Here is a 228,428-nt window from a genome sequence, read left to right on the forward strand (position 1 = left end):
TCCGGTCGGCACCATCATGAACTGCGTCGAAATGCTGCCAGGTAAGGGTGCCCAGATGGCCCGTACCGCCGGCGCCGGCGTCGTGCTGATGGCTCGCGAAGGCACCTACGCCCAGGTTCGCCTGCGCTCGGGTGAAGTTCGCCGCGTGCACATCGAGTGCCGCGCTACCGTTGGCGAAGTCGGCAATGCCGAACACAGCCTGCGCAAGATCGGTAAGGCTGGCGCGATGCGCTGGCGCGGTGTTCGTCCTACCGTTCGCGGTGTGGTCATGAACCCGGTCGATCACCCGCACGGTGGTGGTGAAGGTAAAACCGCAGCTGGTCGTCATCCAGTGTCGCCTTGGGGCCAACAGACGAAGGGCAAGAAGACGCGTTCGAACAAGCGTACTTCGTCGATGATCGTTTCGCGCCGCGGCAAGAAATAAGGGATAACACATGACTCGTTCATTGAAAAAAGGGCCGTTCGTTGACGCCCACCTGGTGAAAAAAGTCGAAGCCGCGCAAGCGAACAAAGACAAAAAGCCGGTAAAAACCTGGTCGCGCCGCTCGACGATCACGCCTGACTTCATCGGTCTGACGATCGCTGTGCACAACGGCAAGCTGCACGTGCCTGTGTACGTGTCGGAGAACATGGTCGGCCACAAGCTCGGCGAATTCGCGCTGACCCGTACGTTCAAGGGCCACGCCGCTGACAAGAAGGCGAAAAAATAATGGAAACTAAAGCAATCCTCAAAGGCGTGCGCCTGTCGGAACAAAAGGGCCGCCTCGTTGCGGACCTGATCCGCGGCAAGAAAGTTGACGCAGCACTCAACATTCTGCAGTTCAGCCCGAAGAAGGGCGCGACCATCATCAAGAAGGTTCTCGAGTCGGCAATCGCCAACGCGGAACACAACGATGGCGCCGACATCGACGAGCTCAAAGTCGTGCAGATCTATGTTGAAAAGGGCCCGATCCTCAAGCGCTTTACGGCTCGCGCCAAAGGCCGCGGTGATCGCATTTCGAAACAATCCTGTCACATTTACGTGACTGTCGGTAACTAAGGGGTCATACGATGGGTCAGAAAATCCACCCAACCGGCTTCCGCCTGGCGGTCACCCGTAATTGGGCATCGCGTTGGTACGCTGGCAACGGCAACTTCGCCGACATGCTGCAGGAAGACTTGGCTGCACGCGCCTTCCTGAAAAAGAAGCTGAAAAACGCTTCGGTCGGCCGCATCGTCATCGAGCGTCCTGCCAAGAATGCACGCTTCACCATTTACTCGTCGCGCCCAGGTGTCGTGATCGGTAAAAAAGGCGAAGACATCGAAGTGCTCAAGACTTCGCTGGCAAAGATCATGGGCGTGCCTGTGCACGTCAATATCGAAGAGATCCGCAAGCCTGAGATCGACGCGCAACTGATCGCCGATTCGATTTCGCAGCAGCTCGAAAAGCGCATCATGTTCCGCCGCGCGATGAAGCGTGCCATGCAAAACGCCATGCGTCTGGGTGCCGTCGGCATCAAGATCATGTCGTCGGGCCGCCTCAACGGCATCGAAATCGCACGTACCGAATGGTACCGCGAAGGCCGTGTGCCTCTGCACACCCTGCGCGCCGATATCGACTACGGCACCAGCGAAGCATCGACCACCTACGGCATCATTGGCGTCAAGGTCTGGGTCTACAAGGGCGACCGTTCGGTCACCGGCGAAGCCCCAGTCATCGACACCCCGCCGGACGAGAAGAAGCCACGCGGTCCACGTCGTGACGATGGCAAGCCATCGCGCGGCCCACGTCCGGCCGGTGGTGCCCGTCCAGCAACTGCAGCGCCAGTCGTGCGCGCTCGTCCAGCCGTCAAGCTGCCGACGCCAGCCGCCGCTGAGCCAGCTGAGAAAGCAGGAGAATAAGCATGCTGCAACCATCGCGCAGGAAGTATCGTAAAGAGCAGAAAGGCCGTAACACCGGCATTTCGCACACCCGCGGCACCGCGGTCTCGTTCGGTGAATTCGGTCTGAAGGCAGTTGCCCGCGGCCGTATCACTGCACGTCAGATCGAAGCGGCACGTCGTGCCATGACCCGTCACATCAAGCGTGGCGGTCGTATCTGGATCCGTATCTTCCCGGACAAGCCGATTTCGAACAAGCCGGCCGAAGTCCGTATGGGTAACGGTAAGGGTAATCCAGAATACTACGTCGCTGAAATCCAGCCAGGCAAAGTCCTGTACGAGATGGATGGCGTCGCTGAAGAACTGGCACGCGAAGCGTTCCGCCTGGCCGCTGCCAAACTGCCACTGGCTACCACCTTCGTGGTGCGCCAGGTCGGCCAATAAAAGGAGTTGAATATGAAAGCATCGGAACTCCTCGGCAAGGACCAGGAAGCCCTGCAAAAGGAGCTGAATGAGCTGCTCAAGGCCCAGTTCGGCCTGCGCATGCAAATCGCTACCCAACAGCTGGGTAACACTTCGCAGCTCAAGAAAGTACGTCGCGACATCGCACGTGTGAAGACCGTGATGAACCAGAAGGAAGCCAAATGAACGACACCACTAAAACGGCGCTGAAGCGTACGCTGGTCGGCAAAGTCGTGTCCGACAAAATGGACAAGACGGTGACCGTACTGATCGAGCGTCACGTGAAGCACCCGCTGTACGGCAAGATCATCGTGCGCTCGAACAAGTATCACGCGCACGACGAGACTAACGAGGTCAAAGCCGGTGACACGGTCGAGATCACGGAAGGTCGTCCGATCTCGAAGACGAAAGCGTGGACGGTGACTCGCGTTGTGCAACAAGCACAAGTCATCTAAGCCTTAAAATTTGTCTTGCGTGGCCCGCTGGTATCTGGGATACTAGCGGGCTTCGTTCATGTGTTGCCGCAGTTTGTCCCCCTCGGTAAAGCGGCCTGTGTAGCGAAAGTTATTTGGAAAGTCCATCACCCAAACATAGTGCTCCAGCAGGGGCGGTATGGCGGGACCAAGACTGACCGCAGGCCTACGGTTCGCCGTGGGGTTTCTTCGGCTTAAGTTGGGAAAGAAAATACTATGATTCAAACCGAAAGCCGGCTCGAAGTGGCCGACAACACCGGTGCCAAGGAAGTTCTGTGCATCAAGGTGTTGGGCGGTTCCAAGCGCCGTTATGCGAGCATTGGCGACGTGATCAAAGTAACCGTCAAGGTTGCTGCGCCACGTGGTCGTGTCAAAAAAGGTGAAATTTACAACGCCGTGGTTGTGCGTACCGCCAAAGGTGTGCGCCGCCAGGATGGTTCCCTGGTCAAGTTCGATGGCAACGCCGCCGTCCTGCTGAACGCCAAGCTGGAGCCGATCGGTACCCGTATCTTCGGACCAGTGACCCGCGAACTGCGCACTGAAAAGTTCATGAAGATCGTGTCCCTGGCACCTGAAGTTCTGTAAGGATACGACATGGATAAGATTCGTAAAAACGACGAAGTCATCGTTCTGGCCGGTAAAGACAAGGGCAAGCGCGGTGTCGTTCAGAAGCGTGTAGACGCTGAACACGTCATCGTCGAAGGCGTCAACGTCGCTAAAAAAGCGACCAAGCCTAACCCGATGACCGGTGTTACTGGTGGTATCGTCGACAAGACTATGCCGATTCACGTGTCGAACGTCGCGCTGTTCAATGCGGCGACCGGCAAGGCAGATCGCGTTGGCTTCAAAGACCAGGACGGCAAAAAAGTCCGCGTCTTCAAGTCGAGCGGTGAAGTAGTGAAGGGGTAAGAATAAATGGCCCGTCTCCAAGATATTTACAAAGAAAAAGTCGTCGCTGACCTGACCGAGAAATTCGGCTACAAGTCGGTGATGGAAGTGCCGCGCCTGACCAAGATCACCCTGAACATGGGTGTCGGTGAAGCGATCGCTGACAAGAAAGTGCTCGAGCACGCAACTGGCGACCTGACCAAGATCGCCGGCCAGAAGCCAGTGACCACCAAGTCGCGTAAGGCAATCGCAGGTTTCAAGATCCGCGAAGGCTACCCGATCGGTACCATGGTGACCCTGCGCGGCGCACGCATGTACGAATTCCTGGATCGCTTCATCACCGTGGCCCTGCCGCGCGTGCGTGACTTCCGTGGTGTGAACGGCAAGTCGTTTGACGGCCGTGGCAATTACAACATCGGCGTCAAAGAGCAGATCATCTTCCCGGAAATCGATTACGACAAGATCGACGCTCTGCGTGGCATGAACATCTCGATCACGACCACCGCTAAGACCGACGAAGAAGCCAAAGCGCTGCTCGCCGCCTTCAAATTCCCGTTCAGGAACTAAGAGCATGGCAAAACTTGCACTGATTAACCGCGAACAGAAGCGTGCAGACCTGGTGGAGAAATTCGCCGCAAAGCGTGCAGCACTGAAAGCGATCATCAACGACCAGTCGAAGTCGGAAGAAGAGCAATACGAAGCACGCCTGAAACTGCAGGCACTGCCACGTAACTCGGCACCGACCCGCCAGCGTAACCGCTGCGCGATCACCGGTCGTCCACGCGGCACTTTCCGTAAATTCGGTCTTGCCCGCACCAAAGTCCGTGAGTTCGCCATGAAAGGCGAAATCCCGGGTATGACCAAAGCCAGCTGGTAATAGGAGAATATGCAATGAGTATGAGCGATCCTATCGCCGATATGCTGACCCGCATTCGCAACGCACAAGTTGTCCAGAAAACCACGGTCGCAATGCCGTCGTCCAAAGTCAAGGTTGCCATTGCCAACGTCCTGAAGGACGAGGGTTACATTGAAGATTTCGCCGTGTCCACCGAAGGTGGCAAGACGGAACTGAAAATCGGTTTGAAGTATTACACCGGCCGTCCGGTCATCGAGCGCATCGAGCGCGTCTCGCGTCCTGGCCTGCGCGTCTACAAGGGCAAGAACGAGATCCCAACCGTCATGAACGGCCTGGGCGTCGCTATCGTTTCGACCCCGCAAGGCGTCATGACCGACCGCAAAGCACGTGCTACCGGTGTCGGTGGTGAAGTGCTGTGCTACGTGGCTTAAGGAGTAGACATGTCTCGAGTAGCTAAGATGCCAATCGCCGTCCCTGCCGGTACCGATATCGCGATCAACGCGTCGTCGATCACCGTCAAGGGCCCGCTGGGCACCCTGACCCAGGCCCTCACCGGCCAGGTCAATATTGAAAACAACGATGGCACGCTGACGTTCGCCGTGGCTGACGATTCCCGTGAATCGAAAGCCATGTCCGGTACCCTGCGCGCCCTGGTCAACAACATGGTGACCGGCGTGACCAAGGGCTTCGAGAAGAAGCTCAACCTGGTCGGCGTGGGCTACAAGGCAGCAGTGCAGGGCAACGCCCTGAACCTGTCCCTGGGCTTCTCGCACCCGGTGCTGCACGCGATGCCGGAAGGCGTCACTGCTACCACCCCGACCCCGACCGAGATCCTGATCAAGGGTATCGATCGTCAAAAGGTCGGCCAGGTTGCCGCTGAAGTGCGCGCTTACCGCTCGCCTGAGCCTTACAAGGGCAAGGGTGTCCGTTATTCGGACGAAGTGGTGAAGCTTAAAGAAACCAAGAAGAAATAATCGGAGCTGACATGGACAAAAAAGAATCACGTCTGCGTCGCGGACGTCAAACTCGCATCAAGATTGCACAGCTGGGCGTGAACCGTTTGTCGGTTCACCGCACTAACCTGCATATCTATGCAAACCTGATCAGCCCGGACGCAAAGGTGCTGGTGTCGGCTTCGACGCTGGAAGCTGAAGTACGCGCTGAACTGGCTGGCAAGACTGGCGTCGGCGGCAACGCTGCCGCTGCTGCCATCGTCGGCAAGCGCGTCGCTGAAAAAGCACTGAAAGCTGGAATCACCGAAGTAGCGTTCGACCGCTCGGGTTTCCGTTACCACGGCCGTGTGAAGGCGCTGGCGGAAGCCGCGCGTGAAGCCGGTCTGAAGTTCTAAGGAAGAATCGTCATGGCAAAAATGCAAGCGAAAATGCAAAGCGACAAGCCGGATGATGGCATGCGCGAAAAAATGATCGCGATCAACCGCGTGACCAAAGTGGTCAAGGGTGGTCGTATCATGGGTTTTGCAGCGCTGACCGTGGTTGGTGACGGCGATGGCCGCATCGGCATGGGTAAAGGCAAGTCGAAAGAAGTTCCAGTCGGCGTGCAAAAAGCGATGGAAGAAGCCCGCCGCAACCTGATCAAGGTGCCCCTCAAGAACGGTACGCTGCACCACACCGTTACCGGCCGCCACGGCGCCTCGAAAGTGATGATGTCGCCGGCCAAGCCGGGTACCGGCGTCATCGCAGGTGGCGCAATGCGCGCTATCTTCGAAGTGATGGGCGTGACCGACGTGGTCGCCAAGTCGACTGGTTCGTCGAACCCGTACAACCTGGTTCGCGCCACGCTCGACGGCCTGTCGAAAATGAGCACTGCTTCCGACATCGCCGCCAAGCGCGGCAAGTCGGTTGAAGACATCCTGGGTTAAGGGGAACAAACATGGCAAACACTGTCAAAGTTCAGCTCGTCAAGGGCTTGATCGGTACCCGTCAGGATCACCGTGCCACCGTGCGCGGCCTGGGTCTGCGTCGTGTCAACTCGGTCTCCGAGCTGCAGGACACCCCATCCGTGCGTGGCATGATCAACAAAGTCGCGTACCTCGTTAAAGTAGTCTCGTAAGCCTTCGGGCTTACGTACGGAGAAATCAATGGAACTCAATACCATTCAACCAGCTGACGGCGCCAAGCACTACAAGCGCCGCGTCGGTCGCGGTATCGGATCCGGCCTGGGCAAGACTGCCGGCCGTGGTCACAAGGGTCAGAAATCGCGTTCGGGCGGCTTCCACAAAGTCGGCTTCGAAGGCGGTCAGATGCCTCTGCAGCGTCGTCTGCCGAAGCGTGGCTTCAAGTCGCTCAACGCTACCTTCAAGGCGGAAGTTCGACTGTCGGACCTGAACAACCTGGCGGTCGGCGATGTCGACATCATGGTGCTCAAGCAAGCAGGCATCCTGCCAGTGCTGGCGCGCGACGTGCGTGTCATCCTGTCGGGTGAGGTCACCAAGGCGGTGAACCTCAAGGGCCTGAAGGTCTCGGCCGGCGCGAAAGCGGCGATCGAAGCAGCTGGCGGTTCGGTCGCTTAATTGCGACCCAGGCTGATCGGAGCAAAAATTGGCGACTAATTCACAACTTGGTAAAAGCGCTGCGTCCGGATTCCCTTGGGGCCGGCTGTGGTTTTTGCTTGGCGCGTTGGTCGTGTACCGCATCGGTGCTCACATTCCGGTCCCCGGAATTGACCCGGTGCAGTTGGCGGCACTGTTCAAGCAGAACGAAGGCGGCATCCTGGGCATGTTCAACATGTTCTCGGGCGGCGCCTTGTCCCGCTTTACCGTGTTCGCCCTCGGCATCATGCCTTACATTTCGGCTTCGATCATCATGCAGCTCGCATCGATCGTCTCGCCGCAACTTGAGGCGCTGAAGAAAGAGGGCGAGTCCGGCCGTCGCAAGATCACCCAGTACACCCGTTACTTCACGGTGGCACTGGCCTTGTTCCAGGCGTTCGGTATCTCGGTTGCGCTCGAGTCGCAGCCTGGCCTCGTGCTCGATCCTGGCATGGCCTTCCGCTTCGTCACGGTGACGACTCTGCTGACCGGCACCATGTTCCTCATGTGGCTTGGCGAGCAGATCACCGAGCGTGGTCTTGGTAACGGTATTTCGATCATCATTTTTGCCGGTATTGCAGCAGGTCTGCCGTCGGCCCTGGGTGGCTTGTTCACCTTGGTTTCGAACGGTTCGATCGGTAGCTTCTCCGCGATCATCATCGTGGTGCTGGTGGCAGCGGTAACGTATGCCGTCGTGTTCGTGGAACGCGGGCAGCGCAAGATTTTGGTGAATTACGCAAAACGTCAGGTCGGCAACAAGATCTACGGTGGCCAAACCAGCCACCTGCCCTTGAAGCTGAACATGGCCGGCGTGATCCCACCGATCTTCGCTTCCTCGATCATCCTGTTCCCGGCGACGATCGTCGACTGGTTCACGCGTGGCAAGGACTCCACGAACCCGTTCATCGGGTTCCTGAAGGATCTGGCTGCGTCGATGGGTCCAGGCGAGCCGATCCACGCGTTGCTGTATGCGGTGGCGATTGTGTTTTTCTGCTTCTTCTATACGGCGCTGGTATTTAACAGCAAGGAAACGGCGGATAACTTGAAGAAGAGCGGCGCGTTTGTCCCGGGCATTCGTCCTGGTGAGCAGACCGCACGCTATATCGACAAGATTTTGATGCGCCTGACCCTGGCCGGTGCGGTGTATATCACTCTGGTGTGTTTGGTGCCGGAATTCATGACCTCGCAGTGGAAAGTTCCTTTCTACTTCGGTGGTACGTCCCTCCTCATTGTCGTGGTGGTGACGATGGACTTCATGGCACAAGTACAGAATTACGTCATGTCGCAACAGTACGATTCACTGTTGCGCAAGGCGAACTTCAAGGGTGGTATTCCGACACGTTAAGCGGGAAGGCATAGAGCGTATGGCAAAAGACGACGTCATCCAAATGCAGGGGGAGGTTCTCGAGAACCTCCCGAACGCAACATTTCGCGTGAAGCTGGAAAATGGGCACGTGGTCTTGGGGCATATCTCGGGTAAAATGCGGATGAATTACATCCGTATTCTCCCGGGAGACAAGGTGACGGTGGAATTAACCCCGTACGACCTGTCCCGGGCCCGCATTGTGTTCCGCACCAAGTAAAAATCATTAAGTAAACGAACCGAAGAGAGTGCAAAATGAAAGTTAACGCTTCAGTCAAGCGGATCTGCCGCAACTGCAAGATCATCAAGCGCAAGGGCGTGGTCCGTGTGATCTGCGTCGAGCCGCGTCACAAGCAGCGTCAAGGTTAAGAGGAATAACGAATGGCACGTATTGCAGGGGTTAACATCCCAAATCATCAGCACACTGTTATCGGCCTGACGGCGATCTACGGTGTTGGCCGCCCACGCTCGCAGAAGATCTGCGACGCGACTGGTATCGCGACCAACAAGAAGGTCAAGGACCTCGACGATAACGAACTCGAGAAGCTGCGTGACGAAGTCGCGAAGTTTGTCGTGGAAGGCGATCTGCGCCGCGAACTGTCCATGAACATCAAGCGTCTGATGGATCTGGGCTGCTACCGCGGCATGCGTCACCGTAAGGGTCTGCCAGTGCGCGGTCAGCGTACCCGCACCAATGCTCGCACCCGCAAGGGTCCGCGCAAGGCCGCTCAATCGCTCAAGAAATAATCTAGGAACCGACTATGGCCAAGCAACAGAGCAGCGCAGCAGCAGCCCGCGTGCGCAAGAAAGTCAAGAAGAACGTTGCCGAGGGCATCGCCCACGTGCACGCTTCTTTCAACAACACGATCATCACGATCACCGACCGCCAGGGCAATGCCCTGTCGTGGGCAACTTCCGGCGGCGCCGGCTTCAAGGGTTCGCGCAAATCGACCCCGTTCGCGGCTCAGGTCGCTGCAGAAGCTGCTGGCAAGGTCGCTCAGGAATCTGGCGTGAAGAACCTGGAAGTGCGTATCAAGGGCCCAGGCCCAGGCCGTGAATCGGCTGTGCGTGCACTGAACAACCTGGGCATCAAGATCACCGAGATCCAGGACGTGACGCCAGTTCCGCACAACGGCTGCCGTCCTCCAAAGCGTCGTCGTATCTAATCGATACTACGCGCTGACAGGGAAGGGCCCTCGGGCCGTTCTCTGTGGCGAAAAGCCATCATACGGGGCCTTGCGCCCCGTTATGTATTACGAGATTAGCCGGTGCAGAGCCCTGAAATGGGTTATACTGCCCGGCTCTTGTCGCTTGCCGCATATTGTCGGCAGGTGTTTTTAAGCCACGTCCGCTCATTCAATGGGTCGGACTAGCGCCTGGATGCTTGGCATCGCCGGGGCGTGATTAATTCATAAAAGGTAACTAACGTGGCACGTTATATCGGACCAAAAGCAAAACTGTCGCGCCGTGAAGGCACTGACCTGTTCCTCAAGAGCGCACGTCGCTCGCTCGACTCGAAGTGCAAACTGGACATCAAGCCAGGCCAGCACGGTGTCAAGTCGGGTGCCCGCACCTCGGACTACGGCAACCAGCTGCGTGAAAAGCAGAAGGTCAAGCGCATGTACGGCATCCTGGAACGTCAGTTCCGCCGCTACTTCGCCGACGCATCGCGCAAGAAGGGCAACACCGGCGAAACGCTGCTCAAGCTGCTCGAAGCACGTCTCGACAACGTCGCTTACCGCATGGGCTTCGGCTCGACCCGCGCTGAAGCGCGTCAGCTGGTGAGCCACAAGGCATTCACCGTGAACGGCAACGTCGTGAACATCGCTTCGTACCAGGTCAAGACCGGCGACGTGATCGCTGTGCGTGAAAAGGCCAAGAAGCAAGTGCGTATCGCTGAAGCGCTGTCGCTGGCTGAACAAGTCGGCATGCCAAGCTGGGTCTCGGTCGACAGCAAGAAGATGGAAGGCACTTTCCGTTCGTTCCCAGAGCGTAACGAAATCGCTGCCGACGTCAACGAAGCGCTGATCGTCGAACTGTACTCGCGTTAATTGACGACTCGTGGGGCGGTTTGCCGTCCCCTTGTCGTTTCGCGGCGGGAGTGGTGGTGCGGCTGCAGCAACCCCAGGTTGGCGCCTCACACAATGGTATTCGCACCGTTCCCGCCGTGTCATATTCGTTTCACCGCCTGCTCGTCGAGCAGGCGATTATCTTTAATGCCATCAGCCTTATCGGTGTAACGAGCCGAGGGTATTGAAAAGGACATTTCATGCAAAACAGTCTGTTGAAGCCACGTATCATCGACGTCGAAACACTCGGCGCCGGCCACGCGAAAGTCGTGATGGAGCCGTTCGAACGTGGTTATGGCCACACCCTGGGCAACGCGCTGCGCCGCGTGCTGCTGTCGTCGATGACCGGCTACGCGCCGACCGAAGTGACGATCGCTGGTGTCGTGCATGAATACTCGTCGCTGGACGGCGTGCAGGAAGACGTCGTCGATCTGCTGCTGAACCTGAAGGGTGTCGTGTTCAAGGTCCACAACCGTGACTCCGTGACGCTGACCCTGAAAAAGGAAGGCGAAGGCGCCGTGTTGGCTTCGGACATCGACCTGCCGCATGACGTCGAACTGGTCAATCCGGACCACGTCATCGCTCACCTGACCGCCGGTGGCAAGCTGGACATGCAGATCAAGGTCGAAAAAGGCCGTGGCTATGTGCCGGGCAACGTGCGCCGCCTGTCGGAAGATGCCAACAAGACCATCGGCCGCATCATCCTGGACGCCTCGTTCTCGCCAGTGCGCCGCGTGTCGTACGCAGTGGAATCGGCACGTGTCGAGCAGCGTACCGACCTGGACAAGCTGATCATCAACATCGAGACCAACGGCGTCATCACCCCTGAAGAAGCGATCCGCCAGTCTGCCCGCGTCCTGGTGGACCAGCTCAACGTGTTCGCCGCCCTGGAAGGCACCGAAGCTGCCGCCGAAGCGCCATCGCGCGCTCCGCTGGTCGATCCGATCCTGCTGCGTCCGGTCGACGACCTGGAACTGACGGTTCGTTCGGCAAACTGCCTGAAGGCAGAGAACATCTACTACATCGGCGACCTGATCCAGCGTTCGGAAAACGAACTGCTCAAGACGCCAAACCTGGGCCGCAAGTCGCTCAACGAAATCAAGGAAGTCTTGGCTTCGCGTGGCCTGACCCTGGGCATGAAGCTCGAGAACTGGCCACCTGCCGGCCTCGAGAAATAATTGCACTACCTGCCTGGACAATGTCTGTCCGGGCAGTTTTAACCCTTAAGAACCGGTCCGCGGTCATGCAGCTCGCATGAACGATCGAAGAACTGGAATTGAAAACACTCGAAAGGAATCACCATGCGTCACCGTCACGGCCTTCGTAAGCTGAACCGTACTTCGTCCCACCGTCTGGCAATGCTGCGCAACATGACCGTTTCCCTGCTGCGTCATGAAGCCATCAAGACCACCGTCCCAAAGGCCAAGGAACTGCGCCGCGTCATCGAGCCGATCCTGACCCTGGGCAAGACCGACACGCTGGCAAACAAGCGCCTGGCCTTCGCCCGCCTGCGCGACCGCGAAATGGTCCTGAAGCTGTTCGCTGAACTCGGCCCACGTTACGCCAACCGTAACGGCGGCTACCTGCGCATCCTGAAAATGGGTTTCCGCGTGGGCGACAACGCGCCAATGGCGTATGTCGAACTGATGGACCGTCCGGAAGTCACCTCGGTGGAAGACGCTCCAACCGCTGAGTAATCACCACTTGGCACCGAAAGAACCAGGCCCTGCGCCTGGTTTTTTTTCGTGCCTGCACAAAGCTGTCATTGCGCGCGCAAGGCGCGCGCGGTGTACCATGCCGGTGCGCTGAATCAACTCATCCGACACCATGCTTCGATCGTCCCGTTTTTCCCCACGCAGCCTGCTGCAATCCTGCCTGCTGTTGTTGACCGCTTTCTTGCTGCTGGCCGCTGGCGGCGTGCGCGCCGCCGACGACTTCCTCGACCCCGCCGTGGCCTTCCGCTTCGAGGCGCGCATGGCCGGCGACAAGACGGTCGAAGTTCGCTACCAGATCGCCGACGCCTACTACATGTACCGCGAACGCTTCGCGTTTCGTGCCAATGGTGCCGTGCTCGGTACGCCTGAGATACCTCCTGGCAAGGTGAAGTACGATGAAACCTTCCAGAAAGACGTCGAGACCTACAAGAACCAGCTGGTGATCAGGATTCCGGTCGAGGGCAGTGGGCCGTTCACGCTCACGGCAACTAGCCAGGGCTGTGCCGATGCAGGCCTGTGCTATCCGCCGCAGGAGCATACCGCCCAGCTGTCGGCGGGCGGCGCCGCCCCGGCCCGGCCTGCGCTGCCGATCGGTGCCAACCTGCCGCAGGTATCGGTCCCGGCCCTGTCGTCGCAGCCGGCGCAAGAGCGCGCGCCGGATACGCCCGTGGCAGCAACAGCCGGCACCTCTACCACCGCACCGGCTGCGACGCAGGCGCCCTCGGAGATGTCGAGCATTGCCACCGTGCTCGGCGGCGGCCGCTTGCTGGCGATCGTGCCGGCGTTTTTCCTGCTCGGCCTCGGCCTGGCGTTTACCCCCTGCGTGTTGCCGATGGTGCCGATCTTGTCGTCGATCATTGTGGGGGAAGGCAAGGGCGTCCGCCGTTCGCGCGCGCTGCTGCTGTCGGCCACCTATGCGCTCGGCATGGCGATCGTCTATACCGCGCTGGGCATTGCGGCCGGGCTCGCCGGCGAAGGCCTGGCGGCGGCGCTGCAGAACCCGTGGGTGCTGGGCAGCTTTGCGCTGCTGATCGTGGGAATGTCGCTGTCGATGTTCGGTTTCTATGAACTGCAGCTGCCGTCCGCGCTGCAAAGCCGGCTGGCCTCGGCGTCCGGGCGCCAGTCGGGCGGCAAGCTGGCCGGGGTGTTCGCCATGGGCGCCATCTCGGCGCTGATCGTCGGGCCGTGCGTCGCCGCGCCCCTGGCCGGTGCGCTGGTCTACATCAGCCAGACGCGCGACGTGCTGGTGGGCGGCGCGGCGCTGTTTGCAATGGCGGTCGGAATGAGCATTCCCTTGCTGCTGGTTGGCGTGTCGGCCGGCTCGCTGCTGCCGCGCGCGGGCGCCTGGATGGAGTCGGTCAAGCGCCTGTTTGGCGTGCTGATGCTGGCCATGGCGCTGTGGCTGGTCTCGCCGGTGCTGCCGGCAACCGTGCAGATGCTGGGCTGGGCTGCGCTGCTGCTGGGTTACGGCTTCTACCTGATGCGCCGCCACCGCCACTGGGCCGCGATGGCGTTTGGCGCCGCCTTTGCGGTGCTCGGCGCGATGCAGCTGGTGGGCGCCGCCAGCGGCGGACGCGACGCGCTGGCCCCGCTGGCCCACCTCGGTGGCGGTGCCCACCAGGGCCTGGTGTTCAAGCGTATCAAGACCGTGGCGCAGCTTGATGCGGCCCTGGCCGATACCGGCGGCAAGACCGTGATGCTGGACTTCTATGCCGACTGGTGCGTGTCGTGCAAGGAAATGGAAAAGCTCACTTTCGTCGATCCGGCGGTGCAGGCCAGGCTGGCTAATACGGTGCTGCTGCAGGTCGACGTCACAGCCAACGATGCCGACGACAAGGCGATGCTCAAGCGCTTCCAGTTGTTTGGGCCGCCGGCGATCATCCTGTTCGATGGTACGGGTCGGGAAATCGACGATAGCCGGGTGATCGGGTATCAAGATTCGAAGAAATTCCTCGGTTCCCTGTCCCGGCTGCCGTGATTCGACCGCGCGGGCGGACATCTGCCCACGCGCTCAGGCAAACGAATCAGCCGTGCAGCATGCCATGGCCGCCATGATGGCGTCCGCCGTGGCCGCGCTTGCGCTCATCGAACACCTTGCGCTGTGCCGGCGTCAGCGACGCGTACAGGCTGTTCATGGCCGCCAGGCGCGCTTCCATGCGGGCGGTGCGCTGCTTGTGCCTGGCAATGCGGCGCTCCAGGCGCTGCGGCGCGCTCAAGGCGTGGCGCTGTTCCTTGCTCAGGCGCTGGCTGGCACGGTCGCGCTCTGTTGGCGGCATCGTGCTGGCCACGAAGGCCTGCCACCTGGGCTGCTGGGCCGGGCTCAGTTCGAGCGCGTCATGTAGCGCGGCGTGGCGCGCCGCGCGCTGCTCGGCGCGTTTGGCGTGGTGCTCTTGCGGTGTCGCCGGGCCCTGTGCCTGCACGCCGAGCGAAGCGCCGGCGATGCCCAGTGCTGCCAGCGCGATCACGATGTTCTTGCGGATGGTGTTCATGTCGATTCCTTGTGTGAGACTCTGGTGGATGTGCGGCAGCGGGCTGCTCGCTGCACGGTTCCATGATGGCGGGGAGGTGTAACCGAGGGATTTCCCCTGCCCGGATCTTTGTATCGAGATGTTTCGGCGCGATCGGCTTATACATGCCGATACAAAACGTCTGTCCATCCTTGCCTTGAATGCGGATAATTGCGGTTATGGATAATCCCTCAACGATCTTGATCGTCGACGACGACCGCGACATCCGCACCCTGCTGGCCGACTACCTTGAGTCGAACGGCTACCGCACGCTCGCTGCCGCCGACGGCACCGGCATGTGGAAGGCGCTCGACGAGGCGCGCCCGGACCTGATCGTGCTCGACCTGAACATGCCTGGCGACGACGGCCTGACCCTGTGCCGCAAGCTGCGCGCCACCTCGAGCCTGCCGGTGATCATGCTGACCGCCCGCAACGAGCCGCTCGACCGCATCCTTGGCCTCGAGATGGGCGCCGACGACTACCTGCCCAAGCCGTTCGAGCCGCGCGAGCTGCTGGCCCGCATCCGCAGCGTGCTGCGCCGATCGCATGCGATGCCATCGAATGCGCCGTCCGAAAACGTGCAGCAGATGTGCTTTTCCGGCTGGACCCTCGACCTGACCGCGCGCCACCTGCTCAACCCGCAGGGCGTGGTGATCATGCTCTCGGGCGCCGAATTCCGGCTGTTGCGCGTGTTCCTGGAGCACCCGAACCGCGTGCTCAACCGCGACCAGCTGCTGAACCTGACGCAGGGGCGCGACGCCGATCCCTTCGACCGTTCGATCGACATCCAGATCAGCCGCCTGCGCCAGAAGCTGGGCGAAGACGCGCGCATGCCGCAGATTATCAAGACCGTGCGCAATGGCGGCTATGTGCTGGCCGGCCAGGTCACGGTGGAGCCGCAGGCGTGAAAGCGTTTTTTGGATCGATGACCGGGCGGGTGTTCATCACGCTGCTGCTGGGCATCCTGATATCGGCCACGCTGACCCAGCTGGTGGCCGACCTCGAACGCCAGCGCGTGATCGAGCAGCAGCGCGACCAGCACTTGCTCGAGCGCGCCGAGCAGCTCGTGATGGCGACCGAGATCGTGCCGGCCTCGGCGCGCTCGGTCTATCTGTCGGTGGCCAATCGGCCCGGCCTGCGCCTCGAAGTGGCGCCGCCCAAGCCGCCGGCCGAGCCGCCGACCACGTTCGCGCGTGCGCTGGCGGCGCGCCTGGGCGAAGGCTACCGTATCACCTCGTCCGGGCTGCGTCCGCCGTCATGCGACATGCCGCATCGGCAGACCGTGCTGTATGGCCTGATCCGCACCCAGTGGCGGGGCGCATGCGAGGCGCTCAACGTGCGCCTGCGCGACGGTGAAGAGTTGCGCCTTTCGGTGCTGCCGCCGCGCTCGGCCTTTACCGGTCCCGAGACCGATTATCGCAGCGTCATCATTCCGTTCCTGATCAGCATCGCTGCGCTGGCCTATGTGGTGGCGCGCATGACCACGCGCCCGCTGAAGGTGCTGGCGCGCGCCGCGCAAGACCTTGGCCAGGACATCAACCGCGCGCCGCTCGCACTGACCGGCTCCAGCGAGATTCGCCAGGCCAGCGCCGCCTTCAATGCGATGCAGGCCCGCATCCGGCAATACATCTTCCAGCGCACCCAGATGCTGGCGGCGATCACGCACGACCTGCAAACGCCGCTGACCCGGATGCGGCTGCGGCTGGAAAAGGTGGGCGACGCCGAACTGCAGGAACGCCTGGTGGGCGATTTGTCGGCCATGCAGGAAATGGTGCGCGAAGGCCTGGACCTGGCGCGCAGCATGGACACCACCGAAAACATGCACCTGCTCGACCTCGATTCGCTGCTCGAGGCCGTGTGCGCCGACGCCGTCGATGCCGGACAGTCGGTGGAACTCAAGGGCCAGGCCGGCATCGCCATGCTGGGCCGCCCGATGGACCTGCGCCGCTGCCTGGGCAACCTGATCGACAACGCGGTGAAATATGGCCGCAATGCGCGCGTGTGCGTCGAACGCTTGAATGGCGCGGCGCGGGTGCGCATCCGCGACAGCGGTCCGGGCATCCCGGCGTCGGAAATGGGGCGCGTGTTCGATCCGTTCTACCGGGTCGAAACCTCGCGCTCGCGCGAGTCGGGCGGCACCGGCCTGGGCCTGACCATTGCGCGTAACATCGCCGAGCAGCATGGCGGCAGCATCGCGCTGGCCAACCACCCGGAAGGCGGCCTGGAAGTGACGCTGGTATTGCCGGCGTATTACCCGGACAAGTAAAACTGGATGCAATACCGGTACGCAGGTCGACACCATACGTGCACCGGTCAACACCTTAACAAGCCGCAGGCACTGGCGGCATAGGAACGAACATGAACAAGAAAAATATCGGCATCGCCGCCGTGGTCGCGGCGCTGGCCGTGGCCGGCGCCTGGACCATGGGCAAGGACGACGCCGCCCCCGCGCGAGGCGCGCAGGGCCCTGGCGGCGGCCAGGGGCCGACCGCCGTGAACATCGTGTCGCCGAAGCGCCAGGACGTCGGCGTCGAGCTGACCGCGAACGGGATCGTCACGCCGGTGCGCACCGTCGACCTGCATCCGCAGACCACCGCCACCATCAGCAAGGTGCATATCCGCGAAGGCCAGTTCGTCAAGCAGGGACAGGTGATGTTCTCGCTGGACGACCGCGCCGACCGCGCCAGCGTGGCCCAGGCGCAGGCACAGGTGGCGCAAAACCGCGCCACCTTGGCCGACCTCGAGCGCCAGTACCAGCGCAGCCGCGATCTGGCCGCGCAAAACTTCCTGTCCCAGAGCGCCGTCGACTCGCTCAAGAGCCAGGTCGAATCGGCGCAGGCCCTGGTGCAAAGCAATACCGCGGCCGCGCGCGCGCGCCAGGTCAGCGCCAGCTACACCACCATTCGCGCGCCGATGTCGGGCCGCGTCGGCGCCATCGACGTGCATCCGGGCGCCCTGGTGCAGCCTGCCACCTCGCTCACCACGGTCACCCAGCTCGACCCGATCGACGTGGCGTTTAACTTGCCCGAGTCTTCGCTTGGCGCGCTGCTGGCCGCGCACCGCGCCGGCAAGGTGGCGGTGCAGGCCAGCGCCGGCGCCGGCGCCAATACCCAGCCGGTGATGGGCGAATTGACCTTCGTGGACAATGCAGTCGATCCGGCCACCGGCACCATCCGGGTCAAGGCCCAGTTCTCCAACGGCGCCACCAGCCTGTGGCCGGGCCAGTACGTCACCACCAGTGCTACCGTGCAGACCCTGCGCGACGCGGTCGTGATTCCGCAAAACGCCATCATCACCAATACCGAGGGCACCTTCGTCTACGTGATGGGCGAGGGCAACGAAGCGCGCCAGGTCAAGGTGACGCGACTGCACGGTTTTGGTGAGTATGCTGCCGTGAGCGGCCTGGCCGGCACCGAAAAAATCATCACCGAGGGCAAGCAGAATCTGCGGCCGGGCGCCAAGGTGCGTCCAGCCGGCAAGCCCGCCGCCGGCGCCGCGGCTGTTAAACCAGGTGAAAAAGCATGAATCTGTCCGAATTGTGCATCCGCCGTCCGGTCATGGTGGTGCTGCTGTCGCTGACCCTGATCCTGGCGGGCGTGCTGGCCTACATGCAGATTCCGGTTGCCGCACTGCCGAGCTATAACACCCCTGTCATCAACGTCAGCGCCGACCTGCCCGGCGCCAGCCCGGAAACCATGGCCTCGTCGGTGGCGCTGCCGCTGGAAAAGCAGTTCGCGACGATCGCCGGCATCAAGATGATCAGCTCGACGAGCACCGAGGGCGACACCAACCTCACGCTCGAGTTCGATGAATCGATCGACGTCAACCAGGCCGCGATCGACGTCCAGGCCGCGTTGATGGTGGCGCAGCGGCGCCTGCCGCAAGAAATGACCGAGATGCCGTCGTACCGCAAGGTCAATCCGGCGGACTCCCCGATCCTGTTCATGCACATGACCTCGCCGTCGATGGACTTGGCCGACCTCAACGATTATGCGGAAAACCTGGTGTCTCCAGCGATTTCGACCCTTCCCGGCATCGCCCAGGTAACGGTCAATGGCGGCAAGCGCTTTGCGGTGCGGGTGCGGGCAAAGTCCGATCTCATGAACGCGCGCGACATTTCGATGGCCGAACTGGCGGCGGCGCTGCGTTCTGCCAATTCGAATACCCCGCTGGGCATGCTCGACGGTCCTACCCAGACCCTGACCATCCAGGGCGGCGGCCAACTGATGCGCGCCGCCGATTTTGCCGGCCTGATCGTGGCAACCCGCGCCGGCCTGCCGGTGCGCCTGCGCGACGTCGCCGAGGTCGAGGACAGCTACCAGTCGGTCAAGGCCACCGGCAGCCTCAATGGCGAGCGCTCGATCGTGCTGATGGTGCAGCGCCAGCCCAACGCCAACACCGTGCAGGTGGTCGACGCGGTGCGCAAGCTGATGCCGAAATTCGAGCAGCAGTTGCCCAAGTCGATCAAGATCCACCTCGTGAGCGACCGTTCGGTGTCGATCCGCGAAGCGATCCACGACGTCAACCTGACTCTCGCCGGTACCGTGATCCTGGTGATCCTGGTGATCTTCCTGTTCCTGCACCGCTGGACTGCCACCTTTATTCCGGCCGTGACGGTACCGATCTCGCTGCTGGGCGCGCTGTCGCTGCTTTACGCGTTCGGCTATAGCCTCGACAATATTTCCCTACTCGGCATTACGCTGGCGGTCGGCCTGGTGGTCGATGACGCTATCGTGGTGCTGGAGAACATCGTGCGCCACATGGAAATGGGCAAGAAACCGATGCATGCCGCGCTGATCGGTTCGCGCGAGATGGGCTTTACCATCATCTCGATCTCGATTTCGCTGGTCGCCGTGTTCATCCCGATCTTCTTCATGCCCGGCGTGATCGGCCTGCTGTTCCGCGAGTTCGCCGTGGTCGTCGGCCTGGCCGTGCTGGTCTCGGCGGTAGTGTCGCTGACCCTGGTGCCGATGCTGTGCTCGCGCCTGATCAAGGACGGCGGCCACGTCGATCCGAAAGACATGTCCTGGGTCGGGCGCCGCTTCGAGGCCATGTTCACCAATGTGCGCAACAGCTATGGCCGCACCCTCGACATGGCCTTGCGCCACCGTTTCCTGGTGTTGATGCTGGCACTGGGTACCTTCGTGCTGACCGCCGTGCTGTACATGTCCATGCCGAAGGGCTTTTTCCCTGAAGAAGACATCGGCCAGATCCGGGTGACGGTCGAGGCTTCCGAGGACACCTCGTCGATGGCCCTGGTGACACTGCAGGCCCAGGTCCTGGACGTGATGCGCGCCAGCCCGTATGTGCAGGACGTCACCTCGTTTACCGGTGGCGGCAATATCGGCCGCATGTTCATGGTGCTCAAGCCGCGCAGCGAGCGCCCGCCAATGTCGCAGGTGGTCGACGAACTGCGCAAGTCCACGCGCGGGATTGCCGGTGTCCAGGTATTTTTGGCGCCGCTGCAGAACCTGCAACTGGGCGGCCGCCAGAGCAAGAGCCGCTACCAATACACGCTGCAGAGCGTGTCTGGCGGCGAAATCAATAGCTGGGCTGAGAAGTTTCTTGAGGGGATGCGTGCCGACCAGCGCTTCCGCGACGTCACCAGTGATTCGCAGAACAAGGCGCTGCAGGCAACCGTCGACATCGATCGCGACAAGGCAGCGTTGCTGGGTGTCGAAATGGCCGATATCCGCAGCGCACTGTACGCATCGTTCGGCGAGCGCCAGGTGTCGACCATTTATTCTAGCGCCGCCAGCTATTTCGTGATCCTCGAGGCAGCGCCGAGCGACCGTTACCACGACGAGGCCCTGGCGCGGGTGTCGGTGCGCGCCAAGTCGGGCGAGCTGGTCAAGTTGTCGAGCTTTACCACCGTGCGGCGCACGATCGGCCCGCTTGCGGTCAACCACCAGGGCCAGCTGCAGGCAATCACGCTGTCGTTCAACCTGGCGCCCGATGTGCCGCTGGGCGACGCCACCACGGCGATCGAGGACATGGGTCGCCAGATGAAGCTGCCAGCCTCGATCATCACCAACTATGGCGGCGACGCCGCGGTGTTCAAGGATACCCAGTCGAGCCAGCTGATCCTGATCATTGCTGCGATTGGCGTGATCTACGTGCTGCTGGGCGTGCTCTACGAGAGCTACATCCACCCGCTGACCATCCTGGCCGGCCTGCCGTCGGCGGCAGTGGGCGCACTGCTGACGCTGTGGATCTTCGACAAGGACCTGACCCTGATCGCGATGATCGGCATCCTGATGCTGATCGGCATCGTCAAGAAGAACGCGATCATGATGATCGACTTCGCGCTCGACGCCCAGCGCAACGGGGGCATGAGCCCGCAGGATGCGATTCGCGAAGCCTGTATCCTGCGCTTCCGACCGATCTTGATGACGACGCTGGCGGCGATGATGGGCGCGCTGCCGATCGCGCTGGGCATTGGTGCCGGTGCCGAACTGCGCCAGCCGCTCGGCCTGGCGGTGGTGGGCGGGCTGATCTTTTCGCAGGTGATCACGCTGTACATCACCCCGGTCATCTACCTCTACCTGGACAAGTACAGCGGCACCGGCCCAATGACAGACCGGCAACTGGACAGGCTCGAAACCACCCACGGTGTGGCGCACGAGGGGCATCATTGAGGGCGCTGTGCCCGTTAGCTATGGATGAGCACTGAACTGCTGAGCTGAACTGCTGAGCTAATTTGCGGTCCAACCCCTGTCGATCTCGATAGGGAGTGGTAGATGAAAGCGCCACGGTTTGCCAAGCTGTTTGCCCGGCTACCCATGCTCAACCACGCCCAGCGGCTGCAGGTGCTCGATGCCCGGCATCCCGCAGCCGGTCTCGACCGGGCAATCGCCCTGATCGGGCAGATCCGTTCGAAAGGGCGGCGCTGTCCGCAGTGCGGCTGCCAGCGCTACCACCGGCATGGCCAGGCCAACGACCTGCAGCGCTTTCGCTGCTGCCAGTGCCGGCGCACATTTAACGACCTGAGTGGCACGCCGCTGGCGCGGCTCAGGCTGCGCGGCAAGTGGCTCGACTACCTCGGCGCCGTGCTCGACTCCAGGCCGGTGCGCGACGCCGCCAAGCGGATCGGCGTCCATCGCAACACGGCGTTTCGTTGGCGCCATCGTTTCCTTGACCGGGTCAGGCATGACCGGCCAGCGCAGCTCGGCGGCATCGTTGAAGCCGACGAAATGTTTTTGCTCGAATCGCAAAAAGGCTCGCGCACACTCGGTCGCCCGCCGCGCAAGCGAGGCGGCCGGGCCAACGTGCCTGGCATCTCGCGCCACCTCGACTGCATCCTGGTCGCGCGTGACCGCAGTGGACAGACCATCGATGCCGTTACCGGCCGTGGCGCGCTGAAGGTAGCCCAACTGGTGCGGCACCTGTTGCCGAAGCTGGTCCCGCAAGCGCTCCTGGTCACCGATTCGCATGCCGCCTACCGTGCGTTTGCTCGCCAGCGGGGCATCGCCCATCAGGCGGTCAACCTGCGCTCAGGCGAGCGGGTTCGGTTCAGTAAGTGGGGCGCGATCCATGTCCAGAACGTGAACGCCTACCACCGGCGCTTGCGCCAATGGCTGGCGCAGTTCCACGGGGTTGCCTCGCGTTGGCTGCCCAATTACCTGGGGTGGCGTTGGGCACTTGATGGCGGGCGAGTCACTTCCGTCGAGCACTTGCTGCGCATCGCATTCGGAGTCATCCATAGTCAACGGTGACAGCGCCTCATTGAGCACCTGAGTCGGCTTACAAGCGGGTTCAGTGGCGCTACGGGGCAAACTGTAGCGCTACCTCTTCCATAAAAAAACGGATTCACAGTCAATGTGAATCCGTTTTCGCTGGCAGTCGATCCAGTGGCTCAGGTCTCAAGCCTTGGCTCGACGAGGTGTCGTTATGCGCGAGCCGAGGTGTTCTTGGCTTTGCGGCGTCCTGCAGCAACCAGGCCCGCCAGGCCCAGGCCCAGCAGCGCGATCGAAGTTGGCTCCGGCACGTTGACGACGTCCGAGCTGACGCTGAAGCCAGCATTGCGCACATGCAGCGCCCAGCCACCCCAGCCGATCGGGTTCGCCTGCATTCGCATGGTCACTGCCGAGGTGTCGTCCCAGACAATGCTGCTCAGGGCGCTGTTGAGGCTAGCCATGATTGCTGCATTGTGGGTGTAGTCAAAGAACTGGGTGCCAAAAGTGTTGCGGCCGCCACCAAGTGCGTGCTGTGCCCACAGGTGCGTTCCGCCCTGGTACAAGCTCATGACGACGTGATTGCCGTCGGCCCATTGTCCGCCCCAACCCTGGTCGTAGGCGACGCCGCTGCCGGACAGGGACGTGACCATATTGGTGTTTTTTGCAAAAGTGACAGTCGAAACATCATGATATCCCCAGGCCTGGTAGCCGTCGTACGAGCCACTACCACTACCGGTTTGCACAACGCCTGCTACGGCCGAGCCAATGAATGCAGCGGAGAGAGTGACGCAGGCAACAATGTTCTTGATCATTTTATGGTTTCCCTAGTTAGTTATGGTGTGAGACAACCCACACCTAAAAGCAACTACCGTGCCAGCAGGAAAACTTCCATTCAAATCAGTAACTTATATTTCCTTAATGAATGTTCAGTTTGCAAGGTGTAAGATTTTTCGACAGAAAATCGGGTTGTAAAGTGCGCCGAGGCCCACTGCTTGCATGTGCTTAACGGCCATCCGAACCTGGCTGGGCTTGGCAGAACGCACTGACTGCCGCACGATTTCCCTGTGGCGCAGTACAAGTAGCTTGCTGTCACGGCAAAAGCTTGAAAGCCGCCTTAAGGCGCGCCTGGGTGCGCCGTTGACGCAAACCGGTTAGACTGCGGCTCTTGACATGGCCGTAATGGCCACCCACCTGCCATTTATCCAGAAGCCGTCCCAGGAACCGTTTTACCGTGCGCGACCATTCCCATATCTACGACGAGCACGGCGACGTGTGCGCCCATTGCGGCCAGGCGCTGCAGGGACGCACCGTGCTCGCGTACGGGCGCCAGGGCCCGAATCGGCCCGCACTGGCCGCCGCCATCCTGTTGCACCTGCTGCTGGTTGCGCTCTGGCTGTTCCAACCCGAGCAGGACGAGAAGCAGGCCAAGCCGGCATCCGGCGACGAAGGCCAGGTGGTGTATGTCGCGCCCTTGAAGCAGCCGGCCAGGCCGGCGCCGCGCGAGCAGGCGCCCACGCCGGTGCCGAAGGTCAAGCCGGCGCCGAAACCGCGCCAGGAACGCATCGAGATCGCGCGCCTGCCCGACACCATCACCACGCCGCCCGAAGAACCGGTCGAGCAGCCCCAGCCCCAGCCCAAGCAGCAGCCGCAGCCAAAGTTCGACGCCGAGCAGCCGATGGACATGCAGGCCTTTATCGAAGCGCGCCGGCGCCAGCGCGGCGCCACCACCGGCAGCGACCAGCCGTCCGAAGAAAGCGAAGCCGCCCGCGGCACCCGCAATGCGCTGGCCAATATCGCCGCCATCAATGGCCGCGGCCGCGAAGACCGCAACGAGAGCGGCGGCGTGTTCTCGGTGTCGAACAAGACCTTCCACAGCATGGACCTGAAGTTTCGTGGCTGGAATCCAAGCTTCAAGCGCCGCTGGCTGACCCACGTGACGGTGGAGCAGGGCAGCGAGCCGGATATCGAGATCGCGGTGGTCAAGAAAATGCTCGAGCTGATCCGCAAGGAAAAGACCGGGGATTTCGAATGGGACTCGCACCGCCTGGGGCGCATCGTCAAGCTGAGTGCACGGCCGCAGGATTCGGACGCGCTGATCAGCTTCTTGTTCAAAGAAATGTTCCCCGAGTACAAGCCGCCGCCGCAGTGGCGCTAGTGCGGCGGGTGGCGCTGCGAGGCACTGCGAGGCGCTTTCTGGTCACTGCAGATGTCGCTTGCCCGGATGGATCAATGCTAGACTGAGGCGCACGAAACGCCGCAAGAGCCATCCAGCCCCGGGATATTCAGTGCGCACCTACAAGAACTGGTCCGTTCGCCGTTTACTGTACAGCTTGACCGCCGCCGCAGTGGTTCCTGCGTCGCTCCTGCTCGCGTTCTCGGTATGGAACCAGTACAAGTCGGATGAACGCGAAGCCGCGCGGTCGGCACGCAGCCTTGCCCAACTGACGGCAGATAATGTCGAAGGGCTGATGTCCGATGCGAAGTTGGTAATGGGGAAAATTGCCAATCGCCCGGGCGTACGTGATGGCGCAAGCGCAGGATGCGACCCGATCTTCGGACACTTCCAGGATTTTTACCCGCAGTTCTCCAATCTCAGCATGGCGAACCGGCGCGGCTATATCGTCTGTTCCGCCAAGGTCCAGCCGCGTGGCGGCCCGACCTTCGTGGGCGATGCCGAATGGTACCAGCGCGTGTTTTCCACCCAGAAGTTCACCTTGGGGCCTCCCTACCTGGGGCCGGTTACCGGGCGGGTCGTGGCCGTCCTGGCGCAGCCGGTGTTCGACGCAACCGGGGCCATGACCGGATCGATTCAGATGCCGATCGACCTGGCTCGGCTGCGCGTTATCGTCGCTGCCGAAAAGCTGCCTGCGTCCACCGTCACAGCGGTGTTTGACAGCAACGGCGTGCTGATCGCGCGCTCGCGTGGCGCCGAGGGACTCATCGGTAAAAACCTCAGGAACACTCAGGGGGTGAGAGCCCTGTTGGCCACGAAAGACGGCAGTACGCGGGCAGTGACATCCGACGGCGTCGATCGGATTATCGGCTTTTTGCCGATTCCTGGCACCAACTGGTTCGCCGTCGCCGGCATCGACGCCGACGTGGTCCTGGCGAGCGCGCGCCAGGCTGCACTGCGCAACCTGGTCTTTGGCAGCCTGACACTGCTGCTGGTATTCTTGCTTGCGCTGTATGTAAGCAAGCGCATTTCCCGTCCGATGCTGGCAGTGCAGGAAGCAGCGCGCAGGGCCGCCGGCGGCGACCTCAGCGTCCGGGTTCCGTATTCGGGGCCGCTCGAAGTGGTCGATTTCGCGGCCCAGTTCAATCACATGCTCGATGCGATCCGCGCCTCGCACGACAAACTGGCAGATGCCCGCTCGGAGCTGGTTCTACTGGGAACCTGCCTGTCACACCTGACGGACATGGTCATCATCATGGACGCGGCGCAGTCGGCGCAAGACTGGCCACCCATCATCTTTGTCAACAACGCGTTCGAGGACATCACCGGTTATCCGCGCAGCGAGGTAGTGGGGCGTCCAAGCTACCTGCTGCATGGCCCCGCCACCAGTGCGCAAGCCATTGCCAATATCCGCGCAGGATTGCTGGCACAGGCGCCATTCCGGGAAGAGCTGGTGCATTACACGCGCCGCGGCGACCAATTCTGGGTCGAGCTCGACATGATCCCGATCCGCAATGCCGCAGGCACATTGACCCATTGGGTCTCGATCGAGCGCGACGTCACGCTGCGCAAGCAGGCCGAGCAAAGTATCCATCGGCTCGCCTATTACGATGTCCTGACCGGCTTGCCCAACCGGGTTTCGCTGATGGGCAGCATCGACGCCGCACTGGCAACGGCCACCGATACCGGGCAACTCGGTGCGGTGCTGTTTGTCGATCTCGACCATTTCAAGAACATCAATGACGCACGCGGGCATGCCGTCGGCGATGCTTTCCTGCAGGTAGTGGCGCAGCGGCTGGCCGCCACCTTGCAGGCGCCGGAGATGCTGGCGCGCCTCGGTGGCGACGAATTCGTCGTTGTGCTCGCCGGCCTGGCCGAAGATGAGCACACCACCGAATTGCTGGCCATGGCGCAAGCACGCAAGCTGTGCCAGGCACTCGCGCGTCCATTCGAGGTCAATGGCCAGCCGTATAGCTCGTCGGCCAGTATCGGCGTGACCCTGCTGCGCGGCGCCGGCCAGTGCGCGCACGACTTGCTGCGAGAATCCGATACGGCGATGTACCGGGCCAAGAAGCGCGGCCGCAACCATGCGGTCCTGTTTACCCAGAATATGCAGGTGGAGGTCGAGTTCAGGCTGGCGCTGGAGCATGATCTCGCCAGTGCGATTGCCAACCAGGAAATGACGCTCCATGTACAAACGCAGGTAGACCACCAAGGCCAGCCCGCCGGCGCCGAGCTCCTGCTGCGTTGGAACCATCCGCTGCGCGGGCAGATCTCGCCGGTCCAGTTCATCCCGATTGCCGAAGAGAGCGGACTGATCCTTGGACTCGGCACCTGGGTCCTGGAGCAGGCGTGCATGGCCCTGTCGTCACTGAGTGAGGTGGGCCATCGCCTGCCGGTGTCGGTCAATGTCAGCCCACGCCAGTTCCATCAGCCGGGATTCGTCGACCAGGTGAAAGACGTGCTGGAAAAAACCGGGGCCCCGCCAGAAAACCTGATCCTGGAAGTAACAGAGAGCCTCTTGATCGACGACCTGGATGAAGCAATCGGCCGCATGAATGAACTGGCGTCGCTGGGCATTCGTTTTTCGATCGATGATTTCGGCACTGGCTATTCCAACCTGGCTTACCTGAAGCGGCTGCCATTGCACGAACTGAAAATCGACAGGAGCTTTGTGCAGGACACCCCGCACAATCGCGACGACATCGCGATCGTCAAGTCGATCCTGTCGATGGCGCGGCACCTGAACCTGAAGGTCGTCGCTGAAGGCGTCGAAACCAGGGAGCAGGCGCAATTCCTGATCGCGAATCACTGCACCAACCTGCAAGGGTATTTTTACTCGCGTCCCGAGGCCATGGAGCAATGGCTGGCGCGCGCGCTGTCGTCAGGAACAGATGCCCCTGGGCATATCTCTCAACCTGCCGCAACTCCCCACGGATGAGCATTCTTGTGCCCCGCCAGATGAGGCCTGTCCAGACCGGCTAGGCTGGACTGACGTTGTCCCTGTTTAGCGGGACATCCCGTCGTGCTTGGAGAGATTAATGCCAGGCACTGTCCTTTGCACATCATCGGAGCACGCCATGATCAAGAAGCCAGACGAGGTGTTCAAGCATTCGCGCCGCACCACCCTGAAAACCGCCGGCCTTGCCCTGTGCGCCGGCATGCTGCCGCTCGGCGCCACGGCCGCAAGCAGCGGCCGGGTGGCCACTTACCGGCGCCCTAACGTGTCGGGCAAGCACGGTGAGCGTATGCTCAAGAGCTATGCGAAGGCAGTGCGCGCGATGCTTGAATTGCCGCCCGAGGATCCGCGCAACTGGTACCGCCAGGCCATCATCCATACACTCGATTGCCCGCATGGCAACTGGTGGTTCATGCCCTGGCACCGTGGCTACCTTGGCTGGCTCGAGAAGATTTGCCGCGAGCTCAGCGGTGATCCGCAATTCGCCCTGCCATACTGGGACTGGACGATCGACCAGAAGGTGCCCGACTGTATGTTCGACGATGTGCTCGACCCCAACCACCCGGCCTATATGTCGGCGGTCCAGGATTTCGAGCGCAGCATGTCCGGCGTAATCTCCGGCGCCGGCTACTGGACGATGCAGGGCGAGCGCTTCAATGGACGCACCCAGCTCGGCCAATTGCTGGCGCGCCGCATCCGCTTCGAGCAAGACCTGATGTTCGACATCGTCGACGATCCGTCCGGCCGCATGTTCTTCGACCAGCCCGGAGCCCGCGGCATCCGCCGCGAGCAGGCCGGCTTCTCGCTTGCCACCTCGGACGCCTGCGCCCAGGCCACCATCCATACCGCGCTGGCCGCGCCCGACTTCCTGACCTTTGGCAGCCCGAAAAGCGCCAACCATGCGACCATGGCCGGCTACGGCGTGCTCGAAGCCCGGCCGCACAATTCGGTGCACCGCTGCCTCGGTTCGCGCGACTGCAATTTCGTCGAGCCGCGCGGGTTCATGGGTAAAATGCTGTCGCCGGTCGACCCGATTTTCTTTTTACATCACGGCAATATAGACCGGCTATGGGATGTCTGGACGCGCAAGCAGCTGCGCCTCGGGCTATCCCATCTTCCGGCAGGCTCCGAGCTCATCACCAAACTGCCCGACGAGCAAAAATCGCCGGCGGAACGTGCTACCGACTACTATCGCTGGGCACGCCAACCTTTCCTGTTCTTCGTCGACGCGCAGGGCAAGCCGGCCGCGCAGACCCGCGCCGGGGATTACGCCTCGATGGCCTCGTTCAACTACGATTACGAGCCCGGCACCGGCGAAGAAGTCGTGCCCGCCGCGCCCGCCAAGCCGCGCCCGCGCGCCGGGCGCATCGCCAGTGGCACCATTCTCAGGCGCGAGGTGTACGGGACGGAACCTGCGACCGCGGTGCTGCGCTTGCCTGGCGCCAGGCTCGAGCAGGTGCGCACGGCGGGCCAGGTCATGGTGGCCAATATCACGCTGAACTTTCCGCTGATGGCGCACGACGCCTATGTGGTGGTGCTCAACGGCCCGGACGATCCGACCCAGGTCGATGCCGGCAGTCCGTTCTACCTGGCGACCATCATGATGTTCGGCCACCGTGGCGCCTGCGGTGCGCTGACCTATACCTTGCCCCTGACCGACAAGCTGCGCCAGGCCAGCGCGGCGCAGCCGCTGTCGGCCGACGGCACGATCCGGGTGCGGATCGTGCCGATGCAAGCCATGCCGGCACACCACCACCATCCCGGCATGACCCATGGCGAGGCGGTCGAACTGCTGGCCGTCAACGTCGAGGCCTACTGACGCGGTGTAAACGCAAAAAACCGCGCCGGTGCGCGGTTTCTGCCGATCGGGCTGGGCTGGTGCTCAGCCCAGCGTCTTGAGCTTGCGCGCGATTTCCAGTGCGAAATAGGTCAGCACCCCATCCGCCCCCGCACGCTTGAAGGCCATCATCGATTCCATCATGACCTTGTCGTGGTCCAGCCAGCCGTTCTGCGCTGCCGCCTTGATCATCGCGTACTCGCCGCTGACCTGGTAGGCAAAGGTCGGTACCTTGAACTCGTCTTTCACGCGGCGCACCACGTCCAGGTAGGGCATGCCCGGCTTGACCATGACCATGTCGGCGCCTTCGGCGATATCGAGCGCCACTTCGCGCAGCGCTTCGTCGCTGTTGGCCGGGTCCATCTGGTAGGTGTTCTTGTCGGCCTTGCCCAGGTTGGCGCTTGAGCCTACCGCGTCGCGGAACGGGCCATAGAAGCTGGACGCATACTTGGCCGAATACGCCATGATGCGCGTGTGGATGTGGCCGTTTTCTTCGAGCGCGTTGCGGATCGCGCCTATGCGGCCGTCCATCATGTCCGAGGGCGCCACCATGTCAACGCCGGCTTCGGCTTGCACCAGCGCCTGCTTGATCAGCAACTCGATGGTCTGGTCGTTGACAATGTAGCCGTTCTCGTCCGGCAGGCCGTCCTGGCCGTGGGTGGTATACGGGTCCAGCGCCACGTCGGTCATCAGGCCCAATTCAGGGAAGCGCCGCTTGAGTTCGCGCACCGCGCGCGGCACCAGGCCGTCTGGATTGCTTGCCTCGATACCGTCGTAGGTCTTGAGCGACGCATCCACCACCGGGAACAGCGCCATCACCGGAATGCCCAGCGCCACGCATTCTTCTGCCACCGTCAGGAGCAGGTCGACCGAGACGCGCTCGACACCCGGCATCGACGCCACCTGCTGGCGCTGCTGCTGGCCGTCGAGGATGAACACCGGGTAGATCAGGTCCGAGCACGTGATGACGTTCTCGCGCATCAGGGCGCGCGAGAACGGGTCGCGGCGCATGCGGCGCATGCGGGCTGCAGGGTAGGTGGCGGGCGTGATGATGGGCATGGTCGTGGCGGTAGTGGCTCGAGGATTAATGCTGGTCCGGCGTAGCGTCCGGCGGCAGGTCCTGGACAGGCTCGCCGCCATCCGTGTCGGCATCGGCATCGGCGGCCGCCTCGTCTTCGCGATCGAGTCCGATCAGTTCCTGGATCTTGGCATCGGCTTCATCGATGCCGATGCGCTTGAGTGCCGAGAACAGTTGTACCGTGAACGGGAAACCGACGCCGTCTTCATCGACATAACTGTCGAGGATCTGGCGCGCCTGACGCACGATATTGGCCTGCTCGTTGCGGTTGAGCTTGTCGGCCTTGGTCAGGATGCAGTGGATCGGCTTGCCGGTCGGCGCGAACCATTCCAGCATTTGCGTGTCCAGGTCGGTGAACGGACGGCGCGAATCCATGATCAGCACCAGCGCGGCCAGCTGTTCGCGGCGCTGGACGTAGTCGCCCAGCAGCTTTTGCCAGTGCAGCTTGGCCGTACCCGACACTTCCGCATAGCCATAGCCTGGCAAGTCGACCAGCAACGCACGGATCTCGTCGACGATGGTCGGGTCCTTGCGGTGCTGGCCCACGTGGGCGCCGCCAATCGAGAAATAATTGATGTGCTGGGTGCGGCCCGGCGTCTTGGACGCGAAGGCCAGGCCCTTCTGATTGGTCAGGATATTGATCGCCGTGGATTTGCCCGCGTTCGAGCGCCCGGCGAAGGCGATCTCCGGCACCTGGGTGTCGGGGAGATCGCGCAGCTGATTAACGGTCGTGAAGAACCGGGCTTGCCATAGTTTGGACATGCGTTAGACGTGGGGAAAGGTTTAAGTGACAACTGAATGGCGATGCGGAAACAAAGCTATTGTACAATAAGGGGTTAATCCATGCTCCCCCGGGGGAGCGTCTGCAAGACTGCTGCACTGTTTCACTGTAAATTCCAAAATCTGCTTTTGACTTTTTCAGGGTGCTTGAATGAATCGTTTGACGTTTTCGCTTTTGAAGTCCTTGTTGCTTGCCAGCCTGGCCGTGTGCGGCAGTGCTTCCGCGGCCGATGTGCCGCGCATCGCCAGCAAGGCCGATCCGGCCAAGGGCGCAACCCTCTACGATTCGGGCGACGCCGCGCGCGGCCTGCCGGCCTGCATGTCTTGCCACGGCGCCGCCGGCAACTCGACCATGGTCGCCAACCCGAAGCTGGCGAACCAGATCGAAGCCTATACCTACAAGCAGCTGGTCGACTTCACTACCCCGCAGCGCCAGCAGCCGGTCATGACCACCTATTCCAAGATGCTCACCGATGACGAGAAGCGCCATCTTGCGGCCTATCTTGCGGTGCAGAAGGCCAAGCCGGGTGCTGCCAAGAACAAGGACACCGTGGAACTGGGCCGCCGCATCTACCGCGGCGGCATTGCCGAAAAAGGCGTCGCCGCCTGCGCCAGCTGCCACGGCGCCAATGCCGGCGGCATCCCGGCCCAGTATCCACGCCTGTCGGGCCAGCACCAGGACTATACCTACGCCCAACTCGAGGCCTTCAAGACCGGCAACCGCAAGAACAGTGCACAGATGACGACGCTGGCGCAACGCATGTCGCCAGAAGAAATGAAAGCGGTATCGGACTATATCGCGGGTCTTCAATAAACGCGATCTCGTAGGGTAGGCAGCAAGACCTGCCGACCCTGCGATTGACGGAAGCAGAAATGAGCACCACCGGAATTGAACTGAACACCCGCCGCCGCGGGCTTGCCGAAGCAGTCGAGCTGGTGTCGTCGATGCGCTTTGCCATCAGCCTGCTGACGATCGTATCGATTGCGTCGATCATCGGCACCGTGCTCAAGCAGAACGAGCCGATGCCGAACTATGTGAACCAGCTCGGGCCGTTCTGGTTCGAAGTCTTCGACAAGCTCGGCCTGTACAGCGTGTACTCGAGCTGGTGGTTCCTGCTGATCCTGGTCACCCTGATCCTCTCGACCGGCCTGTGCGTGGTGCGCAACGGGCCGAAGATGATGCGCGACATGCGCAGCTGGCGCGAGAACGTGCGCGAAGAATCGCTGCGCAATTTCCACCACAAGATGGAATGGACCGCGCCCCTGGAGCGCGCCGCGCTGGCCGGCCAGAGCGCCGAGCGCCTGCGTCACGCCGGCTATGCGGTCAAGCTGGTCGAGAAAGATGGCGGCATCCTGGTGGCGGCCAAGAAGGGCGCCGGCAACAAGTTTGGCTATATCTTTGCCCACAGCGCGATCATCGTCATCTTGCTAGGTGGCATGCTTGACTCCGAGTTGCCGGTCAAGTTCCAACAGTGGTTCTTCGGCAAGACACCGTTTGGCGGCAGCGGCGTGATCGCCGATATTCCGGCCCAGCACCGCTTGAACACCTCGAACCCTACCTTCCGCGGCAACACCCTGATCGCCGAAGGCCAGACCACGGATACCGCGCTGCTGCCGCAGGCCGCGGGCGTGCTGGTGCAAGAGCTGCCGTTCTCGATCACGCTGAAGAAATTCGTCGTCGATTTCTATTCGACCGGCATGCCCAAGCTGTTCGCCAGCGAAGTGGTGGTGCGCGACCATGAAACCGGCAAGACCTTCCCGGCCTCGATCAAGGTCAACCAGCCGCTGATCTACAAGGGCATCGCCGTCTACCAGTCGAGCTTTGACGATGGCGGCAGCAAGCTCACACTTACCGGCTTCCCGATGGAAGGCACCAAGGCCGACGCCTTCCCGATCTCCGGCGCGGTCGGCTCGAGTACCGAGCTCAAGCGGGGCGCGGACACCTATTCGGTAGAGTGGTCGGGCTTCCGGCCGTTCAACGTCGAAAATATCGCCGCCAGTCAGGACGCGCGCGCGGTGGCGAAGAATACCTCGTTCAACGAAGCCTTGACGGCGACGCTGGGCAAGGCTTCCGGCTCGGCCGCGAAGGATGCCGACAACAAGGATCTGAAAAACGTCGGCCCGAGCGTGCAGTACAAGCTGCGCGACAAGACCGGGCAGGCGCGCGAGTTCATGAACTACATGCAGCCGGTGACGATCGACGGCGCGCAAGTATACCTGGCCGGCGTGCGCTCCAGCCCGTCCGAGCCCTTCAGCTACCTGCGGATCCCGGCCGACGACCAGTACAGCGTGCGCACCTGGATGCGCCTGCGCGCGGCCCTGGCCGACCCGGGCCTGCGCGCCGAGGCGGCCAGGCGCTATGCGGTCCGCGCACTGGCGCCCGAGCAGCGTGACCAGGGCGGCCTGGGCCGCCAGCTCGAGCAGTCGGCAGCGCGCACGCTGGCGATCTTCTCGGGCGAGGATGGACGCGGCGGTTTCGCGGGCGTGTCGCAGTTCCTCGAAAAGATCCCGGCCGCAGAGCAGGAAAAAGCCGCGAATATCTTCATGAAGATGCTTAACGGCACTTTGTGGGAATTGTGGCAGGCAGCCCAGGAACGCGCCGGCGAGCCGCCGGTCGAGCCGACCGAGGCGCACGGCCGCTACCTGCAGCTGGCTACCAACGCCTTGTCCGATAGCGTATTCTATGGCGCGCCGGTCTACCTGCAGCTCGACGAATTTGTCGAGATCAAGGCGTCGGTGCTGCAGCTGACCCGCTCTCCCGGCAAGCCGATCGTCTACTTCGGTTGCCTGTTACTGGTAGCCGGCGTGTTCGCAATGTTCTATATTCGTGAACGGCGCTTGTGGGTGTGGGTCCGCAATGACGGCGGCAGCGGCGCGCATGCGCTGATGGCCATGAGCAGCCAGCGCAAGACACTCGAGTTCGACCGCGAATTCGAGGACCTGAAAGAAAAACTGCCGCAGGCGGCTTGAGCCGCACGGCATCTGGAGAGAACGATGGAATTGTCGCAAACCCAGGCCAGCCAGCCGAAAACCTACGTCCGGGAAGCCGGATTTTTCCGGCGCTTGACGGCCATCGACTGGTTGTATGGCGCCGGCCTGCTGGCCGCGGCGCTGTTCGCGCTGAACCGCTACGGCCATTTCATGGACGGCTACGAACAGGCGATCCTGGTATTGACCGCGCCGACCTTCGCGCTGCTGGGCTGGCACTGGAAGCCGATGCGCTGGCTAATGCCGCTGGTGGCCGTGCTGTCGCTATGGGCGATCTCGATGTACGGCGGCACGCTGGCCGGAGCCGAAGATAAATTCTTCTTGAAATACATGCTGTCGAGCCAGTCCGCGATCCTGTGGATGAGCGCGCTGTTCGTGTTCGCCACCGTGTTCTACTGGATTGGGTTGCTCAGCCGCTCGGAAGCCGGAAGCGCCATCGGCAGCAAGCTGTGCTGGGCCGCAGTGGTACTCGGCTCGGTAGGCATGATGGTGCGCTGGTACGAATCCTACCTGATGGGTGCCGACGTCGGCCACATCCCGGTATCGAACCTGTACGAAGTGTTCATTTTGTTCTCGATTATCACGGCGATGTTCTACCTGTATTACGAGGCGCATTACGCGACCCGCCAGCTGGGCGCCTTCGTGCTCTTGATTATCGCCGCCGCGGTCGCTTTCTTGCTGTGGTACACGGTCTCGCGCGACGCCGCGCAGATCCAGCCGCTGGTGCCGGCGCTGCAGAGCTGGTGGATGAAGATCCACGTCCCGGCCAACTTCATCGGCTACGGCACCTTCGCGCTGGCCGCGATGGTCGGCACTGCCTACCTGCTGAAGTCGCACGGCATCCTGGCCGACCGCCTCCCCAGCCTCGAGGTGCTGGACGACGTCATGTACAAGTCGATCTCGATCGGCTTCGCCTTCTTCACCGTGGCCACCATCCTGGGCGCGCTGTGGGCCGCCGAAGCCTGGGGCGGCTACTGGTCGTGGGACCCGAAGGAAACCTGGGCGCTGATCGTCTGGCTCAACTATGCGGCCTGGCTGCACATGCGCCTGATGTCGGGCCTGCGCGGCCGCGTGGCGGCCTGGTGGTCGGTGGTTGGCCTGCTGGTGACCACCTTCGCCTTCCTGGGCGTGAACATGTTCCTGTCGGGCCTGCACTCATACGGCGAACTGTAACCCGCCGCTCGCCTCCTGCCCCTGGACGGTGACTGTCGAGGGCGCAGTGAAAAGCGGGCAAGAACGATGTTCAGGAGCCGATCATCATTGGCATGATCGTGGCGGCGCTGCCGGGAATGCGGGTTTGCTGGGCAGTTCGCCCGCGCATTACCTGAGCTTCGACTCCAGCGCGAACAGGTCGGCCGGATTCTCGCGCTGGCGCACCAGGTGCACCTGGCTGCCGTCGACGATCACTTCCGCCGCGCGGCCGCGCGTGTTGTAGTTCGAGGCCATCGTCATGCCATAGGCGCCGGCGGTCATGATCGCCAGCAGGTCGCCCGGCTCGACACAGAGCGCGCGCTCGCGCGCCAGCCAGTCGCCCGATTCGCAGATTGGGCCGACCACGTCATAGGTCAGCTGCTCGCCGTCGCGCGGCGCCACCGGCTGCACGCCCATCCAGGCCTGGTACAGGGTGGGGCGCATCAGGTCGTTCATGGCCGCGTCGACGATGGCGAAGTTCTTTTCCGCGCCGGGTTTCAGGAATTCGATCCGGGTCAGCAGCACGCCGGTATTGGCGACGATCGAGCGGCCCGGCTCGAAGATCACCTTGATCGCCTGGCCGTCGTGCTTGTCGGCGCGCCAGGCATCGATGCGCGCGAACAGGCGGGCCAGGTAGTCGCCCACCGGCACCGGCGGCTGGTCGCCCTCCGCGCCGTAGTCCACACCCAGTCCGCCGCCGATGTCGAGGTGGTGGATATTGATGCCTTCACGGGCCAGCGTGTCGATCAGTTCGATCAGCTTGTCCAGCGCTTCCAGCAGTGGCGCGTCGTCCAGCAGCTGCGAGCCGATGTGGCAGTCGATACCGACCACGTCCAGATGCGGCAGCGCCGCGGCGGTGCGGTAGGTCTCCAGCGCATCGTCGAAGGCCACGCCGAACTTGTTGGCTTTCAGGCCGGTGGCGATATAGGGGTGGGTCTTGGCGTCGACGTTCGGGTTCACCCGCAGTGACACCGGCGCGCGCTTGCCCATGCTGGCGGCGACCTCGTTGAGACGGTGCAGCTCGGGAATCGACTCGACGTTAAAGCACAGGATGTTGTTTTCCAGCGCCAGCTTCATTTCGTCGACGGTCTTGCCGATGCCCGAGAAGATGGTCTTGCCCGGGTCGCCGCCGGCGGCGATCACGCGCAGCAGCTCGCCACCCGAGACGATGTCGAAGCCCGCGCCTTCGCGTGCCAGCAAATCGAGGATCGCCAGGTTCGAATTGGCCTTCATGGCATAACACACCAGTGCGTCGCGGCCGCGGCAGGCATCGAAATAGGCGCCGAAGTTTTCCAGCAGCGCCGCCTTTGAATACACATAGGTCGGGGTGCCGAATTGTTCGGCAATGGCGGGCAAGGCGACGCCGTCGGCGTGCAGTGCGCCGTTCTGGTACAGGAAGTGCGACATGGGATCGATTACTTGGTGGGTGCCGGGACAGAGGCGTTGTTCGACAAAACAGGTTGCGGCGGCTGCTCGGCGACGGCGGCCGGAACAGGTCGTGCGGGAGGGTTTGGCAGGTAGAGCGGGCCAGTCTGGCCACAGCCCGACAGGAGTGCGGCGACGAGGCCGGCGCTACCAAGAAGCGCGATTGGGGACTTCACGATTAGAATCATGGTTTGATTAGCAGACTTTGGAGTGTAGCATGACCGAATCCGAATTTTTGGCACTGGCCGAAAGCACCCTGGACCGCATCGAGCAATGCCTCGACCGCCTCAATGACGAAGACGTGGTGGACGTCGAATGCAAGCGCAGCGGCAATGTGCTCGAACTTGAGTTCCTGCGCAACGGCTCGAAAATCATCATCAACAGCCAGGCCCCGCTGCAGGAAATGTGGCTGGCGGCGCGCGCGGGCGGCTATCACTACAAGCGCGTCGGCGACGAGTGGCGCAATACGCGCGACGATACCGAACTGTTTGCCTCGTTGTCGGAGTGCGTGACGGAGCAGGGCGGAGCGCCGGTGGCGCTGGGCTGACGCCTGCTGTCAGCGTAAAGAATAATGGCGGCCAATTGGCCGCCATTATTTTTACAACTGGCAAAAAATCAGAACAGCTCGTTTCTCACCGCGTCGCGCGCCTTCTGCTCGGCCGGCGCCGGCGGGGCGCCGACATCGAGCGACTGGACCCCGGTGCCGGGTGGATTTTCGGCGTAATAATATTCGCCGTTGTACAGCGTCAGCCCCGGCGGCACCTCGCGTTCGACGATTTCCTCGCCCTTGAGCGCCTTGCCCATGTAGCCGATCCAGATCGGCAGCGCCAGGCCGCCGCCGGTTTCGCGGTTGCCCAGGTTCTTCGGCTGGTCGTAGCCGATCCAGGCGATGCCCACCAGTTTCGGATTGTAGCCGGCGAACCAGGCGTCGATCGAATCGTTGGTAGTGCCGGTCTTGCCGGCCAGGTCGGTGCGCTTGAGCGACAGCGCCTTGGTCGCGGTGCCCTGGCGGACCACGTCGCGCAGCATGCTGTCGACCAGGAAGGCATTGCGGCCATCGATCACGCGGTTGGCTTCGACGCCGGCGCGGTCCGGGCGCGCCTCGGACAAGACCTTGCCCGCGCTGTCGGTCACCTTCGAGATAATGTAGGGACTGATCCGGTAGCCGCCGTTCGCGAACACCGCATAGGCGCCGGCCAGTTGCAGCGGCGTGGTCGAACCCGCGCCCAGCGCCAGGGTCAGGTAGGCCGGGTTGCGGTCCGGGTCGAAGCCGAAGCGGGTGGCGAATTCCTGGCCGTAGCGCGCACCGATCTTGTTCAAAATACGGATCGAGACCATGTTCTTCGACTGCGCCAGGCCGCGTCGCATCGTCATCGGTCCCTCGTACTTGTTGTCGTAGTTCTTCGGTTCCCAGGCCTGGCCGCCGGTCTGGCCGGCATCGAAGCTGATCGGAGCGTCATTGATCACGGTCGCCGGCGACAGCCCGCGCTCGAGCGAAGCCGAATAAATGAAGGGCTTGAACGAGGAACCCGGCTGGCGCCAGGCCTGGGTCACGTGGTTGAACTTGTTGCGGTTGAAGTCGAAGCCGCCCACTAGCGCGCGGATCGCGCCGTCATCGGTGCTGGCGGCCACGAAGGCCGATTCGACTTCGGGCATCTGGGTGATGATCCATTTCGACTCGTCGTCCTGCATCACGCGGATCACGGCGCCACGGCGCAGGCGGCGGTTCGGCGCGGCCTTTTCAGACAGCCAGGACTTGGCGAAACTCAGGCCCGAGCCGCTCATCGTAATGGTTTCGCCCGAGGCGATGGTAGCGCTCACCTGGGTCGGCGAGGCGGCAAGCACGATGGCGGCGACGATGTTGTCGCTATCCGGGTGCTCGGCCAGTTCGGCCTCGATGGCTTCGTCGGCCTCGGGCTTGGCACGTGGGATCTCGATATACGATTCCGGCCCGCGGTAGGGGTGGCGGCGCTCGTATTCCATCACGCCGCGGCGCACTGCCAGGTAAGCCGCGTCCTGGTCGGCCTTGGTGATGGTGGTGAACACGTTCAGGCCGCGGGTGTAGGTGTCTTCCTTGAACTGCTCGTACACCAGCAGGCGCGCCATTTCGGCCACGTACTCGGCGTGCACGCCAAAGGCGGTGCTGTCGGTCTTGATCTTGAGCGGTTCGACTTTCGCCAGGTTGAACTGGGCGTCGGAGATGTAGCCGAGCGCGTGCATGCGCTGCAGGATGTACTGCTGGCGGGTCTTGGCGCGGGTCGGGTTGACCACCGGGTTGTAGGCGGAAGGGGCCTTTGGCAGGCCGGCCAGCATCGCCGCTTCGGCCACGCTGATGTCGCGCAGGTCCTTGCCGAAGTAGATCTGGGCCGCCGACTGGAAGCCGTACGCGCGCTGCCCCAGGTAGATCTGGTTCATGTACAGCTCGAGGATCTGGTCCTTGCTCAGGTTTTTCTCGATCTTCCAGGCCAGCAGCGCCTCGTAGGCCTTGCGCTTGAAGGTCTGCTCCGACGACAGGAAGAAATTGCGCGCCACCTGCTGGGTGATGGTCGAGGCGCCCTGGCGCGCGCCGCCGGTCGCATTCTTGAACGCCGCGCGCATGATGCCGAGGTAGTCAACGCCGCTGTGTTCGTAGAAGCGGTCGTCCTCGATCGACAGCACGGCCTTTTTCATCACGTCCGGAATGTCCTTGAAATGCACCAGCGTGCGGCGTTCCTCGCCGAATTCGCCGATCAGGACGTTATCGGCGGTAAAGATCCGCAGCGGCATCTTGGGACGGTAGTCGGTGATCGTGTCGAGCGCCGGCAGGTTCGGGTAGGCCATTGCCAGCGCGAACACGATGACCAGCACCCCGATCGCGGCCAGGCCGCTGAGCGCGGCCAGCGCGATCAGCACCAGGCGCTTCGGGCTGTATCTCGACGAAGACGGGGACGCGTCCCTGCCGGAAGCTTGTTTCTCTTTCATGCTGGCTTTCGCTGTTAGTTGTGCTTCATTAAGCGCCTCATTATAAGGCAGCCATTTCGCACTCCCAAGTTTGAACAGGACAAATATGTCCTGGAATCAGTGCAATGGGCCAAGTGGTAATGGCAAGGTGGAAACGGTCGTAGCAGGGGTGATAACACTGGATGCCAGAGTGTGGCGTGCGCGCGCCGGATTGGCATGTTCCTGTAAAGAAATATCTTGTCGGGGTGCATCCTTATTGCTACGATCTCAGGCACTGCCTCATATATGTGCATCAATTATGTGATTTGCGGCAGGTTTATCGAAACAAATCCCGCGTGCGGGCGTTCAACATCGAATCCCGCGTCCAGCGGGATGGGCACCAGGGAGTAGGCGCGTGATCAATCTAGATTCCTTGTTCGGCAAGTCCAGTCCGCCATTGGCGGGACTCGACATCAGCACGTCGGGCGTACGCCTGGTCGAGCTGGCCGACGCCGGCAAGGGCGAGCTGCGCCTGGAGCGCTTCGCCGCCGAGCCGCTGCCGCGCGGCGCTGTCGTCGACGGCAATATCGAAAACATCGAGCAGGTCGCCGACGCGGTGCGCCGGGTCTGGACCAAGAGCGGCACCCGCGCCAAGCATGTCGCGCTTGGCATGCCGCCGGCCTCGGTCATTACCAAGAAAATCATCCTGCCGGCGGGCATGTCGGAAGACCAGCTGGAAGTGCAGGTCGAATCCGAAGCCAGCCAGTACATCCCGTTCGCGCTCGACGAGGTCAGTCTCGATTTCGACGTCATCGGCCAGGCCCCGCATTCGCAGGAAGACATGGAAGTCATGCTGGCCGCGGCGCGCCGCGAGAAGGTCGAGGACCGCGTGGCGATCGCCGAAGCGGCTGGCTTGAGCGCCACCGTGATGGATATCGAATCGTATGCGGCGCGCGCCGCGCTGGCGCGTGTCGCCGGCGGCAAGGCCGGCCAGATCATCGCGCTGTTCCAGATCGGCGCCGTGTCCACCCACGTGTCGGTGCTGCAAGACGGCGACACCATCTACGAACGCGAGCAGCCTTTCGGCGGCAACCAGCTGACCCAGGATATCGTGCGCGCCTACGGCATGGCCTTCGAAGAAGCCGAAACCCGCAAGAAGACAGGCGACCTGCCAGAGAACTACCGCGCCGACCTGCTAGGGCCCTTCATGGAGAGCGCGGCGCTGGAGATCACCCGCGCGATCCAGTTCTTCTTTACCTCTACGCCTTATACCCGGATCGACGCCCTGTACCTGGCCGGCGGCTGCGCTGCGCTTCCGGGCCTGATCGAGCTGATCGGCAGCCGCAGCCGCATCGCCAGCAGCATCGTGGCGCCATTCGACGGCATGGCGCATGGCCCGCAGGTGCGCGAACAACAGCTGCGCATGGACGGCGCCGGCTACCTGGTCGCCTGTGGCCTGGCCATGCGGAGGTTCGGCTGATGATCCGCATTAACCTGTTACCCCACCGCGAAGCCCGCCGCAAGCAGCGCCAAAAAGCCTTCGTCGCGCTGCTGGCCCTGGGGGGCATCGTCGGCGCCCTGGTGGTGCTGCTGGTAGGCGGCTACAACGCCAGCCGCATCGCCATCCAGAACCAGCGCAACCTGGTGCTCAAGACCGCCAGCGCGGAACTGGACAAGAAGATCGGCGCGATCAACACGCTCAAGGAAGAAATCGAAGCCCTCAAGGCGCGCCAGCAGGCGGTCGAGGATTTGCAGGGCGACCGCAACCAGCCGGTCTACCTGCTCGACGAGCTGGTTCGACAGACCCCGGAAGGGGTCTACCTGAAAGGGTTCCGGCAAGATGGCCAGAAGGTCACGCTGGTTGGATATGCGCAGTCGCAGGAACGCGTGGCCGAGCTGCTGCGCAACGTCTCCGGACCGTCGCCGTGGCTCGAACGCCCGCACCTGACCGAAGTGAAGGTTGCCCCGCTGGCGCAGAGCAAGACCGGGCGCAAGGTCGTCGAGTTCAGCATGGACGTGGCCATCAAGCGTCCGCGCGAACAGCAGGCTGACGATGCCGGCGCGGCCGCGAAGGTAAAAGCACCATGAATATCGACCTCAAAGACCTCGGCGCCAACCTCGCGTCGCAATTCCAGGACCTGCAGGGCCGCCAGCCCGGCCAGTGGCCGCTGGCCCCGCGCCTGCTGTGCGCCACCGGCGTGATGGCAGCCGTCATCGGCCTCGGTTATTTCTTCTACTGGGATGGCCAGTTCGAGAAGCAGAAGAAGGGCGCCAGGGAAGAAGCCACGCTGCGCACCGAATACAAGGCCAAGATGGCGCAGGCCATCAACCTCGAAGCCCTGCAGGCGCAGAAGGTGCAGGTCGACCAGTATGTCGAGCGCCTCGAGAAACAGCTGCCGAACAAGTCGGAAATGGCGGACCTGCTGTCCGACATCAATCAGGCCGGCGTTGGCCGCGGCCTGCAGTTCGAGCTGTTCAAGCCGGGCCAGGAAGTAGTGCGCGACTACTACGCCGAACTGCCGATCAACATCAAGGTCAGCGGCAAGTACAACGATGTGGGCGCCTTTGCCGCCGACATGGCCAACCTGCCGCGCATCGTCACACTCAACAACATGGCACTGACGTCCAAGGACGGCGTGCTGCAGCTGGAGGCGATCGCCAAGACCTTCCGCTACCTCGACCCTGAAGAAATCGATGCGCAGAACAAGGCGCGCGACGACAAGAAGGGCAAGAACAAAGGCAAGGGCAAGGGCAAGGGCAAGTCGGCCAAGGGAGCGAAGAAATGATGCGCCTGCGATTAATCGGCGCGCTGTGCGCCGCGACACTGCTGGCCGGCTGCGGCGACGGCGACGTCAAGGAAGTACGCGACTGGATGGAACAGGTCGAGCGCGAGACCGTGCCGGCCGTCAAGCCGCTGCCGGAACCGAAGCAGTTCGTGCCCTACGCCTATAATCCCGGTGGTGCGGTCGAGCCGTTCAGCCCCGACAAGCTGCTGGGCGAGATGGCCCGCGTGGCGCAGGCATCGGGCAATCCGATGCAACCGAACCTGAACCGCCCACGCGAGCCGCTCGAGAGCTATCCACTTGACATGATGCGGATGGTGGGCACGCTGCAAAAAGGCGGCGCCAGTTATGCGCTGGTACAGATCGACGCCCTGCTCCACCAGGTCAGGGTCGGCCAGCGCATCGGCCAGAATCACGGGTTGATCACGCGCGTTTCCGACAGCGCGATCGACATCAGGGAAGTAGTGCAGGACGCCACCGGCGACTGGGTCGAACGCAAGGCGACGATCGAGTTAGCTGAAAGCAAGGAGACCGGGAAATGAGCCCAATTACCAACATTCGCATGACCTTGCCGCTCTGGCTGGCCCGCAGTGGCGCCGCCATGCTGCTGGCGCTGGGGGCCGCTGCCGCTGCCGCGCAGGGCAACGCGATCGAGTCGATCACGGCCAACCAGCAGGGCACCAACGTGGTGCTCAACATCGCCATGCGCGAAGCCCCGGCCAGGGCCCCGATCGGCTTCTCGATTACCAGCCCGGCCCGCATCGCGCTCGATTTCGGCGCCACCACCAATGCCACCGGCAAGACGTCCCAGGACATCAACCTGGGCGACGTGCGCAGCCTGAACCTGGTGCAGGCCGGCGAACGCACCCGCATGGTGCTGAACCTGGCGCGCCCGCTCAACTATGCCGCAGCGATCGACGGCAAGTCGATCATCGTCACCGTCGAAGGATCGGGCGGCGTGGCGCAGGCGGTGAATGCGTCCGGCCTGCCGGTGGCAAGCAGCGCTCCGGTGCCGGCTGGCCGGCAACTGTTGCGCGACCTCGATTTCCGCCGTGGCAGCAACGGCGAAGGGCGCGTCGTGGTCGACCTGCCGCATGGCCAGGTCGGCGTCGACGTGCGCCAGGTGGGCAACCAGATCCTGGTCGACTTCCTCAAGACCGGCTTGCCGGAAACGCTGCGCCGCCGCCTCGACGTGACCGACTTCGGCACTCCGGTCGCGCGCATCACCACCGCTACGCAAGGCCAGAACGTGCGCATGACCATCGATGCGCAGGGCACCTGGGAACAATCGGTCTACCAGAGCGACACCCAGCTGATCGTGGACGTGCGCCCGGTCAAGGAAGACGCCAACAAGCTTGGCCAGGGCAGCACCGGCTATCGCGGCGAGAAACTATCGTTCAACTTCCAGAACGTCGAGGTGCGCGCCGCACTGCAGGCGATCGCCGACATCTCGGGCCTGAACATCATCACCAGCGATTCGGTCACCGGCAACCTGACACTGCGCCTGCGCGACGTGCCGTGGGACCAGGCGCTCGACGTGGTGTTGCAGGCCAAGGGCCTGGACATGCGCAAGAACGGCAACGTGCTGTGGATCGCGCCGCGCGAAGAACTGCTGACCAAAGAGAAGCTCGAGCTCGAGCAGCGCGCCCAGATCGCCGACCTCGAGCCGTTGCGCTCCGAGATCTTCCAGCTCAACTACCAGAAGGTCGAGTCCTTCCGCAGCGTGTTCGGCCTGGACGCCGCCGGCGGGGCCGCTGCCGATAGCAAGAACCGCGTGCTGTCGCGGCGCGGCAGCGCGGTGATCGATCCGCGCACCAACCAGCTGTTTGTTACCGACGTGGCCTCCAAGATCGAGGATATCCGCAAGCTGATCCAGAAGACCGACGTCGCCTCGAAGCAGGTGCTGATCGAGGCGCGCCTGGTGGAAGCGAACGACGGCTTCTCGCGCAACCTTGGCGCCAAGCTGGGCTTCACCGACCTGCGCGGCGTGCGCGGTGGCGACGCCGGCTGGCAGGTCAACGGCAACGAGCGGGTCGCCATCGGCGGCAACCTGGGCGGGGTCGGCACGGTAACCGGCCAGACCGGTGGCGATGCCTTCGCCAACAGCACCCTGGTGAACCTGCCGGCCGCGGCGATCGGCGGCATCGCGCCGTCCTCGCTTGCCTTCAGCCTGTTCTCGTCGGCCGCCAACCGCTTCCTGAACCTGGAGCTGTCGGCACTGGAAGCGGACGGCAAGGGCAAGATCATCTCGAGCCCGCGCGTGGTCACCGAAGACAAGCAGCTGGCCGTGATCGAGCAGGGTATCGAACTGCCTTACCAGGTCGCCACCAGCAGCGGCGCGACCTCGATTACCTTCAAGAAGGCCAACCTGCGCCTGGAAGTCACGCCGCAGATCACCCCGGACGGCAATGTCGTGCTCGAGGTCGATGTCAACAAGGATTCGAAAGGCGAGGAAACCCGCGCCGGCTTCGCCATCAACACCCAGCACGTCAAGACCAAGGTGATGGTCGAGAACGGCGGCACGGTGGTCCTGGGTGGCATCTACCAGCAGACCGAACGCACCAACGAGACCAAGGTGCCGCTGCTCGGCGACGTCCCGGTACTGGGCTACCTGTTCAAGACCCAGGGCCGCGAAAGCACCAAGACCGAACTGCTGGTTTTCATCACGCCAAGGATCGTGACCGACGCTGCAGCCGCGCGTTGAACGCCTGTCCATCATCCATCGATAACAACAACACCGACATGACAACCCCGCATTCGAATTACCTCAAGGGCGGCGCCGCGCTGGCGCTGGCGATGGCACTGGCAGCCTGCGGCGGCGGGGGCGGCAACCCCGGCGCCGTCGGTGGCGGTGCCGGCGGCAACGCCAGTCCGGTACCACCTGTGACGCCGTTGGCGCCGACCGTGAGCATCGGCTTTGTCGATGCTGGCGGCCAGTCCAGCAACACGCTGACCGGCGCGACGCCGCTGACCGTGCGCGCCCTGGTACGCGACCCTGCGGGAAAGCCGTTGCCCAATGTGCTGGTGTCGTTCGCCACCGACGCCGAGCTGGCGGTGTTCTCGCCGACCGCCGGCACCAGCCTGAGCGACGCGTCCGGCAACGCCAGCGTCACGATGCGCACCGCCAGCCTGGCCGCGGGCGGCGCCGGCAAGGTGACGGCCACCGCCGTCATCGGCGGCGCCACCGTGACCAGCGAATCGAATTATTCGGTCGGCGCCACCGCGCTGAGCTTCAGCGCGCTGCGCTTGTCGCAGGCCAGCATCCCGGCCTACGGCTCCACCGAAGTCTCGCTCGACGTGCTGGCCAACGGCGCCAAGTACACCGCGCAACAGGTGGTAGTGAAATTCTCGTCAGCCTGCGTCGCGGCCGGCAAGGCTACTTTGGTGGCGACGTCCGCCACCAACAACGGCACCGCACAGGCGGTCTACCGCGACCAGGGCTGCGGCAACAACGACGTGATCACGGCCACCGCCGACGGCGTGGCCACTCCGGCCTCGGCAACGCTGCAGATCGCACCGCCGGCGGCGGCGTCGGTGCAATTCGTCTCGGCGGTGCCGAACGATAAATCGATCGTGATCCAGGGCCAGGGCGGCATCAACCGCACCGAGACCGCGACCCTGCGCTTCCGCGTGTTCGATATCTTCGACCGGCCGCTGGTGGGCCAGCGCGTCGACTTCAGCGTAGCCCCGGCAGGCGCCGTGACGCTGAACAAGGCGAGCGACACCACCGACCAGAACGGCGAGGTCATCACGACCGTCAATTCGCGCAGCTCGCCGACCACCTTCCGGGTTCAGGCTACGCTGCCGCAGACCGCCACTGCCAACCGTCCGGATATCTCGACCACGTCCGATTCGATCGTCGTGACCACCGGCCTGCCGGTGCAGCGCTCGGTGTCGCTGAGCGTGGGCACGGCCAATCTCGAAGGCTGGAGCTTCGACAGCGGCCCGACCACGCCTGCAACCACGTTCAATATCCTGCTGGCCGACGGCTTCGGCAATCCGGTGGCCGACGGCACGCCGGTGGTATTCCAGACCAACATGGGGGCGATCGGCTCGTCGAACAAAGGCGGCTGCAACACGCTCAACGGCGGCTGCTCGGTCGACTTCCGTACCCAGAACCCGCGCGAGCCCCAGCCGAATACCCCGGCTACCCCATGCAATACCGGTGCAGGCGCGTCTCCCGACGCCACCCGCCGGGGCGTGGCCACGATCTGCGCCAGCACCACCGATGGCGTGGAGACCCAATTCGCCAAATCGGCGGTGTTCTTCAGCGGCGGCTTTGCGGACAATGTGTTCCTCAACGGCGGGGCGCAGCTGTCGAAAGTCGTCGCCACTGCCATCGGTCCGGTGCCAGCCGACGATCCGCTGGTGTTCACGCTGCAGCTGAACGACCTGAACCTGAACCCGCTGCCGGCCGGCTCGACGGTGGCCGTGACGGGCATCGCCAATGGCAACGTGGTCGGGGTGGTGCCGGATATCGTGCCGAATATCTTCCCGCATAACAAATCGGGGGCAGACGATCCGACCGGCAACACGGTCGATGGCAACCAGGGCTCGACCCACCGCTTCACGATCACCAGTGCCGGCCAGAAGCCATGCACGGCCGGCAGCGTAGCGACCTTCGACGTCACCGTGACCTCGCCGCGCGGCGCGGTAACCTCTTATCCGTTCAGGGTTACATTCAGCTGCCCTTGATGGCCTGAGCCACCGATCGATTGACGCAAACAGAGGCGGCCAGTCTATACTGGCCGTCTTTTTTATTTCTGCGGACCTGGCAGTGCCTCATCCCAAGAACAACAATATCTTCCTCGTTGGCCTGATGGGGGCGGGCAAGACCACCATTGGACGCCAGCTCGCGCGCAGGCTCGGCAAGCGCTTCGTCGACTCGGACCACGAGATCGAAGCGCGTACCGGCGCCTCGGTGCCGTGGATCTTCGAAATCGAGGGCGAGCCGAGCTTTCGCCGCCGCGAAGCCGACATGATCCGCGACCTGACCGGCCAGGACAACCTGGTGCTGGCCACCGGCGGCGGCGCCGTGCTGGACCCGGCCAGCCGCGCGCTGCTGGCCGAGCGCGGCACCGTCATCTACCTGCGCGCCGCCATCGGCAGCATCTTGCAGCGCACCTCGCACGACAAGAGCCGTCCGCTGCTGCAGACCGCCGACCCGCGCGCCAAGCTCGAAGAACTGCTGGTCGCCCGCGACCCGCTCTACCGCGAGATTGCGGACCTGGTCATCGACACTGGCCGACCTAACGTACAATCGATGGTACAGACCATTTTGGACCAGCTCGCCGCGCTCGACACCGGACGCGGGCAGATACTGGCAAGCGACGCGATGAACGAACAGGCAAGCACCATCCTCAACGTCGAACTGGGCGAACGCAGCTACCCGATCGCGATCGGCCGCGACCTGCTGGGCGACGCCGCACAACTGGCTTGCCACCTGACCCGCCACATCGACAGCGGCAAGGTGGCCATCGTCACCAATAACGTCGTCGCGCCGCTATACCTGGCCACGGTGGCCGGCGCATTGCGCGCCGCGGGCCGCGAGGTGCTCGAGATCATCCTGCCCGACGGCGAAGAGCACAAGAACTGGCAGTCGCTGAACCTGGTGTTCGACGCGCTGCTGGCCAACAAATGCGACCGCAAGACGACCCTGGTAGCGCTGGGCGGCGGCGTGATCGGCGACCTGACCGGCTACGCCGCCGCCAGCTACATGCGCGGCGTGGCGTTTGTCCAGGTGCCGACCACGCTGCTGTCGCAGGTCGATTCCTCGGTGGGTGGCAAGACCGGCATCAACCACCCGCTCGGCAAGAACATGATCGGCGCTTTCTACCAGCCGCGCGCCGTGATCGCCGACACCGCCACCCTCGACACGCTCCCCGCACGCGAACTGTCCGCCGGCCTGGCCGAAGTGATCAAGCATGGCGCGATCCTGGATGCGGCCTATTTCGCCTGGATCGAGAGCAACATCGACCGGCTGGTCGCGCGCGAGCCCGCGGCGATGGCCTATGCGATCGCACGCTCGTGCGAGATCAAGGCCGAGGTGGTGCGCAAGGACGAACGCGAGGGCGGCCTGCGCGCCGTGCTCAATTTCGGCCACACCTTCGGCCACGCGATCGAATCGGGCCTGGGCTACGGTAACTGGCTGCACGGCGAAGCAGTCGGCTGCGGCATGGTGATGGCGGCCGACCTGTCGGCGCGCCTGGGCCTGGTTGACGCGGCCACCGTCGAGCGCATCCGCGCGCTGGTGGCCGCGGCCGGCCTGCCAACCAGGGCGCCCGACCTGGGCCTGGAGCGCTGGATCGAACTGATGGCGGTCGACAAGAAGAACGAGGGCGGGGAGATCAAGTTCATCCTGCTCAAGCCACTGGGCGCGCCGTCGATCACCAGCGCGCCGCCGGAACTGCTGCGGGCCACGCTGGCCGCCTGCGTAGCATGAGCGTCATGGACTTCGACGCCCGCCTGGCCCCCTACGCCGCCCATTCGTCGAAGTCGCGCGGGCGCCGGCACCTTGAGGCGCCAGCCGGTTCGCGCAGCGAATTCCAGCGCGACCGCGACCGCATCATCCACTCCACGGCCTTTCGCCGCCTTGAGTACAAGACCCAGGTCTTCCTGAACCACGAGGGCGACCTGTTCCGCACCCGCCTGACCCATAGCATCGAGGTGGCGCAGATCGGCCGCACGCTGGCGCGCAGCCTGCAACTGAACGAAGACCTGGTCGAAGCCACCGCGCTGGCGCACGATCTCGGGCACACGCCGTTCGGGCATGTCGGCCAGGACGTGCTCAACGAATGCATGAAAGACTTCGGCGGCTTCGAGCACAACCTGCAAAGCCTGCGGGTGGTCGACCAGCTCGAGGAGCATTACGGCGCCTTCGATGGCCTGAACCTCACGTTCGAGACGCGCGAGGGCATCCTCAAGCACTGCTCGCTGAACAATGCGCGCGAGCTTGGCGAACTGGGCCAGCGCTTCATCGAGCGCAGCCAGCCGAGCCTGGAGGCGCAGCTGACCAACCTGGCCGACGAGATCGCGTACAACAACCACGACATCGACGACGGCCTGCGTTCCGGCCTGTTGAGCATGGCGCAGATGGAAGAAGTCGAATTGTTCGCGCGCCACCGCCACGCGGTGGAGGCACGTTACCCGGGCCTGCCGGGCCGGCGCGCGCTGTACGAGACGATCCGCCTGATGATCACCCAGATGACGGCCGACCTGGTCGAGACCTCGGCCACCCTGATCGCGCAAGCCGCGCCGCGCCACATCGACGAGGTGCGCGCCGCGCCGCCGCTGATCCGTTTTTCAAGCCAGATGCGTGCCGAAACCACGGCGCTCAAGCGTTTTTTGTACGCGAACCTGTACCGCCATTTCCAAGTCAATCGCATGCGCGTCAAGGCCAGCCGCATCGTGCGCGAGCTGTTCGACGGGTTTCTACAAGACCCGGTGCTGCTGCCCCAGGATTACCAGGTCGAAGGCGACCCGCAGGGGCAGGCCAGAAAGATCGCAGATTATATTGCTGGCATGACGGACCGGTATGCGATCAGGGAGCATCGCCGGATTTTTTCGCTGGATCATTTCTAGAGCGTAGGGGTGGCCGGCAGGTCGTCGAACAAGCCCGGCCTGGCCAATGCTAGCAGCAACTTCTTTACCGGCGCCGGCAGCGGCGCCGCGTCGATGCGCTCCAGATCCCACCACACATGGCGTGCGCTTGCGCCGGCGCGCGCCGACAGTGTCACCTGCCACGGCGCGATGTGCAGCTTGTAGTGGGTGAACACGTGCACCAGCGGACGCAGCGCCTGGATGTCTTCCACCGCGCCGAACTGGGCGGCCGCCGCGGCGACCCCTGAAGACTGCATGGCCTGCACCTCGATTCCCAGGTGGCCGTCGGCTTCGGGCAGCGACATCAGCCCGCCCCAGATGCCGCTGCCGGGGCGCTGCTCCAGCAGCACCTGGCCGCGGTCCAGCACCACCAGCAGGGCGGCGCGTTTTTCGGGCGACGTTTTTTTGGGTTTGCGTATCGGAAGCTGCGCCGTGCGGTCGGTGGCATGGGCGACGCAACGCGCGCGCAGCGGGCAGCGCGGGCAATCGGGGCGGCTGCGGGTGCACAGCGTCGCGCCCAGGTCCATCAGGCCCTGGGTGTAGGCTTCGATGCCTTCTTCTGGCAGCAGCGCGTCCGCGCGCCGCCATAGCGCGTCTTCGACACGCTTTTCCCCCGGATACTGGTCGATGCCGAATACCCGCGCGAACACGCGCTTGACGTTGCCATCCATGATCGCGGCCCGCGCGCCGCTCGAGAACGCCGCGATGGCCGCCGCGGTCGAGCGGCCGATACCCGGCAATTCCGCCAGCAGCGCCGGGTCGCCCGGAAACACGCCGCCGTATTCCAGCACCACGCGCCGGGCGCAGGCGTGCAGGTTGCGGGCGCGGGTGTAGTAACCCAGGCCGCTCCAGTGCGCCATGACGTCGTCGAGCGGCGCCTCGGCCAGCGCCTGCACGCTCGGAAAACGCTCCAGGAAACGCGCGTAATAGCCGAGCACCGCCGCGACCTGGGTCTGCTGCAGCATGATTTCGGACAGCCAGATGCGGTAGCCGTCGGTGGTGTTCTGCCACGGCAGCGTATGGCGGCCGTGGCTGCGCTGCCAGTCGATCACGGCAGTAGAGAAAGTGGGGTCGGCCAGCTGGTCGAATTCGGTCAAGCGTTTCATGCAGGGGTGTTCCTAGGTGCGCGTCTCGAGTGTGGCGGCGACCTGTGCGGCCAGGCTGGCCAGCTGCGCGCGTTTGTCTTCCAGCGCCAGGCGGGTAGTCTTGAGGGCGGTGATTTTTTGTTCCAGGCTGTCGGTGGCCTCGAAGATGCGGCCGATCGACGCCTGGCGCCCGCGCAACTGCTCGCGGTGCTCGCGGATCGCGGTTTCCAGCGGCGCCATGATCGCCTTCAGCCAGGCTTCGGCCTCCTGGTTCGCGGCGCGGAAACTGTGGCGCACGCGCGAGGCGATCGAATCGAAGAAGCGCTCCAGCAGGGTTGCGCGGCTGGTCATGAGCAAGGTGGCGGTGCCGAACTGCTTGAGAAACAGCGCTTCGACCTGGTCGATCTCGCGCCGGTGGTGCGCCAGCGACAGCGGCATCGGGCTGGCCAGCGCCAGGCCATGCTCGGCCGCGAACTTGCGCACCATGCTGTCCATCATCGCGCCGATCTCGGCCACCTTGGCATCGGACGCGTCGAGGTTGGCGCGCGCGCTGTCGAAGAAGGCGCGCACCGGCTGGCGCATGCCGGTCGCGAAGCGCGCCGCCTGCATGTCGGCGCGCACCGCTTCGGTCTGCGCCTGCACGGTGTCCATGCCGAGTGTCGAATACAGCTCGGTCGACAGGCGCGCGAACACCGCACGGGTACCCTGCAGCTTGAACAGGCTGGCGTCGAATTCCTTCTTTTCAAACTCGACGCGGCGCATCATGTGGGCGATCACGCCCTGGTTCTTGCCACGCAGGCTCTTGAGCTCCTGCAGCTGATCGGCCAGGTCGCGCAAGCGCGTGCCGGCCAGCGCCGCGTGGCCGGCGGCCAGCTGGTCGAGCTCCAGGTGTAGCTGGCTGCCGATGATCTGCTTGCGCGCCGGGATCAGGTCGTGAAACAGCGCCGCTTCGAGCGTGCCCAGGCGGCTCTTCTCGAACAAGGCCAGGTCGCCGTTGATCTTGCCGACCAGCGCCTTTTGCGCCGACACCGGAAACACGCGCGCGCTGTCCAGTCCCAGTGCGCGCGCTACGCCTAGCTGCTGGCGCGCGATCTCGGCGTCGTTCTGCTCGGGCGTGCGCAGCTCGTCCCACATGGCATCGATCTTGTTGAGCACCGCCAGCCGGCCTGGCCCGGCGCCGATATGGGTGCGCCAGACATCGATATCGCTCTTGGTCACGCCGGTTTCGGCGGCCAGCACGAACAGCACCGCATGCGCATTCGGGATCAGGTTGAGGGTCAGTTCCGGCTCGGTGCCGATTGCGTTCAGGCCCGGCGTGTCGAGAATCACCAGCCCCTGCTTGAGCAGCGGGTGGGGCAGGTTGATGATGGCGTGGCGCCATTGCGGGATTTCTACCGTGCCATCGGCCCCCAGGCTGGCGGCCGTATCGGGATCGCTCGGGTCATACAGGCCATAGCGCTCGGCCTCGTGCGCCGGCACGCGCCGGGTTCGGCTCACCTGCTGGAAGGCGTCGATCATGCCGTCCGGCGCATCGAGTTGCAGTGGCAGGATGGTCCAGGCGTCGGGGTCTTCGCGCAGGTCGCTGGTCGCCAGGCGCGCGGCGCGGGTCTCGATCGGCAGCAAGCGGATACAGGGCGGCAGCGCCGCGTCGTAGAGCAGCTCGGTCGGGCACATCGTGGTGCGTCCGGCGCTCGAGGGCAGGATGCGCTGGCCGTAGTCGGCAAAGAAGATGGCGTTGATCAGCTCGGTTTTGCCGCGCGAGAACTCGGCCACGAAAGCCACCGACAGGCGGTCGTCGCGCAGCCGCGCCAGCGCCCGCGCCAGCTGCTGCTCGCCAGCGCCGTCGATCAGCGCGGCAGCGCGCAGCGCCGCGCCGTACGCTTCGAGCGCGGCGGTAACGGCGGCGCGCCAGGCGCCAAACTGTTGAAGATCCTGCATGGTTGTTTGCCTGTTAGGGGCCGCCCTGAGAAACGCCTCAGCGCTGGCACTGTATGCAGTAGAAAGTAGAACGCTGGCCCTGCTTGATCTGGCGGATCGGTGCGCCACAGTTGCGGCAGGGCACTCCAGCTCGATCATAGACGAAATATGACTGCTGGAAATACCCGGATTGCCCGTTTACGGCAATAAAGTCTTTCAGGGTACTGCCGCCCTGGACGATGGCGGCGGCCAGGATCTCCTTGATCGCCTGGGCCAGCCGCTCGTAGCGGGCGCGGCTGATGCGGGCGGCGGGCGTCTTCGGGTTGATGCGGGCCTGGAACAGGCTTTCGCACGCATAGATATTGCCGACACCGACCACGATATCGCCGGCCAGCAGCACCTGCTTGATCGGTGCGCTGCGCTTGCGCGTCTGCAGGTAGAGCAACGCGCCCGAAAAGCCCTCGCCCAGCGGCTCCACGCCCAGCCCGCGCAGCAGCAGATGGTTGCCCAGTTCGCCTTCTTGCTGGTCGTGCCAGAGCACCGCGCCGAAGCGGCGCGGATCGTGCAGGCGCAGCACCTGCTGGCCGTCTGCGCCGTCGACGACCAGGTCGAAGTGGTCGTGCTTGCGCGGCTCGACTCCAGGCGGCAGCACGCGCAGGTGGCCGGACATGCCGAGGTGGATGATCAGGGCACCGTGCCCGAAATGGATCAGCAGGTATTTGCCGCGGCGGTCGGTATGGGTGATGCGCTGCCCGACCAGCAAGCCGGACAGGCCTGGCGGGAAAGGCCAGCGCAGCCCTTCGCGGCGCATGACCACGGCCTGGACGACCCGGCCTTCGATATGGGGCGCGACTCCGCGCCGGGTGACTTCGACTTCTGGCAGTTCAGGCATGGACAGGCGGGTAAGAATTCTTGAAAAGCGGGTTGGCACCGACAGCGCCGCAGTGCACGCGGGCACGCTTGAGCGTAGAATCAGACAACCTCCAAGAACCCGGACTTGCCTTGAAAAACGCTTTCGTCATTGTAACTCTCTCCAGCATCCTGGCGGCGGGCGCGCTCGCGCCCGATCGGCCGGCACTCGCCGCTGGCGCCGGTGTTCTGTCCGGACAGGACCAGGACCAGGACCAGGACCAGGACCAGGACCAGGACCAGGACCAGAACGACAGGGCGGCGACGGCCTCGCCCGAAGAACTCGACGCGCTACGGGCCGAGGTCGAGGCGCGCCTGCCCAAGGTCGAACTGACCAGCAGCATGCTGAACCAGTTGCTCAGGGCCGAGTTCGGATTTCGCAATGGCGACTGGCAGGGGCCCTACCTCACCATGCTGTCGCTGGCCCAGCAAACGCGCGACCCGCGGCTGGCACGCCGTGCGGCCGAGATCGCGGTGACGGCCCGCCAGTCCGACGACACGCTCGCTGCCGTGCGCCTGTGGCGCGAACTCGATCCGGCCTCTGACGAGGCCACCCAGTATTTCGTTGGCATCCTGGTCACGTCGGACAACATCGCCGAAGTCGAGCCGATCTTTGTCGAGCGCCTGAAGGCGGCGTCTGCCAAGGGCAGGGGCATGCTGATGTTCCAGATCCAGCAGCTGCTGGGACGCGCCAAGGACAAGGCCGCCGCAGCCGCCATGCTCGACCGCATCGTCGCCCCGTATCAAGGCACGCTGGAAGCACACATCGTGCGCGCCCAGGCGGCGCTGGCGCGCGCCGACAAGCCGGCGGCCGTGCGCGAGGCGCAGGCGGCGCTGGCGGCCCAGCCCGATTCCGAGATCGCCATGCTGATGATGGCCCAGGTGCTGGACGACGACGCCAAGGCGGCGCCGATGCTGGCCGCCTTCCTCGACAAGCATCCGAACGCGCGCGAAGTGCGCGCCGCCCATGCCCGAATCCTGGTCAACCAGAAGCAGTACCAGCAGGCGCGCGCGCAGTTCGAGACCCTGCTTGCGACGCGGCCGGACGACGCCGGCAACCTGTACGCGCTGGGCGTGCTGGCCAGCCAGATGAACGACCCCAAGGCCGCCGAGAGCTATTTCACGCGTTTCGTCGAGATCCTCGGCCGCAATCCGAATGACGAGCGCGACCCGAGCCGGGCACTGCTGATGCTGTCGCAACTGGCCGAAGAGCGCGGCGACCTCGCCGCCGCCAGGCAATGGCTCGAGAAGGTCCCGGCCGGCACCGAGCCGCAACTGCTGTTCAATGCCCAGGTGCGCCGCGCAGGCTTGCTCGCCAAGGGCGGCGACCTGGCCGGTGCCCGCCGGCTGCTGGCCAGCATCAAGCCCGCCGAGCCGGCGCTGCAGGCCCAAGTAGAGGTGGTGCAGGCGCAGCTGCTGCGCGATGCCGGCCAGCTGCCCGAAGCCTATGCGCTGATGGAAGCGGCGGCCCGGCGCTTCCCGAAGAACCCCGACCTGCTGTACGACTTTGCGCTGCTGGCCGAGAAGACCGGCCGGGTCGAGGTCATGGAAAAGGTGCTGCGCGAGGTAATGGTGCTGGCGCCAGAGAACCACCATGCCTATAACGCCCTTGGCTATTCGCTGGCCGAGCGTAATATCCGCCTGCAGGAAGCCCTGGCGCTGATTGCAAAGGCGCTCGAGATGGCGCCGGGCGACCCGTTCATCATGGACAGCATGGGCTGGGTGTATTACCGCCTGGGCCAGCTGGACGACGCCGAAATCCACCTGCGCCGGGCCTATGCGCTGCGGCGCGACCCGGAAATTGCCGTGCACCTGGGCGAAGTGCTGTTCCAGAAGGGCAAGCAGGCCGACGCCCAGCAACTATGGCGCGAAGCGCGCGCCAAGGATCCGCACAACGACACGCTGCGCAGCACGCTGGCGCGGCTGCGGCAGAGCTTGTGAAATAATCGCTGCCTGCCCACGACGATCCAACACTGATTTTTTGCCAATGCCAATTACCCGACGCCTGAACCTGCTCGTCCTTGCCGCCGCCATCCTGGCCGGCTGCGCCACTCCCAGCACCAACCGCGCCACCGTCGGCGCCTACCGCGATAGCATCGAGCTCAACGGCCGACTGGCAGTGAATTACCAGAAAGACGGCAAGACCGAATCGCTGAACGGCAATTTCAACTGGGCGCAGCGCGCAGACCACGTCGACGTCGAGCTGGTGTCGCCGCTGGGGCAGACGGTAGCCACCATTGCCGTCGCGCCCGGCATGGCGACGCTGACCCAGGCCGGCCGGGCGCCGCTTAGCGCGCCCAGTATCGATGGGTTGACGCAGCAGGCGCTGGGTTGGCCGTTGCCGGTCTCGGGCCTGCGCGACTGGCTGCAGGGTTATGCCGTCGATGCTCAGGGCCAGCGCTTTGGCGCCTCGCCGGCAAACAACACCGTGGTGACCAGGGATGGCTGGCGCCTGCGCTTCGTCGACTGGCACGACGCCGCGGCGGCGCAGCCGGTGCCGCGCATCATCCACGCCGAACGCGCCGCAGCGGGCGACATCCAGGACCTGTCGATACGCATCGTCGTGAACGCCGCAGGGCAGGGCTGAGACCGCCATGCGCTCGCTGCACCATTGCCCGGCTCCAGCCAAGCTCAACCTGTTCCTGCACGTCACCGGCCGCCGCGCCGATGGCTACCACCTGCTGCAGAGCGTGTTCCAGCTGATCGACCGCGCCGACACCCTGCATTTCGACCTGCGCACCGACCAGCAGATCGTGCGCACTACCGAGGTCCCCGGCGTGCCGGCCGAGCAGGACCTGATCGTGCGCGCCTTGCGCCTGCTGCAGGCGCAGTATGCGCAGCGCCACGGCCGGCTGCCGCCGGGCCTGGACGTGGCGGTGGAGAAAATCCTGCCGATGGGCGGCGGCCTGGGCGGTGGGTCGTCCGATGCCGCTACCGCACTGATGGCGGCCAACCACCTGTGGCAGGCTGGCTTGACCCAGCAAGAGTTGATGACGCTTGGCCTGCCGCTGGGCGCCGACATTCCGTTCTTTTTGTTCGGCCAGACCGCGTTCGCCGAAGGGGTGGGCGAAAGCCTGCTGCCGGTGCCCGGGCCGGACTGCTGGTATGTCGTCATCGAGCCAGGTGTCGCCGTGCCTACCCCAGCAATATTTTCAGCGCCGGATTTGACGCGGGATTCGGAGCCGGTTACAATAGCGGACTTTTCCAGCAGCCTTGTTGTTTCAGGCAAGCAAAATGGCTTTGGAAAGAATGATTTGCAGGACGTGGCTGAGCGCCTGTTCCCGCCGGTAGCAGAGGCGGTGGCATGGTTGGGCAGGCACGGCGATGCCAGGATGACTGGGTCGGGAGCATGCGTGTTTTGCGCTTTTTCGGGCGAACGCGAAGCCGAGCAGGTGTTGGCCTTGGTGCCCGCGGGAGCTTCAACTCCGTGGCGTGCATGGAAGGCACATGCGCTGGCAAGCCACCCGATGAAATTACTCTTGCAGAAACAGTGAGTTGTAGAATAAAATTTTGCCTGTCGAGACGTTAAGCGGTAAAATACGCAGAATGTAACGGCAAGCAAGTGCAGTCGTGTAGGGGAATCGCCAAGCTGGTTAAGGCACCGGATTTTGATTCCGGCATACCAAGGTTCGAATCCTTGTTCCCCTGCCAAAGTTTTCCCGGCTGTCGATGCGAATGCATCCGGCGGGCAAAAACAGCGGTGCAGTGCTCCGCAAGCATCGGCATCGTAGCGTCGTCAAACATCAGCCGGTTCAGCCGGCTGATTGTTTTTCAAGTGTCAACTCTTCTATCTCTTGGGACTTCCTCCATGGCTTACGAAAACCTGATGGTTTTTACCGGCAACGCTAATCCGGCGCTAGCAGAGGGGGTCGCTAAAAACCTCGGCATTCCACTCGGCAAAGCAGTCGTCTCGAAATTCTCGGATGGCGAAGTCATGGTCGAGATCAACGAGAATGTGCGCGGTAAAGACGTCTTCGTGCTGCAATCGACCTGTGCGCCGACCAACGACAACCTGATGGAAATCATCCTGATGGTTGACGCGCTCAAGCGCGCATCGGCTGGCCGCATCACCGCCGCGATCCCTTATTTCGGTTACGCCCGCCAGGACCGCCGCCCACGTTCGGCGCGCGTCGCGATCTCGGCCAAGGTGGTGGCCAACATGCTGGAAGAAGCCGGTGTCGAGCGCGTCCTGATCATGGACCTGCACGCGGACCAGATCCAGGGCTTCTTCGATATCCCGGTCGACAATATTTATGCGTCGCCGATCCTGCTGGGCGATTTGCAAAAGCGTAACTACGACGACCTGCTGGTGGTCTCGCCCGACGTTGGCGGCGTGGTGCGCGCACGCGCCCTGGCCAAGCGTCTCGGCTGCGACCTGGCGATCATCGACAAGCGCCGTCCGAAGGCGAACGTATCAGAAGTCATGAACATCATCGGCGAAGTCGAAGGCCGCAACTGCGTCATCATGGATGACATGGTCGACACCGCCGGCACGCTGTGCAAGGCTGCAGAAGTGCTCAAGGAGCGCGGCGCCAAGAAAGTCGTTGCTTATTGCACCCACCCTGTGTTGTCGGGTCCGGCAATCGACCGTATCAACAATTCGCCGCTCGACGAGCTGGTTGTCACCGACACCATCCCGCTGAGCGCAGCTGGCGCGGCCTGCACCAAGATCCGCCAGCTCACCAGCGCACCACTGCTGGCCGAGACGTTCAAGCGCATCGTCAAGGGCGATTCGGTGATTTCCCTGTTCGCCGAATAAGCCATATCGCATGCTGTGTTGGCGGCGCGCCAGGCTGGAAAGCCGGCGCGCCGTTGACGTCTTCATAGAATCTTGAGCGCGCAGTTGGCGCTCTTTCATGACTGCCCCTGGTCGCGGGGGTGGTCACCACAATTGGGATACCGGGCCGGCGCACCTGTGTCGGCATTCGGGCCCATTTATATTTGGAGTTTCACATGAAAGTTGTTGCAACCAACCGCACCCTGCAGGGCACCGGAGCGAGCCGCCGCCTGCGCAAGGCTGGACAAACCCCAGGCATCATCTACGGTGGCACCGCTGCCCCAGTGCTGATCACCCTGGACGGCAATGCCCTCTGGCACGCGCTCAAGAAAGAAGCATTCCACGGTTCCGTGCTCGACCTCGAAATCGAAGGCGAAACCCAGCAAGTCCTGCTGCGCGACTTCCAGATGCACGCATTCAAGCAACTGGTCCTGCACGCTGACTTCCAGCGCGTCGACGCATCGCAGAAGATCCACACCAAGGTGCCACTGCACTTCATCAACGCCGAGACCTCGCCAGCCGTCAAGCTGAGCTCGGCAGTGATCTCGCACGTGCTCAATGAGCTGGACGTGTCCTGCCTGCCAGGCAAGCTGCCTGAGTTCATCGAAGTCGACCTGGCCAAGCTCGAAGCCGGCCAGTCGATCCACACCGACGACCTGACCCTGCCAGAAGGCGTGACCGCGCTGACCCACGGCCAGAACCTGACCGTCGTGACGTCGTCGATCCCACGTGGCGCTGTTGCCGCTGACGCTGCTGCTGCTGAGTAATTTCTTCTTTCGCAGCGCGCAAGCGCTGTGACGGAAACAAAAACCCGCCGAGGCTTTGCCCGGCGGGTTTTTTGTTGGCGCCTTGCTGGCGCATGACAGCGGCCATTTTGCGCGATAATCCTGTTTTTCCAAGAATCAAGACGACGCATGTCCATCCGCCTCATCGTCGGCCTCGGCAACCCGGGCCCGGAATACGAACAAACCCGCCACAATGCCGGCTTCTGGCTGGTGGACAACCTGGCCAATTCGCTGCCGGGCTGCCGCCTGCAGCGTGAAACGCGCTTTAACGCCTTGGTGGCGAAAACCCGGATCGCCGGCAACGAGGTGTGGTTGCTCGAACCGCTGACCTACATGAACCGCTCCGGCCAGTCGGTGGGCACGCTGGCGCGCTTCTACAAGATCAATCCCGACGAAATCCTGGTGGTGCACGACGAGCTCGACATGCTGCCGGGCGTGGCCAAGCTGAAAAAGGGCGGATCGTCGGGCGGCCACAACGGGCTGAAGGACATCACGGCCAGCCTCGGCACCCAGGATTACTGGCGCCTGCGCATCGGCATCGGTCATCCGCGCAGCCTGAACCTGCAGCAGGGCGTCGCCGACTTCGTGCTGAACCGCCCGCGCCGCGAAGAGCAGGTGCTGATCGAAGAGTCGATCGACAAGAGCCTGCGCATCATTGCGCTGGTCTGCGAAGGCAAGATGGACGTAGCGACCATGCAGCTGCACAGCGCCTGATGCTGGTTTAGCGTCCCTGCACCTGCACCAGCACCTGTCCTTCCAGGTCGCGCATCATGCGCACCAGCGCCGGCCGCATGACGCGGTAGTCTTGCGGCGTGCAGGTTGCCGCCGTATGCCGGAACTGCAGGCGCCGCTTGACCACCACGGTCGCGCCGCGCCGCGCATATTGCGAGCGGTAGAAGAACCTGCCGTCGTCCACCACCAGCGCTTGCGGTAGCGCGAGCACGCGCGTATTGGCCGGCAAGCGGTAACGCAGCTCGTGCTGGGCGTCGATCGCCGGGCAGACAAAGTCCAGCTGCCGCCGCGGCTCCTGTCCCAGCTTGAATACCGCATCGATCAAACCATCCCGGGCATGAAAAGCCGTCGCCAGCGCGACCGGGCCGGGCAACTGGGCGAAACCCTCGATGACACCGTGCTGGTCGGCATCCCCACTGGAGCGCGTCACCTGGAAACGGCGGCTGCCGTCGGGTGCCAGATCGACGCGCGTGAGCGTGCGGCTGCGGGCCGGCTGGAATACCGGTGTCATCGCAAATGCGCCGCTGTCGGCCAGCACCACCGGTTTGCCCAGCAGGGCGGGTGGCAACAAGCCGCCGGCGACGCCTGCCGCGCCCGGGTCGAGATATAGCTGCAGCTGCGGCACATACACGATCACGTGATCGAGCACGCCCAGCGTCGGCACCAAAGGCAGGCGGTAGGCAGTGCCGCTGTTGACCAAGGCGGCGCTGGCCGGCATGCCGGCCGCAGCCAGCAGGGCTTGCAGCAGCGCCGCCTGATCCTTGCAGTCGCCATAGCGGTTGGCCAGCACGGCAGGGGCGGAATGCGGCACCACGCCGCCGCGACCGAGGTAGACCGCGACGTAGCGGATGTTGCGCCTGACCCAGTCCGAGAGCGCGATCGCGCGCGCATGCGGGTCGAGAATGCCCTGGACAATGTCGGCGGCAAGCTGCTCGATGGCCGCATCGGGCTGCGCCGCCGCCTTGGCGCGGGCCGAATAGGCCAGGGCCAGCGCGGCGTAATCGGCAAAGGTGGTGACGGCCAGGCGATTGCCGTAGTCGAGATGGCTCACCGAACCGTGCTCGACGCGTTTGTTGCCGCCGTCTACATAACGCCAGCTGGTGCGGCGCCGGCCCGGACGGCTGTCGCCGGGCTCCTGTTCGAAGCCGACCGCATCGGCATGGAGCGCCATCGACGCCGGCAGGTCGTAGCTCAGCCGCATGTCGCGGGCAGGGACGCGGTGCGCCGCCGTGAAGTGCTCGAACTGCCCGGGAAACAGCGGCGTATGGCGGCGCAGCCGGTAACGCAAGTGCAGCGTATCGCCCACCGCGACAGCGGGGAAGATCACCACTTTCACGCGCGTGTCCTGGAACATCGGCGCTTGCTGCGACGCGGCTTCTTGCTGCTCGCGGATCTGGTAAGAAGCCACCGGCACGCGGCGGCCGTCGGCCTTGGCGGTCCAGGCCTCGATGGCCAGCACATCGTCGAGCGAGGCATTGAAGCCGACGAACTGCTCGGCATGCAGCCCGATGGCGGCAGCACTGCCGATGTGCTGGACCAGCTCGGCTTCGAGCAGGTAGGAGCCATCTGCCTCGACCGTAAAATGCTGGTGGAAGCGCTCGCCGGCAACGGGCGTGCTGGTAGCGAACAACAACAAGAAAACCAGGATCAAGCGAAACGGCATGGCAGGCTCCGGGGGGGCGCGACCGACCCATGGTACGCAGCACCCCCGTCGTACCCTTGCGTGAGCACAAGCCTGCTCTTCCTGCGATAATTTTGACGATGAAGGCACTTACTTTCCATGCCGGGCCGCTGGCCCTGGCCCAGATCGGCGCGCACGGACTGCGCGCGCAAGATGTCGCCATCGTCCCGGCTGCCGCGGGCGGGCCGAAGGGGCTGATCTTCCAGGCGCTCGACGCGTGGATGTTCGGCCAATGGCTGCCCTCGGCCCCGCGCGAGCGCGACCTGATCGGCGCCTCGATCGGCGCCTGGCGCATGGCCGCCGCCTGCCAGCGCGACCCGGCCAAGGCCTTTGCGCGCCTGGGCGAGCTGTACGCCGGCCAGCGCTACGCCAGCAAGAAGCCATCCCAGGGCGACATCCATGCAGTCGTGCAGGGCCTGCTGGGCGAATTCGTGCGCGGCCACGAAGACGACATCGTCAACCACCCGCACCACCGCCTGCACCTGCTGGCCGTGCGCGGCAAGGGCCGGCTGGCCGCGCCAGGCCACGCCGGCGCCGAACTGCGCGGGTTCGCCGCGGCGGCCCTGCACAATGCCGGCTCGCGCGACTGGCTCGGACGCCTGCTCGAACGCGTGGTAATCGGCGATGGGCGTTCGCAGGCGCCCTGGCTGCGCGAGCGCTTCGACGCTTTCACTACCCATTTTTCTTCGCTCACACGCGACAACCTGGCCACCGGCTTGCTGGCGTCGGGCACGCTGCCACTCCTGATGAAGCCGGTCACCGATATCGCGCAAGCGCCGCCCGGCAGCTACTGGGACGGCGGCATCATCGACTACCACCTGGCCTTGCCCTATGCGCGCGCCGCCGGGCAGGCCAAGGGCGACCTGGTGCTCTACCCGCACTTTACCCAGCACATCGTGCCGGGCTGGCTCGACAAGGGCTTTCCATGGCGCCGCGCCGCACGTGGCGCCAACCGCGGCTGGCTCGATAACGTGCTGATCGTCGCGCCGTCCGACGACTTCCTGCGCACCCTGCCACGCGGCAAACTGCCAGACCGCGCCGATTTCAAGTTTCACGGACTCGACCATGACGCGCGCATCCGCCACTGGCAGCGCGCGATGAGTGAGGGGCAGCGGCTGCGGGACGAGTTGGCCGAGTTCGTGGCCAGGCCCGACCTGGCGCGGATTCGGCCGCTCTAGCGCGGGGCCGTGGTGTCGCAGGCGTCGAAATCGGTATCGAACCACCCATCAGGCTTGCACGCGCCCGACAGCAGGGCCTCGATGCGCCGCGACCGCTGCGCCAGCGCCGCGGGATCGCGCACCGGGTGGAACTGGTTCGGGGCCTTGATCATTGCGACCAGGGTGACGAATTCGTGTTCGGTGGCGGCCTCGAGCGGCTTGCCAAGGTGAGCCTGCGCCGCCTGGGGAAGTCCCCGCAGCTGCCGGCCCTGGTGGGTGCCCATATAGACGCTGGCCGTGTAGCGCGCCAGCAGTTCGTGCTTGGTCAGCCGGGCATCGATCACCAGCGCCATGACATCGCGCCCCAGGTCGATGCGTTTGCAGCAGGCAAATACGCGTTGATACATCGACTGCAGGGCGCCCCGCACGCCGTCGAGCTGTCCGCGCTGCAAGAATACGTCGCGCGCGACGGCCGAGGAAATCGTCGCCAGCCCCTGGCCGGTGCCGATACTCAGGCCATAGTGTCCGAAGAAGCCGGGGGCCTCGACCCGCAGCAGGATGGCGCTCTGGCGCTGCGACAGGGGCGCCAACTGCGGCACCGGCACCGAGGCGAGGGCGGCGTCGAATGACACCCATGCCCAGAGCGCGGCCATCGCCAGGTAGGCGAGGATGAGAGTAGGGGCAAGCAAGAGGATGCGGGAGCGTTTCATGAGACAGGATGGCAGGAGTCATCGAAGCGGCCCCATTCTACCCATTGCCTGGCCGGCGTCCCGGCACGCCGCTTTTTTCGGCAACCTGCTCCTTCCGCGGTTACAATGTGGGGTTTTGGAGCCGGGCTTTCATTCCGCTCCGCGTCCACCGAATCAGAAAGAATTCCCATGAGTCTCCAATGCGGCATCGTCGGCCTGCCTAACGTCGGCAAGTCCACCCTGTTCAACGCCCTGACCAAGGCCGGCATCCCGGCCGAGAACTACCCGTTCTGCACGATCGAGCCGAACGTCGGCGTGGTCGAGGTGCCGGATCCGCGCATGCAGGCGCTGGCCGATATCGTCAAGCCGGAGCGCATGGTGCCTGCCATCGTCGAATTCGTGGACATCGCCGGCCTGGTGGCGGGCGCGTCGAAAGGCGAGGGCCTGGGCAATCAGTTCCTGTCGCACATCCGCGAAACCGACGCCATCGTCAACGTGGTGCGTTGCTTCGAAGATGACAACGTGATCCACGTCTCCGGCAAGGTCAACCCGATCGACGACATCGAGGTCATCCAGACCGAGCTGGCGCTGGCCGACCTGACCGCCGTCGAAAAGGCGATCCACCGCGAGAACAAGAAGGCCCGTTCGGGCGACAAGGACGCGGCCAAGCTGGTCGCGATGTGCGAGCGCATCCTGCCGCACCTGAACGAAGGCCAGCCAGTGCGCACCATGGGCCTGGACGCCGACGAGATGGCCCTGATCCGTGACCTGCACCTGATCACCGCCAAGCCGGCCATGTACGTGGCCAATGTCTCCGACACCGGCTTTACCAACAACCCGCTGCTGGACCAGCTGACCGAATTTGCGAAGAAGCAGAACGCGCCGATCGTGGCAATTTCCGCCGCCATCGAAGCCGAAATCGCCGAGATGGAAGATGCGGACAAGAAAGACTTCCTGTCCGACATGGGCATGGACGAGCCGGGCCTGGATCGCCTGATCCGCGCCGCCTACAAGCTGCTCGGCCTGCAGACCTATTTCACCGCCGGCGTCAAGGAAGTGCGCGCCTGGACCGTGAAGGTCGGCGCCACCGCACCACAAGCCGCGGGCGTGATCCACACCGACTTCGAGCGCGGCTTTATTCGAGCCCAGACCATTGCCTATGACGACTACATCGCCCTGAAGGGCGAAGCCGGCGCCAAGGAAGCGGGCAAGATGCGCGCCGAGGGCAAGGAGTACGTGGTCAAGGATGGGGATGTGCTGAACTTCCTGTTCAACGTCTGATCGACGTTGCAATCGAGGGCCCTGCGGGGCCCTTTTTTTGTCTGGAGCATTGTCGAATGATGAACAACACGATGACACTGGCTGCCCTCGCACTGATAGGTGCTGCGGCGTCCAACGCTGCTATGGCGCAGGATGCCATCACCTGCACCTCCTGCGACGAATGGAACCAGCCCACTACCCCCTTCAACATCCACGGCAACACCTACTACGTCGGCACCGCCGGACTGTCCGCCGTGCTGGTCACTGGCCCGCAAGGCCACGTCCTGTTAGATGGCGCGTTGCCGCAATCGGCGCCGCTAATTCAGAAGAACATCGAAGCGCTCGGTTTCAAGATGACGGACGTTAAGCTCATCCTGAATTCGCACGCCCACTTCGACCACGCCGGCGGCCTGGCCGCCTTGCAGCGTGCCAGCGGCGCGACCATCGCCCACAGTCCGCATGGCGCCCAGGTGCTGCGCGACGGCACGCCGGGCACGGACGATCCGCAGTACGATCCGAACGAGCGCTTTACCATTGCGAAAGTCGCGCAGGTAAAAGAAGTCGAGGATGGCGCCACCCTGGCGGTCGGCCCGCTGCGCTTTACGGTCCACTATACGCCCGGCCACACGTCCGGCGGCACCACCTGAGCCTGAAGTGCGATATCGTGATCGCCGCCCATCCTGCCGCCACCGACGCCTTCGGCAAGGCTGCCGCCAGGACCGCGCAATCGAACCCCTTCATCGATCCGGATGGCTGCCGCAAGCTCGCAGCTGGCGCGACGCGCAACCTTAACGCCCGCTTGCAGCGCGAACGCGACGAAAAGGCGAAAGCGGCCCGCTGACCGTGCCTTTGGCGGCATTGCCTGCCATACTGTCGGCCTTTATCCGCAAGGTTTGACAGCATGGCTACCGTGACCGAACTCGTTATTTACCCGATCAAGTCCTGCGCCGGCATCGAGGTAGAAGAGGCGCAATGCGGCATCGATGGTTTGTTCGCGCAGGGCGTGCACGACCGCGAATGGATGCTGGTCACGCGCGAAGGGCTGTTCCTGACCCAGCGCGAGTTCCCGCGCATGGCGCTGGTGACGCCCCGCATCGCCGGCGACGCGCTCGATCTCGATGCACCTGGCATGCCGCTGCTGCGCCTGCCGCTGGCGCACGATGCGGGCGCACCGACGATCACGGTGCAAATCTGGGACGACCACATCGCCGCCGCCGATTGCGGCGACGCCGCCGCCGCCTGGTTCGCTGCTGTTCTCGGCACGGATTGCCGGCTAGTGCGCTTTCGCCCGGACACGCAGCGTGCGACCAGCACCAAATGGACCGGCGGCGCCCCGGCGGCAACCCGCTTCGCCGACGCTTACCCGATCCTGCTGATTGGCCAGGCGTCGCTCGACGACCTGAACGCGAAGCTGGTCAACGCCGGCCGCGCGTCTTTGCCCATGAACCGCTTTCGCCCGAACCTGGTGGTCGATGGCCTCGACGCCTTTGAAGAAGATTTCCTGGCCTCGCTGGACGCGGGCGGATTGATGCTGCGGCCGGTGAAACCCTGTGCGCGCTGCCCGATCCCGGCGATCGACCAGGCCACGGGCAGCATCGGCCCCGACCCGCTCGACATCTTGCAGTCCTACCGCGCCAACCCGCGCATGGATGGCGCGGTCTGCATGGGCATGAATTGCATCGTCGCCCAGGGCGCGGGGCGGCGCCTGCGCGTCGGCCAGGAGCTGGAAACCACGCTGAGGTTTTGACCGGGCGTAAAAATTTTGTGTCGCAAAATCGCCCATCTTCGGGCGGTTTTCGTTTTCAAGGCCGGTCAGATGGCGTAATGTTACGGGTATTGCTGAAAGGAATTTTCGATGCACGAGCCAGATACGCTAACGCGAGAACTGATGTTGGAGAACGAGACCCTGCGTTCCCGCATGACGTACCTGCTCGAGCAAGCCGAACGCAACCATTCGATCATGACGCGTCACCAGGCTTTCGACCTGCAGATCGTTGGCGCCGGGTCGTTCCAGGAACTGGTGACGACGATTTTCCGCACGCTGCCGGTCATCTCCGAACTCGATACGGTAACGCTGTCGCTGGTCGATCCCGACGCCGACATCTATACCGTCATGCACAAGCTGGGCGTCGACTATGAGCAGCTGCCCGACCTGAGTTTCTGCGAGCATGCCAGCGAACTCGGTTTCGACCATGTCGAGGGATGTCCGCCGCGCCCGCTGCTCGGGCCTTATGCGCCGTCGCAGCACTGCGCGATGTTTCCGCACCCGCCAGCCGGGCTGCAGACCGTGGCGCTGGTGCCGCTGCTGCGCAATGCACGCCTGATCGGCAGCCTGAACCTGGGCAGCGCCGATGCGGGCCGCTTCACGCCGGCGCTGGGCACCGATTTTCTCGAGCACATGGGGTCGATCATCGCGATCTGCCTCGAGAACGTCATCAGTAACGAAATGCTCAAGTTCATCGGGCTGACCGATGCGCTCACCGGGGTCTACAACCGGCGCTACATCGACCGCCGCCTGGTGGAAGAGATCGCGCGCGCGCGCCGCCAGAGTTACCGCATCTCGTGCATGTACATCGATATCGATCACTTCAAGAAAGTGAACGACTCGGTCGGGCATGGCGGCGGCGACGACGTGCTGCGCGAGGTGGCGGCGCGCATCAAGGCCGAGCTGCGCATTTCGGATGCGCTCGGGCGCTTCGGCGGCGAAGAGTTCGTGGTGCTGCTGATCGATGCGAACCTGGACAGCGCCAGCGTGGTGGCGCAGCGGATTCGCGCCAGCGTTGCCGCCACGCCGATGCAACTGTCGAGCGGCGAGCATGTAACGGTAACGGTGTCGATCGGCGTGGCCACGCTCGATGATTTCGAGCGCGACCACGCCATCGAGGGCGTGGCGCAAGAACTGGTGGCACAGGCCGATACAGCCTTGTATCGCGCCAAAGCCGATGGGCGCAACAGAGTCGTCACGATCTCCTAGGCTGCGCACAAAACCGGCCCAGCCTATGGGCTACCGGATTTCTACAGCAAACGGCTTTCCGCCCGGTTTACCGCTTCTCCCGCTCCACGCAGTACCAGCACATCGCCTACCAGCAGCAGCGTCTGCGGCGTCCAGCCCAGGCTCTGGCCATTGCGACGCAGCGTCGTGACTTCGGCGCCGACTTCTTCCAGCGCCATCTCGGCGATGCGCTTGCCGACCGCGGCCGCTTCGCTGCGCAGGGTCACCGAATGCAGGCGCACATAAGTGTGTTCGGGATCGTCCGAGACGTCTCCGGCACCATGGAAGTAGCCACGCAACGAGGCATAGCGTTCGTCGCGCGCGTTCTGCACGCGGTGCACCACGCGGCGCAGCGGCACGCCCATTACCACCAGCGCATGCGAGGCGAGCATCAGGCTGCTCTCGAGCGCCTCCGGCACCACTTCGGTGGCGCCGGCCTTTTTCAGGATATCGAGATCGCTGTCGTCATGGGCACGCACGATCACCGGCAGGTTCGGCGCCAGCTCGTGCACCAGGTGCAGCACCTTCAGCGCCAGGGGAGTATTGGCGGAGGTGATCACCAGCGCACTGGCGCGGTTGATGCCGGCCGCGATCAGGGCTTCGCGGCGCGCGGCGTCGCCGTAGGACACGTTGGCGCCGGCAGCCTGCGCTTCTTGTACCCGTTCGGGGTCCAGGTCGAGCGCATACCAGGGCAGCTTTTCTTCGCTGAGCATGGTTGCCAGGCTCTGGCCGCTGCGGCCAAAGCCGAGGATGATCACATGCTTGTGGGTTTTCATGGTGCGGCTCGCGAGCTGGGTCAGCTGCAGCGATTGGGCCATCCATTCGTTGACAGCCACCTTCAGCACCAGCTTGTCCATGTTCTGGATCACGAAGGGCGCCAGCAGCATCGATAGCACCATCGAGGCCAGCACCAGCTGGATCAGGAAGGGATCGATCAGCTTCGAGCCCGAGGCCAGGTTCAGCAGCACAAAGCCGAATTCGCCGGCCTGGGCCAGCGCCAGGCCGGTGCGCATCGATACGCCGTCGCGCGAGCCAAAGGCCTTGGCCAGCAAGGCGATGATCGCGAACTTGAGCAGTACCGGGAACACCAGCAACGCCAGTACCAGCCACCAGTGCTCCAGCACCAGCCTGACATTGAGCAGCATGCCCACCGTAATAAAGAACAGCCCGAGCAGCACATCGCGGAAGGGCTTGATGTCTTCTTCCACCTGGTGCTTGTACTGGGTTTCAGAGATCAGCATGCCGGCGACAAACGCGCCCAGCGCCAGCGACAGGCCGGCCTGCTCGGTAACCCAGGCCAGGCCGAGCGTCACCAGCAGCAGGTTGAGCATGAACAGCTCTTGCGAGCGGCGCTTGGCGACGATGGTGAACCAGTTGCGCATCAGCTTCTGGCCAAAGATCAGGAGCAGGGCCAGCACGAAGGCGGCCTTGACGGCGGCCCAGCCGAGCGTTACCACCAGTTCTTCGGGCGGGCGCGCCAGCGACGGGATCATGATCAGGAGCGGCACCACGGCCAGGTCCTGGAACAGCAAGATGCCGATGATGCGGCGGCCATGTTCGCTCTCGAGCTCGAGCCGCTCGGTCAGCATCTTGACCACGATCGCGGTCGACGACATGGCCAGCGCGCCGCCCAGCGCGAACGCCGCCTGCCAGCTCACGTGCAGATCGGGCGCCCAGTAAGAGATGAACAGGGCGCAGCCCATGGCCACGGCGATGGTCACCACCACCTGCGCCAGGCCGAGCCCGAATACGATGCGCCGCATCGACTTGAGCTGGGCCAGCGAGAACTCGAGCCCGATCGAAAACATCAGGAAAACCACGCCGAATTCGGCCAGCGTACGGGTGGCCGGACTGTCCTCGGCCAGCGCCAGCGCGTGGGGGCCGATGATCACGCCGACGGCCAGGTAGCCGAGCATCGGCGGCAGGTGCAGCATCCGGAAAGCGACTACGCCGAGTACGGCGCAGCCCAGCAGGAGCAGGGTCAGTTCAAGTCCGGAATGCATCGTCCCCAGGGGTCATTGTCTTAGTTTGTTACGACTGGCAAGTTTTTTGCTTACCCAATTCGTTTATACTGCGATGATGAGTGTAACCGATGAAAAAACAATGCTGAAAAGTTTCGACACCGACCAGGCCCGCCGCATGCTGGAGCTTGGCCGCGAGACCCTTGCCATCGAAGCGGATGCGATCCGCGCGCTGCATGCACGCCTGGGCGACGACGACCATTTCGTGCGCGCGGTACAGCTGCTGTACGGCTGCACCGGCCGCGTGGTGGTGTCGGGCATGGGCAAATCGGGCCACATCGGCCGCAAGATCGCCGCCACGCTGGCCTCGACCGGCACCCCGGCCATGTTCGTGCACCCGGGCGAGGCCGCGCACGGCGACCTGGGCATGGTCACCGCGCAGGATGTGTTCATCGCCATCTCGAACTCGGGCGAATCGTCCGAGCTGCTGGAAATTTTGCCAGCTGTCAAAAGAATGGGCAGCCAGGTCATTTCCATGACCGGCAAGCCGGCTTCGCGCCTGGCCAGGCTGTCCGAGATCCACCTCGATATCTCGGTGGCCAAAGAAGCCTGCACCCTCAACCTGGCGCCGACTACCAGCACCACCGTCACGCTGGCGATGGGCGACGCGCTGGCCGTGTCGCTGCTCGACGCGCGCGGCTTTCGCGAAGAAGATTTCGCCATGTCGCACCCGGGCGGCGCCCTTGGCCGGCGCCTGCTGACCCATGTGCGCGACGTCATGCGTAGTGGCGAGGCCATTCCCGCGGTGGCCCCTGACACGCCGCTGGCCACAGCGCTGCTCGAAGTGTCCCAGAAGGGCATGGGCATGACCGCCGTGGTCGACGCCGAAGGTCGTCCGGTCGGGGTGTTCACCGATGGCGACTTGCGCCGCCTGATCGAACGCCTGCACGACTTTTCGAATATCCTGATCCGCGACGTGATGCATGCCGGGCCGCGGACCGTCCATCCGGAGCAGCTCGCGGTCGATGCCGTGGCCGTGATGGAAGAATTTCGCATCAACCAGATGCTGGTGGTCGATGCCGACGGACGCCTGGTGGGCGCGCTCCATATCCACGACCTGACCCGCGCCAAGGTGATCTAATGAACGCTCAACCGACCCCGCTCGACCATGTGCAGCGCGCCGCGCGTGTCAAGGTCATGATTTTCGATGTCGACGGCGTGCTCACCGACGGCAGCCTTACCTACGGTCCGGACGGCGAAGTCACCAAGACCTTCAATGTACTCGACGGCCTCGGCATCCAGCTGCTCGGCAAGTCCGGCGTGCAGACCGCGATCATCAGCGCGCGCCTGTCGCCGGTGGTGGTCAAGCGGGCCAGCGACCTTGGCATCGCCCACGTCTACCAGGGCATCCACGACAAGCGCATCGGCTTTGCCAAGCTGCTCGAGGCCACCGGGGTCAGCGCAGAGCAATGCGGCTATATCGGCGACGACGTAATCGACCTGCCGCTGCTGACCAAGGTGGGCTTCGCGGTGGCGGTGCCGTCGGGCCACCCGGACGTGCAGCACCGCGCGCATTACGTCACCAAGAACGCGGGCGGACGCGGCGCCGTGCGCGAGGTATGCGACCTGGTCATGCGTGCCCAGGGTACTTACGAACAGGCGCTCGCGCCATATCTTGCATAGGCGTTCGCGCAGCTAGCCATGGTCAACTACAAGCGCACCGCCCACCGCTGGAGGCTGCTGGGTAACATGATCATCGGCGTGTTCCTCGCCTTTGGCAGCTTCTGGCTGCTGCAGGTGATGGAGCGCGACGATTCCGACACCCGCCTGGGCGGGTCCATGAACGAGCCCGATTACATCGTCGAGAACTTCTCGTTCGTGCGCATGACCGAGCAGGGCCAGCCAAGCTACGTGGTGTCGGGCAAGCGCCTGGCGCATCAGCAAGAAGGAGACGTCTCCGAGGTCGAGCAGCCGGTGGTGCAGGGCTTGACGCCCGGCCGCCCGCGCACCACCGTGGTGGCCAACCGCGGCCGTATCTACCACCAGGAACACCGCGTCGACCTGCTCGGCAATGTCGATATCCAGCGCCCGGCCACGCCGGCCAGCGAAGCGCTGCATGTGCGCACGCAGGCGCTGACCGTGCTGCCGGACGAAGAAATCATGAAGACCGACAAGGCCATCGAGATGCAGCTCGGCGCCGCCACGATCAGCGGCACCGGCATGGTCGCCAACAATGCTACCCAGACGCTGCAGTTGGCCGGCCGCGGCCAGATCGTCTATCCGCCACGCGCGCGCCCCGACTGAGGCGTTGAGTCACTACAGGACAAGCAATCATGAAAAAATTATTTGCCGCCGCCTTCCTTGGCCTGGCTTCGCTCAGCGCCTTTGCCGAGAAGGCCGATTCGCTCAAGCAGGCCGTGATCAACTTCGACACCCTGGACGTCGACGAGGTCACGCAGACCCGCATCCTGACCGGCAACGTCGTGCTCACCCGCGGCACGCTGGTGCTCAAGTCCGACCGCGCGCTGGTGAAGGAGACGCCAGAAGGCTACATGAACGTCACGCTCACCGCGGCGCCGGGCAAGCTCGCCACCTTCCGCCAGAAGCGTGATGGCGGTCCCGACCTGTGGGTCGAGGGCCAGGCCCAGCGCATCGAATACGACGAGCGGGTCGAACTGGTGAAGCTGTTTTCCACCGCCGAGGTGCGCGAGCTCGAAAACGGTCGCATGACCAACGAAATCAAGGGGCCGTACATCTCCTACGACAACCGCAACGAAGTGGCGCAGGTGCGCAACGACGCCAGCGGCCAGAGCAAGGTCGGCGGCGGGCGCGGCACCCTGATCATCGCGCCGCGCCGGCCCGCCCCGGCCGCCCAGGAAGGCGCCAAGCAATGACGGCAGTTCCGGGTACGACGCGCGAAGGCTGCAGCACCCTGATCGTCAAGGGCCTGCAAAAGAGCTACGGCAAGCGTTTGGTGGTCAGCGACGTCTCGCTGCAGGTCGAATGCGGCGAAGTGGTCGGCTTGCTCGGCCCCAACGGCGCCGGCAAGACCACCTCGTTCTACATGATCGTGGGCCTGGTGCCGTCGGACGCCGGCTCGATCGATATCAACGGCACCGACATTTCAAGCCTGCCGATCCACCGCCGCGCGGTGCTTGGCCTGTCTTATCTGCCGCAGGAAGCCTCGGTGTTTCGCAAGCTGACAGTGGAAGACAATATCCGCGCCGTGCTGGAACTGCAGCGCACCAGCGAAGGCAAGGCCTTGTCCAAGGACGAGATCAACGAGCGCCTCGACACGCTGCTGGCCGAGCTACAGATCGAGAAGCTGCGCGAGAATCCGGCGCTGTCGCTGTCGGGCGGCGAGCGCCGGCGCGTCGAGATCGCGCGCGCGCTCGCCACCAACCCGCGCTTCGTGCTGCTCGATGAGCCGTTCGCCGGCGTCGATCCGATCGCAGTGATCGAGATCCAGCGCATCGTGCGCTTCCTGAAAGAGCGCAACATCGGCGTTTTGATTACCGATCACAACGTGCGCGAGACGCTCGGCATCTGCGATCGCGCCTACATCATCAACCAGGGGGCGGTGCTGGCCTCGGGCCGCCCCGACGACATCATCGCCAACGAAAACGTGCGCCGCGTTTATCTTGGTGAACACTTCCGCATGTGACGATGAAACAGTCCCTGCAACTACGCACGTCGCAGCACCTGGCGCTCACGCCGCAGCTGCAACAGTCGATCCGGCTGCTGCAGTTGTCCACGCTCGAACTGCACCAGGAACTCGAGCAGATACTGACCGATAACCCGCTGCTCGAAAGGCTCGACGATCCGCTCGACCATTCGGTGCGGCTGCTGGCCGATGGCGCCATTAACAATGCAGCTGCGAGCGCGCCGGCCAATGGCGAAGCGCCCGCGCAGCCGGGACAGGAAGCCGGCGCCGAGGCGTCCAAGGCCGAAGGCGAAGGCGCCGATGCGAGCGATGATGGCGCCGACCGCGATCGCGGCGAGCCCGATGGCGACTGGGGCGGCGAGGGCGGCGGCGCCCGCAGCGGCGACGACGAAGACGGCCGCCCGCAGCTCGAGGCCAGCGGCGTGTCGCTGCGCGAGCACCTGGCCGAGCAGGTGCGCACCACCGGCTGCAGCATGCGCGACCGCGCGCTGGCCGAACTCGTGATCGACGCGCTCGACGACAATGGCTACCTCGAAGAACCGCTGGACGACATCCACGCGCGCCTGCCGGGTGAACTCGACATCGAGATGGACGAATTGCGCTGCGCGCTGGCGCTGGTGCAGAGCCTCGACCCGGCCGGGGTTGGCGCGCGCAGCGCGGCCGAATGCCTGGCGCTGCAGATCCGCCGCATGCCGGGCGTGCCGCTGGTAACGCGGCGCCTGGCGCTGAAGATCGTCGAAGGCTACCTGAGCTGGTTCGCGCAGCGCGAATACACCAAGCTCAAAAAGGCGTTGGCCTGCGACGACGAAGACCTGCGCGAGGTGCAGGCCGTGGTTCGCCAGTGCAATCCGCATCCGGGTGCGGCCTTTGGAACCAACGCATCCGACTACGTGGTGCCGGACGTGGTGGTGCGCCGCGCCAAGGATGGCTGGTCGGTGATGCTCAATCGGGACGTGATGCCGCGCCTGCGCGTCAATACCCTGTATGCGAACCTGCTCAAGCAGGGAAAAAGCGAAAGCCAGATGGGCGCGCAGCTGCAGGAAGCCAAATGGCTGATCAAGAATATGCGCCAGCGTTTCGATACCATCTTGCGTGTGGCCGAGGCGATTGTAGAGCGTCAGCGCAACTTTTTCAGCCATGGCGCAGTTGCCATGCGCCCTCTTGTGCTGCGCGAGATTGCTGATACACTAGGCCTACACGAGAGCACTATTTCCCGTGTAACCACGCAGAAATACATGCTGACCCCCCACGGCATGTTCGAGCTGAAATACTTCTTCGGAAGCCATGTCGCCACCGAAGCGGGGGGAGAAGCCTCTTCCACGGCGATCCGCGCGCTCATTGCGCAACTGACAGGAGCTGAAGACCCTAAGAGCCCTTTATCCGATAGCAAGATCGCGGAAATGCTGGGGGAACAAGGTATGGTCGTTGCGCGCCGAACGGTTGCCAAATACCGCGAAGCCCTCAAGATCCCACCTGTCAGCCTCCGCAAATCCTTGTAACGCACTGTCCTTGCCAGCTCATTGCCAGGGCAGCGTAACATCTCAAAGGAGTGTGTATGAACCTCACAATCAGTGGCCACCATCTTGAAGTGACTCCCGCAATTCGTGAATACGTTCACAATAAGCTCGAGCGCATTACCCGCCATTTCGATCACGTGATCGACACGCACGTGTTCCTCGCCATCGACAATCTCACCGAAAAAGAAAAACGGCAAAAAGCCGAGATCAACCTGCAGGTCTCGGGAAAAATCCTGCATGTGGCCAGTGCCGCGCAAGACATGTATGCGGCGATCGACATGCTGGTGGACCGGCTGGACCGCCAGGTGCTCAAGCATAAATCGATGCTGCAGGATCATCATCACATCGCGCACAAGCGCATCCCGGACATCGGCGAAGCCGCCGCCGCCTAGGCACGGCAGGCAGCCATCCAAGCGAGGGCGTCCGAGGGGGCGCCCTTTTTGCATTCGGCCTGGCCGGCCGACTGCGCCGCCCGGTCTACTTTCCGATGACGCGATAAGGCTTTTGGTTTAGCACCGCGGTTCGGTAGAATGCATGTCTTTTCGATCACAGAGCAACTCATGACCGACACTGTCCTGACCCGCGTCGCCAACCGCACCGGCATCATCACGCTGGATCGCCCGAAAGCCCTCAATTCCCTGTCGCTCGACATGGTGCGCGCCTTGACTGCGGCGCTGCGCGATTGGCAGACCGATTCCGCCATCGATGCGGTGGTCATCACCAGCAGCAGCGAGAAAGCCTTGTGCGCAGGCGGTGATATTCGCTTCTTCTATGAGATGGGCCAGGTGGGTCCGACTGGCGGCAGCGCATTGCTGGAAGACTTCTTTACCGAAGAATATGCGCTCAACCACCTGATTCATTTCTATCCAAAGCCGTATATCGCGCTGATGGACGGCGTGGTGATGGGCGGCGGCATGGGCATTGCGCAAGGCGGCCCTGGCTGCGGCCTGCGCATCGTTACCGACCGTACCAAGATGGCGATGCCCGAAGTGAACATCGGCCTGTTCCCGGATGTGGGCGGCAGCCATTTCTTGTCGCACGCACCGGGCCAGCTGGGCAAGTACCTGGGACTGACCGGCCTGACGATCGGCGCGGCCGATGCCCTGTACGTGGGCCTGGCCGATGTCTTCGTGCCGGGAGAAAAGACCGGTGAGCTGATGGCGCTGGTGGAGTCGACCCCGGGCGCGCAGTTGCCAGACGCGATCCGCGCATTCGCCGCGCCGTTCGCCGCCATGGCTGGCGCCAGCGGCCTGCAGGCACAGCGTGCGGCGATCGATGCCCATTTCGGCGCCGCGTCGGTGGCGGCCATCATGGCAGCGCTGGCCGGCGACGAGACCGCGTTCGCGCAGAAGGCTTTGACCGCCATGCGCCAGCGCTCGCCCCTGATGATGTGCGTCACCTACGAACTGCTGCAGCGCGGCGCCTCGCTCGACGTGGCCGACTGCCTGCGCATGGAGCGTTCGCTGGTGCGCCGCAATTTCGAGCACGGCGAAGTCCTGGAAGGCGTGCGCGCGCTGGTAATCGACAAGGACAACGCGCCAAAGTGGAACCCGGCGACGCTGGACGAAGTCACGCCCGCGATGGTGGAAGGATTCTTTAAGCCGGTGTGGCCCGAGTATGCGCATCCGCTGCGCCATCTCGATTAGCCATCAGCCGGCGATTATCGGCACATCACACCACCGCGTGCTTGGGTTGCTCGCGGTGCCGCACGATCACGCGTTCGGTTCCGTTGAAATAGGCCCCGAGCCGTTCGGCCATGTACACCGAGCGGTGCTGGCCGCCGGTGCAGCCCACCGCCACGGTTAAATAGCTGCGGTTATCGGTCTTGAACGAAGGCAGCCACTTGGCCACGAAATTCTTGATATCTTCGAGCATCTCGGTGGCGCTGGGCTGGGCGTCGAGAAAGGCGATGACCGGGTCATCGCGACCGGTGAGCGGGCGCAGGGCCACGTCGTAGTACGGGTTCGGGATGGCGCGCACGTCGAACACGAAGTCGGCGTCGAGCGGCACGCCGACCTTGAACGCGAACGATTCGAAAAACAGCGTCAGCGGCGCGTGCTCGACGTCGGCCAGCTCCTTGATCCATTGGCGCAGCTTGTTGGCGGACAGTTCGGAGGTGTCGATCACGTGGCCAAGGTTCTCGATCGCCGACAGGCGCTCGCGTTCTTCGGCAATGCATTCGATCAGGGTGCGGCGCGAGGCCGGGTTCTCGCCCGGGCGCACCTGGTGCGACAGCGGGTGGCTGCGGCGGGTTTCGGAAAAGCGCGCCACCAGGGAATGCGTGCTCGAGGTCAGGAACATGACCTTGAGGTTGTGGCCTTCTTCTTTCAGGTGGCGTACGCTCACGGGCAACTCCACCAGCGATTCGGCGCTGCGGGCATCGACCGCGACCGCGATCTTGTCCGCGCCTTTCTCGCCGACAGCGTACACCAGGGCCGGCAGCAGGGCAGGCGGGAGGTTGTCGACGCAGTAATAGCCTGCGTCTTCGAGAACATTCAGGGCGACCGACTTGCCCGAGCCGGAAATGCCGGTAATAAGGACGATGTGCATAGGGAGGATGATACCGCATGCGTCATCGGCTTGTCGTCCCCGGCTATGCAGCCTGGGTCAATCTCCGGTCATGGCTTGCCTTTGCCGCTCCATGAACTCCTGCAGCGTATCGATTCCGCGCAATTGCAAAATGGTGTTGCGCACGGCGGCCTCGAGCAGCACCGCGATATTGCGGCCGGCGGCGACGGGAATCACGACCTTGCGTACCGGCAGGCCCAGCACGTCTTCGGTAGGGTGCTGGAAGGGCAGGCGCTCGAATTCTTCGTCGAGCGCGCCGCGCTTGACCAGGTGGACGATCAGCTTGAGCCGCATCTTGCGGCGCACCGCGGTCTCGCCGAAGATCGCCTTGATGTCCAGCAGGCCCAGGCCGCGCACTTCGAGCAGGTTCTGCAGCAGCGGCGGGCAGCGGCCTTCGATCATGTTCGGGGCGATGCGCGAGAATTCGACGGCATCGTCGGCCACCAGGCCATGCGAGCGCGAAATCAGTTCCAGGCCCAGCTCGCTTTTGCCGAGGCCGGAGTCGCCGGTGATCAAGACGCCTACGCCGAGTACGTCCATGAAGACGCCGTGCATGATGACGCGCTGGGCCAGCTTCTTGGACAGGTAGACGCGCAGGAAGTCGATTACCTGGGCAGCCGGCAAGGGGGTCGAGAACAGTGGAATGTTCTGGTCGTCGCAGATCGCCAGGATATCGGGCGGCGTCTCCAGCCCTTGCGCGATGATCAGCGCCGGCGGGCCGCCACCGATCAGCTCGCCGATCACATGGGTGCGCGAGCTCGACTTCAGCCGGTGATAGTAGTTCAGTTCCTGGTGCCCGAACACCTGGATGCGGCCCGGGTGGATCAGGTTGAGGTGGCCGACCTGGTCGGCGGCCGAGGCGGCGTCGCCCGCGATCTGCCGCTCGCCGCCGGGAAAGCCCGCAAACCAGCCGAGCTGCAGGCTGTCGCGGTTGTCGTCGTACAGCCGTTGGATGGTCAGCGGACTCTGCAGCATGGGCATGGGCATGGGGCGCAGCGAATTACCGCGCAGCTAGGGGTAGCGTGGGGGCCGACTTAGCCCATCGCCTGCAGACTCGGCTGCCAGTTGATGATGCGTTCGTAGACCGATTTCGGGTCGGGGTCGGTGGCCAGCGCGGTGCGCATGGCTTCGTCCGAGAACAGCTCGGCGATTTCCGACAGGATCTCGAGGTGCTGCTGGGTAACGTGGTCAGGAATCAAGAGGAAGAACAGCAGGCTGACCGGCTGGCCGTCGGGCGACTCGAAAGGAATCGGCTCTACCAGGCGCACGAAGGCGGCCAGCGGGGATTTCAGGCTCTTGGCGCCCTTGATCCGGCCGTGCGGTACGGCTACGCCATGGCCGAGACCGGTGGAACCGAGACGCTCGCGTGCGAACAGGTTGTCCGATACGGTCGAGCGCGCGATACCGCAGTTGTTCTCGAAGATCAGGCCGGCCTGCTCGAAAGCGCGCTTCTTGCTCGACACTTCCAGGTCCAGCTGCACGTTCTCGAGCGAGAGGATTTTGCTAAGGTTCGTCATAACTAGTGTGCGATGCACAGGTAGATGCTTGCGAGGCGGAATTATAGGCCTGTTTCATGGTAGCGGCATTCGATTTCGCATCCGTGCGTGCTTCCCGGGCATAACGTGGGGACGGAACGGTGTAAGCATAGGGTGGGATCATGCCTGTGCGCCGCGATGAAACGCAATTTCTCAGGTGAAATTGAAAGTAAAACGCGCCAAACCCGGGCCGTGCGCGGCTTTCGCCGATTTTTTTATCGTTGCGCAGCCACGCTGCAGTCACGCGCCGCGCACGAGGCTTTGACCCCGAACGCACCGAATGGTTGTGACGGAAAACGCACAGCTGCCGGCCGCCGCGCATATTCTGGCCTATGTCCGCTTCATTGGCGAGCCGTGCGCAGGTTGCCGGGCATGCCGGTACTGAAGTTGGCGCGCCAGGGATTGATGTCAAGTCCGCCACGGCGGGTATAGCGCGCATACACTGCCAGTTTGCTCGGTTTGCATTGGCGCAACACGTCCATGAAGATGCGTTCTACACATTGCTCGTGGAATTCGTTGTGCTCGCGGAAACCGATCAGGTAGCGCAGCAGGCCTTCCTGGTCGATCTGCGGGCCGGCGTAGCGGATCTGGACGCTGCCCCAGTCGGGCTGGCCGGTGACCAGGCAGTTCGACTTGAGCAGGTGCGACACCAGGGTTTCCTCGACCGGGCCGTTGGCATGGTTCGCCGTCAGCAACTGTGGCGCCGGCACATACTGGTCGATGTCGATATCGAGGCGATCGAGCAGGATGCCGTCGAGTTCGCCCATCTTGAGCGCACCAAAGGCGTCCGGCGTCATGATGCTGACGTGCACCGGCGCGCCGAACGCACCGGACAGGTCCTGGCGCAGCAATTCGGCCAGCGCATCGGTGCCGGCCACGCGGGTCTGGTTGAACGAGTTCAGGTACAGCTTGAACGATTTCGATTCGACGATATTGGGCGAGTCGCCCGGCGCCGTGATGGTGGCAATGGCAACCTGCGGCTTGCCGCGCATGTTCAGCCACGACAGCTCGTAGGCATTCCAGATATCGACGCCGAAAAAGGGCAGGGTGCCCGAGGTCGCCGTCAATCCGAGCTCTGCGCGCTTGTCGGCGCGCGGGATCGGGAACAGCAGTTCGGGGGTGTACTGGCTCTGGTAAGCGGAAGATTTGCCGAGGGGAGACTGGTCAGGAGTATTCATGGATAAAGGACGCTGTTGACGTCCGTTGGGTGGGCCGACTGCGCCCACGTGTTCAACGCAAGATTGCGCGCCTCGGCGCGAAAACATCGGACGGGCCTAGCCGCCCAAAAACAGCTGGTACACCGGATTGGCACTTTCGTCCCAATAGCGGTACCCGAGCGTGGCCAGGAACTGCCGGAATTCGTCCATCTCGGCAACCGGCACCTGCAGGCCGACCAGGATCCGACCTACGTCGCCACCCTGGTTCCGGTAATGGAACAGCGAGATATTCCAGTTCGGCGCCATGCTGTCGAGGAAGCGCATGAGTGCGCCCGGCCGTTCGGGGAACTCGAAACGATACAGCAATTCGTCCTGCGCCAGCGCGCTTTTTCCACCCACCAGGTGGCGGATATGCAGCTTGGCCAGCTCGTCGTGGGTCAGGTCGAGGGTGCGAAAATCGTGTTCCTCGAAGGTGCGCGCGAGCAGGCCCGACTCGCTGCGGCTGCCCACCTGGACGCCCACGAAGATATGCGCTTCGCGCGCGTCGCTGATGCGGTAGTTGAATTCGGTGACATTGCGCGGGCCGACCAAGGCGCAGAAGCGGCGAAAGCTCCCGCGCTGCTCGGGAATCGTCACCGCAAACACCGCCTCGCGCGATTCGCCCAGCTCCGCGCGTTCGGCCACAAAGCGCAGGCGGTCGAAGTTCATGTTGGCGCCGCAGGCGATCGCCACCAGGGTCTCGGCCTTGACCGGATTCTTGTCCATCTGCGAGCGTTCGATATACGCCTTGGCGCCGGCCACGGCCAGCGCGCCGGCCGGCTCCAGGATGCTGCGGGTGTCCTGGAACACGTCCTGGATCGCGGCGCAGATCGCGTCGGTATCGACGATGATGATCTCGTCCACCACCTGCTGCGCCACGCGGAAGGTCTCTTCGCCCACCAGCCGCACCGCGGTGCCGTCCGAGAACAGGCCGACATCCGTGAGGGTTACGCGCTGGCCGGCCTTCAGGCTGCGGGCCATCGCATCCGAATCGATGCTTTGCACGCCAATGATGCGGATATCCGGGCGCACCGCCTTGACATACGCGCCGACCCCGGAAATCAGGCCGCCACCGCCGATGGCGACAAAGATCGCATGGATCGGGCCCGAATGCTGGCGCAGGATCTCCATGCCGATCGTGCCCTGGCCGGCGATCACGTCGGGGTCGTCAAACGGATGCACGAAGGTCAGGCGCTGCTCCTTTTCGAGCAGCAGCGCGTGGTTGTAGGCGTCGGTGTACGAGTCGCCATGCAGCACCACTTCGACATGCGCCGCGCCGCGCGACTTGACGGCGTCGATCTTCACCTGCGGGGTGGTGGTGGGCATCACGATCAGCGCGCGGCAGTTCAGGCGCGCGGCCGACAGCGCCACGCCCTGGGCATGGTTGCCGGCCGAGGCGCAGATCACGCCGCGCTTGAGCTGTTCCAGCGTCAGGTTGGCCATCTTGTTATAAGCCCCGCGCAGCTTGAAGCTGAACACGCTTTGCATGTCCTCGCGCTTGAAGTAGATGCGGTTGCCCATGCGGCCAGAGAGGGTCGGCGCGTATTCGAGCGGGGTTTCTTGGGCGACGTCGTAGACGCGCGCGGTCAGGATTTTCTTGAGGTAGTCGGTAGTCATGGTCGGCAATCGGTGAATGCTGCCAGAGGGGATGGCTGGCGGGCCGGACGACGCACACTGTTCCGCCAGCAGGGATGACCGAGGCGCGCAGTACGCTACGCGGCCCTGGATGGCGGGCCCGGCGTATCGTGTCGTTACGTTAAGTGATCCTCATTATAATGGAGCCCATGACCTCCCTGCTCATCCCTGATTCGTTTCGCCCCCGCCCGTTCGGGCTTGTCAGCGCCACCCCGTCCCCTCGATGATCGAATCCGCCGTCCTCTGGCTGCTCAAAGTGCTGGCCGCGCCGGCCGTCGGGCTCAGCTCCGTGTTCATCATCAGCTTCATTTCCGCCACCTTGCTGCCGCTCGGCTCCGAGCCGGCGGTGTTTGCCGTGATCAAGGCCAATCCCGCCATGTTCTGGCCAGCGATCCTGGTGGCCACCTGCGGCAATACGCTGGGTGGGGCGGTCGATTATTTCGTCGGCTACCGCGCCAAGATCGCCTTTGCCAAAGACCGCCAGAGCCGCTGGTTCGGCTGGCTCAAGAAATACGGCGCCAAGACCATGCTGCTGTCCTGGCTGCCGGGCGTGGGCGACCCGCTGTGCACGCTGGCCGGCTGGCTGCACCTGCCGTTCTGGCCAAGCGTGATGTACATGGCGATCGGCAAATTCGCGCGCTATGTGACCATGACCGTGGCGCTACTGTATATCCCGGACGGGTTCTGGAAGAACCTGGGTGACCTGCTGGGACGCTGGATCGGCTAGGCGCCCCGCCGAGGCAGAGAGAATTGGCGAGGATTGGGCGCGGCGTGCTGGCTATACTGGGCCCATATGAGTCGACTCCCCTTGTACGCCAGCGCGTCCAGCGCCCCCGGCAGCTTGCTCGCCGATCGCCGCCTGCTGGGCGCTTGCGTCACGCTGCTGGTCCATGCGGCGCTGCTGATCGGCTGGCAGATGACGCGCAGCCTGCCGCCGCAGGCGGACCCGCAAGCGGCCGTGGTGCAGTGGCTGCGCTTGATACCGACGGCGCCGCGTAGCGACGCCGCGCCGGCCTTGCCTGCTGCGCCGCCGCCAGCGCAATTACGCCGCCGAGCGCCGCAGCAGCTCGTGCGCCGCAGTTCACCCAGCGTTGCGCTGGCAGCGCCAGGCGCTACGCCGCAACCGGCGCTGCCGGCCGCAGCAGGGGCGCCAGCGCCCGCTGCCGCAGCACCCGCGCCGGGTGTCAGCGCCTTCATGGACAGCGCCGGCGCAGCGTCGGCGGCATCGACCGCGCGCTGCGCAAGGACAGCCGGGCGACCATCGTGGCGCCGCCAGACAGCCCGGTGCTGCGCATGCGCCAAGGCATGGAGCTGGCGCGCACGCTGGCGCCGCCGCGCCTATGGGAAGCGCCCAAGGTCGAAGAGTTGGTGAACAATACTGGCGACGGCGCGCGCCGCACCCGCGTCATCACCGGCAATGGCACTTACTGCCTCACCGAGCGCTCGCCCGCAACCAATGTCGAGATGATTGAAATGCACGGCAAGCAGCGTTTCTCCAGCTGCCCCAGGCACGAGACGCCGGCCACGAAACAGGTATGGCGTAGCGCGCGCGATTGACCGCAACGGCCGGTTTCTACCGCTCGCCATTGTCGTGGGCTGCCTCGACGGCAAGCTGATATGCTGCGCCGAGCGGTCAGCTGCGGCCCGCGACCGACCCTTCCGTGAATATGCGCGCCCCCCATGAAAGAACGTGAATGAGTACCACAGAAAAAACCATGATTGCCGAGTTGGCGTTCCAGCTCGGCAAGGTGACAAGACAAGCAGTCGATAACCGGGGCGCCAAGGCTACTCCGGCCGAGCTGACCAGGATCGCGAACGATTTGCTCGAAGCGGGAGAAGAGAAAGTTGCCAGCGACGTGCTGATGCTGTTTGTGGCGGGCTTTGAAGAAGGCAGTCCTCCCGAGCGACGAATCGACCCGGAAAGTCGCGCGTAGCGGATTTTCGACCGGCTGTGTTTATCATGGCAAGCTAAGCCATCTCGGCGTTTCGTGCTGGCAGGCCGCCTTACGCAATATGCCTTTTCCCTCGTTCATGCAAACGAATGATGCACTACGGCCAGTTTATGCTGACGAAATTTGCATAAACTGCTGACTATTGGCATTTCCTTGCGCGACCTGTGGTCATTTTCTTAGCGCCCGCCAGCGTGGTGCAGCGCAATAAGCTAGAATGAACCTCCTTCGGGCGCCCCCGAAATGCCGAGTCGAATCCATGAACGCCCCTGCACAACTCCATACCCTGCTTGCCGACAGCGCTCCCGCGCGCCTGCGCGAGATTCCGTACAACTACACCTCGTTCTCCGACCGCGAAATCGTGATCCGGCTACTGGGTGAGTCGTCGTGGCGGCTGCTCGACGAGCTGCGCGGCGCGCGCCAGACCGGGCGCTCGGCGCGCATGCTGTACGAGGTGCTGGGCGATATCTGGGTGGTCCGGCGCAACCCCTATCTGCAGGACGACCTGCTGGACAACCCGAAGCGCCGCCAGAAGCTGATCGACGCGCTGCACCACCGGTTGGGCGAAGTCGACAAGCGCCGCTTGAGCGTGGACGCCAGCGCCGACGGCGGGCCTGAGGCCGCGGCCAGCCGCAATGCCGCGGTCGAGCAACTGCTCGAAGCCGCGCGCGGCGCGGTGGATGCCTTTGGCCTTGAATTTCGCACCATGTACGACCTGCGCAAGCGCGCCCTGCGCGTGCTCGGCGCGTATACCGACAAGCGCAACATCCGCTTCGACGGCATGCACCGCATCTCGCACGTCACCGATGCCACCGACTGGCGTGTCGAATATCCCTTCCTGGTGCTGGTGCCCGACAGCGAAGAAGAAATGGCCGGCCTGGTCAAGGGTTGTATCGAGCTGGGACTGACCATCATTCCGCGCGGCGGCGGCACCGGCTACACCGGCGGCGCCATTCCGCTCACGCCAATGTCGGCCGTGATCAACACCGAAAAGCTGATTGCGCTGGGCGAGGTGGAAATTACCCGGCTGCCGGGCGTGGAGCGCGAGTATGCCACCATCGCCAGCGGCGCCGGCGTGGTCACCCAGCGCGTCTCGCAGGCCGCCGAGAAGGCCGGCTTCGTGTTCGCGGTCGACCCGACCTCGGCGCACGCTTCCTGCATTGGCGGCAACATCGCCATGAATGCGGGCGGCAAGAAGGCCGTGTTGTGGGGCACCGCGCTGGACAACCTGGCTTCGTGGCGCATGGTGGACCCGAACGGCGACTGGCTCGAGGTCACCCGCATGGACCACAACCTGTCCAAGATCCACGATGCGCCGGTCGCCACCTTCGAGCTCGCATGGACCCATCCGAGCGTGCGCGGGGCAGCCAAGGGCGCCCCGTTCCGCACCGAGACACTGGTCATCGAGGGCAAGCGCTTCCGCAAGGAAGGCCTGGGCAAGGACGTGACCGATAAATTCTTGTCCGGCCTGCCAGGCATCCAGAAAGAGGGCACCGATGGCTTGATCACGTCGGCGCGCTGGATCCTGCACAAGATGCCCAAGTTTGCGCGCACCGTGGCGCTGGAATTCTTCGGCCAGGCGCGCGATGCGATTCCGTCGATCGTCGAAATCACGAGCTATCTCGAGAGCCTGCCCAGGAACGGCGACCCGGCCTTTGCCACGCTGCGCCTGGCCGGCCTGGAGCACCTGGACGAGCGCTACCTGCGTGCGGTCGGTTATGCCACCAAGTCGAAACGCGGCGTGCTGCCGAAAATGGCGCTGTTCGGCGACATCGTCGGCGACGACGAGAACGCGGTCGCCATCGCGGCGTCGGAAGTGGTGCGCATCGCTAACACCCGCGTCGGCGAAGGCTTCGTCGCGGTCAGCCCCGAGGCACGCAAGAAATTCTGGCTCGATCGTGCCCGCACCGCCGCCATTGCGCGCCATACCAATGCGTTCAAGATCAACGAAGACGTGGTGATTCCACTGCCGCGTATGGGCGAGTACACCGACGGCATCGAGCGCATCAACATCGAGCTGTCGATCAAGAACAAGCTGCAGCTGGCCGACCAGATGCTGGCCTATCTCTCGAGCGAGCAGCTGCCGATCGAGAAGAGCGACGATGCCGGGGGCGAATCGGTCGACCGCGCCGAAATCCTGGGCGACCGCCCGCAGCAGGCGGTGGCGCTGGTGGAAGCGGCGCGCGCGCGCTGGAGCTTCATCCTCGCCAACCTCGACCAGCCCTTGCGCGACGTGCGCGGCAGCCTGGACCAACTGGGGCTCGATGGCCTGTCGGCCACGCTCGACGAGCGCATCGGCAGGCAGCCAGAGGTGCTGCTGTTCGATGTGGTGCAAGACCACACCATCCGCGTCTCGTGGAAGGGCGAGCTGCGTGCGCCGCTGCGCCAGATCTTCAATGGCTCGGCCTATAAATGCATCCTCGACGAAGCCAGCGCGATCCACAAGCGCGTGCTGCGCTCGCGCGTGTTCGTGGCGCTGCACATGCATGCCGGCGACGGCAACGTGCACACCAACCTGCCGGTGAACTCGGACGACTACGCGATGCTGCAAGATGCCCACAAGGCGGTCGAGCGCATCATGAAGCTGGCCCGGTCGCTCGACGGCGTGATCTCGGGCGAACACGGCATCGGCATCACCAAGCTCGAATTCCTGCACGACGAAGAAATCCAGGAATTCCGCGACTATAAATTGCGGGTCGATCCGGAAGGGCGCTTCAACAAGGGCAAGCTGCTCAACCTCGAAGGCGCGCACGCCGACCTGCGCAACGCCTACACGCCGTCGTTCGGCCTGATGGGCCACGAATCGCTGATCATGCAGCAAAGCGATATCGGCGAAATCGCCAACAGCATCAAGGACTGCCTGCGCTGCGGAAAGTGCAAACCCGTCTGCACCACCCACGTGCCAGAGGCGAACCTGCTGTATTCGCCGCGCGACAAGATCCTGGCCACCTCGGCCCTGATCGAAGCCTTCCTGTACGAAGAGCAGACCCGCCGCGGGGTGTCGATCAAGCACTGGGAAGAATTCGAAGACGTCGCCGACCACTGCACCGTGTGCCACAAGTGCGTGACACCGTGCCCGGTCGACATCGACTTCGGCGACGTCTCGATGAACATGCGCAACCTGCTGCGCAAGATGGACAAGCGCAGCTTCAAGCCGGCCAGCCGCGCCGCCATGTTCTTCCTGAACGCGACCGACCCGACCACCATCAATGCCACCCGCAAGGTGATGGTCGACTGGGGCTACAAGGCCCAGCGCATGGGCAACCAGCTGCTGCGCGGCTTTGCCAAGCCGCAGGTCGAAGCGCCGCCTCCGACCACCGGCAAGGCGCCAGTACGCGAGCAGGTGATCCACTTTATCAACAAGAAAATGCCGGGCAACCTGCCGAAGAAGACCGCGCGCGCCTTGCTCGACATCGAAGACGACAAGGTGATCCCGATCATTCGCGACCCGCAGAAGACCACGGCCGACACCGAAGCCGTGTTCTACTTCCCGGGCTGCGGCTCCGAGCGCCTGTTCTCGCAGGTAGGCCTGGCCACCCAGGCCATGCTGTGGGAAACCGGGGTGCAGACCGTGCTGCCGCCGGGCTACCTGTGCTGCGGCTATCCGCAGCGCGGCGCCGGCCAGTACGACAAGGCCGACAAGATGATGACGGATAACCGCGTGCTGTTCCACCGCATGGCCAACACGCTGAACTATCTCGACATCAAGACGGTGCTGGTCTCGTGCGGCACCTGCTACGATCAGTTGGCAACCTACGAGTTCGACAAGATCTTCCCGGGCTGCCGCATCATGGACATCCACGAATACCTGCTCGAAAAAGGCGTCAAGCTCGAAGGCGTCAGCGGCACCCGCTACATGTACCACGACCCTTGTCACACGCCGATGAAGATGCAGGACTCGCTCAAGACCGTCAACGCGCTGGTGTCTACTTTTGATGACGTCAAGATCGAGAAGAACGACCGCTGCTGCGGCGAGTCGGGCACCTTCGCCGTGAGCCGTCCGGACATCGCAACCCAGGTCCGCTCGCGCAAGCAGGGCGAAATGGAGACGGGCGCCGACAAGCTGCGCGCCGACGGGTTTGACGGCAACGTGAAAATCCTGACCAGCTGCCCATCCTGCCTGCAAGGCCTGTCGCGCTACAACGCCGATTCCGGCACCACGGCCGACTACATCGTGGTGGAAATGGCCCGCCACCTGCTGGGCGAGAACTGGATGCCGGACTACGTGGCGCGTGCCAATAACGGCGGTATCGAAAGGGTACTGGTATGACCGTCGCGGTCAAGCGCGAGCCGGGATGCGAACTATGCGAGCTGGCCGCGCCAGTCGCCTGGTCCGGCCCGAAGTTCAGCGTCATCATCGTCGACGACGCCAGCTACCCGGGTTTTTGCCGCATCATCTGGCGCGAGCACGTGCGCGAGATGAGCGACCTGGAGCAGCAAGACCGGCTGTTGCTGAACGAGGCCGTGTACCAGCTCGAGCTGGCGGTGCGCGAGGTGATGCAGCCGCTGAAGGTGAACGTCGCGAGCCTGGGCAACGTGGTGCCGCACCTGCACTGGCATGTCATTCCACGCTACGCCGACGACGCCCACTTTCCGGCGCCGGTGTGGGCCGCGGCCGCGCGCGAGCCCGATGCATCCACCTTGGCCGCGCGCCGCGCGCTGCTGCCCGAACTCGCAAGGGCGATTGCCCGCCGCTTCCATTAAACGAAAGCACCCATGCCCATTCCTCTCGACCTGGCGGTCCGCCAGAAATCCCGCGTCCTCGATATCAGCTTCGACGACGGCAGCAGCTTTTCCATTCCATTTGAACTGATGCGCGTGTATTCGCCCTCGGCCGAGGTCAAGGGCCATGGCCCGGGCCAGGAAGTGCTTCAGTTGGGCAAGCGCGAAGTCGGCATCACGGCCGTCGAGCCGGTCGGAAACTACGCCGTCAAGCCCGAGTTCAACGACGGCCACGCCAGCGGCATCTTTACCTGGGATTATCTCTACAAGCTCGGCAGCGAGCAGGGCGCGCTGTGGCAGGCCTACCTGGACCGTTTGCATGCGGCCGGTTTTGCGGGCGACAGCGGCCGCGAACCGGGCACCGTCTTGCCGGGCGCCGGCTCGGCCCCGAAGTCGGGCTGCGGGCACAGCCACTAGGGCGCGCGGCCGCCGCTGCCGCTTTCCAAAAACAAAGAGCACATCCAGGGATGTGCTCTTTTGTCATACATGCCCGCCAGGCGGGCAATGCAGTATTACGCTTGCGGCTGGATGTTCGAAGCCTGCTTGCCTTTTGGGCCAGTGGTGACGTCGAAGGTCACGCGCTGATTCTCTGCCAGCGACTTGAAGCCGTTAGCATTGATTGCCGAGAAGTGCGCGAACAGGTCTTCACCGCCGCCGTCTGGGGTGATGAAACCGAAACCTTTTGCATCATTGAACCACTTTACGATACCAGTCGCCATGTTAATTCTCTCCTGAAAGTTTGTCTGTTTTGTTCGCCCTGCCAGCGAACCTTCGGACTTACAGACCATGGCGCGCTTAACATTGCAAGGTTGATTATAAAGATAATTTGTTAAAACGGAAGCAAGATCTTTGAATCGTGCGAATCGTATGCCAAATACCACGGCCATTCGGTCCCCGAATGGCCGTTGTTTCAGAACGAGAATGGCACCCTGACCGTCAGCGAGACATCCGGGGTGTCGCGCGTGACGCCCGCGCCCACCGCCACGTTGAGCGAGCGCTTGTCGTTGAAGCGGTACGAGTAGCCCAGCAGCAGGGTACCGAGCTGGGTGCGCACCGCACCGGGCACCGAATTGCCGTTCTGCTTCATGCGTCCAACGGTGCTGTGATCGTAGCCCAGGCTGAGCGAAGCCTTGTCGTTGAGCGCCAGGCCCATGCCGAAGTTAAAGCCGATGATGCCGCCCGGCGCCAGTTCGCCCAGGGGCTCGCGCTCGCCGTCGCGCACCAGGCGGGTGATGCCGCTTTCCTTGAAATTGTGCAAATAGCTGATGTTGCCGAAGAACACCGCTGGATCGGACGGGAACAGCCAGGTCAGGCTGCCTTGCAGGGAATGAAAGCCCGAGCCCGTCGGCAGCGACAGCGGCAGGCCGGTGCCGGTGACGTTGTCGCCGATGCAGCGCGTCTGGCAGTCGGTGACGACGTCGAACGGGCTGCGCCCGGTGGTCGACTTGTAGCGCAGGCCGCCGATGTAATACGGCTTGTCCGGTCCACCGTTATTGAGCTGGTAGCGACCGGCGACTTCGACGTCACCGATGGCCTTGCCGCTGGTCTGGAACACCCGTTCGACGGCGGTGCCAGTGAAGATTTCGCGGCTGACGGTGGCGTCGGAGCGGTACACGTAAGGCAGCTTGACTTCGACTTCCATGCGGTTGCTCAGGCCGGTACGGGCGGTCAGGGCGCCAGTGAAGGTATTGCGCTTGACCTCGCGCACGTCCACCAGGCCGATCAGCAGCGCAGGGATCACGGTATAGCCAACCAGCGCCACGCGGTTGCTCGACGAGTAGCCGAACTGCAGGGACGGTTCAAGAATGTATTTGCCGCGCGGCGTGAGCACGCCCGGCGCTTCGAATAGCGGCGCCACTTCGGGCGGGCGGCCATCGCGGGGCGAGCGGGTGGCATTGTTTTGCGGCGCCTGCGCCTGCGCCTGGTTCGGGGCGCGCGCGGCTGGCTGGGATGCCGGCTGGCCGTTCATCGGACCGGGCGTCGAAGGCGCCGGATTGGCCGGCCGATTGGCCACGGGCACGCCAGATGCGCCGCTGTTCTGGCCGCCGGTGCCGCGCTGCTCGGACAGCAGCAGCTCGTCGACCCGGGCTGGCAATTGCGCCGAAGTTGCCAGCGCCGGCGCGGGATGCTCGCGGCGCTCTTCGATACGGTCGATCTTGGCCTGCTGGGCTTGCAACTCCAGCATCAGCTTGTTGACCAGTGCGCGCTGCGCGGCGAGTTCGGCCTTGAGTGTGGCCAGCTCCCGGTTGGGGCTGTGGTCGGCTACGGGCTCTTGCTGGGCATGCGCAAGCGGGGCCAGCAACATGGCAGCCAGCCCGGCGGCGCCGAGGCGCGCGGCGTGTGTGTGCATCCGTTTCTCCATCGGCTACATTAATAATTATGCAATATTACAGGCTTCCGGCCGAGCGCACGACTGCATCGCGAATGGTAGAGTGAAAATTCAGATCCTTGATCAGGGCCATGCTGTTAACGGTCGAACTGATCGTGGTATGGGCGCGGATGGCCTGGTCGTTCAGGCTGTTCTGGATCAGGGTGGCGCCATTGGGCAGGCCAAGCTCGCTGGCAACGAAATTGTTGCCGCCCAGCTGGATCAGCTGGGCGCTGCCGAGCGCGGCGCGCGCCTGCAGCAGCTGGTCGGCGTTCATGCTTGCCATATTGGCGATCGCGACATTGGTACGCGACAGCACTTCGCCGTTGACCGAGACGACCCGTTCAATCCCAAGTGACAGGTTAAGTCCGCCTGGCGTATCGAATCCGCCGCGCTGGGCATCCAGGGTGGCCGAGTCGACCGCCTTCCATGCGTCCACCGAGGCAGTGTCCTGGGCCAGGGCTGCGCTGTAGACGCACGCCAGCAGCGTGACCAGTATGGCCCGACAAGCGTGTGGGAGCCGTTGCATGGTGAATCCTTTTAGAAGTCGCCAGGGCCGAACTTCGGCAAACTCTGGCTGTACTGTTCCTGGTTGATGCCATTGCCCAGCGGTGCCCGCGGGGCGGCGCGCCAGTCATCGGCGCCATTAAAGGCTACTTGTCCGGGGTACTTGTGCACCACGAAGAGCAGCTTGTTCGCCCAGAGCTCGTGGAAACGCGCACGCGTGACCGAACGGGTGCCGCTGGACGGGTCGCCGAGCAGGATACGGCCGTCTTCGGCCCCCTTGATCACGACAAAGTGGTTGTAGCCGCGCTCGCTAATCAGGACGATCGCCGGCAGTTTCGCTTCAAGTAGCTTGTCGAGCGGTTGCTGGAAGCCGTCTCCGACGAAGCCGCGCGTTGCCAAGAAGCGCTTCATGTCGAGCATCGAAAAGCCTTGCTGGCGAATCTTGGCCTGGTCGCCGTTGGCGTACATGCTCTCAAAGACGACCTTTTCGGTGACCGGAGAGCTGTAGTGGTGGGTCAGCAAGGTGGCCAGTGCGGCCGAGCCGCAGCTGAAATCGAATTGCTGGCGTGTGGTAGTGCGAAACTTGATTTCTTTTAAGCTAGTGACCGGAACGGTGACGCGCTGCCCAACGGCCAGATCGAGCGCCGACGCCGGGCTTCCGGCTGCCAGCAACAGGCCGCACAAGGCGGCGCTGAGGGCAACATGCTGTTTCATGCTGTTTCCATGCTTATTGCAAACGCAGGTTGATGACGGTGGCGCTCTGGATCAGCACGTTCGAGCCGCTGTTCTGGATCACGACCGGCAAGCCCTGCGAATTGGCGAACGAGCCGCCGTTGATGGTATTGCTGCCGCTGACCGTGTTGATCGCGGTGTTGTTGCCGACTGTGCCACCCAGCACGGCTTCGGTATGCATGGTGTCGTCCTTGCCGGTGGTGCGGGCCAGGCGATCGGTTCCGGCGGCATCGCCCCAGGCATCGAGGCTGTCGCGTGCGTCAGGTGCGACGTTTATTTCAGACAGAAAACTGACTTTGACCGGCAACAGTTCCGGATCGGCGGCCTGGACCGCCAGCGGGAGCGTGATCAGCGCAGCCAGCAGGAGTCGGTTCACAGGTTTCATGGGTTCTCCCTTGTTTGAAACCACCACGCGGCAGGTGCCGCGCGGTGGTGACTACAGCAGTTACTGCATTGCTACCGATCGCGTGCTTACTGACCGGAACCCACTGACAAGTTCGACTGCACGTTGACGCTCTGCTGGATCAGCGACGAGAAGCCGTTGTTCTGGCTGATCACCGAGACGCCGGCCGCATTGTTGGCCACATTGGTCATGGCGTTCGACATGTCGAAGGCGCCGGTGCTCACCGACTGGGTGCCGCCGTTGCCGCCGGTGCCGGAGCCGCCTGCGCCGCCCATGCCTTCACCGCCAGTGTTGGCGCCGCCTGCGCCGCCTGCGCCGGCCATGGTCGAGCCGCCGGCACCGCCTGCGCCGCCCATGCCACCGGTTGCCGAGCCCGAGGTGTTGTCACCGTTCGAGGCATCGCCATTGCCGGTCGAGCCGCCCGCGCCGCCGGCGCCGGCCATGTTCGAGGCTTCACCGCTGGCTGCACCGGCTCCACCGGCACCGCCTGCCGCACCGGCGCCGCCGGTCGAGGTGCCCGAGGCACCCGCGCCGCCAGTCGAGGTGCCGGCCGCGCCCGCGCCGCCTTCGCCACCGGCACCGGCAGTGCCAGAGGCACCGGCACCGCCTGCGCCTTCACCACCTGCACCGCCGTTGGCAGCCAGGGCTGCACCCGCGCCGGCAGTGCCGCCGGTCGATGCACCGCCTGCTGCACCGGCGCCGCCGGTGTTCGATGCCATCGCGCCGGAACCGCCGGAGGCGCCTGCGCCGCCCGCACCGCCCATTGCATCACCTGCGGTGTTCGAGTTGGCGCCGCTGGTGGCGGTGCCTGCGGTGCTGGTGCCACCGGTAGTCGACGCGGCGCCGCTCGAGCCGCCTGCGGTACCTTCCGAGCCAGGCATGCCCGAGCCCGAGGTGGAGGTGTTGTCGCCATTGGATGCGCCGCCTGCGCTAGCGCCGTTCGTTGCCGTCAGGCTCGAGCCCGACGAGGTGCCGCCCATGCCGCCCATGCCGCCTTCGGCGCCTGCGCCGCCAGTGGCCATGCCGGTGCCGCCGCCGGCGCCGCCTTCGCCTGCATTCACGCTGCCATTGCTGCCGCCGTTGGCGCCGGCCAGCGAACCGGTGCCACCGCCTGCGCCGCCGGCACCGTTGCCGCCCATGCCGCCGGTGGCTGCACCGCCTTCGCCGCCTGCCGCGCCACGCCCGCCGGTTGCGCCCGAGCCGCCACCCATGCCGCCGGTGGCTGCCGATTCGCCGCCTGCGCCGCCCAGGCCGCCGGCCGCGCCGCGGCCGCCTTCGCCCGAGGTCGCGCCGCGTGCCACGCCGCCGTCACCGCCAGCTGCGCCCGAGGCATTGCCGACCGATGCGGTGCCGTTGGCGGCATAGCCGCTGGTAGCGCCTGCGCCGTTGCCGCCTGCGGCACCTGCTGCGCCGTTGGCCGCGCCGCCCGATGCGCCGGCAGCGCCACGGGCGTTGCCACCCATGCCCTCGCCGCCAGCGGCGCCGGAGCCGGAGGCGCCGTTGGCATTGCCGCTGTTGTTGGCGACATTACCGATGTTGTTGATCGCGTTGCCGCTGACGTTGCCCGACAGGGTGCTGTTCGCGTTGGCGCTCGAGGTATTGAACGAGTTCGCCACCGACGACGTTGAGGTAGCGCCATTATTGGCGGCCGCTGCACCCACGTCGCTGGCCGAGGCGTTGCCCGAGCTGCGGTTCTGGCCCGACGAATCGCGGGTGTCAGTGGTGGTGTTGGTACGGGTGTCGGTACGGTTGTCGGTATTCGTGGTCGTGTTGGTACGAGTATCAGTGCTGTTGTCGGTGGTCGTGTTGGTGCGGGCGCTGTTATCGGTGTTCGTCGTGGTATTGGTGCGGGTGCTGTTGTCCGAACGGTCCGTCGTCGAAGTCTGGGTGTTGTCGCCACGGACGTCGTTGACCGAGTTGCCGTCTTGTGCGTGTGCCAGGCTAAATGCGAGGGCGATCGCGGTCGCCAGAATAGTGCGCTTCATCTGATACTCCCCATGTGTGTCACTGAACGTTGAAATGCCCGGTGTCATCATGACAACCGGTCCATCCGCTTACTAGCAGTTTGCATGCCAGCTTCGTAGTCATTTCCGCAAGCCTTTGATTAAAATGACGATTTTAATAAGGAGCAAACATGTAGGACGTTGTTGATGAGGCAAGTCAATAAGTTCGCGACAAAGTGTCACATGCTTGTGACAGTTGTAACGCGATTGTCACAAAAACTGTATCAATCTGTAATGACAGCAGGGGCGAGCCGGCGCTGCATGAAGGCAGGCATTTGCATTCGAGGTAGGAGGAGATGCAGGGATGACGGGGCAGCTTGGCGCAGCCCCATAGGGCAGGCCAGGTTCAGGGCGCGATGGAGTGCTTGGCCATGAGCCGGTACAGGGTCATGCGTGAGACACCGAGGTCGCGCGCGGCCTGGCTGATGTTGTTGCCGCAGCGTGCCAGGCTGTTCCAGATGGCGTTGCGCTCGGCGCTGCCGCGCGAGGTATCAAGGCCATCGCGCAAGATGATGGCATTGTCGGCGCCCGGCAGTTCAAGGTCTTCGGGGGTGATCAGGCGATGTTCCGCCAGCACCATGGCGCGCCGCATCCGGTTGATCAGCTCGCGAATATTGCCGGGCCAGGCGTGCTGGATCATTGCCCGCATGGCCTGCTTGCTCACACCCTTGAGTTGCGGGCTTTTCTCATCGGCAAATTTGTCAAAGATGAGCTCAGTCAGCAGGGGCAGGTCGTCCTTGCGTTCGCGTAGCGACGGCACGCGGATGGGAAATACGCTCAGGCGGTAATACAGATCTTCGCGGAAGCGTCCCGCAGCGACCGCAACAGGCAGGTCGACGTGGGTGGCGGTGATCACGCGCGCATCGACCGGGATGAGGCGGGTGCCGCCGACCCGGTAGATGGTACGCTCTTGCAAGAAGCGCAACAGGCTGGCCTGCAGGTCGAGCGGCAGGTCGCCGATTTCGTCGAGGAAGATGCTGCCGCCCGAGGCTGCTTCGATCAGGCCCTGCTTGTCCTTGCCGGCGCCAGTAAAGGCGCCGCGCTCGTAGCCGAACAGTTCGGAGTGGATCAAGGCCGGCGGGATCGCTGCGCAATTGATTGCAATAAAAGGCCCACCGGCGCGGGGCGACTGCGCATGGATTTCCTGCGCCGCCAATTCCTTGCCGCTGCCGCTTTCGCCAGAGATCAGCACCGGCGCATCGATCGCGGCGATCTTGTCGATGTGGGCGCGCAGGCGCCGGATCGCCACCGACTCGCCGTCGATGTGGCGGGCACCGGCCTGGCGCTGGTGTGGCGGCGTGCCCTTGATAAGCATGGCCATGCCGTGCGCATGGCCCAGTGAGTGATGCAGGCGCACCCTGTCGACCGGCCGGGTATGGAAATCGCACAGGTGGGTCGCGATGGCCTGGCGCAGCTGGGGACGCTCGAGCAGGTCCGAGCCGAATACGCCGATCCAGCGGATGTGGTGGTGCTGTTGCAAGAAGCGTTCGGTATCGTCGTGTTCGAGGCTGCCGTTGGTGTCGAGCAGCAGCCCGACCGCATAATGCTGCTGGGCCAATACCTTGCGCGCGGCGCCGACACTGTCTACCGTGCACACGTCCCAGCCCCGCAATTCGCCACAGGTGGCGAGCACGCCCGCGTTGCCTTCATTCGTGATGCATAACAGTCGCTTCACCGACACCTGATACCTCTTTTTATTCGTTTTTGTTTGGCAGTGCGAACGGCGCTGTTGGCCGTAGGGCAGGGCGAGGTTTTGATGCTCTTGCCCACAGTGGCGCCGGATCGAGTCCGGCTTGCTATGACGAGTATTTAACCAGATTTGGCAACTTTCCGGCGCACGATAATTGTCGAGTTGGTAATTCGCACCTCAATAAATTCTCAAGAGAATCAATGCCTTGCAGAATGTATTGACAGTGGAGCTGCAATGTTGGATGGCACCCAACCAGCTGGCCGAGGGAGCCGGAGAGCCCGGCAAGCCGACTGGAATTTCTTCGAGTCAGGGCGCGTTCGGCCAAGGCACTACGGGGCTGGACCAGGCAAGGCCTGCACGGCGTGGCTCTCGCCGGGCAGCTTGTATAATGTGATAACCCCAAACCGCACGCATACAATGACCAATACCACTCACTTCGGCTACAAGACTGTCGCCGAGGACCAGAAGGTCCAGGAAGTCGCCAAGGTTTTCCATTCGGTCGCAGCGAAATACGACGTCATGAACGACCTGATGTCGGCCGGCCTGCACCGTGCGTGGAAGATATTTACCATCGCGCAGGCTGGCGTGCGCCCGGGCTTCAAGGTGCTCGACATTGCGGGCGGCACCGGCGACCTGGCCAAGGCTTTCGCCAAACAGGCGGGCCGTACTGGCGAGGTCTGGCTAACCGACATCAACGAGTCGATGCTGCGCGTCGGTCGCGATCGCCTGTTGAATCAAGGCCTGGTGACCCCCACTTTGTTATGCGATGCCGAGAAGCTGCCGTTCCCGGATAATTATTTTGACCGGGTCAGCGTGGCCTTCGGCCTGCGCAACATGACGCACAAGGACCAGGCGCTGGCCGAAATGCGGCGTGTGCTCAAGCCTGGCGGCAAGTTGCTGGTGCTCGAGTTTTCGAAAGTCATCGCGCCGCTGCAGAAACCGTATGACGTGTATTCGTTCTCGGTGCTGCCGTGGCTGGGACAAAAAATTGCCGGCGACGCCGAGAGCTACCGCTACCTTGCCGAATCGATCCGCATGCATCCAGACCAGGACACCCTGAAGGCGATGATGATCGATGCCGGGCTGGAGCGGGTCCAGTATCACAACCTGACGGCAGGCGTGGCGGCACTGCACACCGGAATCAAACTGTAACGAGAGGATGCGATCATGAAAAAATTCCTGGCTACCATGCTGTTGGCGGTCACCGCCGTGTCGATGCTGGCGGAAGCCACCGCGCGCCCGATGGGCGGCAAGCGCTCGATCGGGCGCCAGTCGCAGGCGGTGCAGAAAATGCCGGCGCCGGCCGCGGCGCCGGCCCCGGGCATGCAGCAGCGCCAGCCGTCGGCCGCGCCTGCCGCCGCCGGTGCTGCCGGCGCCGCCGCCGCGCGCACGGCGCGCCCGAGCATGTGGAAGGGCATCCTGGGCGGCGCGCTGCTGGGCCTCGGCCTGGGCGCGCTACTGTCGCACCTCGGTATCGGCGGCGCGCTGGCCAGTGTGATCTCGGCCATCCTGATGATCGGCCTGCTGGCACTGGTCGTGCTGTTCATCGTGCGCATGTTGCGCCGCAAGGACACCCCGGCCAACCCGGCGTTTGGCGGCTACGCCAACCCGCAGCCAGCCGGCGCCGCGGCCGCTTCGGTCGCCACCCCCGAGATCGGTTCCGGGCTGCGCCAGCCGGTCGGGTTCCAGGGAGTGCAATCGGGCGGCGTATCGCTGGGCAAGCCCGGCGTTGGGGGCAGTGCCGCGCCGGTCCATCACCAGTGGGGCGTGCCGGGCGACTTCGACCAGGATGCTTTCCTGCGCCATGCAAAGTCTTCGTTCATTCGCATGCAGGCCGCCTGGGACCGTGGCGACACCAATGACCTGCGCGAATTCACCACACCAGAAGTTTTCGCCGAGCTCAAGATGCAGATCCAGGAGCGTGGCGGCGTCGACGACTTCACCGATGTGGTGACGATCGACGGCCAGGTGCTGGGCATCGAAACCACCGCCACCGACTACCTGGCCAGCGTGCAGTTCAACGGCATGATCCGGACCGCGCCGAATGCGCCGGCCGAGCCTTTCGTAGAGGTCTGGAACATGTCCAAGCCGCTCAGCGGCAATGGCGGCTGGCTGCTGGCGGGTATCCAGCAGGTCGATTAATTATTTTTCAGTAAAGATCCTGTGCTACCGGGTTTGCGCCCGGCAAACTGGTAAGATCAAGACCGCCCGAGTCAATACCGGGCGGTTTTTTTTAACAACGCGCTGTTGTCAATGAGTGCCATGTCTTCGAGCCCAACCCTGTTGTCGACGCCCGCCGTCGCCACGATCAATCACCTGCTGGCCCAGGAAGCCTGGGCGCGTGATGCGCTCGCCATACACGCTGGCAAGCAAGCCTGCATCGACACCGGTGCGCTGCAGTTGCGCCTGCGCGTGGCGCGCGATGGCATGCTCGAGGCCGGCAACGGCAAAGTGCCGGCCAACGTGACCATCCGCGTCAAGCTGGCCGACCTGCCCCTGATCGCGCAACACCGCGAGCGCGCCTTCTCCTACGTCAAGATCGAGGGCGACGCGGAATTTGCCAACACCCTGTCGGCGCTATCGAAAGGCCTGCGCTGGGATGCCGAATACGACCTCGAACGCTTCGTCGGCCCGCTCGGCGCGCGCCGCCTGGTCGAGGGCACGCGCGGCGCCGTCAACGGCGTGCTCGGCACCGGCCGCCGGCTGGCCGAGAACCTGGCCGAATTCCTGCTCGAGGAGCGCCAGGTGCTGGTGCGTCCGGCCCAGGTGGATGCCCTCGCGGCTGACGTGGTACGCCTGCGCGACGACGTCGAGCGGTGCGCCAAGCGCATCGCGAAACTGGAGGCGCGCCTGGCCCAGCCCGGCGCCGCTTCGACGGCGGCCAGCACAACGCTCCCGAGCGCGGCCGGCCTGAGCACGACCCTGACCCCGGATAGCTGACCTGATGATATTGAAATTTCTGCGCCTGGTAAAAATCCTCACCATTGCCACCAAATACGGTCTCGACGAAATCGCGGTCACCAGCCTGGATGCGCCGCGCACCGCGCGTTTCATGAATACGGTGTTCTTCTGGCGCCGCATCACCTCGCCACGCGCGATCCGCCTGCGCCAGGCACTCGAAGAGCTGGGCCCGATCTTCATCAAGTTCGGCCAGGTGCTATCGACCCGGCGCGACCTGATGCCGCAGGATATCGCCGACGAGCTGTCGCTGCTGCAAGACCGGGTGCCGCCCTTCGATTCCGACCTGGCCATTGCCCAGATCACGGCTTCGCTTGGTGCCCACCCCGACCAATTGTTCGCCAGTTTCGAGCGCACGCCGGTCGCCTCGGCCTCGATTGCACAGGTACACTTTGCCACGCTCAAGGACGGCACCGAAGTGGCCGTGAAGGTGCTGCGTCCTGGCATGAAGAAGACCATCGACGAAGACCTGGCGCTGATGGACCTGGCTTCGCGCCTGATCGAAAGGCTGTGGGCCGAAAGCCGTCGCCTGAAACCGCGCGAAGTGGTCGCCGAATTCGACAAATACCTGCACGACGAGCTCGACCTGATGCGCGAGGCAGCCAATGCCAGCCAGCTGCGCCGCAATTTCGCCGGTTCGAACTTGCTCATGGTGCCCGAGATGTACTGGGACTATTGCTCTAGCAGCGTGATCGTGATGGAGCGCATGCACGGCATCCCGGTGTCGCAGATCGATCGCCTGGCGGCGGAAGGCGTCGACCTCAAGAAACTGTCGAGCGATGGCGTCGAGATTTTCTTTACCCAGGTGTTCCGCGATGGGTTTTTCCATGCTGATATGCATCCTGGAAATATCCTGGTGTCGGTCGAGAAAGAGACCTTTGGCCGCTATATCGCGCTCGATTTCGGCATCGTCGGCACCCTGACCGATTTCGACAAGGATTACCTGTCGCAGAACTTCCTGGCCTTTTTCCGGCGCGACTACAAGCGCGTAGCCGAGGCCCATATCGAATCGGGCTGGGCGCCGCGCAACACCCGCGTGGACGAGCTCGAATCGGCGGTGCGCGCCTGTTGCGAGCCCATCATCGACCGCCCACTAAAAGATATTTCTTTCGGCCAAATCCTGCTGCGCTTGTTCCAGACTTCGCGCCGCTTCAACGTCGAAGTCCAGCCGCAGCTGGTGCTGTTGCAAAAGACCCTGCTCAATATCGAAGGCCTGGGTCGCCAGCTCGATCCCGACCTGGACTTGTGGAAGACCGCCAAGCCCTATCTGGAGCGCTGGATGGGCGAGCAGGTCGGCTGGCGCGGCATGGCCGAACGCCTGCGCGCGGAAGCGCCGCGCTACGCGCACATCTTCCCGCAACTGCCGCGCCTGCTGCACCAGGCGCTGGAACACCATGCCCATGCCAGCATCGGCCATACCGGCGGTCACCCGATGTCGAACGCCGACATCATGTCGATGGTCCTGACCGAGCAGCGCCGCACCAACCGGCTGCTGGGCCTGATGGCTTTCCTGGGCCTGGTGACCGGTGGCCTCGGCATGGCCGTGATCGGCTGGTTCTACTTCTATGGGTCCTGAGCCGGCATCGTTCGACCATCGCGACCCGCTCAGCCCGCAATTCTGGGACGAGCGCTTCGCCCGCGCATTTACTCCCTGGGACCGTGGCGGCGTGCCGCAAGCGCTGCGCGATTTCGTGGCCCGCAACGGGCCGCTTGCCACCTTGATTCCCGGCTGCGGCAGTGCCTACGAACTGGTTTGCCTGTGCGACGCGGGCTGGGATGCCACGGCGATCGACTTTGCCCCAGCCGCCGTCGCGCGTGGCCAGGCACTGGCCGGACAGTGGCGCACGCGCGTGGTGCAGGCCGATTTTTTTGCCTGGCAGCCGGCGCATGCGCTCGAATTCATCTACGAATGCGCCTTCTTGTGCGCCTTGCCGCGCGCCATGCGCCCGCAGGTAGTGGCGCGCTGGGCCGAGTTGCTGGCGCCGGGCGGCAGGGTAGGGGGCTTGTTCTTTTTCGGCGACGCGGACAAGGGCCCGCCGTTCGGGATCGACCGCGCCGGGCTCGACGCACTGATGGCACCGAACTTCGTGTGCATCGAAGACGCGCCGGTGGATGATTCGATTCCAGTGTTCGCCGGCAAAGAACGCTGGATGGTGTGGCAGCGTCGCCAGCTATTTTCTTAAAGAAAAGCCCGCATGCGCGGGCTTGGGAAAAACGGCTTCTTGTACGGACCAGCGGCGGTGCAGGCACCGCGCACAATCTTCTGTTTCTTGTTCAACTTCAGGCGTAGAGCTAGCTCAACGTCCCGTGTTGTTTAGGAAAGACGCTATTGAATCACCTCCCGCTGTTCTTGAGCAAATGAAACATTTGTTGGCGATGATGAAAAACAACAGTGAATCCGCGTCGGCGTGCCTGGCCAGGCGGCAAGGACGGTCCATTCGGGCAAAACTTCACGTAAAAGCTTTATAATTCAGGGTTTTGTAGATTTTTGCGGAGTAATACGATGCCGATTTACGCTTACCGCTGCGACGAATGCGGATTTACCAAAGATGCCCTGCAAAAAATTTCCGATCCGGTACTGACAGTCTGCCCGTCGTGCGGCAAGGATGCTTTCAAGAAGCAGGTCACTGCTGCCGGCTTCCAGCTCAAGGGTTCGGGCTGGTATGTGACCGATTTCCGGGGCGGTAATGCGCCAGCCACCGGCACGGCCGCGGCAAGCACTGCCAATGGCGGCGAGGCCAGCAGCGCCCCGGCGCCAGCTGCAGCGCCGGCTGCGGCCGCAGCTCCTGCTCCAGTGCCGGCCGCGGCTCCCGATAAGAACAAGTGATTTCGATGCGTAAATATTTCCTGACCGGCTTGCTGGTGCTGGTGCCCCTGGCGATCACGGCCTGGGTGCTGAGCCTGATCATCAGCACGCTGGACCAGTCGCTGCTGTTCGTGCCGGAGGCCTGGCAGCCGCGCCGCATGTTCGGCATGGATGTGCCGGGCGTCGGCGCGGTGCTGACCCTCGCCATCGTCTTTCTGACCGGCCTGCTGACCAACAACCTGGTTGGCCGCTATGTCGTGAAGATTGGCGACCGCACGCTCAAGCGCATTCCGGTGGTCAGCTCGCTCTACGGCAGCGTCAAGCAAGTGTCGGACACGCTGTTCTCGTCGTCGGGCAACGCGTTTCGCACACCGGTGCTGATTCCTTATCCGCATGCCGATTCCTATACGATTGCCTTCCTGACCGGCGTGCCGGGCGGGGACGTCAAGAATCACCTGGTGGGCGACTACGTGAGCGTGTACGTGCCGACCACCCCGAACCCGACCTCGGGCTTCTTCCTGATGATGGAACGCAGCAAGGTCGTGGAGCTGAACATGTCGGTCGACGCGGCGCTCAAGCACATCGTTTCGATGGGCGTGGTCGCTCCCGAATAGTTCGGCAAGCAGCACAGAACAAGTAAAGAACAAGGCCAAGGCCTTCACGAATCAACCAACCTGGAACGAAAACTATGTCCACCATGCGTACTCACTACTGCGGCCTCGTCACCGAGGAACTGCTGGGCCAAACCGTCAGCCTGTGCGGCTGGGTGCACCGTCGCCGCGACCACGGCGGCGTGATCTTCATCGACCTGCGCGACCGTGAAGGCCTGGTGCAGGTGGTCTGCCATCCGGACAACGCCGAGGTGTTCAAGGCGGCCGAGCATGTGCGCAACGAGTTCTGCCTGCGTATCACCGGTACCGTGACCAACCGCCTCGAAGGCACCGCCAACGCCAACCTCAAGTCGGGCAAGATCGAGATCAACGCCAGCAGCGTCGAAGTGCTGAACCCATCGGTGCCGGTGCCGTTCCAGCTGGACGACGACAACCTGTCGGAAACCACCCGCCTGACCCACCGCGTGCTCGACCTGCGCCGCGGCCAGATGCAGCACAACCTGCGCCTGCGCTACAAGGTGTCGATGGAAGTGCGCAAATACCTCGACAACCTGGGCTTCATCGACATCGAGACCCCGATGCTGACCAAGTCGACCCCGGAAGGCGCGCGCGACTACCTGGTGCCATCGCGCGTGAACGCCGGCAGCTTCTTCGCGCTGCCGCAGTCGCCGCAGCTGTTCAAGCAGCTCCTGATGGTGGCCAACTTCGACCGCTACTACCAGATCACCAAATGCTTCCGCGACGAAGACCTGCGCGCCGACCGCCAGCCTGAATTCACCCAGATCGACTGCGAAACCTCGTTCCTGACCGAGCAGGAAATCCGTGACCTGTTCGAAGACATGATGCGCGTGGTCTTCAAGAACGCTGCCGGCATCGACCTGCCGAACCCGTTCCCGGTGATGGACTTCGCCACCGCGATGGGCATGTACGGTTCGGACAAGCCGGACATGCGCGTCAAGCTCGAGTTCACCGAATTGACCGAGCTGATGAAGTCGGTCGAGTTCAAGGTCTTCAACAGCGCCGCCAACATGACCGGCGGGCGCGTGGTCGGCATGCGCGTGCCGCAGGGCGGCTCGATGCCGCGCTCGGAAATCGACGCCTACACCCAGTTCGTCGCGATCTACGGCGCCAAGGGCCTGGCCTATATCAAGGTCAACGAGAAGGCCAAGGGCCGTGACGGCCTGCAGTCGCCGATCGTCAAGAACCTGTCCGACGAAGTGCTGGCCCAGATCCTGGAACTCACCGGCGCGCAGGATGGCGACCTGGTGTTCTTCGGCGCCGACAAGGCGAAAGTGGTCAACGACGCCATCGGCGCGCTGCGCGTGAAGATCGGCCACTCGGAATTTGGCAAGAAGGCAGGCCTGTTCGACGACACCTGGACGCCGCTGTGGGTGGTCGACTTCCCGATGTTCGAGCACGACGAGGAAAACGACCGCTGGACCGCGACCCACCACCCGTTCACGGCGCCGAAAGACGGCCACGAAGACATGTTGGAAACCAATCCTGGCGCCTGTATCGCCAAGGCCTACGACATGGTCCTGAATGGCTGGGAAATGGGCGGCGGTTCGATCCGTATCCACCGCGAAGATGTCCAGAGCAAGGTATTCCGCGCCCTGAAGATCGACGCCGAAGAAGCGCAGCTCAAGTTCGGCTTCCTGCTCGACGCCCTGCAATACGGCGCGCCGCCGCACGGTGGCCTGGCCTTCGGCCTGGACCGCCTGGTCACCCTGATGACCGGTTCGGAATCGATCCGCGACGTGATCGCCTTCCCCAAGACCCAGCGCGCCCAGTGCCTGTTGACCAACGCGCCGTCGGAAGTCGACGAGAAGCAGCTCAAGGAGCTGCACATCCGCCTGCGTGCCGCGGAACCGAAGCTGGCATAAAGCGTAGCGGCCGGCGGCGCCGGCCGCGTGTTCAGGCAACGCGGGCACGACCGTTCACCGGTTCTGCCCGCGTTTGTTATATTGGTCCCATGCCTCACAAAATCCCCGAATCGGTCCTGGTCATCATCCATACCTGCGCGCTGGAGGTGTTGTTGATCGAGCGCGCCGACCGTCCGGGCTTCTGGCAATCGGTCACCGGCTCGCGCGACACGCCCGACGAGCCGCTGATCGACACCGCCGCGCGCGAGCTGTTCGAGGAAACCGGCATCGTTGCCGACGGCGAGCACATCCGCCTGCACGACTGGCAGCACTCCAGCGTCTACGAAATCTACCCGCTCTGGCGTCATCGCTACGCGCCCGGCATCGCGCACAATACGGAACACGTATTCTCGGTGTGCGTGCCGCGCGATATCCCCATCGTCCTGAGCCCGCGCGAGCACCTGCGCCACGCCTGGCTGGGGCACCTGGAAGCGGCCGGGCGCTGCTTCTCCATGTCGAATGCCGAAGCCATCGCGCAATTGCCGCTTCACCTATGACTTCAGGCATTTGGCGCATGGCGCACGATTGGGTCCGGTTCCATGGGACCAGGGCGCGATGTTGTTAGAATGTCTTAATGAAAATTCGCGTAGCTACCTACAACATTCACAAGGGCGTGTCGTCGCTGCGCAGTACGCCGCGGGTGATCGCATTGAAAAAGGCGATCGCCGAATTCCAGGCCGATGTCGTCTTCCTGCAAGAAGTGCAAGGCCGGCACGACCGCTTTCATGCCCGCTATGGCAAAGAAGAGCTGGCTCACCGCCACTGGCCCGAAACCGCCCAGTACGACTACTTCAAGAACGAACAGCACCACAGCGCCTATGGCATGAACGCCGTGTACGACCATGGCCACCACGGCAATGCGCTGCTGAGCTGCTTCCCGATCCCCAATTCGCATAACCACGACGTTTCCGACCATGCCTACGAGCAGCGCGGCATCCTGCACTGCGTGCTCGACACGCCGGGCGGCAAGGTGCATTGCTATGTGGTGCACCTGGGCTTGTTCGAAAGCGGACGCGGGCGCCAGGCGCAAGCCCTGATCGAGGCCGTCAACGCTTCATCGCATGGCGAACCGGTCATCATTGCCGGCGACTTCAACGACTGGCGCAATACCCTCAGCGACCGCCTGCGCAATGCGCTGGGCGTGGTCGAGGTATTCGACCAGCTCGGGCCAAAGTCGGCAATGGGCGACATGGTGCGCAGCTGGGCCGGCCGCAAGCCGCGCCTGGCACCGGCGCGCACCTTCCCGGCCGTGCTGCCGTGGTTTCGCCTCGACCGCATCTATGTGCGCGGCTTCAAGGTCGATAATGCCCAGGTGATGCATGGCGCGCTGTGGGCCAAGCTGTCCGACCACGCACCGATCGTGGCCGAACTGCAGCTCGGTTAGCGGCCACCAGCGTCCATGCGCTCCGTCTCCTTTGTAGACAACAACGACCTCACGCTACTCGAGAGTGGCACCGAGTATTTTCCGGCCCTGATCGCCGCCCTCGATGCGGCGCAGTTCGACGTCCTGTTCGAAACCTACATTTTTGCCGAGGACGAGACCGGGCACGCGGTGCGCGACGCCTTGAATCGCGCCGCCGGCCGCGGCGTCAAGGTGCGGGTGCTGGTCGACTGGATCGGCACCGAGCACCGCCCGGCCACGCGCCTGGGCGCCGCGTTTGCCGAAGCAGGCGTGCAATACCGCGTCTTCAATCCCTGGTGCAAGCGTGGCATCGCGCGCTCGCACCGCAAGATCGTGGTGGTCGACGGCGAAGTCGCTTTCGTGGGCGGAATCAACATCAACGACGACTGGCGGTGCGACCACGCCCAGCGCCAGCGCCTGGCGGCGCCGCGCTGGGACTTCACGGTGCAGGTGCGTGGGCCGCTAGTGGCCCAGATCCAGGACGAAGCCAGGGGCCAATGGCTGCGCGCCGGCCGCCTCGGGCTGAGACGGCGCCTCGAATTGTTCAGCGAGTCGCGCCAGCTTCCCGCCACATCGTGCGCCGATCCGGCACGCGCCGCCTTCGTGGTACGCGACAACCTGCGCAACCGTTCGACGATTCAGCGCGCCTATCTGCAGGCCCTGGGCCGTGCCAAGCACAGCGTGCTGCTGGCCACCCCGTATTTCGCTCCGGGCCGCAAGTTCCGCAAGGCGCTGGCGCATGCGGCCCAGCGCGGCGTCCAGGTCACGCTCCTGATCGGGGTAGGGGAGTTCCGCATCCAGGACGCGGTAGCGCATTCGTTCTATCCGAAGCTGCTGGCCGACGGCATCCGGGTGGTCGAATACCGCAAGACCCAGCTGCATGCCAAGGTCGCGGTGGTCGACGACGACTGGGCCACGGTCGGCTCGAGCAATTGCGACGGGCTGTCGCTGTTCCTGAACCAGGAGGCCAATGTCGTCGTGCTCGACCAGAAATTCGCGGCCGCCATGCGCGAGCACATCGAGCGCGGTATTGCCGACGGGGTGCCGGTCTGCGCCGAAGAGTTCGCGCATACCGGCTGGTTCAGGCGCGCGAAATACGGCGCGGCTTACCTGATGTATAAACTGGTGATGCGGATCTTTGCGATCGGCTACGCATAACGGAAAGACACCATGCAAGACAACCAAGTACGACTCGACAAATGGCTGTGGGCGGCGCGCTTTTTCAAGACCCGCTCGGTGGCCACCGACGCGATCGACCGCGGCCGCGTGCGCATCGACGGCGAACCGGTCAAGCCGGCGCGCAACGTCAAGCTCAACGACAAGCTCACCATCGATAACGGCTCCGACCGCTGGGAAGTGATCGTCGCCGCCATCTCGGACAAGCGCGGCCCGGCGCCGGTGGCGCGCACGCTGTATTTCGAAACCGACGAGAGCATTGCCAAGCGCGAGAACGACAAGACCGCGCGCCGGCTGTTCCCGGAGCCGAGCCTGGAGATCAAGGGCCGGCCCACCAAGCGCGACCGCAGGGCGATCGAAAAGGCCGGGTCCTAACTGCAGGCAAAATCGGGGCAGGCCGGATCACGAAGTGAGTCGCGCGTCAACGCGATCCGGTACTGCGGAACCGGAGCCGAAATTCGCTTGGGCTCACCTGCAGGTGACGTTGAAACGCAGCGCGCATTGCCTCACTAGAAGCATATCCGGACCGCGCCGCGATGCGCTCGATGGATAGTGTTCCATCCGTTAGCAGTCTGCGGGCTTCATCAAGCCGCAAGGTTTGTACGTAATTGGCAGGCGTGGTACCTAAGGCCTCGGTAAAGCGCCGATGAAAATTACGGGGACTCATGGCGACGCGGGCCGCCAATCGTTGAACCGACAGGTCTTCACGTGATTGTGACGCCATCCACTTCAATAGCTCTGCAAATCGGCTAGAAGATTCGGTGTTGAATTGTGTGGCAAGTTGGCTGCTGAACTGAGACTGGCCGCCAGGTCGCTTCAGGTATACGACCAGCTCCCGAGCAACCTGCAATGCGAGTGTGCGCCCGCAGTCTTCTTCTATGAGCGCCAGTACCGAATCGATCCCAGCCGATACGCCCGCCGAACACTGATATTTTCCATCCCTGATAAACAGGGCGTCCCGATCGAGAAGGACGGACGGGAAAGCGTCGCAGAACTCACCGAAATGCGCCCAGTGTGTTGTCGTGCGCCGGTCGTTCAGAAGTCCAGTCGCCGCGAGCGGAAACGACCCGGTACACACGGAGCCGACTCGCCCTGCCGTTTTACAAAGACTGCGCAAGCGATCGACGAGCGTCCGGTTGTGGATCGACCGACGTGCTCCTTCGCCGCCAGCAAGTATCAAGGTGTCGGCCTTCAGGTCGGGGTCATGCACGCTGATCGATGCAACAAGCGGGAAGCCGGCGCTGGTCCGCAGCAGGCCCACCTCCGGGGCGGCCAGTACAACCTCGTACGGCGCCGCTGCGCCGTTGGCCTTGACCAGGTCATTGGCTGCCGAGAAGGCGTCGACCGGCCCTGCGATGTCGAGCATTTGCGCAGGAGGGAATCCGACGATGACGACGCGATGGGGAATATTCATAAGAACTGACTGTGCATCCACGGCCGCATGTTGAAAAGAGAAGTGCCTTGATTTGGCAGGTTTTCAGGGATTGATGTCATTCTGCCATACGGGCAGGCTTATATGATGGCGCCCACATTCTTAAAAACCTTCAAGGAAGTTTCATGAAAACGGCCTGGCGCTTCGCTCTCCTCATTGTTTCATTCGTCTCGACGCTTGCGATCGCCCAAGCTCCTCCAGCGACGGCGTCGCCTTCCAGGAAAGTCGCCATACTGCTATTCGACAATGTCGAAAACATTGATTTCACCGGTCCCATGCAAGTGTTCGCTGTGGCTGGCTTCGACGTCTTCACGGTTGCGGCAGACCGTAGGCCGGTCGGGATCTCAAGTGGGATGAAGGTGTTGCCGCAATATTCTTTTGCGGACGCCCCGGATGCAGATGTGGTGGTGATACCCGGCGGGGACACTGACAATGTCATGATGGACAAAGCGACACTTGATTGGATCAACGTGAAAGCGTCTCATGCGCGGCATGTCATGTCGGTATGTAACGGAGCATTCATTCTTGCGCATACAGGTCTGCTTGACGGTCTTACTGCAACGACGACGAGCGGAAATGTCGACGCATTACGGCAGCATTCTCCAGGCACCAGCGTTGTGCGCGACCGGCGAGTAGTCGACGCCGGCAAGATCATCACCACCGGGGGATTTTTAGCAGGAATCGACGGAGCTCTACATCTTGTCGCCAGATTGCGCGGCAATGGCCACGCACAGTTCGTCGCACAAACGCTGGAATATGACTGGCGCCCGGACGGCGGTTATGCGCCAGCCGCCTACGCCCTCCGGCTTCTGCCGATGTATCTGGATCAGAAACTGGAAAACTTTGCTCAGGTCGACAAAGTGATCAGTAGTTCAGGCAATGCTAACCGGTGGAATATGTCCTTTCTTCTCACCACGCAAGCGCCTGCAGCCAGCCTACTGACCCAGATCGGATCGATGTTGTCGAGCCACGGCAAGTGGGGCGAAGCGGTCGCTACCGCAGAATCGCAGAAAATGGAATGGGCGTTCCAGGACGTGGATGGCAAACCCTGGATCGCCACTGCACGCGTCGACCACGTGAAAGGAAACGACAAGCAGCAGCTTTTCACAATAGAAGTGAAGAGCCGCCAGAATCTGAATAGGAAAAAACCCGCACAACCCACGTCCAGACCAATTCGGGGTCAGGTCTGACGTCTGGACACGACCTCGATCTTGGTCCGGTTGTATGGACGAGCCGATGCCTGAATGTCAGACCTGACCCAAATGCGTCGCATGTGAACGTGATCTTGCCAACGGGAATGTAGAATGGGGTCCCGGTCCCAGGTCCCTGATGCCGCACCGCCATGCGGGGCCGTCAGGGCGGGATGCTTTTCATGGAATTCCGATGCAGACTACTGTTCCTCTTGTCACCAACGATGCCGTGGTACTCGGCATGCTCGCCGCCATCCTCGGGCTGGTTTTCTGGACCGCCGCGCGTCCAACAGGCCCCTGGAAGAAATTCTATTCCTATGTGCCGGCGTTGCTGCTGTGCTATCTGGTTCCGGCCATCCTCAATACCCTGGGCGTGATCGACGGCAGCATCTCGAAGCTGTATCCGATCGCGCGCGACTACCTGCTGCCGAGTGCCCTGGTCCTGCTGTGCATCGCCATCGATTTCGGCGCCATTGCCCGGCTCGGTCCGAAGGCCATCATCATGTTCCTGACCGGTACCGTGGGCATCATGCTCGGGGCGGTCGCCTCGTTCGAGATCATGGGCGTGATTCATCCCGAAACGGTGGCCGGCGAAACCTGGCGCGGCATGACCACCATCACCGGCGCCTGGATCGGCGGCGGCGCCAACCAGGCCGCCATGAAAGAAGTGTTCGAGGTCGATGCCAATGTGTTCGGCCAGTTCGTCGCGGTCGACGTGCTGGTGGCGAACGTCTGGACCGCGATACTGCTGTTCATGACCGGGCGCGCCCAGGCCTTCGACCGCTGGACCGGCGCCGATGTCAGCGCAATCAACGCCCTCAAGACGCGCATGGAGACCTTCCAGGCCGCCAATGCGCGTATTCCGACGCTGACCGACGTGATGGTGATCCTGGCGGTCGGACTGGGCGTGACGGGCCTGTCGCACGCTCTGACCGGGCCAGTGCTGGGCTGGATCGGCAGCCTGCCGGCCGAGTGGCGGCTGCAGGACTACAGCTTGACCTCGTCCTTCTTCTGGATGGTCGTGTTCGCGACCACCTTCGGCCTGCTGCTGAGCTTTACCAAGGCACGCAAACTGGAAGGGGCGGGCGCCTCCACCATCGGCTCGGCCATGCTGTACATCCTGGTGGCGACCATCGGCATGCAGATGGACCTCAATGCGCTGCTGGACCGGCCATGGCTGTTCCTGCTCGGGCTGATCTGGATCGCCGTACATGGCGGACTGCTGCTGTTGGTGGCAAAGCTGATCCGCGCACCGCTGTTCTTCCTGGCGGTGGGGTCGCAGGCCAATGTCGGCGGCGCCGCGTCGGCCCCGGTGGTCGCGAGCGCCTTCCATCCTTCGCTGGCGCCGGTCGGCGTGCTGCTGGCGGTGCTGGGCTACGCACTGGGCACCTATGCGGCCTATGTAACCGGCCTGATGCTGCGCGCACTGGCCACCTGAGTTCGCCGGTGCACCGTCCTGCGGTGCACCGGGCGTGCAATTATTCTGCCTGCGCCGCCGTCGAAGGCGGCACGCTCCGGCGAAATCGGTTACCTTTACATCTGCGACAACATTGTCCCGGCCGCAGCCAGCCGGGAGTGTCGAGCTTGTAAAAATCTCTCCACTTCTGAGTTGCATTCGTCCCTGCCCTGGAGGGTTGCAGCAAGCTCTTCCCGTGGGTGCTCTCTCCATCTGCAGTTGTCTTGCATCAATAGAACGTCACCTCTAAGTTCCCGTTTGACATTTCAAGCCTGGTAGATAATAGTACGAGCGTTCGGATTTTTTCGATTCAGGGGCCGTTATCACAACTTCAGTCAAATTCATGCGCAAGGGCGAACTCACGCGAGCAGCGATTCTCGACGTGGCGCTCGAGCTCTCCAGCCGCGATGGCCTGGAAGGGCTGACCATCGGGCTGCTGGCCGACCGGATGAACATGAGCAAATCCGGCGTGTTCGCGCATTTCGGTTCGCGCGAGGATTTGCAGCTCGAAGTCGTCAAGCTGTACCACCACCGCTTCGAGCAGGAAGTGTTCTTTCCGAGCGTGCGCGAGCCGCGCGGTTTGCCGCGGCTGGAGTCGATGTTCGACCGCTGGCTCAAGCGCGTGTCGGTCGAGATCGCATCTGGCTGCATCTATATCAGCGGCGCCGTCGAGTACGACGACCGCCCGGGACCGATCCGCGAGGAGCTGGTGTCGATGGTGCAGGCCTGGCAGGGCGCCTTGCAGCGCGGTGCCCGCCAGGCCATCGAAGCGGGCGACCTGCGCCCCGATGCCGATGCCGAGCAGCTGGTGTACGAAATGTACGGGCTGATCCTGGCTCTGCACCACGACGCCCGTTTCCTGCGCATGCCCGGCTCGGTCGAGCGCGCGCGCCGCGGTTTCGAGCGCCTGATCGAGAATTACCGTAATCCGCATTTGCCAACACCTTCGCCGCAAGGCAGCCCGGTGCAGTAACGCCTTCGTTACGCCGGAAGTCACCACTATTACATTACCTTCGTTCAGGAGAAAACCATGGGTCAGTACGTCGCGCCAATCCGGGATATGCAGTTCGTTCTGCACGAATTCCTCAACGTCAGCGAAGAGTTCAAGAGCCTGCCTGCGTACCAGGAAATCGACACCGATATCATCAACCAGGTGCTCGAAGAAGGTGCGAAATTCACGCAGGAAGTGCTGTTCCCGCTGAACCATTCGGGCGACCGCGAAGGCTGCCATTTCGACGCCGCCACCAAGGCCGTCACGACCCCGAAGGGCTTCAAGGAAGCGTACAAGCAGTACGTCGAAGGCGGCTGGGCGGCGCTGGCCTGCGATCCTGAATACGGCGGCCAGGGCCTGCCGGTCGCGCTGAACAATTCGTTCTACGAGATGCTCAACTCGTCCAACCAGGCATGGACCATGTACCCGGGCCTGTCGCACGGCGCCTACGAATGCCTGAAAGAGCACGGCACCGACGAGCAGAAGAAGCTGTTCCTGCCGAAGCTGGTCTCGGGCGAGTGGACCGGCACCATGTGCCTGACCGAAGCGCATTGCGGGACCGACCTGGGCCTGCTGCGCTCGAAGGCCGAGCCACAGGCCGATGGCAGCTACAAGATCACCGGCTCGAAGATCTTTATTTCGGCCGGCGAGCACGACATGGCGGAAAACATCGTGCACCTGGTGCTGGCGCGCCTGCCGGATGCACCGGAAGGCTCGAAGGGCATCTCGCTGTTCCTGGTGCCGAAGTTTAACGTCACTGCCGACGGTTCGGTCGGCGAGCGCAATGGCATCGCCTGCGGCGCCATCGAAGAGAAGATGGGCATCCATGGCAACTCCACCTGCCAGATGAACCTGGACGGCGCCAACGCCACCCTGATCGGCCAGCCGCACAAGGGCCTGCAGGCGATGTTCGTGTTCATGAACGCCGCCCGCCTGGGCGTTGGCATGCAGTCGCTGGGCCTGACCGAAGTGGCTTACCAGAACGCGCTGGTGTACGCGAAAGACCGTATCCAGATGCGCAGCCTGTCGGGCCCGAAAGCGCCCGACAAGCCGGCCGACCCGATCATCGTGCATCCGGACGTGCGCCGCATGCTGCTGACCGCGAAAGCCTTCGCCGAAGGCGCGCGCGCACTGACCTCGTACATCGCGCTGCAGATCGACCGTGAGCTGAACCACCCGGACGAAGCGGTGCGCAAGGAAGCCGCCGGCGAAGTCGCGCTGCTGACCCCGATCGTCAAGGCTTTCATCACCGACAACGGCTGGATCGCGACCTCGGAAGCGATGCAGGTCTACGGTGGCCACGGCTATATCGCCGAGTGGGGCATGGAGCAGTACGTGCGCGATGCCCGCATCAACATGATCTACGAAGGCACCAACACCATCCAGTCGCTCGACCTGCTGGGTCGTAAGATCCTGATGGACAACGGTGCCAAGCTGCGCGCCTTTGGCGAGAAGATCAAGGCCTTCGTGGAAGAGAACGGCCTGGACGAGTCGATGTCGGAATTCGTCACCCCACTGGGCGAGCTCGGTGAAAAAGTCACCAAGCTGACCATGGAAATCGGCATGAAGGCGTTCCAGAACCCGGACGAAGTCGGCGCCGCCGCGGTGCCTTACCTGCGCGTAGTGGGCCACCTGGTGTTCAGCTATTTCTTCGCGCAGATGGCGAAGATCGCCCTCAGCAAGCAGGACTCGGATGACAAGTTCTACGTCGCCAAGCTCGCTACCACCCGCTTCTACTTCGCGCGCCTGTACCCGGAAACCGCCATGCTGATCCGCCAGGCCCGTTCGGGTTCGGCCAATCTGCTGGCGCTGGACGCAGACCTGTTCTAAACCACCATCACGCTGCCCTTGCCTGTGCGGGGGCAGCGACTTAACAAGGAATACAGAATGTCCAATTTCATCGTCAAGAAAGTCGCCGTGCTGGGCGCCGGCGTGATGGGCGCGCAGATTGCTGCGCACTGCGTGAACGCCAAGGTGCCGGTCGTGCTGTTCGACCTGCCTGCAAAGGACGGGCCGAAGAACGGCATCGTCCTGCGCGCCATCGAGAACCTGAAGAAGCTGTCGCCGGCCCCGCTGGGCAACAAGGACGACGCGGCCCTGATCGAAGTGGCCAACTACGAGGACAACCTCGACCTGCTGCTCGGGTGCGACCTGATCATCGAAGCCATCGCCGAGCGCATGGACTGGAAGCACGACCTGTACAAGAAGGTCGCACCGCACATCGCCCCGAACGCGATCTTCGCCTCGAACACGTCGGGCCTGTCGATCAACAAGCTGGCCGAAGGATTCGACGACGAACTCAAGGCGCGCTTCTGCGGCGTGCACTTCTTCAACCCGCCGCGCTACATGCACCTGGTGGAACTGATCCCGACCAGCGGCACCCGTCCTGAAATCCTCGACCAGCTCGAGACTTTCCTGACCTCGACCCTGGGCAAGGGCGTCGTGCGCGCCAAGGACACCCCGAACTTCATCGCCAACCGCGTCGGCATCTTCGGCATGCTGGCCACCATCCACGAAGCCGAGAAATTCGGCCTGTCGGTAGACGTGGTCGACGACCTGACCGGCGCAAAACTAGGCCGCGCCAAGTCGGGCACCTTCCGCACCGCCGACGTCGTCGGTCTGGACACCATGGGCCACGTCATCAAGACCATGCAGGACACGCTGCAAGACGACCCGTTCTTCAGCATGTACAAGACGCCTGAAGTACTGGCCAAGCTGATCGAGAAAGGCGCCCTGGGCCAGAAATCCGGCGGCGGCTTCTACAAAAAGGTCGGCAAGGAGATCCAGCGTCTCGACTTCGCCACCGGCGAATACGTCGCAGGCGGCGCCAAGGCGGCCGACATCGTCGCCCGCATCCTGAAAGAAAAAGACCCGGTCAAGAAGTTCAAGGCCATGCGCGAGTCGACCAATCCGCAGGCGCAGTTCCTGTGGGCGATCTTCCGCGATACCTTCCACTACATCGCCGTCCACCTCGACACCATCGCCGACAACGCGCGCGACATCGACTTCGCGATGCGCTGGGGCTTCGGCTGGAGCGTCGGCCCGTTCGAAACCTGGCAGGCCGCCGGCTGGACCCAGATCGCCCAGTGGGTGAAAGAAGACATCGACGCTGGTCACGCACTGACCGATGCACCGCTGCCAGCCTGGGTGTTCGAAGGCCCGGTCGCCGAAAAGGGCGTGCACACCGCCGAGGGTTCGTACTCGGCGTCGAAGAACGCCTACGTGCCGGCGTCCGACCTGCCGGTGTACCAGCGCCAGCAGTTCCGGGCACCGGTACTGGGATCGACCACGCTGGATCCAAAAACCGCGGGCACCACGGTGTTCGAAGACGAATCCGTGCGCCTGTGGCATGCGGACGATGAAGTGCTGGTCATCTCGCTCAAGACCAAGATGCACGTCATCGGCGAAGGCGTGGTCAAGGGCCTGCAGCGCGGCATGCTCGAGGCCGAAAAAGGCTACAAGGGCCTGGTGATCTGGAATACCGATGCGGCCGAAGGCGGCGCGTTCTCGGCCGGCGCCGACCTGCAGTCGGCCATGCCGGCCTTCATGATGGGCGGCGCCAAGGCGATGGACCCGATGGTCCGCGACCTGCAGAACGTCTTCATGCAGATGAAGTACTCGAACATTCCAGTGGTCGCGGCTGTGGCCGGACTGGCACTGGGCGGCGGCTGCGAGATGATGCTGCACGCCTCCAAGCGCGTGGCCTCGATCGAGTCCTATATCGGCCTGGTGGAAGTCGGCGTCGGCCTGGTGCCGGCCGGCGGCGGCCTGAAGGAAGCGGCAGTGCGCGCCTTTACCGAAGCCAAGGGCAACGACATCCTGCAATTCCTGAAGACCGGCTTCACCAACGCGGCCACCGCGCAGGTGTCGAAATCGGCCCTGGAAGCAAAGAGCATGGGTTACCTGAAAGAAGACGACGTCATTGTCTTCAACCCGTACGAACTGCTGCACGTGGCGAAGCTCACTGCACGCGCCATGTTCGACGCCGGCTACCGCGCCCCAAGCCGCCGCCCGATCACCGTCACCGGCCGCTACGGCTGGGCGACGATCCGCGGCCAGCTGGTCAATATGCGTGACGGTGGCTTCATCTCGGCCCACGACTACAAGCTGGGCGACATGATCGCCGAGATTGTCACCGGCGGTGACGTCGACCAGGGCAGCGTGGTGTCGGAACAGTGGCTGCTCGACATGGAGCGCAAGGCCTTCATCGAGCTGCTGGGTAACCCCAAGACGCAAGAGCGGATCATGGGCATGATGCAGACCGGTAAGCCCGTCCGTAACTAAGCCGCGAACAGAACAGGAAGACTGACATGAGCAAACAACTTCAAGACGCATACATCGTCGCCGCCACCCGTACCCCGATCGGCAAGGCGCCGCGCGGCTTCTTCAACAAGACCCGCCCGGACGACCTGTTGGTGCACGCGATCCGCGGCGCCATGGCGGCAGTGCCGAACCTGGACCCGGCATTGATCATCGACGCCATCATTGGCTGCTCGTTCCCGGAAGCGGAGCAGGGCTTCAACGTGGCGCGTAACGCCGTGGTGCTGGCCGGCCTGCCGAACACCGTGGGCGGCGTGACCGTGAACCGCTACTGCGCTTCGGGCATCACCGCCCTGGCCATGGCGGCCGACCGCATCCGCGTCGGCGAAGCCGACGTGATGATCGCCGGCGGCGTCGAATCGATGTCGATGGTGCCGATGATGGGCCACCACCCGTCGATCAACATGGACACGTTCAAGGACGAAAACGTGGGCCTGGCCTACGGCATGGGCCTGACCGCCGAGAACGTGGCGAACCAGTGGAAGGTCTCGCGCGAAGACCAGGACGCCTTTGGCCTGGAATCGCACCGCCGCGCCATCGCCGCCCAGCAGGCCGGCCATTTCAAGGACGAGATCACCCCGGTCGAGATCATCACCCGTACGCCGAACCTGGCCACCGGTGAAATCACCGTGAAACGCCGCACCGTCGACCTCGACGAAGGCCCGCGCGCCGATGCGAGCATGGAAGGCATGGCCAAGCTCAAGCCGGTGTTCGCGGCCAAGGGCACCGTCACCGCCGCGACGTCGTCGCAGATGTCGGACGGCGCCGGTGCGCTGATCGTGGTCAGCGAGAAGATCCTGCGCGAGCACAACCTGACCCCGCTGGCCAAGTTCTCGTCCTTCGCCGTGCGCGGCGTGCCGCCTGAAATCATGGGCATCGGCCCGAAGGTGGCCATTCCTGCAGCGCTGGCCGCCGCCGGCATCACCCAGGACCAGCTGGACTGGATCGAACTGAACGAAGCCTTTGCCGCCCAGGCGCTGGCCGTGATCCGCGACCTTGGCCTGGACACCAGCAAGGTCAATCCGATGGGTGGCGCCATTGCGCTGGGCCACCCGCTGGGCGCGACCGGCGCGATCCGCGCCGCGACCGTGGTGCACGCACTGCGCCGCAATAACCTGAAGTACGGCATGGTGACGATGTGCGTCGGCGCCGGCATGGGCGCTGCAGGTATCATCGAACGCGTCTAATCAATCGTTTGCGTATCACCGCGTGGGGCAGGTCAGGCCAGTGGCCCGGCCTGCCCCACGCGTCCAACCAGCCTCAGAAAAATACGGGAGACTCCAGAACATGGATATGTTGATCACCAAGGCCGCCGGCCTGCTTACCATCGAATTCAACCGCCTTGAACGCAAGAACGCGATCACGGCCGTGATGTACCAGGCGATGGCCGACGCGCTGCTCGACGCCGAGCAGGACAGCGCGGTGCGCGCCATCCTGATCGCCGGCAAGCCCGAGATCTTCACCGCCGGTAACGACCTGGATGACTTCATGAAGAATTCGGCCCCGGTGCCGGGCGTCCCGGCCGAGAACCGTCCGGTGTTCCAGTTCATGCGCGCGCTGCACGGATCGAGCAAGCCGGTGATCGCGGCCGTGGCCGGCGCCGCCATCGGCATCGGCACCACCATGCTGATGCACTGCGACCTGGTGTACGCGGCCGACAACGCCAAGTTCTCGATGCCCTTCACCCAGCTGGGCCTGTGCCCGGAATTCGGTTCTTCGCTGCTGCTGGCCCAATTGGCCGGCTACCCGCGCGCGGCCGAGAAGCTGCTGCTGGGCGAAGCCTTCGGCGCGCAGGAAGCGGCCGAAATGGGCCTGGTCACGCGCGTGCTGCCGGCGCTCGAGCTGCGCGCCTTCGCCGAACAACAGGCGGCCAAACTGGTGGCGCTGCCGGCGGCTTCGGTGCGCACCACCAAGGCGCTGATGAAGCGTCCGCGCATCGACGCCATCGAGGGCGCGATCGCGGCCGAGAACGAACGCTTCGCCGCCATGCTGCTGGCACCCGAGGCGAAAGAGGCTTTCATGGCCTTCTTCCAGAAGCGCAAGCCCGACTTCAGCCAGTTCGACTGACCCAACCGGCCCGGGAGGCACCGCTCGTTGGGTTTCGCATAAGTTGAGATTTTTCTCGCATAAAGTGAGATTTTTCTCGCATAAGTTGAGATCGCGTGTGGCCACTTCGGATCTCTACTTTACTCCGCCAACCGCCGGGTATCTGTGCAACCACGCCAGCCGGAAACGTACGTGAGGTACCTCCGCGGCGGCAGAGTTACACTTGTGATTAATTTTTAAGATATGCGCGGGGAAGTCATACGCCGGATCAGGTTTGCGATTGCCGCTCGACGCAACGCTCGTAGATAGTTCGCTAGGTATGTGGAGAAGTGATCGACGCCGATCTGCTGCTTTCAGCAGCAGCTTGCAACCCATTAGAGACTTAGGGCAAAAGAAGCTTTTGCGCTTCAACATCCCAATCGACACTATCATTCAATGCAAAGTCGAGGAAATCATTGACCGACGAGTCAACCAAGGTACGCTTGCTCAGGTCGTTGGGCCGTTCAGCGATATCTAGAGAAGTCAGAACTCACGTTCAGCACTGCCTGTTTCGGTTTGCCCGGCTTGTGCTCGTAGCCCATCACGCGGTACAACCCGCCCTTCGGCGTCTTCCATACTTCGCCAGGCTGGAAGGCGTCCCCTTTGTTGAGCGTCGTCGTCATTCTTGTTTTCCGGTCTATTTCGTGGGAATGCAAGTTCCAGAATTTGCCTGACTAAGCATGAACGTTCGGCTTGCTTTCTTGTCTTCTGCTGACAATTTTTGAAAAGCTGGTTGGGACATCGCTTCGTTGAAACGATTCGCCCACTCCCTGCGCATTTGTTCCTCGGCCTCCATACACGCTTTCAGAGACTCGAAGGTTAGATCAGTTTTGACAGGCTGATTCATAATCAAGACAACAAGCAACCATTGCATAGTGGATTACTCGGCTTTGTAATTCTTGCGGTCCAATGACGGCCGGGCGCGCACTTCGGTACAACGAATCGGGTGCCACATCATGCGCCGAGACGCTGCTTTTTCGACAGCAGCTTGTAGTCGGTCGGGCAACTCAGGGGCTGGTGCATGCGAGGCCATGTTCTTAAAACTCACGTACAGGTTCGGTTCCATGTACTGAAATCGTGCGATCGCCTCGATCAGGGACTCATGTACGATGTCTGTCGTGATGTCCACCCAAAGCGTAGTCTTTTCAGAACCACTAAAACGAAGCAGTGCTTCAAGCAGTCCTTTGATCTCGCCAGCATCAAAGCCTTGCGCAACGTGCGGGCCGATGTAAATGCGGAAGACGTATTCGTGCCAGTCGTACGAGGAAGTGTCGACTATGGTGTAGGTGAATCCACGCTTGCGCGCGCGCTCTAAGGCTAGGCGATCAGTATTTTCAAATGCCATTTTTCCTGCTCTTCGGGAGTATTTGCAATAGCGACTAAGCGCACGTTGAATCGCCAGGAGTTGTCAATTCAGTCGCTGGCTTTGGAGATACCTTGTCCTTCGGACTGTCCTCGGCCGCGCGAGGAACACTACTAGGAGGGGATAGTGTTGATAAGTCGTCGGATGCGTATGGCTACGGTGAAAATGCGGGTGTCGTCCACAGCCTAGCCTTTGGAGGCGTCCATTTGGGTAAGAATGTGCTGTATCAAATGGGTAAAAAAACGGGACTTGATGGGCTTCAGTTGGGGCTTACCCGCATTGTTTCGGATGCACGTAAATGGGGAAGTGTGCGTAGCATGTGGAGCACGGCTGCTGGCGGCGGGAAAGCCTGGCTAAAGGCAAATGGGCAGAGTTTGCACCATTGGCTAATTCCACAGCGCATGGGGCAGTTTAACGCCGGATTTAACTATATGCCAATCAGTGCTGGTTTCAACAGTTGGATGAACGGTGCAACAGCTACGCGTAATGCAGTCGAGGTTGGCTTTCGTGGTACGGTATTGGGAATATATGGTGCGCCTGCAACGAAAGCTGTTTCTGAGGCAACTAGGGACGATTAATGCGCCAACTGAACAACGGATAGAAATATGGATATTCAAGTACGCATAAAGCAGTCACGTGTTCGCGTTAAAAGCGGACTTCGATTAATTGCAGTTCTCGTGGCGATACTCGTTCCTCTATTTCTCGCTGAAATCTACTGGGCTATAAAGTTTGCACTGGTTGGGATTGCAGTTTTCGGGTTTACGACAGCTCTTGAAGCTTGGAATGTGCGTCGACTTAAGCGGGATGCCGACGTCGCTCGCCATAGGTAACTTTATGAATAGTCTAGCTAATGGTGATCACCCGGCATATCTAATTGAGTTGAATGGCGAGCGGTTTAAGGCATCATCCTTTGATGAGCTCAATAAGATCATTCTGAAGGCGGAAGAGATCCAGGCCGGACGCCTCTGGGTTGGCTTGGAAGGGGGAGCGAGGCCTTTATGGCACCGAGTATTTGGATTGAAGGATTTTGTTAACGCTCTCTTGGTGGTTGAGTGGTTCGGAGAGAATGCAAGTCTAATTTTTTATGATGAAAATTGGAGTGAATACCGAGTGTTGGATAATGAAATTCCCGAGTTTCCAGATGAGATAGTTAGGTCTCAAATCTCACATGGCGAGCAGCAAGCCATTGCTGAGGACGAATGTATGCGTAAAGAGCGGGCTTTTATTGCGATCTATGAATTAATCAAAACACGGCATAGACCGACTTGGCTCACCTATCGGTTTGTGCGGTAGTTCGACCAGGAGACAGGGTTTGCCGAGCAGGCAGGATATTTCCCATGATTCGTATCTTGTTCGTATCATGTCGCGGGGCGGCGGGGTCAGTGCCGGCAAATGGACACGGGTGCAGCCGTAGCACTGGAATTCAAAAACGGTTTGGCATGGCGCGAACGCGGCCAGCGGCAGGCCGGCACCACGACCGAGTCATGATTCAACGGCGGGCGAGCGTGGTGGTCTACATGGGGGCTAAAGCGCCCCCATACCCTGCAACCTTGCCATCTCTCGGCACTTAGCTGTCCGGTTACGGCTGTTGCTTGCATGACAGAGCTTGGATGAAAATGTTGGCGCATTACCTTGCCGAGCGCTCGGTTATTTCTTGCTCTTGCGCTTGTCGTCCAGCGCCTCCTCAGGAGGTTGCTCTACCATGTCCGAGCGGCTGCCCTTGTTGCCGATGCTTTCCATGCGCGCAGTCTCGTATATGAATTTCTCAAAGTCACTTTGACTGGTTGAGAAGTTCAGTCTGAATCGCCACGACTATCGTAGACACTTCTGACCCATAATGTCGGGCACAAGGAGAAGATATGAGCGGTAAGCGGTACACAGAAGAGTTCAAGATTGCAGCGATCAAGCAGGTGGCGCAGGGCGGTCACCCACCGAGCGAAGTAGCGGCGCGGCTCGGGATAAGCATTCATAGCCTCTACGCTTGGACGAAGCGCTACGGCGTGCCTGAGACGGAGCGCAAGGCCGTCGATGCCCAGGCCGACGAGATGAGGCGCCTGAAGGCCGAGCTCAAGCGCGTCACGGAGGAGCGTGACATATTGAAAAAAGCCGCGGTGTACTTTGCCAAGACGTCCGGGTAAGGTACACCTTAATTGCTGAGTTACAGGACCAGTTCCCGGTGCGTCGGCTGTGCAAAGTGCTCGAGGTGCATCCGAGCGGCTTCTATGCCTGGAGTCTGAACCCCGAAAGCCGTCGCACCAAAGAAGACAAGCGCCTTCTGGTTTCAATCAAGGAATCGTGGCTGGAAAGCGGCAGCGTGTACGGCTACCGCAAAGTCAGCGACGACCTGCGCGAGCTCGGTGAGCAATGCGGCGTCAATCGCGTCCACCGTCTCATGAGGTCGGCCGGGTTTCGTTCGCAAACCGGTTACGCCAAGCGGAAATACAAACGAGGCGGCGCCCCTTCGCTGGTGGCGCCTAATCATCTACAGCGCCAATTCGACGTGCAGGAACCGAATCGGGTCTGGGTGACGGACATCACGTACATTCGCACTTACGAAGGGTGGCTTTATCTGGCCGTTGTACTGGACCTGTTTTCGCGTCAGGTGGTCGGCTGGTCGATGAGTTCTCGAATTGACCGCGAGCTGGCGATGAATGCGCTCTTGATGGCCGTCTGGCGTCGGCAACCCAAGAATGCAGTGATGGTGCATTCCGATCAGGGCAGCCAATTCAGTAGCTACGACTGGCGCGACTTCCTGGACGAGCATAACCTGCAGCAGAGCATGAGCCGACGTGGGAACTGTCACGATAACGCCGTGGCCGAGAGCTTCTTCCAGCTCCTGAAAAGGGAACGAATCCGACGCAAGACCTACGGCACTCGGGAAGAGGCAAAGCAGGATGTCTTCGATTACATTGAGATGTTTTACAATCCAAAGCGCCGGCACAGCTTCAGCAATGACTTGTCGCCGGTCGAGTATGAAAAGCAGTATTTCAAGCGGCTCGCGAGTGTCTAGGAAACTCGTGGCGATTCAACTTGGCGATGGCACCAAACTGGATGATTGGACTTTACATGCCAGCGGCTACGCCAAGGAGTGCTAGCGCCCGTAGAGCAGGGAATATGAAATCCAGTTCAGTGCGGTAAGCGAATCAATGGACTCAAATTTGAATCGTTCTGTAAGTCGCGGGTCGAATTGCCTGAAAAACACACAATCCGAATGATCTTAACTTATGTGAGAATTTGCTGAATAATCTCATCTTATGTGCGTACTGATCTCAACTTATGTGAGAACCTTCCGACTAAGTAATTGATTTATAAGGATTCTGATCTCATCTTATGTGAGGGCCAACGCCGCTGCCGACACATACGCACGCGTTTTCGCACTGGCCGTTTGCGGACAGTGCCGACACCGTCGTCTTTTGCACGGGCGAGGTCGCGCGCGGCCGCCTGCCGGTGCTGCAAGTAACGCATGACGTCAAGGGCGACTGGCAATTTCTCGATGCGGGCAGCGAACAGCCCGGCGAATGCAGGCGCATGTGCCTGGGCTGCATCGTCGAGCGCGATCCGACCCTGGCCCAGCTGGGCGACCTGCCGCCCGGCTGGAGTGCCCACCGGGCCGGCCTCGACGCGCCCTGGGAACGCTGGCGCGAGGATGGCAACCAGCACGCGGCCGAGCGCAAGGCGCTCGATGACATCGACACCTACGGCCTGCACATCCTGCACGTGGCCGAGGCGGGCGAGCTGCCGCCATTTTCCTATTCGATCGGCATCGGGCAGTCGCTCGGCTTGCCCGAACTGATCGTGATCGGCCTGCGCCACGAGGTTGCCCAGGCCGCGCTCAACGCCTGCTATGCCATGCTCAAGTCGGGCCAGAGCATCGTGCCCGGCGCGCGCGTCGCCGGCCTGCTCGGCGGCGGCTTCGAATGCGAACTGGTCGAGGTGTCGCCTACGCAGTTCAGGCAATACATGGGTTGGGCCTGGTGGCTGTACGACGGTCCGTCGTTTCGCGCCTACCAGATCGTGTTTCCGAATACGGCAGGCGTGTATCCGTGGGAGCCGGCCGCCGACGCCTGGTTCCGCAACTGGCAGCCGCTGTTGAACGAGGCGGCAGCGAACTAAGGCAGCAGGCCATGCAAACGATATGTGCATGGCGCGGCTTCCAGGCAAATAATATTTGGCAGGGACGCCGCGGATGCAGATGATCGTTGCATAGTACACTGGCATGCTTGTCGTTCCGGCCCGCACCATGTCCCTACCATCTCCAGCTTCTTCCGCTACTGGCGCCGCCCCGCCCGCGGCCGTCATGCAGATCCTGTTCTCGGTCGCCTTCGTGCACCTGCTCAACGACTGCGTGCAGGCGGTGCTGCCGGCCATCTACCCGCTGCTGAAACAGCAGTTCGCGCTGAGCTTTACCCAGATCGGCCTGATCACGCTCACCTTCCAGTGCACCGCCTCGCTGCTGCAGCCATGGATTGGCCTGTACACCGATAAACGCCCCTTGCCCTTTCTGCTGCCGTTCGGGATGTGCGTCACCCTGGGTGGCGTGGCGCTGCTGGCCACGGCCCCCAGCTACCCGGTGCTGCTGCTGGCCGCGGGCCTGATCGGCATCGGTTCCTCGACCTTCCACCCCGAGGCGTCGCGCGTGGCCCGCCTGGCCTCGGGCGGGCGCTTCGGCTTTGCGCAGTCGCTGTTCCAGGTCGGCGGCAATCTCGGTTCCGCGTTCGGGCCGCTGCTGGCTGCGGCCATCATCATCGGCAGCGGGCAAGGCCGGATCGCCTGGCTGATGCTGCTGGTGCTGCTGGCGGTGGCGGTGCTGGTGTTCGTGAGCCGCTGGTATGCGGGCCACCTGCGCAATGCGGCGAAGAAGATCGCCGTGCATGCGGGAGCCGGCATGTCGCGCGGCCGCGTACTGTGGGCGCTGACGGTGCTGGCGCTGCTGGTGTTTTCGAAATACATCTACATGTCCAGCCTGTCGAGCTACTACACGTTTTTCCTGATCGAGAAATTCCAGGTGTCGGTCGAGTCGGCGCAGATGTACCTGTTCCTGTTCCTGGCGGCGGTGGCCGCGGGCACGTTCGCGGGCGGCCCGATCGGCGACCGCATCGGGCGCAAGCGCGTGATCTGGTTCTCGATCCTGGGCGCGGCGCCGTTTGCACTGATGCTGCCTTATGCGAACCTGTTCTGGACCGCCGTGCTGTCGGTGGTGATCGGCCTGGTGATGTCGTCGGCGTTCTCGGCCATCGTGGTGTTCGCGCAGGAGCTGGTGCCAGACAAGGTGGGCATGATCGCCGGCCTGTTCTTCGGGCTGATGTTCGGCATCAGCGGCATTGGCGCGGCCGCGATGGGCGCCATCGCCGACACCACCGGCATCGAATACGTGTACCGGATTGCCTCTTATCTGCCGCTGCTCGGGGTCCTGGCGGTGCTGCTGCCGAAGATGGAATCGGCCAGGCGCTGAGCGCCATCATGCAGCCTTGGCTGCCGGCGTGCGCGAAGTCCGGGTCGCGGACAAGTACAGCAGCAGCGAAGCCAGCGCGCAGCCGCACAGCCACCAGGGCAGCATGGTCGCGCCGGATGCACCGGACAGGATTGCCGCGGCCAGCAGCGGAGCTGCGGCCTTCGATAGCAGCGAAGGCGCCGCCAGCGCGCCCATGATGGCGCCGTAGTGGCGCGCGCCGAACAGGGCGCGTGGCAGGGTGCCCCTGATGATCGTGAGTACCCCGTTGCTCATCCCGTACAGCAGGCAGAACAGCGCGACCGCCCAGGCCCGGGTACCCAGCAAGGTCAGCACCAGCAGCCCGAAGGGCAGGGTCGCGAACACGAAGCGGCCCACCACTTGTGGTGCGGTATCCCTGGCCAGCGTGCGCTCGCCGATGCGGCCGGCGACCTGCATCGGGCCGACCAGCGCGGCCAGCATCACCGCGGTGGCGGCCGTGTGGCCAAGCGATTGCAGCAGCGGGATCAGGTGCACCGCCAGCGCCGAGAAAATGAACACATTCGCCGAAAAGGCCAGCGCCAGCTTCCAGAAGATCGGGTGGCGCACGGCTTCGGCCAGTGTGTGGCTGTCGCGCGGCGCATCCGGCGCCGCCGGTGGGTGGGGCGCATCGCGTCCCAGCCAGAGGTGCAGCGGCAGGCAGAGCGCGAGCTGCAGCAGCGCATAGACGAGATAGGTATCGCGCCATCCCAGGCGCGACGCGATGGCGAGCGTCAGCGGCCAGAAAATGGTGCTGGAAAAGCCGGCGAACAGGGTCAGGGTCGAGATGGCGCGCGCTGCGCCGTGTCCGACCTTGCGATTGATGGTGGCGAATGCGGCCTCGTACAGCGTCAGCGCCATGGCCAGGCCAATGACGGTCCAGGCGCCGAAATACGACAGCGTGGTGCTGCAGCGCGACAGCCAGACCAGGCCCGCGGCGCAGACCAGCGAGCCGGCCGCCATGACATGGCGCCCGCCATGGCGGTCGACCAGCGCGCCGATGGGAGTCGCGCTGATGCCGGCCACCAGCAAGCTCCAGGAAAAAGCCGCGAACGCCGTTTCGGCGCCGATGCCGAGGTCGCGCTGGATGGCAGGCGCCAGCACCGCGAACGCGTAGTACAGCGCGCCCCACGACACGATCTGCGTGACGGCAAGGATGCCGATGGTCCTGCGTGCCGACAATTGATCTCCCGATGCGTAACGAACCCAGCCCGTCACTCTAGCGCAGGCGCTTGAAGCGTGCCAGCCCGTCAACGTTTGCTCACAACGCTTCGATAATATTCGAAATGTCAGAATTTCAGGCTATAATTCGATAAACATGGAAATGACTGGAGCCCCTCGCATGGAGACCACAACCGCCATCGCCGCGCTGGCCGCGCTGGCCCAGGAGTCGCGCCTGGCGGTATTCCGCCTGCTGGTGCAAACCGGTCCGGAGGGACTCGCCGCCAGCAAGATCGCCGTGGCGCTGGGCATTCCTGCGTCGTCGCTGTCGTTTCACCTGAAGGAGTTGAGCCACGCGGGCCTGATCGCAGCGCGCCAGGATGGTCGCTTCATCATCTACGCGGCGCAGTTCGAGACCATGAATGGCCTGGTCGCTTTTCTTACCGAGAACTGCTGCGGCGGCAAACCCTGCACCCCGGCCGGCGCGCCCGACTGCACCCCCACCACCTGACTTTACCAACTTCGCCCATGACCACTACCAACGTCCTGTTTCTCTGCACCGGCAACTCCTGCCGCTCGCTCATCGCCGAAGCGCTCTTCAATCACCTGGCGCCAGAAGGCTGGCGTGCGTTAAGCGCAGGCAGCCAGCCGATGGGGCGCCTCAATGCGCGCGCCCTGCAGCTGCTGGCCGAGAAGGGCATCGCGCACGACGGCTACTACAGCAAGTCGTGGGATGCGCTGCCGGTGACGCCCGACATCGTCATCACGGTCTGCGCCAGCGCGGCCGGCGAAACCTGCCCGGCCTATCTCGGCCCGGTCTTGCGCGCCCATTGGGGCGTGGACGACCCGAGTCACGTCGAAGGCACGCCAGAAGAAATCAGCGCCGCGTTCGAGCACGCCTACGCGATCCTGCGCGATCGCATCGAAGCCTTGCTGGCGCTGCCGCTGGACGAACTGGTCCAGGACCGTACCCGCTTCAAGACCGAGCTCGACCGCATCGGCAAGCTCGGGAATTGAGCCCCGTGCTGCCGGCCTTTCTGATTTTCGCCGCCACTCTCGTGCTCGTGATCTGGCAGCCGCGCGGCCTGGGCATTGGCTGGAGCGCGTCCCTTGGCGCGTTGGCGGCGCTGCTGGCCGGCGTTATCTCGGTGGGCGACATTCCGGTGGTCTGGAGCATCGTATGGAACGCCACTGGCGCCTTTGTCGCGATCATCATCATCAGCCTGCTGCTGGACAAGGCCGGCTTCTTCGAATGGGCGGCGCTGCACGTGGCGCGCTGGGGTGGCGGCAACGGCCGGCGCCTGTTCATCCTGCTGGTGCTGCTGGGCGCGGCGGTGGCGGCGCTGTTCGCCAACGATGGCGCGGCGCTGATCCTCACGCCGATTGTCATCGCCATGCTGGCCGCGCTGCGTTTCACCCCAAAGGCCACGCTGGCCTTTGTGATGGCGGCTGGCTTCATTGCCGATACCGCCAGCCTGCCGCTGGTGGTGTCGAACCTGGTCAACATCGTGAGCGCCGATTATTTCGGCATCGGTTTTGCGCGCTACGCGTCCGTGATGGTGCCGGTCAACCTGGTGTCGGTCGCCGCCACCCTGGGGGCGCTGCTCTGGTTCTTCGGGCGCGACATCCCGCCCGACTACGACCTGGCGCAGTTGCGCCATCCGGACGCGGCGATCCACGACCGCGCCACCTTCGTCGCCGGCTGGTGGGTACTGGCAATGCTGCTCGCCGGGTTCTTCTGGCTCGATGAACTGGGCGTTCCGATCAGCGCGGTGGCGGCGCTCGGCGCGCTGCTGCTGTTTGCCGTCGCCGCACGCGGCCACCGGATCGCCACGCGCGAGGTATTGCGCGGCGCGCCGTGGCAGGTGGTGGTGTTCTCGCTCGGCATGTACCTGGTTGTCTACGGCCTGCGTAACGCGGGCCTGACCGGCTACCTCACTGCGCTGCTGGAGCGCTGCGCCGAACATGGCATCTGGGGCGCGGCCCTGGGTACCGGCGTGATTACCGCCGTACTGTCTTCGGTGATGAACAACATGCCAACCGTCTTGATCGGCGCGCTGTCGATCGATGCGACCACCACCACTGGCGCGGTGCGCGAAGCCATGATCTACGCAAACGTGATCGGCAGCGACCTGGGGCCGAAGATCACGCCGATCGGCAGCCTGGCGACGCTGCTATGGCTGCATGTCCTGGCAAGCAAGGGCATTCGCATCTCGTGGCGATACTATTTTCGCGTCGGCTTGGTGCTGACGCTGCCGGTGCTGCTGCTGACGTTGGCGGCGCTGGCGCTACGCTTGAGCTAACAAGGACCCCCCATGAGCACGATCCCACACCTTCCGAACCTCAGGCCCGAGCAGCTCGACATGCCGACCATGGACAAGCTGGCGCAGCAAGGCAGCCTGGCGCATCCGCCGCGCATCCTGCTGCTGTATGGGTCGCTGCGCGAGCGCTCGTTCAGCCGCTTTCTCACCTTCGAGGCGGCGCGCATCCTCGAGCACTTTGGCGCCGAGGTCAGAATCTTCGACCCGATGGACTTGCCGATGGCCGGCAGCGTACCCGAGACGCACCCGAAGGTGGTCGAGCTGCGCGCGCTGTCGCTATGGTCGGAAGGCCAGGTCTGGTGCAGCCCCGAGCGCCACGGCGCGATCACGGCGGTGATGAAGAACCAGATCGACTGGATACCGCTGGAGCAGGGCGCGCTGCGCCCAAGCCAGGGCCGCACGCTGGCGGTGATGCAGGTATGCGGCGGCTCGCAGTCGTTCAACGTGGTGAACACGATGCGCCTGCTGGGACGCTGGATGCGCATGTTCACGATCCCGAACCAGTCCTCGGTGCCGATGGCGTACAAGGAATTCGACGACGAGGGACGCATGCGCGCCTCGAGCTACTACGATCGCGTGGTGGACGTGATGGAAGAGCTGTTCAAGTTCACGCTGCTCATGCGCGGGCGCAGCGACTACCTGACCGACCGATACAGCGAGCGCAGCGAACGCGCGCTGCGCAGCATCAACGCGCAGATCGACAAGATCTAGCCAGGCTTACTTGACGGCGACCACGCTGCCGATGCCCGACACCGACTTGCTCACCACGCGCGGGTTGCCGTAATAGGTCAGTTGGCCCATGCCCTGTACCTTGGCATTGAGCTTGTCCCTGGCATGCACGCTGACCGAACCGATACCTTCGAAGCTGACATCGGCTTGATTGGTGACCAGGCCCTTGGCATCGACTTCGCCGACGCCCTGGGCGCGCAGGCGCAGCGCGCGTACTTCGCCGTCGATCGCCAGGCGGCCGGCGCCCCGGAAATTCACGTCGAGACGTTCGCCGCGCACCTTGGTCAGGCGCATGAGGCCGGCGCCTTCGCCGGAAAAGGTCTGCAGTTCGGGCATGGTCACCAGAATGCGGTCGTTCGAATCGATGCTGTTGCGGGTGCTTTCTTTCATGTGCAGGCGCAGCTCGCCGCCCACCACTTCGCTGGTGACGCGCTCGATAAAGCGCGGGTCGCCGATCACCTTGAGGGAAAACGCCTTGCCAGCTTCCACGTTCAGGCTGACCGGGCCATGGACACTGATGCCCGTGAACGGCGCGACCTGGCGAATCTGCTCGTCAGCGTAGGTGTTCATCGAAACGAGCGACAGGGCAGTGGCGAGAATCAGGGCGTGCATGGTGGTCTCCGGTGAGTGGTGTGAAGCCATTCTAGGCAGGCGCGGCGCGGGCGGGTGGCGTATGCGATGAACGGCACGAATGCGGGGGTGGACGGTCGTCGGAGCAGGCTTGACGGCATTTCCCGACGAATAGCAGGTCAATAGCGTCAATTGCTTGCGCACGATTGCGCAGATGACAATATTGCCGAAGGGTTAAGGCTATAATTTCCTTGTCCCCTTATAGGCAATATCATGCATATCTCAACCGTCACCCTACCTGAAATGAAGCTCGCCGGGCTGCCTCTGGCAGGTCCGTTTTCGGTGCTGGACGCGGACTTGCCCGATACCTGGGATAGCTTTCTGGAACGCGAAGCCGAGCTGGGCGGATCGAGCGGCATGCGCTATAGCCTGCGTCTGCAAGAAAAAGACGGCGTGTATCTCGAATGCGTTGCAACCGAAGTGGCCGATCTCAATGCACTGCCCCCGGGCATGATCGCCATTCGTATTCCAGAGCGGCGCTATGCCTTGCTGACGCACCGCGGACCGATGGCGCGCGTACAGGCCACTTACGTGACCGGCAACGCCGCCATGGAACAACTGGGCATGGTGCCGGACGAAGCTGCCTGGCGCATCGAGCGCTACGACCGCCGCTACACGCCGAGCCTGGACGACGGCAACCGCCCCGATAATGCCTACGACATATTGATTCCGCTACGATAATCTGGTGCCGGTATATTTCCCGACTGCCGACGCCGGTAGGGCAGCTCGCGCTGCCAGTTTCCTTCGGAAGGACCAGGCTAGTGTGCCTGCCGATTGTGACAGGCGTTTGACGCAGCCAGCACCTATCGGCGCCTATCAGTACCCATCAACGCCGATCAGGGTCAATCAGGGGGCGTCGTCCACCGGCCGGTCGTCGGGTTCTTCGTGGGTGGCCGCGAACACTTCGTTTTCAGCGTATTGCGTGAGCTCGTCGGTACTATCGAGGGCGACTTCGGGCGGATGAAGCATATCGTGCAGCATGTCGCGCAGTGCCGGGGTATCCCAGGCCACGCCTGCGCGCTCGCAGCGCTGTATGTAGTTGAGCACTTCGCGGTTTTGCGCCGGACTTAGCGGCAGACCGTGCCAGGCGCCGTTGGGAGATAAATCGCTTTTCATCATGAGCTCCTCACGGCCGTCGGCCGCGTCGTTCCACTATACGCCGCACGGGCCGGCACGGCGCACGCCACAGTCAGGCCGGAGCAGGGCAGGTCTGCTGACGAAATGTTGTAATACGGCTAACGTGCGCTGTGGTGGCGACTGCAGGTCTACACTCTGATCAGCTTGACCGCTACATCATCGGTAGCTCGCCGGTGGGACGTTCGCGTTCCACCGCGCTTGACGTGTTCCAGGAGAATTTCATGCACAAGAAACACCCTATCGGCACCATGCTTGCCGCCTCGCTCGCCGCAGCGATCCTTGGCGCCGCGCCTGCCCATGCCGCGCGCGGCCAGGCTGCGCCAGCGACCCAGGACGCCCCTGCAGCGGCCACTGCGCCGGCCACTGCGCCAGCGGCCAAACTGGCAGACGCGGACCGCGAGGTGCTGGCCGACCTGGCGATGGCCAACATGGCCGAGATCGCTACCGCCAAAATTGCACTCGACAAGAGCACCAACCTTGAGGTCAAGGGCTACGCCCAGCGCATGCTCGACGACCACACCAAGGCGCAAGCCGAAGTGGAGGCGCTGGCCAAGGCCAAGGGCGTGGAATTGCCAACCGAGCTCAACATTAAGTACAAGGCCAAGACGGCCATGCTCAAGGCGCTCAAGGGCGAAATCTTCAACCGCACCTATATCAAGCAATCGGGCCGCGCCGATCACAGCGACACGCACGGCAAGCTCAAGGATGGGCTCGAGGACGCCAAAGACCCCGAGGTCAAGGCGCTGGTCGCGAAAATCCGTCCGATCGTCGAACAGCACCTCATCATGGCCGAGGAATTGATCGCCAAGTCAGGACGTACCTCGATGGGGACCGCGGGCGCGCCGACCAAATAGGCGCAGGTCAGCACCCGCGCCGCTGATTTATACTTCGGCAATGACCGCATCCGCTATCTTGCAACGCTGCTCCTGGGCCAACGTGGCCAACCCGCGCTACCTGGCCTACCACGACCACGAATGGGGCGTGCCCTGCCACGACGAGACCACCCTGTTCGAGATGCTCAACCTCGAAGGCGCGCAGGCCGGGCTGTCGTGGGAGACCATCTTGAACAAGCGCGACAGCTACCGCGCCGCCTTCGATGGCTGGGATGCCGAACAGATCGCACGCTATGGCGACGACAAGAAGGCCGAGTTGCTGGCCAACCCCGGCATCGTGCGCAACCGCCTCAAGGTGGCGGCGGCGATCACCAATGCCAGGGCCTATCTCGCCATGCGCGAGCAAAGCCTGACGCTCGACGCCTACCTGTGGGGCTGGGTCGACGGCCAGCCGATCGTCAACGACTGGCCCATCGGTGCGCGCCCGGCCACGACCACGCTGTCCGACCGCATCTCGAAAGACCTGGCCAGGCGCGGCTTCAAGTTCGTCGGCTCGACCATCGTCTATGCTTACCTGCAGGGCATCGGGATCGTGGATGACCACGACCGCGGCTGCTTCCGGCATGCCGGGCGTCGCCACGCCGAGCGTCGCCACGCCGGGCGCTGACATGGACCTGCGCGCCCACTGGCGCGGCCGCGAACGCTATACGGTATTCGATACGGCCTACGACGACGCTGCCGTGCGTGCGCTGCAGGCCGACTGGCGCGCCGACCCGGAGCGTCCTGCGCGGCTGCACATCGTGGCGCTGACATCGACGCTGCAACCGGGTTTCCACCGCATTCCCCAGGACGACCCACGCTTGAGCCTGACCCTGCTTGCCATGCCCCTGGAACCGGCGCTGGCGCAGCTGGGCGCGCAGCCCGATGCGGTGTTTGTGGCGAAGGTCGCCGGCACCGGCTTTGCCCGCCCGCTTGCACGCCTGGTAGCCAGCCAGGCCCGCTTGTACGCCAGCGGGCTGGATCAGGAACAGCGCGCAGCGCTGGCGGCGCAGGGCTTCGTGTTCAGCGGCGACGGCGAAGCCGTGTTTGCCAGCCGCAAGCCGCGCCTGCCGGTGCCGCCCACGCCCGAGCGGCGCGCGCTGATTGTCGGCGCGGGCCTTGCCGGTGCGGCCGCCGCTGCCTCGCTGTGCGCGCGCGGCTGGCTCGTCACGCTGGTCGAGCACCATCCGGCGCCCGCCATGGAAGCTTCCGGCAACCTGGCCGGCATCTTCATGCCGCTGCTCTCGCGCGACGACAACATCCCGACCCGCCTCACGCGCGCGGCCTACCTGTACGCGCTGCGGGCCTGGCGCCAGCTCGGCGGCATCGGCGGCGCCATCGAAGGCCAGGCCTGCGGCGTGCTGCAACTGGCGCGCGACGCCAACCACGCCGAGGTCGCGCGTGCCATCGACCGCGCAGGCAGCTATCCTCCAGAGTTCGCGCGGTGGCTCGAGCGAGAACAGGCCGAAGCGCTGCTCGGCTTGCCCGCACCCGACGGCGCCTGGCTGTTCGCGCAAGGCGGCTGGGCGCGGCCGGGCAGCGTATGCGAGGCGATGCTGGCTTCGTGCGGCGAGCGCTTGACGCGGCGATTCGGGGTAGGGCCCGTCAGGCTCGAACGAGCCGGCGAGCAATGGCAGGCGCGCACCGAAGATGGCGCGGTCGTGGCGCAAGCACCTACCGCGGTGCTGGCCAGCGGCGCCGGCGCACGCCATTTGGCGCAGTCGGCCGACCTGCCGCTGGCGGCGCTGCGTGGGCAGGTCACCCACTTGCCAAGCGGCGCCGCCCCCAACTTGCCGCTGGTGCTGTGCCGCGAAGCCTACCTGACCCCGGCGGCGGGCGGCATCGTGTGCGCTGGCGCCACCTATGACCTGGACGACGATCCCAGCCTGCGCGCATCGAGCCAGCAGGAAAACATCGCGCGCCTGCGCGCCTTGGTGTCCGACCCGCTGGCAGCCGAAGGCGCGCCCCTGGCCGGCCGGGTGGGCTTTCGGTGCGTGGCGCCGGACCGCTTGCCGCTGGTGGGCCGCCTGCCGGATGTCGCCGCCGCCGGCGCCACCGAACGCCTGCGCGAGCTTGCACGCCACCCCGGCCTGCATTGCCTGCTCGGCTATGCCTCGCGCGGCCTGATCTGGGCGCCGCTGGCCGCCGAATTGCTGGCGGCCCAACTCGAGGGCGAGCCGCTGCCGCTGGAAACGGCGCTGGTCGATGCGCTCGATCCGGCACGCTTCGTGCTGCGCGCCCGGCGTCCAGGGCGCGCACTGCAAGGCCTGATTGCTAGCATGGATCAGCCATCCTGACTACATGACCCCGCCGGTTTCGCGCTGGTGTTCTCGGATGTGGCTTTTTTTCCAGTGTATTTATTGTTTTACCGCAATGTTGTTTGACGCGCGGTATGATTGATCGGCACGAAAAAACGTCAATCATGCAGATCCGCTCGGAGAAGGTAATGAAGGTGCTCGTTCCGCTTAAAACGCAAATCAATGCACTTGCGATGAAATTGCACGGAGCATTGCCAGGTGCCATTACGGTCGACCACGCCCACAGCGTGGCCGTCAACGGCACCGCGACTCCGCTGTTAAGAAGCGGAAGCGCGGTATTGAATCTGGATTTTTCCCTGCCGGATGCCTTCAAACGAACAACCGGCGCGACCTCGACATTCTTTGTACGGGTGGCACAGGATTTCATACGGGTGAGCACCTCGGTCAAGCGTCCGAACGGCGAGCGCCCCCTGGGTACACCGCTCGACCGTGCCCATCCGGGCTACAAGGAGTTGCTGGCCGGGCGATCCTATGTCGGATATGCCACCTTGTTCGGCACCCAGTACATGACGCACTACGATCCGATCTTCGATAGCAGTGGCGCCGTGATCGGCGTGCTCTACGTCGGGATCGACGTGACCGAGCACCGGCAGATGCCCATCTCGCTCAAGCTGGCCATGGTGGCGGTTCTGGTGGCAGGCACTGCCGGCCTGGCGGGCATCTGGGCCATGACGGCGCATGCGCCTGCAGCCGGGCTGGCGCGGCTGCGCCTGGAATACCTGCTCGCGATGCTGCCAGCCCTGCTGGTGCTTGGCGTGATCATTGACCAATGCGTGCGCCGCATGGTGACCCGGCCCTTGATTACGGCGCGCGAGACGGCCCAGAAAATGGCCCAGGGCGACCTGTCGGCCCAGATGCACGTGACGCGCAGCGACGAAATGGGCCAACTCATGCAAGCCATCAACGGGGTCAGCCAGGGGCTGGCAGATATTGTCGGCAAGGTGCGCAGCGGCTCCGACAGCATTGCGATCGCCACCCGCGAAATCGCCACCGGCAACGCCGACCTGGCCAGCCGTACCGAAACCCAGGCCGGCGCACTCGAGGAAATCGCCTCGAATATCGAAACGATGGTCACTGCGGTGCGCGCCAATACCCAGCGTTCGGCCTATGTGACGACATTGTCGGGCACCGCTTCGGAAGAAGCGGCAGTGGGCGCCAAGGCAGTGACTGAACTGGTCGGCAAGATGACGGCGATCCGCGACGCCTCGTCGAAAATCGCCGGCATGATCGGCACCATCGAAGCCATTGCCTTCCAGACCAACTTGCTCGCACTGAACGCGGCAGTCGAAGCGGCGCGTGCCGGGGAGAACGGACGCGGCTTTGCCGTGGTGGCGTCCGAAGTGCGCGCGCTGGCGCAGCGCAGCGCCACCGCCGCGCGCGATATCGGTGTCGTCATCAAGGCGTCGGTGGAGCAGGTCGACGGCGGCAGCTTGATGGCCGACCAGGCCGGCGCCACCATGAACAGCCTGATGCAGTCGGTGCAAAGTGTGGCAGGCATCATGACCGAGATGAGCGGCAACAGCCGTGCGCAGAGCACCAGTATCGAGGAACTCAACCAGTCAATCAGCGATCTCGACGGCATGACCCAGCAGAACGCCGCACTGGTCGAAGAGGCCGCTGCCGCGGCCGAGAGCCTGCACCGCCGTGCCGATGAGCTAACGGGAGTCGTGCAAGTATTCAAAATGAGCCGCTGAGCATGGCGGCTGCTGCCGGTTCACCCGGCACTCCGGTATCATGCGGGGATGAATCAGATTTCTCCCCCTCCATTTATTATTGGTGTCGCTGGCGGCAGCGGCAGCGGCAAGTCGACGGTGACCCAGCAAGTGCTGGCTTCGTTCGGTGCCGAGATGGTCTCGGTCGTGATGCAGGACGATTACTACCGCGATCAATCCGAGCTCTCCCCCGACGTTCGCCGCAAGCAGAACTACGACCATCCGAATGCCTTCGACTGGCCGCTGCTGGTGCAGCACGTGCAGGCCTTGCGCAATGGCGCGGCGATCGAGATGCCGGAGTACGACTTCACGCTCGACAACCGCTCCAGCAACACCATTGCAGTCAAGCCCGCCCCGGTCATCGTGATCGAAGGCCTGTTCGCCTTGTACGACGCCGACTTGTGCAACATGATGTCGCTGAAGATCTTCGTCGATACGGCACCCGATGTGCGCTTCATCCGCCGCATGCAAAGAGATATCACCGAGCGCGGCCGCTCGCTGGAAAGCATCGTCAGCCAGTACCTCGATACGGTCCGCCCGATGCACAAGCAATTTATCGAGCCGACCAAGCGCAATGCCGATGTTATCTTGCCCCACGGCGCGAACGGCCCGGCGGTCGATGTGATTACCACCAAGGTCGCCAGCGTGATTGGCCAGCTGAAACAGACCTGAGGTTTCCTGCGCCCTGCTTGTGCATCGGGCGAGAATTGTCAACTTCATCGCGGTATAATTGACCTACAGTAACTTCTTCGGTCCGCCGGTCCCGCCATGGAAGACACGCCACAATCGAATCCGCTGTTCCTGTACCTGGCGTCCACTGCGCACGACATGAAGAATTCGATCAGTGTCCTGTCCGGCACGCTCGAGCGCCTGCTCGACGACGCCTCGCCCGAGACTGAAGCGGCCTACCCGCAGATGGCGCAGATGCTGTACCAGACGCGTCGCCTGAACGACAGCCTGATGCAGCTGCTGGCGCTGTACAAGCGCGTCGGCACGCCGGAATACCCGTTCGACATGCAGCCGATCGAGGCTGGGCAGTTGGTCGAGGCGGTGGTGGCACTGGGGCGGGTGCTGCTGGAGTCGCGCGGCGTCACCCTCGACCTCGACGTTGAACCCGAGCTGGTCTGGCATGTCGATGAAGACCTGATCGTGGGCGTGGTTTCGCACGCGATCAACAACGCCGTACACTATACGCGCGACCGCATCCGGCTGACCGCACGCCAGCACGATGGTTGCCTGGAGATCCGGGTCGAAGACAACGGCGCCGGCTACCCGGCCGCGCTGCTCGAAGCGGGCAACGGTGGCATGAGCGGCACCGCCCAGGGCGTTAATTTCCTGACCAATAGCGCAGGCCTCGGCCTGCATTTTTCGCGCGAAGTCGCCCGTATGCACCGCCACCGCGAGCGCGCCGGGGCAGTGCGGCTGGAAAACGGCGGCGTGCTCGGTGGCGGCTGTTTCATCCTGACCCTGCCATGAACGCCCCCGCCCACGACCAGGTCGACTGGGCCGGCAAGAACTACCTGGTGGTCGACGACTTCATCGGCGTGCGCCAGTTGCTGCGCGAAGCCCTGCGCAGCCTGGGGGCGCGCAACATCGACCAGGCCTCCAGCGGCGGCGAAGCAATGGGGTTGCTCAACAAGACCCGCTACGACGTGGTGCTGTGCGACTTCAACCTGGGCGAGGGCAAGAACGGCCAGCAGGTGCTGGAAGAGGCGCGCCTGCGCAACCTGCTGCTGCCCTCGTGCGTGTTCCTGATGGTCTCGGCCGAAAAAAGCGTGGAGTCGGTGATGGGCGCGGCCGAGCACCAGCCCGACGCCTACCTGGTCAAGCCGATCACCGAGGGCGTGCTGCTGTCGCGCCTGACCCGGGTGTGGCGCAAGAAGCAGGTGTTCAGCCTGATCGACCAGGCCTATGCCGAGAAAGACTACCTGCGCGCGGCCCGCCTGTGCGACGAGCAGATCGCGGCTAGCCGCGTGCACGAGATCGACCTGCTGCGCATGAAGGCGCGGCTGATGGAACGCAGCGGCGAACCGGGCAAGGCGCGCGAGACCTATGAGCGCGTGCTGGCCCAGCGCGAATACCAGTGGGCGCGTAACGGCCTGGCCAAGATCCGGCTGGCCGACGGCGACTACGAGCAGGCGCGCCAGATGTTCGCTACCGTCATCGCCGAGAACCGCTATTACATCGACGCCTACGACCAGCTGGCCCTGAGCTACCAGCGCATGGGCCAGCACGAAGAAGCGCTCGGCATCCTCGAGCGCGCCGCCAGGCTGTCGCCGAACTCGGTGCCGCGCCAGCGCAACCTGGGCCGGGCCTGCCTCAAGTTGGGCAATGTGGGCACGGCCGAAAAGGCTTTCCGCAAATGCATCGCCGTCGGCGAATACTCGATCCGCAAGACACCGGACGCCTATCTCGGCCTGGCGCGCGTCTGCGGGCTGAAGAACGACCCGAAAGAAGCGCTGCAGCTGTTGACCGCTGTGCAGCGCGATTTCGGCGCCGACCATCCCGACCTTGAACTGCGCGTCAAGATCACCGAAGGCCTGGTGTATCACGAGAGCGGCGACTACCGCCGTGCGCGCAAGGCCGGCGACGAACTCGAAGCGCTGCTGCAAGCCAGGCCCGAGCGCCCCGATGTGCCGACCTGCATCGAGATGGCGACGCTGCTGTTCGCAGTCGGCGTCAAGGAAGCGCCGGTTGAACTGCTGTGCTACATCATCCGCAACAACCACGACAACCAGCTGCTGCAAGACGAGGTGCAGAACATCTTCGAGAAAGCACGCATGGGCGACGAGGGCGAGTCCCTGATTCGCGCCGCGCGCAAGGAGGCGGTCGACCTGATGAACCAGGGCGTGCTGCTCTGGAAGACCGGCAAGCTGGCCGAAGCCGTGGAATGGATGCGCAATGCCAGAACGGCGCTGCCGCACAATGGACGCATCCTGTTCAATTCGGCGCAGATCCTGGTGTCGCACATGCAGCAGCGCGGTTACAGCGTGGCGCTATCGAGCGAGGCGCATGAGGTGCTGGCGCATGTCGACCGGCTGCAGCCGGGGCAGCAGCGCTTTGCGCAACTGATGGAGCAGCTGATGGCGTTGCCGCCAAAGGTGGAGCCGCCATCGGCAGACGCAGCGCCTGGCCCGGCTGGCGCTGCCTGAATGTCCGTGCGCAGGCCGGTAGCCTGTCAGCGGCAGCGCTCCCGTACCTCCCCGCACCCGGCCGGCGCCGGCGCATTGCCGTGCCGCCGCGCCAGTTGCGCGCACAGCGCCTCGACATCGATCGCGCCAGCTTCGCTACGCGCCGCTTCGGCCGCACCGCCCAGCGCGCACTCGCCGACGTACTGCCCCAGCGCGCGGTAGCTTTCGAACTGCGTCTCGTCGAACCACTGGTCTGCCGTGCTTTCGTGCGGATAGGCGGGATGCACCTTGCGGTAGTTGAGCAGGTCGGCGTTTTCGCGGCCGACGATGGCCGGTTTCAGGTACAACAAGGTGCCGTCGGCGCCGCCCGGGTCCAGCTGGCTGTAGCGCACGGTGCCGACCGCGCAGCTGGCGCCGCACAAGCCTTCGCCGCCGCGCTGGGCAAGCTGGGAGACATCGAGGTCGATGCGTACGTGCAGGTCGGTCGCGCACTTGCGGATCGCGTTGCCGAGGTCTTCGAAGGAGAGCGCGCCGTCGCTGGCCACGTCGACCGCGATGATCAGGCGGCAGCGGCGCCGTACCAGTTCGTAAATGCCGAGGTTGTCGAAGTGGCCGCCGTCGGACAAGTAGACATAGCTGGCGTCGGCGTTGGTCAGGCCAAACAGCTCGGCCAGCAGGCTGAACAGGCCCACCGGGGGCGATGATTGCTGCCACGCGGCCTTGCGTGGGTTGGGGCACCAGCGGCCCAGGCGCACGTTGAACATCGTCATCAAAAAGTTCAGTGGCGGCGACGAGTGTGCGCCCATGTTCGGGCTGGCCGCAGCGCCCGATACCGCCACCGCCATGCCCAGCCGCACGCCGGCGTCGTCGTCGGCGCCGGGGCCCGCGCGCGAGGCATACAGGTCGGTCGGCCGGTAGCAGCCGCGCCCGGAGTCGCCGCTCTCGGCTTGCTGCGGCAGCTCGAAGCCGCAATAGCGCGGCGTGAAGGTAAACGAGGCCGCCTTGCGGGTGCGCCAGGCAAGTTCCTCGCCGCCCACCAGGTTGAGCGAGGTATTGATGATGTGGCAGGGGCGCTGCTGCTTGAGGTCCTGGAGCAGCGGGTCGTCGCCGGGATCGAATCCGGTAAACGGATGCGGATTGCGCGCGCGGCTGCTGGCGCCGAAATAGGCGCGCACCAGCCGGTTGCGGTAGAGCATGTAAAGCGAGAACTTGTTGATGTCGACCCGCCAGCCGAGCAGCAGGGCGGCCAGCAGCAGGCCGCCGAACGCAAGCGCCAGGCGCGTGCCGCTGGTGGCCAGGGTGGCGCTGGCGTGGGCGCCGTAGACGCAGACCAGCGTGACCGGGCCGCGGCAGTCGATGGTGGGCGGCGCCACCGCCAGCTGCACCACGGTACCGAGCAGCGCGAAGACGCCGGCCGTAAACATATAGGGCGCCAGCCGTGCGGCCAGGTCGAGCCGCCAGTCGGCGCTGCGCATGCCGGTCGCGCTGCCGCTGCCGGCCTTCAGGCCGAACCAGGTCACCGCCAGCCAGCCGAGCACGGTGGTGACATGTCCCCAGGGGTCGTAGGTGAGCCAGGCCCAGTGCAGCAGCGGCCCCAGAAAGAAAGCGATGCCGAACATGGTGACCCAGGCCAGCGCGAAGATCCAGGCCCAGGCGCCCTGGCGGCTCCACCATTCGCGGCTGGCGTCGCTGTACATGCGCCCGATCAGGCCGATCATCAGGGTCATGGTGCTGGCAAACAGCGCCATCATCAGCGGCATGCCGAAGGTGGTCAAGGCAATGGCGTTGTTAAGCACCGGGTGCGTGGCCGGCTCCGGCAACAGCGCCAGCCCGAGCAGCAGCAGCACGGTGCCGAGGGTGAGCGCACCGATGGCGCACACCAGGTGCGCCAGGCCCTCGACCAATTCGTTGCGGGTGACATCGGCAGAAGGCCGGTTGGGCTGGAACCAGGCGGCTACGCCAAGCGCGACGGCGAACAGGAACAGCGCCGCGGCCAGCACCAGCAAGCCGGTCACCAGGTAGCCGCTGGTGGCCGGTTGCATTAGCTGCGCCACGAATGCCGGGGCGAAGGTGCAGGCCGCGGCGGACAGAATCGCCGCCACGGTAACCGCGCTGGCCGCGCAGGCCGTGTAGCCGGCGCGCCGGTAGGCGCTGGTGCGGTCGTGCGCCAGGTACCAGCCACAGGCCCACACCGCAAAATAGACGACGCCAGGCGCCAGCAGCCAGTAGGCGCGGCCCTGGAACTGGGCCGGCAGCATGCCCATTTCCCAGATCGGCGCGCCGCCATGGCGCCACAAGCCCACGCTGCCGAGAAATCCGGCCAGCAGCAGCGGCAGGTTGATCCACCAGAGGACCGCGCCTTGCGACAACGGAAAGCGCCGCAAGCCGCGCGAGCTGGAGGGCTTGGTGGAGATGCTCAGGGCAATGCCGAACACCGCGCACAGGAACAGCAGGGCGCCGATGATCCAGGCCACGTCGGCATAGGCGGCCCATTGGCCGCCCGGGCTGACGATGCGGTGTACCGCCCAGACGGCGGCGCGCGGCAGCAGCAGCAGGGCGCACAGCCAGGCCACCAGCATGGTCAGGTTCAGGCCCGTATTGCGTACATAGGTGCTGATCAGGGTCCAGGTATCGGCGCTGAACATGCCGCCGTGCGGCGACAGATAGTTGCTGTACTGGCGCAGGAAACGCAGCGCCGGCGCCTCGGGCGTGCCGGCGGACGGGGCCAGCATGGCTTCGACCGCGCCGACATTACCGCCTTGTTCGTGGATGCACTTGGACAGCCAGCCACCGATGAAGCCGCCGCCGGAGACGGTCGACAGGTAGTCGAGCTGGCGCAGCAACCCATGGCGCGCCATCGCCTGCAGCACGCCCAGGCCGAAGGTGGCGCTGCGTACGCCGCCGCCGGACAAGGCCAGGCCGACCAGGCCGGCCGCATGGGCGCGGCCCGGGAGTTCGCCCTGCGCGGCGGCCTCGAGGCTGCTGCCATATTGCGGACGCAGCAGGTCGAGCTCGTCGCGGAACACATCGTTGAACGTGGCGCCGCTGACCGCGTCGAGCCGCCGCTGCGTGACATCGTCGAGCACGCCCAGGCCGGCAATGCCCTGGCGCCGGCGGAACTCGACGATGGCGTCGGCCAGGTCGGCGAGTGTCCAGGCATGCGCGGGCGGGCGGCAACCGGCAGCGTCGAGTTTGCGGCGCAGGTCGGCAAGCTGGGACGGCGACAAGCTGGCAGGGTCGATGGCGAACACGCGCACTCCGACGTAACACAGGGCAGGATGGCAAGGCCGGACGGTGAACAGCTGGTCCGGTTAGTCCAGTTCAGCACGCCGGCGAAGCGTGCGCTACCGTTTGCGTCAAGTGTGCGAGGTGCGCGCCTGCAAAAATCCCCAGGGCGCTTTATGCCTTGTCGACTTTCCCGCGAGGATGACGTCCTGTCTTGCCGCTACTGCGCTCACTGCCGGCCGGGTCGGCGCCACTGCTTGGGCCATGTTCTGGCGCGTCGCCCGCGCTGCCTGGCTCGGGAGCGCTGCTCGCGCCCCCGTCATCGGCCGCCGCATGCGTGCCGGGCATCGGAGTCGCACTTGTTACGGCTTGGCGGAACTGGTCTTGAAGCAAGTTCCACCATGCGACCGCGGCCGGCATGACATTGGCGCTGTCCGCCGGATAACCGGCCGGGTTGGCCTGGTCGGCCTGCGCAGAATCGGCTGCGGCCGCCGCTGCCGAGGCGCTGGCAGGCGGGGACGATGGCGCGGGCTGTGCGGCCTGCGCGAAGAACTGGGCGAACGGCGCCGTCATGGCGGCCTGGTCGCCGCTGCGGCCCATGGCCTGGGTCATGCTGTCGCTCATTGCCTTGAGCGTAGCGAGGGTGCCGCGCTGGACTTCGAGCGCCTGTATGGTGCCGCGCAACATGCCGATGTTCAGGTTCAGCCACGATTCGACTGCCTTAAGGTCGGCGATTTTCTTGTCCAGGTCTTCGGTGGACAGGCTGGTGCCGGTGCCGGGCATCGCAATGCCGGGGATATTCATGCTGCCCCAGAGATTCTTTACGAATTCCAGCGTATCGGTCATTCCGGCGGGGTTCGGCATGGGGGGCTTGAGCATCGATATTCTCCGGTAGGGTAGACACCCTAGCGTAGCAGATAAATAACACCCTCACCATGGCCTGCACAAGCCGGCCACCAGGCTCGGCGCGCCTGCCTGCAGCGGTGCGCCCGGCAGGCTACACTAGCACCATGAGTTTTGCTTTCCTCCGACAGCGGCGCCGCCAGTTGGTGCTGGGCACGCTGGTCGTGCTGCTGCACTGGATGGTGCTGGGCTGGATCACCGTCGGCACCGGAGGCCGGGCACTGCCGGGGCAGGGCAGCGAGGCGCTGGTCAGCCTGGCGCGGCTGTTGCCACCAAGTGCGGCAGTGCCGCCCGACCCGGTCGTGCCGCCCGAACCGAAAATGGCCCAGCCAAACTTGCCCGACTTCGATCCATTGCCGTCCAACATGGTGGTCGCGGAGGCGGTCGGCGAGCCCCTGCCGCAGTCCGGCCCACCCGATGCCGCGCTCGCCGCCCAGGCGGTGGCGCCCCCGCCCGTCGAAGCCGCTACCATGGCAAGCGCCGACCCGGCGCCAGCGCCGGTGCCGGGCGACCCGGTGCGCCGCTACAAGATAGACGTGCCGCCCCCGGCCGACATCACGCTCGACGTCGCGCGCGTCGATGCCGACGGCACCCGCTGGAGTGGCCAGGCAATTCTGTCGTGGAAGCACGACGGCTCGGGCGCCTACCGGGTGCGGATCGAGGCCGGCATCGGTATCATGTTCGCGCGCGTGAACCTGGTGGTGCTCACCAGCGAGGGGCAGCTGGGCAGCGCAGGACTGGCACCACTGAAAATGACCGAGAAGCGGCGTGGCCGCGCGCTCACGGCCACCCATTTCGATTGGCCGGACAACAAGCTCACCTTCTCCGCGTCGCAGGCCAGCTACGTGCTGCAGCCAGGTGCGCAGGACAAGGCCACGGTGCCGCTGCAGCTGGCGGCCATCGCGCGCGGCGACCCGGCGCAGCTCGACGGCGAGATCGATATGTTCGTCGGCGAAGACCGCGACGGCAGCGTGTATTCGTTCAAGGCCGCCGGACTGGAACAGATCGACACCCCCATGGGCCGCCTGCACACCGTGCGCCTGACCCGTCCACCGAAGCCGGGCTCGTACCGCTCGCGGCTCGATATCTGGCTGGCGCCGGCGCATGGCTGGATGCCGGTGCAGATTCGTAGCAGCGAAGCCAATGGCGCAGTGACCACGCAAACGGTGAATAACATCGCCATGAACCCACCAGGATTTTGATATGCATAGATCGACACTTCCACAACCGGGCCGCGGCTTGCTGCTCGCCCTGGCCACGACCATGGCCATGGGCCACGCCGCCGCGCAGCCGGTGCCGGAGGCGACGGCCGCCCCGGCAGCCATCAAGCGCCCGTTCGCGCTGCCGCCTTCGGCCGACCTGCACTACGAGCTGCAGGCGCGCCACCGCGGCTTTAACCTCACAGGCGACGCCATCGTCACCTGGCGCGCCGGCGCTGGCAACTACACCGCCAGCGCCGAATCGCGGGTGCCGGTGCTGGGCACCATCACCGACAATCGCAGCAGCGGAACGGTCGATGCCTACGGCCTGGCGCCGGCCGAATTTCTTGAAAAGCGCTTGCGCAAAGACCCGGCCACGACCACCTTCGATCGCGACGCGAAAGCGCTGCGCTTTAGCCAAAGCAAGCAGGTGTATGCGCTCAAGGGCGGGGAACAAGACCGGGTCTCGATTACCTGGCAGCTGGCCGCCGTGGCGCGCGCCGCCGGTGAGCAGTTCAAGGCGGGGTCGGAGTGGCCGTTTTTCGTGGCTGGCCGCAACGACGCCGAGCGCTGGGTATTCAAGGTGGTGCGCCGGGAAAGCCTGCGCACCGGCCTCGGTGAGATCGATACCGTCAAGGTGCTGCGCCAGCGGCTGGCCGGCAAGCAGGACCAGGTACTGGAAATCTGGCTGGCGCCCAAGCACGAGTGGTATCCGGTCAAGCTGCGCTACCAGGATGGCGAGAAAGAACAGATCGTGCAGACGCTGGCGACGCTGACCAAGCGCTGAGATGCTGTGAAGAGAAAAGAATGACTGGCATGGCATGGCGTTGCGTGGGCAAGCTCTTGCCCACGCGTTCAACCGGCGAGATTCACCGGTAGGCTAGCCTCACGCTGCCGTCGTGTACTTCAGGTCGAAGCGATCGAGCTCCATGACCTTGGTCCAGGCCTTCACGAAGTCCTGCACGAAGTGCGCCTCGCCGTCGCGGGCGGCATAGACCTCGGCCAATGCGCGCAGCTGTGCATTGCTACCGAAGATCAGGTCGGCCAGGGTGGCGCTCCAGCGGCGCTCGCCAGTCTTGCGGTCCAGGCCTTCGAACAGGTGCTTGCTGCCGTCCAGGGGCTTCCATGCGGTGCGCATATCCAGCAGGTTGATGAAGAAGTCTGGCGTGAGCGTGCCTGGCCGGGTGGTGAACACGCCGTTTTCCGAAGCGCCGCTGGTGGCGCCCAGCACCCGCATGCCGCCGACCAGGGCCGTCATCTGGGGTGCGGTCAGCATCAGCAAGTTGGCCTTGTCGATGACGGCATTGGCCACATTGCCCGCAGCGCCAGCATGGATGTAGTTACGGAAGCCGTCGACTGCCGGTTCCAGCACCTCGAAGGCATTGACGTCGGTCTGCTCCAGCGCGGCGTCGGTGCGGCCCGGGCGGAAGGGAACCTCGATCTCGTGCCCGGCCTTCTTGGCAGCAGCTTCGATCGCGGCGCTGCCGCCCAGCACGATCAGGTCGGCGAGCGATACGCGCTTGCCACCGCTGGCTGAAGCATTGAATTCGCGACCAATCGCTTCAAGCCGCTCCAGCACCTGGGCCAGTTCGGCCGGATCGTTCGCTTCCCAGTCTTTCTGGGGCGCCAGGCGAATGCGGGCGCCGTTGGCACCGCCGCGCATGTCGCTGCCGCGGAAGGTGGAGGCCGAGGCCCACGCCGCCTTCACCAGTTGCGCGATACTCAAGCCCGACGCGAGTACCTGGTCTTTCAATACCGCGATGTCGGCCGCGTCCACCAGCGGGTGGTCCGCTGCCGGAATCGGGTCTTGCCAGAGCAGGTCTTCCTGGGGCACCAGCGGGCCGAGATAGCGCAGCTTCGGGCCCATGTCGCGGTGCGTCAGCTTGAACCAGGCACGGGCGAAGGCATCGGCAAATTCAGCCGGATTGGCCAGGAAGTGGCGCGCGATCTTTTCATACGCAGGGTCGAAGCGCAGGGCCAGGTCGGCCGTGGTCATCATCGGCTGGTGCAGCTTGCCGGGAATATGCGCGTCGGGCACGTTGCGACCGGCATCGCCCACCGGCTTCCACTGGTGCGCGCCGGCCGGGCTCGTGGTGAGTTCCCACTCGAAGCCGAACAGCGTTTCAAGGTAGCTCATGTCCCAGGTGGTAGGCGTGGCCGTCCACGCGCCTTCCAGTCCGCTGGTAATGGCGTGCGCGCCGATGCCGGACTCGTAGGCGCTCTTCCAGCCCAGGCCCAGCTCTTCGATGTTGGCGCCTTCCGGATCCGAACTGAGGTGGTGCGCGGGACCGGCGCCATGGCATTTGCCGAAGGTGTGGCCGCCGGCCACCAGCGCCACCGTCTCGACGTCGTCCATGGCCATGCGGCCGAAGGTGTCGCGGATGTCGCGCGCCGAGCCCACCGGGTCGGGCGTGCCATTCGGGCCTTCGGGGTTGACGTAGATCAGGCCCATCTGCACCGCGGCCAGCGGCTTGGCCAGCTCGCGCTCGCCGCTGTAGCGTTCATCGCCCAGCCAGGTCGATTCCGGACCCCAGTCGATCGGCAGTGGTTCCCAGATGTCTTCGCGCCCGCCACCGAAGCCGAAGGTCTTGAAACCCATCGATTCGAGCGACACATTGCCGGCCAAGATCATCAGGTCGGCCCAGGACAGCTGCTTGCCATACTTTTGCTTGATGGGCCACAGCAGCCTGCGCGCCTTGTCGAGGTTGCCGTTATCGGGCCAGCTGTTGAGCGGTGCAAATCGCTGCTCGCCCGAGCGGGCGCCGCCGCGGCCGTCGAAGATGCGGTAGGTGCCGGCCGAGTGCCAGGCCATGCGCACGAAGAAGGGGCCATAGTGACCATAGTCGGCCGGCCACCAGTCCTGGGAGTCGGTCATCAGCGCATGAAGGTCGGCAATAACGGCGTCGAGGTCCAGTTTCTGGAACTCTTTCCGGTAATTAAAGTCTTCCAGCATCGGATCGCCCAGGTTGGCATGCTGGTGCAGCACGCCCAGGTTCAGCTGGTCTGGCCACCAGTGGGCGTTGGTCCGCGTCTGCCTTGGCTTCTTGCCGTGGCCCATCGGGCAGGTCAGTTCCTGCTCGGCGGTTGGTACATCCATGTCCTTGCTCATGCTGCGCTCTCCTTGGTTGGTCTCGGTCTGCAATGTCCCGGCCAGCATAGTGCAATAGCGTCTGTATATCCAATTGTGTTTATTGATAGTGCTGATAGTAAAAATGCTTTTCTAAGAAATTGATTGAATTTATTGCAATTAATGTGGGGTGATGGGGTGTGTCATTTCCGCTATGTGGCAACTGTCGAGGCACCGCCAGAGTCCGAATTGCCCAGCCTAAACTGTTATACTGGCGCCCCCGCGGACCGGTCGTGCCTGCCTTGACAGGTGTAGCCGCCCCCGCATGAAGAACGGTATTCACGATGATCGACACCCTGGCCGCCGCGGCGCTAGTCCCGGACACCTTTGCACTGCCCCCCGAAGACGACCCGCTGCAGGCGCACTTCCAGCCCGGCGTGGCGCCCGACGAGATCGAGCAGGTGTATCACCTCAAACGCGCCCAGCCGATGTTGTCGGCGTTCACGGCGCTGTTCCATGGCTCCCAGGATGGCGTGCTGGTGCGCCTGCTGGTGCTGCGCGAGCTCGCTGGCGACACTGCCAGCCCGGCGTTTTCGCGCGGCGACATCAACAATAAACTGGCTTACCTGAGCGCCGAGAGCCTGGAAACGGTGCTGAACCGCCTGCGCAGCCACGGCCTGCTGGCCTGGGATGCCCCGGCCGCGGTCTACCGCATCACGCCACTGGCGCGCAATGTGCTGTCCGCGCTGGACACCCTGATTGCACTGGCCCAGCCAGATGAAGACGACGCCGAGATGGGCTTTTTGCTGTCGCAGGTGGCGGGCGCCCAGGCGGTGGGCGGCATCACGGTGGAACAACTCAAGCACCTGCTGGGCCGCCTGGTGGAACTGACCGAGGAGTTCCGCGACGCGATCGCATCCGGCTCCGAATTCAAGTTGCGCACCTCGCAGGCAAAATGGCACATGGCCTGCGACTGGGTCGAGAAGGGATCGGTGATCCTGCGGGCGATTACCTCGGACGAGCGCGCCGATGCCGCCACCCACAAGGCGGCGCAGGCGATCGGCCGCGCCCAGAGCGCGCTGCTGAACATGCAGGGCATGTTCTCGCGCGCCCTGAACCAGATCGAGCGCCAGCGTGTGCACCTGGGCCAGTCCGGCCTGTCGACCACCGACGTCAAGCGCTGGCTGCTGGCCCACGACGACCTGGCCGGCCTGGCGTCGGACGCGATCGACCGCCCGGTGGTGCCGCTGTTCGGTACCCCGGCCGAGATGATCGACGTCGCCGAAACCGAACTGCTGCTCGAACGCGTCACTGCCAGCGGCCCCAAGGGCCTGCCGACCGGCCAGGATGCTCCCCTGAGCATCAACGACAACCCGGCAATGCAGGGGGAGCTCAACGACTGGATCAACAAGCTGGCCGACTTCGCCAACCTGGGCAACTTCCCCGAGTTTTCGGACAGCGGTCCGAAGAAGGTCGCCCTGCACGAGTCGCTGCTGCCGGCCAGTTTCGCCGTCGCCTCTTACCGCGCCTCGCTGCTGCCGCTGCTGGGCGATGCCGCCGAGGCCAGCCTGCAGGGGGCGACTGCCGAACTGGCGCGCCTGCCGGTGCGCTTCGAGACGCAAGACGACATGATCGCCCTTGACGACCCGGAAGTGGCGGCCATGTCGATCGCCTCCCTCTCACTGAATCCAGATCCAGCCAGTCCTGAAAGCGTTACGAGCAATGAATGACGATGCACAAATCCTGATCGCGCGCCTGCTGACGCACCAGACCCTGCGCCGCGACGACAAGATGGTCAAGCGCGCGCTGTCGGACGAGCAGTTCCGCATCGAAGTGGACAAGCGCCTGCTGGAATGCGGCATGAAGCTGCTCGACAATGTCTACGCCGACCACGTCACGATCGCGCTGCACCGCAATGTCGAACCGAAGATCTTCGGCGCCAAGGACATCTGGCAGAACAATAACTTCGGCCTGACCCGCGACGGCGTGGCGCTCCTGGTGGTGCTGTGGGCGCAGATCATCCTGCCCAAGCGCGAGCGCCAGGAAACCCACACCACCATCAACGACGAGCAGAACGACCTGTTCGAGAAAGATGCGCCGATCCCGCGCGCCGAAGACACCTCGATCGGCATCTCGTACACCGCGCTGCTGTCGGACTTCGGCGACAAGCTGGGCAAGAAGACGCGGATGGACATGAATTTGGGTGTGCTGTCCAAGCTCGGCTTCATCGAGCGGCGCGGCGACGTCATCCTCGAAGGACCCTTGCTCGACCTGATGATGGACACCGATGTACTCAAGGAACGCATCATCAACGGCGCCTTGACCGATGTGTTCAAGCGCGCCCCGCTGGCGGCCGTCCCGCGCCGGGTGCCGCTTGAGGGCGATGCCGCCAACGATGCCATCGCCGACGCCACTGCCGACACCGGCGACAGCACCGAACCCCTGAATTGAGATAGCCCATGTTCCACATCAAATCACTCGAACTGGTCCACTGGGATTACTGGCAGCGGATCAAGAACATCCCGCTCGACGCCAAGATCATCACGATCGCCGGCCAGAACGGCTCGGGCAAGACCACCTTGCTCGACGCGCTGCGCACCTTGTTCGGCCTGGACTGCTCGATGGGCCGCACCTACAAGCACTATGCGCGCCACTCCGGCCAGCAAAGCGCCTGGATCCGCGCGGTGGTCGACAACAAGGCGGTCGGCAAGCAGCTGTCGAACCGGCCGTTCCGCCACTCCGGCTTCTTTGCCGACGACGAAGTCACGCTGTTCTGCCAGATCCAGAAGAACGGCGGCGACTGGAAGCGCCAGTACCTGATGCGCCCGGGGAACGTCGACATCGAAGAAGTCACCGAAGCGACCGACTGGCTCGGCGTGGAAAACTACCGCAAGCGCCTCGCCTCGGCCGGCCTGTCGCCGGCCATGTCGAAGGTGCTGGCGCTGGAGCAGGGCGAGACCGACAAGCTGTGCGAATATGCGCCGCGCCAGCTGCTTGACCTGGTGTTCCAGGTCTTCGGCGACAAGGAAGTGCTCGATGCCTACGATGAAGCCAAGCGCCACCAGCGCGACACCGAGACCGAACTGAAACGTTTCGAGTCCGAGCTGGAAACCTCGCGCATCAATCTCGAGGGCTTGCGCCTGCGCGTGGCCAACCACCACCAGTGGTCCGACCTGAGCAAGGAAAAGCACGAGCTGCAAGTAGAAGTGCTGCCGGCGCTGGAATACCACGAGGCGCGCGAAAAGACCGGCGCCATCAGCCGCACCCTGCGCGAGGCGCGTAAGCCCTTGCTGCAGGCCGACTCGATCCTGGCCGAGAAGCGCCAGCAGCTGGGGGCGCAGCAGCGCGCCTTGACCGAGGCGCAGAAGCTGGAAACCCAGCTGGAGCAAGAAGGCAATGAGCTGGCCGTGCGCCTGACCGAAGTCAATCGCCGCCTCAAGCCGCTGGAAAGCCTGATCGAGCAAAAGGAACGCCTGCACAAGCTCTCGCTCGATGCCGGCGCCGACATCGCCGAAGTATCCAGGCAGCTCGACGAAAAAGAAGTCGAGCTGGCCAAGCAGAAGGGCAAGCGCGACGCCATCGGCGCCAAGATCGCCCATGAAGTGGCGACCGTCTCGGCCTTGCAGGGCAAGAGCGCGATGCCGGAACCGGAAGCCCAGCGCCTGATGCGCCGCGCCCTGCGCGACGAGGGCATCGCACACGCCATGCTGTCGGATATCGTCGAAGTCACGGACCCCAAGTGGCAGGGCGCGGTCGAGGGTGTGCTGGGCGGCTATGCCTCGGTGGTGTTGCTGGAAAAAGCCAAGGATGCGCCGGCGGCCTACCGCCTGGCCGAGAAGGAGCGCTACCGCCACTTCATCGTGCCCGATTGCGTCGAGGCGCCGGTGGTCAAGGATGCCAGCTTGCTGTCGGTGGTGCGCTTCTCGGGCAAGGCTCCTGGCTGGCTGATCGACCAGCTCGAACGCATCGAGCGCGTCGACTCGGTCGACCAAGGCTTCAAGACCCGCGCCGACGAGTGGATCACGCCGGACGCCTACCACCGCGAACGCCGCGGCGGACGCTCGCTGTTCGTCGAAGCATCGCGCTACCGCTTCGGTTCGGCCGGCAAGACCCAGCGCCTGGAAGCGATCCAGAAGCTGCTGCCCAACCTGGAAGCACAGGAAGACGCACTGACGCTAACCATCAGCAAGCTGGCAGGCGAGATCGGTGCGCTCAAGGGCCGCATTGCCGGCGTCGACGCCGCCAAGGAGCTGGCGGCGCGCCAGGCCGAATTCGAAGAAGCGCTGCGCGCGATCGCTCCGCTCAAGGCCGAGCGCCTGGAAGTGGGTGCGCGCCTGGGCGAGCTGTCGACCCTGACCAAGAACGCGACGGTGGCGCGCACCCGCGCCGACACGGTCTGGCAAAACGCGCGCATGGCGCTGTCCGAAGCCGAAGCGGGCATGCGCCTGAATAACCGCCGCACCATCGAGCAGCGCGCCGAACACGCCAAGGCGCTGCTGGGCCTGCGCCGCAGCTGGCGCCATGTGCCGCAGAACTGGAAGAACGCGGCCTGGCGCGGCGCGCTGGTGGCCAAGCACCAGAACGCGCACCAGGTCAATTTGCGCGTATCGACGCTGGAGCACGCGCTGGCGCGCGAAGACTGGGAACTGGACGCTACCGTCATCGACCAGTACGGCCGCCTGAACGACCAGCTCAGCGGCCGCCAGTCCGAGACCGAAGAACGCCGCTACCAGAACAACCGCGCCATCGAGGCCACCGCCAACGCGCGCGGCGCCTATATCGAGCGCCTGCGCTACACGATCAAGGCCTATTCGAAGAACATCAAGGACCTGGGTGAACTGGCCGGCATCGACGTCCAGGCCGACCCGGTGCGCCTGGAGAACGACGACGTGCAACTGGCGCAAGCCGGCCTGCACGTGCGCTTCAAGTTCGACGGCAAGGACCAGATCGGCATGAACGACGGCGAAGCCTCGGGCGGCCAGCAGGTGATGAAGTCGCTGGTGCTCTTGATCGGCTTGTTGAAGTCGGAAGAAGGCTCGGGCGGCTTCGTGTTCATCGACGAACCGTTCGCCCACCTGGATATCCGTAACATCCAGCTGGTCGGCGAGTTCCTGAAGAACACCGACGCGCAGTACCTGATGACCACGCCGCTGACGCACAATACCGACGTCTACGACCCGTCGGAACTGACCTTGATCACCAGCAAGAAAAAGAAGGACGTGCAGTGGGCGCAGCCAATTTTCGTGCTGCAGCGCCGGAAAGAAGGGGCGAAAGCCGCTTGAAGCAGGGGAGCCGGAAGGCTCCCTTTTTGCAGGTGCCGGCACCGTCGGCCAGGGACGACTTTTCATGCGATGCGCAGCAATGATTCGTGAGACTTCCAGCTTGACGATCTGCTATCTTCACGTCATGGTACTTCCCGTACCCTGAATCATGCCGCCGCCGACGGCCACGCGGTGCCTCTACTGAAGCGCTTCCCCTGCCTGGCTCCACTGGCTCGACGGCCGTTGCGCCGATAACGCGTCTCTGATCCCGGGCAAACCGGGCCAGCATTGCTTGTTGACAGCGTCGAGCCCAGCGCTCAGCCTCGATGGTTCGGCCAATCCTGCCGACACCCATCCCGGTACGTCGCTTCTCTCCTGAATGAGGCCCTCACCATGCTGGACACCCTGCGTCCCGATCCCACCTTTCATCCATCGCCGCGGCTGGCAATGGAAGCCGAACCCGAACAACTGGCCTACACGGTGCTGCTGTCGCCCGACCGTGCGCGGCCCGACGCGCTGGCCGTGATCGACGTCGATCCGCAATCCGCGACCTATGGCACGGTCATCAGCCAGCTCGTCATGCCGCATACGGGCGACGAATTCCATCATTTCGGCTGGAATGCCTGCAGTTCGGCGCTGTCGCCGATGTCGGGCCACGCGCACCTGCAGCGCCGCTATCTCATCATTCCCGGGATCCGCTCATCGCGCATCTATATCGTCGATACCCAGCCCGATCCGAGAAACCCCATCCTGGTCAAGACCATCGAGCCGGAAGAACTGATGCGCAAGACCGGCTACTCGCGTCCGCACACCGTGCATTGCGGCCCGGAAGGCATCTACATCAGCACCCTGGGCGGGGCGGGGGCGGACGGCACGCAGGGGCCGCCAGGGGTCTTCATCATGGATTGCGAAAGCTTCGAGATCCTGGGGCGCTGGGAGATCGAGCGCGGACCGCAAAAAATGCATTACGATTTTTGGTGGAACCTGCCGCGCGACTATATGGTCTCGAGCGAATGGGGCTTGCCGCCGCAGTTCGAACACGGCATCGTCGCCGAAGACCTGCTCGCCAATCGCTACGGCCACTCGGTGCATTTCTGGAACCTGCGCGAGCGCAAGCACGTCCAGACCATCGACCTCGGCGCCCACCACCAGATGGCGCTCGAGGTCCGTCCGGCGCACGATCCCACGCGCGAGTACGGTTTCCTGGGCGTGGTGATCGATACCACCAACCTGGAAGGTTCGATCTGGACCTGGTGGCGCGAAAACGGCAGCTTCCATATCCGCAAGACCGCAACCATCCCGGCCGAGCCGGCCGATGCCGACCAGCTTCCGGCGCTGCTCAAAGGCTTCGGCGCGGTGCCGCCCCTGGTCAGCGATATCGACCTGTCCCTCGACGACCGCTTTTTATATGTGGCGTGCTGGGGAACCGGCGAGCTGCGGCAATACGATGTGAGCGATCCGTTCGCGCCCAGGCTCACCGGCAGCGTACGTATCGGCGGCATTGCGCGGCATGCACGCCATCCGAACGGCCGGCCATATGGCGGCGGCCCGCAGATGACCGAAATCAGCCGGGACGGCAAGCGCGTGTATTTCACCAATTCGCTCTACAGCAGTTGGGACGCGCAGTTTTATCCGGAGGGCGTGCCCGGCGTGCAGCTGATGTGCCATGTCGGCGCGAACGGTGGAATCGAACTGGACCCGGCGTTCTACGTGGACTTCGGGCCGGACTACGCGGCGCACCAGGTTCGCCTGCAAGGCGGCGACTGCTCGACCGATTCATTCTGCTATCCGTCGGCTTGAACAGCTCCGCACTCTGGCTCACCGTGATCGGGCTGGGCCTGTACCACGGCGTCAACCCGGCCATGGGATGGCCGCTGGCGGTCGCCAATGGCATGGCCGCGCGCCGGGCCAGCGCCGTCTTTGCCACTGTGCTGCCCCTCGGCGGTGGGCATTTCATGGCAACCGCCATCGTGCTGCTGCCATTCGCCTGGCTTGGCTGGTATGTGGAATGGAGCCGCGCCATACGCATCGGTGCCGGCGCGCTGGTACTGCTGTTCGGCGTCTTCAAGCTGGTGAAGCGGCGGCATCCCCGCTTGCTGGCACGCATTGCGCCCACCCGGCTTGCGTGGTGGTCGTTCCTGATGGCCACTGCGCATGGGGCGGGCCTGATGCTGGTGCCCTTCATGCTGGGACTGTGCACAGCGCCGGAAGCAGGCGCGGTGCAGGCAGGCCATGCCGCCGTAATGGATTACCTGGCGCGCGCGAACCTGGGTACAGCGCTGCTGGTGGCCGCGGTACATGCGGTCGCGACCATCTTCGCCGGGATCGGCATGGCCTGGGCCGTATATCGCTATCTTGGTCTACGCTTGCTGCGGCGCGCCTGGCTGAACCTGGACGTGCCATGGGGGATCAGCCTGGTGCTTGCCGGTGCGGCGGGGATGGTACTAGGGATCTGACAGCTTGAAGGGCCGGGTTCTGTTCGACACAGTACCCAGCCCTTGGTCCTATCCACCTACGGCTTACTTGCCGCCGTCCTTGCGTGTCACGATCAGGCTGGCGATGCAGCTGCCGGCGATCAGCACGGCCACGATCGTCAGCGAAGCCTGCACCGGCACGTGGTACCACGGCATGATCAGCATCTTGACACCGATGAAGGTCAGCACCATCGCCAGGCCATACTTGAGCAGGTGGAAGCGGTCAGCCACGTCAACGAGCAGGAAGTACAGCGCACGCAAGCCCAGGATCGCGAACATGTTCGACGTGAACACGATGAAGGGATCGGTCGTGATCGCGAAGATCGCCGGGATCGAATCCACCGCGAAGACCAGGTCGGTCACCTCGATCAGGATCAGTACCAGGAACAGCGGCGTGACATAGCGCACCCCCGACTTGGTGACGAAGAACTTCTCGCCATGGTCGTCGTCGCTGACCTTTAAATGCCTGCGTGCGAACTTCAGTACCGGATTGTTCGCCACGTCGGGTTCCTGGTCCACCGCCACCAGCATGCGCATACCGGTGTAGAGCAGGAAGGCGCCGAAGATATACAACACCCAGCTAAATTCGCTGACCACCCAGGCGCCGGCGCTGATCATGACGGCACGCATGACGATCGCACCCAGTACACCGTAGATCAGGACCCGTCGCTGGTATTGCTGCGGAACCTGGAAAGCGGTAAAGATGAGCAAGAACACGAACACGTTATCGACCGACAGCGCCTTCTCGATCAGGTAACCCGAGAAGAACTCGAGCGCCTTCTGGTCGGCAATCGCTGAACCGACCGTTCCGTTCAGGTACCACCACAGGCCGGCGTTGAAGGCCAGCGCCAGGCTGACCCAGACCAGCGACCAGATGCCGGCCTCCTTGACGCTGACCTTGTGCGCCTTGTTGCCGCCAAAGACGAACAGGTCGAGCGCCAGCATGACCAGCACAAAGCCGACGAAGCCGGCCCAGATCGGGCCACTTGCAATTGTTTCCAATCCGTTCATCGAGGCTCTCCTTGCTCATCGGTGGACAGGGTGACGTTGACCTCGGTGTCGTCTGTGTCATCCAGGTTCTGGACGGGTGCAGCCATGCGCTCGTGGGTGAATTTCCGGGTGCGCTCTACCGACCGTACCACGGCGCGATCGGCGCGCTCGGCGGCGCGGTCGATGGCCGCGTACAGGTCGGCCTCGCACTCGTCGATGATGACCTCGCGGCCACTGTCGAGCTGGACCTGGATCTTGCAGCGCTTGTCGACGCCACCACGCGGGCCATTGACGTCGGACAAGGACACCGCCAGCTTGCGCATATGCAGGCGAGCCCAGCCCAGCGCGGTGGATACCCGTTGCTCGGTGTACTGGTGCAGGGCTGCCGTCATGTCGAAGCCGTTTGCTTGAATCGCGATACGCATGGAGATCTCCCGTTGAAATGAAGCTCCACTATAACCAGCACGAATGCATCGTACAATTCGCATCTAAAGTATATTCACATCCAATTTTTCGATGAATGGAATGTGCGTGGCAACACTCAACTATAAACATTTGCGGTATTTCTGGATGGTGGCCAAGACCGGCAGCATCGCCAAGGCGGCAGCCCAGCTGCACCTGACGCCGCAATCGATCTCGGGGCAGCTGAGCGAATTTGGCGAGAGCCTGGGCGTAACGCTATTCCGGCGCGCCGGGCGCAACCTCGAACTGACCGATACCGGGCGCCGCGTGGCACGCTACGCCGAAGAGATTTTTACTACCGGTGACGCCCTGCTGGAGCTGGTGCGCGACAAGGACTTGACGACGGCGATGTCGTTTCGGGTTGGCTGCGCCGACTCGGTGTCCAAGCTGATTGTCTGCGAACTGGTGCAGCCGGCCCTGGCGTTGAGCGAACCGGTCAGGCTGATCTGCCGCGAGGGCCGGCTCGACAGCCTGGTGGCCGAGCTGGCGGTGCACCGGCTCGACCTGGTCATTGCCGATCGCCCGATTCCGCCTCAGTTCAGCGTGCGCGCCTATAGCCACCTGCTGGGGCAAAGCACGATGAGCGCGTTCGCCACGCCCGCGCTCGCCGACCGGCTCGGCCCGGCATTTCCTGCCTGCCTGAACGAAGCGCCGCTGCTCTTGCCGGGCGAGGATTTCGCCATCCACCAGCGCCTGCTGCGCTGGTTCGAGCACATCGACGTCCATCCAGATGTGGTTGGAGAGTTCGATGACAGCGCCATGATGAAAGCCTTCGGCCAATCGGGCACAGGGGTGTTCTTCGCGCCCACGGTGATCGCACCGCAAATATGCCGGCAGTACGGGGTGGTGGTGCTGGGCCAGGTCGACACCGTCATCGAGCAGGTCTATGCGCTCAGTACCGAGCGCCGCATGCGCCATCCGGCCACGCTGGCGATCAGCGCGCTCGCGCGCGACGAACTGTTCGTGTAATGCGACGGGCTCGCCGCGACGGGCCGGCTCAGCTGTGGTCGAGCGCCTTGCGCAGCCTGCGCCGCCAGCGCAGCAGGCCCGCCGAGTAGTAGCCGAAATAACCGGCCGTCAGCCCCACGCAGAGCATGGTCAGCGGGCTGTCGGTCAGCCTGGGCGCTGGAATGCCCTTGCCCTGGTTGGCATAGATTTCCACGCCGATGTAGAGTACGCGCGCTACCAGCACCATCGCCATCAGGATGCCCAGGCGTGCGGCCGGGGTAAAGAAATAGCCTTGCGGGGTGTCCTCGTAGCGCGTGCGCTTCAAGGCCCATATGCTCCAGCCGATGCCAAATACGGTGCCAACCGCGAGGGCGCCCAGGCTGTAGGGCTGCGCGAGCAGCTGCGCAGCCGGCACCGCGATCATGGCGCCGAACACCAGAACGCCCGTGTAGTGGCGCGAGACGATCGAGCGCTGCCGCGTCATGCGGGCCTTGATGCGGGTGTACACGCGCCACACCAGCAGCGGGGCCAGCACGAGCAGGGCGAGGGTAGTGATCGAAAGGTCCATGGTGCGTAAAAAAGAGTCGGGGCCGCCATTGTAATGGAGCGGGCCACGCGGACGGCATCATGATAAGGTTGTCACTCCGCTATCCAAGAGGAGTGCCTGCCATGAATGCCCCCCAGTCGACGAATTTCCCTGCGCCTGTTTCGATACACGCGCACCGCGCGCCCGACCCGGCCCCGATCGAAGAACCGGCGCCCCAGCCCTTCGACATGCCCCAGCCGCACCACCCGCCGGGCCATGGCCACACGCCGTCCAACGAAGACCCGGTGCCCGATCCCAAGCCTAGCGTGTTGTGCTGAGCGTCATCCCAGTACCGCGCCAGCGACCCAGGTGTAGGCAGGAATGCCCAGCAGGATGTTCAACGGAAAGGTCATCCCGAGCGACATGCTGAAATAGACCGCCGGGTTCGCTTCCGGAATCGCATGGCGCAGCACCGCCGGCACGGCGATGTACGACGCGCTGCTGGCCAGTACCATCAGCAGGGCGGCATTGCCCGCCGTCAGGCCCAGCAGCAGGGCCAGCGCCATGGCCAGGCCGGCATGCACTACCGGCGCGCCCACCGCGTAGGCCAGCAGCCAGCGCGACTGGCCGCGCAGCTTGCCGAGATTGCGCGCGGTCAGCAGTCCCATGTCCAGCAAGAAGAACGCCAGCATGCCTTTGAACAGGTCGATCGAGAACGGCGCCATGGCCTCCTTGCCGGCCTCGCCGGTCAACAGTCCCACCGCCATCGCGCCGAGCAGCAGCAACTGGGTTCCGTCGGTGAACGACTCATGCAGGATCTTGCCCAGGCCGGTACCAGTACCGGTACCAGTGCCGGCGGCAGGCCCTGCCAGCGCCAGCGTATTGCCCGAGGCCAGCACGACCGGCGCGCCGGCGGACTGGCGCAGGGTATTGGCCAGCACCACGGCAATCACGATGGCGGGCGACTCCATCAGCGCCATCGCCGCTGCCATGTGCCCGCCGTAGGCGATGCCTTGCACGTCAAGGTATTGGGTGGCGGTAATGAAGGTGACGGCGCTGACCGAGCCATAGGTAGCGGCCACGGCCGCGGCATCGAAGGGCGGCACCAGGCGTTTTAACACTTGCCAGGCAATCATGGGCACCACGATCGCGAGCAGGACCGCAGCGCCGAGGCTGGCTGCAATTTCAGTGGTAAAACCAGATTGCGCCAGCGCAAAGCCGCCCTTCAAGCCGAGCGCCATCAGCAGGTAAAGCGACAGGAAACGTGCAATCGGCTGGGGAATTTCGAGATTCGACTTTACACAGCCGGCCAGGATACCGAATGCAAAAAACAGGATGGCAGGATCAAGAAAACTGTGCATGGAGACGTCCTCAACAAGGGGACCTGCATGCTAAACGCTGGAGCGTATAAAGAAAAATCGATTATTATGATGCGTTGAATAGACAAAACTCTATGAGTGCGACTTTCCGTCAATTACGCCTGTTTCTCTCCTTTGCCCAGCACCTGAGCGTGACGGCTGCCGCCCGTGCCTGCCACGTCACCCAGCCAACCGCCTCGATGCAGCTGCGCGAGCTGGCCAATAGCGTCGGCATGCCGCTCTACGAGCAGGTCGGCAAGCGCCTGTACCTGACCGCCGCCGGGGAAGCGCTGGCCGCCACCGCGCGCGCCATGCTCGACGAATGGTCGGCCTTCGAGCAGCAGGTCGATGGCCTCCGGGGCATGACCCGGGGCCGCCTGCGGGTGTCGGTGGTGAGCACCGCGAAATACTTCGTCCCCAGGCTGCTCGGCGCCTTTTGCGCGGCGCATCCCGAGATCGACGTCGCCCTCGAAGTGCTCAACCGTGATGGCGTGGTGCGGCGCCTGCGCGAGAATCTCGACGATCTCTACATCATGTCGATGCCCCCCGACGACCTCGAGCTGGAGCGCCATACCTTCCTGGCCAATCCGCTCGATCTGGTCGCTGCCGCCGCGCATCCGCTGGCCAGCGCCGGACGCATCAACCTGGCCGAGCTGGCCCCGCTGCGCTTTATCTTGCGCGAACCGGGGTCGGGCACCCGGCTGGCCTGCGACCAGCATTTCAAGGCGCTGGGATTCAAGCCCGACCTGCGCCTGGAGTTGGGCAGCAACGAAGCGATCAAGCAGGCGGTGGCCGCCGGCCTGGGCGTCGGGGTGGTCTCGCGCCACGCGCTGGCCGACGATCCCGGCGCGGAAGGACTGGCCGTGTTGCGGGTCGAAGCGTTTCCGGTACAGTCCTGCTGGTGGACCCTGTACCGCAAAGGCAAGAAGCTCTCGCCGGTGGCCACCGCTTTTTTGCAGCATCTGCAGCAGGTCGGCGCCGCGGCTGCGGCGTCGCTACCGGCCGCGCAGCGCTAAGTCTCAGAACCTACTGGGATAGGTTCTTAGCTTAGTCGAAGGCCCACGAGTACAGGATGTCGAGCGCGGTGTTGGTGCCGGTCTGGAACTGCAGCGAGATCCTCGGGGTCAGCTTGTAGCGCAAGCGCACCAGGCTCGAGGCCGTGCTCGTGCCTTGCTCGAAGCTGAGATAGGCACGCGACGAGATGCGCTTGCCTACCGTGACGACCGTATTTTCCAGGCCGCTGCCGTTGCCGGTAGCCTGACGTAGCCCCACTTCGTCGACGCCGAGCGAGCTTGCCAGTTTTTGCGTAAAGCCGCCGGTACCGCCTTTGCCGCCAAGCAGCGCAGCCGCCGCGGCCGTCAAGATATCCTTCTCGTTGCCGCTGGTGCCTTCCATGCCATGGCCGAGCACCAGCCACGACAGCTTCTCGCTGTCCGGTACGTTGGGCGTCGAGACCAGCCGGGCTTGCGGAGACTGGGCAGTGCCGCGCACCTGCACCCCGGCTTCGACATTCGATTGCGACAGTTGTTCGCCTGGTGCACGCTTGCGCACTGCCAGGATGTCGAGCGAAGGATTGTCGTAGGCGCCGCTGAAGGTCATGACGGCACGCTCGATCGCCAGCTTCTGGCCATAGGCCGCGTAGTTGCCCTCCACGGCGCGAATCGTGCCGTTGACCCGCGGTGCGGAGGCGCCGACCTTGCGCACCCGCACATTGCCGGCGAGCCTGGCGTCGATGCCCATGCCGCGCAGCTGGAACGCCTCGCCCAGGTCGGCCCGCAGGTTGATCGACAGGGGCATGTCGGATTCTTTGTTCGACGGCACTGGCTTGGCGCCACCCTTGCCCAGCACGATGACGTCGTCCGACATCGTCGGGCGGCCCTGGGGGGCGAATTCGATCAGTGCGCGGTCGACGCGGACATTGCCGTCCAGCGTGAACTGGCTGGCGTCGCGGACCAGATCGGCATTGCCGCTGACCACCACGGTGCGGTCCGGACGCGACAGCACTTCGAGTTTGTCCGCCGTGACCTTCAGGTTGGCCGCCGCCAGCCCGTCGGAGAAGCGCAGGAAGCCTGCGGCAGATGCGCTGCCCTGGCGCCCCTGGAACGACAGGCGCTGCAGTTGCAGTTCGTCGCCTGCGAGCTGGGCGCGCAACTCGCCGCTGTGCAAGCGCACGCCTTGTTCGGCCCAGCGCACGGCCAGCTTGTCGCCGGTGACGCTGCCGCTCAGGCGCGGCGTGCCGATGGTGCCGGTGCCAGTGAGCGCCATGCGCAGTGCGCCGTCCAGTTCCAGCCCTGGCTGGCCGGCGAACGGGGCCAGCCAGGCAATCGATGCCATGTTGGCGTTGGCGCTCATGCGCAGCGGGCTGTCACGGTCCAGGCGGCCCTGCAACAGCTGGGCCGTGGCGTCCAGGTTGGCGCTGCCGGTACGGGTGCCGTCGAGGTTGACGCGCATGCGCAGGGTGCCTGCCTCGACATCGGCGCGGGCATCGAACTGGCGCAGGCCGAGCGGCACCGGATTGTCGCCGCCGGCGATCACGTCGCCCTTTTCGCGGAACACCTCGACCATGCCGTCGAGCGCGGGAGCGCCGCCGGTGGCGCTGGCGGTGCGCAGGTCGAGCGCCCAGCGGGCGCCCAGGGTCAGGTCGCCGCGTGTGTTCTCGCGGATCGCCGGCGAGAACTGCGCCAGGTAAGTCAGCGGCACGTTGTCGGCGTGGCCGCGGCTGGCCCAGCGCGCGCCGTTCTTGACCAGCGACTCGACCGTGACGCTGCCCGAGGCCAGCTTGACCACGGCGCCGTTGAAGGCAACCCGTTCCGGCTTGGCCAGGCCCATGATGCCGCTGCCAGGGGCGGCGCCGATGCGCAGCGGCACCGGCGCCTGCAGCGCCATGGCGTAGCGGCCGCGGTTCTGCAGCGTCGCCAGGGTGCCGTTCCAGGTATCGCCCGCCAGGGCGCCACGCAGCGCAAGATTGGCGTCGAAGGCTTCGCCCTTGGCGCTGGCGCGCAAGGTGTGGGCACCGCGCGTGCCTTCGGTGGTCAAGCTGGCCGAGGCCACCCGGGTTTCGCCGCTGACATAGCCGGTGATCTGGATGTCGCTGGCCAGCGCGTCGCGCGCGCCGCGGCCGGAGCCGAGGTTGGCGTTGGCGCGCAGCGAACGGATGTTGTGGGTGCCGAGCAGGCGCAGGTTCTGGCCCTCGAGCGCGGCGCTGAGCGAGGGGGTGTCCATGGTGCCCGACAGCGTGCCCTGGCCGCGCAGCACGCCGCCGTAGTCGGGACCGAGCGCCGCCAGCTGCGGTGCGTCGATACGCCAGGCCAGCTGGTCGGAACCAAGGCCGAAGCTGCCCTTGGCCGCCACCACGTTGGCGCCCACGTGCAGGTCGATATCGGCATTCGACACGTGGCGGCGGTCTGCCGTGAGCCGGGCGTGACCCCACAGGGGCGAATTCGACAGCGTCGAATCCTGCACGCGCAGATCAAGCGCGGCGCGCCAGTCGGCGCCGCCGCGGCCACTGCCGCTGAAATTGGCGTTGATGGAGCCGGCCAGCGGCGAGCCGAAGGCAGCCGGGTTGAAGCGCTGGGCGCTGCCGGTCAGCTTGGCCTCGACCGCACGCGCGCCTTCCGGCCCGGCCAGCCAGGCTTCGCCCTTGGCGCTCAAGCTGCCGCCAGCGTCCTTGCGCTGCGCCGCCACCCAGCCCAGACCCTTTGCATCGAGCTCGAAGGTGGTGCGCGGATCTTGCATGCTGCCGGTGGCGACGCCGTTGGCGACCACCGCGCCGTACAGGCCGCTGCGCACCGCCGCCAGCTGGCGGCCGTCCACGCGCCATTGCAGGCGGTCGCCGCTGCCGCCAAAGGCGCCATCCAGGGCTACCGTGTTCTGGCCCAGGGCCAGGTCGGCGTCGATGCCGCTGATGCGCGCAGCAGTGGCGCGCAGCTTGCCCTGGCCCGACAGCGGCTGGTCGAACAGACGGCTGCGGCGCAGCGCGAAGTCGGCATCAACGCGCCACGTAGGGGCAAGGGCGCCGGCCAGGTTGACGCTGGCATTGATGTCGGCCTGCGGGTAGTCGCCAAAGGCGGCCGGGTTGAAGCGGCTGGCGCTGGCGCTGGCCTTGAAGGCCTTGTCTTCCAGCAGGTTCATGCTGCCGGTGAGGTCGACGCTGCTGCTGCCGCTGGATAACCGGCCTTCGCGCAGCGTGACCAGGTTGTTCTCCAGGGTCGCCAGTGCCGCCAGGCGCAGGCCCTGGTCGACCAGGTTGGCCTGCAGCGTTTGCGTCTGGCCGGTGTTGGTCACCTGAATGTCGCCGCGGATACGGGTCGGCTTCAGGCTGGAGTGGATCTGCTTCAGGTCGAAGCGGTCAGTGTGCAGCGTGAAGCGCGCGGTGCCAAGGCCTTGCGCGTCGGCGCCACGCTCGACGCCGCCCTTGCCGGTGAACTGTCCGGCTTTGCCGAAGTCGAGCAGCACATTCGACACCTGCAGCGCATCGAGGTTGCCGCCGAGCTGCCCGCGCATGGCGCGCAGCGGCAGGCGTTGCTGGTCGATCGTGCCTTCGGGGCCGTCGTTGGTAATGTCTACCTTGCCGCTGATATTGCGCCTGGCGTCGAGCTGGCCATTGACGGCAAAGCTCAGGTCGGCAGTCGGCAGCGACGGATTGAAAAAGCCCGGATCGACATTGCGGCCACTGATGCGCAGCGAGCGCAGTGGAATGGCGGCATAGGGCGACAGCACGAAATGCGCTTCGCCGACGGCGCGCCCGGCCTCGCCCACGGCGTCGACCAGAGTGGTTTCGAGGTCGCCGCCGACCTTGATCTTCAGCTGGGCGGCCCTGGCGCCGGCCTTGGCCTGCGACTGGCTCAGGCCGACCTTGGCCTCGATCTTGAACGGACGCTGGGCGCCGATGCTGCCGGCGGCGCTCAGGTCGCCCCAAGGGGTCACGGCGGCGCCATCGCGTATTTGCCAGCGGGTCTTGCCGCCCTCGAGGCGCAGGCGGATATTGTCGATATGCGTCTCGGCGCCCTGGTTGACGAAGGTCGCGCGGTTCAGGCGCGCGTCGACAATCGACACCGCGAACGGTGCCTCGAGCTTGAGTGGCATCGTGCTCGGTTCCGTGCTTTGCTTGAGCGTCTCGGCGCGCAGGTTGGCCGCGTGCAGCTTGTCGATCAGGATGCCGCGCGACATGATTTGCCGGGGCGACCACACCAGGTTGATCTTGTTAACAATAATCACCTGCTCGTCGGTGCGCCAGGTCAGGCGGTCGATATACATCGCGCCGTACAGCGAGCCGGACACGCCCGTCATGCTCAGCTTGCCGCCGGTGGACGCGGCGACCTTCTGCGCGACCATTTGCAGCGTGCTTTCGCGGCCCAGGTACCAGAGCGTGCCACCGACGATCGCGGTGGTGACGAGCACGCCGACGGCGACGCGGCGCGGCCAGCGCCGCTGCTTGGGGCCGGGTGCCGGGGCAGGAGAACCCGCAACCGCCGGGGAAGTGTCGTTGGTAGCCATCAGAAGGTGAATCCCAGGGAGAAGTGCAGGCGCGCTTTTTTCACGGCATGGCCGTAGGCCAGGTCGACGTTGATCGGTCCGACCGGGCTGCGCCAGCGCGCGCCCAGGCCGAAGCCGGATTTCGGCTGCAGGTCGCCGATCTTGTCGGCCGCATTGCCGATGTCGTAGAACACCGCCACGCCCCATGGTGGACGGAACCAGTACTGGTATTCGACGCCGGCGGTGGCCAGATACTTGCCGCCGACGATGGCGCCGTTTTCGCGCACGCCCAATTCGCGGTAGCCATAGCCGCGCACCGACTGGTCGCCGCCGGCACGGAACAGGAAGGTGCTGGGCACGCCGATCTTGTCCTTGGCCGCGACTGCCCCGAACTCGCCGCGCAGCACCAGGGTGCCGCTTGGCCCGAGCGGCTTGTACATCAGGGCGCGCAGGTAAAGGCGCAAGAATTTCTCGTCGGTCAGGATCGGCAGCAGGGCGCCGCCCAGCTGGCCCTGGAACACATAGCCATTGGTCGGCTGGATCAGGCTGTCGAGCTTGCGCCGGGTCAGGCTGTAGGTGAGCGGCAGGCTGCGCGTGCTGGTGGCCGGGTTCGGCGGCACTTCGCGCTTTTCGATGAGCGCTTCGAGCGTGAGGCTGCGCTCGAGCAACGGCGAGCCCCAGGTGCGGCGCGCCGCGACCGTGGCCAGCGTGGTGATTTCGCCGCGCACGTCGTTGCGTTCGATGCCGGCGCCAACGCTGTCGTTGTAGCCACTGGCGGTGGTCGGCCAATAGAAATCGGTGCGTACGGTCTGGCGCTTCTGTTCGTAGATCAGGTCGCTCTTCATGCGCTTGCCGAACACGTTCAGGTCGTCGTAGCTTGCGCTCAGGCGCGCGCCGGTGTCGGTCGAGAAGCCGACGCCGACTTCGACGTTCTTCTGCAGGTTTTCGGTGACCCGTACCAGCACCGGCAGCACGGTAGGGCCGTCCGCCGCCACGCCGGTGGGTGCTTCGGGCGTGGTGGGGTCGCCATCCGGATCGCCGTCGCCTTCCTTGAGTTCTTTCAGTTCGGCATTGAGCACCGCGCGCAGGTCGACCGATACCTCTACGGTGCTGAAATATCCGGTGTCTTGCAGGCGCGCCTGCAGCCCCTGCAGCGCCGCCTCGCTATACGTGTCGCCCGGATCGATACGGTTCAGGTTGGTGATGACTTCGCGCGGGTAGCGTTTCAGGCCATCGATGCGCAGCTCGCCGAAATGCATTTCGGGGCCGCTGTCGATGACCACGTGCAGCGCGGCGCTGCGCGCTTCCGGGTCGACCGTGGCGCTGGTTTCGACCAGGCGCGCGCGTGGAAACCGCACCTGCGTCACCTCGCGCAGCAGTGCGCGCTTGGCGTCTTCCCAGTCGGCCTGGCGAAAACGGCTGCCCGGTGGCAGCTGCCAGCGGCTGCGCAGGGCGTCCGCGTCGAACGGCGCGGCACCCTCGCCGAGTTCGGCAAAGCCCTGCAGCACCAGGTCGACGTCGCCGACCACCACCGGCTCGCCCGGATCCACGATCAGGCGTGCGACCGGGCGCCCGCCCGCGGTATCGAGCCCGGCTGAAATCTTGGGCGAGTAATAGCCTTCGGTGGCGATCAGGGTTCGGGCCTGCTCGGGCGCTTCCTTGACCAGGCGCTGCAGTTGCTCGATGTCCACCTTCGGATTGCCGCGCCAGCGCATCAGGTCGAGATTGTCTTCGAGCAGGCTCTCGAGCTGGCGCGGAGCGTCGATGCGGACCTGGTAATCGATGCCCTGGGCGTGCAGCGAACTTGCCACCAGCAATGCGCCGATGCCCATCAAGAGGCGGGGCAGGGGACGCAGGCGACGGCGTGGAATCGATCTTGCGGCAGACATGGCGCTCCGATGGGTGGGTTTATGACAATCTTAACGGATCGGCAAAAACCATGACGGACGTTTTAACTCATCCGTCCAGTGCCCGCCGCTTCACGCGGGGCGCTGTTTTATGCCAGAATCCGCGCTTGCCCAGCTTGCCGCCATCATTTTTCCGGACTATCGCCATGCCATCTCAAGATACCGCACTCGTCCTTTTCAGCGGGGGCCAGGACTCCGCCACCTGCCTGGCCTGGGCGCTGCAGCGCTACGCGCGCGTCGAGACCATCGGTTTCGATTATGGCCAGCGCCACGCGATCGAGCTGGCCGTGCGGCCGACGGTGCTGGCCAGGATGCGCGCGCTCGATCCGGACTGGGATGCGCGCCTGGGCGAAGACCACCTGATCGACCTGTCCCTGATCGCGAAGATCTCGGACACGGCGCTGACCAGCAATGTAGCGATCGCGATGCAAGAAAACGGCTTGCCGAACACCTTTGTTCCGGGCCGCAACCTGTTGTTCATGACGGTGGCGGCCACCGTGGCCTACCGCCGCGACCTGACGGTGCTGGTGGGCGGCATGTGCGAGACCGACTTTTCGGGCTATCCCGACTGCCGCGACGACACCATGAAGGCGCTGCAGGTGGCGCTGAACCTGGGCATGAATACGCGCCTGAAGGTCGAGACCCCGCTGATGTGGATCGACAAGGCGCAGACCTGGCAGCTGGCCCACGACTGCGGCGGCGAAGCGCTGGTGGACCTGATTCGCTTCGATACCCACACCTGCTACCTGGGCGAACGCGGCGCGGCGCATTCCTGGGGGCATGGCTGTGGAAGCTGCCCGGCCTGCGCGCTCAGGGCGCGTGGGTATGCGCAGTACGTGGCCGGCAAGGATTGAGCGGCGCCAGCCGGTCGCTCATGACGGCCCTGGCTGGCCGCCCTGGAGCAGCGGCAGCACCGCCTCGCGTTCGAGCGGCCTGCTGAACAAAAAGCCCTGGTATTCGTCGCAGGCCATGCCGCGCAGCACATCGAGCTGGGCCTGGGTTTCCACGCCCTCGGCCACGACCTTGAGCTTGAGCCCGCGCGCCAGGTTGACGATCGACAACGCGATCGCGGCGCTGTCCTCGTCGCGGTCGAGGTCGCGAATGAAGGCGCGGTCGACCTTCAGGCGCGACACCGGGAAGCGCTTGAGGTAGGCCAGGCTCGAATAACCGGTGCCGAAGTCGTCGATGGACAGGTCGACGCCGAGCGCGCGGATGTCGTGCATCAGTATGTCGACTTCCTTTTCGCGGCTCATCAAGGCGGTTTCGGTGATTTCCAGTTCCAGGGTGCCGTCCGGAAGCCGGTACTGCGCCAGGCAGCGCCCGATCGTCTCGAGCAGCGATTTCTGGTAAAACTGGCGCGGCGACAGGTTGACCGCCACCTTCACCGGCCGCCCCAGCTGCTCCGACCAGGCGCCGGCCTGGCGGCAGGCTTCTTCCAGCACCCAGGCCCCGATCGGAATGATCAAGCCGGTACGTTCGGCGATCGGGATGAACTGGGCCGGCGCAACCTCGCCCAGCGCCGGGCTGGTCCAGCGCAGCAAGGCTTCGAATCCGACCACGTCCTGTTGCTGGACGGTGACTTTCGGCTGGTACACCAGCCGCAGTTCGCCGCGCTCGAGGGCGCGCCGCAGGTTCGCTTCGATCGTCAGGCGCCGGCCCAGTTCGGTGTACATGCCGGCCGAGAAGAAGTGGATGGCCTCGTCCACCTCGACACCGGCGCCGGTGCAGGCGCTCTGCGCACTGCGATAGAGCTCGTCGGCGTTGTGGCCATCTTGCGGGAACAGCGCCACCCCGAGCACCGGATTGAGGAAAAAATCGTGGCCGTCGACGCATAGTGGCCCCGCCATCAGCGTATGCAGCGTCAGTGCGAAGCGCTCCAGCGCCGGGCGCCCGCCGCCGGCGTCGAGCACAAGGGCAAATTCGGCGCCGCGGATGCGCGCCGCCACGGCGGCGTCGGCGCAGGTGTCGCGCAGCAGGTCGGCGGCCTGGCGCAGCGCGCGGTCGCCCGCGTCGTGGCCCAGCAGGTCGACGATTTCATGCAGGCGTTCGAGCGTCAGTGCCAGCACCGCCAACTGGCGTCCTTCCGCCTGCGCATTGGCGATGCTCGCGTCGAGCAGGCGCCAGAATTGCGACTGGTTCGGCAGCCCGGTCAATGGATCGAATTCTGCCAGCCAGGCCAGTCTTGCCTCGGCCCGCTCGCGCTCTGTGATGTCGGTCAGCACATTGACCAGGTGCGCCTTGCCATCTTCGCTGGCCAGCCGCGTGGTCAGCTGGATCACGGTGCGGGTTTCGCCGCTGCCGTCGCGTATCGACCCTGCCGCGTCCAGGCTGATGCCTTGCGCCAGCACGGTGTCGTAGCGCCGCTCGCGCTCGTCGTCGGTGCTATCGAAGACCTGGCTTTCCGCCAGCCCCGGCAGCGACTCGGTGGGGCGTCCGACCAGCCGCGCGAAAGCCTCGTTGGCCAGTACGATGCGGCGCGCGCTGTCGAGCACCCAGATCGGGGCGCCGACCGCGTTGACGATCGAGGCCAGGTAGTCGAAGCGCTTGCCCAGCCGCGCTTCGCTGGCCGACACCAGTTCGATCAGGCGAAACTGGCGGCGCGAGTCGCGCGCCACGCGCCAGGCCAGAAAAGACAGCAGCGCGGCCAGCAGCACGTAGAATGCCAGCGCCATCCACAGGCGCTCGTACCAGGATTGCAGGGCGACCTCGCGTGCCATGCCGGTGATGATGACCAGCGGGAAGCCCTCCACGGTATCGTAGCCATACAGGCCACGCTTGCCATTGATGGGACTGGTAGCTGCGAAGGTACCGCGGCTGGCACGCTTGAGGTGTTCCTGGAACAGCGGGGTATGGGCGAACGAGCGTCCGATGCCCTGCGCAAAGCCCGGCCCGCGGATCAGCATGGTGCCGTCCAGGTGCAGCAGGGTGACCGATCCGCCTTCGCCGAGTTCGACCAGACGATACAGTCGCTCGAACCGCGCCGAGTCGACCTGGGCCGCCACGATGCCCGCATGCTGGCCAGTCGGATCGCGCACCACGCGCCCGAAGTTGAGGATGCCGTGGCCGGTGGCGCGGTTGACGTCGCTGATCGTGACCTGGGGCGCGTCGCCATTGACCGGCGGCGCTGCCGGAGGCGGCAGACTGAACAAGGCGTTGGTGGGCGCCACGCTGGCGGCGACCCGTCCCTGGGCGTCGAACAGCATGACGCGCATCAGGTAGGGGTGGGCCAGGCCGGCGTGTTCTTCGAGGAATCCCGGTGTCAGGACTCCCGAACCGCGGGCACGGTATAGCGTGGCTGCACGCTGGGCGGTGCTGTCGATGGCCTGGGCCACGCCCGTGGTTTGCGCCGCAAAGGCAATCGCCATGTTGCGCAAGGTAACCTGCTGGTCACGCAGTGCATCGTTGTAGCTTGCGTGCAGCATCGATGCGGTCACCAGTCCGAGCGTAACGATCAGCCCGGCCGTGACGACCGCCAGCCGTGCCAGCGGATAGGGACGGACAGCAGGTGAAGGTGCGGGTGTTGATAGATGCATGCGCGCCTTAGCGACATTTCCACATTAACCATGGTTCAATTCTACATGGGCTGGAAGGGAAAGCGGCGCAAACCGGGAAAATCGTGCACCACGCAAAATACGGCCGGATGTCCCCGGCCTTACTGGCGCTGAACCGCACCTATGCAGCCGGCTGCACCAGGCGCGCCCGGCGCTGGCGGCTGAGCAAGAACCAGATGAGTGCGAGCGGCAGCAGCAGGGGCAGCAGCAGCGGCGACAGCGCCAGCACCAGCGCGACCGCCGCTACGCCCAGTGCACCGAGCACCATGATGCCAACGCCGGCGAACACCACGGCCAGCAGCACGCCAACCAGCAGCATCGCGATACCACCAATGATCACGCCGCCGCCGGCAAGCAGCAGCGCCAGCAAGGCGCCGAGCGGGCCGCCGACGTGCTCGCCGCCAAGGTCCACGGTCATGAACTGGCTGGCGTCGCTGGAAATTTCCCACAGCAGCAAGGCAAACAGGAAAAGGATGACATACGGTGCAAGTTTTTTCATGGCGGGCCTCGTCGGGTCGATGTTGTCGGGTTCTGGCAATGCATGCACTGTAGGCTCACGCCCCGGCCGCAGCCACCGGATTGCGACAGGCTGCATCTTTCGCGCACCGGGACGCGCCCATGGCCGATAAGGCCGGCAGCGCGCAGCGGGGAATCACTGGCCAGTCTGGCATTGCAATCGTGGCCTGCTTGCCTATACTGAGAGACCGCTCCGTCATAGGAGGATCGCATGCATGCTCTTGTTTACCATCTTGGGGACCACCTGGCCGCAGCGGCCAGCGGTGGCTTGAAAAGTCCGCCATCGGCGCCGCCGGCCATTCCGCCGATTATTATCGATCCGTTCAGCCGCGACGCGCCAGCGCCGGCCATCGAACCGTGGCCCACGCCCGGGAGGCCGCCGACACGGCCACCCGGCCACCCGGACTGGCGCTTTCCGCGCATTGCCTGATGCGGCGCGCCAGGCAGTCGGCTACCGAACTGCTTTGCGCGCCCGGTTTCCTCTATGATCTCGGCTTGACGTCACGGGAGCACGAGGAAACACGACATGAACGACAACATCGAACACGAACACGAAGAAGACCCAGACGCCCTGGTGCAGCAACCCCGCCTGTGGCAGGGCAACGGCTGGACCGCGCGCGTGATCAAGAACGAAGACGACGAAGGCTGGGCGGTGGCCATGATCAAGGACGGCGAACCGGAACCGGCGCTGGTCGGCCCCTGGACCATGGGCCGCGACAAGAAAAACCCGAAGCCGCTCGACGTGAATGCCTTCCACACGCTGGTCAAGACTGCGTCCGAGGTGATCCGCCGCCACGAGCAGCACCTGCACGCGATCCTGCACAAGAACCTGCATGTGTGGACCGAAAAGAGCGGCAACCTGAAGGTGACGCTCGATATCGTGCCGGACGACGACGATCCGTACGCAATGCTGGCCGCCACCGACGACATGAGCGAGCAGGTAGCCAGGGTGCGGGTGCCGGCCAGCTTCAAGCTGACGCAGTCGTCGGCGATTGCCTGGATCGAGGCCGACTTCAAGGCCCCGCGCGCTTGATGCCCGAAAAGCCACAATCTGGCCAATAGGGCTACGGCCAGCCGGCCCGAACTGTTAATATTTCCCCTGTGCACTAATTCGAATTGTCAGGGGAAGCCATGGAACGTCTCGACCGGCTGGAAGCCGTCCAGTCGATGCTGCTCGAAATCGGGCAGTTGTCGACCAGCTGCAGCGATATCACCGATTTCATCGGCGCCGTCCACCGCGCGCTGGGCCGCATCATGTACGCGGCCAACTTCTATGTGGCGCTGTGCGACCGCGAGGGCGGCACCATCCATTTTCCGTATTTCGTCGACGAAATCGACAACGAGGTGCCGGCCCCGGGCCAGCGCGTCGCCCTGGCCGCGCCGGAGCAGTCGCCCACTTCGTGGGTGGTGGTGAACCGCCAGCGCCTGATGATCACGGCCGACGATTTCGAGGCGCGCGACCGCGAAGGCATGCAGTGGGGCCATGGCAGCGCCGCCGAGCACTGGATGGGCGTGCCGCTGCTCGACCGGCACCAGCAGGCGCTGGGCGCGATGGTCATCCAGAGCTATACCAGGGACGTCACCTACAGCGCGGAAGACCAGGCGCTGTTTACGCAGATTGCCAACCACGTCTCGAACGCGCTGCAAGGGATGCAGAGCATGGACCGGCTCGAACGGGCGGTGAAGGAACGCACCGCCGCGCTGGCGATCGAGGTGGCCGAACGCGGCCGCGCCGAGCAGGTGCAGCACGCGCTGTACCAGATCGCCAACCTGTCGGCGCAGGCGCTCGACACCGCCACGCTGTCGGCCAGCCTGCACCGCATCGTCGGCGAGCTGATGGTGGCGGAGAATTTCCTGATCGGGCTCTACCACCCGGACACGCAGGAAATCAGCATTCCTTATTTCGTCGACCAGAAAGACCGCGAAGCGCCGGTCAAGCGCTTCCCGTTCGGCAAGGCGATGTGTTCGTACGTGTTGTCGAGCAAGCAGGCGCAGCTTCACGACGCAACCAGCTTCAGCCACCTGGTTGCCAACGGCCTGGTACACGAACCGCTCGGCAATGCCGACATCGCCAGCTGGATGGGCGCACCGATGCTGGTACACGAACAGCCCTACGGCGTGCTGATCGTGCAGAGCTACGACCCGGCCATCGTCTACACCAAGGCCGACCTCGACCTGCTGGCCTTCATGGCCAGCCACGTCGCGGTGGCGCTGGCGCGGATGCAGGCCGACCGCCGCATGCGCAAGGCCAAGGACGCGCTGGAAGCGCAAAACGCGGCGCTGAGCGTGGCCCTGACCCGCCTGCAAGAAGCGCAGTCGGAGCTGGTGCGCCAGGAAAAACTGGCCTCGCTCGGACGCCTGGTGGCCGGGGTGGCGCACGAGATCAATACCCCGCTGGGCATCTGCGTGACCGCGACCAGCCACCTGGTGCAGGAACTCAAGCTCACGCGCGAAGAACTGGCTGCCGGCGAGATGACCGAAGAGAGCCTGGACTCCTTCCTGGACATCATTGACCAGTCGCTGCGCATCATGACCACCAACACCCAGCGCGCGGCCAGCCTGGTGCGCAGCTTCAAGCAGGTCGCGGTGGACCAGTCTTCGGACGACATCCGCCACTTCAAGCTGCATGCCTACCTGAGCGAAGTGCTGCTGTCGCTGCAGCCCAAGTTCAAGGGCCGCAAGGTGACGGTGGAAGTGGATTGCCCGCAGGACCTGGTGCTCGACAGCTTCCCGGGCGCGGTCTCGCAGATCGTCACCAACATGGTCATGAACTCGCTGGTGCACGGCTTCGAGCACGAGCAGCCAGGCAGGATCACGATCCGCGCCGCGCTGCAAGACGGCCAGGTGCTATTCGAGTATGCCGACGACGGCGCCGGCATGGACCGGGAAACGCTCGACAAGCTGTTCGACCCGTTCTTCACCACCAGGCGCGGGCTTGGCGGCAGCGGGCTGGGCGCGCACATCCTGTACAACCTGGTGACGGGCGCGCTGGGCGGCACGGTGCGCGCGACCAGCGCGCCGGGGCAAGGCTTGCACTACGAGCTGCGGTTTCCGAGCTCGCGAAGGGTGGCCCGTTAATCCGGCCACTGCGCATTGATCGCCAGCGCCTTGTCCATGTTCTTGATCAGCAAATTCACATAGAACGGGTCGAGGTGATGCCCGGCCACCTCGCGCAGGTGCTCGGTCACCTTGGCGGCGGGCCAGGCGTCCTTGTAGCAGCGCTTGTGGCTCAGGGCGTCGAACACGTCGGCCACTGCCACGATGCGCGCGTACGGATGGATCGCTTCGCCGCGCAGGCCTTGCGGGTAACCGCTGCCGTCGAATTTCTCGTGGTGCTGGTGCGCGATCACGGCGGCGGCTTTCAGGATCGGGCGCTGCGAGCCGTCCAGGATCTGCAGGCCGACAGTGGGGTGCTGGCGCATGATGTCCCACTCTTCGTCATTGAGCTTGCCTGGCTTGAGCAGCACCGCGTCTGGCGTGGCGATCTTGCCGATGTCGTGCATTGGCGCGGCGTGCATCAGGGTGGCGGTTTCGTCTTCCGGCATGCCGGCGGCCTGTGCCAGCAGATGACACACCTGCGACATGCGGCGCACGTGGTTGCCTGCCTCGTGCGAGCGCGATTCGACCACGTCGCCCAGGCGCAGGATCAGCTCGGCCTGGGTATCGGTGATTTCCTGGTTCAGCAAAATGTTATCGAAAGCGATCGCCACGCCCGAGCAGAACACCTCGAGCAGCTGGGCGTCGATTTCCGCGATCTCTTCGACGCCCTTGAGCACCAAGAGCGAGGCCTTGCCGCTGGCATTCGGGAAGTAGCCGACATAGGTGTCGCCATGCAGGCGCGAGATGCGGTTGTGGCGTGCGTCGTCGAGCTGGGCGATCAGCTCGGGGCCGATCTGTTCGCCTTCCATCTCGCCGATCTTCGCCAGTACTTCGTACTGGCACTGGCCGGCGATCACGCTGGCGCCTTTCAGGCGCAGCAGCATGCTCTGCTCCAGGCGCAGCAGCGCCACCACCTGCTGCAGCAGGCCGTTGGCGAAGTCTTTCAGGTTACGCTGCTGGAAAATATGGGCCGAAGCGGCAATCACGCGCTCCAGGCCTTCGCGGTAATTCTGCTGCAGGCGGCGCGCATCCTCGACCTGCATGATGTCGCGGTAGGCGCGTAGTGCAGCGAAGGTGGTGGTAAACAGCTTGGTACGATCGAGCTCGGTCTTTTCCTTGTAGTCGTTGATGTCGTAGTCGACGATCACGCGCTCTTCCGGCGCCTGGCCCGGCTGGCCGGTACGCAGCACGATGCGGGTGAATTGGTTGTCGAGCTCCTTGCGCATCCAGCGCGCCACTTCCAGGCCGCTGTCCTCGCGCTCCATGACCACGTCCAGGAATACCAGCGCAATATCCTTCTCGCGCGCCAGCACTTCCTTGGCTTCGGCTCCGCTGTAGGCATGCACGAAGCTCAGTGCACGCCCGTCAAGGCGAAAGCGCGACAGGGTCAGCTTGGTGATGTCGTGGATATCCGGTTCGTCATCGACTAGCAGAACTTTCCACGGAGCCAGCTTGGGCGCGGCATTAGACAAGAAAGACATGGTTTTCCGTTACCTATGTTGATCATTGACACGATCCGACGGCAAGAGAGTCAAAAAAATAATGCCGCAAGTCAAATTGATTGTAGTACGCCTATGAGGGCTTAACAACAGGCAACATTAAAAGTGTTGGTTAATGCGGTTGCGGCGACAGGGCGCCCAGGCCGGGGGGCTAACATTTCGATACAAATATTTCATCTACGCCTCGCTCGAAAAAACCGGCGAAGGGCGTATATTGAACCTGGGACTAAGCCGTGTGGAACACTGAAAGGGAAAGCAATGAAAACCTTGGTTGGCAAACTGGCTGTCGCAGGCCTGTTCGCGCTCGGTGCCGGCGCCGCCTCGGCGGGCGTGACCGTCGATTATGTCGAATCCGACAAATTTGCCGATCTGCCGTTTGCGCCGTGGGAGCGCGAAGCAGTCCTGCGCGAGCTTGCGGACCATTTCACGCACCTTGGCAAGTCTTTGCCGCCAGGCTACGACCTGAAAGTCGAGATTACCGAGATCGACCTGGCTGGCCGCGAATATCCGAACCTGCGCTCCGGGCGCGAGCTGCGCGTGCTCAAGGGTATGGCCGACTGGCCCATGATCGAGCTGCGCTATACCCTCGTCAACAATGGCCAGGTCGTCGATAGCGGCAACGCGCGCCTGCAAGACATGGCTTACCTGGACCGCATCAGCCGCTTCTCCGATCACGACAGCCTGCGCTATGAGAAGCGCATGATCGAAGACTGGTTCAACCAGACTTTCGTTCGGAAAAATCCCGGCTGACACCGGGTCGGCAGGCAACAACCAAACGGCGCGATGACGCGCCGTTTGGTTGTGCCCACCATCGCGCCTGCTATGGCGCTTTCCTGTCGCTATGGCGTCGCGCCACCGCCACCGGATCCTTGACCGTGTAATCGGCGGGCACCGCAAACAGCGCTGCCGCCGGCTCGGCGCGGCTCAAGCGCTCGAGGCGAAACACTGCCTCACCGGTGCGCGGGTCGCTGCGCTTGTGGAACACCACCGCCTGCAGTTCAGGCGACACCCAGGTTTCGCTACTGACCGCGATCGCTTGGCGGTTGCCGATCTCGCCGGCCGGGATCTCGTAGCTGCGGCTGGTGCCGGTGGCTTTGACGCCATAAAATTCGCGCGTGCCCAGGTCCCTGGTGTCGGCCTTCGACGCCCACTTGCGCTCGTCCATGACGCCGGCGATCATCGGGGCCAGGCGCGCCGCCATTGCCGGCGAGGCGGCCTGGGCGATACGGATCCGGACCTCGCGCTGCTGGCCATGGCGCTCGCCGCTGCGCTCGACCTGCTTGACGATCGCGGGCTCCTGGTTCGGTTCCGACTCAGCGCCGGGCAACTGGCCTTGCTCGCGCAGTTGGTCGATCCTGGCGCGGGCCCGTGGGGCGGCCAGCTTGATCGCGGTCTTTTCGCGCGGACGCAGCAGGTAGCGCGTAGCGCCGACCGGATCGACAATGCTCACGCTGCGCACTTCGCCCTCGTCGTTGCGAATCTCGGTGCGGGTGCGGCCGGCGCTGTCGCGGTAGAACATGGTGCTGGTCTTGTTGACGATCTGGTTGCCGTCGCCCAGGGTCTGGATGCGCTCGGACACCATCTCGGCGCTGTAGGGCGCGTTCTTGACCGGCCTGCCACGATGCATGTGCACCAGCGGGCCGCCGCCGACGCCGGCGAGTGCGCCGGGGCCATCGAGCGCGGGCGCTTCGGCCAGCTTGCCCATGTCATCGGCCAGGGCCGCTGCCGGCATTAAGGCGCAGGTCAATAGTGCGGTAATCAAGATGTTGGTGGGTTTCATTGCCATCCTCGGTGAGTGAACTGGATTGGGGTTGATTAGTAAAATGCGGTAGCGGAACTGAGCCGTACGGCAAGCGGCTGGCCATCGGCGGCGACCAGCATTTCGGCGCGCACGGTGTCGGCCGCGTTCTCGGGACTGACCGGCACCCCGAGCCGAGCCAGCGCCGTGCGCGGCATGTCAGCTTCGACCAACCGGGCACCGGGTTCGCCGGCGATCCGTTCGAGCGAATCGAGCGCAACGAAGGCAGCGCCCTGGTCGATGCCGACCAGGCGCTGGCCACCCACGCCGAGCGCATGGTGCGGCGACAGCGCCAGCAGCGCCGCCACCACCGCCAGCGAGCACACGGCGGCAGCCGTGCCCCACTGTGGCAGGCTGAGCGCGTGGTACCAGCGCCGTTGCGGCGCGAACTGGCGACTGAACGCCTGCAGCAATTCCTTCTCGACCCCACGCGGTGCATCGAGGCCGGCCAGCGTGGCGCGCAGAGTCGCGAAGCAGGGCGCGAGGGTGGCATCGGGCTTGTCGGTGGTATCCATCGTTATCTCCATCAATTCACAAGGCAGTCCGGCGCATGCGCCTTCAGGCGTTTGGCCAGGGCCGCCCGGCCACGCGACAGGCGCGAGCGGACGGTGCCAATGTCGACCTGGCAGACCGCGGCGATCTCCAGGTAGGACAGGTCGTGCAGTTCATACAAAATGACCACGTCGCGGTAGTGCGCCGGCAGCAGTGCCAGCGCGCGCCGCACGTGCTCGGCGGTCTCGTTGTCCAGCAGGCGAGTCAACGGCCCGGCGCCGTCGCAGGGCAGGTCGAGTTCGAGTTCGCCGTCTTCGTCGGGCTCGGGCAGCGCAACCTGGCGCCGGCGCGCTTCTTCCAGCTTCAGGATCAGCTTGCGCACCACTCCGAACAGGAAGTGCTGGAGCTGCCCACGCAGCGGATCGAAACCGAAGCGCCTGGTGAGCAGCCCCATGAAAGCTTCTTGCACGACATCGGCCGCCGTGTCGCTTGCACCGCAACGCATCAGCGCATAGCGGAACAGCGGACCCTGGTGACGCCGGTACAGCGCCGTGAAGGCATCGGCCCGGCCGGCATGCGTTTGGCGCAGCAGTTCGTGGTCGGGAGTGTCGGGGGGTGTCGTCATGGGTGTCATCTTTATCTTCTATTCCGATGACGGGGTGGGGAAGTTCCAGGTTTTTTGCGGGTAAAGAAAAAGTGTTTCAACGCCAGGTGTTGATGAGCAGAAGCGAGCCAAGCTGCGGTCAGCAAGATGATTGACCGGCTTGATTGCGAAGGGAATCATGTCCAGAATCACCGTGGGCGCGATCAGCGCGCGCCAACTAGTCGGACGACCTGTCTGCCAACCCGGAAGGCAAACGTTGGCCTACATGGCTGGTGATGAGCTGGAATCGAAGATGACGGTGCAGGTCGCTAATGGCGGCTACATCATCAAAGGCAGCAAGAAGCTCTGCGCCATGATGTATCGTTGCGAGATGCTGACTGCGGGCTTGACCCGCTTTGACGTCCGGGCAAAATAGCCTTCAGTCGATCCAGTTGACCCGGTCGAACTTCGCGCGAAAATCGTCTGGCATCGTTACTACCTGGCTGCTTTTATAGTTAAAGAAGACAAACCCCGACTTGGCCATGGCGATCAGTTTGCGGTCGCGCGGGCGGGTGACGCGGAAGGTGATGTCGCCGCCGTATTTGTTGAAGTCCATGACGCCCACCTCGAACAGCAACTGGTCGCGCGCATGCGCTTCGGCGCGGTAGGTGGTGGCCAGGTCGGTGACGATGATGCCGGTGCCGTCGCGCTCGGTCTCGGCAACGCCGAACTCGAACAGGAAGCGCGCGCGGGCCTCGGAGATCATCGAGATCATCGAATCGTTACCGAGGTGATTGGCGGCATTGACGTCGGTGACGCGCACCGACATCGGGGTGGAATAACAGAACTGGTCTTCTGGGAAATCAAGGAGTAAGCGTGCCATGGTTTAATTTTAACCTCACGCGGTGGTTCATGGCGCGGCGGAGCGCCCGATTTTGTACACGCTGCCGCGCGCGGTGGTGAGGTACAACTCGCCCGCGCCGTCCTGGCCGAACGAGATCACATTGCCGATACTGGCGATGTTCCAGTCGCGCTGCTCGGTAATGTTGCCCCCGGTGGCCAGGAAGCTTTTCAAGAAGCCGCGGCAATAATCAGAGTAGAAATAGCGCCCGGCCAGCTCTGGCAGGGCGCTGCCGCGGTAGACGAAGCCGCCGGTGATCGCGCAACCGTTGGCGTCGTTGCTGCCGTGGTCGTACTCGAATGCCGGCAGGGTCAGGCCGGTGCGGTCGCAGCTGGCGGCGTTGTAGCACAGCGTGCCTTCCATCGTGTTCCAGCCGTAATTCAGGCCCGCCGCGCCAGTGTTGCCGGCCGCGCTGATGTTGACTTCTTCGCGCCGGTCCTGGCCGACGTCGCTCAGGTAGAGCTGGCCGTTGTCGAAGCTGAAGCGCCACGGGTTGCGCAGGCCGGTGGCCCAGATCTCGGCGCGCCGGCCAGGCCCATTGAGGTAGGGATTGCTGGCCGGGATGGTGTAGGGCTGGCCGGCGCGTGCTGCGCTCACGTCGACGCGCAGCAGCTTGCCCAGCAGCGAGCCCAGGTTCTGGCCATTGCCTTGCGGGTCGCCTGCGCCGCCGCCGTCGCCGGTGCTGGCATACAGAAAACCATCGGGACCGAAGGCGACCTGGCCGCCAAAATGGTTGACGAAGTTCGGGTGCGGGATGCGCAGGATGACCAGGTTGGATGTCGGGTCGGCCAGGTTGGGATTGGGACTGGCGCTGAAGCGCTCGACGACGATGTCCTGCTGCGGGTCGGTGTAGTAAATATAGAAATATCCATTGCGGGCAAAGGCCGGATCGAAGGCCATCGACAGCAGGCCGCCTTCGCCACCGGTAAAGACGCGGCCGCTCAAGTCGAGAAAGGGAATAGCCAGCACGCTGTTGTTCTGAACGATGCGGATGCGTCCCGGCCGCTCGAGCACGAACAGGCGCGGGTCGCCCGGCGGCGCGGTAAGCCAGGTCGGGTTCACGAGATTGCTCGCCACTTCGCTCAGGGCGATGCTGAGCGCGGCGCCGCCGTAGGCGACCGTGGCGGTTGCGGTGGCGCCGGCGCTGACGATGGCGCTTTGGGTAGCTGGTGCGGGGGTATAGCTCACGCCCCCAGCGGTGACGGGGGCGGCAGTCACACTATAGCTGCCGACGGCAATGCTAGACAGGGTTTGCGAGCCTGTCAGGTCTTGCTGAAAATTATTGGGGCCGGTGACGCGCACCGAGGCGTCGACGCCGGCCGGCAGGCCGCCCGTGGTGATGGCCAGGCTGCCGGTAGCGGCAGGCGGCGGGGTGACCGGGCCGGGGCTGCCGGGGTTGCCGCCACCGCCGCCGCAGGCGGACAGCGACAGGGCGATGACCATGGCTGTCAACATGGCTACAGCTACCCGCAAGATCATTTGCGCACGTCCAAGCAGCATGCCAGCCTCCGTGGGAGCAGATCATGATTCACCCGTTGAATTCACCCATTGTGCCAGCGAGCGCCTGCCAGCCACGCACGACTGGCTATCGGCAAGGCTGTGTCAGGGCAGGGCAGGCGCCCGCGTGCGGGTCTTGGTGACGATGCCGGACGGGTGAATGAGCACCACGAATTCGCCGAAGCGCCCGCCGCCGGCAGGGGTCTGGTACAACCATGTTTCAAAGCCGCTATCGAACACCACATTCTTGGTCGGGCCGAACGCGGCCAGCAGCTGCGCCTTGGTGGTGGTGCCCGGAACGATGGCTTGCTGTAGCCGTTCTTGCGCGACCTGGGTGCCGGGCGGCGCGGGCGTGCCGGCGCAGCCGAGGAGCAATAGCGCCACCGATAGCGACGCCAGCAGGGGCGCCAGGCGCAGACTGGCGGTCATGGCGCGTCCTCCATATAGGTGAACTCGACCAGCGTGTCGTCTGGCCAGGATGCATCCCAGATCGGCGCGTAGAAGGTGCGGTCGAGCATGACCTGGCAATCGCAGTATTGCAGGTCGGCCCTGGAAAGCTCGCCGCCTGCATACAGCATCTTGAACGGCAGCGTCTCGACCCGCTCGCCCGCGCGCAAGCTCACGGCGAAGATCGGGCGCTCGGCGAAGAACAGGTAATTGCCATCGGGGCTACCACAGACCTGCTCGGGCGAATTCAGCGCATTGGTGACCCAGGCGAATAGCGGCGAACTGTTGGAGACCAGGCCGGCTTCGACGCCGACCCGGCATTCCAGGCGCAGGTCGCCAAGGCGCCGGGTGCCGGCCGGCAGGCCGGGGGTCACGATCAGGGCGCGCCAGGTCATGCTGGTGGTCTTGCGGTTGGCCAGCACGGCGGCGTTCTCGCGCAGCGCCGCATCGACCCGCGGCAGGACAAAGCTGTTGTCTGCGGCGACCGGCACCGGAACGCTGACGCTGTCGCCGGCCACGCGCAGGGTGATGCCGCGCATGTCCACGGTAGGCAGGCGCGGCAGGAGTTGAAAACGCAGGGAAGCGTTCGGCGCCAGGGCACGCTCGCGCTCGAAACGCTCTACGGCCTTGATCATTTTTCTGTACGATTTATCGACCGGATCACGGGTGGATTTCACCGTGACGGTCGCGGCCTGCCCGGCGGCATGCGCCGGACCGGCAACAAGGCTGGCCAGGAAGGCCAGCGTCGCCAACAAGAAGGGGCTGGCCAGACAGGCCAGTTGCCGGGGCACGCAGGATGCACGCCGCATGATTGTTTACCAGGAACGGACGCGGCCGGTGTCCAGGTGGACGAATTGCGAGTCGGGATAGTAGCCGACGCCGCCGCCCTTGATCGACATTGCAGCGCGTTGCAGCATCTTGAGGTCTTTGCCGGGAATGCGGATGTCGATCGCCTTGGCTTCCATATGCAGGCTGCGCTTGGCCACGCCGCCACTGGCGGCTTGCAGCTTGGCGTTCGATTCCGGCGACCGATAGCCCGAAATGATGTGCAATTCCCTGTTGTTGCCCATTTTCGCATTGACGGTGGTCAGCAGCAGCAAGAGTTCCGGATCCATGTCGGCAATCTTGTTGGTGCGGTGGTCGCGCAACACCTTGTTGATGTCTTGCAGTGCATCCGGAACAAACTGGCCTTCGGCCCAGAACACGCTGTTCAGCTTTTCGCCGGTATGCGTGTTATACAGGCGCAGTGTATGCTCGCCCGGGGCTGCCTGTGCTGTCTTGGCAAATGCCGGAATGCTGAGGGTGGGTGCTGCGAGGAAAATAGAAGACTTCAGGAAAGCTCGGCGTGGCATCATCGGATGGGATCCTTATGGTGGGGTCGCTCAAATGTGAATTCTACGCCTTTTGTGCTTAACGTGCAGACAAAATGAAGCAAAACGCGGCTAATAAGCTACGATATTAACTAAATGACCAATCTAGGGAGATATTTCATGACGAGTAGCCAACGCATTCCTGCGCGCGCGCTGATTTCCGTTGTCACCTTGTTTACTGTGTTCTCGGGGCCGGTCGCGGCGCAGCCGGTAACGCCGGTCGACGAGCCGCCCGCAGCCAAGGGCTGGCGTCTCGACACCGTGGTCGGCGGCCTGCCGCAACCCTGGGGCATGGCCTGGCTGGCGGACGGTCGGATGCTGGTCACCGGAAAGAAAGGCACGCTGCACCTGGTCAAGGGCAAGCGCGTCGACGAGATCGCCATCGAGAGCCTGCCGGCGCTGTTCACTGGCGGCCAGGGCGGCCTGCTCGATATTGCCGTGCACCCGCATGACCGGGGCGCCAACCCACGGGTCTACATGACGATGGCCAGCGGTACGCAGGAAGACAACCGTACCGTGCTGGTGCAGGGTGTGTTTGACGGCAAGCGCGTGCATGGCGTGAAAACCCTCTTTACCGCCTCGCCGTCCAAGAGCGGCGGCCAGCATTTCGGCTCGCGCATCCTGTTCCTGAAAGACGGCACCATCTTGATGAGTATCGGCGATGGCGGCAATCCGCCCCAGCGGGTGGGCAGCATGCTGGCGCGCGAGCAGGCCCAGAACCTTGGCAGCCATTACGGCGCCGTGTTGCACCTGGGCGCCGACGGCAAGCCGGCCGCGGGCAATCCGCTGGCCGGGCAGCAGGGCGCGTTGCCAGAACTGTGGAGCATTGGCCACCGCAACATCCAGGGCATGGCAGTCGACCTGCAAAGCGGCCGCGTCTGGGCCAGCGAGCATGGCCCGCGCGGCGGCGACGAGATCAACCTGATCGAAGGCGGCAAGAACTATGGCTGGCCGCTGCAGAGCTATGGCCTTGACTACAGCAGCCGCGAACCGGTCGGCACCAGGACCGTGCCGGGCATGGTGCAGCCAATCGTGGTGTGGTCGCCATCGCCGGCGCCATCGGGCCTGGTTTATTACACCGGCAAGGCCTTCCCGGCCTGGCGCGGCAGCCTGTTCAGCGGCAGCCTGGCCGGCCAGGATGTGCGCCGCGTGGCGCTCGACGCCCACGGCAAGGTGACCCGCCAGGAAAAGCTTGCCATCGGCAAGCGGGTGCGCGACGTGCGCCAGGGCCCGGACGGGCATCTGTATGTGCTGACCGACGAGGCCAAGGGCAGCGTATTGAGGATCATGCCCAAGTAACTGGCCCAGGCATGGATTTGAACGGTTCCATGCACCTGACATTGTTGCAATCGAAAAAGCTGCCTAGAATGCTCTTTCCATCCGTCCCGGATGATTCACAGGAGGAGCAGCATGGCAGCATCCGTTCGCAATCTCACGCTGGTCGCGGCGCTGGCGCTGGTCACCAGCATGCCGGTGCTGCATGCGGCCCCGGCGAAGCAAGCCACCACGCCGGATATCCCGATCCCCGACATCCCGTACACCAAGTTCGTTCTCAAGAACGGCCTGACGGTGCTGGTGCATCAAGACCACAAGACCCCGGTGGTCGCGATCAACACCTGGTACCACGTCGGCTCGAAGAACGAAAAGGCCGGCAAGACCGGCTTCGCCCACCTGTTCGAGCACCTGATGTTCAGTGGCAGCGACAACTTCAAGAAGACCTATCTCAACGCGATGGAAGGAATCGGTGCGACGGATCTGAACGGCACCACCAACCAGGACCGCACCAACTATTTCCAGAACGTGCCGACTTCGATGCTGGACTATGCGCTGTTCGCCGAGAGCGACCGCATGGGGCACCTGCTCGGCACGGTCGACAAGAAAAAGCTCGACCTGCAGCGCGGCGTGGTGCAGAACGAGAAGCGCCAGCGCGAGAACCAGCCCTACGGCGTGGCCTACGAGCTGTTGGTGAACAACACCTACCCGGTCGGCCACCCGTACTCCTGGACCGTGATCGGCAAGATGGAAGACCTGGACGCGGCCTCGATGACGGACGTGCAGGACTGGTTCAAGACCAACTACGGCCCGAATAACACGGTGCTGGTGCTGTCCGGCGACATCACGCCGGAGGTGGCGCGCCAAAAGGTCGAGCAGTATTACGGCCACATTCCTCCGGGGCCGCCGCTGGCCAAGCACGCAGCTTGGATCGCCAAGCGCACCGGCAGCCACCGCACCACCGTGCAGGACCGGGTGCCGCAGTCGCGCATCTACCGCACCTGGAATGTCCCGGGCGCGCACACGCCCGAAGAAGCGCAGCTCGACCTGGCGGCGCTGGTGCTGGGCGGGGGCAAGACCTCGCGCCTGTACAAGCGCCTGGTGTACAAGGACCAGCTGGCCACCAGTGCGACCGCGAGCGACGATGCGGCCGAGATCGGCGGCCAGTTCGACCTGACCCTGACCGCGCGCCCCGGCGCCGACGTGGCCAAAATGGAGCGCGCAGCGGACGAAGAATTGCGCGCGCTAATGAAGAACGGCCCGCTTGAATCAGAACTGCGCCTGGCCAAGACCACCATCCTGGCCCAGTACACCCGCATGATCGAGCGGGTCGGCGGCTTTGGCGGCAAGAGCGATTTGCTGGCCTCGTGCACTACCTATACCGGCAACCCCGATTGCTACAAGGTCTACCTGCAGCGCATCAAGGATGCGACCCCGGCCAGCGTGAAAAAGGCCATGAACGACTGGCTCAGCGACGGCGACTTCGTGCTGCAGGTCGATCCCTACCCGACTACCCTGACAGCGAGCGCCGCGCCCGACCGCAGCCAGGAGCCGGCGCTCGGCAAGCCGATGGCGCTCAAGCTGCCCGAGATGCAGAAAACCACGCTGTCGAACGGCCTGAAGGTCGTGCTGGCGGAGCGCCACGATGCACCGGTGGTCAACGTGCAACTGCTGGTCGATAGCGGCTACGCGTCCGACGCGCGCGAGAAACCGGGTGTGGCCAGCCTGGCGCTGCGCATGCTCGAAGAAGGCACCAAGACCCGCAAGTCGCTGGAAATCGGCGAAGAATTCGCGGGCCTGGGCGCGCAGTTCAGCACCGGCACCAACCTCGACAGCGCGTTCGTCACCATGAACACGCTCAAGGCCACGCTGCCGCAGTCGCTTGCGGTGTACTCGGACCTGGTGCTCAATCCGGCCTTTCCGCAGAACGAATTCACCCGCCTGCAGAAAGACCGGCTGGCCGCGATCCAGCGTGAGAAAACCGTGCCGCAGCTGATGGCGCTGCGCGTACTGCCAGGCCTGCTGTACGGCAAGGACCATGTGTACGCCAAGCCATTCACCGGCACCGGCACCGAAGAAGCGGTCCAGCGCATGACCCGCGACGACCTGGCGAACTACCATGCCACCTGGTTCAAGCCGAACAACGCAACCTTGCTGGTGGTGGGCGACACCACGCTGGCCGAGATCAAGCCGATGCTGGAGAAATCCTTCGCGGCCTGGAAAGCCGGCGAGGTGCCGAAGAAGGTGCTGGCCACGGTGGCGCCGCGGGAAAAAAGCGTGGTCTACCTGATGGACCGTCCGGGCGCGCTGCAAAGCGTGATCGTCGGTGCCCAGCTGGCGCCGCCGCGCAACAGCCCGGAATCGCTGCCGCTGGACATCGTCAACGACGTTTTCGGGGGCACCTTCAGCTCGCGCATCAACATGAACCTGCGTGAAGACAAACACTGGTCATACGGCGTGTCGAGCCAACTGTCGCCGGCGATCGGCCAGCGTCCTTTCATGAGCGTCTCGCCGGTGCAAACCGACAAGACTCGCGAAGCGATGCAGGAACTCTTGCTTGAATACCGCAACATCGCCGGCGGCAAGCCGATCACGGACGCTGAGCTCAAAGGCGCACTCGACAACAACACGCTGGGCTTGCCGGGCAGCTTCGAAACCGCCAACCAGCTCACCAGTGCCTACAACAACATCGTGCAATACGGCTTGCCGGACGACTACTACAACACCTTTACCGAAAAGGCGCTGTCCCTGACGCCTCAGCAAGCCAACGCGCTGGCCGCCCGCAGCTTCACGCCGGAACGCCTGGTGTGGATCGTGGTGGGTGACCTGAGCAAGATCGAAGCGGGAATTCGCTCGCTCAATGTCGGCGAAGTGCGCAGAATCGATGTGAATGGAAATGTCGTGAACTAAGAGCAGTGCGTGGCCGGCCTGGCTGGCCGGCCACGCTGGCAAGGGCGGCTAGTCAAGCGCCTGCATCAGCGCCGTCGCCATCCTGGCTTGCTCCGCCTGCGGCATGTCGGTGTTGTTAAGCAGAACTACCGCGCGGCCATCGGCCGGGTCGTAGGCCAGCAAGGTCTTGTAGCCGCCAAAGGCGCCCGTATGCCAGGCAAGGGAGCGGGCGCCTTGTTTCGTGGTGAAGGTCTTCACGCGCGAGCCCAGCGCATAGTCTTGCGCGGCCACCTGGACGGTGGACAGCGCGCGCCGCCCCTTATCCGAGAGCAGCTTGGTGAAATAGACGGTGTCGGCAATCGCCACCAGGTCGCGCGCGGTGCTGTACAGGGTGCCGCTGGCCGCCAGCATCGGCGGCGCGGTCGGTACCTTGCGTCCGCCGGCGGCGTCATAGGCGACCGCCATGCCAACCGAATCTTCGTAGCCGGTGGCGCCGAAGCTGGTGTCGCGCACGCCGGCCGGGGCCAGCACCAGTTCTTCCACGGTTTCGGTGAACGGCTCGCCGGTGGCGCGCTCGACCACGGCCGCGACCAGCACCCAGTTGGTCGCCGCATCGTCCCACTTGGTGCCGGCCGCGCCCGGGGTGCCAACCCCGAAGCGCAGCGCCGCTTCGACCGGACCGACCTCGAGGTGGTCGATTTCCTTGTCTTTTTTCATCGCCTCGGACAGGCCGTTGGGAATGCCGCTGCGGTTCGACATCAGCTGGCGCAACGTGACCGCGCCATTGGCGGCCGGCAATTGCGGCAGATGGCGCGCGATCGGCGCGTCCAGGTCGAGCTTGCCCATGTCGGCCAGTCGCAGCACGGCCACGGCCGTGATCCACCGACTGATCCCGCCGACCATGAAGCGGGTGTCCCTGGTGTTGGCCTGCGCTTCCTCGCGCAGGGCCAGGCCACTGGCGCGCGGCACCAGCGGCGCATGCAGATCCTTGCGCACGGCGACCACGCCGCTATAGTCTTGCGGCACATGGCGCTCGATCAGGGGGGCGGTGGTGAGTCTGGCAACTGCGGCGCAGCCCGACAGGGTAGCGAGGGCGACAACGAGCGCGGCGGGCGCGAGCAGGGAAAGGCGGATGGACATGGGTGCTCCTGGTAAGTACACGGGGGCATTGTAGCCGCCCGCGCCAGCGCACCGCCGCAGGCGTGCGTGCTGGCGAACCGGGCGCCTCAGCCCTTGCGCCGGATGTCTGCCGTGATCTCGTAGGCGCGCAGGCGCGCCGCGTGGTCGAATACCTGCGAGGTGATCATGAGCTCGTCGGCGCCGGTGCGTGCAATGAAGGCGCGCAGCTCGGTGTCTACCGTCGCCGGCGAGCCGATCGCGCTGCATGAGAGCACGCTGTCGAGCATCATGCGCTCGGCCGTGCCGAGCTGTTCGAGGTAGCCCGGCAGCGGGGGCTGCAGCTTGCCCGGGCGGCCGGTACGCAGGCTCACGAACGCCTGCTGCATCGAGGTGGCCAGCAGCTGCGCCTCGGCGTCGGTCTCGGCGGCGAACACGTTAAAGCCAAGCATGACGTAGGGCTTGTCGAGCTGCGCGGACGGGCGGAAAGTAGAGCGGTAGAGCTCGATCGCCTGCATCATCATCTGTGGCGCGAAATGCGAGGCGAACGCGTAGGGCAGACCGAGCGCGGCGGCCAGCTGGGCGCCGAACAGGCTCGACCCAAGGATCCAGACCGGTACCTCCAGGCCCGCACCCGGCACTGCCCGTACCTGGCGGCGCGGGGCATCGGCGAAATAATCCAACAGTTCGACGACGTCCTGGGGGAATTCGTCGGCGCTTGACTCCAGGTTGCGGCGCAGCGCGCGCGCGGTGACGTGGTCGGAACCGGGCGCGCGGCCCAGGCCGAGGTCTATGCGGCCCGGAAACAGCGATGCCAGCGTGCCGAACTGCTCGGCGATCACCAGCGGCGAATGGTTGGGCAGCATGATGCCGCCGGCGCCGACCCGGATGGTCGAGGTGCCGGCCGCCACATGGCCGATCAGCACCGCGGTGGCGGCGCTGGCGATGCCCGGCATGCCGTGGTGTTCGGCCAGCCAGAAGCGGTTGTAGCCCCAGCGTTCGCCGTGCTGCGCGAGATCTAGTGAGCACTGGAATGATGTTGCCGCATCGCTGCCTTCGACGATGGGAGAGAGGTCGAGTATCGAGAGTGGGATCATGCGGCGATGATACGCCGATGTGCATATCCGCGTGCGGGAGGCTCCGAAGCGCGGCGCACAGCACGCGCATATCTTGCCTGTAGGCTAACGTGCGCCTGTGTATGTACAGGCTCACTACACTCGGACTCCTATCGCGATATCTCATTGATATTGTTGAGCATTTCGCCCCGAAGCTACATTCCAGGAGATCGACATGAAGATGAACAAGCTACTGAAAGGCCTGTTGGGTGCGTCCGTTGCCACTGCCATGCTCGCTGCCACGACCGTCCATGCGCAATCGAGTGGAACTGCCGGCCAGGCCGGTACCACGTCGGGGACCGGCACCAGCGCCGGCACCGCCCATAGCGGCAGCATGAACGACCAGAGCAGCGGCAGCTCGTCGGCAAGCGCCACCGGCAGCCCGCAGCACCATGACATGAAGCACAGCAAGAAAGACAAGGATCACAGAAGCTCGGGTCACATGCACGGCGCCAGCGGTACCAGCGGCGCCAGCGGCGACACCAGTGGCGCAGCCGGTTCAGGCACCTGGAGCGGCAGCACCGGTTCGACCGGCGCCACCGGCGCCATCGGAGCGACTAGTGGCAGCGGCCAGGCCGACTGGGGCAGCTCGGGTGTCGAGGCCGGACGGACCAGTACCGGTGCATCGAGCGAACCGCCACCGCGCAGCGCGTGGGGCAGCAGCGGGGCCTCCGGATCGACCGGGTCGACGGAAACGACCGGCACCACGGACAGCACCGGAACCACCGGAACCACCGGAACCAGCGGAACCAGCGAGTCGGTGGACGATAGCGGCGCGACCGGCACGATGGACGAAAGCGGCCGCAGCGGTACCACCGGCACCACCGGCACCACCGATACGGATACCAAGAGCACCGGCGGCACCGGCCGCGGCTACTGACTTAACAGTTTCCCCCTGACGCGGCCCGGGTGGGCCGCGTGCGACACCGGCCTGCGGGCCGGTGTCGTCGTTTTTTGGGAGCGCCAGCCGCGCATGGCTCACCGTGCATGACGTCCGCGCAGGCCCGCGCGCGGCGATCGCGGCGGCAGGCCGCCATCGAGCAGCTCGATCTTTTCGAGTGGCGCGGGTGCCGGGCCATGCAGCACCTGGCCTTGAATGTCGAAGCGCGACGCGTGGCAGGGGCAGTCCCACGAACGCTCGGCCGAGTTCCAGTGCACCGCACAGCCCAGGTGGGTGCACCTGGCCGACACCGCGTGCAGAGCGCCCTGGGCGTCGCGGTACACCGCGATCTTGCGCAGGCCGTCGCGCACCACCGCGCCTTCGCCGGCCGCGATTTCCTGGACCGAGTCGACATCGCCCCCGGTCAGCCATTCGCCGTAGCGGGCCAGCGTATTGGCCTGCTCCGCGGCGAAATCGGCCAACCCGTGCACCGGCTTGCGCGCCGGGTCGTACAGCGCCTCCCATGGGTGGTCTCGGCCGGCGATCAGGTCGGTGATGAGCATCGCGCCGATGGTGCAATGGGTAATGCCATTGCCCGAGTCGCCGGTGATCAGGTAGACGTTGTCGTCGTCCATCGGGTTGCGGCCGAGGTAGGGCAGGCCGTCGGCGGGTTCCATTACCTCGCCCGACCAGCGGTAGGCAAGGTCCTGCGCGGCCGGGAAATGCGCGCGGGCCCAGCGCTCGATCTGGTCGTAGCGGTGTTCGGGGTGGTCGTCCTGGCCGGTCTTGTGGTCGGCGCCGCCCACGACCAGAATGTCGTGATCGCCCGCCGCATCGGGTGTCTCGAGGCGCACGTAGTAATACGGGTCGCCGGTATCCCAGAGCAGGATGCGCGGCAGCGCGCCGCGCGGCACGCGCAGGCCTACCACATAGGTGCGGTAGCCGGCCTGCTTGGTATGCATCACCACGCGGTCGTTGAAGGGCGTGTGCGTGGCCAGCACCACCGCGCGTGCGCGCACCTCGCCGTGTTCGGTGGAGACGGTTTGCTGCTGCTGGTCGCCGCGCACCCGGCACGCGTGGGTGGCGCCGAACACCCGGCCGCCAAGGCGCTCGATGGCGCGCGCCAGGCCTGCCAGGTAGTGCAGCGGATGAAACTGCGCCTGGTTCGCGAAGCGCACGGCAGGACCCGAATCGAAGGGCAGGCCGGGCACGCGCGGCAGCAGCTCGACCGCCACGCCGGCGCGTCTGGCGCAGTGGTATTCGTGCTCGAGGTTGCGCAGCTTATTGCCGGGCAGGGCGTACAGATAGCCGTCGACGCGCTCGAACTTGCAGTCGATATGCTCGTCGGCCTTGAGCATGGCGGCTATCGACTCGACCAGGCCGATCGCGCGCGCATGGCTGTCGGCCACCAAGCGGGCATTGCCGGGACCGAACTTGTGCTCGATGGCGGCGTACCACTCGTCGGGCGGGAACAGGTGGGCGCTGCTGCGCCCGGTCTCGCCGGCGCCGATGCCGAGCGCGTCGATCACGACAACGCGGCGCCCCTCGCGGGCCAGCAGGTAGGCGGTGCTCAAGCCGGCGATGCCGGCGCCGATCACGCACACATCGGTATCGAGGTCGCCGGGCAGCGGGGGGCAGGGGGGCAGCACCGCGCTGTCGAGCCATACCGAGAGCGAAGCGCCGTTCGTGGTAGCAGACATGTCGTCGTCCTTTCTGTGCAGGGCGCCGTACGCCGGCGCGTGCAAGGCAGTGCGGCCCGGAAGAGAGCCTGTATGCACAGTCTACTGTGACGAACAAAAGGCCGGAGCACGATGGCCAGCGCGGCGGCAGCTTGCGAAGGTTTGTGGCGGCTTTGCCGCAGCCGTAAGCAATTCCAGCCAGGCGGCGAACTTTCCTGAAAAATGTGGCGTAGAATCAATTTAAATTACATACAGGAATTTTTGCAATGGTTAACGTCACCGGCCACATTCAGCCGTCCCCCAGCGCCATGAAGCTTTCCGAACTGATCGGGGCGCTGAGCTACGCGCTCGACATCACCGAGGGCCAGCCCGACGGCCATTGCGTGCGCTGCTGCTGGATCGGCATGCACATCGGCCGGGCCGCCGGATTGCCCGAGCACCAGCTGTGGGAGCTCTATTACACGCTGCTGCTCAAGGACCTGGGCTGCAGCAGCAATGCGGCGCGCATTTGCGAGCTGTACCTGACCGACGACCTGCAATTCAAGCGCGATTTCAAGACCGTGGGCGACAGCCTGCCGCAGGTGCTGTCGTTCGTGCTGACCCATACCGGCCTGAAAGCCGGCCTGGCCGAGCGCTTTCGCAGCGTAATGACGATACTGCGCGACGGTCCGGCGATTGCCCAGAGCCTGGTCGCTACGCGCTGCCAGCGCGGCGCCGAGATTGCCCGGCTGCTGCGCTTCTCCGAAGGCGTGGCTGCCGGCATCTATTCGCTCGACGAGCATTTCAATGGCAAGGGCAAGCCGCAGGCACTGGCCGGGGAGGACATTCCGATCTACGCGCGCATCGCGCTGATGGCCCAGGTGATCGACGTGTTCAATACGTCGTCGGGACGCGACAGCGCGCTGGAAGAAGTGCGCGGCCGCGCCGGCAGCTGGTTCGACCCACGGCTGGTGGCGGCGCTTGAGCAGGTAGCGGCGGCGCCTGCCTTCTGGGACATGCTGGCAGCACCTGCCATCGACCAGGCCGTGTTTGCGCTGGAGCCAGCCGGACACGAGGTGGCGCTCGACGACGACTATCTCGACGACATTGCCACCGCCTTCGGCCAGGTGGTCGACGCCAAGAGCCCCTACACCAGCGGCCACAGCGCGCGCGTGGCGCTGTACACGGACATGATCGCGGAAGAGCTGGGCATGGACGCGCGGCAGCGCCGTTGGCTCAAGCGCGGAGCGCTGCTGCACGACGTGGGCAAGCTGGGCGTCAGCAACAGCGTGCTGGACAAGGCGGGCTCGCTCGACCGCGACGAATGGGACGCGGTCAAGCAGCATGCGCACTTCACGGAAACGATCCTGGGCCGTATCAATGCATTCGCGGGCCTGGCCAAGATCGCCGGTGCGCACCACGAGCGCCTGGACGGCACCGGCTATCCGCGCGGCCTGAGCGGGGACGCGATCGGCCTCGAAACCCGCATCATCACCACCGCCGACATCTTCGATGCGATCACGGCCGAGCGTCCCTACCGCGGTGCGATTCCCGTGCAGCAGGCCCTGGCCATGATGGAAAAAACCGTCGGCAGCGCACTCGATGCGGACTGCTTCGAGGCGCTGAAGACGGCGGTGGCGCGGGTGCCGCTGCAGGCGGCGGCTTAGCCCGGCGGGGTAGAACTCAGCGGCGGCGGCGCGCCAGCGACAGGCCGGCCAGGCCGAGCCCGAAAATCAGTAGGCTAGCCGGCTCGGGCACCTCGGCATCCTCGACCGACTGGATCAGCAGCGTGTCGAGGCCGACGTAGTCCGAGGTGAGCTGCGGCTGCCGATGGACGAATCCGAGCCGTCCGTTGCCAGCCCGGGCACCGATCGTGATGGTGTACAGGGTCCATTCGTTAGGCGGGGTTGCGACCATCTCGGCGATGAAATCCATCGGCTCGGTGCTGCCCTCGGTATAGCCATAGATGACGATATCGCCGAAGCCGGGCGTGTTGGCGCTGCGCAGGTAGAAGGTAGCGACCGCACCGTTTTCCAGCGAGAACAGTGGCGTGAACAGGCGGTTGTCGATCAGGCCGCCCTCGGCGGCCGCGTTAAAGTCGGACACGATATACGAATTGGGCGGCCCCGACTGCGCTTCGAACACATCCGGATTGCCCTGCACCCAGCCTGGCGCCGGGCCGGGCGGGATGCTCTGGTTGTCGAACACCCAGCCCTGGCCTGGCAGGGCGCTGACATCGTTAAAATCTTCCTGCAGCAAGATGCCGGCCTGAGCGAAGCCCATCGTGGACAGGAATGACAGGGCAATGAGCAGTGTCTTGATCATGTATCGCCTCCGTGTTGAGTTATAAGGGAATTCATCCGAGAAATTCGTCGCTGGCGCTGTCGCCTGTGAGCTTGATCGCAACTACTCAAGCACAGAGCGTGCCAACACGCTAAAGTATTGATTTAACTAATAAATAGCATATTGACTATTAGCAAATATTGTAAATATGTAAAATTTGTCGACAACCTCGATGGGAGCCGTAGGCGTCCTGATTGTCCAATGGCTTGACTATTGCTGAGCCATGGCGGGCGTTGCCGTTGTCCACGCCGGGCGCGGTTTGCTATGCTAGCGGCTTGACGCGGGCCGGCAGCGTGCGGGCCGGCATACGAAGGAGCAGGAACTATGGTGTCGCTGGCGGAGCAATTGCTCAAAGCAGGTCTGGTGGACAAGAAGAAAGTCCAGAAAGTCACCCAGGACAAGACCAAGCAGAAGAAGATCGAACGCCGTACCGGCGCCGAATCGGTAAACGAATCGCGCGAGGCCGCGCTTGAGTTGCAACGCAAGAATGCCGAACGGGCGCGCGAGCTTAATGCGCAGCGCGACGCAGCCGCCCGGCAAAAAGCGGTGGTAGCGCAAATTGCGCAGCTGGTGCATATCAACCGGCAGCCGCGCGGCGCTGGCGACATCGCCTACAACTTCACGCACGGCAGCAAGATCGAGCGGATCCATGTCTCGGCCACTGTCCAGAAACATCTGGTTGCCGGGCGCCTGGCGATTGTGTTCCTGAACGGGACCTACGAACTGGTTCCAAAGGTCATCGCCGCCAAGATCGCCGAGCGCGACCCTGCGATCGTGATCCAGGTAAAGCAAACCAGCAGCGAGATCGACGCCGACGATCCTTACGCCGATTACCAGATTCCGGACGACTTCACCTGGTAAGCCCGCCGGCTGTGGCAAGCGTGTGTTCTTTTGCCGTTCCGGATGCGGGCGTCATGGTTCTTGCGCTACACTGAAGGCCGTCTCGCATTTGTCGCGGGACATGTCCATAATTTACTGGTTCAGCGGCGGGTCAAGCGAGCGGCGATATGAAAATCGACATGAACGAACAGCGGGAAGCGACACACCAGGGCCAGGGCCAGCGTCAGGTGACCTATCGTAGTGGCGTGGCGGCGCGGCTGGCCGGCCTGCCAGTAGAAACGCTACGGGTATGGGAGCGGCGCTATGCGCTGTCGGACACCCAGCGCTCGCCGCATGGGCAGCGCCTGTATACCGCCGAGCAGGTCCGGCGCCTGAGCCTGCTAAAGCAGCTGGTCGACCTGGGGCATCCGATCGGCGTCCTGGCCGACCTGCCGGTTGAACGGATCGAAGAAATGATAGCGCCCGACCTTGCGCGCGCGGCCGACGCGAGCGGACCGATGCGCGTTCTGGTGGTCGGCGACGGCCTGGCGCGGCGCATTGCGGCGAGCGGGCGCGATGGCCGGGCATTGCAGGTGCAGCGCCATTGCGCGCGTCTCGATGGCGTCGCGGCGTTCGCTGACGGCCAGGCGCTGGATGTGCTGCTGATCGAAGCTTCTGAGCTCAACGACGATTTGCTGCCCCAGATCGCGGCTGCGCGCGCCATCGCGCGCGCCACCGCAGTGGTGGTGCTGTACCGGTTCTGCGGCAGTGCGACCATCCGCGCGCTGCGCGAGCAGGGTTGCCTGGTGGCGCGCGTGCCCGCCGAAGTCGGCGAACTGGTGCTGCTGTGCCGGTCCGCGCTGGCCGGTCAAGGGCTGCCGGCCCCCGAGCCGTCCGGCGAACAGATCGCGCCGCGCCGCTTCGACGACGAGATGCTGGCCACCATCACCGCCGCCGGCAACCGCATGTCCTGCGAATGTCCGCGCCACCTGTCGGATATCCTGATGATGGTTGGCAGCTTCGAGCGTTACAGTGCCCAGTGCGCATCGCGCAACCAGGAAGACGCACGCCTGCACCACGAGCTCGGCGTGGCCGCGGCACGGGCGCGCATGGTGCTCGAAAACGCAATGGAGCGGCTGGTGCTGGCCGAAGGTTTGCCACTGCCGAACAAGGCCGCCTAGGCGACCAACTCGATGCAGCACCGCAACTAGCCTGGTTCGCTGACTAACGATCCTGCCGTGCGAGTCAGGAACGTATGCTTCAATGGTGGCGCGGCGCCCCGCCGCGTGAACCCAGGAGACCCCGCATGAGCGACCCTTTCAAGGCTGGCGACAAGGTGCAGTGGCAGTCATCTCAAGGCACCGTGCACGGCACCATCAAGAAAAAGCTGACCTCGCCCACCGACATCAAGGGGCACCATGTGGCGGCATCGCCCGAGCACCCGGAATACCTGGTCGTGAGCGACAAGACCGGCGCCGAAGCGGCGCACAAGGCCGATGCGCTCAAGAAGGCTTGAGGCGAGGCAGCCAGGGCGGGTCGGCGGCACGACCTATGCTAATGTCTCTCCTGCCAAAACCACATGATGGAGATCCGGATTGAAAAACCTCACCTTAGTACTGTTGGGTCTTGCGGGCGCTTGCGCCCATGCCGCCGACACCCCGGTGTTCGACCCGCAACGGCTGGCGCGCGATGTCAAGGTCTTGTCCTCGGACGCGTTCGAAGGCCGCGCCCCGAATAGCGCCGGCGAGACCAGGACAGTCGATTACCTGGTCGAACAATTCAAGGCGGCCGGCGTGCAACCCGGCGGCGACCTGGTGGACGGCAAGCGTCGCTGGACCCAGGACGTGCCGCTCGGCCGCTTCGAGATCAAGGGCCCGGTCAAGCTGACCCTGTCCGACGGCAAGGGCAGCCGGCAGCTGGTGCAGGGTGAAGACATGGCGGTGCGCGCATCGATGAGCGGCGCAAAACAGGTCGACTTCAAGAACGCGCCGCTGGTGTTCGTGGGCTATGGCGTCACCGCGCCCGAGCGCAAGTGGGACGACTTCAAGCAGATGGACCTCAAGGGCAAACTGGCCGTGGTCCTGATCAATGATCCCGACTTCGAGTCCGGCGCAGGCGATTTCGGCGGCAAGGCCATGACCTTTTATGGCCGCTGGACCTACAAGTTCGAAGAGATGGCGCGCCGCGGCGCGCTGGGCACGATCATCGTGCACGAAACCGCGCCGGCCTCGTATGGCTGGCCGACGGTAAAAAATTCGAATACCAATGTCATGTACGACATCGTGCGCCAGGAGCCGGGCAAGGCGCACGCCCCGATGGAAGCCTGGATCCAGCGTGACCTGGCGGCCGGCATGTTCAAGGCGGCGGGGCTCGATTTCGAGGCAGCCAAGAAACAGGCGCAGACCCGCGCCTTCCAGCCCGTCGAGCTCAAGGGCGTCACCCTGTCGGCCAGCTACGCGGTGGACGTGCAAGTGATCAAGTCGCAGAACGTGGTGGCGATCCGCGAGGGCAGCAAGTATCCGAAGCAGGTCGTGATGTACAGCGGCCACTGGGATCACCTCGGCGTCGGCCAGCCCGATGCCAGCGGCGACAAGATCTACAACGGCGCGGTCGACAACGCAACCGGCATCGCCGCCTTGCTGGAAATGGCGCGCGTCTATGCCAGCCAGCCGGCGCCGCAGCGCAGCGTTGTGTTCCTGGCCGTGACCGCCGAAGAAAAGGGCTTGCTCGGTTCCGAATACTACGCGGCGAACCCGCTCTACCCGCTGGCGTCGACGGTGGGCCTGATCAATATGGACGCACTGAGCCCGCGCGGCCCGGCACGCAACTTCACCATCTCGGGCAGTGCCAGGCTGGACCTGCTCGACCGGCTGGTTGCCAAGGCCAAGGCGGCAAACATCGCTTACTCGCCGGACCCGAAGCCGGAAGCGGGTTACTTCTTCCGCTCCGATCATTTCCCGTTCGCCAAGCGCGGCGTGCCGGCGATTTCCTTCGGTTCGGGCAATGACTGGATCGATGGCGGCATCAAAGCGGGCAAGGCATCCGAAGCGGCCTACACCGACAAGGCCTATCACCAGCCGGCCGACGAATTCGACCCGGCCTGGACCTTCACCGGCATGGCGCGCGATCTCGGCCTGCTGTACGCAGTCGGTGCCGAGTTGGCCAATTCGACCGCCTGGCCGAACTGGTCGCGCGATTCCGAATTCCGCGCGGCGCGCGACAAGTCGGCGGCCGAGCGCAAGTAAGCCGGCCGGGCCAGGCAGGCCTGGCCCGGAACCAGCGGCGGCAGCGCGGGTCTCACGCTTGATTGTCGGTCAGCCTCGAACGGGCAATGACGCTGTGCGCATTGGTTATACTGGACCGACCCGCATGGCAGGCAGCGTGGTGCTCGCGAAGCCCGGTTGTCCAGTGATAAGCTATGCGTGTTGCCAGTTCAACCTGAAGGAATGTGATGAAACCGCTGTTCTCCTCCGACGAAGAAGCGAATGCAGCACCCGTGGCGCCGTTGGCGCCTGCGCCCTTGCTGACTCCCTCGCTCAATGCGTCGTCAAGCCACGCCGGCGCGCCAGACCTGCTGCCGGCATCGCTTTCCGCAGCAAGCGCGGCGCCGCAGGTGCGTGTCGATATCTCGGGTATCGACGACAAGGCCATCGAGGCCCTGGGCGGCAATACCGGCGCGGGGGTCGCCAAGGTATCGGCCAAGCTGCTCGGCACGGTGCGGGCATCGGATGCCGACGTATTCGGCACGCAGTTGAACGAACTGATCGTTACCTCCAGGGGCCTGGACCCGGCCAAGCTGCGCTCGGGCGGGCTGCTCTCGCGCGTGACAAACATGTTCGGCTCGGTAAAAGAAAAGATGCTGTCGCAGTACCAGGTGGTCGAATCGCGCATGGATACCCTGGTCGCGGAAATGACGCGCCATGCCAATGTGCACCGGGGACGCATCCAGGATTTCGACGAGATGTTCAAGGGACTCGAAATGTATTACCAGGGCCTGGACGCCGACGTAAAGAAGGGTGAAGCCTGGGCCGAGCAACTTCGGCAGGCGGTGGCGCAGCAAGCCGCGCCGGCCAACGCCTTCGAGGCGCAGCAGGCGACCGAACTCAAGCGCCGTCTGGAGCGCCTCGAAAAGCGCATCGACGACCTGCGCCGCGCCATGCTGATGGCCACGCAAATGGTGCCGCAAATCCGCCTGTCGCAAGACAATGCCCGGGCGCTGACCGACACCTTCACCGACATCGTCAATGTCTCGATTCCGGCCTGGCGCAACGTGTTTTCGCTCTACCTGCTGCAACTCGAGGCCAAGCAGAGCGCGGCGATCGCCAACGCCGCCTACGACGCCACCGACGCGGCATTCCGGGCCCAGGCCGACATGTTGCTGGAAAATACCGAGACCGTGGCCCGCGCCAAGCAGCGTTCGCTGGTCAGCCTCGAAACCGCCCAGCACGTGCAGACGCAGCTGATGACCGCTTTCGACAAGCTCGAGCAAATCTCGCAAGAAGGCCAGCAACGCCGCAGGGACGAGCTGCCGAAACTGCAGCAACTCGAACGCGAACTGATTGCGCGCTTCTCCCCATCGGGGGCTTGAACGCGATCACCACGGTTGCCGCGGCTGCGCAATTTGGCGAAAATACCATTTTTACCCTACAAGGAAACTCCATGGCGACGACGCTCGAAACTGGCCACCGCATCAATCTCGAAAAAACCGTTCCGGGCTTGAAACGTGTTCGGATCGGCCTCGGATGGAAGGTCAACGCGGCCGAAGGCCATGCCTTCGACCTCGATTCGTCGGTATTCCTGTGCAAGAAAGATGCGAGCGACCATCCGGTCATGCTCAGTAACGCCCACTTTGTCTATTACAACCACACCACCTCGCCGGATGGCGCCGTGGTGCACTCGGGCGACAACCGCACCGGCGACAAGGATGGCGACGACGAAGTCATCACCGTCGACCTGGGCAAGGTCGAGGCAGCGGTGGTGGAAATGCCGATCGTAGTCACCATCCACGAGGCAGAGATGCGCAAGCAGACCTTTGGCCGTGTCACCGATGCCTACGTCAAGGTATACAACGACGACACTGGCGAAGTGATCGCCGAATACGACCTGGACGAAGACTATTCAGACAAGACCGCACTGCAGTTCGGCTCGCTGTACCGCAAGGATGGCGAATGGCGCTTCCAGGCGGTTGGCGCCGGCTTCAAGCTGAACCTGGCGACCTTCATCCGCAAGCTCGGCGGTACCGTCTGAGAACGGGCACGCGTTTGCACTTTGCATCCAAAGCGCTGGCGTCGGTCGCCAGCTAGACGATGACAGATCAGACGCCCAAGGCATTCGATTTTGACGGCGAACCGGAGCCTGGCTCCGGTCCGGTTCGGCACTCGGCCGTGCCGCAGGCGTTTGACTTCGGCGACGCGCTGGCACCGCCGACCCCCGCCAGCCCGCCCAGGGCACTGTCGTTCGACGATCCTCCCGCAGCACCGGCACGCACTGGCGCCGCCCCGAAGGCAGGGGCCAGGGCGCTGTTCGAGAGCGACGACCATCCGGCGGTGCGCGATGCCCTGGCCAGCGCCCGCACTGATTATCCGAAGCTGGTCGAGCACGCGGAGCCGCGCCTGGCGGCCTTGTTCCGGCGCATCTTGCCGGTCAGGCTGCAACTGGTCATGCAGTGGGCGCAGCAGCCGCTGATGGAACAGGCCGCGCTGCTCCAGCCAGTGACAGAATTGGTGTTGACGTTTGCCCGGATGGCGGTGCCGGCCTTGCTCGAAGCCGCGCTCGAGAGTACCAGGGCGCCGACCGGCATGTTCGGCAAGCTGTTCCGGCGCCCGACGTCGCCGGCCGAGTACAAGCCGGCGCTCATCGCAAGCCATGCGCAGCTGGTGCAGCTGATGGCCGACAGCGAAGTCGCCATGCGCAACCTGGAAGCATCGGCGCACAACCTGGCCCTGCATGCGACAGTGCTGGCCGTCGTGGCCAAACTCGCCGGCGGCGCGGCCGATGCCACCTTGCTCGACGCCTTGACGCAGCGCCGCACGCTGATCCAGCAGGCAGTGCGCCAGGCCGAGCTGTCAATCTTGCAGATGGGGCAGGTGCGCCAGCAAGCCGCTGATCTGATCGGCCAAGTGTCTTCTTTCCTTACAGTCACATTGCCCGCGCTCGACATGGCGCAAGCCCAGGGCGGTTCTTGACCCCCCTTTTGCCGCGCTGCCCCTCGCGGCCATTGCCGAGCCATCGGCATAGTCTTGCTTGCGGCTGTCGAAGGTAGGCACTATTTCAGGCAAACCTGCCGACCGTGGTGTAAGCTGATTACTGAAACAACATCGTAAACTGTCAACATCTTGGGAGGAAATATGCCCTGCGTTGATCATGACTACAAGAACTGTCCCGCCTACATAGAACTGAGAAACGGCGAGCACTGCAAACAGCCTGGCTGCCAGCGAACCAAGACGGCCTTGCAGACTTCGCCGGCCTTGTTTGCACACGAAGACGATGATCTGGAGAGCGTCGTCATCCCGGGCAAGACCGGAGGGCGGCAGGGAACGATCTAGCAACCATCGGGTGTGAACATCCGTGGTGGTGGGTGTGCTGGTAAAATTCGTGACAGCGTCACGTTATTTGCAGGAGCACACCCATCCTACCTTACCTGGTCACAGCTGCCTGGCGCATGCCAAGGCTGACATTCGCAGTCGTCGTATTGGCACTGGTCGCATTGGCCAGCACGATGACCTATACCGGCTTCCTGGTCGTCGGGGTCCTGGCCGAGCAGCTTGGCACGGGCCGGGTAATCGCCGGCTTGCTGCTTGGCGCCGTGTTTGCAAGATTTCCCTGGATTAGCCAGGGCAAGCTGCGCATCGTGGGTCTGTTGCCCAAACCTGTGCGGCGACCACTCATCGTGGGCCTGGTCGCGCTGTGCGCCGTGGTTTTCCTGGTGCAGGGCCGCTACGTGCCCGCGGCCTTCACGGGCTTTACGACGGCGTTTGTTCTCGGCTTCCCGTGGCTGAGGCGGGCCATGCTCGATCGAATCTTAGCGTCGGTCTACAAGTTTGCTGGCAAACAAGCCCCCAAGAGCACCGACGGCATGGTGATCGATGCCGAATTCAAGGAAAAGAAAGATCGCGGCGTGATCGAGAAGTAAGACGGGATCGTCAATCCTGGTTCTTGCCGCATTGCGCCACTGCTGGCTTGACGGCGCGGCGGCAGCGTTCCGAGCAGTATTTCACCTGGTCCCAGTCGCGTTCCCATTTCTTGCGCCAGGTGAACGCAAGCGAGCAATGCGCACAGATCTTGGATGGCAGCTCGGATTTTTTGCGCATCTTCATGCCAGCAATTGTACAGTCGCTTACTGGAACGCTGAGTTGCAACGGGGTGACGTCTGCTAGCGGCGATAATGTCGGTTGTGATTACTCCTACCAGTTTCTCCCCCATGCCCATTCCCTTTTTCAGCGACAGCGATGTGTACGCCAACATCGACGGCCCGACCTGCGCGCGCGGCCTTGACTATTTTCGACAGGGAAAGGTGCATGCCTGCAGCTTCACGCAAGAAGAAATCGAGGGAGTGGTCGGCGGTAGCTGGCGCCAGGCCTACGAGCAAATTATTTACATCAGCCAGGATGGCGGCATTGTCATCGACGGCAGTTGCACTTGTCCGATGGAGTACAACTGCAAGCATGTGGCGGCCGTGCTGTTCGCCTACCTGGAACGCCAGCCGGTGCAAGCCCATGGCGCTGCCCCCTTGCCGTATGCCAGTTCGGTATGGCTCGATCGCCTGGCGCAGGTCGTCAAGCCTGTAGCGCCCCATGGCGCGGCGCAGCGGCAGGGCGCGGACCTGGTATTCGTGCTTGTCCCCGGCAAGCAGCAAGACCGCCTCGAACTGCTGGTGTGCCGCTCACGTCCGCGTCCCGGCGGCGGCTATGCCAGTGCCAGCGCGGTCAAGTATGGCTATGAGTTGGCTACCTCGGCGTCTGGCGGGCAGCCCCATGAAAGCGCCCTGATTCGCAGCTTTCTTGCCTTGCGCCCCGATAACGACACCTTTGGCACGGTGGCATACCCACGCGAAGCGCTGGGAGCACAACTGCTGATGCAATTGCTCGATCGCGGCATCTTGCTGCAGGCCGACTCGCGCAAGGACCTCAAGGGCAAGATGCAGCTGCTGGCGCGCGGGCCGCGCCGCCGTGCCGAACTGGCCTGGCGCGACGATCACGGCATCTTGCGGCTGCTGTGGCAAGCCGATGGCCAGGCTATCGAAACGATCTTGCCCACCGATCCGCCAATGTATCTGCATGCGGGGCAGATGGGCGAACTTGACTTGCCGGCAGGGCTCGCCACGGTGCCTGTGGCAGCCTTGCTCGAGGCGGTGAGACAAGCCCCCGTGGTCGCGGATGGGCAAGCTGCCGGCCTGGCCGCCAGAATGCAGTCCTTGCAGCTCGATCGATTGTTTCCATTGCCGCCTGTTCCGGAAACAGCCGTGCGCAGCGATATCCTGCCCACGCCTTATCTATTGCTTGGCAGCATGGAGCATCGTCAGGACGGCGCCACCGATCCCGGCGGCCGCGATTACGCCGTGCTGGCCTTCGACTACGACGGCAAGCGCGTGCCCGACGACGCGAACCAGGTGCTGCTACGCATAACGGCCAATGGCAGCGAGCAGATCGTGCGCGACCAGCCTGCCGAAGCGCGCGCACGGGCTATCCTCGACGGCTATGGCTTCCAGCGCAGCAGCGCGCCTGAATTGAGTCGCGTCCATGGGGCGCGCGCCCTGGCCAGCACGCACGCCTGGATCGAGTTCGCGCGCGCAGGCTTGCCAGCGCTGCGCGCGCAAGGCTGGCTGGTGGAACTGACGCCCACATTCGGTTTCGACCTGCGCGAGATCGACGACTGGTATGCCAACGTCGATCAGGGCAGCGCCGGACAGGCCTGGTTCGAACTGGAACTGGGGATCGTGGTCGAAGGCGAGCGCGTGCCCTTGCTACCGATCCTGCTGCAACTGATCCGCAGAGCGCCCCAGGAATTCGACGCACAGGCGCTGGCCGCCCATGCCGATACCGACCTCTTGATGGCAAGCCTGCCCGGTGGCGGGCGCGTGGGCCTGCCCTGGAGCCGCGTCCGGCCCATCCTGACTACCCTGGGCGAGCTGTATTTTTTGGAGCGCGTCGGCAAGGCCATGCGCCTGCCCAAGCTCGACGCGGCGCGGCTGGCAGCCCTCGAGGCCGGCGCCCAGTTGCGCTGGATGGGGGGCGAGCAGCTGCGCGCCCTTGGCCAGCGCCTGGCCGGATTTGGCGGGGTGCGCCCGGTTGCGCCGCCTGGCGGCCTGCAAGCGACGCTACGGCCCTACCAACAGGACGGTCTGGCGTGGATGCAATTTCTCCGTGAATACGACCTGGCAGGCATCCTGGCTGACGACATGGGCTTGGGCAAGACCATCCAGACCCTGTCGCATATCCTGCTCGAAAAGGAAGCAGGTCGCCTCGACCGGCCAGCGCTGGTGGTGGCGCCCACTAGCCTGATGGCCAATTGGCAGAGCGAGGCGGCGCGCTTCGCGCCGGCGCTGCGCGTGCTGTTGTTGCATGGGGCCGATCGCGCTACCCGCTTTGGCGCGATGGCGAACCACGACCTGGTGCTGACCACTTACGCGCTGCTGCCGCGCGACGAAGAAGATCTATTGCGGCAGGAATTCCATTTGCTGATACTCGACGAGTCGCAGTACATCAAGAATCACCGCTCGAAGGCGGCCGAAACCGCCTCTTTGCTGCGCGCGCGCCATCGTTTGTGCCTGACGGGTACGCCGCTGCAAAACCACTTGGGCGAACTCTGGTCGCAGTTTCATTTCCTGCTGCCCGGCCTGCTGGGAGACGAGAAGCAGTTCAACAACGATTTTCGCAAGCCCGTCGAGCGCGACGGCGACAGCCAGCGCAACGATTTCCTGACGCGGCGCCTGAAACCATTCTTGTTAAGACGGACCAAGGACCATGTCGCCAAAGAGCTGCCGCCCAAGACGGAAATGCTCAGGGAGGTTACCCTGGCCGGCGCCCAGCGCGACCTGTACGAAACGGTGCGCCTGGCGATGGACAAGAAGGTGCGCGAGGCGATCGCGCGCAAGGGCGTGGCGCGTAGCCAGATCATCATCCTCGAGGCCTTGCTCAAGCTGCGCCAGGTGTGCTGCGATCCGCGGCTGGTCAGCGTGCCTGGTGGACGCAAGAGCAAGGCGCCGTCGGCCAAGCTCGCTGAGCTGACCAGCATGCTCGACGAGTTACTCGACGAAGGGCGCAAGATACTCGTGTTCTCGCAATTTACCAGCATGCTGTCGCTGATCGAGGACGAACTGCGTGCACGCTCGATTGCCTATGCCTTGCTCACCGGCGACACCAAGGATCGTAGCGCCCCGGTGGAGGCCTTCCAGAGCGGCGCAGTAGCAGTTTTCCTGATCAGCCTGAAAGCCGGGGGAGTAGGCCTGAACCTGACGGCGGCCGACACGGTCATCCACTATGATCCATGGTGGAACCCGGCCGTGGAGAGCCAGGCAACCGATCGCGCCTGGCGCATCGGCCAGGACAAGCCGGTCTTCGTCTACAAGCTCATCGCCAAGGCAACGCTGGAAGAAAAAATCCAGGAAATGCAGCACAAGAAGGCCGCGCTGGCCGATGCCGTACTCAGCGGCGGCGCGGCCCAGGCCCTGCAGATTACCCAGGATGACCTGCAAGCCATCTTTGCACCGCCTGGCCCCACCGGGGCCTTGAGCGCATGACCGTACATTGAAAAGCTCGTGTAGCGAGAGTCGCCATGCGCGCGCCTTACAATCGGCCTCCCTCCATTCGTTCTGCAGCACGCAGCCATGCGGCGGCAAATGCCAGGCCGCCGATCAGGTAGCAGGCACCCATGGGAATCCACATCAGCAAGCCGGCGAGTTGCTGGTCTCGCAGTGCCATGGCCACGCTGCCCTGAGTCTCGATATAGGTGAAATAAATGGGACGCGATGCGAAGGTAAACAATGCGCCCAGCAGACCGGTATGCATCAGCGTGGACAGCACCGACAGTGTTGCCGATGCATAGGCTTCGTTCTCGCTATGGCGGATCAGCACTGTCCAGTACCAGTAGCCGGCAACCAAAAAACTCAGATGTTCCAGCGTGTGTATCCACTCGATCCGCAGCGCCAGTTCGAACAGCGCCGGCGAATGCCAGCCCCAGATCACCGCGCCGTGCAGAACGAACACAACGGAAGGCAGCAGCAGCAGGCGCAGCCATTTGCGCGGGTGGGAAAGTACCGCCGCCGTGGCAGGCGATACGGCGGCGATGGCGGCATTGATGGGAATGCCAAGCCTTGCCAGTGCCAGTAGCGGACCGGCAACCGCGATCAACAGCATATGCTGGGCCATGTGTACGGCAAAACTGGACTCGGAAAAAGCGTCCAGCGGCCAGATCAGTGCAAAGAACAGAGCAAGTGCTCCCAATACCGCGCTTGCAAGCGCCAGGGGCTGCATTGCAATGCCTGCGTGCTTCCTGCGCCGTAGCGTGAACAGTCCGCCAAGATAAAGAACGCCGAACAGGAGCATCGGCGTGATGATTAGCGGGTCCAGCGTCCACCAGCTGTCGTGATTTTCCCCGGCATGGGCGAAGGCCCGGGTCGGCAGTAGGGCAAGCGCGCAACACCGCCAGTAAGAAGGCTTCAGGAAGCGCATGTGGGCAGCATGGAAGTTGGAAACGCGACCCATAGCATGGACAGCAGCGATATCGCGCACAGCAACAAGGTACTGATGGCAAAGAAGCGGCTGAGCTCTGGATCGGGCCCGGTTGGATGGCGCCAGTCGCGCAGCCTGGGCGCGGCGATCATGACGATGAGCGCACCGGCAACCAGGGTGGAAGCGGCGATGCCCAGTTGTACGGCACTCAGGCCCATGACGCGAACTTCATGCAGCGACGAAGCGCATGCGAGCGACACGATGACATAACAGGCAAGGAAATGCACCATCCAGACAAGCGGGGCGCCTGCCAGCGTGAGTAGTCGCCTGAAGGTCGAAGTATCCATCAGCCAGCTCCCACGACCAAGGGAAACACGTGGATGGTGGCGAAACCGAGGAGCCATTGCAGCATCGTGTATTTCCAGAAAAGTGACACTACCTTGCCTTCGCCTGGCCTGGTGGGATGCAGGTAGCCATGTCGCACCCGCAACAAGGCAAACAGGGCCATCACGACCGCAATGACGACATGCACGAACTGGAAGCCGCTGATGGTATGAACCAGGGCGCCGTAAGCATGTGCCTTCGCCGATAAGCCGCTTCCCTGCAGCGTCCATACCTGCAGGACGACGAACAGCACACCGGATATGGCCGCCGTGGCATACAGCACTTGCGCCCGGCCGCTGCGCGCCTCGCGCACGCTGGCTTCTGCCAGGCATGCCGCCAGTCCAGCCAGCAGCAGTACCGCGAACGCAGCACTCGGCAAGCCCAGGCCGATCTCGCGGTAGGCCGCTGGCGGCCACTGCGCAGAGACGGTCCACAGGAAAAAATAGGCGAAGATCAGGGAAATGAAAAGCGTGCCGTCGGCCAATAGGGCGAACAGGGTGCCCCACCATCCGGGCGTCAGCGACAGCCGATAATGCACTGGCAGCAGACCATGCCTACCCTCATCGACATCGCCCAGCTCTTGACGCGATCCGTTTTGCCAGGCCCATACCAGCAGGGCGCCCAGTGTGGCTGCCGCACCGATGGCAGCGAGCCAGTAGAGCTTCGCGAGGAAGCCAATGAAGAACACCGAAGTCAAGCCGGCGGCGATCAGCGGCACAATGGTATTGCCAGGCAAAATCGCGACTGCTTGCGGCTTGGCATGCGTAATGCTGGTCATCAGGATCTCGCGGCGGCTTGGATCGGCATGGCCGAGAAGATGGCGTCCCTCTTGTATTTCCTGCGCTAGAGCAGGATTCTTCCATAGCGGCTCGCGGTCGTCGACATGCGCTTGCGACGCGAAATTGTAGGCCGGAACCGGCGTCGGCGTCGCCCATTCGAGAGTGCCTGCATTCCAGACATTGGGTCTGGCGCGTTTGCCGGCAATAAAATGCGTGATCACGTCGATCATCAGGATTGCCACGCCGATGGCTGAAATGAACCCACCCACAGTGGATATCAGATTGAGCGGGCCCCAGCCCAATTCGGGCAAATAGGTATATACCCGCCGCGGCATGCCCAACAACCCGGTCAGGTGCATCGGCAGGAAGGTGATGTTAAAACCGATAAAGATGGTCCAGAAGGCGACGCGGCTCAGGCGCAGGGAGGGTTCACGCCCGGACAGCAAAGGCAGCCAGTAATAAAAGGCGGCAAACATCGGGAAGACCATGCCGCCAAACAAGACGTAGTGCAAATGGGCGACGACGAAATGCGTGTCATGGACCTGCCAGTCGAACGGCACGAGCGCCACCATCACGCCAGTCAGGCCGCCCAGCACGAAGATGAACAGGAAGCCCAGGATATACAGCATTGGCGTACTGATCACCGGCTTACCGCTCCACAGCGTAGCGATCCAGGCGAACACCTGGATGGCGGTCGGGATGGCGACCGCCATACTGGCCGCCGAGAAAAATGCCAGCGACAATAAGGGGATGCCGACCGCAAACATGTGATGCACCCACAGGCCGAAACTGATGAAGCCAGTGGCGATCACCGCCATGACCACCCAGTTGTAGCCCACCATGGGGCGCCGCGCGAAGGTGGGAAGTATCGTCGTGACCAGGCCGGCCGCCGGAAGGAAAATGATGTACACCTCAGGATGGCCAAATATCCAGAACAAGTGCTGCCACAGCAAGGGGTTGCCACCGAGCGCAGTGTCATAGAAGGGCAGGCCGAAGGCGCGTTCAATCTCCAGCAAGATCGACGCCAGGATCAGCGGCGGAAAGCCGAAAACGATCATGAATGCCATCACGAGGATGTACCACGCGTACAGCGGCATGCGGTGGATGGCCATGCCGGAAGTGCGGGTCTTCAATATTGCGACGATCAGTTCCACACCGGCCGCCACTGCCGAAATCTCGGCAAAGGTCACGCCCAGCAACCAGAAATCGACATTGCTGCCGGCTGAGAATTGCGCACTGTTGAGCGGCACGTACATGAACCATCCGCCGTCCGGTACCGCGTCGAACAGGAAGCTTGAATACAGCAGTATGCCGCCGAAGAGATAACACCAGTAGCCGAACGCCGACAGGCGCGGATAGATCAGGTCACGCGTGCCGATCATCTTTGGCAGCAGGTAGACCGCAATACCTTCCATCATGGGCACCGCGAAGAAGAACATCATCGTGGTGCCATGCATGGTGAACGCTTCGGCATACGTCTTATGGTCGAGCAGCTCGTTGCCGGGGAACGCGAGCTGGCTGCGTATCCACATCGCCAGAATGCCGCCAATCAAGAAGAAGATGAAGCCGGTGATAATGAAGCGCAAGCCGATCGTCGTGTGATTGACCACCGTGAGCATGCCCAGGCCGGAGGGGTTTTCCCAGATCGCCTGCAGGCGGGCCAGGTGGGGGGCAGGGCCGGATGCCGCAGGCGAAGGTGAAGCTGGCAATGTCATCAGGGCGAACCCTCCAGGTAAGACGCTAGGGCCTCGAGCGCGTCGGCGCTGAGGTCGGGGAAAGCAGGCATGTGACTGCCGGGCTTGATGCCCTGGCTGTCTGCGATGATGCGTTTGAGGTTGTCGCGGGTGTTCGGTAGTGTGCCGCCTGCCAGATGCGTCCGGCTGGCAATATGGGTCAGGTCCGGGCCATTGCGCGCCGAATTGACGGCCGCGTCGTTCCCCCGTACGGCATGGCATTCCATGCAGCGATTGTCCCGAAAGATTTGCTGGCCGCGCCGCCCCATGTCGCTGGTGGGCGCAGCCATTGGCGCGCGCTGCTGCGCCATCCAGGCATCGAACTTGTCGCGCGGCTGGGCAATAACAAAAAAGGCCATGCGCGCATGCTGCGCACCGCAGAACTCGGCACACTGGCCGCGAAACACGCCTTCTTTGTCAGCCTGGATCACCAGCGAATTGACCTGGCCCGGCATGACATCCATCTTGCCGGCCAGGTTAGGCACCCAGAAGCTGTGGATCACGTCGTTTGAATGCAGCCTGATTTTTGCCTGAACGCCCACCGGAATATGGATTTCATTTGCCGTGGCAAAGCCTGCGCCCGGCACGTCGCGCTGGTAATGCACTTCCCACCACCATTGTTTGCCGATCACATCGATGGTTAGTGTCGGTTGGGGATCGCCGCGTAACGAGCCCATGGACCATACGCCATAGACCAGCAGGGCCGTCAGTGTCACTGCCGGGAAGGCAACACCGCCTGCAATAATCAGTTTATTTGCCGCGACAGGAATACGCTTGTCCGGGGCCCGGTACATGGCGTACAGCGCCAATGTCATGACGAGCAGCAGTATCAAGGCTGCGCCGATGAACATGATCCAGCTGATGTGCGCAATTTCCGCTGCAGCCGGGCCCTTGGGCGCAAGGGAAGACTGCACGCCCTCGCAGCCCGCCAGGAGCGCTAACGTTGCCGCGATCCCGGCGCGGGTTGTGAAGCTGATGGGAGAATCGTCATGCATGGCGCCAACTTTATGCTAGTAATGTTAATACTGTAGGAGCGGTCCGGGTGTTGCCTGGATCTGCGCTGATCGTTATTCTCAGGACAGCTCGAAAACTGCAGCGCGCCGCATGCGCGATGATTTTTCGAGGTGCCCAACCACACTGCATTAGGGAAAGTCACGCTCATGTTACTCGTGCTCACTCTGCATATCGCCTTTCTGTTGCTGTGGTCTGCCACCTTGCTGTATTTTCCACAGTTGCTGGTTCACCAAGCTTCAGCAAAGGACGATGAAGAGAGACAACGTTTCCTCAAGGTGCAGCACACGCTTTATGCGTTCGTCATGACTCCCGCGGGTTTGCTGACCATCATTTTCGGAATCTGGTTGCTGTTCCTGCAGGGTTTTTCCGGCGGCTGGTTACCTGTCAAGCTGAGCCTGGTTCTATTCATGGTGTTCTTCCATGTCTATTGTGGCAACCTGATGGAGGAGCTCAAGGTCCAAGGTCCGGTGCACTCGATATGGTTCTACCGCCTGCTGTTGCTGGCCCCGGTGTTGCTTATTACCGCAGTGGTGACCCTGGTGGTGCAAAAGCCATTTTGAGCGCCAGCTTATTCTTCTAGATTCTCGCTGCCGATGCTGTGATGGAATACGAGCTTGCCTCCGAACCAGCCAACCACGCTCAAAGAAAGCGCACTGACCGCCGACATAAACAGGCCCCAGGGCAGCACCGCCGCTTCGTGATCCACCACGCGCTGCCACCAGTTCGCACCAATTAGCGAGATCAGCATGACTGCGGCAATGAAATGGCTCCAGCTCGCCACGTGCCGGCGAATCTTGTGCACCAGGATGAAATCCATGGTGCCGGCCAGGCCGGCCAGGCTGCCCAGGATGAACGAAGCGCCGATGATCCAGAGCGAGACGCGGGCCCAGAACACATCACCCGTCCACCAATAAGCCAGGTCGCATGCCAGCCCGCCTAATGTGAAGGCGACCGGGAAGGACACCAGCATCGCGTGAACCGGATGACCTGCGATGGAGAACGCACTGTGCGTGCGATGCGGCGCCGGTTTGAGCAGCGGACTTTTAATGGTCATGAGCGAAGGGACGCCTACATACAAAGCAGAACAGGATTGGGCAGGATGCTTACCTGGATCAGTCCGGGTAACTCAGCCAGCCCGCGTCGGCAATTCAATATCGGATAGCCAGCTCAGTGCTATGGAACTTTTGTTGCGTGAGCGAAGCTTCAGTCTATCAGTGCTTGTTTATCGATGATGTTCAATTGGAATCACACTACTGTCGGGAAGTGCTCTGCGCATGGGGGGCATTGTTGGGCACGGGTCAAGCCATGCTGGCCTGTTTATGCGCGCGGTGGCGGCCTTGCACCTTGCACGTCGAGCAGTGCAGCATCATTGCTGAAGGGGGAAATGCGGGAACCGGAGCCAGGTTATATCTACCTCCGTCACATTCACAGGCTTCGAGTAAACCCACGATCTCAGTGCTGCACAGTACGGTTGTGCAATTTTGTCGCAAGTGAAGTATTGTGTCAGGCTATAAATTTTTTTGATCTGCCACAGGGGAAGCAATGCCGCAAAATCAAGTTGCCGTCAGCCACACTGTGCTTCGCAACGAAGCCGACGCGGGCAGTTTTCTGGCATCTGAGGTGGTCAAAAAGCTAGGGGGGCACAGCCCGGACGTGGTGATTGTCTTTGCCTCTCCCGAATTCGATTACAGAGCGCTGCTGCAGGCGATCGAGTACGGCTGCAAGCCTGGCATCATGGTTGGCTGTTCCTCGGCCGGCGAGTTTTCTGGCTGTGATGATAGCAACGCATCGGCCTCGCTCATGGCGATCCGGGGCGAGGATATCCGCTTCAATGCTGCGCTCGGCAAGGGCGTCAGCGTCGATCCCATGGCCGCATTGGATCAGATCATGCCAGTGTTTACTGGCGCGCAGCACGGTGATTTTCCTTATCGCTGCGCGCTGGTTCTCACGGATGCTCTTGCCGGCTACACCGACGACATGATCCACGAAATGACAGTGCGCACGGGTGGGATGTACCAGCTTTTCGGCGGCGGCGCTGCCGACGATGCGCGCTTTCAGCAGACCCATGTATTCATGGGCAGTAGCGTGCATGACGATGCGGTCGTCGTGCTTGAAATGCTGTCGAAGCGGCCGATTGGACTGGGCGTTCGCCACGGCTGGGAGCCCGCTAGCGAACCTCTGCGCGTGACTGAATCCGATGGCAACAGGGTGATCAGTCTGAACGCCATCCCGGCCGGAGACGTGTTTGCCGACCATGCCGAGCGTACAGGCCAGGTTTTCCGGCGCGACGATCCGCTTCCCTTTTTTCTTCATAACGTGATCGGCATCGATACCGGCGACGGCTTCAAACTGCGTGTCCCGCTCTCGCTCGGCGAGGATGGTTCGGTTTCGTGCGCGGCGGCGGTGCCCGTCGGAGCGACTGTGCACCTCATGGTCGCGACCGCAAGCTCGGCTAGTGAAGCGGCAAGCCAGGCTTCGCAGGCGGCGCTTGGCGGCCTGCGAGGGGGGCGCCACGCGGGATCGCTCCTATTCGATTGCGCCGCCACTCGCCTGCGGCTGGGCCGGGCTTTTGGCGATGAGCTTAAGGCAGTAGCAGAGACGCTTGGCTCTGACAATTTCGCCGGCTGCAATACGTACGGGCAGATCGCCCGCGCGGAAGGTCAATTCTCGGGATTCCATAACTGTACTGCGATCGTTTGCGCGATTCCTGAATAGTACCTAAATGATTCCGTTCGAACTCGTCGCCATTTTCACGCAGTTGCAAGCGCCCGATAGCCGTATCCAGGGCGCCGCTGCGCTGGCAGCCTATTGTGGCGCGCATCAGGTCCTCTTATTCGGCAAGGACAGCGAAATCGGGGTGTTCTTACCGGCGACCGGGCTGCCGCAAACCTTGCGCGAGGGCCGACGCTGGCAAAGTTTTTTAAGAGAGTGCGAGCAAAAGGGGCTGGCCGGGGCCTTGATGCCCGCTCCCGGCGTGGGCGAAATCATGGCCTTTGGCATGACCGACTCCGCCGCGCAGGCAACGATTGTGTTCTTGGGAAAACGTCCGCATCCGGACCAATGCGAGCAGATCCGCGCCCTTCTTCCATTGCTCGCTGCCAAGCTCGCCGTGGAGCGCATGGCCTTTGCGGCCGATGGCCATGCCGCTGCCGCGCGTGAAAGCAGTAAGCGGGCCGGGGCGCTGAACGTCGCGCTCGACGTCAACCGCCGCGAACTTCAAGAAGCTTACCGATTGGCTGAGCGCGAACTTGCATCCCGCCGCGAGGCCGAGAGTAAGCTGCGCGACGCCGACCGCCGCAAGGACGAATTCCTGGCCATGCTCGCGCATGAACTGCGCAATCCGCTCGCACCGATCAGCATGGCCGCCCAGATCTTGAAGATGGGCCCGGCCGATCCGGCGCGTCTACAGCAGACTGGCGCCATCATAGATCGTCAAGTACTGCATATGTCACGTCTGCTCGACGACCTGCTCGATGTCTCGCGAGTGACCCGTGGCATGGTAGTACTGTCCCAAGACCTGCACGATATGCGCGCGATTGTCGGTCAAGCCGTGGAGCAGGCGCGGCCGCTGATCGACGCGCGCGAACACTTGCTTACAGTGGACATGCCTGACGGCGAGGTGCCAGTGTTTGGCGATGGCACGCGCCTGGTCCAGATAGTGACTAACCTGCTTAACAATGCAGCCAAATACACTGAGCTTAAGGGCAACATCGAGCTCACGCTCGCCCTTCGCGGCGATGAGCTTGTGCTGGCGGTCAGCGACAACGGCATTGGTATCGACCCGGCGCTGCAGGCACACGTGTTCGAACTATTTACCCAGGGGGAGCGCGCGTCCGATCGCTCGCAGGGTGGCTTGGGACTTGGCCTGGCCCTGGTACGGAGCCTGGTTGAGCGCCACGGTGGCGCGGTCCAGGTGTCCAGTCCCGGTCCCGGCCCCCGGATGGGCAGCACATTCACGGTGGTCCTGCCGCTTGCACGTCCTGCCGTAGCTGAAACCGACGACCTTTCGATCAAGGACGTGTCTCAGGCTAGAGCGCTCGATATCCTGGTCGTGGACGATAATGAAGATGCAGCGCGGACGCTAGCGCTATTTCTTGAGGCGCATGGGCATCGAGTACGGGTAGCTTTTCGAGGCGCCGCCGCGCTGGCCATGGCCGGAGTGGATGCCCCCCAAGTCATGTTGCTTGACATCGGTCTGCCTGATATCGATGGGCGCGAGCTGGCGCGACGCATGCGCGCCCAGAATGCGAGCGGCAACTGTACCTATATCGCCTTGACCGGCTACGGCCGCCTGGAAGACCGAGCATCGTCTCGTGCGGCGGGTTTTGATTATCACCTGACCAAGCCGGTAAATCCGGTCGAGCTGGCGCAGCTGCTCGGGTCCCTGCCTTGACATCGCCCGGCCTCTATTGAATTGGCTCGCGCCCGAACGCAGTGCCAGCTCCACGCCACCCTGGCGCGCCCAGCTCGAGACCGCGGCTGCGGCCGGGCGCAATGGGGCGTACCAGGAGGAGCGTCAAGAATCGACGCGCCGTTCTGGCTGCGCACGAATTCGCATATTGGAGGTGCGCGCCCGCCTGCGCCAGCAGTGAGGCCACATGTCAAGCGCCGATGAACGCAGCTGCCTGTAATGCCTGGTCATGTTCCGTTCAAAACGCCGATCTTGTCGCAGCGCGGCTTCATCGGGATTGTCGCACGGCCCGGTTGATCGGCCTGCACCACGCCGCCCTGCGCTTCTCTGTACGCCGCCAACACGCACGCAGCACCCATCCGTTGCTTATTGACATCCCTGCTATTGACGTGGAGCCGGCAGTGCCAATTGCAATATATAATGCAAATGATTCGCATTAAGAATTTCTCTCATTTGCGAAGCGCGAACGCACTCAAGCCACACTGCACCCAATGACCACTTGCAACAACAACCCCCGCATCCTCCGTACAACGCTCCGTCCACTGATCCTCGCTGTCCTGACCGTCTGCGCGTCCGTCGTATCGGCACAGGCCCAGAACACCGAGTCAGGTGAAATCGCCGTTCCCAGTGTGCGCGTGATTGGCTCCGCTGCCAATTTGCCCATGATCGCCGGTGCCGGCCAGATCATTGACGCCAAGACCCTGGAAACCAGCCGAGTATTTACCGCCAACGAAGCGCTGCGCAAAGTGGCTGGCGTAAATGTGCGAGATGAGGAAGGTTTCGGCCTGCGCCCGAATATCGGCATGCGCGGCCTGAACCCAACCCGCTCGACCAAGGTGACGCTGTTGGAAGATGGCATTCCGCTAGCCTACGCGCCGTACGGCGACAACGCCAGTTACTACCATCCGAACGTCGACCGCATACAGCGCATCGAGGTACTGAAAGGCGCTGGCTCGCTGCTGTTCGGCCCGCAGACCGTCTCTGGCGTGATCAACTACGTTACTGCGGCGCCGCCGATGGCGCCGGGAGGCTATGTCCAGGGCACCGTGGGCAACCGCGACTACGCCAACGGCAAGGTGCGCCTCGGCGGGCATGGCGCAGTCCTCGAATACTCGCGCAAGGAGGGCGAGGGTGCCCGTGACAACAATGAGCACAAGGTCGACGACCTGAACGTCAAGTACGTGCTCGAACTGGGCACCAACCACGTGCTGACCCTGCGCGCCAACCACCAGCGCGAGGACTCAAAGGTCACCTATTCGGGCCTGACCCAGGCCGAGTACGACCGCTTTGGGGCGCGCTACAATCCGTTCAAAAACGACCGTTTCGAGACTGCGCGCACCGGCCTGTCGGTTACCCAGGAATGGGAGTTCGGCCCCGGCAACACGTTGCAGACCAATGTCTACTACTCGAAGTTCGACCGCGACTGGTGGCGCCAGGCCAGCAACAGCCAGGACGCGCAGTGTGGCGCAGCCTTCAACGCTGCCCGCCTGGCCGGCAGCGTCGTCGACCCGGATCAGTGCGACTCGGTGCAAGGCCGCCTGCGCAATTACGAGACCTGGGGTGTCGAGCCGCGCCTGAACGTCAGGCATGCAATGGGAGAACTGCAGGCCGGCGTGCGCATCCACGGCGAAGAACAGCAGCGCCGCCAGATCAACGGCAAGTCGCCATTGGCACGCACTGGCACCCTTGCCGAATCGAACCTTCGCGAAACCCGCGCCTATTCAGCGTTCCTCTCGAACCGTTTCAATTTCGGCGCGCTTGATATCACCCCGATCGTGCGCCATGAGCGGATCGAGGCTGAGCGCACCAATCGCCTGAGCGGCGCGAACGGCGCGTCGACAGTCGAGGCCTGGATGCCTGGCGTCGGCCTGACCTGGAACCCGAGCTCGTCGCTGACCGTCTTCTCCAGCCTGCACAAGGGCTTTGCGCCGCAGCGTGTGGAAGACCTGGTAGGCAATGCCGGCACCGTGACCGAGGTGCCGGAAGAGCACTCGGCAAACTTCGAAGCCGGCCTGCGCGGTCAGCCGTGGACCGGCTCCAGCTTCCAGGTGGCCTACTTCAGGAACGATTACCGCAACCTCATCGCGGTTGGCTCGATCGCCGGCAATAGCACCCCGCTGTCGAATGGCCGGGCGCTGTTCTCTGGCCTCGAGGTATCTGGCCAGTCTGACCTGGGCAGGGGCATGTACGGACGCATGGCCTGGACCTGGCTGCCGATCGCGAAACAGGACGAGGCGTTCCGCAGCGTCGCGACCCGCGCGGTTATTGCCGGCAGTGCCGCCGGCAAGCGCCAGCCCTACGCGCCCAAGCACACGCTGACCTTGGCGGCCGGCATAGAGGCAGGTAGCTTGCGCACCGAACTCGAAGCGCAGCACGTGGGCCAGCAGTTCAGCGACTTCGCCAACACCGTGGCAGCATCGGCAGACGGGCAGACCGGACGGATCGGGTCGTACACAGTATTGAACGCGTCGGTCAACTATCGCTTTTCTGGCGCATATACCGCCTTCGTCACCGTGAAGAACCTGGCCGACAAGGAGTATATCGTCGACCGTACCCGTGGCATCCTGACCAGCATGCCGCGCCTGGTACAGGCCGGATTGCGCTACAACTTCTAATCCCGATGGCGCCCCTGTGCGCCGTCATTTTTAATTTTTGAGATTATGAAATCCGTGAAACTCTCGACTATTGCCTTACTGTACGTGTGTGCGTCCGGCGCTGTGCACGCGCAAGAAAAGGTGCTGAACCTGTATTCGGCACGCCATTACCAGACCGATGAGGCGCTGTATAGCGACTTCACCAAGCAGACCGGCATCAAGATCAACCGCATCGAAGCTGGCGAGAACGAGCTACTCGAGCGCATCAAGAACGAAGGCGCCAACTCCCCGGCCGACGTGTTCCTGACCGTGGATGCGGCGCGCCTGGCGAAGGCCGACGAACTGAACCTGTTCGGCAAAGTCAATTCCAAGCTGCTGGAGGCGCGTATTCCGGCCCACCTGCGCACCGAGGAATGGATCGCGTTTTCCACGCGCGCGCGCTTAATCGTGTACAACAAGCAAGCTGTCGCCCCCGCCGACGTGCAAAACTACGAAGACCTGGCAAACCCCAAGCTGGCCGGCAAGGTCTGCGTGCGTTCGGGCTCGCACCCATACAACCTGTCGCTCGGCGCCTCGCTGCTCGATCGCCTGGGCGAGAATAAAACCGAAGCCTGGGCCAAGGGCCTGGTTGCCAACTTCGCCCGCGCCCCCAAGGGCGGTGACACCGACCAGATCAAGTCGGTAGCGGCAGGCGAGTGCGGCGTGGCCATCGCCAACTCCTACTACCTGGCGCGCATGCTGCGCTCGACCAAGCCGGAAGACAAGAAGGTAATGGAATCGATCGGCGTGGTATGGCCGAACCAGAAAACCAGCGGCGCGCACATCAACGTGTCCGGTGGCGGCATGCTCAGGCACGCGCCGAACAAGCTGGCGGCGGTCAAGTTCCTGGAATACCTGGCATCGGACCAGGCCCAGGTGTATTTCGCTGACGGAAACAACGAGTGGCCAGTGGTTGCCACGGTGAAGCCGCAGAACCCGGCGCTCGAAGCGCTCGGCAAATACAAGGCCGAGACCATCAATGTCGGTACGTTGGGTAAGCTGCAGGCCAGGGTGCAGAAGATCTACGACCGGGCCGGCTGGAAGTAATCCACACGCCGATGCGATCGGCGCACCGTATCAAGAGCCTGCTCCGTTAAACCGGGGCAGGCTATTTTCACTTGGAGTGGCGGTCGCGCGCAATCTGGCGCGAAATCAGCAGCAGCGGCAACAGGCCCACCGCCACGATGGTCAGCGCTGGCGTGGCCGCTTCGATCAGCCGCTCGTCAGACGCGAGCATATAGGCTTGCGTGGCCAGGGTATCGAAGTTAAACGGGCGCATCACCAAGGTGGCTGGCAATTCCTTCATCACGTCGACGAAGACCAGCAAGCCGGCCGTCAGCAGACTGCCACGCACCAGCGGCAAGTGGATCTTCCACAGTGTGGCGCCATGGCCGTAGCCAAGCGAACGCGCGGCGTCGTCCATGCTCGGTTTGACCTTGGTGAGGCCCGCCTCCACCGCCTGCAGCGAGACGGTCAGGAAGCGCACCAGGTAGGCGTACACCAGTGCGGCAATGCCGCCAGTGAGCAGCAGGCCGGGATGACGGCCCGTGAGTTCGGCGATGGCCACACCAAGCCAGGTATCGAGGCGCGTGACTGGGATCAGCACGCCAACCGCGATGACCGAGCCGGGCAGGGCGTAACCCAGGCCAACAATGCGCGTCACCACGCGCGGCAGCAGATGGCGGCTGGCCCGCACCGCGTAGGCCAGCAGCAGGGAGATTGCGACCGCTGCGACTGCCGTGCCCAGCGCCAGCACGAAGCTGTTGCGGCCCAACTGCACGAAGCGCGCGCCGAACTGGGCGTCGCCGCCGGTGAATGACATGTGCAGCAGGGTACCCACCGGGATCAGCAGACCGAGCGTCAGCGGCAGTGCGCACACCAGTACGGCGCCCAGCGCGCGCAGGCCATGCAGACGCTGCGGCGGCGTGTTGCGGCGCTGCGCGCCGGTGACGTGAAAGCGCGCCCGCCCGCGGCTGAAGCGTTCCAGCACCACCACCACTGCTACGAAGGCCAGTAGCACGGCGGACAGCTGGGCCGCCGCCACCCGGTCGCCAAACGAAAACCAGGCGCGGTAGATGCCGGTGGTGAAGGTCTGAACGCCAAAGTACGATACCGCGCCGTAATCGGCCAAGGTTTCCATCAGAGCAAGCGAGGTGCCAGCAACAATCGCTGGTCGCGCCATTGGCAGCGAGATGCGGTAAAAACTCCGCCACGGCCCCAGGCCAAGCGATCGACCGACTTCCACCATGCTGCTGGCGCGCTCGAGAAAAGCGGCACGCGCCAGCAGGTAGACATAGGGGTAGAACACGAATATGAACATCAGCAGGGCGCCACCACTGGTGCGGATGTCAGGAAGGCGAAATTGCGATGGCTTGATGCCCAGGCCCTCGCGCATCCAGGTTTGCACCGGCCCGACGAACTGCAGCAGGTCGGTATAGGTGTACGCCATCACGTAGGCGGGTACCGCCAGCGGCAGGATCAGCGCCCATTCGAACAAGCGGCGTCCGGGAAAGTCGGTCATGCTGACCAGCCAGGCAGTCGGCACGCCGACCAGAATCACGCCCACCGATACGCCGAGGCAGAGCATTAGCGTGGTAGCCACATACTCGGTCAGCACGGTATCGACCAGGTGGCGCCACACTTCATTGGTTCCCCCGACCAGCAGACTGCCCACGATACTGAAGATCGGCAGGGCGATCAGCAGCGCGACCGTAAACGCCTGTACGGTGAGGAAAGACCAGCCGGATTTGTTGGACATCGTGAGGAAGAATGGCGCTGCGCGGCGTCAGGTGAGTGCTGTTGAGAATGAGAATTATAATGGATGCCCTTTATGGAGTTGCCCTATGTCGGTTATTGAGCTGAACAATATTGACTATTCCCACGGCCGTCATGCCGTGGTCAACGGCCTCTCGCTGCGGCTCGAGCCCGGTTCGGTCGGCTGCCTGCTGGGTCCATCCGGTTGCGGGAAGACCACCGTATTGCGCTGCATTGCCGGCTTCGAGCAGGTCAGCGGCGGTGAAGTATGGATCGACGACGTTCTGGTCAGCAGCGCCAAAGTGCACATGCCGGCCGAACGGCGCCGTGTCGGCATGGTGTTCCAGGATTACGCACTGTTCCCGCACATGACGGTTGCCGATAACGTCGCTTTCGGCTTGCGCGAACTGGCGGGCGGCGAGCGGCGCGCCCGGGTCGCCGACCTGCTGGAGACGGTCGGCCTGGCGCGTGAAGGAGGGCGCTATCCACATGAGCTGTCTGGCGGCCAGCAGCAAAGGGTCGCTCTGGCGCGCGCTCTGGCGCCGCGCCCGCGCCTGCTGCTACTCGACGAGCCGTTTTCCAACCTCGACGTGGAACTGCGTGAGCGCCTGGCGCTCGAAGTGCGCACCATCCTGCGCCACGAGGGCACTACCGCCATCATGGTCACGCACGACCAGCACGAAGCGTTCGCCATGGCCGACGAAGTCGGCATCATGCATGAAGGGCGTATCCAGCAGTGGGACCGCCCTTACGAGCTCTATCACCGGCCGATCAACCGCTTCGTGGCGGACTTTGTCGGCCAGGGGGTATTCCTGCCGGGCAAAATGCTCGGCGATAACCAGGTCAATATCGAACTGGGCACGCTCTACAGCAGCAAGCTGTCGGGTGATGGCGGACGAGGGCGCGGCCAGCGGGTTGAAGTGCTGCTGCGGCCCGACGACATTATCCATGACGATGCCAGCCCACTACAGGCCGAGGTGGTGGCCAAAGCCTTCCGCGGCGCAGAGTTCCTGTACACCCTGCGACTGGGCAGCGGGGCACAGGTGTTGTCGCTGGTACCCAGCCATCACGATCATGCGCTGGGAGAGTCCATCGGGATTCGCGTGGCGGTGGATCACGTGGTGGTGTTTCAGGCTGCGCTTGCCTGAGTAGGCTCAGGAGAGGAGGGCAGCGCCTGGGCGCTTGCTGCCCGAGGCCAAGCTTCGTCGGGGCGTTACCCATACCCAACAGGCTTCGGTCCTGCTGACGCATCATGCCGCGGTCTTAGCGCGCTCGAACGATACTCTTTGTTGTGGGCAGTTTAACCAGGCTTTATTGAATCACCACTGATAGCGGCAACGCCAACCACAGAAAGCGGCGCTAGTCGAGCAAGCTGCAGCAGTAGCCCCGTCGAGGCAAGAGCGAGCCGACGTCCTGACGCACGTGGTCGGCTCACGAAACCACTTTCCGTCGCCTGATTAATAAAAAAATACAAACTAATCGCGTCGCGGCTGTGTACGCGAGCAAACGCGCCGATGTGTTTTAACTACAGCAAAGCAATCGACCTTGCGTATTTCACATAAGCAACTTATTATCGGTTAGCGAAATAATGACTTCAGGTTGCCCATTTCTCCAAGGTTTCCCAGCAGGTAGGCAGGGTATGTTGCCAGATTGATAGCGTCAGTCCTGCTGCGGTTAAAGCTCGCCAAGTCAACGCTCCCGTTCTGACCGTCAAACCAGGACTCTGCAACTGCAGACAACAACGCTATTTTAGGATGCAGCCATGCCACGCTTATCTATCCGATCATTGAAAAAAATGTATGTCACCCTGATTGTGGGAGCCGTATCAGGGCTTGTTTCGATCGGAGTCCATGCCGCTGATGAGTCGAAACAACTCCTGGTCGGTGGAACAGGCTCAGCGCTGTGCACCATGCAGAAGCTAGCGGACGGCTTTGAAAAAGCCAATCCAGAAATCCAGGTCAAAGTTCTTCAGAGTCTTGGTAGCGGGGGAGGGATCAAAGCCCTGATGGCCGGCAGGCTTACTGTAAGTGTAAGTTCCCGGCCCCTAACCGAATCTGAAATACTTAACGGTTTGTTGAGTCAGGAAATTGCTAGAACACCCTTTGTATTCGCTGTTCACTCAAAAACTCCTGCAAGCAATATGACACTAGGCCAGGTCGCTGCAATGTACGCCGGCAAAACAAAGACATGGTCAGACGGCACGACCGTTCGCCCTGTGCTAAGGCCGATCAGTGATATTGATACCGATACTGTACGAAAGATGTCCGCTGAGCTCGATCAGGCGATTCAGTCAGCGCATCAGCGTGAGGGTAAAAATATCGCTATTACAGATACCGACGCAGCTGATGAGCTGGAGCGAATTCCTGGTTCAATTGGAACATCGGCGCTGGCATTGATAGCCTGCGAAGAAAGGCGGGTCAAGGTGCTAAAGGTAAATGGAATAGAGCCTAATAAGTTAAATCTGGTAAACATTCAATATCCGCATATGAAATCGATTTACCTTATAGTGAACAAGAATGCCCCTTCTATTGCGCAAAAATTCGTTAAATATATTAATTCGACCGCAGGATCGAAAATTATAATGAGTAATGGAAACCTGGCTTCCGCGTCGAGCAAATGAAGCCGGATAAGAGTGATTCACGACTGACCAAACTTATTGCCGCTGTGGCATATAGCGTCGCAGTTTTGGTGACGATTTCGATACCGTCGATTTATTTTGCCGCTCAGTACAAAGATGTGACAGGCTCAGTCAGAACGCTAAGCACGATCTACGGATCGCTGGTGACGAAAGCCATCAATAAGAACCCGGTAATGTGGCGCTTCGAAGAGCATAAGCTCATGGCGCTGGTCGAGGAGAACGCTGCGGCGGATGCGTCGTTCATCAGGTACGCCGTTCTGGACCTCGGTCGCAATCCAATTGTGCGCAGTTCGCAGAAGCCACTCCCATGGCCCGTTATCGATCATGAAAAGGAGCTATACGATTCGACAACTCTGGTGGGTTATTACAAAGTCGAACAATCGATCCAGCCACTTCTGGCAAAGACCATGTGGGCGCTGCTCGGCGGAGCAATACTTGGGCTGCTGGTAGCGCTTACGTTAAAATATTTGCCGCTTCGTGCATTAATGCAGTCGCAACAGCGTCTAATGCATCTGGCACATCACGATGTTCTGACTGGCTTGCCTAATCGTGCCTTGCTAAACGATAGGCTCGAGCAGGCTATTTCGCATGCGAAGCGATATGATCGATACGTCACAGTTGTTTTTATCGATCTCGACAATTTCAAGCATATTAACGATAGCTTGGGTCATGATACGGGCGACGAGTTGCTTCGGCAAGTTGCTGATCGATTGCAGCGATCAGTTCGTGGAACCGATACGGTGGTCCGACTTGGGGGCGATGAATTCGTCATTATCCTGTTTGACCAGCCGGATCAAAATGAACCGGTTACGGGCACTATCGTCAGGATGCGGGATAAAATTGCAGAGCCAATGCACATTGGAGCGCAAATCCTGCAAATTACTCCAAGCATGGGGATCGCCAACTATCCAGGCGATGGCGAAGACGTCAATACGTTGCTCAAGAACGCAGACGCGGCTATGTATCAAGCAAAAGACCTCGGGAGAAATAATTTCCAGTTCTATACACATGAGATGAACCGCAAAATGCAGGAGCGAATTTTCCTGAAGGAAGGCCTTGTAAAGGCACTGAAAGGCGACGAATTCGTTCTTGTATACCAGCCTCAGGTCGATCTCCGGTCCAAGGAAATAGTTGGCGTCGAAACGCTCATTCGATGGAAGCATCCGGAACGCGGTCTCATTCCTCCGGTGGAATTCATACCTATGGCGGAAGAAACCGGCATGATCGTTCAGATTGGAGCATGGGTTCTACACACGGCGTGCCAACAGAACAAGGCTTGGCAGGATGCGGGGCTGGCTCCTATCAAAATGTCCGTTAACGTGTCACCACGGCAGTTCCGAGAAAAAGACTTTGTCGCCTGTGTGAAATCAGTACTGGAAAGTACCAAAATGGAACCGCGGTATCTCGAGTTGGAGATTACTGAAAGCCTTATTATGGATAATGTCGAGCGGGCCGTTGTAACCATGAACGAGCTTAATGCAATAGGTGTCCAGCTCTCTATTGATGACTTCGGAACGGGTTACTCAAGCCTGAGCTCGCTTAAGCACTTTCCTGTTGCACGGTTAAAGATCGACCGATCGTTTGTAAAAGGGTTGCCGGGAGATAAAGATGACAACGCCATTGCAATGGCTGTCATTGCCCTCGGTCACCGTTTGAATTTGAAAATCGTAGCCGAAGGCGTCGAAACCGAGCAGCAGCTCGGTTTCTTATGTGATAACGAATGTGATGAGATGCAGGGGTATCATTTTAGCAAGCCCATATCAGCGGCAGAAATCTTCGAAATGATGACAGCTGCGCGCGATACGCCCCATGAAGCAATAGCTGTATAAGATACAGTCTTTTTTTGAAAAACCAGGCTGTCAAGAAGTTTTCGTACTAAGCTCGCGACAACGACATCTTTTTAAGACATGAATTTTCTTGGGAAGGCCGCCGTGTACTGTGACAGGGCAGCCTGAGATACACCTTGAGTGCCGGATAATCTAGTCGTAATCGCGCTCGAGCCGGCTGGGCACCGACTCCACCCGTCTTGCGCGTTAAAACTTGTGGGACAAGCCAAGCTGAATTGACGTCAGAGACTTGACGCGCTCGCGTCCGGCATAGGCATATAAGTCGGTGCGTTTTGACAGGTGATAATCATAACCGATGCCCAATTCCTTGACTGTATTGAGGTTGCTGACCCGGCTGTTGCTCTGCGTCTGATTGCCGTACCCGGCTTTCGCATCGCCCTGACCGATGGTATAGACCAAGCCCACCAGGTAGCTGTTGAAAGTGCCGGTAGTGCCGACTCCGGTGTCGCCCTTTGAGTACGCTGCGGTCACTTTCGCCGGACCAATCTTGTAACCGCCACCCACAACCCACAGTGTCGGCTCGACCAGCGTCGCCATGGTCTGCACTGTGCTCTCGTAACCAGCGTGCATGCTGATCGGGCCGTTATCGTAGGTTGCCAGCACGCCGAAACCACTGTGAGCGCCCGTCACTTCGCTTGCCACCGCTTGTGCGCTTATTACCAGGCCGCTGAGCGAAGGGCTTACATAGGTCAGCGAATTGCTGACGCGCGAGACGCCGACGCCACCTCGCATCATCGCTTCATTGACCTTGCCAACGACGCCGTCGGTGGCGAACGGTTCGACCCGGTTTTGTGCGCTATCAACCAGGTTTTTGGTACGCCCGAGGTACGCGGTACCGAATCCGCCTCGTACTCCAACGTTGGCTTGGCGCTCGAACAGTGCACCCTTATGCGCACCAGTGTCGGCCAAAATTTCGATTTCGAGATTGAATACCGCCGACAAGCCCCCGCCAAGGTTTTCGACCCCGCGAATGCCGAGACGTGATGCATGGTTTTCACGCACGATTAACGTCTTGCCAGAGGTCTTGGCTAAGCCAAGGTCGACCAAGCCGTAAATACTCATGCTCGACTGGGCCTGTGCATTTGCAGCGAAGGAGAAGAGCATGAGTGCTGCAAAATGCTTTTTTTTCATTTATGTACTTCTTTGATATTGGTGAATCGTTAATGCCGTCTGCTGCAAAGGGCGGAAGAGGGTTTTAATGCGAAATGCCTGCCCGTGCCGAATAAATGATTCTCGCATGCACAATTTCTTAAAGTCAAAATTATTCAGGCCGCACGTGTGCATTTTTTGGTATTCAAAAGAAACCTTGACGCTGAACCATAACGGTCATCTGCATGAGGTGGCGGTTCTACAACGGCACACCCAGGGCTTGGGTGGTACTGATGCGGCAATGCCAACGGTTACCTTAAGCTGCGTCCTCGGGGATTGCAAAAGAGCTGAGATCGGTTGCTGAGCCCGAAATTGATTGAACACGAGGATATGAATCCTGAAACGACATTCCTTGCTCAGTGGGAAGGGACGGCGACCTACGGACGTTTTTTGAACGATCTAGTCATTTGAAGTCGTGGCTGAAGCGTTAGAAGCTGGGCGCAACGCACGCCAAGACGATTCGGCCGTTTTAGGAACTGGTGCAAGACGCGCCGGAAATAGACCGGACACGAAGAATTTCTGTTCCACAAACAACAACGCCAACCGGTGAGGGTTGGCGTCTTGCAAGATAATTTCTTGGTGGCCCGGGGCGGAATCGAACCACCGACACAAGGATTTTCAATCCTCTGCTCTACCAACTGAGCTACCAGGCCAAGGGCTCGCATTCTATCACAAGCGGCAACCCGGCGGTAGTACCCGGAACGAAGGGGGGCGACCATTCACGCGCTTATTGCGCCTGCTTGGTGAGCTCGAGCCGGTTCAGGTCCAGGCCCTGTGCTTGCAGTCGGCCGAGCAGGGCATTGTAGGATGCCGGGTCGACCTTGGGCGTGCGCGCCAGGATCCACAGGTAGTCGCGCTGGGGTTCGCTGACCGCCGCCAGCTGGTAGTCGGCGTCGAGGTCGATCACCCAGTAGTCGCCCCAGACCATCGGCAGAAACGACAGAATGGCAGGTGCGAAGCGCACTTCCAGCTTTGGCGAGGCCGGCCCCTCGGGCTGGCGCGCGACGCCGCTGGCGACATTGTCGTTGCCGTCCGCTAGGCGGCAGCGGTTGATGACGTCGATCCGGCCGTCGTCGCGCGCGCGATAGGTGGCGGTCGTGAATCCAATGCATTTTTTCTGGAAGCTGTTCGGGAATTTGGCGATTTCGTACCAGGTTCCCATGTAGCGCTTGGCGTCGAGCGTGGCGATGGTGGCAAGCGGCTGGGTAGCGGCGGGTGCGGCGGCGGCAGGCTGGGCCTGGACCGCGATCAGCAGGGCCAGCGGGGCAAGTAAGGCAAGTAAGGCAGTGTGCATGACGGTGTTCCCAGAATGGTCGAGTAGACATGGTAGTCATCGATGCCGATCCGGGCCGCACGGCAGCTGGCCGTGCGGCGTTCATCTACCCAAGTGTGATTCGCATCGTTCCCATGCGGCGCCAGATCGGGTAGGCTCGCTGGATGAATAACGACTTTCCACATTCCACCGGCTCCGTGCAATGGCAGCTCGGTCCTATCATCGACGCACTGCGCACCTCGCGCGAGTCGACCCACAACATTCGCCACCAGGGACGCGTCCGCGAACTGCCCTCGCGCGAGGTCTTGACGCAGGTAGTCAATGGCGTGTCGGCGGCGCTGTTTCCTACCCATTACGGACGGCCTGACCTGAACGACGAGAGCATCGATTATTTTGTAGGCGACACGCTTAACGTGACCCTCGACCGGCTGGTCGAACAAGTGCGGCGGGCGCTGCGCTTTTCGCCGCAGTTCGCAGAAGACCAGGAGCCGGTGCTGGCGCAGCGCGCGCGCGCCATCACGCACGAGTTCGCGCGCAGCCTGCCGGCGATCCGCGCGCTGCTGGTGTCAGACGTACAAGCCGCCCTGGGAGGCGATCCGGCTGCCAGTTCGGTGGCCGAGATCATGCTGTGCTACCCCGGCACCATCGCGGTCTTGTACCACCGGCTGGCGCACTGCCTGCACCGCCTCGGCGTGCCGTTTCTGGCGCGCCTGGTTGCCGACATCGCGCATT

Annotated in this window: 211 protein-coding genes and 2 tRNA genes (2 of these 213 running past the window's edge); 148 read left to right on the top strand and 65 right to left on the bottom strand. The window is 63.6% G+C overall.

Annotation, left to right across the window (positions count from 1 at the left end; translation table 11 throughout):
• The 26 genes from rplB to dsbD form a co-directional block, all read left to right on the top strand.
• On the top strand, window positions 1-424 hold the 3' portion of the coding sequence (gene rplB / locus NRS07_RS02750) for a 50S ribosomal protein L2 (RefSeq protein WP_259210929.1). Its footprint begins 407 nt before the window's first position; only the last 424 of its 831 coding nucleotides appear in the window; its start codon lies off the left edge, out of view; its stop codon occupies window positions 422-424.
• A 10-nt stretch (window positions 425-434) separates the two neighbouring features.
• Window positions 435-710 carry a 30S ribosomal protein S19 gene (rpsS, locus tag NRS07_RS02755; RefSeq protein WP_056337578.1) on the top strand — a complete coding sequence of 92 codons (276 nt, stop codon included), beginning with the start codon at window positions 435-437 and terminating at the stop codon, window positions 708-710.
• On the top strand, window positions 707-1,039 hold the full coding sequence (gene rplV / locus NRS07_RS02760; RefSeq protein WP_171085678.1) for a 50S ribosomal protein L22: 333 nt from the start codon (window positions 707-709) through the stop codon (window positions 1,037-1,039). Before rpsS ends, rplV begins: the two co-directional genes overlap by 4 nt.
• 11 nt (window positions 1,040-1,050) lie before the next feature.
• On the top strand, window positions 1,051-1,881 hold the full coding sequence (gene rpsC, locus NRS07_RS02765) for a 30S ribosomal protein S3 (protein WP_259210931.1): 831 nt from the start codon (window positions 1,051-1,053) through the stop codon (window positions 1,879-1,881).
• A gap of 2 nt (window positions 1,882-1,883) precedes the next feature.
• Window positions 1,884-2,303 carry a 50S ribosomal protein L16 gene (gene rplP / locus NRS07_RS02770; protein WP_005663456.1) on the top strand — a complete coding sequence of 140 codons (420 nt, stop codon included), beginning with the start codon at window positions 1,884-1,886 and terminating at the stop codon, window positions 2,301-2,303.
• A gap of 12 nt (window positions 2,304-2,315) precedes the next feature.
• Window positions 2,316-2,507: a 50S ribosomal protein L29 gene (rpmC, locus tag NRS07_RS02775; protein WP_091877207.1), complete on the top strand. Its 192-nt coding sequence runs from the start codon at window positions 2,316-2,318 to the stop codon at window positions 2,505-2,507.
• Window positions 2,504-2,776: a 30S ribosomal protein S17 gene (rpsQ, locus tag NRS07_RS02780; protein WP_091877209.1), complete on the top strand. Its 273-nt coding sequence runs from the start codon at window positions 2,504-2,506 to the stop codon at window positions 2,774-2,776. The genes rpmC and rpsQ overlap by 4 nt, the downstream gene beginning before the upstream one ends.
• 234 nt (window positions 2,777-3,010) lie before the next feature.
• A complete protein-coding gene (gene rplN / locus NRS07_RS02785; RefSeq protein WP_155436388.1) occupies window positions 3,011-3,379 on the top strand; it encodes a 50S ribosomal protein L14 in 369 nt (122 codons plus the stop codon).
• A gap of 9 nt (window positions 3,380-3,388) precedes the next feature.
• On the top strand, window positions 3,389-3,703 hold the full coding sequence (gene rplX, locus NRS07_RS02790; protein WP_091877211.1) for a 50S ribosomal protein L24: 315 nt from the start codon (window positions 3,389-3,391) through the stop codon (window positions 3,701-3,703).
• Window positions 3,704-3,709: 6 nt separating this feature from the next.
• A complete protein-coding gene (gene rplE / locus NRS07_RS02795) occupies window positions 3,710-4,249 on the top strand; it encodes a 50S ribosomal protein L5 (protein WP_259210953.1) in 540 nt (179 codons plus the stop codon).
• A 4-nt stretch (window positions 4,250-4,253) separates the two neighbouring features.
• Window positions 4,254-4,559, top strand: coding sequence for a 30S ribosomal protein S14 (rpsN, locus tag NRS07_RS02800; RefSeq protein ID WP_091877215.1), 306 nt, complete (start codon window positions 4,254-4,256; stop codon window positions 4,557-4,559).
• Window positions 4,560-4,573: 14 nt separating this feature from the next.
• Entirely contained in the window at window positions 4,574-4,969 is a 396-nt protein-coding gene (gene rpsH / locus NRS07_RS02805) for a 30S ribosomal protein S8 (protein ID WP_259210956.1), read from the top strand.
• 9 nt (window positions 4,970-4,978) lie between these two features.
• On the top strand, window positions 4,979-5,512 hold the full coding sequence (rplF, locus tag NRS07_RS02810) for a 50S ribosomal protein L6 (protein ID WP_259210958.1): 534 nt from the start codon (window positions 4,979-4,981) through the stop codon (window positions 5,510-5,512).
• A gap of 11 nt (window positions 5,513-5,523) precedes the next feature.
• The gene (gene rplR / locus NRS07_RS02815; RefSeq protein WP_259210961.1) at window positions 5,524-5,886 is read left to right on the top strand and encodes a 50S ribosomal protein L18; all 363 of its coding nucleotides are present in this window, start codon (window positions 5,524-5,526) and stop codon (window positions 5,884-5,886) included.
• 12 nt (window positions 5,887-5,898) lie between these two features.
• Window positions 5,899-6,417, top strand: coding sequence for a 30S ribosomal protein S5 (rpsE, locus tag NRS07_RS02820; protein ID WP_229430318.1), 519 nt, complete (start codon window positions 5,899-5,901; stop codon window positions 6,415-6,417).
• An 11-nt stretch (window positions 6,418-6,428) separates the two neighbouring features.
• Window positions 6,429-6,608, top strand: coding sequence for a 50S ribosomal protein L30 (gene rpmD, locus NRS07_RS02825; RefSeq protein WP_020655693.1), 180 nt, complete (start codon window positions 6,429-6,431; stop codon window positions 6,606-6,608).
• Between the two features lie 28 nt (window positions 6,609-6,636).
• Window positions 6,637-7,068 (top strand): 50S ribosomal protein L15, encoded by a 432-nt coding sequence (rplO, locus tag NRS07_RS02830; RefSeq protein WP_171085167.1) that lies wholly within the window; start codon window positions 6,637-6,639, stop codon window positions 7,066-7,068.
• Between the two features lie 28 nt (window positions 7,069-7,096).
• Window positions 7,097-8,431, top strand: a complete 1,335-nt coding sequence (gene secY, locus NRS07_RS02835) for a preprotein translocase subunit SecY (protein WP_259210973.1) — start codon at window positions 7,097-7,099, stop codon at window positions 8,429-8,431.
• A 19-nt stretch (window positions 8,432-8,450) separates the two neighbouring features.
• Window positions 8,451-8,669, top strand: a complete 219-nt coding sequence (gene infA, locus NRS07_RS02840; protein WP_010812378.1) for a translation initiation factor IF-1 — start codon at window positions 8,451-8,453, stop codon at window positions 8,667-8,669.
• A 35-nt stretch (window positions 8,670-8,704) separates the two neighbouring features.
• On the top strand, window positions 8,705-8,818 hold the full coding sequence (gene rpmJ / locus NRS07_RS02845; RefSeq protein ID WP_005663407.1) for a 50S ribosomal protein L36: 114 nt from the start codon (window positions 8,705-8,707) through the stop codon (window positions 8,816-8,818).
• A 12-nt stretch (window positions 8,819-8,830) separates the two neighbouring features.
• Window positions 8,831-9,196 carry a 30S ribosomal protein S13 gene (gene rpsM, locus NRS07_RS02850; protein ID WP_056337616.1) on the top strand — a complete coding sequence of 122 codons (366 nt, stop codon included), beginning with the start codon at window positions 8,831-8,833 and terminating at the stop codon, window positions 9,194-9,196.
• A 14-nt stretch (window positions 9,197-9,210) separates the two neighbouring features.
• Window positions 9,211-9,615 (top strand): 30S ribosomal protein S11, encoded by a 405-nt coding sequence (gene rpsK / locus NRS07_RS02855; protein ID WP_005663404.1) that lies wholly within the window; start codon window positions 9,211-9,213, stop codon window positions 9,613-9,615.
• A 261-nt stretch (window positions 9,616-9,876) separates the two neighbouring features.
• Entirely contained in the window at window positions 9,877-10,500 is a 624-nt protein-coding gene (gene rpsD, locus NRS07_RS02860; RefSeq protein ID WP_259210994.1) for a 30S ribosomal protein S4, read from the top strand.
• A 218-nt stretch (window positions 10,501-10,718) separates the two neighbouring features.
• On the top strand, window positions 10,719-11,696 hold the full coding sequence (locus NRS07_RS02865; RefSeq protein WP_259210995.1) for a DNA-directed RNA polymerase subunit alpha: 978 nt from the start codon (window positions 10,719-10,721) through the stop codon (window positions 11,694-11,696).
• 123 nt (window positions 11,697-11,819) lie between these two features.
• Window positions 11,820-12,215 (top strand): 50S ribosomal protein L17, encoded by a 396-nt coding sequence (gene rplQ / locus NRS07_RS02870; RefSeq protein WP_259210996.1) that lies wholly within the window; start codon window positions 11,820-11,822, stop codon window positions 12,213-12,215.
• A 130-nt stretch (window positions 12,216-12,345) separates the two neighbouring features.
• On the top strand, window positions 12,346-14,211 hold the full coding sequence (dsbD, locus tag NRS07_RS02875) for a protein-disulfide reductase DsbD (RefSeq protein WP_259210998.1): 1,866 nt from the start codon (window positions 12,346-12,348) through the stop codon (window positions 14,209-14,211).
• 46 nt (window positions 14,212-14,257) lie between these two features.
• Here the strand turns inward: dsbD and NRS07_RS02880 are convergent, their stop codons facing one another.
• Entirely contained in the window at window positions 14,258-14,722 is a 465-nt protein-coding gene (locus NRS07_RS02880) for a Spy/CpxP family protein refolding chaperone (RefSeq protein WP_259210999.1), read from the bottom strand.
• 197 nt (window positions 14,723-14,919) lie between these two features.
• Between NRS07_RS02880 and NRS07_RS02885 the strand changes: the two genes are divergently transcribed.
• The 5 genes from NRS07_RS02885 to NRS07_RS02905 all read left to right on the top strand — a co-directional run bounded on the left by NRS07_RS02885 (window position 14,920) and on the right by NRS07_RS02905 (window position 22,455).
• Window positions 14,920-15,648, top strand: coding sequence for a response regulator (locus NRS07_RS02885; protein ID WP_259211000.1), 729 nt, complete (start codon window positions 14,920-14,922; stop codon window positions 15,646-15,648).
• Window positions 15,645-17,006: an ATP-binding protein gene (locus NRS07_RS02890; RefSeq protein ID WP_259211001.1), complete on the top strand. Its 1,362-nt coding sequence runs from the start codon at window positions 15,645-15,647 to the stop codon at window positions 17,004-17,006. Before NRS07_RS02885 ends, NRS07_RS02890 begins: the two co-directional genes overlap by 4 nt.
• A gap of 92 nt (window positions 17,007-17,098) precedes the next feature.
• Complete coding sequence (locus NRS07_RS02895; protein WP_259211002.1) at window positions 17,099-18,265, top strand: efflux RND transporter periplasmic adaptor subunit; 1,167 nt, start codon at window positions 17,099-17,101, stop codon at window positions 18,263-18,265.
• The gene (locus NRS07_RS02900) at window positions 18,262-21,378 is read left to right on the top strand and encodes an efflux RND transporter permease subunit (protein WP_259211003.1); all 3,117 of its coding nucleotides are present in this window, start codon (window positions 18,262-18,264) and stop codon (window positions 21,376-21,378) included. Before NRS07_RS02895 ends, NRS07_RS02900 begins: the two co-directional genes overlap by 4 nt.
• A 102-nt stretch (window positions 21,379-21,480) precedes the next feature.
• Entirely contained in the window at window positions 21,481-22,455 is a 975-nt protein-coding gene (locus NRS07_RS02905) for an IS1595 family transposase (RefSeq protein WP_259211004.1), read from the top strand.
• A gap of 173 nt (window positions 22,456-22,628) precedes the next feature.
• Here the strand turns inward: NRS07_RS02905 and NRS07_RS02910 are convergent, their stop codons facing one another.
• Window positions 22,629-23,228 (bottom strand): PEP-CTERM sorting domain-containing protein, encoded by a 600-nt coding sequence (locus NRS07_RS02910; protein WP_259211006.1) that lies wholly within the window; start codon window positions 23,226-23,228, stop codon window positions 22,629-22,631.
• 419 nt (window positions 23,229-23,647) lie between these two features.
• Between NRS07_RS02910 and NRS07_RS02915 the strand changes: the two genes are divergently transcribed.
• The 3 genes from NRS07_RS02915 to NRS07_RS02925 all read left to right on the top strand — a co-directional run bounded on the left by NRS07_RS02915 (window position 23,648) and on the right by NRS07_RS02925 (window position 29,367).
• Entirely contained in the window at window positions 23,648-24,571 is a 924-nt protein-coding gene (locus NRS07_RS02915) for a hypothetical protein (protein WP_259211008.1), read from the top strand.
• 58 nt (window positions 24,572-24,629) lie between these two features.
• Window positions 24,630-27,530, top strand: a complete 2,901-nt coding sequence (locus NRS07_RS02920; RefSeq protein ID WP_259211011.1) for an EAL domain-containing protein — start codon at window positions 24,630-24,632, stop codon at window positions 27,528-27,530.
• Window positions 27,531-27,669: 139 nt separating this feature from the next.
• The gene (locus NRS07_RS02925) at window positions 27,670-29,367 is read left to right on the top strand and encodes a tyrosinase family protein (RefSeq protein ID WP_259211013.1); all 1,698 of its coding nucleotides are present in this window, start codon (window positions 27,670-27,672) and stop codon (window positions 29,365-29,367) included.
• A gap of 63 nt (window positions 29,368-29,430) precedes the next feature.
• Here NRS07_RS02925 and hemB read toward each other — a convergent pair whose 3' ends face one another.
• Both hemB and yihA read right to left on the bottom strand, forming a co-directional pair.
• On the bottom strand, window positions 29,431-30,444 hold the full coding sequence (hemB, locus tag NRS07_RS02930; RefSeq protein WP_259211016.1) for a porphobilinogen synthase: 1,014 nt from the start codon (window positions 30,442-30,444) through the stop codon (window positions 29,431-29,433).
• Between the two features lie 25 nt (window positions 30,445-30,469).
• Window positions 30,470-31,225 (bottom strand): ribosome biogenesis GTP-binding protein YihA/YsxC, encoded by a 756-nt coding sequence (gene yihA / locus NRS07_RS02935; protein ID WP_259211018.1) that lies wholly within the window; start codon window positions 31,223-31,225, stop codon window positions 30,470-30,472.
• 169 nt (window positions 31,226-31,394) lie between these two features.
• On the opposite strand from yihA, the gene NRS07_RS02940 reads away from it, so the two are divergent.
• Genes NRS07_RS02940 through ccsB form a run of 3 tightly spaced genes read left to right on the top strand, consistent with a single transcriptional unit; the run spans window position 31,395 to window position 35,404 of the window.
• The gene (locus NRS07_RS02940; RefSeq protein ID WP_259211020.1) at window positions 31,395-32,057 is read left to right on the top strand and encodes a c-type cytochrome; all 663 of its coding nucleotides are present in this window, start codon (window positions 31,395-31,397) and stop codon (window positions 32,055-32,057) included.
• Between the two features lie 59 nt (window positions 32,058-32,116).
• The gene (locus NRS07_RS02945; protein ID WP_259211022.1) at window positions 32,117-34,213 is read left to right on the top strand and encodes a cytochrome c biogenesis protein ResB; all 2,097 of its coding nucleotides are present in this window, start codon (window positions 32,117-32,119) and stop codon (window positions 34,211-34,213) included.
• Between the two features lie 24 nt (window positions 34,214-34,237).
• The gene (gene ccsB, locus NRS07_RS02950; RefSeq protein WP_259211024.1) at window positions 34,238-35,404 is read left to right on the top strand and encodes a c-type cytochrome biogenesis protein CcsB; all 1,167 of its coding nucleotides are present in this window, start codon (window positions 34,238-34,240) and stop codon (window positions 35,402-35,404) included.
• A gap of 147 nt (window positions 35,405-35,551) precedes the next feature.
• Here ccsB and lysA read toward each other — a convergent pair whose 3' ends face one another.
• Window positions 35,552-36,829 carry a diaminopimelate decarboxylase gene (lysA, locus tag NRS07_RS02955; RefSeq protein ID WP_259211026.1) on the bottom strand — a complete coding sequence of 426 codons (1,278 nt, stop codon included), beginning with the start codon at window positions 36,827-36,829 and terminating at the stop codon, window positions 35,552-35,554.
• 8 nt (window positions 36,830-36,837) lie between these two features.
• Window positions 36,838-37,035: a lipoprotein gene (locus NRS07_RS20330; RefSeq protein WP_373889852.1), complete on the bottom strand. Its 198-nt coding sequence runs from the start codon at window positions 37,033-37,035 to the stop codon at window positions 36,838-36,840.
• 29 nt (window positions 37,036-37,064) lie between these two features.
• Between NRS07_RS20330 and cyaY the strand changes: the two genes are divergently transcribed.
• Complete coding sequence (gene cyaY, locus NRS07_RS02960) at window positions 37,065-37,394, top strand: iron donor protein CyaY (RefSeq protein WP_259211028.1); 330 nt, start codon at window positions 37,065-37,067, stop codon at window positions 37,392-37,394.
• A gap of 68 nt (window positions 37,395-37,462) precedes the next feature.
• Here the strand turns inward: cyaY and NRS07_RS02965 are convergent, their stop codons facing one another.
• The gene (locus tag NRS07_RS02965; protein WP_259211031.1) at window positions 37,463-39,808 is read right to left on the bottom strand and encodes a penicillin-binding protein 1A; all 2,346 of its coding nucleotides are present in this window, start codon (window positions 39,806-39,808) and stop codon (window positions 37,463-37,465) included.
• A gap of 373 nt (window positions 39,809-40,181) precedes the next feature.
• On the opposite strand from NRS07_RS02965, the gene NRS07_RS02970 reads away from it, so the two are divergent.
• The 8 genes from NRS07_RS02970 to NRS07_RS03005 all read left to right on the top strand — a co-directional run bounded on the left by NRS07_RS02970 (window position 40,182) and on the right by NRS07_RS03005 (window position 50,130).
• Window positions 40,182-41,246 carry a pilus assembly protein PilM gene (locus tag NRS07_RS02970; RefSeq protein WP_259211033.1) on the top strand — a complete coding sequence of 355 codons (1,065 nt, stop codon included), beginning with the start codon at window positions 40,182-40,184 and terminating at the stop codon, window positions 41,244-41,246.
• Entirely contained in the window at window positions 41,246-41,854 is a 609-nt protein-coding gene (locus NRS07_RS02975) for a PilN domain-containing protein (protein WP_259211036.1), read from the top strand. The genes NRS07_RS02970 and NRS07_RS02975 overlap by 1 nt, the downstream gene beginning before the upstream one ends.
• Window positions 41,851-42,552: a type 4a pilus biogenesis protein PilO gene (locus NRS07_RS02980; protein WP_259211039.1), complete on the top strand. Its 702-nt coding sequence runs from the start codon at window positions 41,851-41,853 to the stop codon at window positions 42,550-42,552. Before NRS07_RS02975 ends, NRS07_RS02980 begins: the two co-directional genes overlap by 4 nt.
• On the top strand, window positions 42,549-43,091 hold the full coding sequence (locus NRS07_RS02985) for a pilus assembly protein PilP (protein WP_259211040.1): 543 nt from the start codon (window positions 42,549-42,551) through the stop codon (window positions 43,089-43,091). The genes NRS07_RS02980 and NRS07_RS02985 overlap by 4 nt, the downstream gene beginning before the upstream one ends.
• 20 nt (window positions 43,092-43,111) lie before the next feature.
• Entirely contained in the window at window positions 43,112-45,253 is a 2,142-nt protein-coding gene (pilQ, locus tag NRS07_RS02990; protein ID WP_373889882.1) for a type IV pilus secretin PilQ, read from the top strand.
• Between the two features lie 38 nt (window positions 45,254-45,291).
• Entirely contained in the window at window positions 45,292-47,244 is a 1,953-nt protein-coding gene (locus tag NRS07_RS02995) for an Ig-like domain-containing protein (protein ID WP_259211042.1), read from the top strand.
• A 124-nt stretch (window positions 47,245-47,368) separates the two neighbouring features.
• A complete protein-coding gene (gene aroKB / locus NRS07_RS03000; RefSeq protein ID WP_373889883.1) occupies window positions 47,369-48,991 on the top strand; it encodes a bifunctional shikimate kinase/3-dehydroquinate synthase AroKB in 1,623 nt (540 codons plus the stop codon).
• On the top strand, window positions 48,988-50,130 hold the full coding sequence (locus tag NRS07_RS03005; protein WP_373889853.1) for a deoxyguanosinetriphosphate triphosphohydrolase: 1,143 nt from the start codon (window positions 48,988-48,990) through the stop codon (window positions 50,128-50,130). Before aroKB ends, NRS07_RS03005 begins: the two co-directional genes overlap by 4 nt.
• Here NRS07_RS03005 and mutY read toward each other — a convergent pair.
• From mutY to mutM, 3 genes are read right to left on the bottom strand one after another with little or no spacing between them, the layout of a single operon-like run.
• Window positions 50,127-51,254 (bottom strand): A/G-specific adenine glycosylase, encoded by a 1,128-nt coding sequence (gene mutY / locus NRS07_RS03010; protein WP_259211047.1) that lies wholly within the window; start codon window positions 51,252-51,254, stop codon window positions 50,127-50,129. The genes NRS07_RS03005 and mutY overlap by 4 nt on opposite strands.
• Before the next feature lie 12 nt (window positions 51,255-51,266).
• Window positions 51,267-53,171 carry a dynamin family protein gene (locus NRS07_RS03015; protein WP_259211049.1) on the bottom strand — a complete coding sequence of 635 codons (1,905 nt, stop codon included), beginning with the start codon at window positions 53,169-53,171 and terminating at the stop codon, window positions 51,267-51,269.
• Window positions 53,172-53,208: 37 nt separating this feature from the next.
• Window positions 53,209-54,042 carry a bifunctional DNA-formamidopyrimidine glycosylase/DNA-(apurinic or apyrimidinic site) lyase gene (gene mutM, locus NRS07_RS03020; RefSeq protein ID WP_259211051.1) on the bottom strand — a complete coding sequence of 278 codons (834 nt, stop codon included), beginning with the start codon at window positions 54,040-54,042 and terminating at the stop codon, window positions 53,209-53,211.
• Between the two features lie 110 nt (window positions 54,043-54,152).
• Here mutM and NRS07_RS03025 point away from each other — a divergent pair, with 110 nt between their 5' ends.
• The 7 genes from NRS07_RS03025 (at window position 54,153) to pth (ending at window position 60,335) form a co-directional block, all read left to right on the top strand.
• On the top strand, window positions 54,153-56,000 hold the full coding sequence (locus NRS07_RS03025; RefSeq protein ID WP_259211053.1) for a tetratricopeptide repeat protein: 1,848 nt from the start codon (window positions 54,153-54,155) through the stop codon (window positions 55,998-56,000).
• A 46-nt stretch (window positions 56,001-56,046) separates the two neighbouring features.
• On the top strand, window positions 56,047-56,646 hold the full coding sequence (locus NRS07_RS03030) for an outer membrane lipoprotein LolB (RefSeq protein ID WP_259211055.1): 600 nt from the start codon (window positions 56,047-56,049) through the stop codon (window positions 56,644-56,646).
• A 7-nt stretch (window positions 56,647-56,653) separates the two neighbouring features.
• Window positions 56,654-57,553, top strand: coding sequence for a 4-(cytidine 5'-diphospho)-2-C-methyl-D-erythritol kinase (ispE, locus tag NRS07_RS03035; protein ID WP_259211057.1), 900 nt, complete (start codon window positions 56,654-56,656; stop codon window positions 57,551-57,553).
• 80 nt (window positions 57,554-57,633) lie between these two features.
• A tRNA-Gln gene (locus tag NRS07_RS03040) sits at window positions 57,634-57,710 on the top strand.
• A 157-nt stretch (window positions 57,711-57,867) separates the two neighbouring features.
• A complete protein-coding gene (locus NRS07_RS03045; protein WP_259211059.1) occupies window positions 57,868-58,818 on the top strand; it encodes a ribose-phosphate pyrophosphokinase in 951 nt (316 codons plus the stop codon).
• A gap of 194 nt (window positions 58,819-59,012) precedes the next feature.
• Entirely contained in the window at window positions 59,013-59,603 is a 591-nt protein-coding gene (locus tag NRS07_RS03050; protein WP_259211061.1) for a 50S ribosomal protein L25/general stress protein Ctc, read from the top strand.
• Window positions 59,604-59,750: 147 nt separating this feature from the next.
• Window positions 59,751-60,335 carry an aminoacyl-tRNA hydrolase gene (gene pth / locus NRS07_RS03055; protein ID WP_259211064.1) on the top strand — a complete coding sequence of 195 codons (585 nt, stop codon included), beginning with the start codon at window positions 59,751-59,753 and terminating at the stop codon, window positions 60,333-60,335.
• A 7-nt stretch (window positions 60,336-60,342) separates the two neighbouring features.
• Here the strand turns inward: pth and NRS07_RS03060 are convergent, their stop codons facing one another.
• Window positions 60,343-62,016: a DUF3857 and transglutaminase domain-containing protein gene (locus NRS07_RS03060; protein WP_259211067.1), complete on the bottom strand. Its 1,674-nt coding sequence runs from the start codon at window positions 62,014-62,016 to the stop codon at window positions 60,343-60,345.
• A gap of 98 nt (window positions 62,017-62,114) precedes the next feature.
• Between NRS07_RS03060 and NRS07_RS03065 the strand changes: the two genes are divergently transcribed.
• A complete protein-coding gene (locus NRS07_RS03065; RefSeq protein ID WP_259211069.1) occupies window positions 62,115-63,212 on the top strand; it encodes a patatin-like phospholipase family protein in 1,098 nt (365 codons plus the stop codon).
• On the opposite strand, the gene NRS07_RS03070 is transcribed toward NRS07_RS03065, so the two are convergent.
• Window positions 63,209-63,901 carry a transglycosylase domain-containing protein gene (locus NRS07_RS03070; RefSeq protein ID WP_259211072.1) on the bottom strand — a complete coding sequence of 231 codons (693 nt, stop codon included), beginning with the start codon at window positions 63,899-63,901 and terminating at the stop codon, window positions 63,209-63,211. The genes NRS07_RS03065 and NRS07_RS03070 overlap by 4 nt on opposite strands.
• 168 nt (window positions 63,902-64,069) lie before the next feature.
• Between NRS07_RS03070 and ychF the strand changes: the two genes are divergently transcribed.
• The 5 genes from ychF to NRS07_RS03095 all read left to right on the top strand — a co-directional run bounded on the left by ychF (window position 64,070) and on the right by NRS07_RS03095 (window position 68,114).
• Complete coding sequence (ychF, locus tag NRS07_RS03075) at window positions 64,070-65,161, top strand: redox-regulated ATPase YchF (protein WP_259211076.1); 1,092 nt, start codon at window positions 64,070-64,072, stop codon at window positions 65,159-65,161.
• Window positions 65,162-65,217: 56 nt separating this feature from the next.
• Window positions 65,218-65,787, top strand: a complete 570-nt coding sequence (gene bla, locus NRS07_RS03080) for a metallo-beta-lactamase (protein WP_259211078.1) — start codon at window positions 65,218-65,220, stop codon at window positions 65,785-65,787.
• 17 nt (window positions 65,788-65,804) lie between these two features.
• Window positions 65,805-65,981, top strand: coding sequence for a hypothetical protein (locus tag NRS07_RS03085; RefSeq protein ID WP_259211080.1), 177 nt, complete (start codon window positions 65,805-65,807; stop codon window positions 65,979-65,981).
• A 60-nt stretch (window positions 65,982-66,041) separates the two neighbouring features.
• Window positions 66,042-66,887 (top strand): MOSC domain-containing protein, encoded by an 846-nt coding sequence (locus NRS07_RS03090; RefSeq protein WP_259211082.1) that lies wholly within the window; start codon window positions 66,042-66,044, stop codon window positions 66,885-66,887.
• A 108-nt stretch (window positions 66,888-66,995) separates the two neighbouring features.
• Entirely contained in the window at window positions 66,996-68,114 is a 1,119-nt protein-coding gene (locus NRS07_RS03095) for a diguanylate cyclase (protein WP_259211083.1), read from the top strand.
• A gap of 41 nt (window positions 68,115-68,155) precedes the next feature.
• Here the strand turns inward: NRS07_RS03095 and NRS07_RS03100 are convergent, their stop codons facing one another.
• Complete coding sequence (locus tag NRS07_RS03100) at window positions 68,156-70,135, bottom strand: cation:proton antiporter (RefSeq protein WP_259211085.1); 1,980 nt, start codon at window positions 70,133-70,135, stop codon at window positions 68,156-68,158.
• Window positions 70,136-70,211: 76 nt separating this feature from the next.
• Here NRS07_RS03100 and NRS07_RS03105 point away from each other — a divergent pair, with 76 nt between their 5' ends.
• The 8 genes from NRS07_RS03105 (at window position 70,212) to NRS07_RS03140 (ending at window position 76,920) form a co-directional block, all read left to right on the top strand.
• The gene (locus tag NRS07_RS03105) at window positions 70,212-71,234 is read left to right on the top strand and encodes a KpsF/GutQ family sugar-phosphate isomerase (RefSeq protein ID WP_307729949.1); all 1,023 of its coding nucleotides are present in this window, start codon (window positions 70,212-70,214) and stop codon (window positions 71,232-71,234) included.
• Window positions 71,234-71,776 carry an HAD family hydrolase gene (locus NRS07_RS03110; RefSeq protein WP_259211093.1) on the top strand — a complete coding sequence of 181 codons (543 nt, stop codon included), beginning with the start codon at window positions 71,234-71,236 and terminating at the stop codon, window positions 71,774-71,776. The genes NRS07_RS03105 and NRS07_RS03110 overlap by 1 nt, the downstream gene beginning before the upstream one ends.
• 18 nt (window positions 71,777-71,794) lie before the next feature.
• Entirely contained in the window at window positions 71,795-72,397 is a 603-nt protein-coding gene (gene lptC / locus NRS07_RS03115) for an LPS export ABC transporter periplasmic protein LptC (protein WP_259211095.1), read from the top strand.
• Window positions 72,398-72,426: 29 nt separating this feature from the next.
• Window positions 72,427-72,987: a lipopolysaccharide transport periplasmic protein LptA gene (gene lptA / locus NRS07_RS03120; protein WP_259211096.1), complete on the top strand. Its 561-nt coding sequence runs from the start codon at window positions 72,427-72,429 to the stop codon at window positions 72,985-72,987.
• Window positions 72,984-73,757, top strand: a complete 774-nt coding sequence (lptB, locus tag NRS07_RS03125; RefSeq protein WP_259211099.1) for an LPS export ABC transporter ATP-binding protein — start codon at window positions 72,984-72,986, stop codon at window positions 73,755-73,757. The genes lptA and lptB overlap by 4 nt, the downstream gene beginning before the upstream one ends.
• Before the next feature lie 2 nt (window positions 73,758-73,759).
• A complete protein-coding gene (locus NRS07_RS03130) occupies window positions 73,760-75,256 on the top strand; it encodes an RNA polymerase factor sigma-54 (protein WP_259211101.1) in 1,497 nt (498 codons plus the stop codon).
• A 56-nt stretch (window positions 75,257-75,312) separates the two neighbouring features.
• On the top strand, window positions 75,313-75,666 hold the full coding sequence (gene hpf, locus NRS07_RS03135; RefSeq protein ID WP_259211103.1) for a ribosome hibernation-promoting factor, HPF/YfiA family: 354 nt from the start codon (window positions 75,313-75,315) through the stop codon (window positions 75,664-75,666).
• 168 nt (window positions 75,667-75,834) lie between these two features.
• Window positions 75,835-76,920: an enoyl-CoA hydratase/isomerase family protein gene (locus NRS07_RS03140; protein WP_259211105.1), complete on the top strand. Its 1,086-nt coding sequence runs from the start codon at window positions 75,835-75,837 to the stop codon at window positions 76,918-76,920.
• Window positions 76,921-76,945: 25 nt separating this feature from the next.
• Here NRS07_RS03140 and rapZ read toward each other — a convergent pair whose 3' ends face one another.
• The 5 genes from rapZ to ilvA form a co-directional block, all read right to left on the bottom strand.
• Window positions 76,946-77,824, bottom strand: coding sequence for an RNase adapter RapZ (gene rapZ / locus NRS07_RS03145; protein WP_259211106.1), 879 nt, complete (start codon window positions 77,822-77,824; stop codon window positions 76,946-76,948).
• 57 nt (window positions 77,825-77,881) lie between these two features.
• A complete protein-coding gene (gene hprK / locus NRS07_RS03150) occupies window positions 77,882-78,817 on the bottom strand; it encodes an HPr(Ser) kinase/phosphatase (protein WP_259211110.1) in 936 nt (311 codons plus the stop codon).
• A 59-nt stretch (window positions 78,818-78,876) separates the two neighbouring features.
• Window positions 78,877-79,359 (bottom strand): PTS sugar transporter subunit IIA, encoded by a 483-nt coding sequence (locus tag NRS07_RS03155; RefSeq protein WP_259211113.1) that lies wholly within the window; start codon window positions 79,357-79,359, stop codon window positions 78,877-78,879.
• Window positions 79,360-79,718: 359 nt separating this feature from the next.
• Complete coding sequence (queF, locus tag NRS07_RS03160; protein WP_259211115.1) at window positions 79,719-80,555, bottom strand: NADPH-dependent 7-cyano-7-deazaguanine reductase QueF; 837 nt, start codon at window positions 80,553-80,555, stop codon at window positions 79,719-79,721.
• Window positions 80,556-80,651: 96 nt separating this feature from the next.
• Entirely contained in the window at window positions 80,652-82,190 is a 1,539-nt protein-coding gene (gene ilvA / locus NRS07_RS03165) for a threonine ammonia-lyase, biosynthetic (RefSeq protein WP_259211116.1), read from the bottom strand.
• A gap of 241 nt (window positions 82,191-82,431) precedes the next feature.
• On the opposite strand from ilvA, the gene NRS07_RS03170 reads away from it, so the two are divergent.
• From NRS07_RS03170 to NRS07_RS03200, 7 genes are all read left to right on the top strand, one after another.
• Complete coding sequence (locus NRS07_RS03170; protein ID WP_259211118.1) at window positions 82,432-82,935, top strand: YqaA family protein; 504 nt, start codon at window positions 82,432-82,434, stop codon at window positions 82,933-82,935.
• 66 nt (window positions 82,936-83,001) lie between these two features.
• Complete coding sequence (locus tag NRS07_RS03175) at window positions 83,002-83,580, top strand: hypothetical protein (protein ID WP_259211120.1); 579 nt, start codon at window positions 83,002-83,004, stop codon at window positions 83,578-83,580.
• The gene (locus tag NRS07_RS03180; protein ID WP_259211122.1) at window positions 83,577-83,765 is read left to right on the top strand and encodes a hypothetical protein; all 189 of its coding nucleotides are present in this window, start codon (window positions 83,577-83,579) and stop codon (window positions 83,763-83,765) included. Before NRS07_RS03175 ends, NRS07_RS03180 begins: the two co-directional genes overlap by 4 nt.
• A 137-nt stretch (window positions 83,766-83,902) precedes the next feature.
• Window positions 83,903-84,142, top strand: coding sequence for a hypothetical protein (locus NRS07_RS03185; protein WP_259211124.1), 240 nt, complete (start codon window positions 83,903-83,905; stop codon window positions 84,140-84,142).
• Between the two features lie 274 nt (window positions 84,143-84,416).
• A complete protein-coding gene (locus NRS07_RS03190) occupies window positions 84,417-88,427 on the top strand; it encodes a DUF3683 domain-containing protein (protein WP_259211127.1) in 4,011 nt (1,336 codons plus the stop codon).
• Entirely contained in the window at window positions 88,424-88,861 is a 438-nt protein-coding gene (locus NRS07_RS03195; RefSeq protein ID WP_259211129.1) for an HIT family protein, read from the top strand. The genes NRS07_RS03190 and NRS07_RS03195 overlap by 4 nt, the downstream gene beginning before the upstream one ends.
• A 12-nt stretch (window positions 88,862-88,873) precedes the next feature.
• Window positions 88,874-89,296 (top strand): DUF971 domain-containing protein, encoded by a 423-nt coding sequence (locus tag NRS07_RS03200; protein WP_259211131.1) that lies wholly within the window; start codon window positions 88,874-88,876, stop codon window positions 89,294-89,296.
• A 95-nt stretch (window positions 89,297-89,391) separates the two neighbouring features.
• Here the strand turns inward: NRS07_RS03200 and NRS07_RS03205 are convergent, their stop codons facing one another.
• The 7 genes from NRS07_RS03205 to NRS07_RS03235 all read right to left on the bottom strand — a co-directional run bounded on the left by NRS07_RS03205 (window position 89,392) and on the right by NRS07_RS03235 (window position 96,567).
• On the bottom strand, window positions 89,392-89,598 hold the full coding sequence (locus tag NRS07_RS03205) for a cold-shock protein (RefSeq protein WP_091875023.1): 207 nt from the start codon (window positions 89,596-89,598) through the stop codon (window positions 89,392-89,394).
• Between the two features lie 191 nt (window positions 89,599-89,789).
• A complete protein-coding gene (locus NRS07_RS03210; RefSeq protein WP_259211137.1) occupies window positions 89,790-91,229 on the bottom strand; it encodes a hypothetical protein in 1,440 nt (479 codons plus the stop codon).
• A 37-nt stretch (window positions 91,230-91,266) separates the two neighbouring features.
• Window positions 91,267-91,776, bottom strand: coding sequence for a hypothetical protein (locus NRS07_RS03215; RefSeq protein ID WP_259211139.1), 510 nt, complete (start codon window positions 91,774-91,776; stop codon window positions 91,267-91,269).
• 11 nt (window positions 91,777-91,787) lie between these two features.
• Entirely contained in the window at window positions 91,788-92,468 is a 681-nt protein-coding gene (locus NRS07_RS03220; protein WP_259211142.1) for a C39 family peptidase, read from the bottom strand.
• A gap of 13 nt (window positions 92,469-92,481) precedes the next feature.
• Window positions 92,482-92,871 (bottom strand): hypothetical protein, encoded by a 390-nt coding sequence (locus tag NRS07_RS03225; RefSeq protein ID WP_259211143.1) that lies wholly within the window; start codon window positions 92,869-92,871, stop codon window positions 92,482-92,484.
• An 86-nt stretch (window positions 92,872-92,957) separates the two neighbouring features.
• Entirely contained in the window at window positions 92,958-94,874 is a 1,917-nt protein-coding gene (locus NRS07_RS03230) for a hypothetical protein (RefSeq protein WP_259211146.1), read from the bottom strand.
• Between the two features lie 364 nt (window positions 94,875-95,238).
• Window positions 95,239-96,567: a sigma-54 dependent transcriptional regulator gene (locus NRS07_RS03235; protein WP_259211150.1), complete on the bottom strand. Its 1,329-nt coding sequence runs from the start codon at window positions 96,565-96,567 to the stop codon at window positions 95,239-95,241.
• 432 nt (window positions 96,568-96,999) lie between these two features.
• Between NRS07_RS03235 and ubiE the strand changes: the two genes are divergently transcribed.
• From ubiE to NRS07_RS03295, 12 genes are all read left to right on the top strand, one after another.
• Window positions 97,000-97,734 carry a bifunctional demethylmenaquinone methyltransferase/2-methoxy-6-polyprenyl-1,4-benzoquinol methylase UbiE gene (gene ubiE, locus NRS07_RS03240; RefSeq protein WP_259211152.1) on the top strand — a complete coding sequence of 245 codons (735 nt, stop codon included), beginning with the start codon at window positions 97,000-97,002 and terminating at the stop codon, window positions 97,732-97,734.
• 15 nt (window positions 97,735-97,749) lie between these two features.
• Entirely contained in the window at window positions 97,750-98,724 is a 975-nt protein-coding gene (locus NRS07_RS03245; RefSeq protein ID WP_259211154.1) for a Tim44 domain-containing protein, read from the top strand.
• 111 nt (window positions 98,725-98,835) lie between these two features.
• Entirely contained in the window at window positions 98,836-99,522 is a 687-nt protein-coding gene (locus tag NRS07_RS03250; RefSeq protein WP_373889854.1) for an SCP2 domain-containing protein, read from the top strand.
• A gap of 4 nt (window positions 99,523-99,526) precedes the next feature.
• Entirely contained in the window at window positions 99,527-101,116 is a 1,590-nt protein-coding gene (gene ubiB / locus NRS07_RS03255; RefSeq protein ID WP_259211156.1) for a ubiquinone biosynthesis regulatory protein kinase UbiB, read from the top strand.
• A complete protein-coding gene (locus NRS07_RS03260) occupies window positions 101,106-101,723 on the top strand; it encodes a TPMT family class I SAM-dependent methyltransferase (protein WP_259211158.1) in 618 nt (205 codons plus the stop codon). Before ubiB ends, NRS07_RS03260 begins: the two co-directional genes overlap by 11 nt.
• Before the next feature lie 320 nt (window positions 101,724-102,043).
• Window positions 102,044-102,367 (top strand): zinc ribbon domain-containing protein, encoded by a 324-nt coding sequence (locus NRS07_RS03265; RefSeq protein ID WP_259211160.1) that lies wholly within the window; start codon window positions 102,044-102,046, stop codon window positions 102,365-102,367.
• Between the two features lie 5 nt (window positions 102,368-102,372).
• Window positions 102,373-102,960, top strand: coding sequence for a DUF502 domain-containing protein (locus NRS07_RS03270; RefSeq protein WP_259211163.1), 588 nt, complete (start codon window positions 102,373-102,375; stop codon window positions 102,958-102,960).
• Window positions 102,961-103,034: 74 nt separating this feature from the next.
• The gene (gene aspS, locus NRS07_RS03275; RefSeq protein ID WP_259211166.1) at window positions 103,035-104,840 is read left to right on the top strand and encodes an aspartate--tRNA ligase; all 1,806 of its coding nucleotides are present in this window, start codon (window positions 103,035-103,037) and stop codon (window positions 104,838-104,840) included.
• An 89-nt stretch (window positions 104,841-104,929) separates the two neighbouring features.
• The gene (nudB, locus tag NRS07_RS03280; RefSeq protein ID WP_259211169.1) at window positions 104,930-105,376 is read left to right on the top strand and encodes a dihydroneopterin triphosphate diphosphatase; all 447 of its coding nucleotides are present in this window, start codon (window positions 104,930-104,932) and stop codon (window positions 105,374-105,376) included.
• A 77-nt stretch (window positions 105,377-105,453) separates the two neighbouring features.
• Entirely contained in the window at window positions 105,454-106,263 is an 810-nt protein-coding gene (locus tag NRS07_RS03285; protein WP_259211171.1) for an endonuclease/exonuclease/phosphatase family protein, read from the top strand.
• Between the two features lie 15 nt (window positions 106,264-106,278).
• Entirely contained in the window at window positions 106,279-107,439 is a 1,161-nt protein-coding gene (clsB, locus tag NRS07_RS03290) for a cardiolipin synthase ClsB (protein ID WP_259211174.1), read from the top strand.
• 12 nt (window positions 107,440-107,451) lie between these two features.
• Window positions 107,452-107,832 carry an RNA-binding S4 domain-containing protein gene (locus NRS07_RS03295; protein WP_259211176.1) on the top strand — a complete coding sequence of 127 codons (381 nt, stop codon included), beginning with the start codon at window positions 107,452-107,454 and terminating at the stop codon, window positions 107,830-107,832.
• A gap of 46 nt (window positions 107,833-107,878) precedes the next feature.
• Here NRS07_RS03295 and NRS07_RS03300 read toward each other — a convergent pair whose 3' ends face one another.
• On the bottom strand, window positions 107,879-108,871 hold the full coding sequence (locus NRS07_RS03300; RefSeq protein ID WP_259211179.1) for a GlxA family transcriptional regulator: 993 nt from the start codon (window positions 108,869-108,871) through the stop codon (window positions 107,879-107,881).
• Window positions 108,872-109,014: 143 nt separating this feature from the next.
• On the opposite strand from NRS07_RS03300, the gene NRS07_RS03305 reads away from it, so the two are divergent.
• The 7 genes from NRS07_RS03305 to NRS07_RS03335 all read left to right on the top strand — a co-directional run bounded on the left by NRS07_RS03305 (window position 109,015) and on the right by NRS07_RS03335 (window position 118,913).
• A complete protein-coding gene (locus NRS07_RS03305) occupies window positions 109,015-110,079 on the top strand; it encodes a DJ-1/PfpI family protein (protein ID WP_259211182.1) in 1,065 nt (354 codons plus the stop codon).
• A gap of 193 nt (window positions 110,080-110,272) precedes the next feature.
• Window positions 110,273-111,517: a DUF819 domain-containing protein gene (locus tag NRS07_RS03310; protein WP_259211184.1), complete on the top strand. Its 1,245-nt coding sequence runs from the start codon at window positions 110,273-110,275 to the stop codon at window positions 111,515-111,517.
• Window positions 111,518-111,878: 361 nt separating this feature from the next.
• The gene (locus tag NRS07_RS03315; RefSeq protein WP_259211186.1) at window positions 111,879-112,508 is read left to right on the top strand and encodes a TetR/AcrR family transcriptional regulator; all 630 of its coding nucleotides are present in this window, start codon (window positions 111,879-111,881) and stop codon (window positions 112,506-112,508) included.
• 57 nt (window positions 112,509-112,565) lie between these two features.
• The gene (locus NRS07_RS03320; RefSeq protein WP_259211189.1) at window positions 112,566-114,356 is read left to right on the top strand and encodes an acyl-CoA dehydrogenase C-terminal domain-containing protein; all 1,791 of its coding nucleotides are present in this window, start codon (window positions 112,566-112,568) and stop codon (window positions 114,354-114,356) included.
• A gap of 57 nt (window positions 114,357-114,413) precedes the next feature.
• On the top strand, window positions 114,414-116,810 hold the full coding sequence (locus NRS07_RS03325; RefSeq protein ID WP_259211190.1) for a 3-hydroxyacyl-CoA dehydrogenase/enoyl-CoA hydratase family protein: 2,397 nt from the start codon (window positions 114,414-114,416) through the stop codon (window positions 116,808-116,810).
• Between the two features lie 26 nt (window positions 116,811-116,836).
• A complete protein-coding gene (locus tag NRS07_RS03330) occupies window positions 116,837-118,033 on the top strand; it encodes an acetyl-CoA C-acyltransferase (protein ID WP_259211192.1) in 1,197 nt (398 codons plus the stop codon).
• A gap of 100 nt (window positions 118,034-118,133) precedes the next feature.
• Window positions 118,134-118,913, top strand: coding sequence for an enoyl-CoA hydratase (locus tag NRS07_RS03335; protein ID WP_259211195.1), 780 nt, complete (start codon window positions 118,134-118,136; stop codon window positions 118,911-118,913).
• Between the two features lie 482 nt (window positions 118,914-119,395).
• Here the strand turns inward: NRS07_RS03335 and NRS07_RS03340 are convergent, their stop codons facing one another.
• Complete coding sequence (locus tag NRS07_RS03340; RefSeq protein WP_259211196.1) at window positions 119,396-119,554, bottom strand: hypothetical protein; 159 nt, start codon at window positions 119,552-119,554, stop codon at window positions 119,396-119,398.
• Between the two features lie 257 nt (window positions 119,555-119,811).
• On the bottom strand, window positions 119,812-120,276 hold the full coding sequence (locus NRS07_RS03345) for a hypothetical protein (RefSeq protein ID WP_259211198.1): 465 nt from the start codon (window positions 120,274-120,276) through the stop codon (window positions 119,812-119,814).
• Between the two features lie 92 nt (window positions 120,277-120,368).
• Here NRS07_RS03345 and NRS07_RS03350 point away from each other — a divergent pair, with 92 nt between their 5' ends.
• The 5 genes from NRS07_RS03350 to NRS07_RS03370 all read left to right on the top strand — a co-directional run bounded on the left by NRS07_RS03350 (window position 120,369) and on the right by NRS07_RS03370 (window position 125,746).
• Window positions 120,369-120,872, top strand: a complete 504-nt coding sequence (locus NRS07_RS03350; protein ID WP_259211199.1) for a hypothetical protein — start codon at window positions 120,369-120,371, stop codon at window positions 120,870-120,872.
• A 256-nt stretch (window positions 120,873-121,128) separates the two neighbouring features.
• Entirely contained in the window at window positions 121,129-121,587 is a 459-nt protein-coding gene (locus tag NRS07_RS03355) for a hypothetical protein (protein WP_259211201.1), read from the top strand.
• 566 nt (window positions 121,588-122,153) lie between these two features.
• Window positions 122,154-123,304, top strand: a protein-coding gene (locus tag NRS07_RS03360) for an IS3 family transposase (RefSeq protein WP_259211202.1) whose coding sequence is annotated in 2 segments (ribosomal slippage) — window positions 122,154-122,400 and window positions 122,400-123,304 — 1,152 coding nt in all. Because the reading frame shifts where the segments join, the coding sequence is not laid out codon by codon here.
• Between the two features lie 437 nt (window positions 123,305-123,741).
• Entirely contained in the window at window positions 123,742-124,407 is a 666-nt protein-coding gene (locus NRS07_RS03365) for a DUF4262 domain-containing protein (RefSeq protein WP_259211203.1), read from the top strand.
• A 127-nt stretch (window positions 124,408-124,534) separates the two neighbouring features.
• Window positions 124,535-125,746 carry an MFS transporter gene (locus NRS07_RS03370; RefSeq protein WP_373889855.1) on the top strand — a complete coding sequence of 404 codons (1,212 nt, stop codon included), beginning with the start codon at window positions 124,535-124,537 and terminating at the stop codon, window positions 125,744-125,746.
• Window positions 125,747-125,752: 6 nt separating this feature from the next.
• Here NRS07_RS03370 and NRS07_RS03375 read toward each other — a convergent pair whose 3' ends face one another.
• Window positions 125,753-126,943: an MFS transporter gene (locus NRS07_RS03375; protein ID WP_259211204.1), complete on the bottom strand. Its 1,191-nt coding sequence runs from the start codon at window positions 126,941-126,943 to the stop codon at window positions 125,753-125,755.
• A 160-nt stretch (window positions 126,944-127,103) separates the two neighbouring features.
• On the opposite strand from NRS07_RS03375, the gene NRS07_RS03380 reads away from it, so the two are divergent.
• From NRS07_RS03380 to arsH, 4 genes are read left to right on the top strand one after another with little or no spacing between them, the layout of a single operon-like run.
• Window positions 127,104-127,433, top strand: coding sequence for a helix-turn-helix transcriptional regulator (locus NRS07_RS03380; RefSeq protein ID WP_259211206.1), 330 nt, complete (start codon window positions 127,104-127,106; stop codon window positions 127,431-127,433).
• A 17-nt stretch (window positions 127,434-127,450) separates the two neighbouring features.
• Window positions 127,451-127,939 (top strand): arsenate reductase ArsC, encoded by a 489-nt coding sequence (locus tag NRS07_RS03385; protein WP_259211208.1) that lies wholly within the window; start codon window positions 127,451-127,453, stop codon window positions 127,937-127,939.
• A 5-nt stretch (window positions 127,940-127,944) separates the two neighbouring features.
• Window positions 127,945-129,225 (top strand): arsenic transporter, encoded by a 1,281-nt coding sequence (locus NRS07_RS03390; RefSeq protein ID WP_259211211.1) that lies wholly within the window; start codon window positions 127,945-127,947, stop codon window positions 129,223-129,225.
• Between the two features lie 12 nt (window positions 129,226-129,237).
• Entirely contained in the window at window positions 129,238-129,954 is a 717-nt protein-coding gene (gene arsH, locus NRS07_RS03395) for an arsenical resistance protein ArsH (protein WP_259211214.1), read from the top strand.
• Between the two features lie 6 nt (window positions 129,955-129,960).
• Here the strand turns inward: arsH and NRS07_RS03400 are convergent, their stop codons facing one another.
• Complete coding sequence (locus tag NRS07_RS03400) at window positions 129,961-130,584, bottom strand: DUF2807 domain-containing protein (RefSeq protein WP_259211217.1); 624 nt, start codon at window positions 130,582-130,584, stop codon at window positions 129,961-129,963.
• 231 nt (window positions 130,585-130,815) lie between these two features.
• Between NRS07_RS03400 and NRS07_RS03405 the strand changes: the two genes are divergently transcribed.
• On the top strand, window positions 130,816-131,283 hold the full coding sequence (locus tag NRS07_RS03405; protein WP_259211221.1) for a GyrI-like domain-containing protein: 468 nt from the start codon (window positions 130,816-130,818) through the stop codon (window positions 131,281-131,283).
• Window positions 131,284-131,448: 165 nt separating this feature from the next.
• Here NRS07_RS03405 and NRS07_RS03410 read toward each other — a convergent pair whose 3' ends face one another.
• The gene (locus tag NRS07_RS03410; protein ID WP_259211225.1) at window positions 131,449-131,721 is read right to left on the bottom strand and encodes a hypothetical protein; all 273 of its coding nucleotides are present in this window, start codon (window positions 131,719-131,721) and stop codon (window positions 131,449-131,451) included.
• A 239-nt stretch (window positions 131,722-131,960) separates the two neighbouring features.
• Here NRS07_RS03410 and NRS07_RS03415 point away from each other — a divergent pair, with 239 nt between their 5' ends.
• The 7 genes from NRS07_RS03415 (at window position 131,961) to NRS07_RS03445 (ending at window position 139,793) form a co-directional block, all read left to right on the top strand.
• Window positions 131,961-132,593: a DUF4142 domain-containing protein gene (locus NRS07_RS03415; protein ID WP_259211228.1), complete on the top strand. Its 633-nt coding sequence runs from the start codon at window positions 131,961-131,963 to the stop codon at window positions 132,591-132,593.
• A gap of 40 nt (window positions 132,594-132,633) precedes the next feature.
• Window positions 132,634-133,239, top strand: coding sequence for a DNA-3-methyladenine glycosylase I (locus NRS07_RS03420; RefSeq protein ID WP_259211229.1), 606 nt, complete (start codon window positions 132,634-132,636; stop codon window positions 133,237-133,239).
• On the top strand, window positions 133,169-134,908 hold the full coding sequence (mnmC, locus tag NRS07_RS03425; RefSeq protein WP_307729913.1) for an FAD-dependent 5-carboxymethylaminomethyl-2-thiouridine(34) oxidoreductase MnmC: 1,740 nt from the start codon (window positions 133,169-133,171) through the stop codon (window positions 134,906-134,908). The genes NRS07_RS03420 and mnmC overlap by 71 nt, the downstream gene beginning before the upstream one ends.
• Before the next feature lie 149 nt (window positions 134,909-135,057).
• Window positions 135,058-136,623, top strand: a complete 1,566-nt coding sequence (locus NRS07_RS03430; protein WP_259211230.1) for a methyl-accepting chemotaxis protein — start codon at window positions 135,058-135,060, stop codon at window positions 136,621-136,623.
• Between the two features lie 48 nt (window positions 136,624-136,671).
• A complete protein-coding gene (gene udk, locus NRS07_RS03435; RefSeq protein WP_259211231.1) occupies window positions 136,672-137,313 on the top strand; it encodes a uridine kinase in 642 nt (213 codons plus the stop codon).
• Between the two features lie 96 nt (window positions 137,314-137,409).
• Window positions 137,410-138,117, top strand: a complete 708-nt coding sequence (locus NRS07_RS03440; RefSeq protein WP_259211234.1) for a sensor histidine kinase KdpD — start codon at window positions 137,410-137,412, stop codon at window positions 138,115-138,117.
• Window positions 138,114-139,793, top strand: coding sequence for a tetratricopeptide repeat-containing response regulator (locus NRS07_RS03445; RefSeq protein ID WP_259211236.1), 1,680 nt, complete (start codon window positions 138,114-138,116; stop codon window positions 139,791-139,793). The genes NRS07_RS03440 and NRS07_RS03445 overlap by 4 nt, the downstream gene beginning before the upstream one ends.
• Before the next feature lie 26 nt (window positions 139,794-139,819).
• Here NRS07_RS03445 and NRS07_RS03450 read toward each other — a convergent pair whose 3' ends face one another.
• Complete coding sequence (locus NRS07_RS03450) at window positions 139,820-143,023, bottom strand: patatin-like phospholipase family protein (protein ID WP_259211239.1); 3,204 nt, start codon at window positions 143,021-143,023, stop codon at window positions 139,820-139,822.
• Window positions 143,024-143,171: 148 nt separating this feature from the next.
• Complete coding sequence (locus tag NRS07_RS03455; protein ID WP_259211241.1) at window positions 143,172-143,876, bottom strand: PhaM family polyhydroxyalkanoate granule multifunctional regulatory protein; 705 nt, start codon at window positions 143,874-143,876, stop codon at window positions 143,172-143,174.
• Window positions 143,877-144,007: 131 nt separating this feature from the next.
• Between NRS07_RS03455 and NRS07_RS03460 the strand changes: the two genes are divergently transcribed.
• Both NRS07_RS03460 and NRS07_RS03465 read left to right on the top strand, forming a co-directional pair.
• A complete protein-coding gene (locus NRS07_RS03460; RefSeq protein WP_259211242.1) occupies window positions 144,008-145,102 on the top strand; it encodes a DUF3108 domain-containing protein in 1,095 nt (364 codons plus the stop codon).
• Window position 145,103: 1 nt separating this feature from the next.
• Window positions 145,104-145,886 carry a DUF3108 domain-containing protein gene (locus tag NRS07_RS03465; protein ID WP_259211244.1) on the top strand — a complete coding sequence of 261 codons (783 nt, stop codon included), beginning with the start codon at window positions 145,104-145,106 and terminating at the stop codon, window positions 145,884-145,886.
• A 99-nt stretch (window positions 145,887-145,985) separates the two neighbouring features.
• Here the strand turns inward: NRS07_RS03465 and katG are convergent, their stop codons facing one another.
• Window positions 145,986-148,208 (bottom strand): catalase/peroxidase HPI, encoded by a 2,223-nt coding sequence (katG, locus tag NRS07_RS03470; RefSeq protein ID WP_259211245.1) that lies wholly within the window; start codon window positions 148,206-148,208, stop codon window positions 145,986-145,988.
• A 302-nt stretch (window positions 148,209-148,510) separates the two neighbouring features.
• On the opposite strand from katG, the gene NRS07_RS03475 reads away from it, so the two are divergent.
• The 5 genes from NRS07_RS03475 (at window position 148,511) to NRS07_RS03495 (ending at window position 155,883) form a co-directional block, all read left to right on the top strand.
• Window positions 148,511-149,896 (top strand): hypothetical protein, encoded by a 1,386-nt coding sequence (locus NRS07_RS03475; RefSeq protein ID WP_259211246.1) that lies wholly within the window; start codon window positions 148,511-148,513, stop codon window positions 149,894-149,896.
• Window positions 149,889-150,617, top strand: coding sequence for a hypothetical protein (locus NRS07_RS03480; RefSeq protein ID WP_259211247.1), 729 nt, complete (start codon window positions 149,889-149,891; stop codon window positions 150,615-150,617). Before NRS07_RS03475 ends, NRS07_RS03480 begins: the two co-directional genes overlap by 8 nt.
• Window positions 150,618-150,625: 8 nt before the next feature.
• On the top strand, window positions 150,626-153,448 hold the full coding sequence (locus NRS07_RS03485) for an ATP-binding protein (protein ID WP_259211248.1): 2,823 nt from the start codon (window positions 150,626-150,628) through the stop codon (window positions 153,446-153,448).
• A 372-nt stretch (window positions 153,449-153,820) separates the two neighbouring features.
• Window positions 153,821-155,227 carry a selenium-binding family protein gene (locus NRS07_RS03490; protein ID WP_259211249.1) on the top strand — a complete coding sequence of 469 codons (1,407 nt, stop codon included), beginning with the start codon at window positions 153,821-153,823 and terminating at the stop codon, window positions 155,225-155,227.
• Window positions 155,224-155,883, top strand: a complete 660-nt coding sequence (locus NRS07_RS03495; protein WP_259211250.1) for a hypothetical protein — start codon at window positions 155,224-155,226, stop codon at window positions 155,881-155,883. Before NRS07_RS03490 ends, NRS07_RS03495 begins: the two co-directional genes overlap by 4 nt.
• Window positions 155,884-155,946: 63 nt before the next feature.
• Here the strand turns inward: NRS07_RS03495 and NRS07_RS03500 are convergent, their stop codons facing one another.
• Together NRS07_RS03500 and NRS07_RS03505 are read right to left on the bottom strand one after the other, a co-directional pair.
• Window positions 155,947-156,912 (bottom strand): TerC family protein, encoded by a 966-nt coding sequence (locus NRS07_RS03500; protein ID WP_259211253.1) that lies wholly within the window; start codon window positions 156,910-156,912, stop codon window positions 155,947-155,949.
• Window positions 156,909-157,316 (bottom strand): HPF/RaiA family ribosome-associated protein, encoded by a 408-nt coding sequence (locus NRS07_RS03505; protein ID WP_259211254.1) that lies wholly within the window; start codon window positions 157,314-157,316, stop codon window positions 156,909-156,911. The genes NRS07_RS03500 and NRS07_RS03505 overlap by 4 nt, the downstream gene beginning before the upstream one ends.
• A 106-nt stretch (window positions 157,317-157,422) precedes the next feature.
• Here NRS07_RS03505 and nhaR point away from each other — a divergent pair, with 106 nt between their 5' ends.
• On the top strand, window positions 157,423-158,322 hold the full coding sequence (gene nhaR, locus NRS07_RS03510) for a transcriptional activator NhaR (RefSeq protein WP_259211255.1): 900 nt from the start codon (window positions 157,423-157,425) through the stop codon (window positions 158,320-158,322).
• A gap of 28 nt (window positions 158,323-158,350) precedes the next feature.
• Here nhaR and NRS07_RS03515 read toward each other — a convergent pair whose 3' ends face one another.
• The gene (locus NRS07_RS03515; RefSeq protein ID WP_259211256.1) at window positions 158,351-158,869 is read right to left on the bottom strand and encodes a hypothetical protein; all 519 of its coding nucleotides are present in this window, start codon (window positions 158,867-158,869) and stop codon (window positions 158,351-158,353) included.
• Between the two features lie 101 nt (window positions 158,870-158,970).
• Between NRS07_RS03515 and NRS07_RS03520 the strand changes: the two genes are divergently transcribed.
• Window positions 158,971-159,165, top strand: coding sequence for a hypothetical protein (locus NRS07_RS03520; RefSeq protein WP_259211257.1), 195 nt, complete (start codon window positions 158,971-158,973; stop codon window positions 159,163-159,165).
• 3 nt (window positions 159,166-159,168) lie between these two features.
• Here the strand turns inward: NRS07_RS03520 and NRS07_RS03525 are convergent, their stop codons facing one another.
• Entirely contained in the window at window positions 159,169-160,188 is a 1,020-nt protein-coding gene (locus NRS07_RS03525; RefSeq protein ID WP_259211258.1) for a sodium-dependent bicarbonate transport family permease, read from the bottom strand.
• 92 nt (window positions 160,189-160,280) lie between these two features.
• Between NRS07_RS03525 and NRS07_RS03530 the strand changes: the two genes are divergently transcribed.
• Window positions 160,281-161,201 carry a LysR family transcriptional regulator gene (locus tag NRS07_RS03530; RefSeq protein ID WP_259211259.1) on the top strand — a complete coding sequence of 307 codons (921 nt, stop codon included), beginning with the start codon at window positions 160,281-160,283 and terminating at the stop codon, window positions 161,199-161,201.
• 31 nt (window positions 161,202-161,232) lie between these two features.
• Here NRS07_RS03530 and NRS07_RS03535 read toward each other — a convergent pair whose 3' ends face one another.
• Both NRS07_RS03535 and NRS07_RS03540 read right to left on the bottom strand, forming a co-directional pair.
• The gene (locus NRS07_RS03535; protein WP_259211260.1) at window positions 161,233-165,681 is read right to left on the bottom strand and encodes a translocation/assembly module TamB domain-containing protein; all 4,449 of its coding nucleotides are present in this window, start codon (window positions 165,679-165,681) and stop codon (window positions 161,233-161,235) included.
• Entirely contained in the window at window positions 165,681-167,549 is a 1,869-nt protein-coding gene (locus NRS07_RS03540) for an autotransporter assembly complex family protein (RefSeq protein ID WP_259211261.1), read from the bottom strand. The genes NRS07_RS03535 and NRS07_RS03540 overlap by 1 nt, the downstream gene beginning before the upstream one ends.
• Before the next feature lie 164 nt (window positions 167,550-167,713).
• Here NRS07_RS03540 and queC point away from each other — a divergent pair, with 164 nt between their 5' ends.
• Window positions 167,714-168,421: a 7-cyano-7-deazaguanine synthase QueC gene (gene queC, locus NRS07_RS03545; RefSeq protein WP_259211262.1), complete on the top strand. Its 708-nt coding sequence runs from the start codon at window positions 167,714-167,716 to the stop codon at window positions 168,419-168,421.
• An 18-nt stretch (window positions 168,422-168,439) separates the two neighbouring features.
• Here queC and NRS07_RS03550 read toward each other — a convergent pair whose 3' ends face one another.
• The gene (locus NRS07_RS03550) at window positions 168,440-171,100 is read right to left on the bottom strand and encodes an EAL domain-containing protein (RefSeq protein WP_259211263.1); all 2,661 of its coding nucleotides are present in this window, start codon (window positions 171,098-171,100) and stop codon (window positions 168,440-168,442) included.
• A gap of 139 nt (window positions 171,101-171,239) precedes the next feature.
• On the bottom strand, window positions 171,240-171,617 hold the full coding sequence (locus NRS07_RS03555; protein ID WP_259211265.1) for a hypothetical protein: 378 nt from the start codon (window positions 171,615-171,617) through the stop codon (window positions 171,240-171,242).
• A 228-nt stretch (window positions 171,618-171,845) separates the two neighbouring features.
• Between NRS07_RS03555 and NRS07_RS03560 the strand changes: the two genes are divergently transcribed.
• The 3 genes from NRS07_RS03560 (at window position 171,846) to NRS07_RS03570 (ending at window position 174,712) form a co-directional block, all read left to right on the top strand.
• The gene (locus NRS07_RS03560) at window positions 171,846-172,064 is read left to right on the top strand and encodes a hypothetical protein (protein ID WP_259211269.1); all 219 of its coding nucleotides are present in this window, start codon (window positions 171,846-171,848) and stop codon (window positions 172,062-172,064) included.
• 96 nt (window positions 172,065-172,160) lie between these two features.
• Window positions 172,161-172,667 carry a hypothetical protein gene (locus NRS07_RS03565; protein WP_259211270.1) on the top strand — a complete coding sequence of 169 codons (507 nt, stop codon included), beginning with the start codon at window positions 172,161-172,163 and terminating at the stop codon, window positions 172,665-172,667.
• Window positions 172,668-172,765: 98 nt separating this feature from the next.
• Window positions 172,766-174,712, top strand: coding sequence for a GAF domain-containing protein (locus NRS07_RS03570; RefSeq protein WP_259211271.1), 1,947 nt, complete (start codon window positions 172,766-172,768; stop codon window positions 174,710-174,712).
• Here NRS07_RS03570 and NRS07_RS03575 read toward each other — a convergent pair.
• Window positions 174,709-176,214: an HD domain-containing phosphohydrolase gene (locus NRS07_RS03575; RefSeq protein WP_259211272.1), complete on the bottom strand. Its 1,506-nt coding sequence runs from the start codon at window positions 176,212-176,214 to the stop codon at window positions 174,709-174,711. The two genes, NRS07_RS03570 and NRS07_RS03575, sit on opposite strands and share 4 nt — an antisense overlap.
• A gap of 276 nt (window positions 176,215-176,490) precedes the next feature.
• Here NRS07_RS03575 and NRS07_RS03580 point away from each other — a divergent pair, with 276 nt between their 5' ends.
• Window positions 176,491-176,982, top strand: coding sequence for a DUF3016 domain-containing protein (locus tag NRS07_RS03580; protein ID WP_259211275.1), 492 nt, complete (start codon window positions 176,491-176,493; stop codon window positions 176,980-176,982).
• Between the two features lie 70 nt (window positions 176,983-177,052).
• Here NRS07_RS03580 and NRS07_RS03585 read toward each other — a convergent pair whose 3' ends face one another.
• The 3 genes from NRS07_RS03585 to NRS07_RS03595 are packed head-to-tail and all read right to left on the bottom strand — an operon-like array spanning window position 177,053 to window position 179,147.
• The gene (locus NRS07_RS03585) at window positions 177,053-178,012 is read right to left on the bottom strand and encodes a hypothetical protein (protein WP_259211277.1); all 960 of its coding nucleotides are present in this window, start codon (window positions 178,010-178,012) and stop codon (window positions 177,053-177,055) included.
• Between the two features lie 35 nt (window positions 178,013-178,047).
• Window positions 178,048-178,545: a hypothetical protein gene (locus NRS07_RS03590; RefSeq protein ID WP_259211278.1), complete on the bottom strand. Its 498-nt coding sequence runs from the start codon at window positions 178,543-178,545 to the stop codon at window positions 178,048-178,050.
• 11 nt (window positions 178,546-178,556) lie between these two features.
• A complete protein-coding gene (locus tag NRS07_RS03595; protein WP_259211279.1) occupies window positions 178,557-179,147 on the bottom strand; it encodes an RNA polymerase sigma factor in 591 nt (196 codons plus the stop codon).
• 157 nt (window positions 179,148-179,304) lie between these two features.
• Here NRS07_RS03595 and NRS07_RS03600 point away from each other — a divergent pair, with 157 nt between their 5' ends.
• Window positions 179,305-179,541, top strand: coding sequence for a hypothetical protein (locus NRS07_RS03600; RefSeq protein WP_259211280.1), 237 nt, complete (start codon window positions 179,305-179,307; stop codon window positions 179,539-179,541).
• Window positions 179,542-179,544: 3 nt separating this feature from the next.
• Here the strand turns inward: NRS07_RS03600 and NRS07_RS03605 are convergent, their stop codons facing one another.
• The 5 genes from NRS07_RS03605 to NRS07_RS03625 form a co-directional block, all read right to left on the bottom strand.
• Window positions 179,545-179,988, bottom strand: coding sequence for a thioesterase family protein (locus NRS07_RS03605; RefSeq protein ID WP_259211281.1), 444 nt, complete (start codon window positions 179,986-179,988; stop codon window positions 179,545-179,547).
• 27 nt (window positions 179,989-180,015) lie between these two features.
• Window positions 180,016-181,506 carry a sorbosone dehydrogenase family protein gene (locus NRS07_RS03610; protein WP_259211282.1) on the bottom strand — a complete coding sequence of 497 codons (1,491 nt, stop codon included), beginning with the start codon at window positions 181,504-181,506 and terminating at the stop codon, window positions 180,016-180,018.
• A gap of 102 nt (window positions 181,507-181,608) precedes the next feature.
• Window positions 181,609-181,932 carry a hypothetical protein gene (locus tag NRS07_RS03615; RefSeq protein WP_259211283.1) on the bottom strand — a complete coding sequence of 108 codons (324 nt, stop codon included), beginning with the start codon at window positions 181,930-181,932 and terminating at the stop codon, window positions 181,609-181,611.
• Window positions 181,929-182,759: a hypothetical protein gene (locus NRS07_RS03620; RefSeq protein WP_259211284.1), complete on the bottom strand. Its 831-nt coding sequence runs from the start codon at window positions 182,757-182,759 to the stop codon at window positions 181,929-181,931. Before NRS07_RS03620 ends, NRS07_RS03615 begins: the two co-directional genes overlap by 4 nt.
• 6 nt (window positions 182,760-182,765) lie before the next feature.
• Window positions 182,766-183,305, bottom strand: coding sequence for a DUF882 domain-containing protein (locus NRS07_RS03625; protein WP_259211285.1), 540 nt, complete (start codon window positions 183,303-183,305; stop codon window positions 182,766-182,768).
• 135 nt (window positions 183,306-183,440) lie between these two features.
• Between NRS07_RS03625 and NRS07_RS03630 the strand changes: the two genes are divergently transcribed.
• Together NRS07_RS03630 and NRS07_RS03635 are read left to right on the top strand one after the other, a co-directional pair.
• Window positions 183,441-184,619, top strand: a complete 1,179-nt coding sequence (locus NRS07_RS03630) for a PQQ-dependent sugar dehydrogenase (protein WP_259211286.1) — start codon at window positions 183,441-183,443, stop codon at window positions 184,617-184,619.
• A gap of 111 nt (window positions 184,620-184,730) precedes the next feature.
• The gene (locus NRS07_RS03635) at window positions 184,731-187,502 is read left to right on the top strand and encodes a pitrilysin family protein (protein WP_259211287.1); all 2,772 of its coding nucleotides are present in this window, start codon (window positions 184,731-184,733) and stop codon (window positions 187,500-187,502) included.
• Between the two features lie 48 nt (window positions 187,503-187,550).
• On the opposite strand, the gene NRS07_RS03640 is transcribed toward NRS07_RS03635, so the two are convergent.
• Both NRS07_RS03640 and NRS07_RS03645 read right to left on the bottom strand, forming a co-directional pair.
• On the bottom strand, window positions 187,551-188,621 hold the full coding sequence (locus tag NRS07_RS03640; protein WP_259211288.1) for a serine hydrolase: 1,071 nt from the start codon (window positions 188,619-188,621) through the stop codon (window positions 187,551-187,553).
• A gap of 86 nt (window positions 188,622-188,707) precedes the next feature.
• Complete coding sequence (locus tag NRS07_RS03645) at window positions 188,708-189,694, bottom strand: LLM class flavin-dependent oxidoreductase (protein WP_259211289.1); 987 nt, start codon at window positions 189,692-189,694, stop codon at window positions 188,708-188,710.
• Window positions 189,695-189,887: 193 nt separating this feature from the next.
• On the opposite strand from NRS07_RS03645, the gene NRS07_RS03650 reads away from it, so the two are divergent.
• Window positions 189,888-190,592 carry a hypothetical protein gene (locus NRS07_RS03650; protein ID WP_259211291.1) on the top strand — a complete coding sequence of 235 codons (705 nt, stop codon included), beginning with the start codon at window positions 189,888-189,890 and terminating at the stop codon, window positions 190,590-190,592.
• A 98-nt stretch (window positions 190,593-190,690) separates the two neighbouring features.
• Here NRS07_RS03650 and NRS07_RS03655 read toward each other — a convergent pair whose 3' ends face one another.
• Window positions 190,691-192,292, bottom strand: a complete 1,602-nt coding sequence (locus tag NRS07_RS03655) for an FAD-dependent oxidoreductase (protein ID WP_259211292.1) — start codon at window positions 192,290-192,292, stop codon at window positions 190,691-190,693.
• Between the two features lie 245 nt (window positions 192,293-192,537).
• On the opposite strand from NRS07_RS03655, the gene NRS07_RS03660 reads away from it, so the two are divergent.
• On the top strand, window positions 192,538-193,917 hold the full coding sequence (locus NRS07_RS03660; protein WP_259211293.1) for an HD-GYP domain-containing protein: 1,380 nt from the start codon (window positions 192,538-192,540) through the stop codon (window positions 193,915-193,917).
• 16 nt (window positions 193,918-193,933) lie between these two features.
• Here the strand turns inward: NRS07_RS03660 and NRS07_RS03665 are convergent, their stop codons facing one another.
• Window positions 193,934-194,575 (bottom strand): choice-of-anchor J family PEP-CTERM protein, encoded by a 642-nt coding sequence (locus NRS07_RS03665; protein ID WP_259211294.1) that lies wholly within the window; start codon window positions 194,573-194,575, stop codon window positions 193,934-193,936.
• Between the two features lie 342 nt (window positions 194,576-194,917).
• Between NRS07_RS03665 and NRS07_RS03670 the strand changes: the two genes are divergently transcribed.
• The 8 genes from NRS07_RS03670 (at window position 194,918) to NRS07_RS03705 (ending at window position 202,544) form a co-directional block, all read left to right on the top strand.
• Window positions 194,918-195,454: a DUF2058 domain-containing protein gene (locus NRS07_RS03670; protein ID WP_259211295.1), complete on the top strand. Its 537-nt coding sequence runs from the start codon at window positions 194,918-194,920 to the stop codon at window positions 195,452-195,454.
• Window positions 195,455-195,612: 158 nt separating this feature from the next.
• Entirely contained in the window at window positions 195,613-196,593 is a 981-nt protein-coding gene (locus tag NRS07_RS03675; RefSeq protein ID WP_259211296.1) for a MerR family transcriptional regulator, read from the top strand.
• Window positions 196,594-196,718: 125 nt separating this feature from the next.
• Entirely contained in the window at window positions 196,719-196,928 is a 210-nt protein-coding gene (locus tag NRS07_RS03680) for a DUF2945 domain-containing protein (RefSeq protein WP_259211298.1), read from the top strand.
• A 79-nt stretch (window positions 196,929-197,007) separates the two neighbouring features.
• Window positions 197,008-198,657 carry a M28 family metallopeptidase gene (locus NRS07_RS03685; protein WP_259211300.1) on the top strand — a complete coding sequence of 550 codons (1,650 nt, stop codon included), beginning with the start codon at window positions 197,008-197,010 and terminating at the stop codon, window positions 198,655-198,657.
• 206 nt (window positions 198,658-198,863) lie between these two features.
• Window positions 198,864-200,000 carry a toxic anion resistance protein gene (locus NRS07_RS03690; RefSeq protein ID WP_259211302.1) on the top strand — a complete coding sequence of 379 codons (1,137 nt, stop codon included), beginning with the start codon at window positions 198,864-198,866 and terminating at the stop codon, window positions 199,998-200,000.
• 71 nt (window positions 200,001-200,071) lie between these two features.
• Entirely contained in the window at window positions 200,072-200,659 is a 588-nt protein-coding gene (locus tag NRS07_RS03695; protein WP_259211304.1) for a TerD family protein, read from the top strand.
• 59 nt (window positions 200,660-200,718) lie between these two features.
• Window positions 200,719-201,597 (top strand): hypothetical protein, encoded by an 879-nt coding sequence (locus NRS07_RS03700; protein ID WP_259211306.1) that lies wholly within the window; start codon window positions 200,719-200,721, stop codon window positions 201,595-201,597.
• A 533-nt stretch (window positions 201,598-202,130) separates the two neighbouring features.
• Window positions 202,131-202,544, top strand: a complete 414-nt coding sequence (locus NRS07_RS03705; RefSeq protein ID WP_259211307.1) for a hypothetical protein — start codon at window positions 202,131-202,133, stop codon at window positions 202,542-202,544.
• Between the two features lie 10 nt (window positions 202,545-202,554).
• Here the strand turns inward: NRS07_RS03705 and NRS07_RS03710 are convergent, their stop codons facing one another.
• Window positions 202,555-202,728 carry a DUF2256 domain-containing protein gene (locus tag NRS07_RS03710; RefSeq protein ID WP_259211308.1) on the bottom strand — a complete coding sequence of 58 codons (174 nt, stop codon included), beginning with the start codon at window positions 202,726-202,728 and terminating at the stop codon, window positions 202,555-202,557.
• A gap of 104 nt (window positions 202,729-202,832) precedes the next feature.
• Here NRS07_RS03710 and NRS07_RS03715 point away from each other — a divergent pair, with 104 nt between their 5' ends.
• On the top strand, window positions 202,833-206,150 hold the full coding sequence (locus NRS07_RS03715; protein WP_259211309.1) for a DEAD/DEAH box helicase: 3,318 nt from the start codon (window positions 202,833-202,835) through the stop codon (window positions 206,148-206,150).
• Window positions 206,151-206,196: 46 nt separating this feature from the next.
• Here NRS07_RS03715 and NRS07_RS03720 read toward each other — a convergent pair whose 3' ends face one another.
• From NRS07_RS03720 to coxB, 4 genes are read right to left on the bottom strand one after another with little or no spacing between them, the layout of a single operon-like run.
• The gene (locus tag NRS07_RS03720; protein WP_259211310.1) at window positions 206,197-207,081 is read right to left on the bottom strand and encodes a cytochrome c oxidase assembly protein; all 885 of its coding nucleotides are present in this window, start codon (window positions 207,079-207,081) and stop codon (window positions 206,197-206,199) included.
• Entirely contained in the window at window positions 207,069-207,428 is a 360-nt protein-coding gene (locus NRS07_RS03725) for a hypothetical protein (RefSeq protein ID WP_259211311.1), read from the bottom strand. The genes NRS07_RS03720 and NRS07_RS03725 overlap by 13 nt, the downstream gene beginning before the upstream one ends.
• Window positions 207,428-209,959 (bottom strand): cytochrome c oxidase subunit I, encoded by a 2,532-nt coding sequence (gene ctaD, locus NRS07_RS03730; RefSeq protein ID WP_259213457.1) that lies wholly within the window; start codon window positions 209,957-209,959, stop codon window positions 207,428-207,430. Before ctaD ends, NRS07_RS03725 begins: the two co-directional genes overlap by 1 nt.
• A complete protein-coding gene (gene coxB / locus NRS07_RS03735; protein WP_259211312.1) occupies window positions 209,959-210,972 on the bottom strand; it encodes a cytochrome c oxidase subunit II in 1,014 nt (337 codons plus the stop codon). Before coxB ends, ctaD begins: the two co-directional genes overlap by 1 nt.
• Before the next feature lie 165 nt (window positions 210,973-211,137).
• Here coxB and NRS07_RS03740 point away from each other — a divergent pair, with 165 nt between their 5' ends.
• Window positions 211,138-211,551 carry a CopD family protein gene (locus NRS07_RS03740; protein ID WP_259211313.1) on the top strand — a complete coding sequence of 138 codons (414 nt, stop codon included), beginning with the start codon at window positions 211,138-211,140 and terminating at the stop codon, window positions 211,549-211,551.
• Between the two features lie 8 nt (window positions 211,552-211,559).
• Here the strand turns inward: NRS07_RS03740 and NRS07_RS03745 are convergent, their stop codons facing one another.
• A complete protein-coding gene (locus NRS07_RS03745; RefSeq protein ID WP_259211314.1) occupies window positions 211,560-212,045 on the bottom strand; it encodes a DUF2231 domain-containing protein in 486 nt (161 codons plus the stop codon).
• 488 nt (window positions 212,046-212,533) lie between these two features.
• On the opposite strand from NRS07_RS03745, the gene NRS07_RS03750 reads away from it, so the two are divergent.
• The 4 genes from NRS07_RS03750 to NRS07_RS03765 all read left to right on the top strand — a co-directional run bounded on the left by NRS07_RS03750 (window position 212,534) and on the right by NRS07_RS03765 (window position 219,082).
• On the top strand, window positions 212,534-213,706 hold the full coding sequence (locus NRS07_RS03750) for an FIST signal transduction protein (protein WP_259211315.1): 1,173 nt from the start codon (window positions 212,534-212,536) through the stop codon (window positions 213,704-213,706).
• A gap of 7 nt (window positions 213,707-213,713) precedes the next feature.
• Window positions 213,714-215,384 (top strand): ATP-binding protein, encoded by a 1,671-nt coding sequence (locus NRS07_RS03755; RefSeq protein ID WP_259211316.1) that lies wholly within the window; start codon window positions 213,714-213,716, stop codon window positions 215,382-215,384.
• A gap of 680 nt (window positions 215,385-216,064) precedes the next feature.
• Window positions 216,065-218,017, top strand: a complete 1,953-nt coding sequence (locus NRS07_RS03760) for a TonB-dependent receptor domain-containing protein (protein ID WP_259211317.1) — start codon at window positions 216,065-216,067, stop codon at window positions 218,015-218,017.
• Between the two features lie 45 nt (window positions 218,018-218,062).
• Entirely contained in the window at window positions 218,063-219,082 is a 1,020-nt protein-coding gene (locus NRS07_RS03765) for an extracellular solute-binding protein (RefSeq protein WP_259211318.1), read from the top strand.
• Between the two features lie 67 nt (window positions 219,083-219,149).
• Here NRS07_RS03765 and NRS07_RS03770 read toward each other — a convergent pair whose 3' ends face one another.
• Window positions 219,150-220,793, bottom strand: coding sequence for an iron ABC transporter permease (locus tag NRS07_RS03770; RefSeq protein ID WP_259211319.1), 1,644 nt, complete (start codon window positions 220,791-220,793; stop codon window positions 219,150-219,152).
• Between the two features lie 85 nt (window positions 220,794-220,878).
• Between NRS07_RS03770 and NRS07_RS03775 the strand changes: the two genes are divergently transcribed.
• From NRS07_RS03775 to NRS07_RS03785, 3 genes are all read left to right on the top strand, one after another.
• A complete protein-coding gene (locus NRS07_RS03775; protein ID WP_259211321.1) occupies window positions 220,879-221,937 on the top strand; it encodes an ABC transporter ATP-binding protein in 1,059 nt (352 codons plus the stop codon).
• Between the two features lie 614 nt (window positions 221,938-222,551).
• A complete protein-coding gene (locus NRS07_RS03780) occupies window positions 222,552-223,409 on the top strand; it encodes a PstS family phosphate ABC transporter substrate-binding protein (RefSeq protein ID WP_259211322.1) in 858 nt (285 codons plus the stop codon).
• The gene (locus NRS07_RS03785) at window positions 223,406-225,256 is read left to right on the top strand and encodes a bifunctional diguanylate cyclase/phosphodiesterase (RefSeq protein ID WP_259211323.1); all 1,851 of its coding nucleotides are present in this window, start codon (window positions 223,406-223,408) and stop codon (window positions 225,254-225,256) included. Before NRS07_RS03780 ends, NRS07_RS03785 begins: the two co-directional genes overlap by 4 nt.
• 204 nt (window positions 225,257-225,460) lie before the next feature.
• Here NRS07_RS03785 and NRS07_RS03790 read toward each other — a convergent pair whose 3' ends face one another.
• The 3 genes from NRS07_RS03790 to NRS07_RS03800 form a co-directional block, all read right to left on the bottom strand.
• A complete protein-coding gene (locus NRS07_RS03790; protein ID WP_259211325.1) occupies window positions 225,461-226,405 on the bottom strand; it encodes a porin in 945 nt (314 codons plus the stop codon).
• Between the two features lie 595 nt (window positions 226,406-227,000).
• Window positions 227,001-227,076: transfer RNA gene (locus tag NRS07_RS03795), tRNA-Phe, on the bottom strand.
• Between the two features lie 74 nt (window positions 227,077-227,150).
• Window positions 227,151-227,717: a lipocalin family protein gene (locus NRS07_RS03800; RefSeq protein ID WP_259211326.1), complete on the bottom strand. Its 567-nt coding sequence runs from the start codon at window positions 227,715-227,717 to the stop codon at window positions 227,151-227,153.
• A gap of 143 nt (window positions 227,718-227,860) precedes the next feature.
• Here NRS07_RS03800 and epsC point away from each other — a divergent pair, with 143 nt between their 5' ends.
• Window positions 227,861-228,428, top strand: partial view of a serine O-acetyltransferase EpsC gene (gene epsC / locus NRS07_RS03805; protein ID WP_259211327.1) — the 5' portion only. It continues 350 nt past the right edge of the window; 568 of the gene's 918 nt are visible here — the first part of the coding sequence; its start codon is at window positions 227,861-227,863; the stop codon falls past the right edge of the window.

Source organism: Massilia sp. H6, assembly GCF_024802625.1.
In the GTDB taxonomy this organism is placed as follows: domain Bacteria; phylum Pseudomonadota; class Gammaproteobacteria; order Burkholderiales; family Burkholderiaceae_D; genus Telluria.

Bases quoted from the DNA above. Each gene is read 5' to 3' on its own strand.
- NRS07_RS03780 (WP_259211322.1), top strand. From the start codon at position 222,552: ATGCCACGCTTATCTATCCGATCATTGAAAAAAATGTATGTCACCCTG.
- NRS07_RS03260 (WP_259211158.1), top strand. From the start codon at position 101,106: ATGGGTCCTGAGCCGGCATCGTTCGACCATCGCGACCCGCTCAGCCCG.
- rplE (WP_259210953.1), top strand. From the start codon at position 3,710: ATGGCCCGTCTCCAAGATATTTACAAAGAAAAAGTCGTCGCTGACCTG.
- NRS07_RS03050 (WP_259211061.1), top strand. From the start codon at position 59,013: ATGAAAGTTGTTGCAACCAACCGCACCCTGCAGGGCACCGGAGCGAGC.
- NRS07_RS03740 (WP_259211313.1), top strand. From the start codon at position 211,138: ATGTTACTCGTGCTCACTCTGCATATCGCCTTTCTGTTGCTGTGGTCT.
- NRS07_RS03585 (WP_259211277.1), bottom strand. From the start codon at position 178,012: ATGAAACCCACCAACATCTTGATTACCGCACTATTGACCTGCGCCTTA.
- rpmD (WP_020655693.1), top strand. From the start codon at position 6,429: ATGGCAAACACTGTCAAAGTTCAGCTCGTCAAGGGCTTGATCGGTACC.
- NRS07_RS03225 (WP_259211143.1), bottom strand. From the start codon at position 92,871: ATGAAACCTGTGAACCGACTCCTGCTGGCTGCGCTGATCACGCTCCCG.
- NRS07_RS03095 (WP_259211083.1), top strand. From the start codon at position 66,996: ATGCACGAGCCAGATACGCTAACGCGAGAACTGATGTTGGAGAACGAG.
- rpsE (WP_229430318.1), top strand. From the start codon at position 5,899: ATGGCAAAAATGCAAGCGAAAATGCAAAGCGACAAGCCGGATGATGGC.
- rpsQ (WP_091877209.1), top strand. From the start codon at position 2,504: ATGAACGACACCACTAAAACGGCGCTGAAGCGTACGCTGGTCGGCAAA.
- hpf (WP_259211103.1), top strand. From the start codon at position 75,313: ATGAACCTCACAATCAGTGGCCACCATCTTGAAGTGACTCCCGCAATT.
- NRS07_RS02905 (WP_259211004.1), top strand. From the start codon at position 21,481: ATGAAAGCGCCACGGTTTGCCAAGCTGTTTGCCCGGCTACCCATGCTC.
- hemB (WP_259211016.1), bottom strand. From the start codon at position 30,444: ATGCCCATCATCACGCCCGCCACCTACCCTGCAGCCCGCATGCGCCGC.
- NRS07_RS03305 (WP_259211182.1), top strand. From the start codon at position 109,015: ATGAAAACGGCCTGGCGCTTCGCTCTCCTCATTGTTTCATTCGTCTCG.
- NRS07_RS03605 (WP_259211281.1), bottom strand. From the start codon at position 179,988: ATGGCACGCTTACTCCTTGATTTCCCAGAAGACCAGTTCTGTTATTCC.
- yihA (WP_259211018.1), bottom strand. From the start codon at position 31,225: ATGTCCAAACTATGGCAAGCCCGGTTCTTCACGACCGTTAATCAGCTG.
- rpsK (WP_005663404.1), top strand. From the start codon at position 9,211: ATGGCCAAGCAACAGAGCAGCGCAGCAGCAGCCCGCGTGCGCAAGAAA.
- coxB (WP_259211312.1), bottom strand. From the start codon at position 210,972: ATGCATGACGATTCTCCCATCAGCTTCACAACCCGCGCCGGGATCGCG.
- NRS07_RS02980 (WP_259211039.1), top strand. From the start codon at position 41,851: ATGAATATCGACCTCAAAGACCTCGGCGCCAACCTCGCGTCGCAATTC.
- NRS07_RS03245 (WP_259211154.1), top strand. From the start codon at position 97,750: ATGAAAAAATTCCTGGCTACCATGCTGTTGGCGGTCACCGCCGTGTCG.
- NRS07_RS03580 (WP_259211275.1), top strand. From the start codon at position 176,491: ATGAAAACCTTGGTTGGCAAACTGGCTGTCGCAGGCCTGTTCGCGCTC.
- NRS07_RS03320 (WP_259211189.1), top strand. From the start codon at position 112,566: ATGGGTCAGTACGTCGCGCCAATCCGGGATATGCAGTTCGTTCTGCAC.
- clsB (WP_259211174.1), top strand. From the start codon at position 106,279: ATGCGCTCCGTCTCCTTTGTAGACAACAACGACCTCACGCTACTCGAG.
- NRS07_RS03700 (WP_259211306.1), top strand. From the start codon at position 200,719: ATGACAGATCAGACGCCCAAGGCATTCGATTTTGACGGCGAACCGGAG.
- cyaY (WP_259211028.1), top strand. From the start codon at position 37,065: ATGACCGAATCCGAATTTTTGGCACTGGCCGAAAGCACCCTGGACCGC.
- nudB (WP_259211169.1), top strand. From the start codon at position 104,930: ATGCCTCACAAAATCCCCGAATCGGTCCTGGTCATCATCCATACCTGC.
- NRS07_RS03300 (WP_259211179.1), bottom strand. From the start codon at position 108,871: ATGAATATTCCCCATCGCGTCGTCATCGTCGGATTCCCTCCTGCGCAA.
- rplQ (WP_259210996.1), top strand. From the start codon at position 11,820: ATGCGTCACCGTCACGGCCTTCGTAAGCTGAACCGTACTTCGTCCCAC.
- dsbD (WP_259210998.1), top strand. From the start codon at position 12,346: ATGCTTCGATCGTCCCGTTTTTCCCCACGCAGCCTGCTGCAATCCTGC.
- NRS07_RS02940 (WP_259211020.1), top strand. From the start codon at position 31,395: ATGAATCGTTTGACGTTTTCGCTTTTGAAGTCCTTGTTGCTTGCCAGC.
- NRS07_RS03750 (WP_259211315.1), top strand. From the start codon at position 212,534: ATGCCGCAAAATCAAGTTGCCGTCAGCCACACTGTGCTTCGCAACGAA.
- NRS07_RS03625 (WP_259211285.1), bottom strand. From the start codon at position 183,305: ATGATGCCACGCCGAGCTTTCCTGAAGTCTTCTATTTTCCTCGCAGCA.
- aspS (WP_259211166.1), top strand. From the start codon at position 103,035: ATGTCCACCATGCGTACTCACTACTGCGGCCTCGTCACCGAGGAACTG.
- NRS07_RS03385 (WP_259211208.1), top strand. From the start codon at position 127,451: ATGACCACTACCAACGTCCTGTTTCTCTGCACCGGCAACTCCTGCCGC.
- NRS07_RS03335 (WP_259211195.1), top strand. From the start codon at position 118,134: ATGGATATGTTGATCACCAAGGCCGCCGGCCTGCTTACCATCGAATTC.
- NRS07_RS03550 (WP_259211263.1), bottom strand. From the start codon at position 171,100: ATGCATCTATCAACACCCGCACCTTCACCTGCTGTCCGTCCCTATCCG.
- NRS07_RS03710 (WP_259211308.1), bottom strand. From the start codon at position 202,728: ATGAAGATGCGCAAAAAATCCGAGCTGCCATCCAAGATCTGTGCGCAT.
- NRS07_RS02975 (WP_259211036.1), top strand. From the start codon at position 41,246: ATGATCCGCATTAACCTGTTACCCCACCGCGAAGCCCGCCGCAAGCAG.
- NRS07_RS03065 (WP_259211069.1), top strand. From the start codon at position 62,115: ATGAAGGCACTTACTTTCCATGCCGGGCCGCTGGCCCTGGCCCAGATC.
- NRS07_RS03560 (WP_259211269.1), top strand. From the start codon at position 171,846: ATGCATGCTCTTGTTTACCATCTTGGGGACCACCTGGCCGCAGCGGCC.
- rpsC (WP_259210931.1), top strand. From the start codon at position 1,051: ATGGGTCAGAAAATCCACCCAACCGGCTTCCGCCTGGCGGTCACCCGT.
- arsH (WP_259211214.1), top strand. From the start codon at position 129,238: ATGAGCACGATCCCACACCTTCCGAACCTCAGGCCCGAGCAGCTCGAC.
- NRS07_RS03800 (WP_259211326.1), bottom strand. From the start codon at position 227,717: ATGCACACTGCCTTACTTGCCTTACTTGCCCCGCTGGCCCTGCTGATC.
- NRS07_RS03190 (WP_259211127.1), top strand. From the start codon at position 84,417: ATGAACGCCCCTGCACAACTCCATACCCTGCTTGCCGACAGCGCTCCC.
- NRS07_RS02895 (WP_259211002.1), top strand. From the start codon at position 17,099: ATGAACAAGAAAAATATCGGCATCGCCGCCGTGGTCGCGGCGCTGGCC.
- NRS07_RS03270 (WP_259211163.1), top strand. From the start codon at position 102,373: ATGCGTAAATATTTCCTGACCGGCTTGCTGGTGCTGGTGCCCCTGGCG.
- NRS07_RS03230 (WP_259211146.1), bottom strand. From the start codon at position 94,874: ATGAAGCGCACTATTCTGGCGACCGCGATCGCCCTCGCATTTAGCCTG.
- NRS07_RS03265 (WP_259211160.1), top strand. From the start codon at position 102,044: ATGCCGATTTACGCTTACCGCTGCGACGAATGCGGATTTACCAAAGAT.
- NRS07_RS03745 (WP_259211314.1), bottom strand. From the start codon at position 212,045: ATGACCATTAAAAGTCCGCTGCTCAAACCGGCGCCGCATCGCACGCAC.
- NRS07_RS03370 (WP_373889855.1), top strand. From the start codon at position 124,535: ATGTCCCTACCATCTCCAGCTTCTTCCGCTACTGGCGCCGCCCCGCCC.
- NRS07_RS03660 (WP_259211293.1), top strand. From the start codon at position 192,538: ATGGTTAACGTCACCGGCCACATTCAGCCGTCCCCCAGCGCCATGAAG.
- NRS07_RS03620 (WP_259211284.1), bottom strand. From the start codon at position 182,759: ATGCGGCGTGCATCCTGCGTGCCCCGGCAACTGGCCTGTCTGGCCAGC.
- rplP (WP_005663456.1), top strand. From the start codon at position 1,884: ATGCTGCAACCATCGCGCAGGAAGTATCGTAAAGAGCAGAAAGGCCGT.
- NRS07_RS03455 (WP_259211241.1), bottom strand. From the start codon at position 143,876: ATGCTCAAGCCCCCCATGCCGAACCCCGCCGGAATGACCGATACGCTG.
- NRS07_RS03575 (WP_259211272.1), bottom strand. From the start codon at position 176,214: ATGTCTTTCTTGTCTAATGCCGCGCCCAAGCTGGCTCCGTGGAAAGTT.
- rplF (WP_259210958.1), top strand. From the start codon at position 4,979: ATGTCTCGAGTAGCTAAGATGCCAATCGCCGTCCCTGCCGGTACCGAT.
- NRS07_RS02965 (WP_259211031.1), bottom strand. From the start codon at position 39,808: ATGAAAGAGAAACAAGCTTCCGGCAGGGACGCGTCCCCGTCTTCGTCG.
- NRS07_RS02865 (WP_259210995.1), top strand. From the start codon at position 10,719: ATGCAAAACAGTCTGTTGAAGCCACGTATCATCGACGTCGAAACACTC.
- ctaD (WP_259213457.1), bottom strand. From the start codon at position 209,959: ATGACATTGCCAGCTTCACCTTCGCCTGCGGCATCCGGCCCTGCCCCC.
- NRS07_RS03520 (WP_259211257.1), top strand. From the start codon at position 158,971: ATGAATGCCCCCCAGTCGACGAATTTCCCTGCGCCTGTTTCGATACAC.
- NRS07_RS03185 (WP_259211124.1), top strand. From the start codon at position 83,903: ATGAGTACCACAGAAAAAACCATGATTGCCGAGTTGGCGTTCCAGCTC.
- mnmC (WP_307729913.1), top strand. From the start codon at position 133,169: ATGACCACGACCGCGGCTGCTTCCGGCATGCCGGGCGTCGCCACGCCG.
- NRS07_RS03775 (WP_259211321.1), top strand. From the start codon at position 220,879: ATGTCGGTTATTGAGCTGAACAATATTGACTATTCCCACGGCCGTCAT.
- NRS07_RS03790 (WP_259211325.1), bottom strand. From the start codon at position 226,405: ATGAAAAAAAAGCATTTTGCAGCACTCATGCTCTTCTCCTTCGCTGCA.
- lptB (WP_259211099.1), top strand. From the start codon at position 72,984: ATGACGGCAGTTCCGGGTACGACGCGCGAAGGCTGCAGCACCCTGATC.
- NRS07_RS03415 (WP_259211228.1), top strand. From the start codon at position 131,961: ATGCACAAGAAACACCCTATCGGCACCATGCTTGCCGCCTCGCTCGCC.
- rplX (WP_091877211.1), top strand. From the start codon at position 3,389: ATGGATAAGATTCGTAAAAACGACGAAGTCATCGTTCTGGCCGGTAAA.
- NRS07_RS03070 (WP_259211072.1), bottom strand. From the start codon at position 63,901: ATGAAACGCTCCCGCATCCTCTTGCTTGCCCCTACTCTCATCCTCGCC.
- mutY (WP_259211047.1), bottom strand. From the start codon at position 51,254: ATGAAACGCTTGACCGAATTCGACCAGCTGGCCGACCCCACTTTCTCT.
- lptC (WP_259211095.1), top strand. From the start codon at position 71,795: ATGGTCAACTACAAGCGCACCGCCCACCGCTGGAGGCTGCTGGGTAAC.
- NRS07_RS03410 (WP_259211225.1), bottom strand. From the start codon at position 131,721: ATGATGAAAAGCGATTTATCTCCCAACGGCGCCTGGCACGGTCTGCCG.
- ychF (WP_259211076.1), top strand. From the start codon at position 64,070: ATGAGTCTCCAATGCGGCATCGTCGGCCTGCCTAACGTCGGCAAGTCC.
- NRS07_RS03595 (WP_259211279.1), bottom strand. From the start codon at position 179,147: ATGACGACACCCCCCGACACTCCCGACCACGAACTGCTGCGCCAAACG.
- NRS07_RS03485 (WP_259211248.1), top strand. From the start codon at position 150,626: ATGTTCCACATCAAATCACTCGAACTGGTCCACTGGGATTACTGGCAG.
- NRS07_RS02925 (WP_259211013.1), top strand. From the start codon at position 27,670: ATGATCAAGAAGCCAGACGAGGTGTTCAAGCATTCGCGCCGCACCACC.
- NRS07_RS03430 (WP_259211230.1), top strand. From the start codon at position 135,058: ATGAAGGTGCTCGTTCCGCTTAAAACGCAAATCAATGCACTTGCGATG.
- NRS07_RS03380 (WP_259211206.1), top strand. From the start codon at position 127,104: ATGGAGACCACAACCGCCATCGCCGCGCTGGCCGCGCTGGCCCAGGAG.
- NRS07_RS03670 (WP_259211295.1), top strand. From the start codon at position 194,918: ATGGTGTCGCTGGCGGAGCAATTGCTCAAAGCAGGTCTGGTGGACAAG.
- NRS07_RS03445 (WP_259211236.1), top strand. From the start codon at position 138,114: ATGAACGCCCCCGCCCACGACCAGGTCGACTGGGCCGGCAAGAACTAC.
- NRS07_RS03600 (WP_259211280.1), top strand. From the start codon at position 179,305: ATGTCCAGAATCACCGTGGGCGCGATCAGCGCGCGCCAACTAGTCGGA.
- NRS07_RS03345 (WP_259211198.1), bottom strand. From the start codon at position 120,276: ATGGCATTTGAAAATACTGATCGCCTAGCCTTAGAGCGCGCGCGCAAG.
- NRS07_RS03105 (WP_307729949.1), top strand. From the start codon at position 70,212: ATGAGTGTAACCGATGAAAAAACAATGCTGAAAAGTTTCGACACCGAC.
- NRS07_RS03540 (WP_259211261.1), bottom strand. From the start codon at position 167,549: ATGTCTGCCGCAAGATCGATTCCACGCCGTCGCCTGCGTCCCCTGCCC.
- NRS07_RS03130 (WP_259211101.1), top strand. From the start codon at position 73,760: ATGAAACAGTCCCTGCAACTACGCACGTCGCAGCACCTGGCGCTCACG.
- NRS07_RS03715 (WP_259211309.1), top strand. From the start codon at position 202,833: ATGCCCATTCCCTTTTTCAGCGACAGCGATGTGTACGCCAACATCGAC.
- NRS07_RS03755 (WP_259211316.1), top strand. From the start codon at position 213,714: ATGATTCCGTTCGAACTCGTCGCCATTTTCACGCAGTTGCAAGCGCCC.
- NRS07_RS03770 (WP_259211319.1), bottom strand. From the start codon at position 220,793: ATGTCCAACAAATCCGGCTGGTCTTTCCTCACCGTACAGGCGTTTACG.
- pth (WP_259211064.1), top strand. From the start codon at position 59,751: ATGTCCATCCGCCTCATCGTCGGCCTCGGCAACCCGGGCCCGGAATAC.
- NRS07_RS02995 (WP_259211042.1), top strand. From the start codon at position 45,292: ATGACAACCCCGCATTCGAATTACCTCAAGGGCGGCGCCGCGCTGGCG.
- NRS07_RS03535 (WP_259211260.1), bottom strand. From the start codon at position 165,681: ATGGCTACCAACGACACTTCCCCGGCGGTTGCGGGTTCTCCTGCCCCG.
- NRS07_RS03630 (WP_259211286.1), top strand. From the start codon at position 183,441: ATGACGAGTAGCCAACGCATTCCTGCGCGCGCGCTGATTTCCGTTGTC.
- aroKB (WP_373889883.1), top strand. From the start codon at position 47,369: ATGGGGGCGGGCAAGACCACCATTGGACGCCAGCTCGCGCGCAGGCTC.
- NRS07_RS03325 (WP_259211190.1), top strand. From the start codon at position 114,414: ATGTCCAATTTCATCGTCAAGAAAGTCGCCGTGCTGGGCGCCGGCGTG.
- rplR (WP_259210961.1), top strand. From the start codon at position 5,524: ATGGACAAAAAAGAATCACGTCTGCGTCGCGGACGTCAAACTCGCATC.
- NRS07_RS03030 (WP_259211055.1), top strand. From the start codon at position 56,047: ATGCCAATTACCCGACGCCTGAACCTGCTCGTCCTTGCCGCCGCCATC.
- infA (WP_010812378.1), top strand. From the start codon at position 8,451: ATGGCAAAAGACGACGTCATCCAAATGCAGGGGGAGGTTCTCGAGAAC.
- NRS07_RS03765 (WP_259211318.1), top strand. From the start codon at position 218,063: ATGAAATCCGTGAAACTCTCGACTATTGCCTTACTGTACGTGTGTGCG.
- ccsB (WP_259211024.1), top strand. From the start codon at position 34,238: ATGGAATTGTCGCAAACCCAGGCCAGCCAGCCGAAAACCTACGTCCGG.
- NRS07_RS03590 (WP_259211278.1), bottom strand. From the start codon at position 178,545: ATGGATACCACCGACAAGCCCGATGCCACCCTCGCGCCCTGCTTCGCG.
- queF (WP_259211115.1), bottom strand. From the start codon at position 80,555: ATGAATACTCCTGACCAGTCTCCCCTCGGCAAATCTTCCGCTTACCAG.
- rpsH (WP_259210956.1), top strand. From the start codon at position 4,574: ATGAGTATGAGCGATCCTATCGCCGATATGCTGACCCGCATTCGCAAC.
- NRS07_RS03530 (WP_259211259.1), top strand. From the start codon at position 160,281: ATGAGTGCGACTTTCCGTCAATTACGCCTGTTTCTCTCCTTTGCCCAG.
- NRS07_RS03610 (WP_259211282.1), bottom strand. From the start codon at position 181,506: ATGCTGCTTGGACGTGCGCAAATGATCTTGCGGGTAGCTGTAGCCATG.
- NRS07_RS03250 (WP_373889854.1), top strand. From the start codon at position 98,836: ATGAGTGCCATGTCTTCGAGCCCAACCCTGTTGTCGACGCCCGCCGTC.
- rpsM (WP_056337616.1), top strand. From the start codon at position 8,831: ATGGCACGTATTGCAGGGGTTAACATCCCAAATCATCAGCACACTGTT.
- NRS07_RS03480 (WP_259211247.1), top strand. From the start codon at position 149,889: ATGAATGACGATGCACAAATCCTGATCGCGCGCCTGCTGACGCACCAG.
- rplN (WP_155436388.1), top strand. From the start codon at position 3,011: ATGATTCAAACCGAAAGCCGGCTCGAAGTGGCCGACAACACCGGTGCC.
- NRS07_RS03200 (WP_259211131.1), top strand. From the start codon at position 88,874: ATGCCCATTCCTCTCGACCTGGCGGTCCGCCAGAAATCCCGCGTCCTC.
- NRS07_RS02900 (WP_259211003.1), top strand. From the start codon at position 18,262: ATGAATCTGTCCGAATTGTGCATCCGCCGTCCGGTCATGGTGGTGCTG.
- NRS07_RS03060 (WP_259211067.1), bottom strand. From the start codon at position 62,016: ATGCCGTTTCGCTTGATCCTGGTTTTCTTGTTGTTGTTCGCTACCAGC.
- NRS07_RS03695 (WP_259211304.1), top strand. From the start codon at position 200,072: ATGGCGACGACGCTCGAAACTGGCCACCGCATCAATCTCGAAAAAACC.
- udk (WP_259211231.1), top strand. From the start codon at position 136,672: ATGAATCAGATTTCTCCCCCTCCATTTATTATTGGTGTCGCTGGCGGC.
- rpsS (WP_056337578.1), top strand. From the start codon at position 435: ATGACTCGTTCATTGAAAAAAGGGCCGTTCGTTGACGCCCACCTGGTG.
- ispE (WP_259211057.1), top strand. From the start codon at position 56,654: ATGCGCTCGCTGCACCATTGCCCGGCTCCAGCCAAGCTCAACCTGTTC.
- NRS07_RS03210 (WP_259211137.1), bottom strand. From the start codon at position 91,229: ATGCACACACACGCCGCGCGCCTCGGCGCCGCCGGGCTGGCTGCCATG.
- NRS07_RS03645 (WP_259211289.1), bottom strand. From the start codon at position 189,694: ATGATCCCACTCTCGATACTCGACCTCTCTCCCATCGTCGAAGGCAGC.
- NRS07_RS03140 (WP_259211105.1), top strand. From the start codon at position 75,835: ATGACCGACACTGTCCTGACCCGCGTCGCCAACCGCACCGGCATCATC.
- NRS07_RS03220 (WP_259211142.1), bottom strand. From the start codon at position 92,468: ATGAAACAGCATGTTGCCCTCAGCGCCGCCTTGTGCGGCCTGTTGCTG.
- lptA (WP_259211096.1), top strand. From the start codon at position 72,427: ATGAAAAAATTATTTGCCGCCGCCTTCCTTGGCCTGGCTTCGCTCAGC.
- NRS07_RS03760 (WP_259211317.1), top strand. From the start codon at position 216,065: ATGATCGCCGGTGCCGGCCAGATCATTGACGCCAAGACCCTGGAAACC.
- NRS07_RS02880 (WP_259210999.1), bottom strand. From the start codon at position 14,722: ATGAACACCATCCGCAAGAACATCGTGATCGCGCTGGCAGCACTGGGC.
- NRS07_RS03615 (WP_259211283.1), bottom strand. From the start codon at position 181,932: ATGACCGCCAGTCTGCGCCTGGCGCCCCTGCTGGCGTCGCTATCGGTG.
- NRS07_RS03400 (WP_259211217.1), bottom strand. From the start codon at position 130,584: ATGCACGCCCTGATTCTCGCCACTGCCCTGTCGCTCGTTTCGATGAAC.
- NRS07_RS03155 (WP_259211113.1), bottom strand. From the start codon at position 79,359: ATGACGAACCTTAGCAAAATCCTCTCGCTCGAGAACGTGCAGCTGGAC.
- NRS07_RS03690 (WP_259211302.1), top strand. From the start codon at position 198,864: ATGAAACCGCTGTTCTCCTCCGACGAAGAAGCGAATGCAGCACCCGTG.
- lysA (WP_259211026.1), bottom strand. From the start codon at position 36,829: ATGTCGCACTTCCTGTACCAGAACGGCGCACTGCACGCCGACGGCGTC.
- NRS07_RS03045 (WP_259211059.1), top strand. From the start codon at position 57,868: ATGGCTTACGAAAACCTGATGGTTTTTACCGGCAACGCTAATCCGGCG.
- NRS07_RS03555 (WP_259211265.1), bottom strand. From the start codon at position 171,617: ATGAAAAAACTTGCACCGTATGTCATCCTTTTCCTGTTTGCCTTGCTG.
- NRS07_RS03525 (WP_259211258.1), bottom strand. From the start codon at position 160,188: ATGCACAGTTTTCTTGATCCTGCCATCCTGTTTTTTGCATTCGGTATC.
- NRS07_RS03355 (WP_259211201.1), top strand. From the start codon at position 121,129: ATGAATAGTCTAGCTAATGGTGATCACCCGGCATATCTAATTGAGTTG.
- NRS07_RS03565 (WP_259211270.1), top strand. From the start codon at position 172,161: ATGAACGACAACATCGAACACGAACACGAAGAAGACCCAGACGCCCTG.
- NRS07_RS03330 (WP_259211192.1), top strand. From the start codon at position 116,837: ATGAGCAAACAACTTCAAGACGCATACATCGTCGCCGCCACCCGTACC.
- NRS07_RS03490 (WP_259211249.1), top strand. From the start codon at position 153,821: ATGCTGGACACCCTGCGTCCCGATCCCACCTTTCATCCATCGCCGCGG.
- NRS07_RS03665 (WP_259211294.1), bottom strand. From the start codon at position 194,575: ATGATCAAGACACTGCTCATTGCCCTGTCATTCCTGTCCACGATGGGC.
- NRS07_RS03195 (WP_259211129.1), top strand. From the start codon at position 88,424: ATGACCGTCGCGGTCAAGCGCGAGCCGGGATGCGAACTATGCGAGCTG.
- NRS07_RS03725 (WP_259211311.1), bottom strand. From the start codon at position 207,428: ATGGATACTTCGACCTTCAGGCGACTACTCACGCTGGCAGGCGCCCCG.
- NRS07_RS02945 (WP_259211022.1), top strand. From the start codon at position 32,117: ATGAGCACCACCGGAATTGAACTGAACACCCGCCGCCGCGGGCTTGCC.
- NRS07_RS03650 (WP_259211291.1), top strand. From the start codon at position 189,888: ATGAAGATGAACAAGCTACTGAAAGGCCTGTTGGGTGCGTCCGTTGCC.
- hprK (WP_259211110.1), bottom strand. From the start codon at position 78,817: ATGCTGCAGAGTCCGCTGACCATCCAACGGCTGTACGACGACAACCGC.
- NRS07_RS03310 (WP_259211184.1), top strand. From the start codon at position 110,273: ATGCAGACTACTGTTCCTCTTGTCACCAACGATGCCGTGGTACTCGGC.
- NRS07_RS03680 (WP_259211298.1), top strand. From the start codon at position 196,719: ATGAGCGACCCTTTCAAGGCTGGCGACAAGGTGCAGTGGCAGTCATCT.
- NRS07_RS02985 (WP_259211040.1), top strand. From the start codon at position 42,549: ATGATGCGCCTGCGATTAATCGGCGCGCTGTGCGCCGCGACACTGCTG.
- NRS07_RS03655 (WP_259211292.1), bottom strand. From the start codon at position 192,292: ATGTCTGCTACCACGAACGGCGCTTCGCTCTCGGTATGGCTCGACAGC.
- NRS07_RS02885 (WP_259211000.1), top strand. From the start codon at position 14,920: ATGGATAATCCCTCAACGATCTTGATCGTCGACGACGACCGCGACATC.
- ilvA (WP_259211116.1), bottom strand. From the start codon at position 82,190: ATGACTACCGACTACCTCAAGAAAATCCTGACCGCGCGCGTCTACGAC.
- NRS07_RS02910 (WP_259211006.1), bottom strand. From the start codon at position 23,228: ATGATCAAGAACATTGTTGCCTGCGTCACTCTCTCCGCTGCATTCATT.
- NRS07_RS20330 (WP_373889852.1), bottom strand. From the start codon at position 37,035: ATGATTCTAATCGTGAAGTCCCCAATCGCGCTTCTTGGTAGCGCCGGC.
- NRS07_RS03100 (WP_259211085.1), bottom strand. From the start codon at position 70,135: ATGCATTCCGGACTTGAACTGACCCTGCTCCTGCTGGGCTGCGCCGTA.
- NRS07_RS03285 (WP_259211171.1), top strand. From the start codon at position 105,454: ATGAAAATTCGCGTAGCTACCTACAACATTCACAAGGGCGTGTCGTCG.
- NRS07_RS03110 (WP_259211093.1), top strand. From the start codon at position 71,234: ATGAACGCTCAACCGACCCCGCTCGACCATGTGCAGCGCGCCGCGCGT.
- NRS07_RS03405 (WP_259211221.1), top strand. From the start codon at position 130,816: ATGCATATCTCAACCGTCACCCTACCTGAAATGAAGCTCGCCGGGCTG.
- queC (WP_259211262.1), top strand. From the start codon at position 167,714: ATGCCATCTCAAGATACCGCACTCGTCCTTTTCAGCGGGGGCCAGGAC.
- NRS07_RS03090 (WP_259211082.1), top strand. From the start codon at position 66,042: ATGGCTACCGTGACCGAACTCGTTATTTACCCGATCAAGTCCTGCGCC.
- rplO (WP_171085167.1), top strand. From the start codon at position 6,637: ATGGAACTCAATACCATTCAACCAGCTGACGGCGCCAAGCACTACAAG.
- rpmC (WP_091877207.1), top strand. From the start codon at position 2,316: ATGAAAGCATCGGAACTCCTCGGCAAGGACCAGGAAGCCCTGCAAAAG.
- NRS07_RS03465 (WP_259211244.1), top strand. From the start codon at position 145,104: ATGCATAGATCGACACTTCCACAACCGGGCCGCGGCTTGCTGCTCGCC.
- NRS07_RS03675 (WP_259211296.1), top strand. From the start codon at position 195,613: ATGAACGAACAGCGGGAAGCGACACACCAGGGCCAGGGCCAGCGTCAG.
- NRS07_RS03460 (WP_259211242.1), top strand. From the start codon at position 144,008: ATGAGTTTTGCTTTCCTCCGACAGCGGCGCCGCCAGTTGGTGCTGGGC.
- NRS07_RS03170 (WP_259211118.1), top strand. From the start codon at position 82,432: ATGATCGAATCCGCCGTCCTCTGGCTGCTCAAAGTGCTGGCCGCGCCG.
- pilQ (WP_373889882.1), top strand. From the start codon at position 43,112: ATGACCTTGCCGCTCTGGCTGGCCCGCAGTGGCGCCGCCATGCTGCTG.
- NRS07_RS03635 (WP_259211287.1), top strand. From the start codon at position 184,731: ATGGCAGCATCCGTTCGCAATCTCACGCTGGTCGCGGCGCTGGCGCTG.
- NRS07_RS03475 (WP_259211246.1), top strand. From the start codon at position 148,511: ATGATCGACACCCTGGCCGCCGCGGCGCTAGTCCCGGACACCTTTGCA.
- NRS07_RS03500 (WP_259211253.1), bottom strand. From the start codon at position 156,912: ATGAACGGATTGGAAACAATTGCAAGTGGCCCGATCTGGGCCGGCTTC.
- NRS07_RS03420 (WP_259211229.1), top strand. From the start codon at position 132,634: ATGACCGCATCCGCTATCTTGCAACGCTGCTCCTGGGCCAACGTGGCC.
- katG (WP_259211245.1), bottom strand. From the start codon at position 148,208: ATGAGCAAGGACATGGATGTACCAACCGCCGAGCAGGAACTGACCTGC.
- bla (WP_259211078.1), top strand. From the start codon at position 65,218: ATGATGAACAACACGATGACACTGGCTGCCCTCGCACTGATAGGTGCT.
- ubiE (WP_259211152.1), top strand. From the start codon at position 97,000: ATGACCAATACCACTCACTTCGGCTACAAGACTGTCGCCGAGGACCAG.
- NRS07_RS03440 (WP_259211234.1), top strand. From the start codon at position 137,410: ATGGAAGACACGCCACAATCGAATCCGCTGTTCCTGTACCTGGCGTCC.
- NRS07_RS03515 (WP_259211256.1), bottom strand. From the start codon at position 158,869: ATGGACCTTTCGATCACTACCCTCGCCCTGCTCGTGCTGGCCCCGCTG.
- rpsN (WP_091877215.1), top strand. From the start codon at position 4,254: ATGGCAAAACTTGCACTGATTAACCGCGAACAGAAGCGTGCAGACCTG.
- NRS07_RS03505 (WP_259211254.1), bottom strand. From the start codon at position 157,316: ATGCGTATCGCGATTCAAGCAAACGGCTTCGACATGACGGCAGCCCTG.
- NRS07_RS03340 (WP_259211196.1), bottom strand. From the start codon at position 119,554: ATGACGACGACGCTCAACAAAGGGGACGCCTTCCAGCCTGGCGAAGTA.
- NRS07_RS03205 (WP_091875023.1), bottom strand. From the start codon at position 89,598: ATGGCGACTGGTATCGTAAAGTGGTTCAATGATGCAAAAGGTTTCGGT.
- ubiB (WP_259211156.1), top strand. From the start codon at position 99,527: ATGATATTGAAATTTCTGCGCCTGGTAAAAATCCTCACCATTGCCACC.
- rapZ (WP_259211106.1), bottom strand. From the start codon at position 77,824: ATGCACATCGTCCTTATTACCGGCATTTCCGGCTCGGGCAAGTCGGTC.
- NRS07_RS03215 (WP_259211139.1), bottom strand. From the start codon at position 91,776: ATGCAACGGCTCCCACACGCTTGTCGGGCCATACTGGTCACGCTGCTG.
- NRS07_RS03015 (WP_259211049.1), bottom strand. From the start codon at position 53,171: ATGCAGGATCTTCAACAGTTTGGCGCCTGGCGCGCCGCCGTTACCGCC.
- rpmJ (WP_005663407.1), top strand. From the start codon at position 8,705: ATGAAAGTTAACGCTTCAGTCAAGCGGATCTGCCGCAACTGCAAGATC.
- NRS07_RS03295 (WP_259211176.1), top strand. From the start codon at position 107,452: ATGCAAGACAACCAAGTACGACTCGACAAATGGCTGTGGGCGGCGCGC.
- NRS07_RS03570 (WP_259211271.1), top strand. From the start codon at position 172,766: ATGGAACGTCTCGACCGGCTGGAAGCCGTCCAGTCGATGCTGCTCGAA.
- mutM (WP_259211051.1), bottom strand. From the start codon at position 54,042: ATGCCTGAACTGCCAGAAGTCGAAGTCACCCGGCGCGGAGTCGCGCCC.
- NRS07_RS03175 (WP_259211120.1), top strand. From the start codon at position 83,002: ATGAGTCGACTCCCCTTGTACGCCAGCGCGTCCAGCGCCCCCGGCAGC.
- NRS07_RS03705 (WP_259211307.1), top strand. From the start codon at position 202,131: ATGACCTATACCGGCTTCCTGGTCGTCGGGGTCCTGGCCGAGCAGCTT.
- NRS07_RS03640 (WP_259211288.1), bottom strand. From the start codon at position 188,621: ATGTCCATCCGCCTTTCCCTGCTCGCGCCCGCCGCGCTCGTTGTCGCC.
- NRS07_RS03315 (WP_259211186.1), top strand. From the start codon at position 111,879: ATGCGCAAGGGCGAACTCACGCGAGCAGCGATTCTCGACGTGGCGCTC.
- NRS07_RS03785 (WP_259211323.1), top strand. From the start codon at position 223,406: ATGAAGCCGGATAAGAGTGATTCACGACTGACCAAACTTATTGCCGCT.
- NRS07_RS03005 (WP_373889853.1), top strand. From the start codon at position 48,988: ATGAGCGTCATGGACTTCGACGCCCGCCTGGCCCCCTACGCCGCCCAT.
- NRS07_RS03720 (WP_259211310.1), bottom strand. From the start codon at position 207,081: ATGCGCTTCCTGAAGCCTTCTTACTGGCGGTGTTGCGCGCTTGCCCTA.